The sequence below is a fragment of the Gracilibacillus ureilyticus genome (genome assembly GCF_900111195.1).
Taxonomy (GTDB): domain Bacteria; phylum Bacillota; class Bacilli; order Bacillales; family Amphibacillaceae; genus Gracilibacillus; species Gracilibacillus ureilyticus.
This window is the reverse complement of the sequence record NZ_FOGL01000001.1, coordinates 402,398-575,572: the sequence shown is the minus strand read 5'-3', so window position 1 is coordinate 575,572 and position 173,175 is coordinate 402,398. Positions and strand designations below refer to the sequence as shown.

The following is a 173,175-nucleotide window of genomic DNA, read 5'->3' as shown; positions in this document are numbered from 1 at the left end:
GTAGAAGCGACAGTGACTATAAATCGTTTTACCAAAAGAAATATCAAGAAGTAACCAAGCATCAACATAAGAGAGCCCTCGTCTTAACCGCAAGAAAATTAGTACGATTGGTTTTTTCGCTACTAAAAACCAATCAATTATATATTGCACCTGAAAGGAGAGAGTTTTAAAGTAAGACTCACCTTTCATTATTGGATATTCTCACATCCATTTTTTTACAAATGTCGTGAGGTTTCTTTAGTGTATTCTTTTTTAGGGTTAAGAGGTTAAGGGGTTAGAATAATTTCCAATTCTTTATGATTTTGTTCTTGACTATTTACCACTGTGCTCAGTATATCTTTTTTATATATTACCATGTATTCCCTGCGAAAAACTTACCTTTTTTAAGTTTTCCAAAAGAAATCAAATAAAAATTGCTACCTTTTGCTAATAAAAATACAGAGCTGAATTAGATAGCAGGAAACTATTAAAAAGCGGGGGTATTTGAACGGGGTTTATAAAGCCGCCGATACGGGAATGAAAAATTAACATCAGACAGTTTTTACATAATGAAAAGAAAATAAGGAGGAGTTAGTATGGCAGTTTTTGCAAAAGATGCATTGAAACACAGACATATTCTTATTACAGGCGCGACAGGAGGTATCGGCTGGAAAACTGCAAAAGTGCTTGCAGGCATGGGAGCGAAATTAACGATTACCGGCCGCAATACGGAAAAACTGAACCAGCTGAAAGTCGAATTATATGAAATTACCAATGCAACAAACCTCTGTGCAGTGGCTGCTGATTTAAGCAGTGAAGAAGATCGTAAGAAATTAATCGAGACGGCAGAAGAGAAGCTGGGATTTATATCAGGCCTTGTGAATGTTGCCGGCATATCTGGCGGATCAACCGTCGATCAGTTAGACGTAGAAGATGTAAAAAAAATGATGGAGGTAAATTATTTCGCCACATTTAGTCTGACACAGGCCATTTATCAAAAAATGATCGAACAGGGAAAAGGCAGTATTGTCAATGTCTCTTCATTATCCGGCTTAAGGGGAACACATGGCAACAGCGCCTATGCAGCGAGCAAATTCGCCATGATCGGCTGGACTCAGTCAATGGCAGTGGAAGCCATTCAGCATAAAGTGCGGGTGAATGCCGTCTGCCCAGGATATGTAAATACAGAAATGGCGAGAAACGGTTTTGAAAAGAAGGCAGAAAGACATCATATTTCTTTTGAGGAAGCAAAGCAGAATTCATTGGACACGATTCCGTCCGGCCGATTGACAGAACCTGTGGAAGTCGCGAACAGCATCGCCTTTTTACTGACAGACGCAGCGAAGAACATAGTCGGGGAGTCATTAAAAATCTCCGGTGGGAATGTGATGAGGTAATTTATATGAGAAGCATCGAATGCGGATTTTGAGCATTGGATGCTTTTTTATTGTTTGATCATCAGAAAGATTGAAATTCCGTAAGTTATGAGGAATAACAGGCGTTTAATCATCAGAAACTGGAGAATTTCTCAATTTGTGAAGAATAATTGGGGGTTACTCATCAGAAAGCCGAGAATTTCTCATTTTGTGAAGAATAAAAGACGTTTCATCATCAGAAAGCCGAGAATCCCTTAATTTGTGAAGAATAAAAGACACTTAATTATCAAAGTCCAGAGAATTCCTCAATTGTGAAGAACATAATTACTCCCCACCAGCTGATTAATTCCTGCCTATGATGATAAAATGCTGTGTCCTTCTGCTGTTAACACTTCTTTCGCTTTTTTTAACGCATGGCTTTTTACCATAAGAAAATCCGTATTATAGGTGGAAAGGGCAAAAATGCTAATATGATTCTCAGCAAGAGGGTTTGCGAGTGATGCAAGAATTCCCGTCAAACTGAAATCAAGGACACCTTCAATTTTTATACAGCTCCATTCATGTTCGGCTGCCGAAATGTCAGCTTCTGCTGGTATATTTTCTGTCGGGCAGACAATGGATAATTCCTCATCTGTTTTCGTGATCGAGACAAATTCATCGCTAACCGCCCATGAAGGGATCGCTTCTGCCGGATCTAATTTAATAACTGAAAAAGCGGATGGCAAGATCTTTAACTGCATCAATAATCTACTCCTTTATACTTTCATCTCAAAAATATGTCCTGCTATATTAAGGATCCTGAAAACCATATATAGCAACAAAACTAAAACCACCTAAATAAATAACCATTAAAGCATTCAATGAAAGGAGAGCTATTCTCTCCAATCCTTTTACACTGAAGCAGGCACTGATTACTCCTAACACACCCGCAAACAGTGGTATAAACAGACTAATTTCATAAAGATACTCCACAAAAGCAATATTCCAGTTCTGAAATATGGCCATAAACATGAAGAGTGAGAACAAGAAACAAATCACAGATACTCCGGAAAAAAATCTCCTCACAATATTCACACCTTTTATTTGGTTATTTTTCCCTTTTTATTATATGGCATTTGTACCTATCTGGCAACAGTTGCTCTTTCTTAAAAAAATGTTTACTCACTTGGCTATTAGGATACTTGTACAATAGACAATCGTTAAAGGAGAGGAAAAGTATGAATGATTTAGGACATAGTTTTAGAGAAATGCTGAACCAGGTAGTTCACGCCATACCAAATGTCATCCAAGCACTATTATTACTAATTCTTGCATGGATTGTGGCGGTAGTTGCGAAGAATATTATTGAAAAATTACTGGTAAAGCTTGGCGCTCACAAGGCGATGAGCAGAACGAAATTAATAAAAGATGAGGCAAAAGCAAAGAGTTTTCTTGAATCAATTGCGAAATTTGTCTATTTGCTTGTGTTTATTCTGTTCCTGCCAGCCATATTAGATGCACTGAATATGGATTCTGTTTCCGGACCAATTTCCAACATGATGAACAAATTGCTTGGATTTATTCCAAATATTATCGCGGCAGCTGTCATTTTAATTATCGGCTATGTGATTGCGAAACTGATTAGGGAATTATCCGAACGTTTTCTCGTTACGGTAAATGTCGACAGATGGTTTAATAAAGTTAAACCAGCATCATCCACACCACATGCTGCACCGACTAAATTATCCAGCATACTTGCCAATGTATTATTCATTGTTATTTTAATACCTGTAATCACGATGGCACTGGAAGCATTAGCGATTGAATCGATTTCCAATCCGATTACACAAGTACTGAATAATGTACTGCAAATGATTCCGAATATCTTTATCGCCATTGTACTAATTATTGCCGGTTACTATATTGGCAGAATCGTTGGCCATCTGTTGTCAGGACTGCTTGAAGGAACTGGAATCAATCAGGTTCTCGAAACATTTGGCGTTGAATATGCTAGAAATAAACTGCCGTTTAATTTGTCAAAAACAATCGGTATGATTGTGCAAGTGTTAATTATTTTATTCTTTGTTGTTGAGGCATTACATGTATTACAGCTTGACGTGTTAAATATGATCGGCGGGGCAATTATTACTTATATCCCGTATCTGGTAAGCGGACTGCTTATTTTAGGTGGAGGAATGCTGCTTGCTAATTTCCTGGAAGGTTTTATCAAAAAATATACAAATAGCAGCCTGTCGGCAACTATTATCAAATATGTAGTGATCGTCTTTGCTGTATTTATGACACTTGATCAGCTGCATTTTGCTACATCCATTGTCAATATTGCGTTTATCTTAATTCTGGGCGGCTTGATGGTTGCATTTGCAATTGCCTTCGGTATTGGCGGCCGAGATTTTGCCCGAAGCCAGCTTGCTAAAGCAGAAAAGCAAATGAGAAAAGATCAGCACAACCCAACAATTGATAAACCGGAAGATTTCCAATAATATGAGATAAAACAGCATCTTTTCATAAGGTGCTGTTTTTGATTGGAAAAAGCCTGCAAAGGAAGGTAGAGAAAATGGATATCGAAAAGATTATTTTTGTCAGTCCTTTAAATAAGGAGATAAAAGTTTTACTGAAGCATTACAAGTTGAAAAAAGAATTCCGCTTCTTATCAGAAGATGAGCTCCGTAATGAGGACCTTGTGTGGGCAGATGCATTGGCAACCTTTCAAACGAAAGCAGATTATGATTACAGTAAATTGAAATGGGTACATTCACTTGGTGCTGGTGTAGACAATTTCACCTATCAAAAGGAATGGTCTGATAGCGTCATGTTAACAAGAACCATTACCTCATTCGGAGAAAGAATCAGTGAATATTGCCTCAGCTATATATTGAAAGATCTGCAATTGCACCAGCAATTCCAGTCTCAAAAATCGATTAGACAATGGAAACCAGTCACTCCAAAAATGCTGAAAGAGGTACGTGTTGTCGTTTATGGAACGGGAGAAATCGGCCAGACATTGGCAAGAGCTTTATCCGTTTTTGGTGTAAAGGTCTATGGGGTTTCACTTAGCGGTAAACAGAAGGAATATTTTCATAAGGTTCTTTCAATAGCAAGACATACGGAAGCCTTACAAGAAGCGGATTATGTTATAAATACATTGCCATTAACGACAAAAACGGAAGGAATGTTTAATGAGGCGATTTTCCATCATTTATCTAATACGGGCTTTATCAATGTTGGCAGGGGAGAATCGGTTCATGAAAAAGATTTGCTGAACGCACTGGAATGCAAGCAAGTGAGATTTGCTGTACTGGATGTTTTTCAGACAGAACCATTACCGGAAGATCATCCTTTTTGGCAGCATACAGACATTCAGCTGACACCGCATATCTCGGCGGTTACTACAGCGAAAGAGGCAGTCGAGTGCTTTGTCGGAACACTGGAATCGCTGGAACAGAACAAACCGCTCCGAAACAAAGTGGATGGGACAAAAGGCTATTAATAGGAGGAACAATGCAGCTTGCATTCGGCCGATTATTTGGTAATGTAGAGGAATACAGGTATTTTTCAAAATTGCTGGAGGTAAAGGAATGTATACGAAAAATGATATAAAAAATGGTATAAAAAGCATGGGGATTAAACCAACGGATACGTTACTCATCCATTCATCCATGAAATCTTTAGGTGCGGTGGATGGTGGTGCAGATACGGTTATTGATGCATTGATGGAATATATGAAAGATGGCCTGTTAATTTTGCCGACACATACATGGGCACAAATGAGTGAACAACATTCGATTTTTGATCCATTAACAGAACGTGCGTGTGTCGGTATTTTACCAAATCTTTTTATGAAACGGCCAGGAGTTCTAAGGTCATTGCACCCGACACATTCTGTCGCTGCGATCGGAAAAGGGGCAGAGGAATACATTGCTGGGGAGGAGAATTGGGATACACCATGTCCGAGAGAAGGGTGCTGGGGCAAGCTGTATGACAGAAAGGCAAAGATTTTGTTTATCGGTGTCCGGATGGATCGCAATACGTTTATACATAGTGTCGAAGAGTGGATGGATGTTCCCAATCGCTTAACAGCAAAAAGAGTCGGCTTACAAGTGAAAACACCTGAAGGCAATCTGATCGACCGTCCTGTTTATCGTCATTACAGCGCGGTCGGAAGTACATCAGACTGTTATCTTAAATTGGAAGCACCTTTTCTGGAAAAAGGCTGTATTAAAGAAGGGAAGATCGGCGATGCCCGCTGCTTTATTGGTGATGCTGTCAAAATGGCTGATCTGACGATGGACTTTTTGAAAAGGGATCTTGATTTATTCAGTGATAAGGAAGCAGTGCCTGTGGAGTGGTACCGCTAGAGGTCAGGAAAGAAAAGACAGGCGGATTTTCCCGCCTGTTCTGTTTACGATACTGACTTTATTCACTCTTTAATTTTTTCAGCGGCTTTTTAGCAGGTCCGTGAATAACGTCACCTGTATAGTGGAACCGCGAACCGTGGCAAGGACAGTCCCATGATTTCTCGGCATCATTCCAGTGAGTCTCACAACCCATATGCGTACATGTCGTATCTACTGCATGCACCTGGCCATTTTTATCTCTGTAAGCGCCCGCCCGATCTCCGTTAATTTTAACAACAGATCCTTCTCCTGCCTTTAGTTCATCTACGGTTTTGTCCGGATTTTCGAGCTTACCGCTGACAAGTTCTTTAGCAACAGTTGCATTGTCTTTCAAAAATTCTGCAGCATCTTTTCCTTTCAGTTTTGTTCTAGTTGGATCAAAAACAGATGCATATCGGTTCTCATGACCGAGAATCTGATCTGTCAGCAGTATACCGGCAAGGGCACCTGTTGTCATGCCCCATTTATGAAAACCTGTAGCCACAAGAATATTTTCTTTACCAGAAATCATTTTTCCGATATAGGGCACTTCGTCAAGTGTTGTCATGTCCTGGGAACTCCAGCGGTAAGGGATACTTTCTAATCCAAAGTATTTTTCACCGAATTCCGCAAGATTTTCGTAATGTTTCATTGTATGGCTCTCGCTCATTCCAACTCTGTGCCCGTCCCCGCCAAGGAGCAAAATTGGTTCCCCGTTTATGTCCACCGCAGAGCGGATCGACCGCTTCGGCTGATCGGCACTGATATACATCCCCTCCGGAATGAATGCAGCTTTTGCACCAATTACATAGGAACGATTAAAATTCATCCTGGCAAAATAGGTGCCATCTGCAGCGTTAAATGGGAAATGTGTGGCGACAATCGCATAATTAGCCGATATCACTGCACCATTTTCCGTCCTTACCACCGGATTTTTGTGATCAGTGAATTCTGTTGCCATTGTATGCTCGTAAATTTTTCCGCCGTTCTTTTCGATTTCGGTAATGAGGGGTGCAAGAAACTTTACCGGGTGAAATTGTGCCTGATTGCGCATCACTGCAGCGAGCTTTGGTTTAATCGGAAAAGATGCTTCCACTTCTGCCGTCCCGCCGTCGATGCCGATGGAATGGTATGCTTCCAGTTCTTTCTCAAGCAGTTTTTTGGCAGAGTCGCTTTCAGCGTAGATATAGGCATCTTTTTCAGCAAAATCACAGTCAATATTTAATTCTGTAATAGTTTTTCGGAAAAAATTCAATGCTTCCATATTTGCCTCATAATAAAGTTTTGCGGTTTCTTTATCAAATGTTTTCATGATCTTTGAATATATTATGCCATGCTGGGCGGTCACTTTTGCTGTCGTATAGCCTGTCACACCTTCAAGCAGTCGGTGCTGTTCGATGACGGTTACTTTTTTGCCAGCTTTTGTTAGCATGTATGCCGAAATAATCCCAGCGATCCCGCCGCCAATAATGAGTATGTCTGCCGTATCATCTTGTTTCAAGGCAGGATACTGTTTAACATTCCTGTTCTCCTGCCAGAGGGAATGATGCTCCGGAATGGTGAAGTCTGTCATGATGTTCCTCCTTTTTCCTCTTTTGTATTTCATTACCCTTTGCAGCGGCTAATTAACCATATCAGCGGTTTGTTCATATTTTTATTGGTGAGACAGGTGAGATAACTAATATCGTACATCCTGTTGGGCTTGTAGGAGCATGGTCACTGTTTGGCGGATAGTATAAGTAAGAGCCGGGGCCATATGAGACACCCATGTCTTCATATATTCCATCGATTACGAATACTTCTTCACCTTCAGGGTGACGGTGTCGTGGATATCCTTTACCCTGTGCAAAGCGGAGCAATGCCCGTACTTCACCAGGTTCAAAACGTAATATTGCCATTTCAACCCCCTCATCAACTGCTTTCCAATCCAAAGATTCAGGATACATACAATTAACCTTATTCATGTAGTCCACTCCTTTGTTACCTGGTACTAATAATTGGTATTATATTATATATTCTACTTAATCTTATATTTTCCTGCTGGTAAATCCGGTTGTTTTATCCGAGAAGAAGAAGCTTTATGAAAAAACCCAATTTGTGAATACTTTACAGCAAGATTTACTAATTGCTGTTAGTAAGAAATATGATAAAATGAAATCGCTTTCACAAATGGTTAGGAGGTGACTTTTTTTCCTGATAAATCTTAGAAATCATGAGGAAAACGGATGAATTGGAAAAAGTTAATTATTATTTTATTAGTGCTCACATTTTTTCTTCCACCATATTACTGAGTGGGGTGGAGACAGCACATGCTGCAGAAGTTGACTCGATACCGAATAGTTCAAGAACGATAAAGGAGTATGACAAAAGTTTTCTGTCTGTAACAGGATATGCCTCTCTCGGAGTAAATGATCGCAGTCAATATATAGGAACCGATTATTACCGAAAAGTGAAGACAGGCAAAGAATTTTTACAGGCGGTATTAGATGCAGGAGAGGGAAATGTGAAAGTTATCGAGGTGGCTAAAGATTTAGACTTGGGATGGAAAGCGTTAAACTTGGATGAAGATGAACAAAAGAAATATCGCTTTATCAGACAATACAGGGATCCGATGAACGGTTTTACTAATCCGAATTTAGCTGAATCCGGCGTGTCCCAATTAGATATAAACAATGTGAATGGGCTGACTGTTTTTTCAAAAAAAGGGAAGACAATTAAGCATGCAGAAATTAACCTGCAGCGTTCAACCAATGATATGGTGATAAGAAATTTGAAATTCGATGGTATGTGGCAGTGGGATGATACCGGAAAACATAAGGAAGCAGGCTGGTCTTTTATTAAAGTAAACGGGGCAAATAATGTCTGGATCGACCATTGTACATTTTCGATAGCGGCAGATGGATTAATTGACACAGAGAATGGCGGTTCGAATATTACGATTTCCTGGTCTGAATTTGGCTTGCCGGCTGAAGAGAATCCGTCTAAGAATAGTGATATTTATCAATCGATTCAATATATGGAGGAAAAATATGCAGCGAACGAATTGGATGAAGATAGTGTGTATTATAAAATGCGCAATGACGGTGCAACGAAAGAGCAGATCATGGCATATGCTGCCTACCACAGTAAAGTGCATTTAACTGGATCAGGTGACAAAGATTATGTAGATTATGTGAACAGCAGTGGAATGAATTATAAGGATGGCAACCAGAGAATCCGGTTAACACTTGCATATAACCGTTATACAAATATTGGACAGAGGGTGCCAATGATACGCCAGGGTACAGGACATGCTTACAACCTTTATCTTGACAACTCTTCGCACGAGGATATATTGGAAAACGTCAGTGCGATTGCGGAGCATGGGACAGATACGCTTTCCCGTGCACTGAACGCGAGAAACGGTGCGAGCATTGCAGCAGATACTTCTGTGTTTATCGATATCAATGAACCAATCATTGGTGCGGAAATTCAGGGCATGGATACAAAAAACATGGATCAGCAGTGGGCAGAGCTATTCCAGCATGCGTATAACAGGAATCTGATTGTGAATTCCTATATTTCCAACAAGTATGGAACCTATGCAGGAAGCAGCTGGGATAATAATGGGGAGAACCTTTTTACAAGAGGATTTACATGGCATGACAAGTCAACGATCGGGAATTGGGCATGGTCTTCCCATATTGTCGGAAGTGAGAACATGGATAAAATGAATCCACCATCAGATCCATTCACTTTCCAATATAATGAGGAGGAAGAATTACCTTATGCGTACGCTGTCCTCCCATTAGACAGTGTTGTCTCAACTCTTTCCAGACATGCTGGGGCTAATAAAGTAAATATGAGTCCGATAAGCTGGTTAAATACAGACAGCAGTCCGAGGAAAAAGAGGTAAGTCTGTATGAAGTGATTTGGAATGTACGTTCGTCATTGTTGTGATATAATGAGAGAGGATAATGTTCTTATAGGGCAGGTCGGCTAATCCCCTTTTGAAAGGGGGTGATGCCTTTGAGTATGTATGAAAGCTTTGTCGTGTTGTTTTCGTTTGGCACGTTCATTCTTTCTTTGCTCGCTTTGATCATCACTTTGATCAATAGAAAATAGACCTCCCTATTACCCTCTAAGTGATTAGGTGAGGTCTATCCCGAAATGATAGCCGATCCTAGCTTTAGGAACCGCTTATCCAGCCCCGCAGTTGCTGCTGCGGGGTATTTAGTGTATGTTTGCTTACACATATTATAGCATATGGTGTGATAAATTGTGAAGAATGAAAAGCGCACATTTTCACAAAGGGAAGATATCGCTACATCACTCCAGTACCAGTTCTTTAGGAGCTTCCCCTTTTTTATTCATTAAGCGAATCTCCACAGGCTCGATTTCCAGGACAATAAAATCTGGATCGTCCGGGCTGTCAAACCAGTTTTTCATATAGGAATTCCATAATTCTTCCTTTAGATCCTTGGAATCATTTATGGTTACTTTTCCTTGATACTCGACATACTCATCCCCAAAACCATCACCTTCATAGCCAAGTAAAATATGCGTATAAGGATTTTTCTGAATTTCATCTACTTTGTGTGTTTCACTGCTTGTCGCTGTATAGAGTGTAAGTCCATCATTGCTGTACATCATATATCTGGAATGGGGGCGGTCCTGCTGAATTGTCGCCATTGTCCCAAGTGAACAGTTTTCCAGAATATTCTCAATCGATTTACGTATTTCCTGATTGTTCATCATATCCACTCCTTTCATATATGTTCATTATTCCACGTGCTGGTAAAATTAAACGCACATGCAATGTAATTCGATAATCCAGATAATCGGATAAATTGTAAAAAAATAATCTAATTTCTCTAAATATTTACCATAATTTGACGATATATAACATAAAGGTCTATTGTTATTTAAAAATAATGTAGTCTTTTAGTATTGATTGAACAGTCAGGTGGGATGTTTAGTGAGTAACGTTTTATTAGCAAAACAACCGATTTTAAGCGGGGACCAAACGATATATGGATATGAATTGTTGTACCGCAGTCAAGCAGCATTTGACAAATTTAATGGCGACTTAGCAACAGTGGAAGTTATGATAAATGCATTCTTAAATATTGGAATTGACCAGCTGGCAGGGTCAAATCCTGTATTCATTAATTTTACCGAAAACTTGATTCACCATGATGTAATCTCACGATTTGCACCTTCAGACATTGTCATAGAATTATTAGAAGATATTCCGTTAACCGAGGAGTTGAAGAAAAGAATCTGCTCACTATCAAGTGATGGCTATCGCATCGCACTTGATGACGTTACTCCCGAGCTTTTCCGGGAATGGCATGAAGCGGAGATGATTAAATACTTAACATTTATAAAAATTGATTTCCTTTCAACATCAGACAAAGAGGAAAGAAAAATGATTGCGGAAATGGTGCGGGCGCATTACCCACATGTATTATTATTAGCAGAGAAAGTCGAAACAATAGAGGAATTTCAGGAAGCACGTCATTCAGGTTATCATCTATTTCAAGGTTATTTTTTCATGAAGCCAAAAGTGATGGAAACGTTTGAGATACCTTCGTATTACTTAACATATGTGCAGTTGATCCAGCAAATCGAGCACCGTGATTTTGATTTACAGAAGATAGCGAAAATAATTCAGAATGATTTATCATTGTCATACAAACTGCTGAAATTGATCAATTCGCCTGCATACAGAAGGAACAACCGAATCAACTCCATTGAACGTGCCGTAGTTTTACTGGGTCAAACAGAAATAAAAAAATGGCTGTATGTTCTTGCTTTGCGCGATTCGATGCAACACTCACAAATGCAGGGTATTGATGCACTTGTTAAAAGCTCTTATTACAGGGCGAAAATGTGTGAAAACCTTGCAGAAGTTATCGCTCCGCAATTGTCTCAGGAGGCGTTTTTAATCGGTTATTTTTCACAATTGCCGGTTATTTTGCGCCAGCCGTTGGAACGATTGATTGAAGCCTTATCATTAGATGAGCTAATTGAGACAGCTCTGAAAGGAAAGCCAAGTCTTTTGACAGACATTTATCAGCTGGCTGTCGCCTATGAGCGTGTGAACTGGATGAAGATCGATCAATTAACAGATAAATTATCGCTCAACAATGAAAAGGTGTATGACGCTTACCATGAAGCAAATGCCTGGTTACTTGAGTTGTTCCGGTAATCTTTTGTACAGCATAATTCCATCCGAATCGGTTAATATAATATAGCCGCAATTGATTGATATATGCAGGCAAATGGAGGGAATAACATGGTGAAAGATTCCTATGCACCAAGAGAAAGAAAGAACGGAACACCAAAAAGACCTGATGAGCAAAGAAGAGGCAAAGGAAAGTCAAACGCACGTAATACAGATAACTAAAATGTACTCTCACAGGTGCCTTGTTACAAGGTGCCTTTTTCTATGGTAACGAACAGCTATACTGAATATGTTCTTTTTGTTAAAATATACTCCTAGACAACCCTTGAGGAAGTGATCACATGACATTAAAACAGCTCAAATATGTAATAGAAGTTGCGAGGAACCGCTCGATCAGTAAAGCGGCACAGAATTTGTTTATCAGTCAGCCGAGTTTGTCGAATGCAATAAAAGAGCTCGAAAAAGAAATGGGGATTATTATTTTTTCGAGGACAAACAAAGGAATAGTCATAACACCGGAAGGTTCGGAATTTCTGGGATACGCCAGACAGGTACTCGAGCAGGCAGAGCTGCTGGAAAATCAGTATGCCCACAAAAATTCCCAGCACCATTTTGCCGTGTCTTCCCAGCATTATGCTTTTGCTGTCAGTGCTTTTGTACGCTTGTTAAAAGATTATAACAGTAATGAATATGAATTTACGCTAAGGGAAACAAAAACGTATGAAATTATTGATGATGTAACGAATTTACGCAGTGAAATTGGCATATTATATGTAAATGAATTCAATGAAAAAGTAATTCACAAGTTTCTACGTGAGGGGAATCTCCAGTTTCATCAGCTGTTTGAAGCAAAACCGCATGTGTTCATCAGTTCAGGCAACCCGCTCGCAGAAAAAGAATATGTGACTTTAACTGATTTGGAAAAATATCCTTATTTATCCTATGAACAGGGAGAATATAATTCGTTTTATTTCTCTGAAGAAATTCTTAGCACATTGACACGGCCGAAAAATATACATGTTACTGATCGTGCGACATTATTTAATCTGCTGATTGGTCTGAACGGCTATACAATCTCTACTGGAGTGATTAGTAAAGAACTGAACGGGGAAAATATCATATCAGTGCCATTAAAAGTAGACGAACGGATCAGAGTCGGCTATATTACCCACAAATATGTGACCCAAAGTCCAATGGCAGCCATCTATATTCAGTACTTAAAAGAAACGATTGCCGATGAATTGCTCCAGGTATAGATTAAAACTATAGCAGACAATAGATTATTAGCATTACCTTATACACTTTTCTTCATGCTACACTAATTATAAAAATATACATATGAAGGAGAGAGAAACATGACAGTCGAAATAGCAGCAGGGAAAAGAACAATAACGCCTTTTCGTTATGATAATGTAGGAAGCTTTTTGCGTCCGGAGAAATTGAAAGCAGCAAGGACAGATTTTGCTCAAGGGAAAATTACGGACAAGGAACTAAAGGCGGTTGAAGATGAAACAATCAAAGACCTTGTAGAAAAACAGAAAGAAGTTGGACTTCAGGCAATTACTGATGGAGAGTTCCGCCGTTCATGGTGGCACCTTGATTTTATGTGGGAACTTAACGGTGTTCAGAAAGAAGTAATTGATAAAGGATACCAGTTTAATGGTGAAGAAACACGTCCGGAAACTGCGCGGTTAACTGGAAAAATTAATGGAGAGAACCATTTATTCGTCGAGCATTTCAAATTTTTGCAGCAGTTTGCAGAAGAGGGAGTTGTTGCGAGACAGACTATTCCTGCACCGGCACAATTTCTTGCAGAATTGCAGCGTCCCGAAAACAGTGCTTCAACAAATGAAATTTATCCCGATATAAATGAGCTTGTTGAAGATATTGCAAGAGCATACCAGACAGTGATTGAGGATTTATATGAAGCAGGCTGCCGCAGTCTTCAGCTGGATGACTGTACATGGGGTATGCTTGTTGATCCGAAATACTGGGCGAGCAGACATGATGGAGCAAATGTTAAGGAAATTGGCGAACTGAATTTGAAGGTGAATAACCTGGCTATTGCGAATGCACCGGCAGATCTGGTTGTAACTACTCACGTCTGCCGCGGGAATTATCACTCGAAATGGGCGTCATCAGGCGGTTATGATCCGATTGCGGAGATTTTATTTGCCAAGGAAAATGTGTCAGCATATTATTTGGAATTTGATACAGACCGTTCCGGAGGATTTGAACCGTTAGCACATATTAGTGAAAATAAACTGGTGGTCCTTGGATTATTTTCTTCCAAAACAGGTGAACTGGAAGACAAATCAGCGATCAAAAAACGGATTGAAGAAGCATCTCAATATGTGGATATCGACCGTCTCTGTATCAGCCCGCAGTGCGGATTTGCTTCAACAGAAGAAGGTAATATTTTAACAGAAGACCAGCAATGGAATAAACTTCGTCTGATTAAAGAAGTAGCAGAAGAAGTTTGGGGATAAGTACAGGAAGCCTGCAGCAAACGCTGCGGGTTTTCTTTTTTATGGCAATGCTTTCATCAGATCAATACCGAATCGAATATTGATTTTCCTAATATTACGTGCTATTCTTTAACTATTTTGATCAGAGTGTACATACAAGGAAGATGGAGGTTTATTATGTCATCACGTAACAAAACAAATACCATAACCATTGGTTTTATGTTATTTGCTTTATTTTTTGGAGCAGGAAATTTAATCTTCCCGCCGCAATTAGGACAAGCAGCGGGAGAAAATCTGCTTTCTGCCAACCTTGGCTTTATTTTTACAGGAGTGGGGCTTCCTGTGCTTGCTGTTTTTGCGCTTGCTCTTTCAGGGAAAAGCAATTTGCAATCATTAGCCAGCCAGATACATCCATTATTTGGTCTCATTTTTACGATAGTATTGTATTTAACAATTGGACCGCTTTTCGCATTACCGAGGACTAATACAGTAGCATACGAAATTGGTGTAACGCCTTTTCTTGAAAATTCAACAAGTAATTGGCCATTATTAGGATTCACAGTTATTTTCTTTGGATTATCTTTGTATTTTTCGCTGGAAGCAAAGAAATTAATTGATATTATTGGAAAAATTCTCACACCTTTGCTTTTAATTGTGATAACTGTCTTAATTGTGACTGCCATTCTTAATCCGATCGGACCAGTTCAGGAGCCAACGGAAGCTTATTTGACGAACAGCTTTTTTAAAGGTTTCCAGGAAGGGTATTTGACGATGGATATGCTGGCAGGGTTTGTTTTTGGCATTATTATCATTAATGCAATGAAGGACGGCGGGACCACATCGAACCGACAATTACTTGTCTCGACAATGAAGGCAGCCATAATTGCAGCAAGTCTGTTAGCAGTTGTCTATTCTTCACTTGCTTATCTTGGCGCGGTTAGTGTCGATGGTGTTGGCCATATGGATAATGGGGGAAGGATTCTGGCATCAGCATCTGAGTTTTATTTCGGTTCATTTGGTAAAGTGATGCTCGGGCTGATTGTGATGGCGGCATGTTTAACAACAAGTATCGGCTTAATTACATCATGCTCCTCCTATTTCCACCAGTTAATACCTAGAATCTCGTATCAATTATGGGCAGTCATTTTTACATTGTTCAGTGCAGTGGCGGCAAACTTTGGTTTAACATCCATTATCGAGTTTTCGGTACCAGTTTTGTCCATGCTATATCCGATAGCGATGTGTTTAATGGTGTTAACCTTTTTGCACCCTTTGTTTAAAGGAAAGAAAGAGGTATACCAGATCAGTATTCTGTTTACATTTATTATTGCACTGTTTGATGGACTGAAAGCTGCAGGGATTATTGTCGTTGCGGCAGAGAATTTATTTACAAGAGTACTTCCATTCTATCAGGTTGGACTTGGCTGGATTATGCCAGCTGTTCTTGGTGGAATGCTCGGAGTCTTACTGTCAATTGTTAAGAAAAATTAATAAAATTGAAATATTTTTTAACAATCTTATTTATAAATGAAACGAATAATGGTAAGATATATTCAGCCTTTCAGATTATGCTTTTCTGGAATGCTGAAAATCTACATATTACACAAAACTAGGAGGCGACATGATGATAAACCGTAAATTTTTACTGTTTATTTTGGTTTTAACATTAGGTCTGTTTTTGGCTGCTTGCGGAACACAGTCAGAAGAAGAGAACACAGAAAATACAGACACAGAATCAACAGACACTGGTACAGAGGAAAACTCTGAAGAAGCAGCAGAAGATGGGGAAGCTGCAGCAGGAGACTATAAAGTAGCTATGGTAACAGATATTGGCGGTGTAGATGATAAATCATTTAACCAGTCTGCATGGGAAGGTATTCAGGCATGGGGCGAGGAACAAGGCCTGTCACAAGGAAATGGAATTGATTATGCACAATCGAATGAAAAAGCAGACTATATGCCGAACATCACACGTTTCGTGCGTGATGAGTACAACTTAATTTTCGGGATTGGTTTTGAATTAAAAGAAGATATTCAGACAGCTGCTAATCAGTATGCAGATACAAACTTTGCGATTGTTGATGATGTAGTTGAGGCACCTAACGCTGTAAGTATTACATTTAAAGAGCATCAGGGAAGCTTTTTAGTTGGTGTTGCAGCAGCAATGAAAACTACGACAAACAAAATTGGTTTCGTTGGCGGTGTTGACTCTCCGTTAATTAAAAAATTCGAGTCAGGATTTATTGCTGGTGCGAAATCAGTGAACCCGGATATCGAAGTAGATGTTCAATATGCGGAATCTTTTGCAGATGCGGCAAAAGGTAAATTAATTGCGACAAACATGTATGACAGCGGCATTGATGTTATTTACCATGCATCAGGTGCTACTGGTAATGGTGTGTTTAACCAGGCGAAAGATATTAAACAAAATGATCCTGAAAGAGAAATCTGGGTAATTGGTGTGGACCGTGATCAGCATGAAGAAGGTGCAATCAATGACCATAATGTTACATTAACTTCAATGGTTAAACGTGTAGACGTAGCTGTTCAGGATGTGGCAAACCGCGGGTTGAACGGTGAGTTCCCTGGCGGAGAACTTCTTGAATACGGAATCGAAGAAAATGGTATCACGTTTGCTACAACAAATGAAGAAGCAATGACAGAGGAAATTATCTCCACTGTGGAAGAGTGGCAGGAAAAAATTCTAAATGGTGAAGTGGAAGTTCCACAAACGATTGAAGAATTAGAAGCATACGAAGAATCCTTATAAGATTTGAATAGAGAAGGCTGCACCACAGCCTTCTCTACTATTATGTTGTAACAGAAGAAATTTCCAGTGAAAAGGACTTTTTCCGGAAAGTCTTTTTCATTGCATGTTTCTTTATAAAGCAATGAAGTCTTCTATATTAGGGGTGAGATAAGTTGGATTATGCAATTGAAATGCTGAATATAAGAAAAGAATTCCCTGGCATTGTCGCTAATGATAATATTACGATTCAGTTGAAAAAAGGTGAGATACATGCATTATTAGGGGAAAATGGTGCAGGTAAATCGACATTAATGAATGTCCTTTTTGGACTGTATCAGCCTGAAAAAGGGGAAATACGTGTAAACGGTAAAACGGTGAAAATTACCAATCCGAATATTGCCAACGACCTTGGTATTGGAATGGTCCATCAGCACTTTATGCTGGTAGAGCCTTTCACCGTTACACAGAATATCATTTTAGGCAGTGAACCGAAGAACAAGTTTGGCAAAATTGATATTGCTACAGCGAGAAAAGAGATTCAGGAACTTTCTGACCGTTATGGTTTAAAAGTTAATCCTGATGCGAAAATTAGTGAAATATCTGTCGGAATGCAGCAGCGGGTAGAAATACTGAAGACTCTTTACCGCGGGGCAGAAGTGCTGATTTTTGATGAACCGACAGCCGTTTTAACACCACAGGAAATTAATGAACTGATTGAAATTATGCGGGCATTAATCAATGAAGGCAAATCGATTATTTTAATTACACACAAATTGAAAGAAATCATGGAAGTTTGTGACAGATGTACCGTAATCCGAAAAGGGAAAGGGATCGGGACAGTCGATGTTTCTGAGACAAATACGAACGAACTTGCTTCCCTCATGGTTGGCCGTGAAGTTAACTTTAAAACAGAAAAAATAGCGGCAATGCCGGAGGATACGGTCCTCAGCATTCAGGATTTATATGTTCGAGATGCGCGTAAAGTAGACTTAGTCAAAGGACTGAATCTGGAAGTCCGTTCAGGGGAAATTGTCGGAATTGCAGGTGTCGACGGAAATGGACAGTCGGAATTAGTCGAAGCAATCACCGGTCTGACAAAAGTGAAATCTGGTTCTATTAAACTATCAGGGAAAGATATAACGAACCTCTCCCCGCGTAAAATTACAGAGTCCGGCGTTGGACATATTCCGCAGGATCGCCATAAATACGGTTTAGTACTGGATTATTCCATTGGTGAAAACATTGTACTGCAAACCTATTATCAGAAACCATACTCCAAGGCGAAAGTATTAAGTTATAAGGAGATTTTTGATAAAGCAAAACAAATTATTGAAGAGTATGATGTCAGGACACCAAGTGTTTATACGAAAGCGAGGGCACTGTCCGGGGGAAACCAGCAAAAAGCCATTATTGGCAGGGAAGTCGATCGTTCACCACAGTTATTAATAGCAACACAGCCGACAAGAGGGCTGGATGTTGGGGCAATTGAATTTATTCATAAAAAACTGATCGAAGAACGTGACAAAGGCAGGGCCATTCTTCTCGTCTCCTTTGAACTGGATGAAATTATGAATGTAAGTGACAGGATTGCTGTCATGTTTGACGGGAAAGTTGTGGCAAATGTAAAACCGGAGGAAACAACAGAGCAGGAACTTGGTCTGCTTATGGCAGGAAGTCAAGTGAACAAGGCAGGTGAAACAAGTCGATGACATCTAATAATAAATTATTTGGGGTTTTAGTCCCGGTTATTTCCGTAATTATCGGGCTGCTTGCAGGTGCGGTCATTATGTTATTATCTGGCCACAATCCTGTCGAAGGATATGCGGCATTGTGGGCAGGTGCTTTTGGTGATTCCTATACGATCGGTGAAACAATCAGAAGAACGACACCCCTTATTTTAACAGGGTTAGCTGTGGCGTTTGCTTTTAAAACTGGGCTGTTTAATATCGGTGCAGAAGGACAGGTAATTGTCGGCTGGCTTGCTGCTGTATGGGTCGGTCTCGCTATTGACGCACCGATGATCATCCATTTGCCTCTGGCAATATTAGCTGGTGCTGCTGCAGGTGGTCTGTGGGGCTTTTTGCCAGGCCTGTTAAAGGCAAAACTTGGTGTCCACGAAGTTATTATTACTATTATGATGAACTATATCGCCTTATTTGTAACAAATGAAATTATCCGTAATGTATTAACAGAACAGGAGACAACAACTGGAACGATAGCTGATACAGCATCTCTTGCTTCTGACTGGCTCCAGAGTATTACATTTTACTCAAGGGTGCACTACGGAATATTAATTGCTTTATTTGCGGCATTTATTATGTGGTTTATTATTGAAAGAACGACATACGGTTATGAATTGAAATCAGTAGGTTTCAACTCTCATGCATCGAATTATGCAGGGATGAATGTAAGCAAAAATATTATTTTATCAATGGTAATTGGCGGAGCATTTGCTGGTCTTGCAGGGGCAATGGAAGGCCTCGGAACATATGGTACGATTTCAGTAATGTCCGGTTTTACCAATTTAGGATTTGACGGTATTGCGGTTGCACTCTTAGGCTCTAACAATGCGTTTGGTGTTGTGTTGGCAGGTCTTTTATTCGGTGTACTAAAAGAGGGTGCGGGTGAAATGCCGACAGCAGCCGGTGTACCAACAGAGCTTGTTGATATAATTATTGCACTGATTATTTTCTTTGTTGCTTCCAGTTATATTATCCGCTGGGCGTTACTTCGCTTTAAAAAGGAGGGGAAATAGATGTTCGAAGCATTACAATCAATCATACCTACCGTACTATTCTATTCAGCACCTCTTATTTTAACAGCATTAGGCGGAGTATTTAGTGAGAGATCAGGGGTTGTCAACATTGGTTTAGAAGGACTGATGGTGATTGGAGCATTTGTCGGCATTGTATTCAACTTGACGTTTGTCGATGTATTCGGTGCCTGGACACCATGGGTCTCTATCGTTGTTGCCATGGCTGTTGGGGCAATTTTCTCATTGATTCATGCAGTTGCTTCGATAACTTTTTATGCCAACCAGGTGGTCAGCGGTGTTGCGATCAACATGCTTGCACTCGGAATCGGTGTTTATTTAACAAAAGTATGGTATGGAAAAGGGCAGACAGATATGGTCGAACGTCCTTTCTACACGACAGACATTCCTGTCCTGGAGCACATTCCATTCCTTGGACCATTATTTTTTGAAGGAATCTATGTGACTTCCTATATTGCGATCATTTTAGCTTTTGTTGCATGGTATGTCCTTTACAAAACACCGTTCGGTCTGCGGTTACGTGCTGTTGGTGAACATCCGATGGCGGCAGATACGAATGGGATTAAAGTAGAGAGAATGCGTTATATTGCTGTCTTGCTGTCAGGCGCGCTTGGCGGTTTAGGCGGTGCAGTATTTGCCTTGACGATCGCCTCCAACTTTTCCCATGCTACGATTGTCGGACAGGGATTTATGGCATTAGCTGCCGTTATCTTCGGTAAGTGGCATCCGCTTGGTGCAATGGGAGCAGCCTTGTTCTTCGGTTTGGCCCAGAGTCTGAGTGTCGTGAGTGCAGGAATTCCAGTGTTAGCGGATATTCCGCAAGTAATTCTGTTAATTGCACCATATTTGTTGACAATTCTGGCATTAGCAGGATTTATCGGCCGTGCAGATGCACCTCGCGCGAATGGGGTTCCTTATATTAAAGGAAGCAGATAAAAATAAAAGAACGGGCATCTCTCATCGATGCCCGTTTATTTTTTTGAAACTTTTTTTCATGTGATTCGTATGGTATAACAGAGTTAGTTTAAACAGGAAAAAGGAGGAATTATGATGAATACAAAAAGATGGGTTGCATTGATAGTAGCAATCGGACTGTTTTTGCTTTCTGTCGGTTTTCAGTTTATGTCAACAATTCTTTCATCAAATATGGAGGAAGCTTTCAATTTTGCTGATTTAAATCAGGAATTTAGTGAAAAAGTAGTCGAAGATGGTTCCCCAATGAATAAAATTGCTGTACTTCATTTAAATGGAGTGATCCAGGATACGACACCTAGTTCTCTTCTGAATACAAGTACATACAACCATCAAAGGTTCCTTGACATGCTGGAAAATGCAGGAGAAGACAACAGTGTGAAAGGGATCGTCTTACATGTGAACACACCAGGAGGCGGTGTTGTCGAAAGTGCAGAAATACATGATAAAATTCTCGAAATAAAAGAGGAATATGAAAAGCCTGTCTATGTTTCAATGGGTAATACGGCAGCTTCCGGCGGTTATTATGTTTCCGCACCTGCTGATAAAATTGTGGCACATAAAGCGACACTGACAGGTTCGATTGGTGTCATTATGGAAAGCATTAATTTTGCAGAATTGGCTGATGAGATTGGCATTGATTTTAACACAATTAAAAGTGGAGAACACAAAGATATTTTATCATCTTCCCGTGAAATGACAGAAGAAGAGCGGGCAATATTGCAGGCAATGATTGATGACATGTATGCTGATTTCGTTGATGTAATTGTCCAGGGCCGCGGAATGGACGAGGCTCGTGTTCGTGAACTTGGAGATGGAAGAGTTTATACAGGTTCTCAGGCAGTGGAAGAAGGATTAGTTGATGAGATTGGATCACTGGACGATACCATTGCAATGTTAAAAGAAGATCATGATCTATCAGGTTCACAGGTGATTGAGTATGAAAACGGCATACCTTTTGGACAATTTTTAGGCAGTACGGTTCAAAGTATGTTTGGAAATGATACAGATTTAGTCGGTATTAAGGAATTAGTACAGCAAAGTAATGCACCGCGTGCCTTGTATCTATATTCACGGTAAAGGAGTGTCGGGATAATGGAAGAGCAAGTAGAATATAGTTCAACTCATGAAAAACCTGTCAGATATGCAGGCTTCTGGATGCGCTTCTGGGCATACTTGGCGGATATTATCATTGTTGCCAGCATTAGCGGCATTCTTCTCCTGCCATTTCAATTTCTGAATGACGGAGACGGAGTGGATATCGGGTACTGGACATTAACGGGCATTCTCGGTTCCGTAATTTTCTACCTGTATTTTGTACTGCTGACAAAATATTTCCGCCAGACGCTGGGGAAAATGATCTTCGGACTTAAAGTCATTCGCGAGGACCGTGAACCATTAAAATGGAGTGACTTACTGTTTCGGGAAGTTGTTGGACGATTTATCCACCGCGTCTTTTTCTTTACAGTGTTATTATACTTGTTTGTCGCATTTACTGCACAGAAACAAGGCATTCATGACATGATCGGAAATACAAGAGTTGTATTTGATGAATAAATAAAAAAATCAGAACCAAAGTAAACCGAACTATGATCAATATTCTTGATTCGTAGTTCGGTTTCTTTATGTATCAGAGTAAATTGCAGGAAGGGTTACTTCAATTCACATACCATCAAATGATTTCCATCAGGATCTTTGAAATTAAAAAAGTGACCAAACTCAATTTCTGTCGTTAATTCCACTCCATTGTTTTTCATTGTCTCATAAGCTTCTTCCACATTATCTGTATTAAAATGGAACGGAGGTGTCTGATAAATGGTATTCTCCCGGTAAATTTTACTGTCAAGAACAATATTTATTCCGTCAAGCTGCAATACATACAAATGCCCGCCAGGAAAATCATCTGTTGGTTCAAGATCCAGCAAGTTACAATACCAGTCACGCGCTTTTTTGAGATCTTTAACAGGGATAAAGATTCCCGATACTTTTTTATTCAAATATGCCATAAAAACAACCCCTTCTTATTGATAATTTTACTAAATTAACCATATGATGAAAAAGAGAGTTCGTCAATATAAATTTTTGTAAAACAATTCAATTTAGTCATTTTCATTGTGTATAATCATACGAGACCATAAAAAAGATTGAAGAGTGGGAGATTTTATGAATGATGTCGGTTTAATATTAGAAGGCGGTGGAAGCAGGGGTGTTTATACAGCAGGTGTACTCCAATATTTAATGGAAGAAAACATTTACTTTCCGTATGTCATCGGCGTCTCTTCAGGCGCATGTAATGGTTCTTCCTACTTATCACGTCAGCTGCACCGTAATAAAAGAGTGAATATTGATTATGTTGATCATCCGGACTATTTATCATTAAAAAACTGGTTTACGAAACGTCAGCTTTTTGGCATGGATTTCCTTTTTGACAAGATCATGAATCATCTTGACCCATTTGATTATGAAACTTTTTATCAGGCTAAGGAGGAATTTGTTGTTACAGCAACAGACTGTATGACCGGCGAAGCGGTATATTTTCATAAATCCCTGTATGCTGCGGAGATGATTACATTAATTCGCGCTTCCAGTTCCCTTCCGTTGATTGCCCCAGCGATCCATTTCCATGACCGGGTGCTTCTGGATGGTGGCATAACTTCGCCAATTCCGATTGAACAATCGATGATTGACGGCAATCGAAAAAATGTCGTAATTCTGACGAAAAACAGAGGCTATATTAGAAAAGCTGAACCTTTTTACTGGATGATCCGCAGAAAATACCGCAACTATCCCGGTCTTATCCAATCCATCGAAAAACGCCATCATATTTACAATGACAGCTTACAGTACCTGTATGATGAAGAGAAGAAAGGGAATGTATTTATAATCTGTCCCAGTGAAAAAGTGAATGTTGGACGAATCGAAAAAAATAAAGACAAGCTGATTCATTTATATCAACAGGGATATAAGGATATGAAAAATACAGTTTCTCAATTAGTAGAGTTCTGCTCACAGACAAACCCAGTAAAACATGTGGATGAAAACTTGGCAATTTGCAAAAGCTAGTGAAGAAATGTAATGGAAAGGAAGATTTACTATGCCGATACAAAATGGCCATGAAATTGAGCAGCTCGATATCCTTACACAGGAGCTGGAAAATACAACCCGTCAGGCGAGAAATCATGCAGACATCAATGAAATTGAAGCATTACAGCAGAAATTGCGTGAAGTACAGGAACAGATCCAGGATGCCCGAGGCAAAGCCATCAATGGGAGCGGGACATCAACGGAACCATTATTTGATGCACAAGTACGTATAGAAGAGTGCCAGCATGAATTGAAGCGGGCGTTAGTCAATTTGAAAGCACAACAGGAAAACAGTTTATTTTAATAAGGAAATAGAGTAATACCGTTATGGTGTTGCTCTTTTTTTTATAAAAAAGACTTGAATAATATCAAAAATGATAATAATATTAAAAGTGATACTAATAATGAAAAAAAGGTGATATTGATGAAAGACTGGAAGAAAATATTGCATCCGGTAAGATTGGAAATCATCCAGACTTTGGCAGGTGGAAAACAGCTGACATCCTCCCAGCTTTCCGATTATTTACCAGATATCCCGCACGCAACACTTTACCGTCATATTAAATATTTGCATCATATCGGGATGATCATCGTCAAGGAGGAAAACAAGAAACGCGGTACAGTAGAAAGGATATACAGTCTGGCAAAAGATGCAGAAAGTCCTAGCCATGAGGAGATTGCCAGCATGTCGAGGGAAGAACATCTGGAAATGTTTACACAATTTATATCGAGCACGATCCAGGATTACGGCAAGTATTTAACCAAGAAGAACATAAATTTAGCGGAAGACAGGGTTAGTTACAGGCAAGGTACGTATTATTTGTCTAATGAAGAATTTGACCAGATGATTACGGAATTGAAACATGTTTACGAGAAATACCGGCAATATGAACCAGACAGCAATCGTCGGAAAAGGAAATTTACTACAATCATTATTCCGGATAAAGGAGAGGGTATGAATGAATGAGGTTAGAATCAAAAGTGATGTAACACTTGCGGGAACATTATCATTGCCGGAAGACAACAATACAGATACCGCTGTCGTCATGATACCGGGTTCAGGAAAAATTGACCGTGATGGAAATATTGAACAGAAAGGGATGGATTTCAACTTGTACAAAGATATTTCCGATTTTATTGTCAGTCTCGGATTCATCACCTTTAGGTATGATAAAAGAGGTGTTGGGGAAAGTGAAGGCGACCATCTAAAAACAGGGCTTCACGACTCCATCAAAGATGTTCAAGCTGCCATTCAGTATATTAGAACAGATTTGCCTGTAGTGAAGAAAATTATTCTGCTTGGTCATAGTGAAGGCACCATGATTGCCACAGCAGTTGCTGCTCGTGGTGATGCAGATGGTGTCATTTTACTAGCAGGTGGTGGTGAAACATTGGAAGAAGCGTCTAAACGGCAGCGTGAGCTCTATTTTGAAGCAACCAAAGCGAAAAGAAATATTAGCGGATGGCTTTTTCGTACATTTCGGCTTGATGAGAAAACTGAAAAGAAAAACGAGAAGTTATTTGAAAAAATAAAGGCGACAGATAAAGATATGATCAGGGTTCAACTGATGCCATTCCCGGCAAAGTGGCTGCGCGAACATTTTATGTATGATTTACTGGCAGATTTTCAAAAGATTACATGCCCTGTCCTTGCTGTCACAGGAAAAGTTGATTTTCAATCAGATTACCGCAAATTAAACCGGCTGAATGAACTCATTTCTTCTGAACTGGAAACCTATGTGATTGACGATATGGATCATATGTTAAAAAAAGAAACAGAAGATATTAACATTCTGAGATTCAAGCAAGCATACCAGAGAAACCGCTCGAAACCGATTCACCCGCGATTAAAAGAAATATTGGAAGGATGGCTCCATTAATCTATATCTCCGTTTGTGTCAATTACTGGTATTGACCGCAATGCTGTTGTATCATTATTCTTACCATAGCGGTAAAAATAACTCTGTGGGGATGAAAGAGAGCCCCATGAGCTGTTATTAACAATATTCAGTAATAGGAGACATGTTTGTATGAAAGATATAGGGTTAGTGCTTGAAGGAGGAGGCAGCCGAGGCGTCTACACAGCGGGGATCCTGCAATTTCTTATGGAAAAAAATATTTACATTCCATATGTGGTTGGCGTATCAGCTGGTGCATGCAATGGCTCTTCCTATATTTCGCGGCAGATGGAACGGAATAAAAAGGTAACAATTGATTATGTCGATCATCCTGAGTATTTATCTTTACGTAATTTCATTAAAAAGCGTCAGCTGTTTGGGATGGATTTTATTTTTGATACACTTCCGAACAGTTTAGTGCCGTTTGATTTCGAGACATTTAATGGGGCTGCGGAAGAATTTGTTGTCGGGGTGACGGATTGCTATACAGGTGAGTCTATATTTTATCATAAATCTGACTATGCAAAAGATATGCTGACACTTTTGCGGGCATCCAGTTCCTTGCCATTCGTTGCACCAGCAGTGGACTTTCACAATCGAGTTCTGATGGATGGTGGAATCACTGCCCCTATACCGATTAAACAGTCAATCAAAGATGGCAATCATAAAAATGTAGTTATTTTAACAAGGAACAGAGGTTACTATAAAAAACCGCAAACCGTTAACTGGTACATGCGCAGGAAATACCGGGAGTACCCTGGACTGTTAAAAGCAATTGCAGAAAGACATATGGAGTATAATGAGACACTGAACTATCTATTTGAGGAAGAGAAGAAAGGGAATGTCTTTATTATATGTCCAACAGAAAAGTTGACGGTAGGCCGGGTCGAAAAAAACAAAAAGAAATTAACCCATTTATATGAGCAAGGTTATCAGGATGTCGAGCGGGTTGCAGAGCCGCTGCACGAGTTTTTATCATAAAGCCAAGTGAGTTTTGCTGCAAACTGCAGGAGCAATCGTCTCACATTATCCGAGGGGGATATGTAATGAATTCGATTATTTTTGATGTGGATGATACAATGTATGATCAGGCATTGTCCTTCCACCACACATTTCGTCAATTAGTGGAAGATTCCTATACATATGAGGAAATTGATCAAATTTACCGAACAAGCAGAAAATACAGCGAGATTTTATTTGATCAGAGTGAAAGAGGGGAAATATCTGTTAAGGAATGGCTAACTGGCAGAATAATGAAAGCTTGTGAAGATTTCGGTATTCCAATGGATGTAGTGAAAGCAGAGAAGTTTGATCAGGTTTACAAACAGGAACAGAACAAAATTGAGCTTTTCCCAGAAATAGAAGAGCTCTTTACAAGGCTGAAAAAACAGGACAAACAGCTGGCAATCTTAACAAATGGGGAAGAAAAGCATCAGTCAATGAAAATAAAGCAGCTGCAGTTAGAAAAATGGATACCGAAAGAAAACATCTTTATTTCTGGAACATATTCTGTTGCCAAACCGAAAAAGGAAATTTTTGATATAGTAGCATCGAAACTTGGCTGTCAACCTGATCAAACGGTTTATATCGGGGATTCCTACGAGAAAGATATCGTTGGAGCCAAACAGGCGGGATGGCAGGCAATCTGGATGAACCACCGGAACCGGACAATTCCGCTAAACAGTCCATATCAGCCAGACATAGAAGTGCACAATGCAGAAGAGCTGTTACACTATTTCAGTGAATAATACAGGGAAAGAGTAACATTTGAAAATAAATATATTCTCATGAACACGGTTTGTTCATGAGAATTTTCATTTAATGAGCTTTCGTTATTTTCTGTTTCGCCAGGACAGCTAATTCCAGTTTTTTCAAACCTTCACAATATTCTTTCTGAATATCTGCAATAATATTTCCATTATGCTCTTTTTGCAAATATTTGATCACTCTCCAGTCAGTATACCAATCCTCTTTTTCTGCAGGTTTCTGGGGTACATTTTCCCACACATCTGTCAGTTTCGGACTATATATCCTCATAGACCCGGGCAGCAGCTGGCAATTGTCCAGTCTCGCCTGAACGGATTCATATGGGGAACTCTCATCAATGTCATGAAATAATTCTTGAGAAAAATCTTTTCTTGAACCGGTATGTGGCTGATTAATAGCGAAATCTGTAATTTTTGCATAATAATCCGGATGAAAAAGCAAATGATATAACCGCTTGCCTAATAAAATTCGTTCTTGGACTGCAGCAAAGTGATGAACAGACAAACCGACTGCCTTTGACTTCGCATTCTCCCTGTATGGAAACAATATTTGATTAAGCTCAAGCCATTCCTGCAGCATAAATTCAACTGATTCGAACAATGTCGCCTGATATTCGGGATTGTGAACAACCCTGTTTTCAATATAATGCTGTTCATTAATGATCAGTGCGACTGAGATGAGATCGTTATTTCCGTTTTGATAATAATGGTTCCACACTGCTTCCATGAATAATGAAATACCGAAGTTTCGAAGGAGATGAAAGTAATTATTCTGTCTTTTTTTACATTCCAGATACAGAAGAAGCTGTGGATATGCATCCTGGAAAATTAACCAGTTGCTTCGTTCCAGAAAGGAAAAAAAGTATTCCTGCTGTTCGGGTGACAGCAGCTTTTTTAAAAAACTTCCCTTCAAATCAGTCATATTCCATCCTGCATTTCGTGAAACCATGTGTGCGAGGAATGCCCATTTAATTTCAGGGCATTGTTTGTAAAATTCTAAATAAGCATTTGTTCTCGTTATGTTGTTTATGTTATGCTTCACTGTCTCTTTTTCAATAGAGTGAATAATTTCCTTTTCGGTAACGGATAGAGCAGATGGGTGAGATGGCAAGGGATGCAGTTTTTTTAATGCTTTTTTTAATGCTTTCATTTCTGTACGGAGTTTCTTTTGGTTGAAAAATATGACCAGTCCCCCCTCATGATTTTTCTATATTTTATGCAGCTCGTTTTCAGGTTGTTTCTTTCATAGCATGACCAGAATATGGACAATCATGTGATAAAACTAGAACTTTTGTATTTAAGAAAGAGAAGAATTATAATGGTGGGAACTAGAGAGGTGAATGACATGAAGAGAATCAAGACGAACGTAATCCCGTTTAGAGGATCACATTATGACTTCGGTTATGTTCAGGGTAAAGAAATATCCGACTCGTGGACTGTTAGAAACAGGGAAAAACAATGGAAGGTGAGAAAACCTTTATTCCAGATAAATGTGGAAGAAACGAAGCAGGTATATAAGCAATATGCTCCGCAAATATGGGAAGAATTTATCGGGCTACAGGATGCACTTGAATGGCCGCTTGAAAAAGTCCTGCTTGAGTTTGGCGGATACCGGGTGAAAGTACCGAAGTCGGGCTGTTCTATTTTAATTGGCAATGATTATATGATCCGGAATTATGACTATCATCCAAAAACATATGATGGAAGGTTCACATTATTCCAGCCATCTGATCAAGGATATGCGACAATCGGAGTTAGCCAGAGAATCACAGGCAGATGTGATGGGATGAATGAAAAAGGCTTAATATTAGGTTATACATTTACCAACAGGAAACGGCCTGGTAACGGGTTTGTCTGTAACATGATTGGACGGATCGTATTGGAACAGTGTGCCAATACGGAAGAAGCGGTCGATTTCTTAAAAGAGATCCCGCACAGGGGCTCATTCAGTTATGTACTGTATGACAATAATCGGGAAGCGGTTATTGTGGAAGCATCACCGAGAGGTGTAGAAAGCAGAAAAGGGGCTGTCTGCACGAACCATTTTACCCTTCTGCCTAAGGAGAATCGGCATTTTCTTCAAGATTCCCGGAAGCGGCTTGATCTGATGGAATCGAAAATGGGGGAAGAACTGACAGGTGAGGAAGCCTTCCACCTTTTAAATGATTCTGATAAAGGAATCTTTTCCAGCCAGTACCGGAATTGGGCAGGTACCATTCATACAAGCGCCTATTTTCCATCGGAATTATCAGCATGGTATGTACTTGGAAGCAACAGAAAGCCAGCAGTTTTTTCTTTTCAGGATTGGCTGAAAGGATCTGACGTTCCGCTTGGAGTAGAAGGAGAGATAGACACAGACATCCCATTTCTGCACATGGAAAAGGCAGACTGGTTTCAAAACAGCAAATCATAAGGAAAGCATGCAGGCATTTTGGTTCAGCATCTACCAAACTACCTGCTTTTTTACTACTTTTTAAAAATTCTGTTTCTCCATAGAAAAACAGCGACAATTACACAAAGGATAATGGAAATGATGATTGTCAGTAACCAGGCAAATGGCCCTTCGGCTTTAAATGGCAAATCCACATTCATTCCGAAAAAGCTGAAAACTAATGTGGGCAATGTGAGAAAAATCGTAAAGAGTGTGAGAGTTTTCATGACATTATTCATATCATTTGAGATCAGGGATGAATAGGAACTGGTAATCCGGTCAAGAATCCGGGAATACAATTCAGTTGTTTCCATTCCCTGTGTGTTTTCGATCTGCATTTCATTTAGTAAATCTTTATCTTCCTCGTACATTTTGATGGAGTGTGTGCGAAGAATTTTCTTTAGTACATCATCGTTTGCACGAAGTGATGTCATGAAATATACTAAGCTTTTTTCAATTTCCATTAAATCGTACAGTTGTTTATTTGTCAGTGCTTGTTTCAGCTTTTCTTCAATGGCTATCCGCTGTTTATTGAGTTCATTTAAACTATCTAAGTATAACGCAGAAATAGAGTACAGGATTTGCAAGGCAAGACGGCTTTTCATCCTTGTATTTACCGGTCCTTTTAACTGGTTTAAAAACGGCACATCCTTACTGCAAACGGTTATCACAAAGGATGGTGTAATGATGATTCCTATCGGTATAGTAATATAGGAAGTCACATCTCTGCTGTTTTCACCAGGGACAGGAAAGTCATTTATAATAAGGGTACACTCTGTTTCTTTATCATGCTCAATCCTTGTTGTTTCCTCCGCATCAAGCGGGTTTTCCAGAAACTCAACAGGAACACGGCAATTTTCAGAAATCGTATTTATTTCCTCCAATGTTGGTTCTGTAAGGCGGATCCAGCTGTTCTGTATGAAATTTTCCTCTTCTTTTACTGTTCCATCACTTGTTGTCAGGAATATCGATATCATGGCATTTCTTCCTTTCTGATAAAAGACTATACCACAACTCGGTGCTGGTTAAACTGAATATCTTTTCTTCACATATGTAAATAGATAATAGGAATTTTGTAATATTGTAGCAAAATTTGATAGTTTTTAGGTGTATAGTCCCAATGGATTGTGTATAATAAAAAGATAAACAGCAAAGGTGGGGGAATAAATGGCAAATCACAGTCAACTCCTTATTAACCAGAGATATTGGACAGAAAAAATACTAACAATTTATTGGATAATGGTACTTATGTCATTTATTGGTCAATGTATCGGTTTAACAATTACTGTATACTATTTCCCATATTATGTGATAGATTTCGTAATATTGAAACTATTAATCCCAACTTCCATTCAGCTGATTTCATTAGGAATTACTACATATCTTGTAAAAGTGAAAAAGAACTTCAGTGATAAACTTCTCGTTATTACCGGCACGATCTCAGCCCTTGCTATTATCATTAATCATCCGGAAGTACCCGGGCTGCAAATTTTATTAATGCTGCCAATGGCCGTTATCTTAATTTATTATGACCGGAAAATTCTTCAATTCAGTCTTATTGTCAATGTAATTGCATTAACAGCTATCTATCTCTTGCCATCTATTCGAAATGCAGTTACCGTATATGAGTATTTTTCTTATCTGTTTGTACTGTTGTGCAGTTACTTCGTTTTCCTGATTATTTTGTCAAGAGCAAATGAAATGCTCGAAATTCTCCAGCGGGCAAATGAAAAAGAACAGGATTTACTTGTGAAAAGCACCATGATGGAAAGACTGACAAAAATTGATGCGCTGACAGGGTTGTACAATCACAAGACATTCCATGAATATCTGGATTTTCTTTTTGAACAGAGCATTTTCTATGATATGCCGCTGCAACTGGCTATTATTGATATTGATAATTTTAAGTCTGTAAATGACCAATATGGCCACAGTAATGGCGATCTCGTCTTGAAGCGGGTGGCTTTCGCTATCTCTGAGAAGGTTACAGAGGATGACATTTCAGCAAGATATGGCGGAGAAGAATTTACGATTTTATTAACAAATAAAACATTAGAGGAATCCTACCGTATTCTTGAGGAAGTCCGTTCATACATTGCCAGCCAGTTTCACCAGGAATTAAATGGGCATGTTACCGTCAGTATCGGTTTAAAACAGCTTGAAAAGCATTTATCAAAAGTGGAATTCTTTGATGAAGCGGATGAACTTCTCTATAAAGCAAAAAGTAATGGGAAAAATCAGATCGTCTGTGATCAGTTGAGTCTAACTGCAGTAGAATGAGAGATTAATATCAGAAAATTTAGAATTTGTTTTAAAAAACTATTGCTTTTTTTCAGAATCTATATTAAACTTGCAATCAGTTAATACAACAACTTCATCAACTTTCTTATCAAGAGAGGCGGAGGGATTTGGCCCTGTGATGTCTCAGCAACCAGTCTAATCGTTAGACCCGGTGCTAATTCCAATAGACTGCCAGACAGTCTAGAAGATAAGAAGAACGACTTTTGCTAACCAAAGGCCTTCTTCTTAGAAGGCCTTTTTTTCGTAGCTTAGTAAGGAATGAATAAATCTATTACATAGGAAAAGGGAGAATGAAAAATGACAAAAACAATTACAGCACCATTTAAAGCAGATCATGTAGGGAGTTTACTAAGACCAGATAACCTGCTTCAGGCAAGAAAGGATTTTCAGAATGGCAGCATATCAGCAGCACAATTGCGTGAAGTGGAAAATAAGGAAATTGCCCATATTGTAGACAAGCAGATCGAAGTAGGATTGGAACTTGTAACAGATGGAGAATTCCGCCGCCGTTTCTGGCATACAGACTTTTTGGAGCATTTAAATGGAATTGAGGGATACGTTCCGGAAGTAGGATACATTTTCAATGGGGAAGAAGAGACAGAACGATACAATGTCCGTAATAATGGTAAAGTTTCCTTTAATCCAGATCATCCATTTATCCAGGACTTTAAGGAATTTAACGAAATTGTTGGCGGCCGTGCGGTTGCAAAACAAACAATCCCAAGTCCAAACCAATTATTTAATGAAGGAATCCGTGATGCTTCTATCTATCCGGACATCGAAGATTACGCAAAAGATGTTATTCAGGCTTACCGTGATGCAATCAAAGCATTTTATGATGCAGGTGTTCGTTATCTTCAGTTTGATGATGTGTACATTGCCGGACTATCTTCACCAGACATCCCATTCAATGATGGTGAGTTCTCCAGAGAGTTTTTGATCGATTTAGCACTGCGGGTAGTAAACGGAGTACTTGAAGATAAACCAAGTGACCTTGTGGTAACAACTCACTTGTGCCGTGGAAATTACCGTTCAAACTGGGCATTTGAGGGAAGCTATGATTTAATCGCACCAACATTATTTGCTAAAGAAAAAGTGAACGGATTTTTCCTTGAGTATGATGATGAACGTTCAGGCGGTTTCAAACCGTTAAATCACATTCCAAATGGCGGAGCAAACGTTGTACTTGGTCTTATCACATCCAAAACTGGTGAATTAGAGGATAAAGAAGTGATTAAAGCCCGCGTAGAAGAAGCTTCTCAATATGTACCATTAGATCAGCTGTGCCTAAGTCCGCAATGTGGATTTGCTTCCACTCACCATGGAAATAAATTAACAGAAGAAGATCAATGGAATAAATTGAAATACATTGTTGATTTAGCGAATGAGATTTGGGGATAAGTATCAGTGTAAATAGGAAAACCTTTGTTGTCCTTTGGGCAGTGAAGGTTTTTTCTTTTTCAGAAAGGCTCATTCGATTAAAAGAGATAATTATGTTACTATAATAAGGTACTATTTTAAAAGGAGTCTTGATATTATGGAGATCCCGATTCTGCATGAGGACAATCACCTGCTCGTTGTCGAAAAACCAGTCAACGTACCAGTGCAGGCAGACCGCTCGCAAGATGAGGATCTGGTGAACTTATTAAAAAAAGATCTGAAGGAACGCTATAATAAACCAGGCAATGTCTATCTAGGATTAGTCCACCGATTGGACCGGCCGGTTGGCGGTGCAATGGTGTTTGCAAAGACATCAAAAGCGGCATCACGCTTATCTGATTCGATCCGAAGAAACTTGATCACAAAACAATATTTAGCAGTAGTCCGTGGCCTGCCTGAAAAGAAATCTGGCAAACTAGTAGACTATTTAGTGAAAGACCAGCGAAAAAATATCGTCAGAACTGCTTCCAAACATGAAGAAAAAGCAAAAAGAGCTTTGCTTGATTACAAAGTGTTAGAAACAGGCAATGGTTTAAGCCTGTTGAAAATTAACCTCCACACAGGGCGACCTCACCAAATACGTGTCCAATTTGCTTCAAGAGGCTATCCGCTTTACGGGGATCAGAAGTACGGCGTCAATGAAAATAAACCGGGACAGCAAATTGCCTTATGGTCACACTGTCTTTCATTTGATCATCCAGTGAAAAAAGAAGAAACGAATTGCGACTCCATCCCGCCGGATGATTACCCGTGGAATATATGGGAAAATATATAATTGGTAATAAGCAGCCAATCTTGGGAAGCCGCATTCTTTTTACGACGAAAGCGTGTATTTAGATCTATGTAACTTACGACAAATTCCTAATAATAAATTTCATAGTGACGACTGATTAGGTCTATGGTATCATTTGGATAATCACAATTAGTCGAATAGGGGGATGCGGAAAATTATGCGAGTTTTTCGTTTTCAATAGATGAATAAAAAAAATAGGAATCGAACATTGTCCATTTTGGTAACTTGTTTCATGATTTTTCTAATTTGTTTATTTCAGAATGATACAGGAGCATACTTTATCATTGAATTGGCAATATTGGTTGCAACTGCTGTTCTAGCCTTTTTCTTATCATGGAGAAGAATGTTTTTAATTGTTTTAAGTATCATATTAATTACGGGATTTTCTTTAGTGTTTCTTACTGATTCTACAATTTATAACCAGTATATTCTTATAATGGAACACATATTTTTATCTGGTTCTGTCTTACTAATCTGGATCATTTTCTCGTATGTTCGCAAAATGGAAGACGATTTAGAAAAAATACAATTGAAAGTTCAGCAGCTTGAAAAATACCAAGGGTCCTCACAGTTATTAACATTAAGTGAATTTAGAAACAGAGCAATGATAATTACAACGGGGACGAAACGCCGAGATGAACAAAATTATTTATTAATCCTGGAAGTTTTGGTACAGGGAAATACTTATCAGGCGCTTCACCACTCTGTAGAAGCTACATTATTAAATACTATCAGAGATAGGTTTGATTTAGTGGCAAAATTTGATCACGATAAATATATTATCTTTTTACAGAACACAGATGAAAAGGGCACCCAGATCGTTATAGACCGGTTTATAGGACAGATGCGTACACAGCTTAATCTAGTTGATTTGCCATTTGCTTATTATGTATATAAAAGTAATGCATTCGATCTGGAGAAAATGGCTCCATATCGTGAAGCGGGTGAACTATGATGAAGGTAATTTTAGTAATTATTATGGTGTTTTTCTGGACCATGCTGATTTACTATTCTCTGTTAACCATTGCAGGAGTTATCCAGCGAATAAAGCATAAAACGATATTACATCTTAATCAATATCCTTCTGTAGCGGTGTTTGTGCCGGCATACAATGAAGGGGTTGTGATAAAGAACACTTTAGACTCTATGGTCGCATTAAAGTATTCAGGTGAACTAAATATTTATATCCTCGATGATCAGTCAACAGATGACACAGCTGAAATCGTAAAAGAGTATAGCCGGACATTCTCCCAAATACATTACTTATTAGTACCAAATAGTGACGTTAAAGGAAAATCTTCTGTTTTAAACTATGGTCTTAGCGTTACAGATTCTGAGTATTTTCTTGTTTTTGATGGGGACAATCAACCAGAAGAGAATGCAGTTATGGAGCTCGTTCATGCAGCTGAAACAACGAAAAAGTCGGCAGGAGCTGTAGGCTATGTGAAAACTATTAATGCTGATTCCAATCTATTAACAAGAATGATTGCGTTAGAATTCCAAGTTTTTCAATTGCTTATGCAAAGTGGAAGGTGGGGTTTATTAAGGACGGGGTCTTTAGCTGGCACCAATATGTTACTTCGGAGGTCTGTATTAGAAGACCTTGGTGGTTATGATCCATATGCACTTGCTGAAGATGCGGAGTTAACTATAAGAGTTGCTGCTAAAGGTTTGCTCCTTCCTGTTGTGCATCATGCTAGAACATGGGAACAGGAACCAGAGAAGCTGCGAAATTTAATACGTCAGCGGACAAGGTGGTTAACAGGGAATCTTTATTTATTAGAGAAGTCTTTCCAGGAGTGGAAATTCTGGAAAGGAAGAACTATTGTTCATAGTCTGCACCATCTTATGACATATTTTCTTTTTGTTATTTTTCTGTTTATATCTAATCTGTGGTTTTACCTTGGTCTATTTGGAATTGCGATGCCAAACGTAGATACACCATTATTAATACTATGGTTTATGAGTTATATCGTTTATACCGGTCAACTTTTTAGTGCGATGGTCCTGGAAGATACTTTAACACCAAAAAATATAGTTGTTGGTATAATCATGTACTTTACTTATGCGCAACTCTTTCTAATCTTGCTGTTTAAAAGTATTTTTCAATTTGTTTCAGCAAGAATGCGTAAGAAAACGATAAAGTGGGATAAAACAACTCGGCATCGACAAGGAGCAGGTTAATGTATAAATGGATGGCAACTGGTTTATTGACCTTAATTTTTGTACTTATTTTATTCTCGTTTCTTGACAAGCCGGACCCTACTGTTGACACAATAGAAAAGTATTTTATGGATGAAAATGGGTTAATCCATGCATACCCTGTCAACGAGTCATCAGAGAAAATGTTTTTATCTGAGAGTATTGGTCAATATATGTTTTACTTAGCTCTTACAGAAAATAAAGCGTTATTTGATCAACAAGTAGATATTTTAAAGGATTATTTCTTATTCTCAAACGGAGAAGATAACTGGATTAAATGGCAATACGGTGAAGAATACTCAACAAATGCTCTGGTGGATGATTTTCGAATTATTCGCTCATTACAGTACGCTGCGGATGTTTTTGAAAATAAAGACTATAAAGTACTATCTAATCAATTGTTAGAATCGATTAGGAAACACCAAATTTTCAATGGGCTAGTGACCGATTTTTATGATTGGGAATTAGAAAAATTTTCAGACACATTGCATTTAAGCTATTTGGATGTGGACTTCCTTTCACTGTTGGAAGGGATGGACTTGAGAGTATTAGAAGGTTTACTATATGATCCTGAAAGAAATTCCCCATTTTTTAATGAAGTTTATTCTCTAAAAAGTGAATTATTACTTCCTTCTAATGATACGGAAGTCCATATGGTGGACCAATTACTGATTGCACTACAGTATGTCGATATCTTCAATCAAAAACCGGAAACTTTTGATAGCTGGTTAAATGAAGAGTGGGAAACAAATGGAAAGGTGTATGGAAGATATGACAGGTACAGCTTAAATCGGGTTGTCGATTATCAATCTACAGCTGTGGATGCACTTAGTTTGATTTATTTTCTAAAAACAAACGAACAAGCATTAGCGAAACAAGTACATGAAAAATTGCGGCAATTGGATGAATATTTTCAAAATACTCAATACAAAGGTGTTCATGTTTTTGATTACTTATATATGGAAACAGCCTTAGAGTTGTATGGAAAGAAAACGGATATATTAATTGCTTACTAAAATAGCTAAAATGCTACTCAATATCTGCCTTTCAAAAAAAACTAATACAGTAACATTTTCTGGTAACTATCTCGCTGGTAGTTGCTTTTTTTTACTATACTTTTTGTCTAAATGAAGTATAATATGTTCATGACAACATAGGAGTGATGGGATGGAACGACATCTTGTGAAGAGCTTAATGATGTGCGAAGGTTCTGAATTAAAGATGCTTTATATATTATTAGTAAACTTGCCGGTAAACCTTTTATCAGGCAGACAGGAAAAAGTGGATAGTTTTATTAATGAACAGATGGCTTTACTTGCAGAGAAAAATGAAGTGAAATTACAGGTTGATATTTTCCTTGAAATGACCAGAATCTGTAAATTGAAAGGATTGGATTATGCGGAGCAGGACAATCTCTTTCTACAATCCAGGAAGATAGTGAATTACACATTCAAGGAATATACGAAAAATGAAAAATCAATCAATACAATGGAAATAGTAACAGTTCAACAAAAATTGAGGGAATTGTTTGATCTGGAGGATATTGATCACGCTGCTATCCAAATGTTAGCTGACCAAAACGTACGAAAAAGAATTATGGCAAATAACCGGTTGGTCTCAAAACAGGCAGCACGTCAGAAGCTTTTGGGAGTGATCACAGCCATATTGCTTTCAAAAGATGTGCCACCTTTAAGGGAACAGGACATATACCATTTTATAAACGAATGGAAAAATCGTTATGAGGAATATATGAACCTTCACCAGCAATTGATAGAATTAAAAACGGAACGTGACGGGGCGCAAAATGATTATGACGAAAATCAGAGGATCATTAATGATATACAAAAGCAAATCCGCCATGCCAATCAACAAATTTTATTAGAAAAGAAAACATTGCAAAGTATTTTAAAATATGCAGATCTGGACCAATTACATGTGAACGATTCATTTGAAGCAAACAGACAGGCGTATGAGCAAATTCAACAAAAGATAGGCAAGCTGTATAGACGGAAGCACTCCCATTCGGATAACAAGAAATTGTGGTCCAAAATCAATGCGGGTTTGACATCGGTGTCCATTTCCGTTCAAGTGAAAAATCAGGAAAGAAAAGCAAGCTATTATCTGAGTGAAATGGTAGAAGATTTGTTAGTCTCCAATGTTGCCTATAGAGAAGCAGAGCAAAAAAAAATCAAAGATTGGGAGCAAAAAATCAAAGACCTGACCAAATGGGAAAATCAGCATAAAACATACCAGGAAAGATTGAAAAAAGAACTGATTCAGTGGAAATACCAAGTAGTCCATATCCAGAAGAGCATAAAGGAATTAGCTAAGGAGAATTATGGCTTAGCTGATTTAGACGTGCCAATAGACGAACCATTGTTGTTAGAAGAGTGATGAATGTGAGTGGTGCTAGTGGTTGAGTAGAGTAAGAGAGAAGATTATATTTTACCTTTTAAGAAAAAATAATAGCGCATAATTGTAAAAGACCTCCTACGAGAGTGAACATTTCGTAAACCGGAGGTCTACTTTTAATTTAATCTGGATCACACCCAAATCTCGAGCCCAGACCCCAGAGATTTCGTCCTGATGGGAAGATCACAACCAAATCTTGAGCCTAGCCCCCAAAGATTTCGTCCTGATGATGAGATCACAACCAAATCTCCAGAGCAGAGGCCGAAGATTTCGTCCTGATAAGCGGATCACAACCAAATCTTGAGCCCAGCAACCGAAGATTTCGTTCTGATGGCCTAATCACAACTAAAATAAACTCATTCTGTATTTGTACAGCCGCCAATCAAAAATGGGCATCCTTTCTCGTTTAACCTTTGTGGAATAGTGTCAATGGTGAAAATTCTTGGATCCAATTCATCATTCAATTCTTCCCAAAATAACGGGGTGGCAACAGTTGCTCCTTTGGTCGCCCTTGTAGAATATGGCGCAATAATTGTTTTCTTAGGCGCATGCTGCACATAATCCAGATACAATCTCTTTCCTCGGTTTTTGATCATACGTTCTGTCGTAAATGAATCAGGATACTTAGTTACAAGCACGTGAGCAATCGCATGCATAAATTCCCTTGTCTGTTCAAAATTCATTGGCTCATCAAGTGGGGCATGAACCTGAAGACCTGTCTTGCCAGATGTTTTAACAAAAGACTCAAAACCTTTATATGTGAGTAATTCCCTGATTAATTTAGCGGCAAGTACAGCGAGCGGAAATTCATCCAGTGACGGTGGATCCAGATCAAACACCAGTTCATCTGGATAATCGGTATCTTTCTTATGAAAAGGAATGTGATATTCGATTGCGCCATGGTTGGCAAACCAGAGCAGGCTTTCCAGATTGTTACACAGAATATACTTTCCATCTGTTTCTATAAAATCGGGTTCATGGCGGGAAGGGTGTTTCTGATAAAACGATTCTTCTATAATGCCATCAGGATACCGGATGACTGTTAAATGTTTATCCTTTAGTCTTGGCAGCAGAAATGGAGCAACATGCCGAAAGTAAATAATCAGATCCTGCTTCGTATGATTAGAGAACAGTAATTTTTCCGGTTTCGTCAATTCCAGTTTTTCCGGGATTTGTGCGAGCTGGAGGCGTACTCTCTTGTCGGTACATTCTTCGGGATCCAGATCGAATCGGAACTTTCCAAAGTTTGGTTCTCTGATCTCCTGATTATTCGCATCCAGACAATTGATCTCCACACAAATGCTCGGATCTATTTTCCATTTACTGGATCCTTGTTTGGAACCTTTTTGCCTAATAAATGTCGTTAAGGTTTTCTGATCCTTTGTACCAATTCCATTCTTCACTTTGCCCAGGGCTGTACATTGCTGATTTTCAAAGACTGCTGTATGGAAATAGTCATTTTCCGCATCCCAGCCAACGATAACTCCCTGAATATTGCGATAGTTCTTCACTTTTAACCATACATCCGTCCGCTTCCCGGGCATATAATTCGACTGTTTCCGTTTAGCCACCATCCCTTCAGACTGATGCAGAAAAATAACCTGCTCAATCTCCTTCAATGAGTCAAAATAACGGATCTCAGCTACACGTTGAGCCAGTAGATTGGAAGCTGACGGGAAGGTTCTAAATATATTATGAAGCAGTTGTTTCCGCTCGGTTAATGGCTTTGACTTTACGGATTTCCCTTTATAATTGATTACATCAAACCCTATATAAGTCGCAGGCCTGTCCTCACTGATCATCTTTATTTTTTTCATATTTTTCATTCTGCTTCGCTGCTGAACTTGGGAAAAAACAGAATGATATGCCGTCCGCAATATAACAAGTTCGCCGTCAAGAAATAATGGCAGCAATTCCTTTATATATTTCTGGTTCTGTTGGCACCATGAAATAATCTCTGGAAATTGCTTCGTTAAATTATGATTATTTCTGCTCCATAAATGGATTTCTGTTTCTGTCCATTCCAGCCCGCAGCGAAACCCATCATATTTAATTTCATATATCCAGTCAGTATTTTCCTTTACCTGATCCACCCTTGTCGGTAACATTGGTTGCCACATTGTGTTCAACTCCTTCATTTCTATTTTTAGTAATTAACGCATGATTATAACCATTGAAGATAAAACTAAGAAAAAAAGAGGTGAACACCATGCATACAATGTGGAAAGGAACCATCAGTTTTGGACTTGTAAATATTCCGGTGAAATTACATTCAGCAACTGAAAATAAAGATATCCCTTTAAGAAATCTGCACAAAGAATGTCATTCACCAGTAAAGTATGAAAAGGTTTGCCCTGTTTGTGATAAAGAGGTGGCTACAGAGGAGATTGTTAAAGGATACGAGTACACGAAAAATAAATTTGTCATATTAGAGGAAGATGATTTAGAGGCGATAAAAGATGAGAATGATGAGAAAGCTGTCGAGATTGTCGACTTTGTTAAATTAGAAGAAATTGATCCGATATACTTTGATAAAAGCTACTATTTGTCTCCAAATGATGGAGGAACGAAAGGATATGTCCTGCTCCGTGAAGCATTGCAGGAAACCGGGAAAATAGGGTTAGCAAAAATAACGATACGTTCTAAAGAACATTTAGCAGTAGTTAGAATTTATCATAATACATTAGTAATGGAGACGATCCATTTCCCTGATGAAGTGCGTGATTTTAAAGAAGTGCCGAATGTACCGGAAGAAGCAAAAATTGTTGCGAAAGAGTTAGATACAGCGAAACTGCTGATTGATCAGCTGACAACAGAATTTGAGCCAGAGAAATACACAGATGAGTACCGTACTGCACTGTTGGATTTAATTGATCAGAAACGAAAAGGAGAAGAAGTCTCCACAGCGAAAGAACCGAAGAAACATGACAATGTCACAGATTTGATGGAAGCTTTAGAAAAGTCATTACAGAAAACGAAAAAGAAGAAGAAAAAACCGGCAGCAAAGAAAAAAACTGCTGCGGCAAAACAAGCAAAAGCCAACTAAACAGACGAATAATTTTTGCAGGTTTTCAAAAAATAGAAATACAGGAGGGTGATATAAAATGGATGCTGAAAGAGCTCAGGAAATACTTAATTCACCGGATATGTTTCATGTGACGCATAATGGGGAAAAGATTTATATTGAACATGTAGACAGAAGTAACGGACAAGCTACTGTACACCCGCTTCATGATCCAAATAAAAAATACAGTGTCACCATTGATCAGTTAATGGAACAATAATTACTGTGCGGAAAATCTTTAGAGAATCTTCTGAAGATTTTCTTTTTTACATTCTTTCGCGAATTATGTCGATTATTATCGTTTACAATTAATTACTGTTATAGTAGAATTAGCAGGCAACAGTGACAATACAGGGAGGACCTATATGAAAAAAACAGGTTTGATAACCACATTGATCGCAATCATCCTTTCCGTAACAGTAATTTTCTTTCAAATCATTACAGGGCATAATTTTCATTGGATAGACGGCACGCTTATTCTGTTCCTGATAACAATTATTTGGATGGGACAGAGGCTTGATCGGAAGGCTTCGGAATACCAGGTTACCGTAAAAGAAAAGGAAAATTTAGTGAGACATATCGACTCGTTAACAAGGAAAGTCGAGGAATTTGAACAGTTTTTCAACTCATTTGACGGGGTAACTTTATTTATGTATGACGTTATTCAACAGAAATCAAGGTTCTCAAAAGGTGTTGAGTCATTATTCGGGCTGACACAAAATCAGTTCATTACAAATGGGGAACTTTGGAAAGGTATCATCCATCCAGATGATCGAGAAAAGGTAGCGGAATCAGAAGCTCTTTTACATAGCGGGAATGCGGTCCAAGTTGACTTCAGGATTATTCATCCGACAGAAGGGGAAAAGTGGGTTACAAAAGTGTCTAAGCCTATTACAAATGATCGTGGTATGATTACGCAAATTAATGGACAGTTTATGGATATTACGACACAGAAAGAACTGGAAAATGAACTGCGGTATATGGCATATTTTGATGATCTGACAGATCTGCCAAACAGAAAAATGCTTGACCGCCATGTGAAGAAAGCACTCGCTCGTTCTAAGAGGCATCACCACAGTTTTTCCTTAATGTTTGTTGATCTCGATGATTTTAAGCAGGTAAACGATACATTGGGCCATGATGCAGGAGATCAGTTACTCGTTGATGTAGTAGAGAGACTTGGTCATTGTACAAGAGAAGAAGACTTGATTGCCAGAATTGGCGGGGATGAGTTTATCGTTGTTTTTGAAGAAACTACTAAAAAGGAAATAGAAGAAATCGCAAAAAGAATCATTCAGTCAGCAACAAAACCATATATTCTTGGAGAAAATGAAGCGAGAATCTCTGTAAGTATCGGTGTCAGTATGTATCCCGATGATGGGGATGACAAGGAAACCTTGATAAAAAATGCTGATAAGGCAATGTATTTTGCTAAAAATAACGGGAAGAACAATTACAAACTATACTCTCCTGACCTGCAGGAAGTGGAAGTAAATGAAGAAGGCATCTTCGCAAAATGGATCAGCATATTTCAAAAATCAATGTTCTCAGGAAAATAGAATTCATCCACAAATGTGTGAAGAGTTTTATTTTTGCTCATGAACAGAACGTTTGTTCTTGTGTTTTGGTAGAAATATGATATAATCGAATAAGATAATGTTCTTTTAAGGTGAGGTCGGCTAGCCCCGGATGAAAGGGGGGATGCCTATGATGAGTATGTATGAAACATTCATGGTCCTGTTCGGATTTGGCGGTTTTATTATTACATTACTCGCATTGATCATAGCATTGATCAATAAAAAATAGACCTCCCTATCTACCCTGCAAGTAATTAGGTGAGGTCTATGCAATCATTGCAGCCGAACCCTCTGGGGGAACCGCTTATCTGTACCCACAGTGCCAGCTGTGGGTTTATTAATAATTTTACTTTATCTATTATAGCATAGATGTATACTCCTGGGAAGTTTGAATTATTACCCAGCAGAAAATATTTAGGCATAGTTCTGATAAATGCGCTCCACTTTCTCACGGAAGGATTCAACAGGTACAAACCTTGCCTCACGCAAGTATTCCTTGCCATCGACAAAAAGGATGAGTACAGGTGCGGTATAAATGCTCCATTGGCCGGCAAGTGATGGCAATTCATCAATCACAATATAACCTAGCCTGATATTTGGGAACTCTTGCATTACCGACTGAATCTGTGGATACAAACTATGGCAGACACTGCAATTGTTTTTGGAAATGTAAACAAATGACAGAGGGTTATTGTCAATAAATTGATGTATTTCTGTTTCCGTTTGTAATGTTGTAAAGGAATTCATCAGATAAACCTCCTATTGCATTACACTATAGCTCAAACCATGCTGAAAGGAAAGGGAGACGCTCACGGTTGAATATTACGTGTAATTTGAAACGTTTTCTATGCTCTTTTCGTATACAAATTATGAGAACGAAAGGGGGATGTAAAAATGGAGCAGACGATTTATATTGCAGATAACTTTTTTTCAGCAGGCAAGACGATGATAAAAAACAGGAATAATGAGGAAATAGGGTTACTCGATTTAAAAAGTGCATTTGGGTCAAGTATTTCCGTTTACGACCTGGAAGGCAATGTGTTGATTTCAGCAAAGTTTCGTCCATTTTCCACCAAATGGGTAGTATCTGATCCTGTTTGTGAGAGAGGAATCTTAAAGCAGAAGTTGTTCAGCTTTAGCAGAACATATTATTATACAACAGCGAATCAGGAAGTATGGGAGATTAATAAGCCCGCCTTCTCCAGGGATTTTACAATGAAGGATCACAACAACAACACCGTAGCGGAATTTAAAAAAATCAGCGGGTTTTTCTCATCACCAGCCTATGAAATAAACAATTTGATGAATAAGCTGGAAACTGAGGAATTAATTGCTGTCGTAATGGGTGTAAACGCTATTGAAAAAAGCAATGGTGCAGCAGCAGGCGGTGCAAGCACATAAGCGGCAAAACCTTTCATTGCAGCTCACTCCTCCTGACTGCTAAAACATAGAATACCGTTAACCTTCACTGAGCAAAAGACTTACTAGATCAGCACCCTGGCAGGAGGGTTAGTTATTCATATTCTTTCACTGTATGAACATTGCCGACCTGAAGGGAATAAGTACCATTGCCAAATGTCTGAACTTCCTTATTTCCCGGTGTATTTACATGTTCAATCGATAAATTGATATCACTCGCCTGTTTGTTTTTTAAGTGAGCAGCATCTGCTGCTTCCACATACCAGTTTGCCTTTATATCAGCTAGATTGACGTTTAATTGACTGGTGTGACCGATCACTTCTACATCTATATCAGCAGGTAAGGATATGGTCGGGTAAAAATTCGTATATTGATAATTCCATCCATTCCGGGCAGGAGGCAGGAAAAGGCTGACATAAAGTGTTTCTCCTATTTGATGAAATGAAGCAACCTCTGCTTCTGTTACTTGCTGATCGGTATTCGTCTGATATGTTCCAAAAATAGATACTTGCTTCGTATTGTTTGCTGTAATTTTGCTAAAGTGATTGGAGGAATCAATCACAATCTTCTCTACATTCTCACCAACTGTCTCTTCCATTAAAGGTAAGGCTCCAGTCCGCTCTTCTTCGTTGATATAGCCATCGATTGCCGCCAGTACTCCAGAGCTTGCTCCAACATAAAAACCAATCGAAACACAACTGATGAAAGTGATAAAAAGAATAGAAAAGACATCATATTTGATGACAGGCTGTTCACTTTTCGCTAAATAGAGATAGACTAAAATCTCAACACCTAACACGATTAATAGAACAGGAACCCACAATAACGCTATTTTGTTTATCTCCCAATTAGTAAATTGAGAGATAAACAATATTACTCCAAGTCCTATCAGTGTAATTCCCATAGAGATAGAGCCTACTCGCCATTGTCTCATTTGGTATCGACCTGCTTTCTTTTACCAGGACCAAGTATTAATTTTATTCCTATGCCTATTAATAAAAGACATACGATGGTCACCTGGAAGTATTGATGGTAAAAATGCCAGATGGAAATGTCGTAAATTTCCCTGATCTGTTCTGCAATCACAGGTATTAGGATGGAATCAAACAAATAGAAACAGCCAAGTAATATTAGCCCTAAACCTAACCAGTTCTGATGGATTGCCAGCTGTTTAAAGATAGGTATATCTTCTACAGGGCCTTCTTCAAACTTATTGGCTGACTGTAGTGCGTCAAAGAAGCTGAAAAACCAGATAATCGGTATGATGAAAAGGAAAAAAGTCAAATGCAGAACATCCAGAATATAGATTGATAATAAAAATGCAGCCATTAATTGCAACCCTCTTTTTTGCAGACCTAAATACATATGGCCGGCACCAGGGAAGATCGACAAAGCTGTTGCGAGCATTTTGCTTTTTTTGTTTTCTTCCCGAAGCTTATCAAAGTCATCCATAATTGTACGGTCACTAAGCATCTCACCAGCCTGTTTTTTATTTAAGAGCTGAATGACATCAAACAGACCGTAAATCCAGATGATTGGCAGTGCTAACAGAAATATCAGGAACACACCGCTTGTTAAAAATGAAATAAACAGAACCATTGTGATAATGCCGATAAAAGCTGCCAGTAATGTTAAACCTCTATGTGTCAGCCCTAAATAAAAATGACCGACACCTGGCATAAATGATAGCAGAATGGTGATGAACCTTTCATTTTGAATCATGTTTGGCTCAGAAGTGTCATTCTCATTGAGAATTCTAGGCTGAGATATCGACTTGATGCTAATCATTGTGATAATAATATCCATCATATTAACTAACCATACCGCTCCTGCACATGCTAATAAGGCTAAGGCAATGAAGCTGTCACCAGTAATTATACCAGCTGCAAAGGCTAATCCTATTCCTCCTAAAAAGAATAGCGGATATAGACCTCCCCGAATTTTATAGCCTAAATAAATATGTCCGAATCCCGGAAACAATGCGAGAAATAAAGCTAAAACCGGTGATTTGTTCATTTGTTGTTCTCCTCCTTCATTTGGTCAAGTATGTCATTCGTTTTGTTCATTAACTGTTCAGAAACAGAAATCCGCTTTTGCTTTCCTGTTTCGCTGGTTATCTGTATCACTTCTTCAAACAATCCGCTGAAGGTGAATAACAAGGTAAGGCCTGCAGCAAGGAAATAATGTCCCATGATACGACGCTTTTTGTTTTTTTGCAGTTTATCCTGATCAAATATATGGGATGTTTCTATCTTTGTTATCGTCAGATCAGTAAATGTGTCTGTAACTGAATGTTCCACAGTAAAGTTATCGATCACTTCAAGATAAAGGGAGAAGCATTGTTCACATTCTGTTAAATGGTGATCAATCCTGGACTGGTCATCTTCAGATAGTTGATGCGTACAATATTTGTTTAATATTTCTTTAGGTATATGATCCATCAAAAATCCTCCTCCTTCCAATTTTCCTTCATCCAGACTCTTGCGCGGTAAAGTCTCATTTTAACGGTGGTTTCCTTTAAATCAAGCCTGTCAGCAATTGCTTTATAGGAATGTCCTTCAAGGTGATACAGCCTGACCACTTGCTGGAATTTGACCGGCATTCGGTTAATTGCTGATTGTACAAGCTGGGTCTTTTCTTTTTCTACTATCATTTCATCCACACGACCTTCATCAGGAAATAAATAATCTTCTTCAAAACTCGTCAGTTCTTCCTGTTTGCGTTGTTTCTTCCTTTTTGCATCAATTGCTTTATGTAAAGCTATCTTACTAATCCATGTTTTAAATCCCTGATTTTGATAGGAAGGGAGAGCGTCAATCATTTTAATAAAGGTTTCCTGTGCGATGTCTTCCGCATCTTTTTCATTATGTACCACACTATAGGCGATCTTGTAGATATGATGTTTATAGTTTTCTATTAACATCCGTAATGCCTGCTTGTTGCCTGATCTTACTTTGCTTATCAATACGTCATCGTGAATAGCTCTCTCCCCCCTTCCTGTTCTCTCTGTACAATAGACGAAAAAAACATTAAAATTACTACATAATTCTCAAAATTTTTTTAAAAACAAAAATTGTTAAAATAAACCGGTGATATTATGGGAAGAAAAATGAGTTCGATCCGGTAGATTAGGTGGTGTGGTCATGTTTAAGAAGATGATGTGGGTGACAGGGATTTTATCTGCTGCAGCTGTAGTGGGGAAGATATACTATGACACGAATGTGGTAAAAATAAATCCCGTCACATTAATGACAAATAAACTGCGAAAAGGAAGCCAGTTGTCGATCTTGCAGATTAGTGACCTTCACAACAGGACATTTGGTAAAGATCATAAAGGACTGCTTAAGCAAATCAAAAAGGTAAAGGCAGATGTGATTGTTTTAACAGGTGATTTAATTGACAGAAAGACAACAGATTTTCATTCCATTTTCTGTCTGGTTAAAGAACTGAAGAACATTAATAACCAGGTTTTTTTTATTACAGGTAACCATGAGTGGGATAATCCATATTTAAGTGAGCTGATCAATCTGCTGGAGAAACATCATGTAAAGATTTTGGATAACAGTCATATTACGATACCTTTTAATGGGGATGAAGTTCAGATAATTGGTCTTGGCAAAAATTACGGAAACAATACTCATGTAAAACAAATGATTAAGAAAGATAATTGTACTTTCACTATACTGCTTTCCCATATACCAAATGCCGTCAGGGAACTGTCAGGTACGAACATAGATTTAGTGTTAAGCGGTCATACACATGGCGGTCAAATCAGATTTCCATTTATCGGCTCTGTAATCGTTCCAGATCAAGGGGTTTTCCCAAAATTCGACAAAGGTTTATTTGAGTGGGATAAGGGGAAGTTACTATATATCGACAGTGGCGCAGGTACGACAAGATTACCTGTTCGCTTTTTGAATCAGGCACAGATCAGCTTGATTCAAATTAACGGGGAATAAAAGTTTGCAGAAAGCTTAGCGAAAGCGCGGGTGGCGGTATTTTGTATTGACAGCAAGGGTGCTTTCGTTTAAAATTAAATATAAGTATATATGCCTAAAATCGCAATCTCATTAGTTGATTTTACCTACATAATCGATAATTGGGATAGGATTATCATCAAGTACAGTCAGCTGTATCCTGTTCACATCATTGTCCATTCAGAATCCGCCAAGTTTTTTGGTGGATTCATTTTTATACTTTCATACTTGAAACTGACGAATCCAAACTTATTAAAAAAAACACACGGGGAGGTAGCAACCTTGCTGTATATATCCAGAAGAATTGATTTTTCCGCAATGCATCGTTACAGAGTTGATTCATGGACTGAGGAAAAGAATCGCCAGGTGTTTGGACCATGCAGTAACAGAAATGGTCATGGTCATGACTATAAACTGGAAGTTATGGTAAAAGGGAAATTAAACAATCATACAGGAATGGTTGTCAATACGGGAGATATAAAGCTGGCAGTCGGGAACCTGATCGACAAGGAACTGGATGGAAAATTTTTAAATGAGGAGCACCCTTATTTTAAGCAGAATATTCCTACAGCTGAGAATATTGTTGCATATCTTTGGGAAGCGATTTCACAAGTTCTCGAAAATTGCTCTCTAAACCGCCTTAAACTGTACGAAAATCATTATTTATTTTCTGAAAAGGAGGAAGGTGATATGGTCACATTTACGAGAAGATATCATTTCAGTTCTGCCCATCGTCTGCATAGTGATCAATTGTCTGATAAAGAAAACGAGAGAATTTTCGGTAAATGCAACAACCCGTATGGTCACGGACACAACTATTATTTAGATGTGGCGGTGAAGGGGATACCTGACAACATAACAGGGATGGTGATTAACATGGCGGATTTGGACGAAATTGTGGAAAAAATTGTACTAGAGGAATTTGACCATAAACATCTGAATCTCGATACAGCGGTGTTCAAAGGACTGAATCCTACATCAGAAGTGATGGCAAAGGTTGTCTATGATATGTTAAAACCGTATATCCCCAAATTATACCGTATTGGTGTTTGGGAAACGGAGAAGAACTATTTTGAGTATATAAATGAAGAGGAGACAGTTCACGGATGAGTTTGCAGGATAAAGTCGTTGTAATCATTGGTGCAAGCAGAGGAATCGGCTTAGCAACTGCCCGTCTTTTAAAAGAACATGGTGCGAAGTTAATGCTTGGTGCGAGAAATATCGAAACAATAGAGCAGGAATTCAACGACCACCAGAAACATGTCTGCTTTTATATTGATGTAACCGATGAAGCATCTGTCCAAAAATTCACTGAAAAAAGCCTGGCAGCTTTCGGTAAAATAGATGTTTTGCTGAACTCAGCAGGTGTGGGAACATTTGGGGAGTTGATCGAATCTTCCACAGAAGACTTTGACCAAATGTTGCAAGTAAATTTGCGCGGAACGTACTTAACTTGCAAATATTATGGTAAAGTTATGGTAGAACAGGAAGATGGTCAAATTTTGAATCTTTCTTCCATTGCTGGAATTACTCCATTACAGGGAAATGGAGGGTATACCGCCTCAAAATTTGGTGTGCACGGGTTAACGAAAGTGCTGCAGCTTGAGTTAAGAAGGAAAGGTGTTAAGGTTACCTCTGTATTACCAGGTGCCGTTGACAGTTCGTTTTGGGATAATATCCCGCTGGAAATGGATAAATCTTCAATGATTCCGGTAGAAACTGTTGCATCCCAATTATTATTTCTCATAAATCAGCCTAAAAACGTAACCATCGACGAAATTACTATCATGCCGCCTAGAGGAATTCTATAAAAAAGGATAAATGGTGATGAGAAAATTTTTTCAGAGACGAAGAGATAAAGAAAAAAACATACATAGACCTGACATCGATACCGCTGTTTCTTCCTCTCATTTACTGGAACATTCTTATGAGCATATGAAAGAAAGATTTACCATTGCATGGATCGTCAGTCAACTAGCTGAAGATTTGGAAGCGGATATACAAAACGGTTTATTCCTTCAGTTGCAACAAATCCGGTCAAAAAAAGAAATAAATAATCCGCAAATTTATCAATGGTATGAGTTGGCGGAAGAGGGACTGAATTGGATAAAAAACGACCAGATCATTGAGAATGAAGTGGAGAAATCAGCTCTATCCAAGCCATTTGCCGGCCATTTTAGCAGGGTGTTACAACAAGTACAGATAAATGAAAAAGCAAGAACAAAAGAAAACAGAGATAGTGACTGGAAGATATACAGGGATGTTATTTATTCAGCAACACAGGGAAAACTGCTTCTCACAACATCTGAGCAGATTAATCAATATAAAAATGGGCTGCTTTTATGCGAAAAAGTGATTAAGACTAAGCAGGATATTTCGGTCGCCAGGAATACAGCGAAACAGGCCTTCGAACAATTTGGTCTGGATTCCGCCAAAATTATGAGTTATCATTTGATCATTTCTGAAGCTGTCACAAATGTGATCAAACATGCCGGCAACGGGAAAATGTATATTTATTATGATCAGGGTGAATTCAGGGTAGTCGTTGAAGATAACGGACCCGGCTTTCCTTTAGACATTTTACCGAAAACGACTTTGCTGGCAGGTTTTTCAACGAAGGACTCTCTTGGTCAGGGATTTACCTTAATGATGAAAATGTCCAGGCAAATTCTCTTGGAAACATCTGATCAGGGCTCTTCACTTATTTTACTTTTAGCGGAAAAGGACTAGATAGAATGAGGATAACAAGCAGATCTGTTCAAACCATTGAGAAGACAATAATGACAGCCAGGCTTTTTTCCGGATTCTGGGACAGATGGATTGTGCATGGACTGTCGCGGTCCACAATGATGGAAGCAATGAAGCAGATTAACCATCTGGAAGATTGGCTGAATTATTTTGAAGCAAAGGCCATTACATACAATGAATTGGCAGTTTCAGCTAGTGGCAGCACGCGTGGCAATGCATTGCGGAACTATTATCAGGCAAGTCTTTGCTATAATTTATGTCAATGGATTTTTCCTAGCATTTGTGATGAAAAGAAATACTGGTACAGCAAAATGTCAGAAACCTCCCAATTGGCTGATCAATTGCTTGATAATACTCTCATCTATACGGAAATAAAAAGCGGTAACCAGAGCAGTTATGGTCGAATAAGAAGGAACAGCAACACATCTAAAGTGATGATCATTCTTACACCAATTGATTCAACGGCTGAAGAGCTTTTTTCTTATGAGGATCATTTTTTTCGCCTCGGTTTCTCTACCGTATGTTTTGATGGACCTGGACAAGGAAAAACCTTGCTGAATGGATGGAAATTGAGTACAGGAAGTTATCGGCTCTTTTTAGATGAACTGATGAAAATGGTAAAATCCACCTTTCCCGGCATGTCCGTTTATCTTTTTGGAACTAGTTCAGGTGCATTGTGGGCAATTGAAGCGGCCAAATATGAAGTGGTGAAAAAGGTAATTTCTGTTAGTCCATCCATCTCCTCTGACTTGAAAATGCCTGATTATTTTAATGAACGGGTAAATGCGGTGACAGAGGACGTTAAAGCTGTCCTCCCAATTGTCGATAAACTGACAATACATAAACCTGTACTATTATTTCACGGCGCAAAAGATGTGCTGGTTAAACAGGAGGATATTAACCGGTTGATTTCCCGTCTTCCTCAGAAAAGTGAGTGGAAAATATACCCGAATGAAGGTCATTGCTGTAATTATAAACTGGATGAGATTCGCTCCATATCAGCGGAGTGGTGTAAAGAGGGTGTAAAATAATGACAATGGAAGAGTTTATTGAGCACATTTCCCGGATTAGTAACATTCCATCAGAAAGCATTGAACCCGATTCATCTTTTAAAGATGATATAGGAATTGATTCACTGCAAATGGTTAACTTACTTATCGAAATCACAGAGAAAACGAACACAGATATGACCCGTATCATGCATCCCGATCATTACTCAACTCCATTTCAGCTGTATCGTACATTATTCAAATAGGAATAAGATAGGGACAGGGGAGGTAAAGGAATGGATGAAGAATTAGAGATAGAATTAGAGCAGAATGGTTCGGTATGTACCATTTATTTACATGGAGTGCTGGATTACACCACAACGGATATTTTTTTAAAAGAATTAGAGAAAATAGGGAAGAATACAAAGCTGGTAATATTAAATTTTAACAGAATGGTTTTTATTGATTCCACAGGAACCGGCAATATTATTAATCTAATTCATACAGCAAAAGCTCAAAAGTTTCATATTAAACTGGAGGGACTTCATGAGGATTTTCATAAATTATTTGTTACATTAGGTGTTTATCAGATTATAGAGTCATTACTTGAGGCAGGTGATTAAATTGTTCCATCATGAAAAGGGCCATACAAATGAGAATACAGAGCTTGACAAAACACTGGTCAGAGAAATTAAACTTGCCCGCAATATCCAGATGAAATTATTAAATGGTGATAAACCCCAGCTGAAAAATGGGACAGTTTCCGGAATTTCTATTCCAGCCAGAAGAATAGGCGGAGATTATTTTGACTTTTATCAGCTTCCTGACGGTAAGTTACGAATCATTATAGGTGACGTGATGGGAAAAGGTATACCCGCAGCGATGCTAATGATTTTAACAAGAGGTGCATTCCGGAGTGCTGCTGAAAAAGCAAGCGGTCCTGCAGAAATATTAACAATAATGAATCATGCCATATATGATGACTTACGGTCACTTGGTTCTTTTGTTACCGTACTTTGTGCAGACTGGGATCCGGAGCGGAAAGAATTGAGCTATGCGAGTGCCGGCCATTGTTTACCACTAGTCATCCGGTCGGAAGAGTGTTTCTTGAACATCCCTCATGCAGGCGGAGTAATGCTTGGCGGTATACCTGATGTTGTGTATAAGCAAAGCGCCGTATATTTAGATGGGGAAGATGTATTGTTCTTTTATACAGACGGAATTACAGAAGCCCAAAATCAATCAGGGGATATGTATCGATTAACACGTCTGCAGCAAGTATTGTTGGAAAATGCTCATCTCGACGTGAAAACACTGGAGGAAGCGGTGGAACAATCGGTTATTGAATTTACCAGAGGGCTGCCTCAAAAAGATGATATCACAATGGTGACAATGAAAGTAAACAGAGTAAACGCACAAGCAGACTGCTGTGATTCTCCGTTAACTTAGTAAGACGGAAAGGAAAAAAATGAATAGTTGACCAAATTTTAGTGAAAAAAATATGGCAAAGTATGATTAATTGCTATAAAATTAAGGATAACTCCTGCTTAAAACGAAAAGACCTCACGATCGGGATTAAATAAATATGCCCTTATCCACTTGGAAAAAGGGTTACCTTGGAGGCGTGAAATTTGGATTGGATGGAGCCATATACATATTATTTGTCAATTTTTGGCTTGTTGCTTTTTTTTGTTGGTATTATTTTATTAAAGAAACCAAGAACACTTAGCCGCATTTTATTATCCACTTCGTTATTGTTAATCAGTCTTTTTATTATTTTTACTGCTTTAGAGTTATTATTTGAACATTATCAGCTAATGTTATGGCTCCGCAACCTTCAGCAGGTTTCCTTATATTTGTGTCCTGTTATTTTGTTTGGTTATGCAAGAGAATTGTATAAACAAAATCATAAAATAACAATGAAGTATGTTTACATCCTTGCGATTCCCTCCGTTTTGTCCGTTCTTCTTATATTTACTAACCAGTGGCATGGATGGATGAGAGAGAGTGTTGGAATCCAGGAAATATGGAACCTCACGGAAATAGCAGTTATGCCAACAAGACTAGGGATGGTTCTTTCGGTATATCCCACTTTTTTAACATTTTTCACCGTTGTTTTATTATTGCGGAACATGGGTGACTTACCGGTCAATTACCGATGGAGTCATATTTTTTCTGCTGTTGCCATATGCATCCCGCTTGTTTTTACTATGTTATTCTCCTTTATTCCATACAATGTACCAGGGAAAATGGCATTATCGTTTACGTTCATGGCGATATTGCTTGTTATTGTTAACAAAAGATATGATTTAAATTCGATCTGGCCTGTTTCCAGACATAAAATACTGGAATCTTTGGATGAGGGTATTCTTTTATTTGATTACAGCAACAGACTGATCGAAATAAACCATTCGGGCAGCCGGATTTTACAGCAAACTTTCCAATGGGACGCCAGTTCTGATCAGCTGTTAGGCAGGCATGTCTCGGAAATCTTCCAGCAAGATCAGGAAGTAATTATGCCTGTTGTAAACCGGGAAGACATACGATTTGAATGGAAATCCCATACATCGTATTTCCAGCTTAATATTGTGCCACTAGGTAATGAACAAAATGGAATGCTGCTTGTCGTTATTACAGACCTGACAGAAATGAAATTAATTGAACAAAAGTTATACCAGTTAGCACATCATGATGAATTAACATGTATCTCAAACAGAAGATCGTTTATTGAAAAATTCAATGAGCTGGTGAACTCCAATAGCGATTTTTCTTTTTTGCTCCTTGATGTAGATTATTTCAAGCAATTTAACGATAATTATGGTCATATAGTAGGTGATCAGGTATTACAGAAATTAGCGTTACTGCTTGACAGTTTCTTCTCAGGACAGAGTGAACAATCGACTGTCGGCAGGATTGGCGGGGAAGAATTTGCTGTGTTAATCGATAAAGGTGTGGACGATACGATCAGAATAGCTAAAGAATTTCAGCAACTCCTGGCAGACCAGCCAATTCGTGTCACTGAATTGGAGGAAGAAGTGATAAGTGTAAGTATTGGAATAGCAACAAACAGCCACAACGATTTATTTACATTCGAAAGAGCATACAATGAAGCTGATCAGGCATTGTACAGAGCAAAAAATGGAGGCAGGGACGAAGTAGAAGTATACTGATCTCTCCATTAAAAAAGGAAGGTGCTGGCATATTGCCCAGCTCCATCCTTTTTATCATAGGAAAACGCCAGATATGACTGGTAATCTGTTAACTTGTAAAGTATAATGTTATCAAGTGAAATGATTGATTTCTTTTGCGATGTTTTTCTTTTCCTCATCAAACTTGTGATGGGTTTCCCTGATTAAATGGGTGAACAGGTCATCACCATTCTTCTCCAGACTGGATATACCTACACCGGTAATGCCTCCCGTCACACAAACCTTATCAATTAACTCTTCTAAGCTGAAATGTTTGTCTGCGAGCAGTGTCCCGAAACCTTCAAACATTTTTTCCATTAGTATTGTTGCCTTTTCCTGTGTTATTTCGGTAGACTCACTTGCCGCATGAATAAATTTCTGAGCTAAATATGCAAAAAAGGCAGGTCCGCATGAGACAATATCTGATGCAATCCGTACAATATTCTCCTCTATTTCTACTGGTTCAGAAAAACTTTTACATCTTTTCAAAAATAGTTCTTTTCTTGTAATATCGACCCTGTCACTAAATGTTACTAATGATACTCCTGCTAATGACTGATTCGTAATACTCGGGATCATTCTTGCTACATTGCAGTTAACGAGTGACTCAATTTCTTCAACGGACAATGCACTAGTAATGGAAACAACAAGCTGCTGGTCTGTTACTATATGTTTTATTTCATTAAAAAGCGGAATCATTTGATTTGGTTTTACACAAACGAAGATAGTATCAACCGCATCAATTAAGCTCTCTACACTTTCCTCAACATGGATATTCGGATAAGTTTCCCTGAGCTGCAAGGCTTTGTCGATGGTCCTGTTCGTAATGTGCAAGTCATTCTGGTTAAGCAGTTGTGATTGTACAAATGCATGTGTAAGTACTTGCCCCATGTTACCAGTACCAATTATTCCCCATTTCATTCTATTCGCCTCCTTTTATTTTCCGATAAGAAAAGCTGATTAACTTTACGAATAAATAACTATATCATTCTATGTGAAAGGGATGAATTTATGACCGTTTTACAAAAATATTGGCATATTGCCTTAATAGGAGTAGTAATCATTCTTTTATTTCTGATCAATCCGTTCGGGCAAGGGTTTGAACCGGATGAGCAGAATCAGATTTCTCTTAGTCGTGAGCCGGAAATGGAACAAGTGACAGATACGGAAGCTTTCGAAATAAAAATGGTTGATATAAAAGGTGAGGTGAATTTTCCAGGAGTTTACGAGATTCGTGCCGAAGAGCGGGTAATTGATGTCATTGACAGGGCAGGCGGATTAACAGAGTATGCCGCGGTGGAATCGATTAATATGGCGGAAAGAGTGTATGATGAGATGGTCATTTATATTACTGCTAAAGGAGAAGGAGGGTCTGGCGGACAATCCGGGACTGCTGCAAATGGAAAAATAAGAATTAACCAGGCGACTAAAGAAGAATTAATGACAATTTCAGGGATTGGGGAAGTAAAAGCAGAAGCAATTCTCAACTATCGTGAAACATATGGGAAATTTAAAAAGCTGGACGATTTATCCAATGTGAGCGGTATAGGCGGGAAAACGATCGAGACCATAGAAGAATTTATTCAAATTCCATAACTCTATTGACTCGTCCGACATGTATCGCTAAACTTTTAGGAAGAGTTGTACAATTACAATGTGAGGAGCGTTCATTTATGGAGAGAATTTCTTGGCATCAATATTTTATGGCTCAGAGCCATTTGCTGGCTTTGAGGAGTACGTGTGAACGATTAATGGTTGGCGCTACCATTGTTCGCGATAAAAGAATAATAGCGGGTGGATATAATGGCAGTGTATCCGGAAGCGTCCATTGTATTGATGAAGGGTGTTATGTCATCGATGGACACTGTGTACGCACCATTCATGCGGAAATGAATGCGATTTTGCAATGTGCCAAATTTGGAGCATCGACAGAGGATGCTGAAATTTATGTCACTCATTTTCCTTGTTTAAACTGTTGCAAAGCAATTATCCAAAGCGGAATCAAAACAGTTTATTATGCAGCAGATTATAAAAACCATCCATATGCTGTAGAGCTTTTTCAAGAAGCTGGTGTTCATGCTGAAAAGGTAGAGCTGGATCAGACTACAATCCATTTAATACCAAATTAAAAATACTCTGGTGAGCGAAAGGAGGTGAAAATAATTGGCAGACATTTTCACTGGTATGTTATTACATATGTAGCTGCATTATTCATAAATTTCGAACAATTTCAATGGATCTTTTTATTATTAGTGTGTCTTCTATTATACCTCATCCACACAAAACGGTGGTCAATCAGCTTTAGTTTCAGTGTAATTGCTGTTTTTATCATTAGTTCGATTCATTCCGCTGTCCCTCCAGATTGGCAGCATTCTGCCACCAGTTCCTCTCCGGTTATTCTCCAGGGAAAAATCATTTCAGATGTTATCCAGACAGCCAATTATTACTCGTTTGATTTTGAAACGAATGAAAATCAGCCAGTCAAAGTGTATTATTTTTTAAATGAAGAGGAAAAGCAATCAGAAGTGTTCCTTTATGGAAGGTCCTGCAACTTGTACGGATCCTACGAGACAAATTTAGCTGCAACCAATCCGGGACAGTTCGATTACCAGAATTTTCTCAAGAAACAAGGTTATACCGGCCAATTTGTTATAACAAGCATTGAGCAGACCAGCTGTGAAGGACAATCTCTCTTTCAGCAGTTGTTTATATACCGGACACTTCTCCTGAACCGGTTAGAAGATAATGTCAATGAGTTTACCATTTCATGGGTGAAAGCATTACTGTTTGGTGACCGTAATGATCTTACTGAAGAAACTGTAACACTATTCCAAAGCTGGGGTCTGTCCCACATATTAGCAATTTCCGGTCTTCATGTAGGATTACTGCTTACATGCTTCTATTTCTTTGGCTTATATTTTCTCAGAATGACAAAGGAACAATTACAATGGGTAATTATCACCATGTTACCATTATACCCTGTTATATCAGGATCAGCTCCGTCTGTCTGGCGTGCAAGTATTTTGGCATTATTACTGATCCTCTTAAAAAAATGGAGAATATCACTTCCTGTTTCCAGTGTGCTTAGTATTGTCTTTTTCGTAATGGTATGGGTTGATCCGTATATTGTCCATTCCCTTGGTTTCCAGTTTAGTTTTATAGTGACATATTCGATCTTGTTGTCGAGGAAAATCATTGCAGATAACATGGGAAACGGCTGGGTTATATTACGCATAAGTCTGATCAGTATGCTGGTTATTTTGCCGCTTCAGCTGGATGCATTTTATCAGTTTCAGCCACTCTCTGTTCTGTTAAATGTTATGGTTATTCCATATTTTTCACTGTTTGTGCTTCCTTTTATTCTAATTATGTGCTGCACTGTTTTCCTGCCATTTCTTCTTCCGCTTTTTAGTGATTTTTTTCAATTTGTTCATGGGAATTTTCTGGATCTGTTGAACGGTCTGGACCAACTGATTTCATTTAATTGGACAATTGGATCAGTGCCGGACTATTTCTATATCATTTATTATTCCCTTCTTTTAAGTTTTTTTATTTTCCTGGAAAAAAAGCAGCATCGCTATGCATTTCTGTATGGAGCATTACTTGTTGCAGGCTTAATTGTCATAAGTGCGATTCCTTACTTTGACCCAGACGGACGAGTGACAGTGCTGGATATTGGACAAGGTGATGCTATTGTCGTTGAATTACCTTATCGGAAAGGAGTATTTCTTATCGATGCAGGCGGAAAGATGAACAGGGATTATTCAGCCCCGACAAGTACTGTCTATGATCAGGTCATTCATCCATACCTTCAATCAAGGGGAATTCGTAAACTTGATGCCATTATGCTGTCACATGACGATATTGATCATATTGGCAGTGTTTCCTTTATTTTAAATGACTACACTGTAGATTATTTAATTACATCCCCTTTTTTTGATAAGCAAATAATAGCAGAGTATACCAGGCTAAATAGTGAATTTATTCATAAAGTAGCAAATAGCGGGACGGAGATTCACATTGACAGTCAGGTGTTATCAGTGATCCACCCTGAAAAAGACAAAGGAGATACGAATGAAAACTCTTTAGTAATTCATACAACATTTGGCGATATCTCCTGGCTGTTTACTGGTGATATCGGTGAGGAAAGTGAACAGGAATTAATGAATCGTAATAAAGCATTGTCGGTAGATGTACTGAAAGTGGCTCATCATGGCAGTAATACGTCCACTTCCCAGTCCTTTCTGGAAAAAAGCATGCCACAGATGAGTATAATTTCTGTAGGCAGGGACAATAGATATGGTCATCCCGATATGACCGTAGTAGAGCGGTTGAGAGAAACAGGAGGAATTATTCTCAGAACAGATATCCATGGGGCAGTAACTTATTTTTTTAATGAGCAAAGTGGAACGTTTTCAACAGTTATTCCATATGATGCAGTAAATACATTAAAGCAGCGTGAATAAATAAAAACGAGACTCAACAATAAGCCTCGTTTTGTTATTAATTATGAATTAATCGCATCAAAAATTACGGCAATAAAGAAAATGATCATAAAAAATGCAAAAGAAAAGATAAAACCGGCTCCGGCATCAAAAAGGTCATGACGTTTGGATTGCACATCCTTTTCAAATTCATTCATAAAAAATACCTCCTTATGTAATTTATAGTTCTTTTTTTCTACAGTATTCCCTCACTTAGCAAGAGTTTACACCTATATATTTAAGTGATTCGGTCAATCTATATGTAAAGAAAATGCCGCAGCTTCATTAGATACCTAGGGCTAATGAAGTTGCGTTAATATAGATTGTGGAGGGAAGGTGAAAAGAACTTTCCCTTCTTTTTCATTCCGGAGAAATTATGTAAATTAAGGATTCGGAACGTCAGAAGCTTTTCTAAATAGTAATCTTATTATACAATAAAACATATTGAAGAAATTTTCAACATTTTCTATTCAATGATCAATTGTTTAACATAGTGGGGATGAAAAAATGGATTATTTACAAACGATAGAACAAATAAAAAAAGGAAAAATTTCACCTGTTTATTACATATATGGAACAGAAATCTACATGATAGAGGAAATAAAACAATCGTTATATCACAATAGCATGAGTGAAGCGGACCGGGATACAAATGTATCCATCTTCGATTTGGAAGAGGTACCAATCCAGGAAGTGGTCAATGATGCCAATACTTATCCGTTTTTTGGCGAAAAAAAACTGATTGTTGCAGGAAATGCCAGTTTTCTGAAAGCAAAGCCTCCAGCAACAGATCTTGATCACCAGCCGGATGTGTTAACGGATTATCTGATCAATCCTGCTCCGTATTCGATATTAGTAATTATTGCACCATTTGAAAAATTAGATGAACGGAAAAAAGTGGTAAAACAACTAAAAAAACATGCAACTACTATAGCTTGCGAACCTTTAAAAGAATGGAATATGAATGAAGCGCTCGAACGAATTGCAGATAATCATCACGTAAAGGTGGAACCCGATGTTGTCACATATATGATTAATGAGATTGGTACAGACCTGATGATTCTCCAGTCAGAATTGGAGAAGATGGCATTATACATAGGTGAGGGTAATACGATACGGATGGAAGAGGCAGAACTGTTGCTGTCACATCATGAAAGTAATTCTGCATTAAAATTGGTCGATGCCATCATTGCGAATGATTTAGTAAAAGCAATTAATATAATGAAAGACCTTGAAAAACTTGGAGAGGAACCGATAAAATTAATTGCATTGTTAGCCTCGCAATTCCGTACACTGCTTCATATTAAAACTTTGCACCAGAAAGGGTATAATCAGAAACAGATGGCATCACAATTGAAAATTCATCCATATGTTGCCAAGCTGTCCGTAACAAGGCAGGCTAAATTTACAAAAGATGAATTAACAAAAGCGATCGAGCTCCTTGCAGAAGCGGATGCCAATATGAAAACAGGCAAGGTCGAAAAGACATTGGGAATTGAACTGCTGCTATATCAGCTTATCATGCTAAGAAAAAAGAATATTACTGCATAAAAATAGCCGCACCTTTTATCAGGTTGCGGCATTTTTAATTATGCGCTTAGTTCGTTCACTTTTTTAGATAATCTTGCTTTTTGGCGATTACCTTTGTTTTTATGGACTAAACCTTTTTGTACCGCTTTGTCGATTTTCTTAACAGCTGTTTGAAGAGCTGATTTAGCATTCTCAACATCATTCGACGCTACTAATGTTTCCACTTTTTTAATATGTGAACGCATGTCTGTTTTGATCGCTTGGTTGTGTACACGATGATCTTCATTCGTACGTACACGTTTGATAGCTGATTTAATATTTGCCATTCTATTCACCTCCACTTTACTTCGTACCATAACTTTAATTGGGTCAAAAGACATTTTACCAAAGCTTTGCCGACTTTTCAATATAAATTATTCAATCTCTCCATGTATCAAACGAATCAGAACGGAAAAAACTATGTGAAACATGATGATGGGAGTGAGCTCGATGAGTGGTCAGGATTATGAGGTACGAACAGATCTGGCAGTCGAAGCAAAGGAAATGTATGTGGAAAAAGGAAAGCAGAAAAAAGGACAAATAAAAGGTGTGGAAATATCCGAAAAACAGGAAGGCAATATCCGGATATCCTTTGTCAATGTGGACAGGGAAGGCAGTGAGCAAATAGGAAAAAGCCCAGGATCCTACCGGACGATTTACTCTGATGCCATTAAGAGGCAGGATACCAGTTTGCAGCACGAAACAGCCAAGGCAGTTTGTAACCAGTTAATAGAACTGCTTGATAAAAACCAGGTGAAAAAAGACGCAACAGGATTAATTGTAGGACTTGGAAACAGGCATGTTACTCCGGATGCGCTCGGCCCTTTAGCCATTGAAAAAGTATTGGTAACCAACCATTTATTCGTTCATCAGCCGGAATATGTGGCAGAAGGCTACCGGAGAGTAGCAACAATTAACCCCGGTGTAATGGGAGTAACAGGGATTGAAACTAGTGACATTATTAAAGGTGTAATAGAAAAGCTGAAACCAGACTTTGTGATTGCGATTGATGCACTGGCATCAAGATCGATTGAGAGAGTTAATGCAACAATACAGCTTTCTGATGCAGGAATTCATCCAGGTTCAGGGGTTGGCAACAAAAGGAAGGAATTGAGCAAAGAAACACTCGGCCTGCCGGTGATTGCAATCGGAGTGCCTACTGTTGTGGATGCTGTGACTATTACCAGTGATGCCATAGATTATGTACTGAAACATATTGGTAAGGAAATGAAGGAAGTGGATAAACCTTCTAAATCTTTAACACCTGCAGGGATGAATTTTGGCACAAGAAAGTTATCGAATGAAGATCTTCCGTCACCGGAAAAGCGGGAAAAGATCTTCGGTATGATCGGTTCTCTTGACGAACAGGAAAAAAGAGCGTTAATGCAGGAAGTGCTGACACCACTCGGTCATAACCTTATGGTAACACCAAAAGAAATTGATGGATATATTGAAGATATGGCCCATTTACTGGCAAAAGGAATCAATGCAGCACTCCATGAAAATGTAAAGGTAGAAGAAGCTTCATCCTATTCCAGATAATGGTTTTCCCAGAGCGCTAACAACTCCAGTTATCAAATGTGTCACTTTTATTGTTCTACTCTTCTATCACCTGGCATACATTTCTAGTAAATGTAGTAGAGTTGATAGAGAGGGGAACAAAATGAATCGACCTTTTTCAAGAAAAAAAAGAGTTTTGCTTTTTTCCAAGCATAAGGTACTTGTTGGTATATCTGCTTTTATTTTTTCATTTTTCACCATTTGTATTATCGTTGGGGTGATGACAAGTCTTGAACCAAGTTACCGTGTCTCATCCGCAACGATAAAAAAATGGACAAGCAATGTGGAAGAAACGCATTTTTTATCACTGTTAGCTTTGGAAAACAGAATTTTTAAAGAAGCACTGCCAAAAGACGAACCGGAACTGGAAGTATGGAAAGTGTTATTTGAGGTTGGTGCAAATATCCGTTTGCATGATGTGAGAAGCTTATTAAGCAGAGAAATTCCCGGTTTCAGCACATATGATAACCAAATATTAATCGCAGGGGAAGGAACGGATTATACAAACTTAACGGTGGAATCCAATCCGCCATTAGATGTAGTCCTGGAAGAAAGGGAAGCTACAATGCCCGAAGAAGAACCAGCCCCTGATGCACCTCCTGAGGAACCGAAATCTGAGCAAACAACAGGGGAAAAGGAAGTTGTCTTTATTTATAACACACATAACCGGGAGTCTTTCTTGCCACACCTGCCAGATGTAACAGATCCAAATGGAGCATTCCATCATGAAGTTAATATAACAAAAGTTAGTGATCAACTGGCAAAAGACCTTGAGAAGGAAGGGATAGGAACAACAGTAGATCGTACGGACATCGGTTCCATTCTGGTGGAGAATGGCTGGGATTATTCCGCTCATTCTTATAAAGCATCCAAAAGTGTAGTGGAAACGGCTTTAACCAATAACAAAGATTTAAATTTTGTATTCGATTTACACCGGGACAGCATGAGAGCAGATGTGACAACAAAAGAATTAAACGGCAAGAAATATGCAAAAATTATGTTTGTCATCGGTGGAAATAATCCGAATTATGAGCAAAATCTCGCCTTAGCATCTGCTCTTCATCAATTATTTGAACAGAAATATCCAGGGTTAAGCCGTGGTGTACAGATGTATGATGGAGCGGGCCGGAATGGGGTTTATAATCAGGATGTATCCGGAAATGCACTGACAATTGAATTCGGTGGTGTCGATAATACAATGGAAGAGCTTTATAACACCTCAGAAGTATTTGCAGAAGTATTCAGTGAATATTATTGGGATGCAGAGAAAGTTTCTGCACAATAGGAGGAAAAGTTATGAAGTACGTTTTCTATTTGTTAATAATGAGTATAATTTTTTCTATCGGATTATATATGGGGATGGACCGTACATCCCCGGTTTCCTCTGATAAGGAAGGGTATGGGACGGCTGACGAGATCCCGGGAGAAATAGTGCTGGAGAATACAGAGAACATGGTGAACAGAGAGGACATAATCGAAGAATTGGACAGCGAACCATCAGAAGCTGCCTTGCCGGATGACCGACCTTTCCTTTCCCATGTTGCAAATGGCGGAGAGCAAATTGTCCAGACAGTGTGTGATAACCTCGTCTCCATTACCCATACCGTTGTTGATGGTCTGTTCTGAGTCAGTTTATTTCTTAGTTCGCATGATGATTCTTATGCTCATTTCATTGTAAATAAAGAGAGGCGCTCTACTTAGTAAATAGAATGATTTTAGCTGGGATAGATATCATGAGGGTGCATTTCTCAACGATTTCTGTTGAACATCCTCCTTTTCACTGCTATAATCAATCCTAGTATATTGTGCTCGCACATAGGAGTTGAATGACATTGACGAACATAAGAAATCAAAGTAAGGTACGAAACTTTTCAATTATAGCACATATTGATCATGGAAAGTCTACATTAGCTGACCGTATATTAGAAAAAACGAAAGCACTGACAGCTCGTGAAATGAAAGAGCAATTTTTAGATGCAATGGATCTGGAACGTGAGCGCGGCATAACAATTAAACTTAACGCTGTTCAGTTAAAATACGAGCGGGAAGAGGATGACGAATATTTATTCCATTTAATTGATACGCCGGGACACGTCGATTTTACATATGAAGTGTCACGAAGCCTTGCAGCATGTGAAGGCGCAATACTGGTAGTGGATGCAGCCCAGGGAATTGAAGCACAAACACTTGCGAATGTCTATCTCGCACTTGATAACGATTTGGAAATCATACCAGTTATTAATAAAATCGACTTGCCAAGTGCAGACCCCGAACGTGTGAAAAAGGAAATTACTGATGTTATCGGCATTGATGGCGATGAGGCGATTTTAGCAAGCGCCAAATCCGGAATCGGGATTGAAGATATTTTAGAACAGATCGTGGAGCGGATTCCTGCCCCTGCAGGGAACGCGGATGATCCGTTAAAAGCTCTCATTTTTGACTCTTTATATGACCCATATCGCGGGGTTGTGGCATATGTTTGTATAAAAGAAGGTTCAGTTAAAGTCGGCGATAAAATCCGCATGATGGCGACAGGAAAAGAATTTGAAGTAAACGAAGTTGGTGTATTTAATCCAAAGCCGGTCAAGCAGGATATGCTAACGGTTGGTGATGTAGGATACTTAACAGCTTCGATAAAAAATGTGGGCGATACTAGGGTAGGGGATACCATCACATTGGCTAACAGGCCTGCTGAAGAGGCACTGCCTGGTTACCGTAAACTAAATCCAATGGTATTCTGTGGTTTGTATCCAGTGGATGCCGACAAATATAATGACTTGAGAGAGGCGTTGGAGCGGCTGGAACTGAATGATTCCTCCCTGCAATATGAAGCGGAGACTTCCCAGGCATTAGGCTTCGGCTTCCGCTGCGGGTTCTTGGGACTGCTTCACATGGAAATTATTCAGGAACGAATTGAGCGTGAGTTTGGTATTGATCTTATCACAACTGCACCAAGTGTTATTTACAAAGTAGTCAAAACAGATGAGGAAGAACTGACAATTGATAATCCGTCCTTTATGCCGGATAACCAGTCAATTAAAGAAGTGCAGGAACCATATGTGAAGGCATCTGTTATGGTCCCTAATGATTTCGTCGGTCCAGTTATGGAAATTTGTCAGAAAAAACGCGGCGAATTTATTAACATGGATTATCTTGATGAGAATCGTGTGAATGTCGTATACGAAATCCCGTTATCCGAAATTGTTTATGACTTCTTTGACCAGTTAAAATCACAAACAAAAGGTTATGCTTCTTTCGACTATGAAATGATTGGCTATAAAGCATCGAACCTTGTCAAAATGGATATTCTGCTAAATGGTGATACAATTGATGCCCTGTCATTTATCGTTCACCGCGATTTTGCCTTCGAACGTGGAAAGCAAATAGCAGATAAATTAAAAACATTAATTCCGAGACAGCAATTTGAAGTGCCAATCCAGGCAGCTATCGGTAATAAAATTGTAGCAAGAACGAATATTAAAGCAATGCGTAAAAACGTATTAAGCAAGTGTTACGGCGGGGACATTTCCCGTAAACGGAAATTGCTCGAGAAGCAAAAAGAAGGTAAGAAGAGAATGAAAATGGTCGGCTCTGTCGAAGTCCCGCAGGAAGCATTTATGGCAGTGCTTAAAATGGATGATGAATAAACTCTCAACCCTTGTCATTTGGCAAGGGTTTTGCCATAGAGTGAAGGGGGAAGAAAATGATAACATCTGCATATATTCACATACCTTTTTGTGAGAAAATCTGTCACTACTGCGACTTCACTAAATTTTTTTATGAAGAAAAAATGGCAGATGATTATTTAGCAGCATTGGAAAACGAGATAAAAACAACTATTACAGAACCGAAACAAAAAATGAAAACTATCTTTGTTGGCGGCGGAACACCGACCGCTTTAAATGAACGGCAATTATTGCAGCTTGTCTCAATGATTGCTCAATATTTTGATACCAATTATGTTGATGAATATACGTTTGAAGCAAATCCGGGAGACTTGTCAAAAGAAAAAATTAAAATCTTAAAAGACCATGGTGTGAATAGAATTTCTATGGGTGTACAAGATTTTAATGACGACATGCTAGAGCGTCTTGGGAGATTACACCGTGTCAAAGATGTCTATCAAAACATTAATGATCTTACTCAGATTGGATTGACTAACATAAGTATTGACCTGATGTACAGTCTGCCGAGTCAGACATTTGAGCAGTTCAGCAAAACACTTGAAGAAGCTCTGCAGTTTGATTTGCCGCATTATTCGGCATATTCTCTGCAGATCGAACCGAAAACAATATTCTATCAGCGCTATAAAAAGGGTACAATAACGAAACCGCCTGAAGAAGTGGAAGCAGATATGTATGAGTATTTGCGCAAAGAGATGAACAAGCAAGGTATCTTACAATATGAAATCAGCAATTTTGCTAAACCCGGATATGAAAGTAAGCATAACTTAACATACTGGAATAATGACTATTATTATGGCTTTGGAGCAGGATCGCATGCATACCTGCCAGGAAAACGGGTCGTTAATGTCCGGCCACATCCGGCATATGTGGAAAAAGCTGTACAGACCGGGAAACCTGTATTGCATGTTGAGGAGATCGGCAAGAAGGAGCAGATAGAAGAAGAACTTTTCCTCGGGTTAAGAAAAAGTGAAGGTGTCTCCCTGAGCCAGTTTGAGCGTAAATATAACCTTTCCATCGAACGACTCTATAAAGAAGATCTTGAATCATTAAGTCAAAAAGGATGGATTGAATGGGATGAAGGGTTTATCCGACTTACAGAAGAAGGGAAACCGTTTGGAAATGAAGTTTTCCAGGCGTTTTTAATTGATGAAAAACAATTGAAGTTTCTCGATTGACATTTTTATAAGGATTTGATAATTTATAATTAGATTTAGCACTCAATGTTTAAGAGTGCTAACAGAGGTGATCATCGATGCTTACAGATAGGCAAATTCAGGTTTTACAGGTTATTATTGATGAATTCATCCAAACTGCACAGCCAATAGGGTCAAGGGCGATTGCTAAAAAAGAGCAAATTAGTTTTAGTCCTGCGACTATCCGGAATGAAATGGCAGACTTGGAAGATTTGGGCTTCATTGAAAAGACACATACATCTTCTGGCCGTGTTCCTTCAGAGAAAGGGTACCGGTTTTATGTAGATCATCTGCTGTCCCCGTTTCATTTATCAAATAAAGAAATGTCTGTAATTGCCAAGGCTTTCGAGAAAGAACTGATTGAATTTGAAAAAGTTGTCCAGAAATCTGCGAGAATATTGTCAGACATGACAAACTATACTTCGATCATTCTGGGACCAGAAGTATTCAAAACAACGTTAAAGCAGATTCAGATCATTAGTCTTTCCGATCAGGCTGCAGTGGCAATTCTTGTAACAAATACGGGCCATGTAGAGCACCGTTATTTTACAATACCGAACACTATGCAGACAGGTGATCTGGAAAAGCTTGTGAATATATTAAACAGACGCCTTGTCGGTGTACCGATTATTCACTTGCAGGAGAAACTGTATGGTGAAGTGGCTCAGTTACTTCAGCAGTACAGTAATGATTTTGAGAAAACTTATGCATATTTAAAAGCAGCATTAATGGAGCATAAACCTGTAAAACTGTATATGGATGGAAAAACCAATATATTATTGCAACCAGAGTTTAACGACGTTGAGAAGATTCAATCCTTGTATTCTGTCATGGAAAAAGAGGATGAGATGGCAAATGTATTGCGAACCTCTGGCAAAGGAATAAAAGTCTCGATCGGTCAGGAAAATGAACTGGATGAAATGCAGGACTGCAGCCTGATCACTGCTACTTATACCCTTGGCGGGGAGCAGATGGGCACAATTGCACTTCTGGGACCGACGAGAATGGAATATTCCAGAGTAATATCTTTATTAAATGTCTTATCAAAACAATTATCAAGAACATTTAATACGTGGTATTAATGAGGGGAAAGGGTATGGTTTCACTGTACTCTTCTCTCATTTTGCCCTGGTGTTTTTGGTTGCTATTTTTTCAGGATTATGTTTAGCTATTGAATGGTTTCTAATTAGGAGGTGACAGAAATGGAAGAGAAAGATGTAAACAAGGATGAAATGAATAATACCGAAGAAGAGACAGTGACAGATGCTGAGCAAGAACTTGTAACAGAGGAAGAAATCGTTAATGAAGATCAGGAAAACAATAAAGATAACGAAACTGTTAACAAGCTTCAAGAGGAAAGAGACCAGCTTCAGGATCGTCTTCTCAGAGTACAGGCAGAATATGATAACTTCAGAAAACGTACAAGAAAAGAAAAAGAAGCTGATTTGAAATATAAATCACAGGTAATTGTTACTGAATTACTTCCTGTTCTGGATAATTTTGAACGTGCATTACAAGTGGAAATTGAAGATAAACAGGCAAAAAGTGTTGTAGAAGGCCTTGAAATGGTTTACCGTCAATTGAAGACAGTAATGGAAAATGAAGGTGTCACAGAAATTGCAACAGATAAGGAAATGTTTGATCCGAATCTTCACCAGGCTGTAATGCAAGTGGAAGAAGAAGGTTATGAATCGAATCAGATTGTAGAAACATTGCAAAAAGGTTACCAGTTAAAAGACAGAGTAATCAGACCGGCAATGGTGAAAGTAAATCAATAATTACATAAGAGTATGTGAAGGAGGATGTTCAAATGGGAAAAATTATCGGTATTGATTTAGGTACAACGAATTCATGTGTTGCTGTAATGGAAGGTGGAGAAGCGAAAGTAATCCCGAATCCGGAAGGTAATCGCACAACACCATCAGTTGTTTCTTTTAAAAATGGTGAACGTCAAATTGGAGAAGTAGCAAAACGGCAGGCAATTACAAACCCGAATACAATCCAATCAATTAAACGTCACATGGGTACAGATTATAAAGTAGAGATCGAAGGGAAAGAATACACTCCTCAGGAGATCTCTGCCATCATTTTACAGCATCTTAAATCATATGCAGAAGATTATTTAGGTGATACGGTAGATAAAGCAGTAATTACAGTTCCTGCTTATTTTAATGATGCAGAACGCCAGGCAACAAAAGATGCAGGTAAAATCGCAGGACTTGAAGTAGAACGTATTATTAATGAACCAACTGCAGCTGCACTTGCATATGGTATTGATAAGGCAGATCAGGATCAAACAGTACTTGTTTATGATCTTGGAGGTGGTACATTTGATGTTTCCATCCTTGATATCGGAGAAGGAACGTTTGAAGTAGTCTCAACAGCTGGTGATAACCGTTTAGGTGGAGATGACTTTGACCAGGTACTAATCGATTATATGGTTGCAGAATTCAAGAAAGAGAATGGTATTGATTTATCTCAGGATAACATGGCTCTTCAACGACTAAAAGATGCTGCAGAAAAAGCGAAAAAAGATCTTTCCGGTGTTACTCAAACACAAGTATCTTTACCATTTATTACAGCTGGAGATGCAGGCCCGCTCCACTTGGAAATGAACATCAGCCGTGCTAAATTTGATGAGCTTTCCTCAGATCTTGTTGAGCGTACAATGGGACCAACTCGCCAGGCTTTACGTGATGCAGATCTTTCTGCTAGCGATATTGATAAAGTTATCTTAGTCGGTGGTTCTACTCGAATACCGGCAGTTCAGGAAGCGATTAAGAAAGAAGTCGGTCAGGATCCTTCTAAAGGGGTTAATCCGGATGAAGTAGTAGCGCTTGGTGCTGCAATCCAAGGCGGGGTACTTCAGGGTGACGTGAAAGACGTTGTGCTTTTAGACGTAACTCCATTATCTTTAGGTATCGAAACAATGGGTGGCGTAACAACGAAGTTAATTGAACGCAATACAACAATCCCGACAAGTCATTCTCAAGTATTCTCAACAGCTGCAGATAATCAGACAGCGGTTGATATTCACGTATTGCAAGGGGAACGTGAGATGGCTGCAGACAATAAAACACTTGGCCGCTTCCAATTAACAGATATTCCGCCGGCACCACGCGGAGTACCGCAAATTGAAGTATCATTTGATATTGATGCAAACGGGATTGTAAATGTCCGCGCCAAAGACTTGGGAACAAATAAAGAACAATCCATTACCATTAAATCTTCTTCAGGTCTTTCTGATGAAGAAGTAGAGAAAATGGTAAAAGATGCGGAAGAAAATGCGGAAGCAGATAAAAAACGCCGTGAAGAAATCGAACTGCGCAACGAAGCAGACCAGTTAGTGTTCCAGACAGACAAAACGATAAAAGATCTTGGTGACAAAGTTTCTGATGAGGAAAAACAAAAAGCAGAATCTGCCAAAGACGAATTGAAAAAGGCGTTAGAAGGAAATGACCTGGATGAAATTAAAGCGAAAAAAGAAGCTTTAGAAGAACAAGTGCAGGCATTAACTGTAAAACTTTATGAGCAGGCACAACAGCAAGCTCAGCAGCAACAAGGTGATCAAGCTGCAGATACTAATGATGATGTAGTAGACGCCGATTATGAAGAAGTAGATGACGAAGATAAAAAATAATCACACCAGCTTTCGTTTTATTTCACAAGAGTCAAAGTCGATACACTGACTTTGACTCTTTCCATGTATGAGAAATACTGTACGGAAATATTGATTATATGTTTGCTAAGTGTCGTGATGGAGTGTTATTATTAGTCTTATGCAATAAATGACCGGGAGCGTGATTTGTCAGTGAGTAAACGAGATTATTATGAAGTGCTTGGAGTGTCAAAAGGTGCTTCGAAAGACGAGATAAAAAAAGCATACCGTAAGCTAGCAAGAAAATATCATCCCGACGTAAATAAAGAAGAGGGTACTGACCAGAAGTTTAAAGAAGTCAAAGAAGCTTATGAAGTATTAAGCAATGACCAAAAGAGACAGCAATATGATCAATTTGGCCATGCAGGCCCGCAAAGCCAAGGTTTTGGTGGCGGTGCTCAGGACTTTGGTGGTTTTGGTGACATTTTTGACATGTTCTTCGGCGGTGGCGGCCGCAGGGACCCTAATGCCCCGAGACAGGGAAATGATTTACAATACACGATGACATTGAATTTTGAGGAAGCAATTTTTGGTAAGGAAACAGATATTCATATACCGAAAGAGGAAACGTGCTCCACATGTCATGGAGATGGTGCCAAACCTGGTACCACACCAAAAACATGCAGTCACTGTAATGGCTCAGGTCAATTAAATGTGGAACAAAATACACCATTCGGTCGTGTAGTAAACCGGAGAGTCTGCCATCACTGTCAAGGAACTGGAAAGATTATAACAGATAAATGTTCGACATGTGGAGGCGACGGAAAAGTCACCAAGAGAAAGAAAATACATGTTAGCATTCCGGCAGGGATAGATGATGGACAGCAAATTCGTGTATCAGGTCAGGGAGAGCCAGGGGTGAATGGTGGACCAGCTGGTGATTTATATGTCGTAATCCAGGTGAGAACACACGAATTCTATCAAAGAGATGGAGACAATATTTACTGTGAAATGCCAATAACATTTGCACAGGCTGCACTCGGTGATGAAATAGAAGTCCCTACATTGCATGGTAAAGTGAAATTAAAAATACCTGCAGGTACTCAAACAGGTAAAACTTTCCGTTTGAAAGGGAAAGGTGCACCAAATGTTAGAGGATACGGTCAGGGAGATCAGCACATTAAGATACGTGTTATCACCCCGCAGAATCTTACAGAAAGACAGAAAGAATTATTACGTGAATTTAATGATATTAGCGGAAATCAGCCAACAGATGAACATGAGGATTCATTTTTTCAGCGTGTGAAACGGGCGTTTAAAGGCGAGTAACTGATAAAATATTAAAAAAGTGAGTTGATCTGGTTGAAGTGGACAGAGCTTTGTATTTATACAACCAATGAGGCAATTGAACCGATCTCTAATATCATCCATGAGGCTGGTGCAAGTGGTGTCGTTATTGAAGACCAGCAAGATCTGTTTGCAGAACGGGAGGCACCATTTGGAGAAATCTATGAACTAAACCCGGAAGACTATCCGGAGGAAGGTGTGCGGCTGAAAGCATACCTTCCTGTTAATAGTTTTCTAGGAGAGACGGTTTCAGAGATCAAACAGGCGATCAATAATTTATTGCTGTACGATATTGATCTCGGTTTGAATAAGATAACACTTAGTGAAGTTAATGAAGAAGAGTGGGCTACCGCATGGAAGAAGTATTATAAGCCAGTAAAAATTTCCGAAAAAATCACCATCACACCAACTTGGGAGGATTACAAGCCTGTTTCCACAGATGAACTCATCATAGAATTAGATCCGGGAATGGCTTTTGGTACAGGAACACATCCTACTACTGTACTCAGTATGCAGGCATTAGAAAGATTGCTAGAACAGGATGATCTGGTAATTGATGTAGGCTGCGGATCAGGTGTCCTCAGTATTGCTTCAGTAATGCTGGGTGCAAGTAAAGTATATGCTTACGACCTTGATGAAGTGGCAGTTCAAAGCACTAAGCTGAATACAAAGGTAAACAAGGTTGATAAACAAGTAGTTGTCAAACAGAATAATTTGTTGAATAATGTAGATACATCTCCAGATGTCATTGTTGCAAATATTCTTGCAGAGATTATTTTGCGCTTTGAGAAGGATGCATACCGGCTGTTGAAACCTGGAGGACTATTTATCACATCAGGAATAATCCAGGCAAAGAAACAGCTTGTGAAAGACCGTCTGGAAGAGGCTGGTTTTGACATTCTGGAAGTCAATCAAATGGAAGATTGGATATCGATTATTGCGAAAAAGCCAGGAGAAAGTAGGTAGGCAATGCAGCGGTATTTTATAGAGGAAGGTAATTGGCATGGTGACCAGTTAGTAATCACAGGGGACGATTTTCATCATATTGTGAACGTTATGCGTATGGATGCAGGTGAGGAAATCCTCTGTAATCATCCGAATGGCAATGTCGCACATTGTACCATCCTGAATGTAGAAGATGGGCAGGTTACTGCAGAAGTAGCAGAATGGCTTGACAGCAAAACTGAATCGCCAATTAGTGTGACAATTGCCCAAGGTTTGCCGAAAGGTGACAAGTGGGAATTTATTTTACAAAAATCAACAGAATTAGGCGCTTCCCGTATCATTACTTATCAGGCAGAGAGGTCTGTTGTAAAATGGGACGCAAAAAAAGTAAATAAAAAAATTGGCAGATGGGAAAAGATTGTGAAAGAAGCGAGTGAACAGGCGCATCGTAATCAAATTCCATCAGTAGACGGAGTGCTTTCCTTTTCTGCTCTCTTAGAAGAGAGCCAAACATATGACTGGAAGTTTTTTGCGTATGAAGAGGAAGCGAGAGATCAGAAAAGTAATAAATTACATGATTATTTCTCCCAGATCAGGGAAGGAGATCGTGTGTTTTTCTGTATTGGACCTGAAGGTGGATTTTCTGAAAAGGAAGCCGGGCAACTAAAAGCTGCCTCCTTTCATCCGGTGAGACTGGGACCGAGAATTCTACGGACAGAAACAGCACCGCTATATGTCCTGTCAAGCTTATCTTATTATTTTGAAGAAATGAGGTGATCAAATGCCTACAGTTGCATTTCATACATTAGGCTGTAAAGTAAATCATTATGAAACAGAAGGTATTTGGCAGAAATTTAAAAATGAAGGTTATGACCGGGTAGATTTCGATCACCATGCAGATGTGTATGTTGTTAATACTTGTACCGTTACAAATACTGGTGATAAAAAAAGCCGCCAGGTTATACGCCGTGCGATTAGAAGTAATCCGGAAGGTATAGTTTGTGTTACAGGGTGCTATGCCCAGACATCGCCTGGAGAAATCATGGAGATCCCTGGTGTGGATATTGTTGTCGGTACACAGGACCGCGGCAAAATGATTCAATATATTGAAGAACATCAGGAACACCGTCAGCCGATTAATGGTGTTTCCAATATTATGAAAAACCGTGTATTTGAAGAAATGGATGTCCCTGCATTTACCGACCGTACACGTGCTTCGCTGAAAATACAGGAAGGATGTAATAATTTCTGCACATTCTGTATTATTCCATGGTCGAGAGGCTTATTGCGTTCAAGAGAACCCGAAAATGTACTGAAACAGGCACAGCAATTAGTTGATGCAGGTTATAAGGAAATCGTCCTGACAGGAATTCACACTGCAGGATACGGAGAAGACATGAAAGATTATAATTTTGCTCAATTACTGAGAGATCTGGAATCAAAGATAGACGGATTAAAACGAATCCGTATCTCATCCATTGAAGCAAGCCAGATTACGGATGAGGTAATTGAAGTACTGGACCAGTCCAGGAAAGTAGTTCCCCACCTCCATATCCCGCTGCAAGCTGGGTCTGATACGGTTCTGGAACGGATGCGCCGCAAGTATTCAACAGACTTTTACCGTAAACGTGTGGAAAAAATTCAACGCGCTTTGCCTAACCTTGCGATTACTTCTGACGTAATTGTCGGCTTCCCTGGTGAGACAGAGGAAGAATTCAAGGAAACGGTACAGTTTATTAAAGAGATCGGCTACTCTGAATTACATGTGTTCCCATTCTCAAGAAGAACAGGAACACCAGCTGCGAGAATGGAGAATCAGGTCGACGAAGATGTAAAAAACAAACGAGTACAGCAATTAATTGATCTTTCCAATGAACAAGCATTAACCTATGCAAAACAATTTGAAGATCAGGTAATTGAAGTGATTCCTGAAGAAACTGCGGATGAAGAGAATCCGAACATGTTAGTCGGATATTCAGATAATTATTTGAAAGTGAAATTCGAGGGAACACAGGATATGATTGGCGAAATCGTTCGTGTAAAAGTTACGAAAGCTGGCTATCCTTATAATCAGGGTAAATTTGTCCGGGTTATGGACGACATGGCATTGCAGGTGTGATAAAGGGCGATGCCGGCATACCAGTGTCTGATCCTAAAATTTTTCAGTAAATAACAGAATGCATGACTTAAACAATTCTCATGAACATTAAGTTCCTTGATCGTTCATGAGAATTTTAATTATTTCATATCTGTTTTCAATCATGCTATTCTTGTAATAATTATTAATCAAAAGGAGTGCAAGTGATGGATAAACAGGATATAGCAAAAGCGATTGACCATACTTTATTAAAACCTGAGGCAACTAAGGAGCAAATCGATCAGCTCTTAGCTGAAGCAAAAGAGTATGAATTTGCATCAGTATGTATCAATCCACAGTGGGTGAAACATGCATATAGTGTGTTAAAAGACACAAAGGTAAAAGTTTGTACAGTTATTGGGTTTCCTTTAGGTGCCACCTCTTCAGAAGCGAAAGCGTTTGAAACAAAGCAGGCAATACAGGATGGGGCCACAGAGGTTGATATGGTTATTGCTGTTGGTTCACTGAAAAGTGGTGAAGATGATTATGTAGAAAATGACATCAGAAGTGTTGTCAACGCTGCTGGTAACAAGGCAATTGTCAAAGTAATCATTGAAACGACTCTGCTGACAGATGAAGAAAAAGTCCGTGCTTGTCGTCTGGCTAAAAACGCAGGTGCCCACTTTGTAAAAACTTCTACGGGATTTGCAGGTGGTGGTGCCACTGCAGCTGATGTTCAATTAATGTCAGACACAGTAGGAGATACCATGGAAGTAAAAGCTTCAGGTGGGGTAAAAGACCTGGAAACGATGGAAAAGATGATGGCTGCAGGTGCGACAAGAATCGGTGCAAGTGCAGGTGTTGCAATCCTCAATGGATTAAAATCTGACACGGATTATTAAAGTATGCATAAAACAGTTGACCTAGAATAATTCGTATATTATAATTGCATGGAGACATATGTATGGTTACATATGTCAGATTAATTTTGTTGTATGCTTCGGAGGGAGGGAAATTAGCATGTCTAACACAACTCGCGTTCGTAAAAACGAGTCACTTGAAGATGCTCTTCGTCGCTTTAAACGTAGTGTATCGAAGTCTGGTACATTATCTGAATATCGCAAGCGTGAATTTTATGAGAAACCTAGTGTTCGCCGTAAGAAGAAATCTGAGGCAGCTAGAAAGCGTAAATTTTAAAGAGGGTGTAATAAATAATGGCAATCATTGAACTTTTGAACCAGGACATGAAGCAGGCGATGAAGGACAAAGATAAAGTAAAACTTAGTGTAATTAGAATGGTCAAAGCATCGATACAAAATGAAGCCATTAAACAGAAGAAAGATGCATTGTCTGAAGAAGAAGAACTAACTGTTTTAGCCAGAGAGCTGAAACAAAGAAAAGATTCCCTCCACGAATTTAAAGAAGCTGGACGCGAAGATCTTGTAAGCAAGTTAGAAGAAGAAATTAAAATCATACAGGCTTATATGCCTGAACAATTATCTGATGATGAATTGGAACAAATAGTTGTTCAGACGATCGAAGAAGTTCAAGCAGAATCAAAAAAAGATATGGGAAAAGTGATGAGCGCTCTAATGCCAAAGGTAAAAGGAAAGGCAGAAGGAGCAAGAGTGAATCAGTTTGTTCAACAGCACTTACAGTAACTGAATCGAATAAATTGAGTCATTTGCTCTCACTATATAGTATAAAAACTCTCAGCATTAGCTGGGGGTTTTTATTATACCTATTTATGCGGGAAATTATCCTGTGAATTTTTCAAGCTGCTCCTGCTCTGCAATTGTTTTCTTTCTAACAATTCTTATGGTAAACTATTTTCAGCAGAAAAAAATGAAACCTTTCACATAGTTAATCGTAAATTTATAGTACATAAAATAAAAACAGAGAGGAGGGGTTAGGTGCAAATGGTGGTCAAAAAATCACTTATTTTAACAGGTCTTCTTCTTATGTCTGTCCTGTTGTTTTTTTCAGTAAATCATACGCTTCAAGCAGAGGACGGGGAAGGGAAACTTGTTTATGTTATCCCAATTGAAAATACAGTGGAGCGGGGATTGGAAGCTTTTATACGTCGGACGACGGATGAGGCGGCAGAAGCGGATGCGAATCACATCATATTTGAAATCAATACACCAGGCGGACGGGTAGATGCTGCCAAGAATATTGGCCAGATACTCCAGGACCTGGAGATAGAAACAACCTCATTTATTACGGTTGAAGCATTATCTGCCGGTTCCTATATTGCCTTAAATACGGATAATATTTACATGAAACCGCAAGCGAGCATGGGGGCCAGCGGTGTAATTAATTCTGACGGAACGGCTGCTGACAAGAAAGCTCAATCTGCCTGGATTGCGAGTATAAAAAGTGCGGCAAGTTCAAAGGGCAGAGATCCTCTCTATGCTGAAGCGATGGCAGACCCTGGTATAGACTTACCGGAATACGGGGCACCTGAAGGAGATTTTCTGACATTAGGGCCAGACTCAGCGGTCGAAGTAGGATATGCCGAGGGTATTGTCGACCATCGAACAGAACTGTTAAATGAACTATCACTTTCGAATGCGGAAGTGGTGGAACTGGAACCGACTGTTGCAGAAGGGATTGCGCGTTTTTTAACACATCCAGTTGTTGTCCCTATTTTGCTTTCACTTGCAAGTATAGGATTGGTTGTTGAATTATACTCACCTGGTTTTGGTATTCCTGGTTCCATCGGCATTGTTTCATTAATACTTTATTTTTACGGTCATATCGTTGCAGGACTGGCTGGTTATGAAGCGATTGTCTTATTAGTGTTAGGTTTCGTACTCATAATTATTGAGATATTTGCCCCTGGCGGTATTATCGGATTCATTGGTATAGGAGCAATGGTTGCCGCTCTATTCATGTCAACAAATGATGTTGGCCATATGTCTATGAGTATCGCCATTGCTCTTATATCAGCCATTGTTGTCTCGATTATTCTGTTTCGGACAATTGGACTGGAAAAAGGATTTTTAAGACATATCATCCTGAATGATGCGACATCAACTGACAAGGGTTATGTGTCAACAGTGAACCGGACGGAGCTGCTTCATCAGAAAGGGGTTACGGTAACTCCTTTGAGGCCATCAGGCACAGCGGAGTTCGGTTCGGAAAGGTTGGATGTCGTATCAGAAGGTGGATTTATTGGTGTAAATCAACCGGTAACAATCATTAAGGTAGAAGGTTCACGTATAGTAGTAAGAGAAATTAAAAGTATATAGGAGGATATAATATGTCAACAGAATTTGAAATGCTTTTCCCTATTATCATTATTGGTCTAATCGTAATTGCAGTTGCTGTCTTATTTACATTTATTCCGGTGATGCTCTGGATTAGTGCCTTAGCTGCAGGTGTAAAAGTCAGTATCTTTACATTAATCGGGATGCGTTTGAGAAGGGTAGTGCCATCACGAGTAATTAATCCATTAATTAAGGCGCATAAAGCAGGTATTGATGTAACAACAAATCAATTGGAGAGCCACTTTTTAGCAGGTGGTAACGTAGATCGTGTAGTAAATGCTCTTATTGCTGCACAGAGAGCGAATATTGAATTAAGTTTTGAACGGTGTGCTGCGATTGATTTAGCAGGCCGGGACGTGTTAGAAGCTGTACAGATGAGTGTTAATCCGAAAGTAATTGAAACACCATTTATCGCAGGTATTTCCATGGACGGGATCGAAGTAAAAGCGAAAGCAAGAATTACCGTTCGTGCCAATATCGACAGATTAGTCGGTGGTGCGGGTGAAGATACCATTATTGCCCGTGTTGGTGAAGGGGTTGTCAGTACGATTGGTAGTGCAAAAGCTCATACGGAAGTATTGGAAAATCCTGATTCGATCTCTCATAATGTCTTAGATCGTGGACTTGATGCAGGAACTGCATTTGAAATTTTATCGATTGATATCGCGGATGTGGATATCGGCAAAAACATTGGAGCAATTCTTCAGACAGATCAAGCTGAAGCAGACAAGAACATTGCCCAGGCTAAAGCAGAAGAACGTCGTGCAATGGCGGTTGCCCAAGAGCAGGAAATGGTTGCCAAAGTTCAGGAAATGCGCGCGAAAGTTGTGGAAGCAGAAGCAGAGGTACCTCAAGCACTGGCAGAAGCCTTGCGTTCAGGTAAAATGGGTGTAATGGATTATATGAACTATAAGAATATTGATGCAGATACAGATATGCGTGATGCAATTGGCAAACTGAGTGATACAGATGAAGAAGAAGACAAGTAATGGTAAGTTGATTGATCATAAATCCTGTCAGCAACTCTATTATGTTTGCTAGAAAGGAAGAGATTGATGGAAGAATTATTTGGTTACTTAGTTCCAATAATTGGTGCAATTATCTGGCTGGCAGGACTTTTTAATAAAAATCAAGATGAAGACCAGTCTAAACCAGTTAAGAGAGTTCCTAATACGAATAATAATGAATCGACAACGATAAGGACTGAACCTGCTTCAATCGAAGAAGACCACCATTACAATATGCAGGATATTGACGAGACAAGTTTTCTTGATCAGAAACAAAAGCAAATGGACCGTTTGAAGCAAGGTTTGAACAAGTCTCAGTCACTTACGAAGAAACAGCAGGAAATGTTAGATAATTCACCAATTAAACATGTAAACAAGAAAGTAAGCAAGGAACAGGCAAAGTTATCGATTAAAAACAATTTAACAAGAAAAGGTGTGGCCCAGGGGATTATAATGGCAGAAGTCCTCGGGAAACCACGCGCCTATAAAAAAAGACCTTATTAACCAAAAGACCGCAGAAACTCTATCTGCGGTCTTTTTCTATTCCCGTAAAGTCACCCTCAATTACGCTCCAAATTTTATTTTCACCGGTTATTTAGCTTGTCGTGTTTTTCTGGCATATACCCTTTGTCTTGGTCATACAATGTTGGAGAAGGGGGCGAAGTCTGTTGGCACAATGGAAAGAAAAACTAACCAGAATGATAACCAAAACATTTGATCTTCCTTCCGAAGTTATGCTGGAGCTCCCTCGCATTACCATGATAGGCTCCATTCATTTTTATATCGAAAACCATCAGGGATTAGTCATTTTCCAGACCGACGAGCTGCTGTTAAAAGTACATCAGGGTTATGTTCGCATCATTGGTACCGACTTCGTTTTAAAAATGATGGTGGGACAGGAAATCTTATTAGAAGGAAAAATAAAGGATATAACCTTTCAAGATGAAAGTGTTAAGCCCGAAATCGGAGGGAAAGGTTAAATGTTTTATAAAAAGAAGAACTGGTACTCTGGTACAATCACAATTAAAGTAATTGGGGAATATCCAGAATTATTCTTTGATTTATGTACAAGAAACGGGATTAAAGTATGGGACATTGTAAAAACGGACCGGACAACATGTTTAGGAGATATCGATCTTCGTGACATACCAAAATTGAGAAAAGTAAAAAGGAAAACCATCCACAAAGTATATTTTAAAGACAAACAGGGGCTTCCTTTTTTATTAAAACATACGTTATATCAAAAACCACTTCTCATTGGATTTATGATAGCTGTGTGTTTTATTTTTTTATTATCTAATATGGTCTGGAGAGTGGATGTTTCCGGGTTGGACGAAGAATTAGAAAACAAAGTAATGAAACAGCTGCAAAGCTATGGTGTTACAAGAGGAAATTTCCAGTGGAATATCGGATCGCCTGGAGATATACAGGATCAGCTTATTAAAGATATACCTGAATTGCTATGGATTGGTGTAACAAAGAATGGGACAGCCTATCACCTGGAAGGTGTGGAGAAAACAAGGGTGGAAAAAGATGAAGAAGGAGTACCCGGTCACCTTGTTGCGACAAAGGAAGGGGTCATTGTCGATATTTATGCTGAAAAAGGACAACCTTTAGTGAAAGTGAATGATGTGGTAAAAAAGAATGATATCCTTATATCTGCTTATCTGAATGATAACACCCAAGCGGAAAAACCAGAGGAAGACGATGATGAAGAACTTAAATCACCTCCTCTTATCGCCGAAGGGGAAGTAATTGCAAAAGTATGGTACAAGAGTACCATCTCTGTACCATTGGAAGATAAATATGACGTGTTGACAGGGGAAACGTCCGTCAGACATTATGTGAATGTATTTGATTTATTAGTTCCTGTATGGAATTTCCGTAATCCGGAATTTGAGAAAACACAGGTAGAGGCAGATGAAAAAGAGTTTTATTTCCTCAACTGGAAAATACCTGTAAGCTATGTTAAACGGACGATTCTGGAGAAAGAAGAAACTCACGAAAAGAGAACAGAAGAAGCTGCAATGGCATTGGCAAAAGAGCAAGCATTACGACGGTTAAAACAAATGATTCCACTTGATGCAAAAATAGAAGATGAAAAAGTTTTGCACGAAAGGGTAGAGAATGGTAAAGTAAAATTAACCATATATTATACTGTACTAGAAGATATTACGAAGCGACAACCATTAACTCAAGGAGACTGATTATGCCAGAAGATTTAAGAGTAATTGATCTGCAATTAGAAAATGCAAATGAAGCATTGGACTTATTTGGAACAGAGGATAGACATCTGAAACAATTAGAAGAGCAATTGGCTGTGTCTATTGTTTCGAGAGGAGAACAGATTAGTGTTTCAGGAAGCGATGCTGACATTACAATCATCGAAGAAGTATTAAATGGGTTATTAACTATCATCCGGAAGGGAATTTCTGTTTCTGAACGTGATGTAATCTATGCGGTTGAGCTGGCGAAAAGGGGAAAAATTGATCAGCTTGCCACATTGTTTGAAGATGAAATTACAAAAACAGCAAAAGGAAAATCCATACGGGTAAAAACGTTAGGTCAACGAAATTATTTACAGGCAATGAAGCAGAATGATCTCGTGTTTGGTATTGGACCTGCTGGGACAGGTAAAACGTATTTAGCTGTAGTGATGGCGGTACAGGCGTTAAAAAGCGGTAAAGTTAAACGGATAATTTTGACAAGACCAGCAGTAGAAGCAGGAGAGAGCTTAGGGTTTCTGCCAGGTGATTTAAAAGAGAAAGTTGACCCTTATTTGCGGCCACTATACGACGCTTTACACGACGTTCTTGGTACGGAGCATACGATGCGATTAATCGAAAGAGGAACAATTGAAATCGCTCCGTTAGCTTATATGAGAGGCCGTACACTGGATGATGCTTTTGTCATTTTAGATGAAGCCCAGAATACAACAGCTGCCCAAATGAAGATGTTTCTCACACGCCTAGGTTTTGGTTCAAAGATGGTAATAACAGGGGATATTACACAAGTTGACTTACCGAAAGGTGTTTATTCCGGTTTAGTGGAAGCGAAGGATAAACTGACCAGCATGAAAGGGATCAGTTTTGTTTACTTGTCTCAGGCGGATGTTGTCAGACACCCGATTGTCCAGAAAATTATCGAAGCATATGAAAATAATATATAAATATCAGAAGACTTGGATCATGCAGAGGGGATAGTATTTGGATCCAAGTCTTTGTAAAATAAATGAGGGATGGATATGAACAAAGATCGTATCATACAGTTACTAACACATTTTTTTCGTCATGACTGGCTTCGTTATCTAATGACAGCCATAGTCTGTACTGTCATTTTCTTTTCTTTAACTTATACAAATGTTTATATGGAAACATATGATATTGAGAAGTTTTCGACCGCAAAAGAAACGATACGATCTCCGATTACCATTGAACATACAAAGGAAACGGAAAGAAGAATCAGGGATGCTGTTCAGTCTGTAGAAGATCATTACGAGATTTCTTCAGATGTAACAGAAGAACAGGTAGCTTCCGTTAATGAAATTTTTGAAGTGATAGAAAAGATTGAATCAGAAGATTTGAAAAAAGAATTATCCAAACCGACCATTTCCATTAGTGATAAAGTTTCTTACTTAAAACAGCTGGTGGAAGAAGAATCGGTCAGGGAAATGGATTCCGCTGTTTTTACAGCCTTATTCAGAGCAGAACCGGCAGATCGTTTACTTGCTAAAGAGCTACTTAACTCTTCTTTATACGACGCATTCCATACTGGAATAAAAGTAGGGGAAGAACAACAGGTAATTAGAAGAATTGAACAGAAATTAAGCTATTCCACACTGGATTACTCACTGGTTCAATCATTACAGCCACTGATTGTATTTGGAGTTGAGCCAAACTCATTCTTTTCTGCAGATGAGACAAACGAGGCCCAAAAACAGGCGAGAGAAGGGGTAGAGCCTGTCCTCATTCGGGCGGGAGAACTGATCGTGGAAGAGGGACAGTTAATTACAAATGAGATATATGAGGAATTGGAAATTACAGGATTGCTTAATGAAGAAAGAAACGTCTTTCCACTGATTGGACTTTTAATCCTCATGCTGCTTTTAGGTATGTTGATTTTCCTTGAACTGAACCATGCGAAAAAAACAACCTATTCATTAAGAAAGCTAGTAGCAATTATTATTATGAGTGGTGTGATTGTAAGCGTAATGAAAGTCATCAGTTTATATGTGACAACAGATAATCCCCTGTACTTTATTACACCGATCGCAACGGTATCCATGTTATTGAAAATACTAATAAGAGAACGTATAGCAATCGTTTTTTCGATTATTTATGCGATTGTCGGCAGTGTGGTGTTTAATGCGAATTTGCCTGGGCTGCTTAATATGGAAGTAGGCATTTATTTTCTAATCACACAACTGGTAAGTATTTATTTTCTGGCAATTGTGAAAGATAAGGCTGCTGTTGTAAAAACAGGAGTTGGGGTTGCATTAATGAATGCTATCACTGTATTTCTATTTTTATTATTATCTTTCGAAAAATATGACTGGTCTGATTATTTATTGTTTGGAAGTTACGGTTTTTTATCAGCAATTATTGCAACAATATTAACAGTAGGTATGCTGCCGTTTTTCGAATCAGGTTTAGGTATATTATCTGATGCAAAGTTATTAACACTTTCCAGTCCTAATCAGCCATTATTACGAAAGCTGTTGATTGAAGCACCAGGAACCTACCATCATAGTATTATGGTTGCTAATTTAAGTGAAGCATCCTGTGAGGCGATTGGCGCAAATGGCTTATTAGCAAGGGTAGCAGCATATTACCATGACCTGGGGAAAACCGTCCGGCCGCATTATTTTATCGAAAACCAGATGGGTATGAAGAATCCGCACGAATACCTTGATCCATACCAGAGTGCTGAAATCATTTTACAGCATCCTGCCGATGGGGCTAATTTACTTAGGAAAGAAAAGCTGCCACAGGAGATTATTGATATCGCTTTGCAGCATCATGGTACAACACTGCTTAAGTTTTTTTACTATAAAGCAAAAGAAAAAAATGAAAAAGTGAAAGAAGAAGATTTCAGGTATGATGGTCCGAAGCCTGCCACGAAAGAAGCAGCCGTTGTTTCCATATGTGATTCGATTGAGGCAGCAGTCCGGTCATTATCAAATCCCGATCAGAAAGAGATTGAAAAGATCGTTTCTGCTATTTTTCAGGATCGTATGCTTGATGGGCAGTTAAGTGACAGTTCATTGACTTTTATGGAACTAGAGCAGATGAAAAACGTGATATGTGAAACATTAAAAGGGATATACCATTCGAGAATTCAATACCCTAAGGAAGAGAAAATGAAGGAGGCCAGGTAATGATGGAAATTGATTTTATAGACGATACAGGAAAAGTAGCTAAAGATCATATGGAGCTAATAGAGGACCTGTTAGTATATGCGGCAAAAGAAGAAGAGGTATCCAGTTTAGCAGAGCTTTCTGTTACTTTTGTGGATAATAATGAAATTCAGCGTTTGAATAAGCAGTATCGGGATTTAGATAAACCTACAGATGTTTTGTCTTTTGCATTAGAAGAAGAAACAGAGGAAGAAATAGAAATTGTGGGAGAAGATATGCCTGTTATGCTTGGTGATATCATTATTTCGCTTGATAAAGCAGAGGAACAGGCAAATGATTATAACCACACATTATCCAGAGAACTAGGTTTTTTAGCATTGCATGGCTTTTTGCATTTGTTAGGGTACGATCATATGGAAGAGGAAGAAGAGAAAAAGATGTTCGGTAGACAAGAGGAGATCTTAAATGGCTTCGGATTATCAAGGTAAAAAGTGCTTTCACTTTGGATTCAAGTATGCATTAAACGGTTTAATGTATGCCATTAAAAAAGAACGCAATGTAAAGATACATCTTCTCGCAACGGCAGTGGTTTTTATTCTCGGTATCTGGACAAAACTATCCTTTATTGAATGGGCTGTGCTTAGTCTGACATGCGGTACAGTGATAGGTATGGAGGTTATGAATACTGCGGTGGAGACCGCATTAAATTATCTGGAGCCAAATAAGAGAATAGCTGTTGGTCTCGCGAAAGACCTGGCGGCAGGGGCAGTTTTAGTGACAGCAATCTTTGCAATTATCATTGGTTGCTGTATCTTTTTGCCGCATTGGATAAACTGATTTGCAAATAATAACAGTTGTGAAAACATTACCACTAGTTTTGTCGAAAGTATGAAATGAAGTGAAATTTATTGTATGATATACATATACAAGGCAACATGAATAACGGAGGAAACTTAATGGAAAAAACTTTTAAATCAGGATTTGTAGCAATTATTGGCAGACCGAATGTAGGAAAATCTACTTTTATGAATCGGGTAATCGGACAAAAAATTGCAATTATGAGTGACAAAGCACAGACTACAAGAAATAAAATACAGGGTGTTTATACGGATCAGGATAAACAAATTGTGTTTATCGATACACCTGGTATTCATAAACCAAAACATAAACTTGGGGATTTTATGGTAAAGATAGCTGAAAATACGTTAAATGAAGTGGATGCGATCATGTTTATGATCAATGCTGATGAAGGTTACGGTCGTGGTGATCAGTATATCATTGACAGGCTGCAATCAAATAAGACGCCCGTATTTTTAGTGATTAATAAAATTGACCTTGTACAGCCAGATGAATTATTGCCTCTTATAGAGCAATATAAGGACAAGTACCCTTTTCAGGAAATAATTCCGATCTCTGCTCTGGAAGGGAATAATGTAGAACATTTAATGGACGTTTTTGCAGATTTTCTGCCCGAAGGTCCGCAGTTCTATCCGGAAGACCAGGTTACAGACCATCCGGAGAGATTTATAATCGCAGAGTTAATTAGGGAGAAGGTTCTTCATTTAACGCGAGAAGAAATCCCTCACTCTGTTGCGGTTGTTATTGACCAGATTAAAAACAGAGATAGTAACGATAAATTGCTTGTACAGGCAAGTATTATCGTTGAGCGTAAATCCCAAAAAGGAATTATTATCGGAAAACAGGGACAGATGTTAAAAGAAATCGGACAAAGAGCGAGAAAAGATATAGAGGGTCTGCTTGGCTCCAAGGTATTTCTTGAATTATGGGTGAAAGTACAGGAAAACTGGCGTAACAAACCCCATCATTTATATGAATTTGGATTTAAACAAGATGAATACTAGGTTGTTTTCTGTCCAGCAATGATCATACATGGTAAATATTATTACTAATTGAAAGTCTGTTTTTAGGTAATTCTATTAGTGAGCACAATGAAAGACAACCAAAAGGAAAGGTGAGGTTTATTGTGATCGATGTACCATGGAAAATTTTCAGTCAAACAGGGAATATAGAAGCATACTTATGGATGAAACAAATCGAACTAGAAGAAACATCCGAGGTTGAACAGCAATCAATAGACGATCCATTATTAGAAGATACACATTTTTAAATAAAGAAAGGGAATGGTGAAGCTTGTGTTTGAAAAAATGGAAGCTTTTGTTTTAAGAACACAAGATTATGGGGAGACGCATAAAATTGTAACACTTCTTACACCGACCATGGGGAAAATCGGAGCAATTGCCAGAGGTGCAAAAAAAACAAAAAGCAGAATGGCTGCGATTACGCAGCCATTTATTCATGGTTCTTTTTTAATTCAGCCAGGGTCGAACCTTGCTACAATTCAGCAAGGGGAAGTCATTCATTCTTTCCGCAAAATACGTGAGGATATATTTCTCACAGCATATGCTAGTTTTATAGCAGAGTTAACAGACAAAGTACTTGACCCGAAAAAATATAATCCCATTTATTATACCCAGCTTTTGCAAACATTAAAATGGCTTGAACAGGACAAAGACCCTGAGATTCTTTCCATGATTTATGAATGGAAAATGTTTCAGGCTGCAGGGATAGCTCCGGTAATAGACCATTGTGTGAATTGCGGAAGAAAAGAGAATTTGTCGCATTTTTCCATTCAGGAAGGCGGAGTCCTTTGCAGCAGCTGTCAGCAGAAGGATGCTTACGCCTTCTTTCTGAATGAAAATCTGTATAAATTGCTCAAAATTTTCTCATGGGTCGAATTGGAGCGGATTGGCAATATATCAGTAAAAGAAGAAAATAAGCGTATATTAAAACAGCTTATGGACCAATACTATGAAAGATATGGCGGATATTTTCTGAAATCAAAGCGGTTCTTAAAGCAAATGGATCAGTTGCAGGATAGAAACTAGTTGACAATAAAAAAGATATTTCGTATGATTTAGTAATAAATTAAACATTGTCTGTATTGAAAGAGAATAGTACTGATTGTTTTCCATTTTAAGCGAGTCCGGAGTGGTGGAAGCCGGGTATTGGAATCATTAGGAAGGCGCTCTGGAGCAGTTAATTCTAAAAGTGGTTGTTTCTTTTTTTATAGAAGAGACAACAAATAGGGTGGAACCGCGGAGAACCCGTCCCTATGCTTTATCAATAATACTGATAAAGCATAGGGACGGGTTTTCAATGTGGAAAAAACAAATTATCGTAAATTGGAGGGATTTAATCATGAATATACAAGAAATGATATTAACATTACAAAAGCACTGGTCTGATCAAAACTGTATCTTAATGCAGGCATATGATGTCGAAAAAGGTGCAGGAACAATGTCACCAATGACATTGCTTCGCAGTTTGGGACCTGAACCATGGAATGTCGCTTATGTGGAGCCATCCAGAAGACCTGCGGATGGCCGTTATGGTCAAAATCCAAACCGCCTGTATCAGCACCATCAGTTTCAGGTGATTATGAAGCCGTCACCTGATAATATTCAGGATCTTTATTTACAATCACTGGAGAAATTAGGGATTGATCCAAAAGAACATGATATCCGTTTTGTTGAAGACAATTGGGAAAATCCAACACTTGGTGCAGCAGGTTTGGGATGGGAAGTATGGCTTGATGGGATGGAAATCACTCAGTTCACTTATTTCCAGCAAATCGGCGGGCTTGAAGCAAAACCAGTCGCTGTGGAAATTACATATGGTATTGAACGGCTGGCTTCTTATATTCAGGATAAGGAAAATGTATTCGAATTAGAATGGACAAGTGGCGTTACAGTTGGAGATATTTTTTACCAGCCGGAATTTGAACATTCCACATATACATTCGAAGAATCCAATACAGACATGCTGTTTACCCTGTTTACCACATATGAAGAAGAAGCGAAAAGAACAATGGAGAAAGGGCTCGTTTTTCCTGCATATGATTATGTACTAAAATGTTCTCATACCTTTAATCTGCTTGACGCGAAAGGGGTAATTTCAGTAACCGAACGTACGGGATATATTGGCAGAGTGAGAAATCTGGCAAGAGAAATTGCCAAACTGTATGTGGCTGAACGTGAAAGACTTGGATTCCCGATGTTGAAAGGAGAGAGTGTGACAAATGACAACAACTAATGTTTTATTTGAAGTTGGTTTAGAAGAGATGCCTGCTCGTTTTATGAATGATACGGAAGCACAGTTAAAAGAGAAAACGGAAGCATGGTTAAATGATCTTCGGTTAAATTATGATTCAATTACGACGTATATTACACCGAGAAGGTTTGCTGTTGTGATAAAACAATTGCAGTCAAAACAGGACGATCAGGAAGAAGAGGTAAAAGGGCCTGCAGAGAAAATTGCAAAAGATGAAAATGGTGACTGGTCCAAGGCAGCTGTCGGTTTCTCCAAAGGACAAGGAAAAAATGTAGAAGATATCTACATAAAAGACATCGATGGCACGAATTATATTTTTGTGAAGAAATTTATCGAAGGAAAAAGTGTCGATGAATTACTGCCTGCATTTAAAGATATCATTCTCGATCTTCATTTCCCGAAAAATATGCGCTGGGCTGACCAGAATCTGCGTTTCATCCGCCCGATTAAGTGGCTTGTTGCATTAAATAATGAAAATGTCATTCCATTTGATATCACAGGAGTGAAAACAGGACAAGTTACATATGGGCACAGGTTTCTCGGCGGCAAAACTGTATTGAGTGATCCTTTGCAATATGAACAGCTATTGGAACAGGAATATGTCATAGCAGATGCCGCTAAGCGAGAACAGTTAATTGTGAATGGTATTAAACAATTAGAAAAAGATAAAGGATGGACTATTCCCATTGATTATGAGTTACTAAACGAAGTAAAACATCTGGTAGAATATCCGACTGTTTTCTCCGGTACCTATCATGAATCATTTCTGGAAATTCCGAAAGAAGTGCTGATTACATCAATGAAAGAACACCAGCGATATTTTCCTGTGACAAATAATAATGGTGATTTGCTGCCATTTTTCGTTGCAGTCCGGAATGGAACGGATGAACATATCGAAACAGTTTCACGCGGTAATGAGAAAGTATTGAGAGCAAGGCTGCAAGATGCACAGTTTTTCTATGAAGAGGATCAGAAACTATCCATCGACAGAAATATCGAACAATTATCCCGCATGGTATTTCAGGAAAAACTTGGAACAATTGCAGATAAAGTCAGCCGTGTCACTGAAATAGCTGCAATGATCTCAAGTAAATTAGGCCTTGATGACCAGGAGTTGCGTAAAGTCAAAAGAGCAGCGGAAATTTGTAAATTTGACCTTGTGACAAACATGGTAACAGAGTTTACAGAACTGCAAGGTGTCATGGGCCGTAAATATGCCGAAATATTTGGAGAAGATAAAGATGTGGCCCAAGCAATTGAAGAGCATTATATGCCAAAAAACGCTAATGCAAAGTTACCGGAATCGGTTACAGGAGCGGTAGTAAGTATTGCCGATAAACTGGATACCATCGTTGGGTGTTTCACTGTTGGCTTGATTCCAAGTGGTTCACAGGACCCTTATGCATTAAGAAGACAAGCACTTGGTGTCGTTCAAATTGTCAGTGATAGAAAATGGAAGCTGAATATAAGTGACATTCTGGAACAGATTCAAGTCTTATTTGAATCACATGTTAAGGAAGAAGCTGAAAAAAAACAGGTTCATCATCAATTAGAAACATTTTTCAAGCAGAGAACAGCATATATTATGAAAGAGGAAAAAATTGAATCAGATATTATTGATGCAGTTCTTGCGACTGAATTGAAAGGTGTTTCCTTCCTTTTCGCAAAAGCGTCCTTATTAAGTGCAAAACGGAATGATACAGCATTTAAGGATAAGCAGGAAGCGTTTGTCAGAGTATTAAACTTAGCGAAAAAGGCTGAGCCGCATTATCTTGTTAACCAGGAGCTTTTCGTTAATGAGGAAGAGCATAATCTTTACAAGGCGTATAATCAGATGAAAGAGGACTACGCAGCCACTCTTCAGTCACAAGCAGCCGAAGAAGCACTCGAAGTGTTGGGCCGTCTTGTTAATCCGATCCATCAGTTTTTTGACAATACGATGGTTATGGATGAGAATTTACAAATACGGGAAAATCGACTGGCTCTGCTCTTAGCCATTGCACAAGAAATAATTAAGTTTGCTGACCTTGCTGAAATTAATTGGAAACAATCGCAAGCATAAGTAGAATGCAGGAGGAAGCATGAACATATGGAAAAAGCAATCATTTATGTTGTTTCTGATTCAGTAGGAGAAACAGCAGAATTTGTGACAAAAGCAGCATTGAGTCAATTTATGGATGAGAATGCGTATGACTTATATCGCATTCCATATGTAGAAAATATAGAAGTTTTGCGTGGTGCCGTGTACCATGCAAAACAATTAGGGGCAATGATAGGTTTTACTTTAGTTAATCCTGTCCTGCGTGAATTTCTGATTCAGGAAGCAAGGAATAAACAAGTAGAATGTGTCGATATTCTTGGACCAATGCTTGAGGCGATGGAAAGAAAATTCCACAGAAAAGCTAAGGAAGAACCAGGATTAATCCACCGGTTGGATGAAGATTATTTCAGAAGGGTGGAAGCCATTGAGTTTGCAGTCAGATATGACGATGGCCGCGATCCCAGGGGAGTAATGCAGGCGGATATTGTTTTAATTGGAGTTTCGAGAACTTCGAAAACACCTTTATCACAATATCTAGCACATAAACGTTTAAAAGTAGCGAACATACCTATTGTCCCTGAAGTTGATCCGCCGGAAACTTTATTTAAAATCCCATCGCAAAAATGCATTGGGCTAAGAATCAGTTCTGAAAAACTAAACAGTATACGAAAAGAAAGATTAAAAAGCCTGGGACTTGATGATACTGCCAGCTATGCAAATATGGAGCGAATCCAGGAAGAACTGAATTACTTTGATCAACTGATCCAGCGAATTGGCTGTCCTGTAATAGATGTTTCCAACAAAGCAGTTGAAGAGACCGCTAATATTATTCTTAATATGATCAATCAACCTTACTGGAATATGGATACTAGAGAACAGTAAAGGATATTCCGCAGCTTTTGAAGGGGGAAGTCCCCCTTTCTGTTCTTCTTAAAAGCTTATAATTGGAAAATTAACATGTTTTGTTTTATAATTAGAATTTGTGAAATAAGGATATCATAGAATATATTTTCTTATACTTACATTTTTTAAAGCAAATGTTCTAATTTTTCTATAAAATTTTCAGTAAAAGAAGGAATTTATTCATTTTTGTAGAATTGTTATCATAAGTTATTTATTTTTTTCGACAAAAATCCATGGATGTTATACTTAAAAGTTTAATTTCTATTACAAAGGCTATAGAAGTATAGAGAACATTAATTCATTGTTTTATTTAGCTTCATTTAGCATCAGGTGAGAAAAATGTCGAAACAAAAAGAATGAAACAGAATTGATGGAAAATGGTGAATATTATGGCTAATCACTATCACTTGGATGATCAGACGATTGCTGAGATCCAGACTTCGAATGATATCGTAGATATTGTTGGTGACTATGTACAATTAAAGAAACAAGGAAGAAACTACTTCGGATTATGCCCATTTCATTCAGAAAATACACCATCTTTCTCAGTTAATCAGGAAAAGCAAATATTTAACTGTTTTGGTTGCGGAAAAGGTGGAAATGTTTTCACCTTTTTGATGGAAGTGGAGGGGTTTACTTTTCCACAATCTGTCCATCATTTAGCTGAAAAATCCGGCCATCAGCTGGATTTGCCGCAGCATTTAAGTGAAATGGAAGACCGGCCTAAGTCTGAAGACCAGACGATTTTGGAAGCTTATCAATGGTTAGCTAAATTATATCATCATTTGCTGTATCATACAAAAGATGGGAAAAAAGGTCTGGAATATCTACATCAGAGAGGTTTTTCTGATGAGACGATTGAAAAGTTCCAAATAGGTTACTCCCCGCCTTCCAAAGATTTTATCGTTAAATTTCTGGAGAAGAAAGGATATCATCGCCAGCTAATGGTGAAAGCAGGGTTTTTAACAACAAACGATCAGACAAATTACTATGATCGTTTTCGTGGCAGAATTATCTTTCCCATCAGAAATGCGATAGGCAAAACAGTTGGATTTGGCGGTCGGTCTATGGATGGGCAGGAACCCAAATACTTAAACAGTCCAGAATCGGACCTTTTCCAAAAGAGTAAGCTTCTTTATAATTTTGACAATGCCAGAAGTGAAATCAGACGAAAAAGTGAAGTAATTCTGTTAGAAGGATATGCTGATGTTCTCGCCCTTCACCAGGCTGGAGCTGCGAACGTAGTCGCTTCCTTAGGTACTTCATTTACTGATTCACATGCCAGTATACTGAGAAGATATGTTGATACTGTTATCATTTGTTTTGATGGGGATACTGCAGGCCAGAATGCGACATACAAAACATTAAAGCTGTTAAAAAAAGCAGGCTGCTATGTGAAAGTTGCGATGCTGCCTAATGGTTATGACCCTGATCAATATATTCAGGAATTTGGCGCAGAGGCCTTTCATCAATCTATACTGGACACACCTGCTTCTGAAATGACTTTTTTAATTAGCCATTTGAAGAAAGATTATAATTTAAATTCAGAAGGAGATCGACTGCAATACGTCGAAAATATTATTAGTGAAATAGCACTACTTGAAAGTTCCATACAAAGGGATCATTATTTAAGGGAACTTTCCGAACAATTTTCCATATCATATGAAGCATTACAGCAGGATCTGGCAGTAAAATTGCAAAATAGCAAAAAAAATGATGATAACCGCAAAAACTTTGGTAATACTAATGAAGGAATTCGAAACAATTACCAAAATAAGCAAAAAGTTTTACCTGCCTATCAAAATGCGGAAAGACGCCTTATTGCATTTATGCTTCAGAATGCTCAAATCGCGGAAAGAGTGCAGGAATCATTAGGTTCGAAATTTAATATGGAACAGCATCAAATTATTGTAACCTATCTATATGGCTTTTATGAGGCTGGGAACCAACCAAATCCAAGCCATTTTCTTACATTTATAGAGGATGAGCCAATACAGAAGCTAGTTGTAGAACTATCTATGCTCGACTGTAATTGGGAAATATCAGATAGAGAGTTAGAAGATTACATTCAGACGATTTTAGCTGAGCAAGACGACCACAGCAAAATCAAACAGCTAGAGAGAGAACAAAAAGCAATGGAGAAAAACGACCCGGTAAAGGCAGCCCAAATTGCAATGGAAATCATAAAGATAAGGCAACAATCAAAAAGAGGAAGTAGAAGTTAGCTTTTGGAAGGAGGGGCACTCATGGCAAATAATAAACCGTCACGTTCTAAAGAATCTGATTTAACACTGGAGCAGGCAAAAGAGCAATTAGTTGAGATCGGTAAGAAACGTGGTGTATTAGCATATGAGGAAGTTGCAGAAAGATTGTCAAATTTTGAATTAGAATCTGATCAGATGGATGAATTTTATGAACAGTTAGGTGAACAAGGTGTTGAAATAGTAGGTGATGCTGAAGAGGACCCTACATTACAGCAATTATCAAAAGAGGAAGAGTTTGACTTAAACGATTTAAGTGTTCCGCTCGGAATTAAAATAAATGATCCTGTACGTATGTACTTAAAAGAAATCGGACGGGTAGACTTGTTATCTGCATCAGAAGAAATCGAACTGGCAAAGAAGATTGAAGAAGGCGACGAGTATTCAAAAAAACGTCTCGCTGAAGCAAACCTTCGTCTTGTTGTCAGTATTGCCAAACGATATGTCGGAAGGGGTATGTTATTCCTGGATCTTATTCAGGAAGGGAACATGGGTCTGATTAAAGCCGTCGAAAAATTTGATTTCAGAAAAGGGTTCAAATTTAGTACGTATGCAACATGGTGGATCCGTCAGGCGATTACAAGAGCGATTGCAGACCAGGCTCGTACAATTCGTATCCCTGTTCATATGGTTGAAACAATTAATAAATTGATCCGTGTCCAAAGACAGTTACTACAGGATCTAGGCAGGGAACCATCTCCTGAAGAAATTGCAAAAGAAATGGAGTTAACACCAGATAAAGTAAGAGAGATTCTTAAAATCGCTCAAGAGCCAGTCTCCCTGGAAACACCAATTGGTGAAGAAGATGATTCCCACTTAGGTGATTTCATTGAAGACCAGGAAGCTACCTCTCCTTCAGATCATGCAGCATATGAACTGTTAAAGGAACAACTGGAAGATGTCTTAGACACGTTAACAGACAGAGAAGAAAATGTACTAAGATTAAGGTTCGGATTAGATGATGGCAGAACGAGAACACTGGAAGAAGTAGGGAAAGTATTCGGAGTAACGAGAGAACGGATTCGTCAGATTGAGGCAAAAGCATTAAGAAAACTTCGTCATCCTAGCCGGAGCAAACGACTAAAAGACTTTTTGGAATAAAATAAAATCTGCCTTCCGTGTCTTTTCATGGAAGGTTGTTTTCTATCTATCGACTTTCTTCCCTAAATAATCGCCAAGATAAACCGATATATAGATATGTAGGAAAATATTCGATTAGGGATGGTCTTATGGATGCTGAAAGAAAAGATGTTATTGTAAAAGAAATTAATTACTGGAAGTCCCATCATCTTTTGCCTGAACAATATTGTGATTTTTTAATTGCTTTGTATACAGAAGGCGAAGGCACCGAGGAAAGCCAGACAAAATCTAAAAAGACACCATATTATTTACTATTTTACTTTTTTAATACACTTTTGTTAATCATGCCAATGTTAATTTATTTACTTGTTGAATCTGTTACATGGCAAATAATCGGAATATTACTTGTACTGCTTTCAAATATGTGGATGATTGGTATTTTTAAGAAAAATGAACAATTAAACGAAGGTTATGCTGTAATGACATTGCTCGTTAATTTCCTAATATCAACATCGCTTTACTTAAATGATTTATTTAAGGAAGTACTTATCACATATGCTTGGATTTTTATTAACAGTATATCATGGATAGTTTTTGGAAAATGGAAAAATCATTTCTTTTTACAGGTAGCGGGTGTATTTGTATTTATTATTGCATGTATTCTCACAGGTTTTTATTATTTTTAGACAATTTGATGAAATTTTTTTGTTTTGCTTTTCTATTTGCTAAATTTAAAGTAAAATAGAGATGGTTTTGTATTATGTTTTCCTATACATAATGAGGGAATGAAGAAGATTCGGTGAACTGAAGGAGGAATGATCATGAAAAAGAATCCGGTCATACCATTTGCATTAATTGCAGTATTAGGTATTGTGGCAATGATTGTTTTGTCAGTTATAGGTTTGGATGAACAAGATAGGATTGCAAATGGTGGAGAAGAGGGAGAAACCGTTAATACCGATCCAGAAGCAATTGCACAAAGTTGTATAGGCTGTCATGGCGGTGATTTAGAAGGTGCTTCAGCCCCGAGCTTACAGAATCTGGAAAGTAAATATTCTGTTGAGGAAGTAGAAGATATCATTAATAATGGTATTGAAGGGACTGCAATGCAGGGAGGTATAGTACCATCTGAAGAAGCGGCAATACTGGCTGAATGGCTGGTAACTGGTGAAACAGGCGAAGCTGCTGGTGAATCAGAGGAAGCTGCAGAAGAAGAAGGTCACTAATTATATGTAAAATAAAAAGCTTTCTGTTATATTTAACAGGAAGCTTTTTATTACCATGAGCTCAATAATACATGTTAGGAAGGGATAGGAAGGATGTTATCCAAACGGTTAAAAAGAGTGGCAGATTATTTGCAGCATCCGGTATATTTCGCTGATATCGGATCAGATCATGCATACTTACCTTGCTATATTTGCAGAGAGGATCCTGAAGCAAAAGCGATTGCAGGGGAAGTAAATGATGGTCCTTATAATAGAGCTAAGAAAACAGTGGAAGAAAATGAGTTAACAGATAGAATTCAGGTTAGAAAAGGAAATGGATTGGAGATTATCTCACCAAAAGATCTGCTTAACCAGATTACCATTGCTGGGATGGGTGGTAAGCTAATCAGGAGTATTCTTGATAAAGACAAAGAAAAATTAATGAATGTAACCAGATTGATATTACAGCCAAATATTGATGCAGATCTTCTAAGAGGATGGCTGGTGAATAATTATTATCACATTGCTGCAGAAGAAATACTAGAAGAAGACGGGTATATTTATGAGATTCTGGTCGCAGACAAGGTAAATGAAAAAGCTGTGCTGACAGAAAAAGAGCGTTTATTTGGACCCAAATTATTAATGGAAAGAAATAAAGTGTTCCTGAAAAAGTGGAAATCAGAGCGAGAAAAAAGAATAAAATTACTGGAATCTATGAAAAAAGCAAAACAAGTTCCGAGCGACAAAATAGCACACTGGGAAAAAGAAATACAAATGATAGAGGAGGTAATCAGCCCCTATGACTAAAGTAAGAGATATCATTGAATTATTTGAACAGTGGGTTCCAACAGGTTATGCAGAATCTTGGGATAACGTCGGTCTTCAAATTGGCAATCTTAATAATCAGGTAACGAAAGTAATGACAACATTAGATGTCACGGAGCAAATTGCTGATGAGGCAATAGAGAAGAAGGCAGATTTCATTTTGGCTCATCATCCTTTATTATTCCAAGGTGTAAAGCAGATTGAAGAAAATGACTTTAAAGGTAAAGTGATTCATAAATTAATTAAGCATGATATTTCTGTTTATGCAGCACATACCAACCTGGATATTGTCAATGGAGGAGTGAATGACCTGCTTGCAGACCTATTGCAAATAAAGAACAGGGAACTACTTGTTCCGTCATTCACTGAAAAGTTATATAAATTTGCAGCATATGTTCCACAAACCCATACAGAAAGTTTTATTGAGGCAATTGGACAAGCTGGTGCGGGACATATCGGCAACTACAGCCACTGTACTTTCCGGACAGCTGGAACAGGAGCTTTTAAACCACTGGAAGGTACTAATCCTTATATCGGTGAACAAGGGAAATTAGAACAAGTGGAAGAAGATCGAGTGGAGACGATAGTAAAAGAAATACAACTGAATCACATTATTGAAACAGCAAAGAAAGCTCACCCGTATGAAGAAATGGCTTACGATATCTTACCAATGAAAAATAGTGGAGAGGTATTGGGATTAGGCAGGATTGGTGAAATTGAGGAAGAAAGAAACCTTGCTGATTATGCCGAGCATGTGAAAAAGGTATTTCAACTTCCGTTTGTCCGATTTGTTGGAGATCCTTACAAGGTAGTTAGAAGAGTGGCCGTGCTTGGCGGCAGTGGAAAAGGATACATAGAGGATGCTATCAGGCATGGCGCAGATGTCTATATAACAGGTGATTTAACATTCCACGAAGCCCTTGATGCCAAGGAACAAGGAATTGGATTAATAGACCCGGGACATCATATTGAACAGGTAATGAAAGTTGGAGTCAAAGAGTTTTTTGAAAACAATATCAGCAAACTTCCGAACAAAATTGAAGTGATCAGTTCAGAGATATCAACAGAACCATTTCAATGGAAATAACAAAAAGCCGGTGACTCCGGCTTTTTTGTTATTTCGCTTTTACTTTTGGTAATATTTTTTCTTTTTTTACTTTTGAAGTTAAATCCCATGTATCCGGATTTGCTGCTTCATAATTTTCAATAAAAGTAATAACTTCCTTCGTTATTGGCGTAGGTGTAGAAGCTCCGGCTGTAATTGCCACTTTTTTCACACCATCCAGCCAGTTTAAATCAATTTCTGTTACATCAGCAATTCGGTACGCCTGTGTACCTGCATGCTCGATAGAGACCTGTGCAAGGCGATTTGAGTTGTTACTGCGGGGATCACCTACAACTAAAGTCAGATCAGCTTCCTTAGCCTGTTCTGCGACAGCTTCCTGTCTAACTTGTGTAGCCATACAGATCTCCTGTTCCATTTCCGTTTGCGGGTATTTTTCCTTTACTCTCTGCATCACATCATAGACATCCCATTGACTCATTGTAGTTTGATTTGTAACAAGAATTTTAGCTGATGGGTCTATTTCCAGATGTTCCACATCGTCTTCAGTCTGGATCAGATGGACATAACCAGGCGCAACTCCTATCGCACCTTCCGGCTCAGGATGCCCTTTTTTGCCAATATAGACAATCTGATAACCCTCTTTGACTTTTTCTCTGATCAAATCATGTGTTCTCGTTACATCGGGACATGTTGCGTCAAGGACGGTTAATCCTTTATCCTTTGCTTTCTGTTTCACTTCTGGTGACACACCATGTGCGGTGAAAATAACTGTACCCTCATTAATATCATCTAATAACTCAGAGCGGTTTTTTCCGTCTAATGTAAATACGCCCTGTTCTTCAAAGGCTTTTGTAACATGTGAATTATGAACAATCATACCAAGTATATAAATAGGTCGAGGTAGATTGGGATCCTTAACAGCATTCTGTGCAATAACCATTGCATCAACAACTCCATAACAATAACCACGTGGAGCGATTTTGATTACTTCCATTCGGCTTCCCCCTCTGTACTTTCTATCTCAGATAAAGTAGAATATTAAATAATGGACACGCTTTTGTCCAATACTTTTATTATAAAGGTATTTTCACCAATTGACAAAGATATTTGTAAGTAAGAAGGAGATCATAATGAAAAAACATTTATTCAAACAGTATGCATTAGAAGAGTGGATGTATGACGTAATAGGCGAACTAGGATTTTATGAACCGACACCGATTCAGTCCAAAGTCATCCCTGAAGCATTACATGGTAAAAATATCATCGGACAATCTGAAACTGGTTCTGGAAAAACACACGCTTTTCTTATACCATTGTTAAACAACCTTGACGAAAAATTACAGCAGACACAGGTGATATTAACCGCACCGACAAGGGAATTAGCTATTCAGATATATGATGAAGTAAAAAAAATTATGCAATTTGCTGATAAGGAAGATACCTGGCGTGCAAAGCTGATTATTGGCGGAACTGATAAAAAGCGGATGATTGAAAAAATAAAAGAGCCTCCACATATTATTGTGGCAACACCAGGAAGGCTTCTTGATTTGTTAAATGAAGATGTTTTAGATATTTATGCAGCGAAAGCTTTTGTTATGGATGAAACTGATTTAATGCTTGAATTAGGTTTAATTGACGAAATTGACCGTATTTTATCTAAAGCAGATCCTAAAATACAAGTAATGGTATTCTCTGCAACCATTCCAGAGAAACTACAGCCGTTTTTAAAAAAATATTTGCACGCACCAAAGTATATTAAAATGGATGACCGTCTGGCACCTGAAAACATGGAACACCGGATGATTCATTTAAAACACCGTGAGCCGGCCAATGTAATATATCAAATATCTACAGTAATCCACCCATATTTAGCAATTATTTTTACCAATGGGAAAGAGAAAGCAAATGAGTTAGCAGACCAGCTGCAGGAAAAAGGACTGAATGTTGGACTAATCCACGGAGGACTTTCTCAAAGAGAGCGGAAAAGAGTATTAAAAGAAATACAGCAATTGAAATATCAGTATATAGTGGCAACAGACCTTGCAGCACGGGGAATCGATATTAAGGGAGTAAGTCATGTAATTAATGCAGAGTTACCAAAAGAAGAAAGCTTTTATATTCACAGAGTTGGCAGGACAGCGAGAGCGGGTATGGAAGGAACTGCAATTAACTTATATACAGATCAGGATATAGAGCTGGTTAAAAAGCTTGAGAAAAAAGGGATTACCTACACATTTTACGATATCGTAAAGGGCGAGTGGCAGGAATCAAAAGCATTTAATGCAAGACAGAAGAGAGCTAAGCATGAAAATGAAACAGAGAAACAAGCATGGAAACAAGTTAGAAAACCAAAAAGTGTTAAACCAGGCTATAAAAAGAAAATGAAGCAGCAGCAATTGAAAGCAAAAAAGAAAATCCAAAGAAATACATTTAAAAAGAAATAGTTCAGGGAGAGATTGATATATGTTGAAAATAGGGTCACACGTATCTATGAGCGGGAAAAAAATGTTACTTGCATCAGCTGAGGAAGCAATTTCTTATGGTGCAAATACGTTTATGATCTATACAGGGGCACCACAAAATACGAGAAGAAAACCAATTGAAGAATTAAATATTGAAGCAGGAACAAAATTTATGGAGGCAAATGACATCAATGATATCGTCGTCCATGCCCCATATATAATAAATATCGGAAACGCAGTGAAAAAGGAAACCTTTGAGTTAGGTGTAAACTTTTTAAAGAATGAAATCGACAGAACAGAAGCCCTTGGTGCCAAACAAATTGTCCTTCATCCAGGAGCGCACGTTGGGGAAGGGGCAGAAACTGGCATTAAGAAGATCATTGAAGGATTAAATGAAGTGCTGGATCCAGAACAGGATGTTCAGATTGCTTTGGAAACAATGGCTGGAAAGGGTTCAGAAATCGGACGTTCATTTGAAGAACTGGCACAAATAATTGATGGTGTTACCCATAATGAAAAATTATCAGTTTGTATGGATACCTGTCACGTTCATGATGCCGGTTATAATGTTATGGAGGACTTTGATGGTGTCCTTAATCAATTTGATAAAATAATAGGCATCGACCGTATTAAAGTTGTCCACGTGAATGACAGCAAGAATATTCAGGGTGCAGGGAAAGATAGACATGAAAATATTGGATTCGGCCATATAGGATTTGAAGCATTACACAAAGTCATTCATCATCCACAATTGGAGAATTTACCGAAAATATTAGAAACTCCGTATGTAGGTGAGGATAAGAAAAACAAAAAAGCACCATACAGATTTGAGATAGACATGATCAAAACAGGAACATTTGATGAGGATTTAAAAAATAAAATTATGGCGCAATAAGAAGAGCTTGACATATGTCAAGCTTTTCCTATAGGAAGCAGTTATTCAAACATATCTTCCAGTCCGTAGTCTTTAATTAATTTTTGAAAAAGATGATGGCATTTTTGTGCTGTTTTCAGGTCAGTAATTTGAGCTAACTTTTTCAGCATTTTCGTACGATCGTTCGCCTTAGTGGGATCGTATTGATGGTTTTTCAGGTGCTGGCTGATTTCAGCTGCCTGATTTTTTGTGATGGAAATATTATATTGCTGGGCATAATTATATAGCGTCTCCGCCTCAATTGATTGCAATTTACGTAAAAGAATCATCTTCTTAAAACCATTCATATTATTTATAACTCCTTTACTATCCATAATGACGATCAAATCCCGATAATACATTTTATTTATATTATATGAAAAATATGTTTAGATGTTTGGTTATTTGGTTATATATTAAAATGTATGATTTTGCTCAAATCGACAGTTTTCGATAGTGTCTTACATAATTTTCTCGTAAAAGAAGTCAATTATCGGAAGGGAACTAAACAGTAAAGGAGTGCAAGGATTTGGTGAAAAAACTGCTATGGGTCATGACTTGTTTTGTGTTTTTGATTGCCGGTTTCTCTATGTATAAAATAACACAATACAAAGCACAAATTGACAATTTAAAAGTCGATAAAGTGGAATTGACCAACAAAATCAGTCAAATGGAAACACAGACGGCATATTTATTAAATAATAATCCAACGAAACTGGACTCATCTAATTTTGAATCATGGTCAAATTATTTTGAAACTGCTGAAATTATGGTAAAGGACAGTGGAGGTAATTTTCTAAGGCCGTGGGCCACTTTTTTAGTTAAAGAAGCAGAAAAATATGATATTGATCCTTTCCTGGTTTATGAACTGCTTAAAGTGGAGAGTGGTGCCACTTTTAATCCAACATTAATTGGGCCAAAAACAAGGTATGGCCATGCACACGGATTAGCACAATTTATGAAAAATACGGCGCCTTGGGTTGCAGATATGGCAAAACTTCCTTATGAAGATGAGTTGCTGTATGACCCATATTATTCAATAAAACTTTCTCTCGTATATCTGGACTATTTGTATGATCAATACCAGAATTGGGATGAAACATTAACGGCTTATCACAGAGGAATGACCGGAATGAAACGGTATAAATTAAAGAATGGGCATGCGAAAAGTGAATATGCTTTAATGATTCAAACAAATGCAGAGAAACATGATTTATTAGCAATAGCGAAATAAGAATGACAGAGAAATATTACCACGAAATTATCATTAGTGGATAGACATACTAGTAATGTACCTCTAAATAACAAGGAGGGTTGCAGTATGTCAAATGAACATGAGCAAAATCGAGTAGAGGATGCACCAAAAATTAATAATAATGACCAGAATATGAATCAGATTGCGCCAACCGATGAACTTTATGCGGTAGATGAAGCATATAAAAGGGAAGCGGAAGCCTCACAGGAATTAACAGCAAATGAATTCAACCGTCCTGTAACAAACGAGGAACAGGGAACGCAAATGCAAACAAATGTAAACTCCGTGTTCGGGTGGATCGGTTTGATAATGGCGCTTGCTTCTTTCTTTGTATGGCCGTTATTAATGGCAGCAGGTGGTTTGATTTTTGGTTTTGTTTCCAAGAAACAAGGTGCAGACACATTAGGTAATTCAGCAATTGTGATATCTGTTATATCACTGATTGTTTCAATAATATTATTGCCACTATTTTAAATGAAAAGCAGCATACCAGAATTATCTGGTATGCTGCTTCTTTTTGAATATTAGTTAAACTTCCTGAGTTTCCGCTTTTTGTTTTTCTAAATACTCTTCTGCAATCTTATCAACTTCTTTTTTCAACTCTTCTACCATTGTTTCTTCCGGTACTTTTCTTATAATTTCACCATGTCGGAAAAGCAAACCTTCTCCGCGAGCACCTGCAATACCGATATCTGCTTCTCTTGCTTCACCAGGGCCATTTACTGCACATCCAAGAACGGCTACTTTTATTGGCGCTTTAATAGTGGAAATATATTCTTCTACTTCATTGGCGATTTTTATTAAATCAATTTCGATCCGGCCACATGTTGGACAAGAAATGAGTGTTGCAGCATTTGACGCAAGGCCAAAAGTTTTTAACAATTCTCTTGCGACTTTTACTTCTTCAACCGGGTCTGCACTTAAAGAAATACGCATTGTATTTCCAATACCTTTGCTTAGAATGGCACCCATACCTGCAGCACTTTTAATACTGCCCGCAAACAATGTACCGGATTCTGTAATCCCGAGGTGCAGGGGATATGGAATAACTTCTGCCGCTTTTTCATATGCTTCAATCGCTAATCTGACATCGGATGCTTTTAATGATACGACAATATCATGGAAATTAAGATCTTCTAATATCTTAATATGGTGCAGAGCACTCTCCACCATACCATCTGCAGTAGGATAACCATACTTTTCTAATATATGGCGTTCAAGTGATCCTGCATTCACCCCGATACGGATTGGAATACCTTTTGCTTTGGCTGCATTTACAACAGCTTCCACTTTATCTCTTTTTCCGATGTTACCAGGATTTATTCTTATTTTATCAGCGCCGCCTTCAATTGCTTTCAAAGCCAGCTTATAATTGAAATGTATATCAACTACCAATGGTATATTAATTCTTTTTTTGATCTCCGGAATGGCATTCGCTGCACGTTCATCAGGACATGCTACACGAACGATTTGACAACCTGCTTCTTCAAGACGATTAATCTCATTAACAGTTGCTTCCACATCATGGGTTTTTGTTGTGGTCATTGATTGAATAACTACTTCATCTTTACCACCAACCATTACATTCCCCACTTTAACAGGTCTTGTATCCCTTCGATGTATTAATGCCATAAAATATATCGCTCCCTTTGTATATTGGCCTAAATGATCAATAGGCTATTACTCATCTCTGTCCATTATAATGCTTAAATGCTAAAATGAGAAGTAACAACACTTTTTTTCATCTTTTTTTAAAATTGTGAAACCCGTTATGTTTTCCAATCGTATGTTGTTATATAAGGAAAAATGCCTTAAGAGGTGATGAGATGTTTAATATTGAAGCAGAGTGGATAAGTTTATTAATTGTAGGTTTTGCAACATTATTCCTTGTTGGGGAAATATTAGTTAATGCGAAAGGAATATTCAGTATACTCGGTTTAGGATTTATAACCGTATATTTTTCAAGCTTCCTGGATGTTGGTATGTTTTTTGTAATGATATTAATCTATTTTATTGGATTACTACTGATTGTGATTGACGGAAAAGTACTGAATGACGGAACTTTAGCAGTTATTGGTACTGTTCTGATGATTGTTTCTGTAGGTTTTGCTTCACCTAACTGGCTTGCAGGAACTTATGCTGTGTTAGGTGTATTGATTGGAGGTATTTCTTCACTGTTTTTCCTTAAAGTGTTTAAAAAGCGTAATATGTGGACAAAAATGACTTTATTCGACCAGTTAACAGATGAAGCAGGCTATTCCAGCATCAATCAAACGTACAAGTCCCTTGTGGGCAAAACAGGGATGACGCAAACGGACATGAGACCGATTGGCACGGTTATCATAGAAGACCAGGAATACAGCGCTATTACCCAGGGCAAATGGTTAAAAAAAGATACAGAAATAAAGGTTGAATCCGTTGATGGAACAAGAATTCTGGTGAAAGAAAGATCGTAATGAGCATAGAGGAAAACTCTATGTTTTTTTTTGTTGAAAAGAGGTAAAGCTAAAGTAGTAAGGGAACAGTAAAAATCTGGTGATTAACACTTTGTTAATTTAGTGTAAATTTTCCGTAAACACCTTTACAAAACATTAATATATAATTAATATTAGAATCGTGTGTGTTTGCGAATTATGTCTGACAATGTCATTAACTTCGAGCAAAGATACATCATAATACATAGAAGCTATAAGTGAAGGGATGAAAACTTTTGGATGTAAATGTACAAGCAATGATATTTGAATTTATTGGCGGGCTCGGTATTTTCCTTCTAGGTATCAAGTACATGGGAGAAGGACTGCAGAAGTCCGCTGGAGACAGGTTAAGAGACATCCTTGATAAGACAACCAGCAATCCTTTTTTAGGGGTTCTTGCAGGTATAGTCGTTACAATCCTTATCCAGTCAAGTTCAGGGACCACTGTACTGACTGTAGGCCTTGTGAATGCAGGTTTCATGACATTAAGGCAATCCATCGGTGTCATAATGGGTGCCAATATTGGTACAACGGTTACGGCGTTTATCATCGGGTTTGATCTTGGCGCATACTCTCTGCCAATAATCGGGATAGGTGCATTCTTACTATTCTTCTTCAAAAATAATAAATTGACGAATATCGGTTTAACGATTTTTGGTTTCGGATCGCTATTCTACGGGTTGGAACTGATGAGTTCAGGTCTTAAACCTTTAAGAGAAGTTGAAATGTTCCATGACTTAACTGTCAGTATGTCCCAAAACCCTATTTTAGGTGTGGTAATTGGTACTGTCTTTACAATTCTTGTTCAAAGTTCAAGTGCAACAATCGGAATATTGCAGAGTCTCATGTTGGAAGGTGCTATTGAACTGAAAGCAGCGTTACCAGTATTATTCGGGGATAATATCGGAACAACCATTACTGCAGTATTAGCAGCCATTGGCGCAAGTGTTGCAGCAAAAAGAGCAGCCCTTACACATGTAATCTTTAATGTAATTGGTGCTACTGTAGTCATTATTTTTATAAACTTTTACACGATTTTAATGGAGAATATTCAGGCAGCTCTTGAGCTGAATCCGGCAATGACGGTCGCATTTTCACATGGGATATTTAATGTGCTGAATACGATTATTCAGTTTCCATTTATTGGACTATTAGCATTGCTTGTTACGAAAATTATACCTGGTGAGGATGCAATCGTAGAATATAAACCGAAGCATCTAGATCCTATCTTTATCAAACAATCACCTTCCGTTGCCCTTGATCAGGCAAAGGCAGAGATTGTACGAATGGGTGAGTATGCCGCAAAAGGATTAGAAGAAACGAGCACATTTCTTAATACAAACAGTACAAAACATGAAGAGATGGCGATGCAGTTAGAAGGCGCGCTAAACAATCTGGACAGAGAAATAACTTCCTACTTAGTAGAATTATCCGGTACTAATTTTTCTGAGGCGGAAAGATTAAATCACTCTACGTTAATTAATTCGGTTAGAGATATCGAAAGAATGGGGGACCATTTCGAAAATATTGTAGAATTGATTAATTATAAAATTTCCAATAAAGTAGACATTACAGAGCAAGGAATGATTGATCTGAATGAGATGTTTGATTTAACGATAATTACTGTAAAAGAAGCTATTCGCGCATTGGACCAAATGGACCGAGAAGCAGCATTGTCTGTTGTGCAGAAGGAAAACGAGATAGATAACATGGAGAGAGCTTATCGAAAGAAGCATATTATTCGTCTAAACGAAGGGGTATGTACAGGGGCAGCCGGAATTGTTTTTGCAGATATTATTAGTAATTTAGAAAGAATAGGAGACCATGCAGTAAATATAGCAGACGAAGTACTTGGTGAAAAACATTAAACATGTTAAAGTAGGGAATGGCTAGTGTAAATACTAGTCATTTCTTACCTTTATTATGGATAGTAATAAAAATATTAAAAAAACTTAATAAAACTATTGACGGTGTTTCATATATATGATAAATTATTAAATGTCGCTTCGGTGATTACATAATAAACATTCCACAGTAGCTCAGTGGTAGAGCAATCGGCTGTTAACCGATCGGTCGTAGGTTCGAATCCTACCTGTGGAGCCAATGGCGGTGTAGCTCAGCTGGCTAGAGCGTACGGTTCATACCCGTGAGGTCGGGGGTTCGATCCCCTCCGCCGCTACCATATAACATACTAAAATCAATGGCGGTCGTGGTGAAGTGGTTAACACATCGGATTGTGGTTCCGACATGCGTGGGTTCGATCCCCACCGGTCGCCCCATGTTTAATGAGAAGGACCCTTAGCTCAGTTGGTTAGAGCTATCGGCTCATAACCGATCGGTCGCAGGTTCGAGTCCTGCAGGGTCCACCATTATATATACGGAGGAATACCCAAGTCTGGCTGAAGGGATCGGTCTTGAAAACCGACAGGGGTGTCAAAGCCCGCGGGGGTTCGAATCCCTCTTCCTCCTCCATACATATTAAAAACAAAATTATACTTTGGCTCGGTAGCTCAGTCGGTAGAGCAACGGACTGAAAATCCGTGTGTCGGCGGTTCGATTCCGTCCCGAGCCACCATTTTAACAAGCTGAATGAAGAGCTTGTTTTTTATTTGGTAAAATTCGTATCATTTGCAATTTATTCTGAATATTTGATAAGATTTGTTATGGAAAGAATTAATACTTTCATTTTATAAAATAGGAGGAATAAACATGGCAAACTTTACTTTACCAGATTTACCTTATGCATATGATGCACTTGAGCCGCATATTGATAAGGAAACAATGAACATCCATCATACTAAACATCACAATACTTATGTAACAAAGCTGAATGCGGCATTAGAAGGTCATGATGATCTTGCAAGCAAATCTATTGAAGAGATTTTGGCAAACCTTGATGCTGTACCTGAAAATATTCGTACAGCCGTACGGAATAATGGTGGGGGTCATGCTAACCACAGTTTATTCTGGACGCTTTTATCAGCTAATGGCGGAGGAGAACCGTCTGGCGAATTAGCTGATGCGATTAACAGCAAGTTTGGCAGCTTTGATTCATTCAAAGAAGAATTTGCTAATGCAGGTGCAAACCGCTTTGGATCCGGTTGGGCTTGGCTGGTTGTAGATAATGGAGAATTAGCAATCACAAGTACACCAAATCAGGATACTCCTATTTCTGAAGGCAAGACTCCAATTTTAGGACTTGATGTATGGGAACATGCATACTATTTAAAATATCAAAACAAACGTCCTGATTACATTGCAGCATTCTGGAATGTAGTGGATTGGGATAAAGTAGCAAGCTTGTATAAAGAAGCGAAATAATGAATGTTGAGGATACCTTTTTAAAGAGGTATCCTTTTATTTTATGCTCACAGTCATTCTCCTGCATATCTCATCACATCTGGTTAACAATATAATTTAGATGGAAAATGAGGTGTTTGGAGATGTTGTTTTTACCGAAGCAGAATAGTGACATTCCGGTCAGTCGGGACTTGAAGCTTCTATTAATAATTGGTGGATTGTACGCGCTGGCTACTTTTTTATCCAATACATTTGTTAATATCTTTTTATGGAAAAAGTCAGGAGAGTATCTTGACATTGCTACATATAACTTGTTTATTTATCTTGTACAGCCAATCGCATTCTTTGTTGCCGGTAAATGTGCCAAGAGGGTGGATAGAGCATTAATTCTCCGGATTGGTGTTATTGTCCTGTCCTTATTTTACATTTTAGTCTTATTGTCCGGTGATAAAGCTACTACCTATCCATATCTGTTGGGAAGTTTACTCGGTATGGGATACGGTTTCTACTGGCTTTCCTTCAATGTATTAACCTTTGAGATAACAGAACCGGAAACCCGAGACTTTTTTAATGGACTGCTTGGTACTTTTCAGTCATTTGGCGGGATGATTGGACCTTTATTTGCAGGATACATTATTTCAAGGATGAATAATTTCACAGGTTATACGGTTATTTTCTTATTATCTTTTTTTCTGTTCGGAATTGCGGTAGTTTGTTCGCTATACTTGCAAAAAAGGAAAGCAACAGGCAAATTTATGTTTCGGGACGTTCTTGCGGAAAAAAAGAGGAATAAAAATTGGAACAGTATATTACTTGCACATATTGCACAGGGTTTAAGGGAAGGCTTGTTTATTTTTATCATTGCTATATGGGTTTATATTGAAACAGGGAGTGAATTCGCATTAGGTGTTTATAACTTACTTTTCTCTTTCAGTTCTCTTATCTGCTACATACTGATTTCAAGATTAACTAAAAGCATTCACAGAAAGAGAATGATTCTTGCAGGAGGAATTCTTCTTTATGTTGCAGTAGCGGTGTTTGTTTTTCAGACAAACTATATCATGCTTCTCACCTATGGGGTAATCGTTGGTGTAAGTTATCCAGTTTTTAATGTGGCATTTGTTTCACTAACTTATGATATTATTGGGAAATCCTATAAAGCCCGTGACTTAAGAATAGAGTATATTATTGTCAGGGAGATCTATATCAACATCGGCAGAATTACAGCAATTACCATCTTTATTTTAGGTGTGATGACAACTGCACCTTCCTTCATTATTCCGGTATTAATTTTAAGTCTGGGTTGCGGCAATTTAATTGCAGCCCTAATTGTAAGAAAAACTGTAAATTAGATACCTCCTCATGATATAATACAATAGGAATGTATGGTCGGGGAGGAGAAGTTATGGTAAATCAAAATAAATTATTAAATAAAAGAAAAAAAAGAAAGAAAAAAGCCCAATTACCTTTCAGGTTGAACATTCTGTTTGTTGCGGTATTTTTAGTTTTTTCCTTATTAATTGTCCAGTTAGGTGTTGTTCAAATTATAAATGGGGAAGAAGCGCAGCGTCAGATTGACCAGACTGAAAATACACCATCAGAGAAACCAGTGCCAAGGGGAAAAATGTATGACAGAGATCATGAACTGGTTTTAGATAATGTTGCCGTAAAGTCGATCACTTATACACCTCCCAAGAATGGTGATAAAGCTTTAGACAGGTTAAAACTGGCTGAAAAATTAGCTAAGTACGTAACGATTATAAAAGATCCTGCAGAGCTGGAGAAAGTAATTAAAGAAAGAGACAAAAAAGAATACTTCTATCTGCTAAATTCTCAAGAGGTAGCCGACAGACTATCTGATGAGGAGAAAGAGTTGGAGGCTGGTGAGAGATATCAGGCTGAACTGGAGAAGATAACAGAAGCAGATTTAAATACAATGGAATGGTCTAATGAATTGCTGAATATCCTTGCAATTAAAAAGGAACTAGATTCGGCATATGAACTTTCCCCACATGTAATTGTAAATGAAGGGATAACGGATGAGGAATATGCAAAAGTTGCAGAACACCTTTATGACCTGCCTGGAATTGATGCAGCAATTGACTGGGAAAGAAACAAAGTGTATGGTGAAACATTATCTTCTTTTCTCGGGAATATCACCAGTGCTGATGAAGGAATTCCACGAGAGAATGAAGAATTTTATTTGGCAAATGGCTATACTCGGAATGACAGAGTTGGTACGAGTGGCCTTGAGCAGTACTACGAACATGTATTGCGGGGAAGAAAAGAACAGGTACAGTATACAACAGATTCTAACGGGAATGTGATCAGCTCAGAAGTTGTAGTCGAAGGGCAGCGGGGGAAAGACTTAGTATTAACAATTGATATGGACCTTCAGGAGGCAATGGATCAGATTGTGGAGGAAGAGCTAAGAAACGCACTGGCTTCATCGAATAATAACGGCTATCTGGAAGATGCGATGGCTGTAATGATGAACCCGCAAACCGGCGAAATTCTCGGTATGTCTGCTATTCGTTATGACCGTGAAAATAACGAATTCCTTAATAACTCATATCGGGTGATTTATGATGCACATGCACCTGGCTCTTCTATTAAAGGGGCAACTGTTTTGGCTGGATATCAGTCAGGAGTGATAACACTTAACAATAATGTGTTAAGTGAAAGCCCGATTAAAATTAAGGGATCAGAAGAAAAAAAATCGCATAGAAATCTCGGTTCAGCACTAAATGATCTGCAGGCACTTCAGGAATCTTCGAACATCTATATGATGCGGATTGCAATCATGATGAGTGGTGCAACTTATAGTTATAATGAACCTCTATATAATTTTGATTGGGATACCTTTGATGAATTGAGATACTATTACAATCAATTTGGATTAGGTGTAGAAACAGGAATTGATATGCCATTTGAATCGATTGGTGTAGTCGGTGTTCCATCAAATGCAGGTAACCTGCTCGACTTTTCATTTGGGCAGTTTGATACGTATACTACATTACAGTTAGCACAATATGTGTCAACAATCGCAAATGAAGGGTATCGTGTGAAACCGCACTTGCTAAAAGAAATCCGTGAACCTGGTTCCAATGGGGAAGCGCTAGGTCCTGTACTAGAAGTAAAAGAACCGGAAGTGTTAAACAGGGTGGAAATGGACTCGCAATATATTGATAGAGTTCAAGAAGGGTTTAAGCGTGTATTTACACAAGGAACAGCAAGTGGAAGATGGTCCGGTTTTCCATATGAAGTAGTAGGGAAGACGGGAACAGCAGAAAATCCGAAATATAAAGATGGACAGCAAGTGGCATATACGGAAAACCTGACACTTGTCGGATACAGTCCTGAAGAGAATCCGGAAATCGCATTTGCTGTAGTAGTACCAAACAATGGCGGCACAAGTGCCACACAGCATCCTGTCCACCATGAGATTGGGAAGAGAATTGTCAGCAAGTACTATGAATTAAAAGAGAATAACGGAAATGAATCAGAAGATAGTGGGGAAACTGCTGTTACAGAATAAGTTTAATAGATTACTAGTAAAAAGCCCAAATGAGGAATTTAATTTATTCCTCATTTGGGCTTTTAGTAATAATAGAAGCAATTTCTCCGATTGTCATTTGGTCATTTAACAAATACTCACCAGGCTGAACTTGTCTCGTAAGCTGGTTTTCTTCTAAATATTGAATTAATTTCGTCTGGTTGGAAATAAATCCGTACTGTTCAAGTCTTTCTGCAATCTCACTCAACTGTGTCCCTTGATCAATCGTGAAGATCCATTGGGTTATATTTCCTGTTTCGTCATTCGTACTTTCACTGGTCTCATTCTCTGCTTCACTGGTAATGCGAGCAACTTCATTTTCCAGCTCTGTAATTTTAGCATCCATATCTTCGTTATACACAAAATATCCCTGTTTTCTTGCTTCTGCTACAACGTCTATTTCAGTATCTGATGGTTGGGCGGCATTATTATTTTGGTTACCATTATTACCAGTGAAAAAATAGACAGCTCCAATAATTAAGGACGATGTGAACAACCCCAGGGCAAAAGCTCTAACAATTTGTTTCATTTATATCCCTCATTCAGTTATGGCAGTAATTATTTATTAATTCTGCTTTGATTGATTATATGAATTTTCATCAATGAAATTTTCATTAATTAACAATTCTTCTTCAAGAATATTTACTTTTTTCTTTAACTGATACGTCTCTTGCAATGTAGAAATAGAAAATTGCTCAAACTGGTCTTCCAGCTGCTTGAATCTGTCTTGCATAAAAAAGGATAGGATCCATAGTATAACGGCTACTGATAGAATAGAACAAACTGCAACTAATATCATTATTCTTTCCCCCCTGCTGTAATTTAAAATGTTCTGTAAATATAGTTATACCACATCTGGGCAATCAGTGAAAACATGTACTTGAAATTATCATCAGTTTTTGCTATTATATTGTAGGTAAAGATTCGATTTTGAAATTATTATGATGATTGTGATAGTTTGGAGGGATAAACATGCGCGTTAACATTACATTAGCTTGTACTGAAACAGGTGACCGTAATTATATTACGACTAAAAATAAACGTAAACACCCAGAGCGTTTGGAGCTGAAAAAATACAGCCCGCGTTTGAAAAAACATACGTTACACCGTGAAACTAAATAATTGAATGAAGGACTCTTACTTATTAAAAGTAAGAGTCTTTTCATATTTATTTTACATGGAAGAGAAGGGGACGTTTATGAACGAAAAAGGCATGATAAGGGATGAAATGAAACAGCTTCTTCAAAAGCATGAAAACAAAAATCAAACAGAATATCGTATAATCAGTAACTTAATTAACTTCAACATATGGAAGAATGCAAAAGCTGTTGGAATAACGATAGCACGGAAAACCGAGTGGAATACATCCTCAATCATTGAATTAGCATGGGATACAGGAAAGAAGGTAGGGATACCGAGGTGTACTCCCAGGACCGCAGAAATGGTATTTTATCAAGTCACTTCCTTTGATCAACTGGAGAATGTTTATCTGGATCTATTCGAACCAGATCCTCAAAAATGTCCGGAAATGGAACATTGTAAAATAGATGTTATGATAGTACCTGGATTAGTGTTTGACCTTTCTGGTCATAGAATTGGCTATGGTGGGGGGTATTATGACAGGTATTTGACAAAATTTCAAGGTATAAAAATTGCTTTGGCAGCTGAATTTCAAGTCATTGATCACATTCATAGCGAAGCTCATGATATCCCTGTAGATTATATTGTAACAGAAACAGCAATTATCGATTGTAATATACATAAAAAGAAGTCCTCAGGGGAAAATTAAGCATATTCCACGAGTGAACAGGAGTGTTGGATATGCGTTTATGGAAAATTATCGTTAGTTTATTTACAATAGCCACAGTCATCTATCAGTATAGAAACAGAATAATTAATATCTTAGCATCTGTCCCAATTTTGCGAAAAGTATCGATAAGAATAGCGATGAAAATTCCTTTCCTGAGGAATAGATTTATGCAGTCGATTTTTTCAGGGAAATAGCATATACGAGATTTAAACCAGTCTAATCATATTGATTCGCAAAAACTTGCTGTAATGATATGATGTTATTAGAAGGCTGGTGTTTTATTTTGTATATAAGAAAACAATATTTGCAAAATCAGTTTGTCTTAAATTTAATGAAGGAAGGCTTTGAATTAATTTCAACGAACCGCTCACAAGATGAATATCTACTTCTGAGAAACAGTAACTCAATTGTGGATGTTGTCCATGTTTCGCTGTTGCAACACGATTGGAAGAGGGATATGGAACAGCATATTATTCAGGTTGAACGAAAATACAAAGAAGCGAAACCTAACTTCCTTTCAAGGAAAAAGACGCAGTTCTTTCATATATATATTGTGGATTATCCGCCTGTAGATGATTGGATGAGTGTTTACTCTGCAAATAAGGGTATTTCCGTTTTTATGGTAGATGAATCGAGTACCTGGATTGATATAAACGAACGGCTCCAGCTTAATCAGCTTGATACAAGTGTACCGGATAACTTGCTGGATCTGGAACAGTCAGTTTATACACTTAAACAAAAGATCATTCTGATGCATACAGCAGAAATGGATAAAAGAAAAAAGTTGTTTGAACAGGGGAAGCCTTTTTTTACATACATTCTTCTGGCAATGAATGTTATCATGTTCGGGTTACTGGAATTCTTCGGCGGCTCTACATCTACCGATACCTTACTCACATTCGGTGCTAAATACAACTTAGCAATTGTAGAAGGTGAATGGTGGAGAATCCTTACATCTATGTTTCTTCATATCGGAATTCCCCACATTGTTTTAAACATGATGGCATTATATTTTATAGGTTCGCTTGTAGAAAGAATTTACGGAAACTTGCGTTTTATTTTAATCTATTTTCTTTCCGGTATTGCTGGCGGGATTGCAAGTTTTGCATTGAATGACAGTATTGCTGCAGGTGCATCCGGAGCAATCTTTGGTTTGTTTGGAGCATTACTGTTTTTTGGAACCCAATTTCCTAAAGACTTCTTCAGAACAATTGGTTGGAATGTCATTTTTGTTGTATGCTTGAATGTTGTGTTTGGCTTTACTGTTGATCAGATTGATAATGATGCACATATTGGTGGATTAATTGGTGGTTTTGCTGCCTCTGGAATCGTGATGTTCCGGCAGTATAGACGCAAGTTGATCCAGATCACTGCGACAGTATGTCTGGTTCTCCTTCTATCTATACTAGGCACATATGGGTATTATAATGAAGCGAATCATTATAATGAAAGTGTGCGGTTACAGGTGATTCAGCAGCTTATTAAGGAGGAGAATTACGACGCTATTATTCATTCAGCATCCGAAATTATTCCATATGCCGAAGAATGGAAGGCTGAGTTATATTTTTACCGGTCATTTGCCCATATACATTTAAAAAACGATCCGGAAGCTATCGATGATCTGGAAGCATGCTTAGAATTAAAACCTGACTTTGAAGAGGCATTATTTAATTTAGCACAATTATACAGAAAGAATAACCGTAATAGTGATGCTCTGCCGTTAATTGAAAAAGCATTAAAACTAAATCCGGATAATCAGGACATTCAAATGTTGTATGATCTGATAAAACAAGATCAGGTCTGATCGGCTGCTTTTATATTCTGTTTTAACAGTTTCAGTTCATCTCTTTGATCATTAAATAATACATAGAGATGTTCTCTGTTTTTATCAATAAGAATAATTGGGATAATTTGTTGAGAGATTCGATTAGTATCAGAGATTGGTAAAATGTATTCCCTGTACAAACCTTCCCATAACTGGCCAACAACCCGGTCTGTTTCTTCCTGACTCAGACCCTGGATTGGCTTTTTATTATACACATATAATGAAGTCAGCGGTACTAAGTCATATTTCTGTGAATCGATCTTCAGACGATCTATCCACTCTTTCCAGCGAAAATTTAATTGCTGACTCGTAGCATGATTCAATGTTTCCTGCCAGTTTTTTTCTAGTTGCGACTCAGCGGTATGAAATGCTTCCAATGGTGAGTATGGGGAATCTATCACATATAAGTTATTATGAGACATCGTTTGTACACTTTTAATCACATCGTTCGGATAATGAACTTCGCCGTGGTGGAAGCTTATTGTCTGAAAATGGCTGCTGTCTGTTTCTTCAAAGTCTGCCTGCAAATATATATCCTGTTCATTTTCTTTCCACAATCCTTTGATACCCTTTAATTTGCCATCCATATATAAAAGGGAGATATCCTGTCTTAAGTAAACAGGGACAGTTGTTTTACTTGAAGAAATCCACCTGATTTGATATCTGTCATTGCTTAATTGCTGTAAAAGAGACAGACTGGTGGAAGCTTCAGAGAATTGAATCTCTTCATCAATAGGAAAGTATTTCATAATTTCAGTGCTCTTATTACTGTTTATCATTAACGTAAGAGCAATAATGGTAAAAAATGCAGTAGCTGTATATAATACGCGCATATTAAATTCTCCTCATAAAAAAATTATCGGCATGTCCAACTTATCTGCATGAATCATTTAATTACGTATAAACTAGTCAAAAATATAACAAAGCAGGTGTTGATTAAATGGTTGGACAAAAGTATTTATCAGATAATTATGAACAAAATGTCCAATATATACGCGATTATTTAGATGTTGAGAAAAGTTTCGATCTAGTACATTTAGATCTGGAATATGCCAAACGGAAAATGTCCTTATTTTTAGTTGACGGATTTGTCAAGGATGATATTCTGCATTATTTAATGCGGTTTCTTGCAGAGTTAGAAGAAGAAGACTTAGCGGGTGACACGCTGCAATTACTGTTAAAAAGGTATATTCCTTACGTAGAAATTGATGTGGAACAAGATTTAGAGAAAGCCGCAGATTTAGTGCTGGCAGGACCAACGGCATTAGTGGTAGAAGGGATAGACCGAATCATTCTTATCGACGCACGAACATACCCTGTGCGCAGTCCTGCAGAACCAGATCTGGAAAAAGTAGTCAGGGGTTCGCGTGATGGATATGTGGAAACAATCGTATTCAATACGGCTTTAACTAGAAGGAAAGTCCGTGACAGGTCTTTAAGAATGGAGTATATGTCGATTGGAAGAAGATCGAAGACTGATATTTGTGTATGTTATCTTGATGATATTGCTGATCAGAAGAAAGTAAAGCAATTAAAAGATAGTCTGGAGCAGATTGATACTGACGGTTTGCCAATGGCCGAAAAAACGATTGAAGAATTTTTAAGTGGAAAGGCATGGAATCCTTACCCTACTATTCGTTATACAGAGAGGCCGGACACTGCAGCTTCTCATTTATATGAAGGACATATCCTCATTATCATTGACGGGTCACCTAGTGTAATGATTACTCCAGCAACTTTTTGGCATCATATGCAGCATGCGGAGGAATATCGCCAGAAACCATTTGTCGGTGTTTACTTAAGATTTGTAAGGTTTATCGCTATTTTTGCTTCCATTTTCCTTCTGCCGCTATATTATTTATTGTCAACAGAATTGGAATTACTGCCGGAGGCACTCCATTTCATCGGTCCAAAAGAGGTTGGTCTCATTCCGTTAGTATTCCAATTTCTGATTGCAGAGGTAGGTGTGGATGTTTTACGAATGGCTGCTATTCATACGCCTTCTGCCTTAACGACTGCATTAGGTCTTGTCTCTGCCATCTTAATTGGACAAATCGCTGTAGAAGTTGGCTTGTTTTCTAATGAGGTCATTCTTTATCTGGCTGCCGTAGTATTAGGAACGTTTGCAACCCCAAGTTATGAATTAAGTCTGGCCAACCGGATTATTCGTATGATATTATTAATCCTTACTGCGATATTTGGTGTGAAAGGATTTATGATTTCTGCCACAGTTTATTTACTGTATTTAATTCAATTAAAGACATTTTATATTGGGTATTTCTGGCCATTTATTCCATTTGATTTTAAAGCAATGTTAAATGTATTAATAAGGCAGCCATTGCCAACAGCTAACTCAAGGCCATCTTTCTTAAACCCTCAGGACCCTGATCGTTAAATGTTGGTAAAGTTTTTTGTTCCCTTTTAAAATTTGTTTTGATATAATATGTAAGGTGATTAACATTGAACAGTATTTATGATATCAGAAAATTATTATTAAACTTTGGGACGATCATCTATACAGGTGATCGTCTTGCAGATTTGGAATTAATGGAAGAAGAAATTGTAGAGCTTTATCAAGTGAAGATGATCACAAAAGAGCAATATATCCAATCAAAGTTATTATTAAAAAGGGAAATGGAAAAAACGAAAAGAGAGTTAGGTGACAATTGTGACTAAGGATTTATTAATTGGAATTGATATCGGCGGAACAACCGTGAAAAATGCCATAATTGGTGTGGAAGGAAAAATGATTGCGAAGTGGGAAATTGAAACCAATATAAATAACCAAGGTGCCAGTGTACCTAATGATATTTGGCAATCAATAAGAGATAGGTTAGAAGAATTGAAAATAGGGAAAGATAGAATAGTAGGTATGGGTGTAGGAGCCCCAGGATTTATTGAACCAGATACCGGAGTAGTGGCAATTGCTGTAAACATTGGATGGCGAGATTTTGAGCTAAAAGAAATTCTTGAAAAATTATCTGGGATTCCTGTATTTGTTGATAATGATGCTAATATTGCAGCTTTAGGAGAGAATTGGAAGGGTTCCGGTAATCAGGTGGAGAATATGCTTGCCGTAACATTAGGAACAGGTGTTGGGGGAGGCATTATTGCTAACAGTCATATTGTAACAGGGACTAATGGAACTGGTGCGGAAATTGGCCATATGACAGTAGTGACAGAAGGCGGTGCACCTTGTAATTGTGGAAGAACAGGTTGTCTGGAAACGGTAGCCTCAGCTACAGGGATCGTCAGACAAGCCAATGAATGGATTGATGCAGGGAATGCACCAGGTTTAAAACAAATAAAACAGGAATCCGGATCGATTACTACAAAAGATATTTTTGATTTAGCTAGAGAAGGTGATCAACCTGCCAATAAGCTTATCCAGAGTATTACAGATCAGCTTGGTTTAGCTTTAGCAAACATAGCCGTAACCATTAATCCTGCTAAAATTGTAATTGGTGGCGGTGTTTCCAAAGCTGGGGAGCAATTACTTACACCATTAAAGAAAGCTTTTGATAGATATGCCCTTCCAAGGATTAATGAAGCTTGTGATATTGTAATAGCTCAACTTGGTAATGATGCAGGTGTTTATGGGGGAGCCTATCTAGTATTACAGCAAGTTAATAGTAACTGAATTATTAAGTTTGTAAAAAAAATGTAACTTTTTTTAAGAAATATGAAACTTTATTGAGATATTCTACGTCTATAATAGAGAGAAAACAAATAAAACTGAATTTGGGGCAATCTTTTGAGGAGGAAATCAAATGTTTAACAAAAAGCTGCACATGCCGCTCTTTTTAATTGCAGCATTACTTTTTGGTTTAAAGACATATATTGTTTATCGATTTGTGTTTAATATTTCACTTGATAATACGATGCAGGAGCTGATCTTATTAATTAATGCTTTTGCTGTGTCATTCTTTTTATTTGCAATTGGTATATGGTTTAAAGAGAGAAGACAAAAGAAATATATTAAATATATGATTTTAATAGGTTCATTAATTATCTATTTTAATATTGTGTTTTACCGTAATTTCACTGATTTTATTACAATTCCGCTGCTGTTTCAGGGAAGTAATGCAGCAGACCTTGGATCAAGTGTTCTAAGTCTGATTAAAGTATGGGATATTCTGCTGTTTTTAGATGTAGTTATCGTATGGTTCCTGACAATTAAACATGGTGACCAATTAATGGCTTCATTTAAACACAGATACAAAACAGCTGTACTGACAATGTCAATTGCCTTTCTTGTTGGTAATTATGTGTTAGCGGAAATAGAACGCCCGCAATTGTTGCAGAGAACATTTGACAGGGAGTATCTTGTTAAGAACCTGGGATTGTTCAGTTATCACATTTACGATGCTGTTATGCATTCTAAATCAAAAGCACAAAGGGTTTTTGCTGATGGCAATGAACTGACAGAAATAGAAGAGTATATGAAAGATGAGACATCGATACAGCAGGAAACAGAATTATACGGCATCGCGAAAGATAAAAATGTGATTTTCATTTCACTAGAATCATTGCAGACGTTTGTGATAAATAACACGATGAATGGAGAAGAAGTAACTCCATTCCTTAATGATCTGATTGATGACAGTTATTATTTTGAAAATTTCTATCATCAGACAGAACAGGGAAAAACATCGGATTCAGAATTTATTATTGAAAATTCACTGTATCCATCGCCAAGAGGGGCTGTATACTTTACCCATGCTCAGAACGATTATCATTCACTACCTGAGATTATTGGCAATGAAGGGTACTACAGTTCAGTTTTCCATGCAAATAACAAAAGTTTCTGGAACCGTGATGTAATGTATGATAATATCGGTTATGACAGATTTTTTGATGTAGATGCATATGAAGTGACAGAAGAAAATTCGATTGGCTGGGGATTGAAAGATAAAGACTTTTTCCGTCAATCAATGAAATATATGCAATCAATGGAACAACCGTTTTACGCAAAGTTTATTACACTGACAAATCACTATCCGTTTGAACTGGATGAAGAGGATGCAACAATTGAAAAGTATGATTCGAACTCTAATACGTTAAACAGTTACTTCCAGACTGCAAGATATATGGATGAATCAATTGAAGAGTTTTTTGTTTATCTTAAAGAAACAGGATTATATGAGGATTCTATCATTGTATTAATGGGAGACCACTATGGTATTAGTGACTTTCATAAAAAGGCAATGAGCACCTATTTAGAGGAAGAGTATACAGACTATCTTCACCTTCAGCTGCAAAGAGTACCGTTCTATATTCATATTCCGGGCCAAGAAGGAGAGACTATCTCCAAAATTGCGGGCCAGATAGATGTGAAGCCAACGCTTCTTCATTTACTAGGAATAGACGATTCGAACGATCTTTCTTTTGGTACCAATTTATTTGCAGAGGAAAGAAAAGATTTTATCGCATTTCGTGATGGAAGTTTTGTAACAGATGAATATCTTTATACAAAAGATCAGTGTTATAACAGAGAAACAGGGGAGTTAATTGACACTGCTACTGATTTAGATGAAGAAACATCAGCATGTCAGCCGTATATTGAACAAGTACAGAAAGAATTGTCTTATTCGGACCAGATTATTTTTGGAGACTTGTTCAGGTTCTACGATTTTAAGGATAATACAATGAATTTACCAGAAGAAGAAGAATAATTTTCATAAAGAAAAGACACTGGAATTCCAGTGTCTTTTCTTTTTTATCTTTATTCACCTGTAATAAGTGGTCGAATAAGTTCCCAGTATAGTGTTGCGATAGAGAAAAAACCAAACACTAATGCAGAGATTGCAGAGAAAGCAGCACCAAACATATTTTGTCTTTTAAACTCACGGAAAATTGCTATCAAACAAATAATGGCTACAGCTAATAAAATTAGTCCCAGTACCATAAGTTAATCCTCCTTACTTTACTTTTCAATACAACTAATTCACGTTATAATATGTATTATTATTCACCTTTACATTCTAAAACAAAAGTGAAGTTTTGTCTATTAAAAATCGATAATTACAAGTGATAGTATTTATGCGCAAAGGAGAGATAAATAAAAGTATGGAAATAGAAAAACTGACATTAGGTCCACTGCACACCAATTGTTATATTATACATAATCACATGGAAGCAATTATTATTGACCCTTCTGGAGATGCTCCACAGATAGTGGGGATGATAGATAATCTCGGAGTGAAAGTAAAAGCCATCTTGCTTACCCATGCTCATTTTGATCATATCGGTGCACTAGAAGCTGTAAGAAACCAATTCAGCATTCCGGTTTATATCCATCTAGCTGAAAGTGACTGGCTTACTGATCCACAACTAAATGGGTCCGCTCGTTTTGGAATGGATCCACTGATCTGTGAAAGAGCAGATCATGAAGTACATGATGGGAATTTAAAGATTGGCAATTTTTCCATAGATGTTTTGCATGTACCTGGTCACTCACCTGGAAGTATTGCATTTGTTTTTCCACAGTCTTCTATGGTCATTGGGGGAGATTGTTTATTCCGGGAAGGGATAGGAAGAACAGATTTGCCTGGGGGAAGCTATTCGGATATTCAGGAAAGTATCAGGTTAAAACTGTTCTCATTGCCAGACTCATTTACAGTCTACCCTGGCCATGGACCATCTACCACCATATATCATGAAAAACATAATAACCCGTTTATTACAATGGATTAAACATATCTGATTTTTAAATCAATAAAAACGCTCTGATCAACAATCAGAGCGTTTTTATTGATTAATGTCCGAATCCAGGAACAAGAATAAAGTTTGAGTAGAACGTGAAGCCTACAAAAAATACGGTACAATATGCTGCGAACAAATAAATATACATTCTTTCAGACAATTTTAAAAAGCCAACACCCAAGAAAAAGATCGTTTGAGCTAAGAATAAATATGCCATAGATTCCATATGACCAACATAAAACATTACTGCAAAAATCCCTGTCCAAAAGGAAAGCATACGAAAAACACGATCCATTGTTCCCCCTCCTTCTTTCTGCTATGTATCAAAACTATTATAAACGACAAAATGAAAAAAGTAAATTATTGTTGGCCATCTTTCCGGATCTCCGGTACTCTTTTATTCCTGATGATAACTTTTCCTTTTACTCTTCAATTAATTCATCTATTTCTAACGCTTTTTTTCTCATAATCCTTTGCTGAGTATTTCCTTCTAATGTAGTAATTTCTACCAGATAATATACTATTTTACCAATATTGTTCTGGTAAGTAATCTTCACATTACCACCAGGGAAATTATAAGTCGTTTCTACTGGCTTTATTTCTTCTAAATCAAAATGCCGATTAGCCATACGGTACAATGTGTGAAGGCGGTATTGTTCAATGTCCAGAGAAGATATCTGCTGATTTACTTCATATTGGTTAATTGTATGCATTATTATTAAAAACAGTAATGTAATGATAAAAAGGATATACGGAAAGATGTAGCCATGTTCTTTTTTATATTGCTGCAAGAATTTTCTCAAACCGCTGCCCACCTTCTGTTTCCACAATAAGAAGTAATTTTTCACCTTCCAGACGGTTCATTAACACCTTTTCTACGTTCCTTAGGATAATTTCATGTCCTCTGCCGTTCACTTGTCTTCTGATTACATCATTGTATTGTGAATAGGTAACTTTCTCATCACTGTCAGTAATAAACACTAATTTATTATTGTCTATATAATATTGACTGGCCATAAAAAGTTCCTCCTCTAAAAAGTGAAAAAATTGAAGTGTTTTAAAGTCACTGGATCTGTCTTGCAGGAGTGCAGTATGGAGCAATTGGGCGGAAAACAGGAGGACTGTCATTATAATTGCCATAGTCACAATTAATGAGATTAAAGTAAAACCAGCATCTTTCCTATTAGTAACTGTAAAGACAAATTGTTTCGGGATTTGTTTTAACATTTGTCCATGTGGCACATCCTTTCCTGTATGGTGGCACAGAATCAATTGTCAGGATAACAGAGGCACCAATCCAGTCGTGATATGTACCGGCAGGTGAAATATCTTCTGTTATAAGAGTTTGGTATAACTGGTGTGTTACAATCGATCTGTCCAATAGTTTCTGGTTTTCCAGCTTTAATTGATAAATAAGTGGAAGCAGTGTGAACAGGATACTAAAGAAAATAAATATTGCTAACACCGCTTCTAACATAAAGTAACCACCTTCTCTATTACTTGGCAGAATAACACCTCCCTTTTCCAAAAGGACATGTGATAAAGTGAGTGGAGTAACTGGTTTTTACTTTTAAAGTACCTGGCTGTTTAAGGGTACCCTCATGAGAAAAGTTAATGGGTAGCTTCAATGTGTTAGGATCAACTATCCAGTCTTCCGGGTAATCTCTTGATAAGATAATTTTTCCTCTGCCGGTCGATCTGATATGATACTTATTTTTATCCAGCTCAAAATTTAAAGAGTAGCTGGAAGCTGAAGTGAGATTCAATTGCTGTAAATAAAGCAGATCCTGATTGAACTGATTAAGGAAATGGCGGAACTGCTGATGGTCAATTGTACTGACAGTAAAGCTTCTTCCCAATAAAAACAAGGTTCCAGCGATTGACAATACAATAATTATCTCGATCATTGTAAATCCTTTCTCCGATCCATTAATTCGTTTCTTCAAGTGTAAAATGAATATCACTATCCTTCTGATAGACAATCTTTTTTGACCCATTGGCACACTCCGTAGATTTCAAATAACCAGCATCAACTAAATCTTTTGCTGTTGTAATGGAGTCCTTCTCATCAAGGTGATATGCCAGTAACTGGTTTTCAGCTAAAGCAATCAACGCTTCACACCCCTTGTCCTGAATGGAATTATTTTTGTCTGCCAGATTAGGAATGAATAAGATGAGCAGTAAACTAATCACAGCTAGAACAATTAGCATTTCTATTAATGTAAAACCTGATTCATTTTTTAACATAGTTTTTCCTCATTTCTTATATTGTCTGTATATAATCAAACATCGGGAACATCATTGTTAAGTAAACAAATACGATTAAAACAGCCAGAAAAATTAAAAGAGCTGGCTGAAGTATTTTTAACCATTTCTGCAGTAGTTCTTCCATCATTCTTAATAAATGGTCTGAGAAAAGGTGTAATTCTTCTGTAAGTTGTATTACATTATGATCTTTCTGCATAATACTTTGTAAATCTTTTTCGAATAATTGGAAGATGGGGAGGATGGAGTTAGCTGAAAACCCTTTATTTAAATGAAGGTCCATCATTTTTACATAGTGGGTGATGACAGGATCAATATTACTCTCACGCAGTACTTGCAGACATTCTTTAATATTAAGCCCTGAGTGAAGAAGAGAAGCAAGATGAGTGGTGAAAAGGAAAGTAAGTTGCATTTTTTTGTACTTACACCAGAAAGGTAGTTTTACAGTAATATTAATTTTCTGTTCAATAGTTAGGTGTTTTTTTAAGTATGGGTAAAGAATATAGATAAGTGTTATAACAGTGAAGAGAGTGATCAGCCCGTAAAATATACCATCTACTATGAGGGAGGTGGTATAGAAAACCGATGTGGTTGAGGCCTCTGCTGTTAATAATGACTGAAATGAAGGGAATATAAATGTTCGCAATACATATAAAATAATGAGAAAGAAGATAAAAAGCAGAATTGGGTACGTAGATAGTTGTTTAAAGCGTTTTATTAAATCTATCTGCTGCCTGAGAATATAACAACAGTGTTTTACACCATATGAAAGGTTGCCATATTGAGCAGATATAGCTAAAAAATTAATAACATTTGATTGGAAACCTGCATCTTTTAATGATTTGTCAAAAGTATTTCCGATAAACATGGAATGGCTGATTGCTTCCGTCATGTTGATTAATTCCTTGTCCCAGCTAATAACTTCCAATGCTTCTCGGAGATTGTATTTTCGTTCTAATAATTGTATTAGTCTGTACATAAATTTATATTGTTTCTGGATGGAAAGTTTTCCGGCATTCCTTTTAAAAACAGTTTTCCTCGCTAATATACCCATATGCAAAAGCTTTCCTCCTTAATTTCTGAAAATCAATGGCTGTTAAGGGTGATAGTTGTTTGTTAATCGCCTCTGAAAGTATTTCTCCTTCTAATAATTCAATTATCGCAGCACGCTGGTTTTTGAATTTCCGTAATTGTAATGGCAGTAATTCGAGGGAAGCAACAGCAAGGAGGCTTTGCTCTAATTCCAGTTTCTTTATTCCCATGTCCAAAAGCCGGAGAATGGTACCAAAAGTGTCTTTTGCATGGAGGGTTGATAAAACGAGGTGTCCGGTATATGCCGCACGAAATACAAACTCGGCAGTAGATTGATCTCTAATCTCACCAACCATGATAATATCAGGGTCATGTCTTAATGCAGCTTTTAATCCTTCATCATAAGTGAGTCCGGATTCCGGATTGATCTGTACTTGCACGGCCTGTGCAAAACTTTTTTCAACAGGATCCTCTAATGTTATGGTCTGATAGTTATTATCCTCCATGAAACTTTTTAGAATGGCATAAAGTGTTGTTGTTTTACCAGATCCTGTTGGCCCTGTAAGCAGAATAATTCCAGATTTATTTTTGAGACATTTCCTGACTTGTTTAAACTGATTGGGAAATAAAAATAACTCATGAAGGGATTGAATGTCTTTTTGCGGAAGAATTCGAATAGCAAGGCTCTCAAGAGAATTGGCAGGTAATGTGGAGATTCTTAATGAGTAACTTAACTTATTTTCTTCAAAGGATAAGGAACCTTGCTGAGGGAGACGTGATTCACCAATATCCAGTTTCCCGGTATACTTGAAATATGCTAAGATAACTTTATATTTAGTGAGCGCAATTTTTTTGTATAGGTGCCGCTGGCCATTAATTCTGAAGTGGATTTCCACTTCATTAGGTGTGGGGTGGAAATGGATGTCTGATGCGGATTGGCTAATTGCATCCAGAATAATATGATGAGCAGGCTCTTTCAATTTATTATTCACCTCCTTTTTTAAACGTGCTACAATAATTATTATTCGACATGCATTTAGTAATTCCTGCAAAATAATGAAAAAAATATCGGAGGCTTAAATTTATGCAAAGTATCTATTTAGTAGGCTTTATGGGGAGTGGCAAAACGAGTGTCGCTGAAAAGTTGAAAGAAGAAACAAATAAGATAGTACTGGATACAGATCAACTAATTGTTGAGGAATACGGATTAACTATTCCTGAAATTTTTGAGCAAAAAGGGGAAGCGGTGTTCAGGGAATACGAGTCATCGATTCTTAAAAATACCCCGGTACATGATGCTATTATCGCAACAGGCGGCGGCATTATCGAGAAAGAGGAAAACCGGAAATGGTTAAAAGAAAACGGAAAAGTCATTTTCCTGCAAACATCATGGGATGAAATAAATCGCCGCTTAATCGATGATCAATCAAGACCTATCTGGAATAACCAGTCAAGAGATAAACAAAAGCTGCTTAATGACCGCACACCGAAATATAAAGAAGTAGCAGATATTGTTGTCACTACTGATGGCAAAGAACTTGAGATGATCGTAAATGAGATACTTAGTCAGATTAAATTGTAACTTTATGTATAACCACAATCAGAAAGGTCAACTATATTCATAAAAGGATGTGAGTATATTGGCAAATGATGATTATGTAAAATATGTTACCCAGCGGATCGTCAAATATATGGATACTCCTAAACATGAACGAAGAAGAGACCGGAGCGACAGGGAAAAAGATGTACAATTTTATTCGAATCGCTGGTTTGGAGTACTGCCATTTGCTGTCAGACTGTTTTGGCAGAAAAGAAAAGGCTAAAACCGATATCCATCAGGTTTTAGCCTTATTTAATTCCTTACCATTTAATGAAGTATTTTGTTCATTACCTGATCACTTAAATAAAAAAGTCCAGCGTTGATAATATGCATGTTGATCTTTGGCTCTAGTCTTTCTTTTAGGCGCATGATCTCGTTTTGATAGAGTTCTTCATCAGATTCCTTATCAGAAAAAAAATGTTCGAGTAAACTTAATTCCTCATCCAGTGCTTTCTTTGCCTGAGTGACCCACGATTGATCCATTTTAGCTAAGCCATCCTCCAAATACCGGAAAATCCGCTGAAATCCGCTGGAAGGGCTGATAAGTGGTGTGATCGTATAAGTATAGTCAGATACTATTTCTCCTAAATCTGTGTCTTGTAACAGGGTCATCATATTACTAATCATCGTACCATTAATTAACTGAAGTCCAAATGAATGAATTTCTTCTTTCTTTTGTTTGCCAATATACTCCACTTTTAAGTTAACGACGAGCCATGGATAGAGAGCCGTCTTTTCCTGACTGTTCAATTTTTCATAGAGTACGGTAACTTTTGCATGTGATTGTATATACTGAAAAATTTGATGAAGTCTGGGACTGCCATAATGTATCCACTCCTTCCCCGGATCATTCTGGCTTTCACCTGTATAAAGATGCAATGACATTGGATTCCCTTGCTGGCCAATCTTATCCATATAGTGCCAGTAAAAGGGGCGATTCATTAAAGCGATATCCAGGTCTTTTGTCAGCTGTATTAGTAATTCATTTTCAGCAGGTTCTGATAGTTGGCAGCCGGTACTTTGAAAAAATTGATATAGAAATTGATGCAGATTCTCTATTTTCATATAGATTCACCAACTTCAACTTCTGCTGCAGATGATATCACTGAGACAAGATTATCCAGTTTAATCTTCGTTTCACCGAATGTTCTGGACTCATTAAATATTTGACTGATTTCAGACTCAAGGTTATCCATTTCAAGCTTTGCGAGAATCTGATCCAGTTGGCCAATAACGTTCTCGAACAAATGTATTTTATTATAAAGCAGTTCCATTACATGTTCTTCCATCGTATGTCGAATGGCTAAATTATATATTTTTACATCATTTTCCTGGCCGTAACGATGAATCCTGCCAATTCGTTGTTCTAAACGCATCGGATTCCATGGTAAATCATAATTAACCAGGTTATGGCAAAATTGCAGGTTTATACCTTCCCCAGCTGCTTCCGTAGCGATCATTACCTGTGCATGATCATGGAACAGTTGCCGCATCCAGTCTCTTTTTCCTTTTTTAAATCCGCCACGGAAAATAACTGCTCGAATACCTTCTTGCTGCAGCAGCCATTGAAGGTAAATCTGTGTTGCTCTGTATTCTGTAAAGACTATGAATTTTTCATCAGTATGGTTCTTTATTAACTCTATCAGTTTTAGCGCTTTAGCGTGATGGGGGAGCTGCTCAATATCACGGAGCAAATGGTGTAGCAGAGTAGTCTGATTATTTAGTTCTTCTTTTGTTTCTATCCATTTTTTCAACGATAAGTAGCATGCTTCTCTGGAGCTGCAGAATTCCCGTTTGTAAGTGATAGATGAGACAACTTGAATGTCCCGGCAGCTTTCCTCAATTCTCTCATATGTCTGAAGTTCCTGATCAGTAAAATCAACCCAGATAGTAGAAACATGCCTGTCAGTCCAATTGACACCCGTTTCTTCCCGTCTGTTTCTAATCATTACCTGCTGAATTAGTTGTTTCAAGTATGGGTCAGCACGATGTTTCTTATTAAAATTCTCGTAAGTTCCCAAATAACCCGGTTTTAATAAACTGATAAGATTAAAAATGTCTGTCAGTTTATTTTGAACAGGGGTGGCTGTCAGCAATAAAAAGTATTTTTTCTGCAGGGCCTGAACAAATTGATAATTCTTTGTCTGATGGTTTTTTAATTTATGGGCTTCATCAATGATCACCATATCATAAACCTGGCCCAAAATAGCGGATCTGTGAGGCTCACGCTTCGCCAGGTCCATTGTTGCGATAATAATATTGGAATGTGCCCAATCAACTCTTTTGCCTGCAGTTACTGCAGGTATATAAAATTTCTGATTTAATTCCATCGCCCACTGGTTGACCAGTGAAGCTGGTGCTAAAATTAGTACCTTCTTTACAACACCTCGAATTAAATACTCTTTTAGAATCAAGCCTGCCTCAATCGTTTTCCCGAGTCCTACTTCATCAGCCAGCAGAGCTCTGCCACTCATATCCTGGATTACTCTTTCCGCACATTTAACCTGATGGGGCAAAAAATTCATATGTGGTAAAAAATTCATAGAAACTAATGAATGAAATGATTCAATTTTTAATGTTTCTGCTATTTGATAAGATTGCTGGAACATTTCCCAAGTGGTTAACTGATTAGGATTGTTAGTCATGTTAGTAAAATTTGCTACGAAATTTAAATCTTTTTCAACAGGTATCATGATTTATCAACCACCTTGAGTAGAATTTAGTCATTTTTCTAATTAGTTTCTACAGAAATAAAAAAAATAACCAGGATTAACCTGATTATTTTAAAGAAAGCTATTAAAAGTCTAACTTTTTGGATTTTTTTATCTTACCTGACCATTTTTTAAAGCCGCCCTGGAGATGATACAGCTGATGATAGCCTTTTTTATTTAGTAAGAGAGCTGCACGAGCAGACCGTGATCCGCTTTGGCAATACAGATATACTGGCTGGTCTTTTCTAAGTTCTGTTAAACGCTGGCTCAATTGTGTTAACGGGATATTCCTCGCACCAAGAATATGACCGCCATCATATTCTTTTGGTTCTCTCACATCAATTAGCTGTGCTTTACGATAACCATTTCTGAACTCTTCTTCATTTAACGGTTTTAATATCTTTTTTTGTTTAAAATAACGATAAAGTGTAAAGAGGACAAATACCACTAATATCCCTATTAAAATATATAATTCTGTCATGCTTATTTCCCCCATTTATATTTAAAATACTACTAAAGAGGATTATACCATTTCTCAGCTCTAAATAAAGAAATATGTATAAATTTTTAAAAGGGATGTTTCAAAAAAAGTAAAATTCCTGGAGTGTACTTGTCTGATTCTGCTTTCTATTGTATGCTTTTATTTACGAAGATGAGCAGATTGGACAGAGACAACAGTATGGATGGAGGATAATTATGCCAACACCAACAATGGAAGATTACATTGAACAAATTTATTTACTAATAGAAACAAAAGGATATGCAAGAGTATCAGCAATTGCTGAAGCATTGCAAGTACAACCCTCGTCTGTAACCAAGATGGTTCAGAAGTTAGATAAAGATGAGTATTTGAATTATGAAAAATACCAGGGGCTTGTTCTTACGCCAAAAGGCAAAAGAATGGGTAAACGGCTTGTTTACCGTCATGAATTGCTAGAGCAGTTTCTCCGCCTGATTGGTGTAAATGAAGAGAATATTTATACAGATGTGGAAGGCATTGAACACCATTTAAGCTGGAATTCTATTGATCGAATCGGTGATTTAGTACAGTTTTTAGAGGAAGACAATGACAGAATTGAACAGTTAAAACAAATCCAGCGTATCAGTGATAAAAACGAGTAATAGAATCGTTCTATGTTTGGCTTATTTTGTATATATATCTACAAACAGTAGCCTGATGTTAGGATGATGTATGTGAAGGTTGATGGAGTTTTCTCAGGAGGCGGGGTTAAAGCATTTGTCTTTATCGGTGCTTTGCAGGCATTAGAAGAAGAGAACATATATTTCGAGCGTGTGGCAGGAACTTCAGCAGGTGCACTGCTTGCTGCTTTGATTGCTGCAGGTTACCGGGCAAAAGAAATAAAAGAACTGTTTTTGGAAATAGAAATTACTCAATTTCAGGATCAGTCGCGACTTAGTTCTGCCTTGCCATTTCTAAAATGGGTAACTCTCTATAAAACAATGGGGTTATACCGCGGCGGGAAGTTTGAACAATGGATAGAAAGGCTGTTAAAAGATAAAGGAATTTATACATTTTCAGATATAGGGTTAGAACGATTGAAAATTGTGGCGGCAGACATAACTTTGAACCGCGTGATTGTCTTTCCTGATGATCTAATGACAGCATACCATATTAATCCTTCCTCTTACTCGATCAGTAAAGCACTTAGAAGCAGTATTTCCATTCCTTACTTTTTTCGCCCTTCCAATATATTAAATCCGTTAACAAAACAAAAAAGTCTTATAGTAGACGGGATGATATTGAGCAATTTTCCTATATGGATATTTGAAAACACCAGTGGCAGGAAAGAGCGGCCAATCCTGGGAATGCAGCTTACCAGTCCAACTCCATTTTCCAATATGAAGCAAATTAATAATTCAGTTGATTTGTTAAAAGCAATGATTTCGACAATGAGAAGAGCAACAGATCAAAGGTATATTCATAAGAATATTGCTGATCAGATTTTATTTTTCCCTGTGGATGAAGTAGAAGCTACGGATTTTGATATACCAACAAATAAGCGGGCAGATTTAATTGTCTATGGATATAAAAGAACAAAAAAGTTTCTGACAAAATGGAAAAACAGAGCTTAAAGGGATGCTCTGTTTTTTCGTTTTTTATTATTATTCCCTTCAATTACGCGTAAATGGGGAATATCTTTTCTTTCTTTATGCTTCGTTTTAATTTTTTGGATTGGTTTCGTTGCCTTCGTTGTTTTAGAGATAGGTGTTATATGCTGATTTGTTTTATATTTTTGCTTCGATTGTTTGACAGCTTTTCGATATTTTTTTAATTCATTTGTCGTCCTTTTTCTCATAAACAGAAAGTATACTAAAGCAAAAATCAGAGCACCTGTCAGAACAGCGATAAACAGGTTCTTTAATAAACCAATTGTATCAGTAAACAGAGAAGCGGTAAAACCAATAACCGCTAAGCCAATTAACCCGTAAACCAGCCAAGTCATGAAATTTCTTGACATTTGTTTTCCTCCTTTCAATGATGCAACGAACATTGATCTTGTTACATAGTTATACCCGAAACTAAAAGGTAATTATACAGGAAATAGTAAATTCATGAAAAATTAAGTGGACATCATTTATGAAACCGCTTTAAATTGGTTAACCTTACAATTTCTTAACACTATTTTAATAAATTTTATTGAAATTGGCTAGATTTGTTTCCAAAATAGCATGATTTTTATTTTTTTTGGTTACTCTACAGAAAGAGGTGATGATGATGAGATACCGAAGAAAAAATAAAGGGCCGATTGGACAAGTTATGATCCCTAAAGTTATAAGTATTGGGTTTTTTGGGGGATTGATTTGGAGTCTGGTCGCTAGTATTACGGCCTATTTTAATTTTACTGCTGTTTCCCCAAAAACATTTGTTTTAAGGTCATGGCTGCAAACCAGCTGGACGGATCAGTGGTTAGGACAACTTATTTCCATTCTTGTATTAAGTTTGCTCTCTATCTTACTGGCATTACTGTACTATATAACTTTAAAGAAAGTACAGGGTATATGGGTCGGTGTAATAATAGGCTTTGTTTTATGGTTTCTTATTTTCTGGCTGTTTGAGCCCATCTTTCCAAATATTCCTGTATTTTATATGTTGGACAGTGATACCATCGTAACAACCATTTGCTTACTTATTATTTATAGCGTTTTTATTAGTTATTCTATTTCATTTGCATATGACCAGCAACTGAAAGATGATAACACCGGATAAATTATGTTATGATAATAGTACTGAATTTGTTTTGGTAAGGATGGTGAAAATATGGGGAATATTTTATTGTTAAATGGACCGAATTTAAACCGACTCGGTAAACGGGAACCTGATGTGTATGGCCATGAAACTCTGGAAGATGTTGTGAAAAGTGTTGAGGAAACACTTAACAGAGCAGGCCATTCTTTAACTGCACATCAATCCAACCATGAAGGTCAACTCATTGAATGGATACATGAAGCAGAGGGTGTAGTCGACGGAATCATTTTTAACCCTGGTGCTTATACCCATACAAGTATAGCATTGAGGGATGCTATCAGTTCTATTAATATTCCAGTAGTTGAAGTACATATATCGAATGTTCATGCAAGAGAGGAATTCCGTCATACATCCATACTTGCCCCTGTCTGTGCAGGGCAAATTGTGGGTCTAGGAATAAAAGGTTATCAATTAGCCGCTGCTTACTTTTTGCAGCTATCCGCTGAAGGGAGAGGAAAAGTGTGAATAGAATTGACCAGTTGCGTGAGTTGTTAATAGAAGAAAAAATAGAGGCAATGCTTGTAACGAGTTCTGTTAACAGACGGTATATTACGGGATTCACTGGAACAGCCGGTGCTGCATTAATAACAATGGATAAAGCCTATTTTATTACAGACTTCAGGTATACGCAGCAGGCACAGGAACAAGTAAAAGGTTTTACAATTATCGAGCATAAGGAACCAATTCCTAATGTTGTTGGTAGTATTGTTAAAGAAAATCAAATCCAGTCTGTCGGATTCGAAAAATCAACTTTATCTTATGAAGGATATGAACAATTCCAGGCAAAAATTGATACGGATTTTATTCCGACAGGGCCAATCATTGAAAAAATCCGCTTGATTAAAACAGAAGATGAGATTAATATATTAAAGGAAGCTTGTAATATTGTTGACCGTACATTTGAACACATTCTGAATTATATTAAGCCCGGTGTGAAAGAAATCGATGTTGCAAATGAACTGGAGTTCCATATGAGAAAACTAGGTGCACAATCTTCAAGCTTTGACATAATTGTTGCCTCAGGTTTCCGGTCCGCATTACCTCACGGTGTTGCTTCATCAAAAGAAATAAAAGCCGGGGAGCTTGTGACAATGGATTTTGGCGCCTTATACCAAGGGTATTGTTCTGATATAACCCGGACAGTTGCTGTTGGAGAAATTTCTGAAGAATTACATACAATTTATGATGTTGTCTTAGAAGCCCAAAAAAGGGGTGTGGCTGGAATTAAACCAGGTATGTCTGCGAAAGAAGCGGATGCATTAACAAGAGATTATATAAAAAGTAAAGGATATGGTGAATACTTCGGTCATTCCACAGGTCATGGTCTTGGATTAGAAGTTCATGAATCCCCAGGCCTTTCATTCCGATCGGATGAAGTGTTAAGACAAGGTATGGTGGTAACAGTAGAACCAGGGATATATGTTCCTGAAACAGGTGGATGCAGAATTGAAGATGACATATTTATTACAGAAAACGGAAACGAACGGTTGACACACGCACCGAAGGAATTAATTACAATTCCTGTTTCATAGTTTTCTTTACATACAAAGAGGAGGAATAGCATGATTTCAGTAAACGATTTTAAAACAGGATTAACCATTGAAGTGGATGGCGGAATATGGCAGGTAATGGAGTTTCAGCACGTTAAGCCAGGTAAAGGTGCAGCTTTTGTCCGTTCCAAATTACGTAACTTAAGAAATGGCAGTATACAGGAAAAAACTTTCCGCGGCGGGGAAAAAGTAAATCGTGCACATATTGAGAACCGCAAAATGCAGTATTTGTATGCTTCCGGGGATACTCATACATTTATGGATACAAATAGTTATGAACAGACAGAACTTCCAGCTAGCCAAATCGAAAGAGAACTTCAATTTATTAAAGAAAATATGGAAGTAAACATTCTTTCCTATCAGGGTGAAACGATTGGAGTAGATTTACCAAACAATGTTGAATTGACAGTAACAGAAACGGAACCTGGTATTAAAGGTGACACTGCTAGCGGTGGTACGAAACCTGCCACATTAGAAACAGGTCTGGTAGTACAGGTACCATTCTTCGTCAATGAGGGGGATGTGCTTGTAATCAGTACAAGTGAAGGGAAATATGTTTCCCGTGCATAGGAGATAGATTTTTCAAAAGAGAGGACAGGTGGAAACACTTGTTCCTCTCTTTTTTTTATTTGCAAATATCTTTTGTACGGGCTTTTCCTGTAATAACTAATATCTTTATGCATAGAATGGGTAGAGAAAAAAGGTTTAATGGAAATGAGGCAATGTACTATGGAAGTAATTTATTCCTTATTACCAGATCAAATGGCTAAAGATATACAGAATTATATTCATTCACATTCTTTCACACCTCAGGAAATACGCCTCAGAATTAACAGGCCCATCGAAATAAATAGTGGCAGTGATATACACTGGATTACCCACCAGAGATTGTCACAGCAAGAAGCGAAATATATTTTAAACAGAATTAGTGAGCATTCTATCTACCGGCTGGAAGAAGAATTACGGCAGGGTTATATCACGATTAAAGGCGGTCACCGTATAGGGATATCGGGTTCTGTTATCGTCGAAAATGGTTCAGTAAAGGCGATAAAACATATTTCCTCTTTCAATATCCGAATTTCGAACGAGGTAGTTGGAATTTCTAAGCAATACCTTCCTTTACTTTACGATAATCGTTATATGAACACGTTAGTCATTGGCCCGCCACAATCAGGAAAAACGACACTACTAAAAGATTTGGCAAGATTCACCTCTAGTGGATGGAAAGAACTTCCTGCCCAAAAAACCGGAGTTGTTGATGAGAGGTCAGAAATTTGTGCCTCATTAAATGGTATCCCGCAAGAATCCAGTGGTTTACGTATAGATGTGCTAGACCATTGCCCCAAATCGGAAGGTATGATGATGTTTGTAAGGTCAATGTCGCCTGAAGTCATTATTGTTGATGAAATTGGGAGCGAAAAAGATGTACAAGCCATTCTGGAAGTAATTAATGCAGGTGTAACGATTATGTGTTCCGTTCATGGAAGAAGCTATGAAGAAATACGGAGGAGACCGGCATTATCATCGTTAATCGATCAAAAGGTTTTTAGCCGAATGCTTGTACTGTCAAATACCTGTCAGGCCGGAGAAGTGATCGAGGTTCTTGATTGCGATGGTAACAAAATTGCTCAACGAGGCAGGGGAGTATATTGAAATGGATTGGAGCATTATTAGTTATCCTAACCTGTTTTTTTACCGGGATGGACTATTCCAGAAGATTAGCGCAACGTCCTAAAGCATTGCGGTTATGGAAAAATGCATTACTAATACTTGAAGCGGAAATGGTATACAGTCATGCAACTGTACAAAATGCATGTGAAAATATTGCAAAGCAAATCGGTGATCCACTTTCAGGATTCTTTCTTAGTGTAAGTAAAAGGTTACAGTATGAAAAGACCGATTTATATCTAATCTGGGAAGAAGAAGTGGATCAGTTTTGGACAAGAGCAGCTTTAAGTAAAGAAGACAAAGAAATTATAAAGCAATTTGGCAAAACCCTAGGTCAACACGATATTATCCAACAGAAAAAATATATCCAATTAGCGATCGTTCACCTGGAAAATAAACATAAAGAATCTATTGAAATGAATCAGCGCTACGGTAAAGTATCTGGCAGCTTAGGATTATTATCTGGAGTATTTATTGCATTACTCTTGCTATAGAAAGGTGATTAGTGATGGTTGGTGATACAAGTATATTATTTCAAATTGCGGGCATCGGGATTGTTGTAGCAATGATTCATACTGTTTTAAAACAGATGGGGAAAGAAGAGTTTGCCCAGTTTGTCAGTCTTGTTGGTTTTATCATCGTGTTATTATTTGTAATCAACAGCATTTCTGACCTGTTTGAACAGATTCGGGCTGTATTTTTTTTTAGAGGGTAATCAGGATGGGAATATTTGAAGTTGTCAGCATAGGTATTGTTTCAGCAGTGCTTGTGCTTTTACTGAAAGATAGTCAGCCTGCCATTGCTTACCTGATTATCGTTCTTACGGTACTTTATTTTCTGATATTTACTATCCACTATGTGAAGGAGATCCTGCAACTAGTAACATATCTCGGAGAGGAAGCAAAAATACAAAGTTTTTATATTAAAACAATCCTGCAGATAATCGGCATTTCGTATATCGCAGAAATAGGATCAAATATAGTTAAAGATGCAGGACTGGAGTCTGTCGCCTATAAAATAGAACTCATTGGAAAGATATTTATATTAATTTTAGCCATACCTATATTTCAGTCACTGATAGAAACAATTATTCACCTTTTTCCAATATCGTAAGTGGGAAGGATTATTATGAAACTTTGCAATATATCAGTCTGCATTTTGATTTTATTATTAATATTTGGACAACCAATTGAAACTATTGCAGCAGAAGAATCGAATGAAGCTTTAAGAAGTTATCAGGAAGTTCTTACAGGTAGTGAACTGGAAAGTTACTGGGAACATCTTTCTGAACAATACAGTAATGTATTCCCTGAGCTTAGGAAAAGTGATTTTTGGACAATGGTGAGAGACCAGAATCAAATCAGCTTGAAATCATGGTTCAAAGGCTTTATCCGCTTTTTCTTATATGAAATTATTGAGAATGGTAAATTACTTGCTACATTGATGCTGCTGACATTGTTTTGTTTATTATTGCAAACGATTCAGAATGCATTTGAAAGAAAAGTTGTCAGTAAAGTAGCATATGCCGTTGTGTATATAATGTTAATCATCATTGCAATGAAAAGTTTTCAACTCGCCGCAACTTATGTTACCGATACAATTGACATGGCGCAAAGCTTTTTAATTGCTCTAATTCCATTACTTCTAGGGTTATTAGCCTCATTGGGAAATCTTTTATCGATTTCATTTTTTCATCCAATCATTATTTTTCTTATCCATACAAGTGTCTTTGTTGTTTCCAAAGTAGTTCTCCCGTTAATTTTACTATCCGCCATTCTGCAGATTGTTAGTACACTGAATTCAGAATACAAGGCAACAAAGCTTGCCAACTTAATTAAAAACATTGCTATAAGCATTATGGGGATTTTGCTGACTGTTTTTCTGGGAGTTATATCAGTTCAGGGTGCTGCTAGTGCCATTCAGGATGGAATAGCAATGAAGACAGCTAAATTTGTAACAGGAAATTTTATACCGGTTATTGGAAGGATATTCACGGACGCAACGGATACGGTTTTGAGTGCAACCATACTAATTAAAAACGGTATAGGGATTATAGGTATAGTTATTCTGATTATTATTGTGATGTTTCCGGCAATAAAAATATTCATCATCTCATTAATGTATAAGGTAACAACAGCAATTCTTCAGCCAATCGGGGACGGACCGGTAATTGAGTGTTTAGATATTATTGGTAAGCACATTCTGTACTTATTTGCCGCATTACTGCTCGTCTCTTTCATGTTTTTCTTCACTGTAGTTATTCTCATAGTCTCCAGCAATATAACAATGATGGTGAGGTAGGTGGAGTGACTATGGAGTATGTGACAAGCTGGATTCTTCAAATCATTATATACATGATTTTAGCATTAATCGTTGATTTAATTCTTCCCAGTTCTAAAATGAAACAATACGCCAAATTAGTGATCGGAGTATTATTAATTTTGATCATTCTTCAGCCAGTGTTGTCTCTCTTTAAGGTAGATCTGGAGCAATTTATTTCACCTATGATTGAATCCCAACAAATGGAGTCACTGGATCAACTGATTAAAAATGAAACAAATACAAAGAAAAGTGAAATAGAATCAGTCAATCAAGCATATGTATTAGAAGAAGTGGTTGTCCAAATGGAAAATATAGTAGAGGAGGAGCTTAAATCAACTTTTCAATTATCTATTTCACATTTAGAAGTTTCACTGGATAGTGAATCAAATGATGAACAGGCCAGTATAGATAATGTTTTCGTACAAGTTATTCCATATGAAGAGGGTGTTCTGAAAACTGTCGAAACAATTGAGATTGAAGTGGGTGAACCAGCAGCTGATCAGGAAGAACAACATCCGGAAAATAAAGAAGTCCTGGAGTTTCTTGCGAAAGAATGGCAGGTGAGTGAAGAGAACATCATCATAGAATGGGAGGAGGAAGAAAGTGATTGATAAACTGAAGCAATTTTTATCATCTTTAAAATCTCGTGAAAAAAAGCCAACGAAACTTCATTATATTGCATTAATCGGACTAGTTGGTGTCTTTCTTCTTTTAGTTAGCAACATGTTCCAGTCAGAATCAACTGATCAGGAACAGAACTTTAAACCTTTAGATGAAGAATTAAAAAGTACAGAAGATGAAGAAACCTGGAAACAGAAGGAATCATCTAATGCGACAACAAAAATTAAAGGATTGGAGGAGGCGTATGAAAATGATTTAAACAATTTACTGGAAAAAATAACTGGTGTCTCTAATGTGGACGTTATGGTCAACCTTGATGCAACGAATGAACAGGTATATGAGAAAAACTTAATAATAGGATCACAGGTAACGAATGAAACGGATCAAAATGGCGGAGAGAGAAGAATTGATGATGAAACGAGAGAGCAGACTGTTGTGATATTAAGACAAGGTGATCAGGAAGTACCTTTACTTGTACAGACTAAGAAACCGGGGGTAAGAGGGGTACTCGTTGTAGCAACAGGTGTTGATAATCTGGAAGTGAAAAAATGGGTGATAGATGCCGTGTCGAAAGTGTTGGATGTACCGGCACACCGCATATCTGTCATGCCTAAAAATAAATAGATTTAAGGGAGGAAGAATGATGTTAAAAAAACAAACAGTATGGTTATTGACAATGTTGAGTTTAATGATTGTGTTAAGTGTTTATTATTTAAATGCACCAAATGAAGGAGATTTAGCGTACTTTGATACAGATCTGGAAAATCAGGATCAGGTAACTTCCCAGTCTCTGAATAATTCTGGTGAGGAAGGTATTACAGATTTGGAAGACGAAGAAGAACTTGCTAAAGAATTAGACACCTCATCCATTTCCTCTGAAGAACATTTTGCTGCTGTCCGAATGGAAATTACTAATCAGAGAAGTATGGAGAAAGAACGTCTGGAAACAATCGTGGCATCAGCTGAAGCAACTTCTGAAGAAAAGAGCCAGGCATATGAGGCAATGAAGGAAATTGAATTACTGGAGTCAAAAGAGACAATTGTTGAGGATATGATTAAATCTTCCAACGGATTTGAAGAAGTACTTGTACGCAATGTTTCAGATGGAAATGTGGTAGTCACAGTTCAAGTCGATTCCCTGACAAGCAAAGAAGCCAACCAGATCATTCAGCAAACAAAGCAGGAGTTTGGTGAAGTGGACATTGAAGTTGTTTATCAAACAAATTAATAAATAGATTGTTTGACAGTAATCATCTTATTACTGTCGTTTTTCTTTTTAAAATTGTTGCAGTTTTACTATTGTTTGCGTAAAATGTTAAAAGGAGTTATTAGTACCTGTTATTAAATGTAACTAAGAATGAAGGGGTGCAATGGGATGTTATCAATTAAAGAATTGGAAACACTAATTGAAAAACTAGATAAATCATCAATTGATGAATTTACTTATGAAGCAAATGGAGCAAAAATAAAATTAAAAAAGAATAATGCTGTAGTGGAAACAGTTGCCAAGGAATCTGTACATAAACCGGTGGAAATCCAGCCATCACCAGTGGAACATAATGAAGTGAAAACAGAAGAAGTATCACAGGAAGTTCCTGCCCAGCAAGATGCCGTGAAGGATTATGATCACGAAATTGTTTCACCAATGGTCGGAACATTTTACAGTTCTCCTTCACCAGATAAGCCTGCATTTGTACAAGTTGGCGACACTGTAAATGGAGATACAGTCGTATGTATTGTGGAAGCAATGAAATTATTTAATGAAATTGAAGCAGATGTAAATGGAACCATTACAGAAATTTTAGTTGAAAATGGTGAGCTAGTTGAATATGGCCAGCCATTATTTCGGATTAAGTCAGTATAAGGGGATGAAGCTGTGATTAAGAAACTCTTAATTGCGAATCGAGGAGAAATTGCTGTAAGAATCATTCGCACATGTAAAGAAATGGGGATTGAAACAGTTGCAGTTTATTCTGAAGCAGATCGTGATGCTTTACATGTGAAGCTAGCAGATGAAGCATACTGTATCGGTCCAAAACTAAGTAGTGAGAGCTATTTGAATTTTACAAATATTATGAGTGTAGCAACATTAACAGAATCTGATGCTATCCATCCGGGTTACGGGTTTTTATCTGAAAATGCTGATTTCGCTGATATTTGTCAGGCTTGCAATGTTACTTTTGTTGGTCCAAGTTCTTATGCAATTCAGAAGATGGGAACAAAGGATGTTGCAAGAGAAACGATGAAAGAGGCAGGAGTTCCGGTAGTTCCGGGATCAAATGGAATTATTGAAAATGAAGAACAGGCATTGGAAGTTGCAAACCAGATAGGTTTCCCTGTGATCATAAAAGCAACTGCCGGTGGTGGCGGAAAAGGAATCCGTGTGGCACGAGATAAAGAGGAATTAATGAAAGGGATTCGTGTTACACAAAATGAAGCTGAAAAAGCTTTTGGGAACCCTGGTGTCTATCTGGAAAAGTTCATTGAGGATTTCCGGCATGTCGAAATTCAGGTTTTAGCAGATAACCATGGAAATGCTATTCACTTAGGGGAACGTGACTGTACGGTTCAGAGAAGACTTCAGAAATTGATTGAGGAGACTCCGTCACCTGCTATCAGTGAATCAATGCGTAAGAAAATGGGTGATGCTGCTGTCAAAGCTGCCAAAGCAGTTAACTATTCCGGTGCTGGTACCATTGAATTTATATTTGATAATAAGGAAAATAAGTTCTATTTTATGGAAATGAATACAAGGATTCAGGTGGAGCATCCCGTTACAGAAATGGTAACAGGTGTTGATTTAATCAGAGAGCAGATCAATATTGCCAACAATGAACCATTATCCTATACACAAGAAGATATTACATTTGATGGCTGGGCGATTGAGTGCCGTATTAATGCAGAAAACCCGGAAAAGGACTTTATGCCTTCACCAGGTGAGATAACTATGTACCTTGCCCCAGGCGGGCTTGGTGTTCGTATTGATTCTGCGGCATATCCCGGTTACCGGATACCTCCATATTATGATTCCATGATTGCCAAATTGATCACTTACGGGAAATCAAGGGATGAAGCTGTTCATAAAATGAAGCGTGCTTTAGATGAATTTGTTATTGAAGGGGTACACACAACGATTCCTTTTCACAGGAAAATGATGGTTCATCCAGTATTTGTTGAAGGTGATTTTAATACAAGATTTTTAGAAAAGTATAGTATAATGAAGGATGAAGAGTAGAAACTTTTATTAGGAGAAAAGGAGGGGAAATATGACGAATGCGAATTTATTGCATGTAGGAGAACCTTCCCAGCTTGGTAAAGTGGAAATTGCCCCAGATGTCCTTGAAGTCATTGCCGGTATTGCTACAACAGAAGTTAACGGAGTTTCAAGTATGCGCGGGAACTTTGCTTCAGGGGTGGCAGAGAAATTAGGAAAGAAAACACATGGAAAAGGTGTTAAAGTAGATTTGACCGAGAATGGTGTATTGATCGATGTATACACTGTCGTTGATTACGGATTCTCTATTCCTAAAGTAGCTGAAAGTATTCAGACAAACGTGAGACAAACTATCGAAAATATGACAGCAATAACCATTAAAGAGATTAACATTCACATAGTTGGTGTCCATATGGAACAGAATCCTAACCAGGACAATCAAGAAAATGAAGAATAAAGAAGAAAGCCCACAATCAACTTGTGGGCTTTGTTTACTAATAATAACCTTTAACAACCGTTGTCTTAATTTTTTTCTTTAGATATTGGTAATCAAATTCAGAACATGATATCATTTGTAAATGAAATGTACCATGAATTTGATCGTGATAAGGAGTATAGAACAATGAAACGACGAACTGCACGAGAAAAAGCTTTGCAAATTCTTTTTCCGCTGGACAGAGAAGAATATAATGTAGAAGAAGCAAGAAATTATTTAATCGATGAGACAGAACAGGATTCCTTTTTAATTAATTTAGTAAATGGTGTTGTAGAGAATAAAGAAGAAATTGATACTAAAATATCCGCACACCTGGAGAAATGGTCATTGAATCGTTTAGCAACAGTTGAACGAACATTGCTGAGGATTGCAACATATGAACTTTTTTATGAAAAAGATGCACCTCCCAGTGTTGTGATAAATGAAGCAATCGAAATTGCTCATATATTTGGTGACGATAAATCAGGTAAATTTATAAATGGTGTTTTATCAAAAATGTTATAATATAGGGGGAAGAAATCATGGCAGCAGAAGTTATCTATGGAAGTGAATTAGCTCAGTCAATGAGAGACGAAATGAAAAATGAAGTACTGGACTTGAGAGAGAAAGGAATTATTCCTGGCTTAACCGTTATTTTAATCGGGGACGATCCTGCTTCTAAATCCTATGTGCTTGGGAAGCAAAGAGCATCGGAATATGTGGGTGTAGAATCAGACTTAATTACATTACCAGATTCCACATCAGAAGAGGAGTTATTATCACTAATCAACGAATTAAATAATAAAGAAGAGGTACATGGTATTCTCGTTCAGCTGCCATTACCTGCGCATATCAATGAACAAAAAGTAATTGAAACAATAACACCAGAGAAAGATGTTGACGGCTTCCATCCAATTAATATCGGAAGAATGATGACAGGTAAAGATACATTCTTTCCTTGTACACCTTATGGCATTATTCAAATGCTGAAATCGAAGGATATTAAGATCGAAGGAAAGCATGCTGTTATCATAGGCAGAAGTAATATCGTCGGTAAACCGGTAGGTCAATTGCTATTAAACGAAAATGCAACAGTAACCTATTGTCATTCCAGGACTAATGATATGGAAAAATATATCAATCAGGCAGATATTCTAATAGTAGCAGTTGGGATGGAGCATTTTATCAATGGCGACTATATTAAAGACGGTGCAGTAGTAATAGATGTCGGTGTGAATCGGACAAAGGAAGGTACATTAACTGGGGATGTTGAATTTGAGAGTGCAAAAGAAAAAGCAAGTTTCATCACACCTGTTCCAAAAGGTGTTGGACCAATGACAATTACCATGCTATTGCATAATACAATCAAATCAGCAAAAATACATAATGGTGTAAATAGTTAATTTATGAAATGTTTTTAAACAACATAAGGTCATTGCAATTATTGCTAATGGCCTTTTCTATTAAGATTTATTTTGCGGAGCTTACCTAAAATAGTAAGAAGTTAATATTTGCAGGAAATGAGTGTTGTTAATGGAGGATAAATATCTTTCGGTAACGGCTTTAACCAGATATATTAAAAAGAAATTTGATGTAGACAAGCATTTAAGTAATATCTGGCTAAGAGGGGAAATTTCTAATTTTAAACACCACAGCAGAGGCCATATGTATATGACAATAAAAGATGATAATGCCAGTATAAGAGCTGTCATGTTTCAGAGCCAGAATATGAATATGGACTTTAAGCCAGAAGACGGAATGAAAGTACTGCTGCTGGGGAATGTAAGCGTCTTTGAATCAAGCGGGCAATATCAGCTTTACATTCAGGAGATGCAGCCAGACGGAATTGGAGCATTGCATCTGGCTTTTGAACAATTAAAAGAAAAGCTTGAAAAAGAAGGGATATTCGACCAGCAGCACAAAAAAGAGATACCTGAATATCCGGAGAAAATTGCTGTTTTAACTTCACCGACAGGGGCTGCTGTAAGAGATATACTGACAACATTAGAAAGACGGTATCCTCTTGTTAATGTATTGGTTGTTCCTATTCTTGTACAAGGAAAATATGCAAAAGATTCGATTGCTGAAGCGATTAATAAGACAAACAGCCTAAAAGGAATAGATCTGATTATTTTGGGCAGAGGTGGCGGATCAATCGAGGAATTATGGGCTTTTAATGAGGAAAAAGTCGCTCGTGCTATTTTTCAATCCTCCATTCCGATTATTTCTGCTGTCGGTCATGAAACAGACTTTACTATTAGTGATTTTGCAGCAGATGTTCGTGCGGCAACACCTACTGCGGCGGCAGAGATTGCCGTACCATCAAGGAAGGAAATAATGGAGTATGTGCAGCAGTTAAACCGGATGTTAACAAACAATCATAACAGATACATTCATCATCAGAAGCAAGACTTAAAGAGATTGCAGGAATCTTATGCGTTTAAATATCCGAAACGATTTATAACTGAGAAAGAACAGATACTGGATCGTTTAATCGAAAGAAAACAATTATCAATAAACAGGTACGCCAAAGAAAAATGGGACAAGTGGAAGTATGCGGATAAACAACTGGAATATATTAATCCGGAAAAAATCATTCATTTAAAAGAAGAAAAATTAAAAAGCGTACATAATCAATTGGTTCAGCAGGGGAACCATCTTATCGAGAAAAACAAATCAAAATTCAGCCATCAGTTGTCTCAATTAGAGCTTCTTAATCCAATGAATATTATGTTAAGGGGTTATTCCATCGCTTATAATGAGAATGAAGATTTAATTACTAAAGCTTCTGAAGTAAAAGTTGGCGATAATTTCACCGTCCAATTAGCAGATGGTAAAGTATTTGGAAAAGTAAAGAATGTGGAGGGGAATAATAATGGCTAATGACCAATCGTTATCCTTTGAGGAAGCACTCAAAAAGTTAGAAGAAATAGTTGGAAAAATGGAAGCAGGAGACATTCCATTAGAGAAGGCAATGGAATATTATGCAGAAGGATCAAAGTTATCCAAGATCTGTCATGACAAATTAGTGCAAGCTGATAAACAGTTAAAAGAAATAATGGATGAGAATGGCGAGTTATCGTTATTTACGATACAGGAGGAAAGTTAGGTGGATACAAATTTATCGAATTATTTAAAAAAAGAGCAGGATAAGCTTAACGAGTTGTTATCTGCTTATCTTAGTAAGCTTTCCATGCCACCGCTGCTAAATCATTCTACAAAGTACTCCATCGAGGCGGGTGGGAAGAGGCTGCGCCCAATTCTCATGAAATTAACCTGTGAAGGTTTAAACGGTGACTCAGAAAAAGTTTATCCGGCAGCCATGGCACTGGAAATGATCCATACATATTCTCTGATTCATGATGATCTGCCGGCAATGGATAATGATACATATCGACGGGGAATGTTAACAAATCATAAGAAATTTGATGAGGCGACAGCGATTTTAGCTGGGGACGGATTACTGACCAACAGTTTTCACGTGATTTCAAATGCAGCTTGCTATTCGGACACTGAGAAAGTATTTCTTATCTCTAAATTGGCATCGGCAAGTGGTTTAGAAGGAATGGTTGCAGGTCAGCTAATGGATATGCAGGCTGAAAAGGAAAGCATATCTGTTGAACAATTAGAGGAAATACATCAGTTAAAAACAGGCAGACTGCTAACTTTTTCAATCGTTACAGGGGCCTATTTAGCCGGAGCAGACAGCATGATTCTACAAAAGATGGAGCGATTCGGTAATCTAATCGGGTTAATATTTCAGATTCAGGATGATATACTCGATGTTATAGGTGATTCGGAAATAATGGGAAAAGCCTCCGGCAGTGATGAGGATAATCAGAAATCAACTTATCCATCCCTTTTAGGTTTAAACGGGGCAATTGAGCATAAAAACAGATATGTTAAACAGGCAAAAAACTTACTAGAAGAAATGGAACTAAACGGGACTTTGCTGGAAAAGTTAGTTGATTATTTAGGCAGTCGAAATCAATAAGGATTGAGTAAAACTTAATTTAATGGTATAATATAAATATAAATACGGAATGGTGCAGTATCCTAGTCAATCCTCCATTTCTGAAGGCGGGCCTAAAAATCCGCCAAAGGGCACATCGATGAAGTTCCTTGTGTTGGCTTGAGGCGCCCAGCCTTGGGTCGATGCTGGGAGTTAAGGTTGAAGGGCGATCCACAAAGGCATGTGGGCGAAGACCCTTCTTCCGCGGAGGCCCATCTCTGTTTTTGTCACTTAGCCAAGGGGCGAGAATGGAATGGGGTATGAACCTGCTTTAACAAGGATCGGGATCTTTGTGAGCAGCGTAGCCTGCCTTGAGTGGTACGAAGGGGATTACAGGCAATAAAGTGTTCTGATTAGGTGGCCACTAATCAGGACATGTTTTTCTGTATGAAATTCGTACTGCAAAAGAGGCTAGGAAATGGTTAAAGGTTGTTGAGGAAATCTCCTAGGCTGTTCTGTTCAAGACATTTATGCGGGATTATAGTGTGGACTAAGTGGTAATCCAGTCTAGCTGTTGGTGACAACGCTAAGACAGATTTAAAGGGGAACCGCCAGAATGGCAACATTCGGTATCTGTCTGGGAAAACCTACTGGACCTAAGCCGCAGTTTTTACTGCATAAATGACCATTCCATTATTAATACATAATGGTGGCTTATATAAAATAGAATGATTTACTTAAATGAGGTAAGTTTATGAATAAGACTCAATTGCAAAAGTCGATAAAATTTAGTTTGAGTATTGCCGTTATCACATTTGTGCTAGCGGCTATTTTTTCAATTGTTTCATCATCTGTCTTAAGCGGTGTCATGTCAATTGTTGGCTTATTAATTGTTTTAGTTATCGTATTAATAGGTGTTTTCTTTGATATGCTCGGTATCGCTGCAACAGCAGCAGATGAGGTGCCATTTCATGCAATGGCAGCAGAGAAGGTAAGCGGTGCCAGGCAGGCAATTGCCATTGTCAGGAATGCAGATCGATTTGCAAGCTTCTGTAATGATGTAATTGGGGATATTTCTGGTATAATTAGCGGAACTGCCTCTGCTATTGTTATCTTGCAAATTTCGAATAATTTCGGTTATAGTGAAGGTACCACGTTACATTTGTCGTTAAGTGTATTTTTAACAAGCTTAGTGGCTGCACTAACGGTTGGAGGAAAAGCTTTAGGGAAGTATCTGGCAATACATTCATCCACCAGGATTATTTATACTGTTGGTAAAATCATTGCATTCCTGGAGAATAAGCTTAAAATAAAAGTATTGTCAAAATAATAGACAAGTTTCGTGTTTCCGTTTTTTTGCTGTTAGATTCGGGAATGAGGAATTTAATAATTCAGATGATAAGTAACTAAAATGAATGAAGTAGGGAGGACACCGCTTGTGGACCTTACCAAAATGAAAGATCCCAAATTTTTAAAACAATTGTCGGTGGAAGAATTAGAGGAACTTGCGATGCATATTCGCCAGTTTTTAATTGAGAAACTATCTGTAACAGGTGGACACTTAGGAGCGAACCTTGGTGTCGTGGAGTTAACTTTAGCTTTACACAAACACTTTAATAGTCCGTATGATAAGCTTATTTTTGATGTAGGTCATCAATCCTATATTCATAAAATGTTAACAGGCAGAACAGACCAATTTGACACATTGCGTCAATACAAAGGTCTTTGCGGTTTTCCGAAAATGTCTGAGAGTGAACATGATGTTTGGGAAACTGGTCATAGTTCCACCTCTTTATCTGCAGCCATGGGTATGGCTGCTGCAAGAGACTTGAAGAATGAAAAGAACGCCGTTGTACCGATAATTGGGGACGGCGCTCTAACAGGTGGTATGGCTTTAGAAGCACTAAATCATATCGGCCATGAAAAAAAGAAATTAACTGTAATCCTCAATGATAATGAAATGTCTATTGCTGGAAATGTAGGGGCACTGCACAAAGCGCTAGGGAGAATGCGCAGTGCGGGTAAATACAATCGTGTAAAAGATGAAATTGAATACTTAATGAAACGCATTCCGGCAGTCGGTGGTAAAATTGCGCAAACTGCTGAGCGCGTAAAAGATAGTATGAAATATTTTATGGTTCCTGGTATGCTTTTTGAGGAATTTGGCTTTACTTATTTTGGTCCAGTTGATGGACACGATTTTAAAGATCTGGAAGAAAATCTGCAGTACGCTGCTAAAACGGATGGTCCGGTATTAATTCATGTAATTACCAAGAAGGGGAAAGGTTATCAACCTGCTGAGACGGACAAAAAAGATAAATGGCATGGTGTCGGTCCATATAAAATTGATTCTGGTGAAAAAATTAAACCCGTTGACAATAAACCGGCTTGGAGTCAGGTGGTTAGTGATGCGGTTGAGAAAGTAGCTGAATTAGATAACAGAGTTGCTGTAATCACCCCTGCGATGATCCTTGGGTCAAAGTTAGAGAAATTTCAGAAACGTTATCCAGATCGTCTATTTGATGTTGGGATTGCAGAACAGCACGCTGTCACAATGGCAGCTGGTATGGCGACACAGGGGATGAAACCTTTTGTAGCAATATATTCAACATTTCTCCAACGTGCCTACGACCAGATGGTCCATGATGTGTGCAGGCAAAATCTGAATGTGGCATTCGGAATTGATCGGTCCGGGCTTGTTGGAGCAGATGGGGAAACGCATCAGGGCGTTTTTGATATCTCCTTCTTGCGTCATTTACCTAATTTAGTATTAATGATGCCAAAGGACGAAAATGAATGTCAACACATGGTCTATACTGCCATGAATTATAATGATGGTCCAATTGCTCTTCGTTTTCCACGTGGTAACGGACTTGGAGTACCGATGGAAGAAGAATTTCACTCTATACCGATTGGGAAATGGGAAGTATTGGAGAAAGGGACGGATGCTGTCATATTGACTTTCGGGACAACCGTTGAAATGGCACTTTCGGCTAGTAAAAAGTTGAAGAAAAATGGTGTAAATGTGGAAGTAGTAAATGCTCGTTTTATAAAACCAATGGATACAGAAATGCTGCACGAAATTATGAAACGGAATATTCCTGTTTTAACGATTGAAGAATCAATACTTCAAGGTGGATTCGGAAGTGCGGTATTAGAATTTGCGGAAGAGCATAATTATTATCCAAAAATGAAACGGATGGGAATACCTGATCGATTTATTGAACATGGAAATGTTGATAAATTACTGGAAGAAATCGGTTTGACAGAGGATAATGTTATAAAAGAAATGAACTATTTAATGCAACCACAAAAGAATAATAAAAAAAGGGCATGATAAGTAGATGAGTAAAAAAATTCGTCTGGACCAGTTAATCGTCGATCGAGGTCTGATTGAAACCAGAGAAAAAGCGAAAAGAACAATTATGGCTGGCTTGGTTTTTTCTAAAGGAATCAGGCTGGAAAAGCCGGGTACCAAGGTCGATGATGATATCCCGCTAGAAGTTAAAGGAAAATTAATACCATATGTGGGCCGTGGTGGTCTGAAATTGGAGAAAGCACTAAAATTTTTTAACATTTCACTTGATAATCGAATTATGGTAGATGTAGGTTCTTCAACAGGCGGGTTTACTGATTGTGGTTTACAAAATGGTGTCAAACTTAGTTATGCAATAGATGTTGGCTATAATCAACTGGATTGGAAACTGAGAAATGATCCAAGGGTAGTGGTTATGGAGAGAACTAACTTCAGGCATGTAACCCCCGATATGTTAAAGTATGAGACGCCTGATTTTGCAACGGTGGATGTCTCTTTCATTTCCTTACGATTAATATTAGAGCCATTGTATAATATTTTAAGTGAACAAAGTGATTGCATTATCTTAATCAAACCCCAATTTGAAGCTGGAAGAGATCAAGTTGGAAAAAAAGGAATAGTGAGAGATCCTGATGTACACAAACAAGTAGGTGTAAACATCTTAACATTTGCTAAAAACATTGGTTTTTCGATTTCGGGTTTAACCTTCTCGCCCATAACAGGTGGGGACGGGAATATTGAATTTCTTGCATGGTTAAAAAAAGGAAGCCACAGTAATAAACATGAAAATTTACCTGAAGAAGTAGATCGTGTAGTTACGGAAGCACATCAGGAATTGACGAATAAGTAATTGGACTACGGATAAGGTAGTCCATTTTCGTATGACAATCTTTAACTTGGAGGATATGTTGATGAATAAGGCGCAAAGACATATTAAAATAAGAGAAATTATAACCGAAAATGAAGTAGAAACACAGGATGACTTGGTTGTCCATTTCAAAGATCTAGGATATACCATTACACAGGCAACAATATCCCGTGATATTAAAGAACTTCATTTAGTTAAAGTTCCCACTTCTGAGGGTAAGTATAAATACAGCTTGCCTGCTGACCAGAAATTCAACCCATTAAATAAGTTAAGAAGATTTATTATGGATGCCTTTGTTAGTATTGACACAGCAACGCATTTTATAGTAATGAAAACCCTGCCGGGGAATGCACAGGCAATGGGTGCATTAATTGATAATTTAAGCTGGGAAGAAATTATTGGAACCATTTGCGGAGATGATACCATTCTTATTATATGCAAAACAGTAGACGATGCGGAAAAAATAAAGAATCAGTTTCTAGAAATGCTTTAGTTATAGGGGTGTTAAAATGTTAACAGAACTGTCGATTGAAAATTTTGCAATTATCGATCGTTTATCGATTACTTTCCAAAAAGGGCTTACAGTCCTGACAGGGGAAACGGGTGCGGGGAAATCAATCATCATTGATGCTCTTAGTTTGTTAACAGGTGGCAGAGGGTCTGTAGAATATATCCGGCATGGTGAGAAAAAAGCCGTTTTAGAGGGACTCTTTATCATTGAAGAAGTGGATCATCCGGTATACGAAAAAGCTGAACAATTAGGTATTGAGATAAGGGAGGACCAGATGGTAGTTCTCCACCGGACAATTTCCCAGTCAGGAAAGAGTATTTGCCGTATTAATGGTAAACTGACAACACTAGGCATATTAAAGGAAATTGGTCAATTACTCCTGGACATTCACAGTCAACACGAGACACAGGCATTATTAGACCCGGAAAAACACATTGAATTACTGGATTATTATTTTCAAACAACCCAACCTGGTTTTATGAATGAATACAAGACAATTTATACCAAGTGGAAGACTTTACTAAAAAAATATCAAAGTCAAAATAAAAATGAAAAAGAATTAGCACAGCGTCTCGATTTACTGCAATTTCAGCTAACTGAAATACAATCAGCTAACTTAATACCAAATGAAGATGAATCTTTACTTGAAGAAAGAAATACATTGCAAAATTTTGAAAAAATATACCAGAACATTACGGATGCATATAATGGTTTGCATGGTGAGCAGCGTGCCTTGGACTGGCTGTCCCTTACTTCGAATCATCTTGAGATAGCTGGGGAAAATAATCAGGATATAAAAGAAATTTATGATCAGTTTATTGACCATTATTATATTATTGAGGAATTATCTTATAAAATGAGACAACAGATTGACGGGATGGAGTTTGATCCTGAGCGCTTACAGATTATTGAGTCAAGATTAAATGAAATAAACCAGTTAAAGCGAAAATATGGCTCAAATGTTGAAGAAATATTGGAGTATAGTGCTAAAGTGGAAGAAGAATTAAATGAAATAGAGAACAATGACCAACATATTCAAATGTTGGAAAAGCGGCTCGAAGGAATGTCTCAGGATTTACTGCTGGAGGCGAAAAATCTTCATGACCTGCGCCTAAGAGCTGCGAATCAGTTAGAGAAAGCTGTTTTAAGTGAACTAAAAGAATTATATTTGGAAAAATCCCAGTTTAAAGTGGATGTTAATATAATAAATAACGGCGGATCCGAGCATTTAAATTTAGATGGTGTTTCTGTAAGAGCAACGGAGAAAGGAATAGACCATGTTCAATTCTCTATATCCACTAATCCCGGGGAACCACCTAAACCATTGCATAAGATTGCATCAGGTGGAGAGATGTCTCGTATTATGTTAGCACTTAAAAACATTTTCGCTAAACACCAAGGGCTTACAAGTGTCATTTTTGATGAAGTTGATACAGGAGTTAGCGGAAGAGTTGCTCAAGCAATGGCTGAGAAAATATATAACATTTCCATCGGTTCGCAAGTATTATGTATATCTCATCTGCCACAAGTAGCGTCCATCGCAGACACCCATTTAAAAATAGAGAAAAAAGTTAAAAACGACCGCACTCATACAATTGTTAAAGAACTGGATCTTGATGGACGTATTGCTGAGATAGGTAAGATGATGACAGGTACTGAGTTAACTGATGCCTCAAAATTACACGCAAAAGAATTAATTGAAGGGAATAAACAATTAAAGAACAAATAATTAGAATAATCCATGATTTTTTCATACGAAAACACCCATTGAAAAATCAGGCTTGTAATACTTTATTCATCATTATACCAAGCCAGGTTTTTCTAAGAAAAGTGGAAAACATCACAAGAAATTGCTATGTTTAACGGGTTTAAAAAACCGTTTCAAAGGCCAAATTAGTTATACAGATATCATGATCTGTATAACAAGGAGGGTGATGTAATGAAAAATGACTGGATTAGAAAAATTATAGGATTAATACTCCTTGTCTCTTTATTGACACTACCTTTGGTTACACCATTTCAAATATATCTTTCGATCCCCAGCCAAATGAAAGTATTTAACAGCATCGATCAGATTCAGTTACCCAACTTAGGAGATGCTGTTACCGTGACAACAACAGAAAATTCTCATGCAAGAACCGCTGCAGATATTATGCCGTACGCTGAAGAAAGTGGCGATACGGAAGTAATTTACACATTTTCCAATATTCCTTTAAAGAAAGTAGACATTTCCGTATATGATGATTATTATGTCGTTCCGGGTGGGCAATCAATCGGTATTAATTTACACACGGAGGGTGTTCTTGTTGTTGGCCATCATATTGTTCCAACAGAAGATGGCGATAAATCACCTGGTGAAGATGCAAATATTAAAGTAGGTGACAGTATTATTCAAATTAATGACCAATCGATCAGGAAAATGGAAGAAGTCGCCCCTCTTGTCAAACAGGCAGGAAAAAATAACAGTCCATTGGAAATAAAGCTGAAACGAGGGAATAAAACTATAGAAACTAGTCTAAAACCTCAGTTAGATAAAAACGACAATGATTATCGTATCGGTTTATATATCCGTGATTCTGCAGCAGGTATTGGAACAATGACATTCTATGATCCACAATCAAAAAAATATGGTGCATTAGGACATATTATTTCCGATATGGATACAAGGAAACCTGTAGAGATCCATAATGGTTCCATTGTGAATTCAACAGTTAAAGAAATAAAAAAAGGTGAGAATGGTATCCCTGGTGAGAAGCGGGCAGAATTTGATGTGAATGATTCAAAGCTTGGGAATATAACAAAAAATACCCCTTTTGGAATCTTTGGAGCATTAGACAGTACTCCGGAGAAAAATAAATGGTCGGAACCACTTCCCATCGCCTTACCCAGTCAGGTGAAAGAAGGTAAAGCTCAAATATTAACCGTTATTGAAGGTGAGGAAGTAGAGGCTTTTGACGTAGAAATTGTGAATAATGTCGTACAGGAAGCGCCGGCAACAAAAGGTATGATTGTAAAGATAACAGACAAGAGACTTTTAGATGCAACTGGCGGTATTGTCCAGGGGATGAGCGGAAGCCCAATTATTCAGAATGGACGTTTAATTGGTGCGGTTACTCACGTCTTTGTAAATGATCCAACAAGCGGTTATGGTGTCCATATCGAGTGGATGTTAAATGAGGCAGGTATAGATATATACAAACAATCAGATAAAGCCAGTTAATCTTAAGGTTGCCATAAAATATGGTAACCTTTTACTTGTTACATATCTATTTAGTTGTTATAATTTACTAAAGCTTAAAGATTTTTCGACAATTGTAAGAAAGAACATATAAAATAAAGAATTAAGTCGAAAATTAAAGAAAACTCAAGTAATTCGAAAATAATAAAAGTTTTTCTGAAGAAAAGAAGGAATTATTATCCTTTTGTCGAAAATATTATCTATACCAAAAAATGTATGACCAAATGAAGGAGGAACTTTAGTGGAAAAGTCGAAAGTCTTGTTAGTTGATGACAATAGGGAACTTGTGCAGCTTATGGAGGAATACTTAGAAGATCAGAGTGATATGGAAGTAGTGGGGAAAGCTTATAATGGTAAAGAATGCCTCGATATGGTTGAAGAAGTTGAACCAGAGGTTATTATATTGGACATTATTATGCCGCATATTGATGGATTGGCTGTGCTTAGTAAAATTAAGCAGTCAGAACGGACAAAAGGAATTCATGTAATTATGCTGACAGCATTTGGCCAGGAAGATGTGACGAAAAAGGCAGTGAATTTAGGAGCTTCCTATTTCATTTTAAAGCCATTTGATTTAGAGCATCTTGCAGATCAAATCAGACAGGTAAAAGGACTTCAGACAGCTGCCCATAGTAATGACAGAAGAGCTGTAAACCATCATCATAAAAAGTTTGATCTGGAAGCAAGTATTACTAATATAATTCATGAAATTGGTGTCCCTGCCCATATTAAAGGGTATATGTATTTACGCGAAGCGATAACAATGGTCTATAATGATATTGAATTGCTCGGTTCCATAACGAAAGTACTTTATCCTGATATTGCTTCTAAATTTAATACTACTGCATCCCGAGTTGAGCGTGCCATTCGCCACGCAATCGAAGTCGCATGGAGCAGAGGGAATATTGATTCGATCTCTTCTTTATTTGGTTATACTGTAAGTGTTTCAAAAGCAAAACCAACCAATTCCGAATTTATCGCGATGGTTGCTGACAGGTTAAGACTTGAACATAGAGCTTCCTGATATATATTTTCATATGTTGCCCCCTATCCGAGCTGTTTCGGAAGGGGTTTTTTTATGAAAAGAAAAATGAATAAAAATCTTCCGGTTGTAAAATATAGAATTATCAAAAACTGGAGGGAAACAGATGAAAAAGTTGGTTGCATCATTAGGAATTGTCACTATGCTGCTTTTAATTATTCCAGGTATACTGGCAGCTTCAACTAATTATTATGTTCAACCTGGAGACACATTATGGAAAATATCCGTAAAGCATAAGATCGGACTATCGGAAATAATCTAGGCGAATGCTCAGCTAAAAAACCCTGATTTAATCTATCCAGGTCAAAAAATAACCATCCCAAGTATTGACCAGATTAAAAAAATAGAATATCAGGTAATACAATTAACTAATCAGGAAAGAGCGGAATATGGACTCTCTCCTTTAAGACCTGATTGGCAATTATCCCGTGTTGCTAGATATAAGTCAGTAGATATGAGCGAAAATCATTACTTTAGTCACCAGAGTCCTACTTACGGATCCCCATTTAATATGATCCAGGATTTCGGCATATCCTATCGCTCGGCAGCAGAAAATATAGCAAAAGGTCAGCGTACCCCTTATCAAGTCGTTCAGGCATGGATGAATTCCAGTGGACATCGTCAAAATATATTGAATGGAAATTATACTCATATAGGAGTAGGTTATGATCCAGATGGATACTATTGGACACAGATGTTTATGAGTAAATAACAATTCCGTAAGCTCTAGCATGATATACTGCTGAATTTTAGCATCAGGGGCATCTTATAGACAAAAGCGTAGCTATTCTCCAATATTTTTAAAAATAAGACTAAGTTTTATTTAACAAAATGTTCAGAAATATGATAATATTTTTATTGGTATAAAAATAATTATTGGAGAGGTTATAAGATGAAGGTAGCTAAATTTGGAGGCAGTTCAGTAGCAAATGCTGAACAATTACGTAAAGTAGCAAATATTATACAAGATGATCGGGATAGAAAAGTGATTGTTGTATCAGCACCGGGAAAACGTTTTTCTGAGGATACGAAAGTCACTGATCTGTTAATTGAAATGGGAGAGGCGTTTTTAAATAATAAACCATATGAAGATAAATTAGAAACTGTATTAAACCGGTTTAAAGACATCACAAACGAGCTGAACATTTCGGACGAAGTAATTAATGAAATTAAGCAGGGTGTTGTTGAAATTTTTGCTTCCGATAACAGTGCAGAACTGAAGATGGATGCCATTAAAGCGACTGGTGAAGATTCCCTTGCCAAGGTGCTAAGTGTTTATTTACAGTCACTTGGACTAAAAGCAGCATATTTAAATCCTGCAGATGCAGGCATTTTTGTGAGCGATAACCCGGGTAGTGCGCAAATCCTAGAAGAGAGTTACGACCATTTGTATAAACTTCGTGATCGTGACGAAATTGTTATTATTCCAGGTTTCTTTGGCTATACAAAGGATGGGAAACTGATAACATTCTCAAGGGGCGGATCTGACATAACTGGTTCTATTGTTGCTGCAGGTGTGAAGGCAGATTTATATGAAAACTTCACTGATGTGGACTCTGTATACTGTGTGAACCCGAACATTGTACCAAGTCCTAAAGAGATTACATCACTAACATATAAAGAAATGCGTGAATTATCCTATGCGGGATTCTCCGTATTTCATGATGAAGCATTGATACCAGCATTTAAAGCTGATATCCCTGTATGTATTAAAAATACAAATAATCCACAGGCTATGGGTACGATCATTGTATCGAAAAAAGAACCACAACCAAATCCGGTTGTTGGGATTGCAAGTGATACAGGATTTGTCAGCATTTATATCAGCAAGTATTTAATGAACAGAGAGATTGGCTTTGGCAGAAAATTACTAACTATTTTAGAAGATGAAGGAATCTCTTTCGAGCATACACCATCAGGTATTGATGACATTTCAGTAATTATAAGAGAATCACGTATGACAAAAGAAAAAGAAGAACGAGTAATTACCAGAATTAAGAATGAATTACATCCAGATACTGTTCACATAGACCGTGATCTTGCGTTGATAATGGTTGTGGGAGAAGGAATGGACAGTACAGTTGGTCTAGCCGATAAGGCAACCCACGCTTTTGCAGAAGCAAATGTTAATTTAGAGATGATTAATCAGGGGTCTTCAGAAGTATCGATGATGTTCGGAATAAAATCTTCCAAAGTCGATGAGTCTGTAAGAGCCTTATACAAAACATTTTTCGGTTAATCCTTTCTGATAAAATGAAAAAGGCGGGCAACAACAGATTAATGATTATATCTGTTGTTTTTCCCGCCTTTTATTAGTTGTCTTTTTTTGTCCCTGTGTAATATAAACCCACCGATAAATACCAGTCCGCCAATAAATAATGCTAATCCGATAATAAATTGGACGACAATATGGAAGAATATTGCAGTCAATTCCCCGAAAAAGGCATCTCTCATTAATTTAATACCATAAGTAGCCAATACAGCTGGTAGTACTAATAACAAAAGAGCAATTAATCTCATATGATAACTCCGTTCTATAGTAATGATGCAAATAATGGCATATATTCAAAATTTAGGATTTATATATAAGCCACAATACAAATGATAGTATGAGTATAGCACAGGAACTTTGATTTTCGCAAAGTAAGTTCTAGCTTGCTAATTTTTGCATAAAATTATATCATAAAGACATGCAAAAAAATGCAGGGTGTGGTGAAATTGTCTGCAAAAAACAAACAAATAATAACTAATTTTAATGAAAAATTTATAAATAACTTTCCGTTTGGGCTGCTTATTTTGGATGATAGAAAACAGATAGTACATGCCAATAATTATGCAGTTTCATGCTTAGCGGCAGATGAAAACGGCACACTGGAAGGGAAATTCTTAGCTGAGTTTTTCTCTGAAAATATGGTAGATGAAGTATGGCAAAAAAGGGAAGTGCTGAACCGGATAGAGAAGCTAAGAGCAAACGGGCAGGATGTCTTTTGTACATACAGCCCAATATTGGATGATAAAGGATTAACCATAAGTACGATGGTAACTTTCCAAGAATATGACTTATTTATAGAAAATGTGCAGGAACAAACTGGTCATTATCCTCTAACAGAGGTGATCCCATTAATCGTGGAATACTCACCTGATGCGGTCTCGTTTGTTTTCTCCAATCAAGAGGAAACATACTTTAATAACAAATGGGAACAGCTGGTAAAACGCCTTTGTGACGAAGGTGACGATAGTATACTTAGTGAATTGGATAATGTTTTAGCTCAAATTGTAGAGGAAACAATTAAACAGCGACGCAAAATAATTAAAGTTGTTACCATAGGGAATGACTTGGAAATCGAAGTAACTTCCAAACCAGTCATTATTAGCGGTAAACTATATGGATGTTTTCAGATGATTAAAGATTTTAAAGAGTTAAACAAATACAGAAGAAAATATAACATGGCAACATCTGTTATAAGAAATTTGGAGAAAACCTATTTGTTTGATGATATTATTGGAGATTCTTTTGAGTTAACAATGGCAAAAAAACAAGCGAAATTTTATGCAAATATGAATGTCCCCATTTTTCTAAGGGGTGAACAAGGAACTGGTAAAGAATTAATTGCCAGAACCCTTCACTTTGATAGTAACAGAAAAGAGTATCCATTTAAGCTTCTAAGAGCGGCGGAATGGGATGAGGAAAGTTTAAAAAACTTTATTTTTGCTGAAAACGGGATTCTCAAAGAAGTGAAAAAAGGTACGCTTTTTATTGATGAATGTACTTTGGTGCCTGCAAATCTTCTTGATAGAATGGCAGAAGAAATGGCGGAGTACAATAGTCCGGAATCATTCCAATTAATTGTTTCAACGAGTATGTTAAATGAGGAACTGCCAAGAAGTCTGTTTTATGAATGGATAAGCCGATACCAGCTTGAACTCCCGCCACTACGGAATCGGAAGCAGGATATTTTACCGCTGGCCCACCAATTTATGAATCAAAATAATATGAAGTATAAGACACAACTCGAGGAAGTTAGTGAAGATGTAGTCGATTTATTTGAACAGTATGACTGGTCTAAAAATATAAGCGAATTAGAAAATGTTATGGAACATGCAGCAACAAAAGCAAGTACAGCACAAACTGTATTAAACAAAGAATTATTGCCAGATTATTTTCTTAATATTATGGAGAGAAAAACACCTGCATATACAGAAGGTATGGAACTGCAGCTTGCAATAGATTTGTTTGAGAAAAACTATATTGAAAATACGTTGATTGGAAATAATTATAATAAAACAAAAACGGCTAAACAATTAGGGATATCTATAAGAAATCTCTACTATAAAATGGATAAATATAATATTGATCGAGGTGGCACATGAGTAATAAACAAATTTTCCGTATTTTAGTCATAAATCCGCTGGTCCATTCAACGAAAATAGCGATTTATGAAAATGACCGGAACATTTTCGAACAGAATATCCAGCTCAATGATCAAAAATCTGATATTTATGACCAGATTGAATGCAGAAAGAATGCCATCGTTGATACGATAATTGATTTAGGTTTGAATTTGTCCTCTTTAGATGCTGTCTGCGGTAGAGGTGGGTTACTGAGACCGATAAGCGGAGGGACTTACCTTATTAATGAGAAAATGATCCTGGATCTGCAAAATGAGGTGAATGGCAAACATGTATCCAATCTCGGAGCAATATTAGCGTATCAAATTGCCAATAATCTAAATATCCATTCATTTATTGTCGATCCCGTTGTTGTTGATGAGATGTCCCCAATTGCGAAATCAACTGGACTACCTGAGATTAAGAGGAAAAGTATCTTTCATGCATTAAATCAGAAATTTACAGCAATGGAACTAGCAAAGCAGTTGAATAAAACATATGAAGAAATCAACGTGATTTCAGCACATATAGATGGTGGAGTGACAGTTGGAGCACACCGCCGGGGCGAAGTGATTGACGTCAATAACGGGTTTGATGGGGAAGGCCCTTTTTCGTTCGAACGCTCGGGAAGTCTGCCGAATAATGAACTGATTAACCTTAGTAGTCACGCATCTATGTCTGAGCATCAATTGAAACAAAAACTGATCCATCATAGCGGATTAAAAGCATATTTAGATGTGAAGAAAATGGATGAAGTGAAAACACTTGTGCGGCAAAAAGATAAAAAAGCTATGGAAGTAATTGAAGTGATGGCATATCAGATAGCAAAGGAAATCGGTAAAATGGCTGCAGTACTAGAAGGTAATGTTGACGGAATTATCTTAACAGGCAATTTAGCAGAAATCAGCTTTCTTAATGAACATATTATCAGAAGAGTCAGCTGGATTGCAGATGTATACACCTTCCCTGGAGAAAGTACGCTTTTAGCATTAGCAAGAGGGACTTTAAGGGTCTTACAAGGGAGAGAGCAGGCAAAGGAATATGAGATTGTTTAGAAGGATTGGTGATATAAATGGCGATAGAGTATGATGTAGTGATCCTTGGTGGTGGCACTGGCGGGTATGTTGCTGCAGTCAGAGCGGCCCAAAATGGTTTAAAGACAGCGATCGTAGAAAAAGAGAAATTAGGTGGTACCTGTCTGCATAAAGGGTGTATTCCGACAAAAGCTCTGTTAAAAAGTTCAGAAGTATATAAAACTATTCGCAATGCTGAGTATTTTGGAATTGATGTAGAGGAACCGGTATTTAATTTGGAAAAAGTTATGGAACGAAAAGAGAAAATTGTGGACAATTTATTTAAGGGTGTAAAAGGGTTAGTTTCAAGTGCAGATATTGATATATATGATGGGTTTGGACGTATTCTTGGCCCATCCATATTCTCGCCAATGGCAGGATCAATATCCGTTGAATATGATGATGGACGGGAAAATACCTTATTGGTACCCAAAAATGTCATTCTGGCAACAGGTTCTTCACCCAGAATGCTTCCTGGAATACCTGTTGACGGAGAGTATGTCATAACATCCGACAATGCTTTAAATATGAAAAAATTGCCGTCATCTATCATTATTGTTGGTGCTGGCGTAATTGGGATAGAATGGGCGTCTTTTTATCGAAGTGTTGGAGTGGAAGTCACATTAATCGAAGCTGGCGAGCAGATCTTACCTGGTTTTGACCAGGATATTGCAAAAGAGATGAGCAAATACCTAACCCGTAATGGTGTCAAATTACATACAAACACATCTATTAATTCGGAAAGCTTCCTGATAGATAACGGAATTAAAGTAACTGCTTTCGATGATAGTACATTCAATGCCGACCAGCTGTTAGTTGCCATTGGACGAAAAGCAAATATTAGCAATATAGGGATTGAGAATACCGATATTCAAATTACAAATGATTTTATTCATGTGAACCAATATTGCCAATCAAAAGAATCACATATATATGCTATCGGTGATGTAAATGGAGGAAAGCAATTAGCACATGCAGCTACTTATGAAGCAAATGTCGCTGTATCGCATATAACGGGGAATAGCCCATCATTACTGAATGAGACAGACATCCCGTCATGTGTTTATGGTGAAATGGAAATTGCGTCGGTAGGTTTAACAGAAGAAGAAGCAAGAAACCAATTTGGACAGGTAAAAATAAACAGGACCTCTATGAAAGCAATTGGGAAAGCGCATGTTAATGGCAGCACGGATGGATTTGCAAAGATCATTATTGATGAAAAAACGGATGATATCATCGGTTTTCATTTGATTGGAAAAGGTGTCACTGAGTTAATCGGACAAGTCAGTTTAGCCAAATATTTTGATGGCTCCGGATTGGAGTTATCTGAGTCAATTAATCCACATCCATCTTTATCTGAGGTTATTAGTGAAGCTGCATTAGCAGCTGAGGGGAGGAAAATACATGGATAAAGTAATATTAAGCAATGAAGAGCAATTAGAAATGTATGAGGAAATGTTACTTGCAAGAAGAATTGATGAAAGAATGTGGCTGTTAAACCGTTCAGGCAATATTCCATTTGTCGTATCATGTCAAGGCCAGGAAGTGATGCAGGTGGCAGCTTCTGCAGCGCTTGACAAAAATGCGGATTATATCTTGCCATATTACAGGGACTTAGGTGTAGTATTACACTTTGGAATGACCGTTAAAGAAGTTTTCCTGCAAGCCTACGCAAAAGCGGAAGACCCTAATTCGGGCGGAAGACAGATGCCAGGTCACTTTGGTCAGAAAAAAAACAGAATAGTCACAGGTTCTTCACCAGTTACTACACAAGTTCCTCATGCTGCTGGAATTGCTTTAGCTGCAAAGATGGAAGGTAAGTCCTTAGTATCATTTGTAACGATGGGGGAAGGATCAACCAATCAGGGGGACTTTCATGAAGGGTTAAATTTTGCCGGTGTGCATAAGTTACCAGCGATATTTATGGTGGAGAACAATAAATACGCCATCTCTGTACCCCTTCATAAACAGGTTGCTTGTGAAAATATAGCAGATCGTGCAATTGGATATGGAATCCACGGAGTTAAAGTAGACGGAAATGACGCTCATGCAGTATATCAAGCAGTAAAAGAAGCTAGGGAACGCGCATTAAACGGGGATGGACCGACACTGATTGAAGCAGTATCCTATCGACTGACGCCACATTCAAGTGACGATGATGACATGACCTACCGTACGAAAGAAGAAGTTGATCAGCAAAAATCAATTGATGGTTTATTACAATATAGAGATAAATTAATCAGTGATGGCATACTTACACAGGAAAAAGAAAAAGAGATGGAAGAGAAAATAAAGCAAGTTATAAATGAAGCAACTGAATATGCAGAAAAAGCTCCAAGCGCAGATCCGGGCACTTTAGGTGATTATGTATATGGTAAGGAGGGACAATAATGGCAGTTTTAAATTACATTCAGGCCATCACTCAGGCTTTAAAAGAAGAGATGGAACGTGACGGGAAAGTATTTGTTTTAGGAGAGGATGTTGGCCCAAGAGGCGGAGTCTTCCGGGCAACTGATGGATTGTATGAGCAATTTGGTGAAGCTCGTGTACTTGATACCCCATTAGCGGAATCAGCAATTGCCGGTGTAGGAATAGGTGCAGCAATGTACGGAATGAGACCAGTTGCAGAAATGCAGTTTGCTGATTTTATTATGCCCGCAGTGAACCAGATTATATCTGAAGCAGCCAAAATCCGGTACAGATCAAATAATGACTGGAGTTGTCCTATTACCATTAGAGCACCATATGGCGGAGGAGTTCACGGCGGTCTTTATCATTCACAATCAATTGAAGCGATCTTTGCCAATCAACCAGGCTTGAAGGTTGTTATGCCATCAAGTCCATATGATGTGAAAGGATTATTGAAATCATCCATCCGTGATGAAGACCCTGTCCTGTTTCTGGAACATAAAAGAGCGTACCGACTTTTAAAAGAAGAAGTTCCAGAAGAAGATTATACTATTCCAATAGGGAAAGCAAGTGTGAAACGGGAAGGTAATGATGTAACTGTAATTACTTACGGTCTGTGTGTTCATTTTGCAAAACAAGCTGCAGAAAAACTGGAACAGGAAGGTATCAGTACAGAAATTCTTGATCTCAGGACAGTTTATCCGTTAGATCAGGAAGCAATTATACAAGCAGCTTCAAAAACCGGAAAAGTACTACTTATAACAGAAGATAATAAAGAAGGCAGCATTATTGGTGAAGTTGCTGCAATCATTAGTGAACATTGTTTATTTGATCTTGATGCACCTATTAAACGGCTTGCAGCACCTGATGTGCCTGCAATGCCATTTGCTTCACCATTAGAGAAAGCATTTATGATGAATGCAGATAAGATTGAAGGAGCAATAAGGGAACTTGCAGAATTCTAATGTAAAGGAGCGGAAAAATATTGGGATTACAACGGATTAATATGCCTCAATTAGGAGAGAGTGTCACAGAAGGTACCATCAGTACCTGGCTTGTTAAAGAGGGTGATACTATTGACAAATATGATGCCATTGCGGAAGTAATGACAGATAAAGTAAATGCCGAGGTGCCCTCTTCCTATTCAGGTGTGATAAAAGAGCTGATTGCTAAAGAGGGGGAAACAATAGAAGTTGGACAACTGATGTGCTACATAGAAATAGAAGGAGCAGAGGAACCGGTTTCAGGCGATTCAGATCAATCAAACGAAACTTCCAAAGAAAAATCTGCCGAGAAGAATCAGCAATCAATGAAAAACAGATACTCTCCTGCTGTCATGCGTATTGCACAAGAGAATGATGTAGATTTATCACAGCTTACTGGTTCGGGAAAAGGTGGGCGTATTACAAGAAAAGATGTTGAAAAGGCAGTAGAAGAGAAAAACTTTGAGCCTGATGATGTAGTAGATACTGTTGTAGAAACTCCAACAGAAGCTGAACAGCCGGAATTGGAAGAATTTACTCCTCCTATTATTAGAAGAAAGCCTGTAAAAGTAAATCCAGGTGACAGGGAAATTCCGGTCACAGGTCTGCGAAAAACAATAGCCCAGAATATGGTACGTTCCAAAACGGAAATTCCGCATGCTTGGATGATGATAGAAGTAGATGTGACAAACCTGGTTGCATACCGTAATGCAGAAAAAGTTAAGTTTAAAGAAAATGAAGGATATAATTTATCTTATTTTGCATTCTTTTTAAATGCCGTAGCTAAAGCCTTAAAGAAATACCCGGAACTCAACAGCTGTTGGGCAGGGGACAAGATTATTCAGCGGAAAGATATCAATTTATCTATCGCTGTTGCGCATGGACATGAATTGTATGTACCAGTGATCAAAAATGTAGATGAAAAAAGTATAAAAGGAATTGCAAAAGAAATCCATCAACTTTCCAGAAAAGCACGTACAGGCAATCTAACGAAAGATGACATGGAAGGTGGCACATTTACAGTAAATAATACTGGCTCATTTGGTTCGGTAGAGTCAATGGGGGTAATTAATTATCCACAATCCGCAATTCTTCAAGTTGAATCCATTGTAAAAAGACCTGTCATCATTGATAACATGTTTGCAGCACGTGATATGGTGAATTTATGTTTATCACTTGATCACAGGGTTTTAGATGGGGTTATCTGTGGTGCTTTTATGTCACACGTTAAAGCAATATTGGAAAATATTTCGAGTGACACAACACCAATTTACTAAATAGTTAAAATAGTATTCCATTTTAGGAATGAATTTCGTATACTTAAGGAAGAAGAGAAACCCGTGTTTTTCACATAGGGTTTCTTTTCAATTTCCTACGCTCCTGATATTATTTCATTGATATGGTGTGATTAAATTGCAGGATAAATTAAAAATTGCATATGATTCGCTAATGATCGCGCTGGTTGTTATTACAATCCTTACCTTATGGACTGAAAATGAAGTGAATTCTGCAATAAACTGGATTGTCTGGCTAATTTTCTTTATTGATTTTGTCATTCGGTTTATAGTTGTGGAAAGTAAGTGGAGTTTTATTAAAAAAAATCCTTTTCTCTTAATTGCAATCATACCATTTGACCAGTTCTTTCAGTTAGCAAGAATTGTCAGGATTATTTATTTATTCAGAATTAAAACAATTACTAAATATTACGTCGAACCATACTTGAAAAAAATGAACACAATGACAAAATTTATTCTGAGTATCCTTGTCCCGATTCTTCTGCTAATAGAATCTGTTGGAGTCTGGCTAATGGATAATAAATTTTATCAATGGCCAGATGCATTTATGGTTGTTTTTAAGCATTTATTTATGTTTGCTAACAGTCTAGAATCAGTAGAACATTTCCCGACAATTATTTGCTTAACGATTACTTCTATTTTAGGTGTAATTATTCAAGGTCTGGCACTACAATGGGCTTTAAATAAATTTGAAACAATTTATAGAGATTTTAAATCCGCTTATTAGTTATTCTACAGGAGGTTGCTATGCTACTTATTGAACTATTTGTTTTTATCGGAACGGTTGCTTTTGCCATATCCGGGTCTTTACTTGCCATTCAAAAAAGATTGGACATATTTGGTGTGATACTGGTAGGGTTGACGACAGCATTGGCTGGTGGCGTTATCAGAGATCTGATGATTGGGAAAATTCCACCAACAAACCTGGCGGAACCCCAATATTTTTTAGTTAGCCTGCTAGCTAGTTTAGCTACCATTCTATTTTATGAACAGATGAGAAAGTTTAAACACAGCATCTCTTTTTTCGATGCAATCGGATTAGGAGTATTTACTGCGGTGGGGGCAAATGCTGCACTATCTTTTGATTATTCCCAACCATTCCTGATCATTGCGATGGGATTAGTTACAGGAATCGGCGGTGGAGTGCTTCGTGATGTGTTTTTACAGGAAATACCTCAGGTTTTTCGGAAAGAAGTTTATGGGATAGCATCAATTGCTGGCTCCATTGCATTAATATTCAGTTCGGACTTCGTACCACCAGTGATAAGCTTGTATCTATGTTTAATTATTACTTTTACCATAAGGATGCTCGCACTTAAATGGAAATGGAACATTCCTGTTGTTGATCGTAAATCTAAAATAAACAGAAGGACATTAAATTCTTAACCTGCCTTGTGTTGTTGTTTAGAAAGATAACCGCTCCAAATTACACCTATCGTTAAAATAATAGAAAGGACAATTGTAAGTAAATGATGGTTGATTTTAAATGTCTGGAGTACAAATGGTTCATGGATAATCATGTCTGCCCCAGTAAATACAAGTATGCCTGCACCTATGTACATCAAGAAACTGTATTTATTAAGTAAGACAACGATAAATTTCGCTCCATAAATCATTAACGGAATACTAATAAGCACACCTATAGCAAGAAGGGATATATTCCCCTCAGAAGCGCCGGCAATAGCAACAACATTATCCAGGCTCATCACGACATCTGCAGTAATAATTGTTAACACAGCCCGATAAACAGAATCGTGAGATGCGATGTGCTGTTGCTCTTCGTTATTTATTAACAGTTTATAACTGATCCATACTAGTAATATACCCCCAATTAAATAAATAAACGGAAACTTCAGTAAGTATACAATTCCACTGGCAAAAATAATTCGTAAAGCTATTGCCCCGCCAACCCCTATTAATATAGCTTTATTCTGAAATTTTTTTGGCAGATTTTTTGTTGCTAAAGCAATGATTAAAGCATTATCTCCAGATAAAACTATATCAATAGAGATGATTTGTAACAGCCGGAACCAGTCAAGATCAAGCGCGGACATTAATGTAAACATAATCCCCCTCCTATAAATACGAATATCGTTGGACAACCTACTTCATTGTATGCATACCTTAGTGTGTTTTATGCTTGAATCAGAAAGAGAGTAAATGCATATTTTGTCGAAATTGATTGAATAGTGTAAAAATATGTGTTCAAATTGGAAAAACTTATGTATAATAGGAGACAACATGAAAACCTATGGAAATGATCCGAATTACCTTTTCCATTTTGCATGAAGTGTGTATTATTTACAGGGATGAATTTTTTCATCCTGCATACAATCTGCTAGGTTAGTGAGCGAGGTGATGACAGTGGAACCTAAGAAACAATTAACATACATATTACTGATAACATTATTGGTAACATCTGTTTTTTTTATTTTTCTATTGCTTCGCTCTAATCAAATTATGAGTGACATGAATGCTTCAGCACAGGAACCTGAAAAGATATTGATTGTCACAACTGATAAAGTAACAGATCAGAGTTGGGGAAGTCAGGCGTATAAGGGTAAAATGAAGATAGACAATCTCTTCAATGCAGAAGTTACTCTTGAAAGTGAAGTGAATTTGGATGTTGAGCTGGAAAACATTATTCAGCAGGCGATTCAGGAGGGAACAGGGCTCATAATCGGTCATGGCAGAGAGTTCTCGGAAATTTTTTATAAATTGACAAATTTATATAAGGATACCCAATTTGTCACGATTCATGGGGATTATACCAATTCTAATTTAGCTGTCTATACTTTCGATCATCAGGAGATTGAATATGTCGCAGGTGTTGCAGCAGCTTTAAAAACAAGCTCTAACAAAATAGGAGTAATTGATGCGGTAAATAACGAACATAAGGATTGGGGTTTTTCAGAGGGAATCAATTCGATAAAACCGGAAATTGAATTGATGTATAGCGTTGTTTATAGCCGGGATGACCATGAGAAAGCATTGGAGATAGCGAGAAAGATGATTAACGATGGTGTGGATATTATCTACACGAAGGGAAACAGTTACAATCAGTCAGTAATAAACCTAGCAAAAACAGAAGGGATTTATGTTATAGGTTATTTAGAAGACCAGGCATACATGGCAGAAGATTACATGTTAACAAGTGTACTGAATGATGTGTCTCAAGTATACAAAGCAATTGTGAATGATTACTTTAGTGAAGAAGGTATTCCATCACAAAAGAATATACTGAATACGACAGATGGTGTTTATGGTTTAGCTCCTTTAGGAAACATGTTTTCAAAAGAAGAGATAGTTATTATTGAGAATAAAGAGCAAGAGATATTATCATCTGGTTAGGAGAGTTTCATGAGTAATTTTATTAAGCAGTTATCTTTACGAAATAAGCTTCTCACGATTCTTCTCATAATTTTAGTCATTTTCAGCGGCTTTTCTATTTTCCTGATTCAGTCAATCGATGAAATTAGTAAAGTAACAAATAAGATTAAGGATGATAACCTTCCTAATTTAGTTTGGTATAACCACCTGGAAAAAGAATTAAAGATTAAAAAAAATCTCGTAGAAGCTCATGTGAATTATCAGACACACGAAGAGTTTATTGAGGAATATGAGTCTATTGTTCAAACATTAGAACGGGAATCAATTGAAGAGATAACCGAATTGCCAAATAGTATAGAGCAATTAAATAATCGGGTAATGTTGCTGGACTTTATAATTACCAATAAGGTTGCAGGCTTGCTGGAGTACAGAGAAAAGGATGCAGCAGAAAGTGTATTGCAAAATGAATATCTTCCGGAAGTTAATTCGATAATCACTGAAATAGAAACAAAAAGACTTAATGAATTAAATTCGTTTGATAATAACACAAAAGCTTTTCCTGTTATCATCGAAAAATCGATTTATATTTTATTAGTATTAACATTTTTAGGGGTTATAGTATCTGTCTACTTATCATACCGGATGAGTCGTAATATGACAAAACCAATTGAAGAAATGGTAGAGAAAGTAGATAAAGTGGCTAATGGGGATTACGGGATCTTATTAAACCAGCCCAGACAAATAGAATTTCGCAGCTTAGCTATATCAATAAATCGAATGTCACAAAGTTTACAGCAATCATTCCAAAAAATTATAAGAGATAAACTGAAGCACGAACAAATTCTTAATTCACTGCCTATCGGAATTATTACATATGATAAAAATGAAAAGGAATATACTGCGAATTCCTTTGTGAATAATTTGTTAGGTATGGATATTAACAAGTTGAGCAACTCTATTTCTCTGGAAAATATAGAAACGAATCCGTTGATCCAGATGTTTTTATCGGAAGAAAACTATTTTAACAAGAAAATTTCTGTCCCTTTACAAAATGAGGAATACGTTTTTCTCGTATCGCAAACCGATCTTAAAGACAGCCATGATATGCATACTGGCAGAATTTTTTACTTTATTGATATAACCGAATCAACTTATCTGGAAAAACGAATCGTTCAATCGGAAAAATTAGCGCTTGTCGGTGAAATGGCAGCTTCATCGGCACATGAGATTAGAAATCCATTAACAGTCATTCACGGATTTTTGACTTTAATGCAAGAATCATTAAATGCCGAGGAGCTAAAAAGGTTTAATTTTACACTGATAATGAAAGAAATTGAACGGCTTTATGAAATAGTTGAGCAGATGCTGCTCATGTCCCACCAGAAGGAGCCAGAGAAGCGTCCAATAAAAGTGAGCGAAATTTTAAATGAATTAATTCCATTACTGCAGAGTACGTTTGATGCAAAGAGTATCAGATTCAGTATGAATTTAGCTGACCAGGAAGTTCTGGCAGATTCCAAACAGTTGAAGCAAGTGTTTCTCAATTTAATAAGAAACAGTCTGGAAGCAATAGGGGCGCAAGGATCTATTAAAATAGTATCATTTGTCAGGCGCAAGGAAATTATATTAAGAATTCAGGACAGCGGGCCAGGAGTGCCTGACTCAATTAAACATACACTATTTGAACCGTTCTCTACATCTAAATCCAATGGTACAGGCTTAGGCTTAAATGTTGTAAGCAATATAATAAAAAGTCATCAGGGCAGTATATCTCTGTATGAGAGTGACAGCAGCGGAACAACTTTTGAAATAGTCCTCCCAATCGTGTAGATAGCTTTGACAGGTGTAAGTTATTCTGTTTGAAAAAAGTACAGTATGTTGATAAGATGATAATTAACGAATTGATTAAAAAGGAGTAGACGGCATGGACTTTAATTTATTTATGGGAGATATTGTAGAAACTGCAAGAACTGAAATTACAGGCGCGGG

181 protein-coding genes, 6 tRNA genes, 3 pseudogenes, 1 riboswitch and 1 other annotated feature (1 of these 192 running past the window's edge) are annotated in these 173,175 nt (G+C 37.8%); of the genes and pseudogenes, 152 read left to right on the top strand and 38 right to left on the bottom strand.

Annotated features, from left to right (window positions below; all coding sequences use genetic code 11):
- Positions 1 to 170: pseudogene (locus BMW36_RS20140) on the top strand (IS110 family RNA-guided transposase); the annotation flags it as partial.
- 405 nt (positions 171 to 575) lie between these two features.
- Positions 576 to 1,376: an SDR family NAD(P)-dependent oxidoreductase gene (locus tag BMW36_RS02995; RefSeq protein ID WP_089738806.1), complete on the top strand. Its 801-nt coding sequence runs from the start codon at positions 576 to 578 to the stop codon at positions 1,374 to 1,376.
- 332 nt (positions 1,377 to 1,708) lie between these two features.
- On the opposite strand, the gene BMW36_RS02990 is transcribed toward BMW36_RS02995, so the two are convergent.
- Positions 1,709 to 2,095, bottom strand: a complete 387-nt coding sequence (locus BMW36_RS02990) for an ACT domain-containing protein (RefSeq protein WP_089738803.1) — start codon at positions 2,093 to 2,095, stop codon at positions 1,709 to 1,711.
- Positions 2,096 to 2,144: 49 nt separating this feature from the next.
- Positions 2,145 to 2,420: a hypothetical protein gene (locus tag BMW36_RS02985; RefSeq protein WP_139180279.1), complete on the bottom strand. Its 276-nt coding sequence runs from the start codon at positions 2,418 to 2,420 to the stop codon at positions 2,145 to 2,147.
- Positions 2,421 to 2,572: 152 nt separating this feature from the next.
- Here BMW36_RS02985 and BMW36_RS02975 point away from each other — a divergent pair, with 152 nt between their 5' ends.
- From BMW36_RS02975 to BMW36_RS02965, 3 genes are all read left to right on the top strand, one after another.
- A complete protein-coding gene (locus tag BMW36_RS02975; protein WP_089738797.1) occupies positions 2,573 to 3,835 on the top strand; it encodes a mechanosensitive ion channel in 1,263 nt (420 codons plus the stop codon).
- 74 nt (positions 3,836 to 3,909) lie between these two features.
- On the top strand, positions 3,910 to 4,842 hold the full coding sequence (locus tag BMW36_RS02970) for a D-2-hydroxyacid dehydrogenase (protein ID WP_089738796.1): 933 nt from the start codon (positions 3,910 to 3,912) through the stop codon (positions 4,840 to 4,842).
- Between the two features lie 88 nt (positions 4,843 to 4,930).
- Complete coding sequence (locus BMW36_RS02965) at positions 4,931 to 5,710, top strand: AAC(3) family N-acetyltransferase (RefSeq protein WP_089738794.1); 780 nt, start codon at positions 4,931 to 4,933, stop codon at positions 5,708 to 5,710.
- A 58-nt stretch (positions 5,711 to 5,768) separates the two neighbouring features.
- Here the strand turns inward: BMW36_RS02965 and BMW36_RS02960 are convergent, their stop codons facing one another.
- Positions 5,769 to 7,301: an FAD-dependent oxidoreductase gene (locus BMW36_RS02960; RefSeq protein ID WP_089738792.1), complete on the bottom strand. Its 1,533-nt coding sequence runs from the start codon at positions 7,299 to 7,301 to the stop codon at positions 5,769 to 5,771.
- Positions 7,302 to 7,374: 73 nt separating this feature from the next.
- Complete coding sequence (locus BMW36_RS02955) at positions 7,375 to 7,692, bottom strand: cupin domain-containing protein (protein ID WP_089738790.1); 318 nt, start codon at positions 7,690 to 7,692, stop codon at positions 7,375 to 7,377.
- Positions 7,693 to 7,958: 266 nt separating this feature from the next.
- On the opposite strand from BMW36_RS02955, the gene BMW36_RS02950 reads away from it, so the two are divergent.
- Positions 7,959 to 9,623 carry a pectate lyase family protein gene (locus BMW36_RS02950; protein ID WP_245711558.1) on the top strand — a complete coding sequence of 555 codons (1,665 nt, stop codon included), beginning with the start codon at positions 7,959 to 7,961 and terminating at the stop codon, positions 9,621 to 9,623.
- Between the two features lie 107 nt (positions 9,624 to 9,730).
- Complete coding sequence (locus BMW36_RS20135) at positions 9,731 to 9,832, top strand: putative holin-like toxin (protein WP_342707245.1); 102 nt, start codon at positions 9,731 to 9,733, stop codon at positions 9,830 to 9,832.
- A gap of 204 nt (positions 9,833 to 10,036) precedes the next feature.
- On the opposite strand, the gene BMW36_RS02945 is transcribed toward BMW36_RS20135, so the two are convergent.
- Positions 10,037 to 10,465: a pyridoxamine 5'-phosphate oxidase family protein gene (locus BMW36_RS02945; protein ID WP_342707244.1), complete on the bottom strand. Its 429-nt coding sequence runs from the start codon at positions 10,463 to 10,465 to the stop codon at positions 10,037 to 10,039.
- 220 nt (positions 10,466 to 10,685) lie between these two features.
- On the opposite strand from BMW36_RS02945, the gene BMW36_RS02940 reads away from it, so the two are divergent.
- The 10 genes from BMW36_RS02940 to BMW36_RS02895 all read left to right on the top strand — a co-directional run bounded on the left by BMW36_RS02940 (position 10,686) and on the right by BMW36_RS02895 (position 22,416).
- Positions 10,686 to 11,921: an EAL and HDOD domain-containing protein gene (locus BMW36_RS02940; protein WP_089738783.1), complete on the top strand. Its 1,236-nt coding sequence runs from the start codon at positions 10,686 to 10,688 to the stop codon at positions 11,919 to 11,921.
- A gap of 317 nt (positions 11,922 to 12,238) precedes the next feature.
- Complete coding sequence (locus BMW36_RS02935; RefSeq protein WP_089738782.1) at positions 12,239 to 13,153, top strand: LysR family transcriptional regulator; 915 nt, start codon at positions 12,239 to 12,241, stop codon at positions 13,151 to 13,153.
- 99 nt (positions 13,154 to 13,252) lie between these two features.
- The gene (locus BMW36_RS02930; RefSeq protein ID WP_089738780.1) at positions 13,253 to 14,386 is read left to right on the top strand and encodes a 5-methyltetrahydropteroyltriglutamate--homocysteine S-methyltransferase; all 1,134 of its coding nucleotides are present in this window, start codon (positions 13,253 to 13,255) and stop codon (positions 14,384 to 14,386) included.
- Between the two features lie 156 nt (positions 14,387 to 14,542).
- Entirely contained in the window at positions 14,543 to 15,856 is a 1,314-nt protein-coding gene (brnQ, locus tag BMW36_RS02925) for a branched-chain amino acid transport system II carrier protein (protein ID WP_089738778.1), read from the top strand.
- A 133-nt stretch (positions 15,857 to 15,989) separates the two neighbouring features.
- Positions 15,990 to 17,135, top strand: a complete 1,146-nt coding sequence (locus BMW36_RS02920) for a BMP family lipoprotein (RefSeq protein ID WP_089738776.1) — start codon at positions 15,990 to 15,992, stop codon at positions 17,133 to 17,135.
- A gap of 152 nt (positions 17,136 to 17,287) precedes the next feature.
- Complete coding sequence (locus tag BMW36_RS02915) at positions 17,288 to 18,823, top strand: ABC transporter ATP-binding protein (protein WP_089738775.1); 1,536 nt, start codon at positions 17,288 to 17,290, stop codon at positions 18,821 to 18,823.
- Entirely contained in the window at positions 18,820 to 19,869 is a 1,050-nt protein-coding gene (locus tag BMW36_RS02910; protein ID WP_089738772.1) for an ABC transporter permease, read from the top strand. The genes BMW36_RS02915 and BMW36_RS02910 overlap by 4 nt, the downstream gene beginning before the upstream one ends.
- Positions 19,870 to 20,823 carry an ABC transporter permease gene (locus tag BMW36_RS02905; RefSeq protein WP_089738770.1) on the top strand — a complete coding sequence of 318 codons (954 nt, stop codon included), beginning with the start codon at positions 19,870 to 19,872 and terminating at the stop codon, positions 20,821 to 20,823. It abuts the gene before it with no gap.
- 114 nt (positions 20,824 to 20,937) lie between these two features.
- Positions 20,938 to 21,939: a signal peptide peptidase SppA gene (sppA, locus tag BMW36_RS02900; RefSeq protein ID WP_089738768.1), complete on the top strand. Its 1,002-nt coding sequence runs from the start codon at positions 20,938 to 20,940 to the stop codon at positions 21,937 to 21,939.
- A gap of 15 nt (positions 21,940 to 21,954) precedes the next feature.
- Positions 21,955 to 22,416 (top strand): RDD family protein, encoded by a 462-nt coding sequence (locus BMW36_RS02895; RefSeq protein WP_089738766.1) that lies wholly within the window; start codon positions 21,955 to 21,957, stop codon positions 22,414 to 22,416.
- A 95-nt stretch (positions 22,417 to 22,511) separates the two neighbouring features.
- Here BMW36_RS02895 and BMW36_RS02890 read toward each other — a convergent pair whose 3' ends face one another.
- The gene (locus BMW36_RS02890) at positions 22,512 to 22,865 is read right to left on the bottom strand and encodes a VOC family protein (RefSeq protein WP_089738763.1); all 354 of its coding nucleotides are present in this window, start codon (positions 22,863 to 22,865) and stop codon (positions 22,512 to 22,514) included.
- A 157-nt stretch (positions 22,866 to 23,022) separates the two neighbouring features.
- Between BMW36_RS02890 and BMW36_RS02885 the strand changes: the two genes are divergently transcribed.
- The 6 genes from BMW36_RS02885 (at position 23,023) to BMW36_RS02860 (ending at position 27,589) form a co-directional block, all read left to right on the top strand.
- Complete coding sequence (locus BMW36_RS02885; RefSeq protein WP_089738762.1) at positions 23,023 to 23,922, top strand: patatin-like phospholipase family protein; 900 nt, start codon at positions 23,023 to 23,025, stop codon at positions 23,920 to 23,922.
- Positions 23,923 to 23,953: 31 nt separating this feature from the next.
- On the top strand, positions 23,954 to 24,247 hold the full coding sequence (locus tag BMW36_RS02880) for a hypothetical protein (protein WP_089738760.1): 294 nt from the start codon (positions 23,954 to 23,956) through the stop codon (positions 24,245 to 24,247).
- Positions 24,248 to 24,367: 120 nt separating this feature from the next.
- Positions 24,368 to 24,910 carry a helix-turn-helix domain-containing protein gene (locus BMW36_RS02875; RefSeq protein ID WP_089738758.1) on the top strand — a complete coding sequence of 181 codons (543 nt, stop codon included), beginning with the start codon at positions 24,368 to 24,370 and terminating at the stop codon, positions 24,908 to 24,910.
- On the top strand, positions 24,903 to 25,823 hold the full coding sequence (locus tag BMW36_RS02870; protein WP_089738757.1) for an alpha/beta hydrolase: 921 nt from the start codon (positions 24,903 to 24,905) through the stop codon (positions 25,821 to 25,823). The genes BMW36_RS02875 and BMW36_RS02870 overlap by 8 nt, the downstream gene beginning before the upstream one ends.
- A 150-nt stretch (positions 25,824 to 25,973) precedes the next feature.
- Positions 25,974 to 26,822 carry a patatin-like phospholipase family protein gene (locus BMW36_RS02865; RefSeq protein ID WP_089738755.1) on the top strand — a complete coding sequence of 283 codons (849 nt, stop codon included), beginning with the start codon at positions 25,974 to 25,976 and terminating at the stop codon, positions 26,820 to 26,822.
- Positions 26,823 to 26,887: 65 nt separating this feature from the next.
- The gene (locus BMW36_RS02860) at positions 26,888 to 27,589 is read left to right on the top strand and encodes an HAD family hydrolase (RefSeq protein WP_089738753.1); all 702 of its coding nucleotides are present in this window, start codon (positions 26,888 to 26,890) and stop codon (positions 27,587 to 27,589) included.
- Between the two features lie 70 nt (positions 27,590 to 27,659).
- Here BMW36_RS02860 and BMW36_RS02855 read toward each other — a convergent pair whose 3' ends face one another.
- Complete coding sequence (locus BMW36_RS02855; protein ID WP_089738751.1) at positions 27,660 to 28,757, bottom strand: DUF2515 family protein; 1,098 nt, start codon at positions 28,755 to 28,757, stop codon at positions 27,660 to 27,662.
- Between the two features lie 195 nt (positions 28,758 to 28,952).
- On the opposite strand from BMW36_RS02855, the gene BMW36_RS02850 reads away from it, so the two are divergent.
- A complete protein-coding gene (locus tag BMW36_RS02850; RefSeq protein ID WP_089738749.1) occupies positions 28,953 to 30,020 on the top strand; it encodes a C45 family autoproteolytic acyltransferase/hydrolase in 1,068 nt (355 codons plus the stop codon).
- A 53-nt stretch (positions 30,021 to 30,073) separates the two neighbouring features.
- Here the strand turns inward: BMW36_RS02850 and BMW36_RS02845 are convergent, their stop codons facing one another.
- Positions 30,074 to 31,015 (bottom strand): magnesium transporter CorA family protein, encoded by a 942-nt coding sequence (locus BMW36_RS02845; RefSeq protein WP_089738747.1) that lies wholly within the window; start codon positions 31,013 to 31,015, stop codon positions 30,074 to 30,076.
- Between the two features lie 190 nt (positions 31,016 to 31,205).
- On the opposite strand from BMW36_RS02845, the gene BMW36_RS02840 reads away from it, so the two are divergent.
- The 7 genes from BMW36_RS02840 to BMW36_RS02810 all read left to right on the top strand — a co-directional run bounded on the left by BMW36_RS02840 (position 31,206) and on the right by BMW36_RS02810 (position 39,168).
- Positions 31,206 to 32,318, top strand: coding sequence for a GGDEF domain-containing protein (locus BMW36_RS02840; RefSeq protein WP_089738745.1), 1,113 nt, complete (start codon positions 31,206 to 31,208; stop codon positions 32,316 to 32,318).
- A 103-nt stretch (positions 32,319 to 32,421) separates the two neighbouring features.
- Positions 32,422 to 32,533, top strand: a riboswitch (SAM riboswitch).
- Positions 32,534 to 32,636: 103 nt separating this feature from the next.
- Positions 32,637 to 33,740 (top strand): 5-methyltetrahydropteroyltriglutamate--homocysteine S-methyltransferase, encoded by a 1,104-nt coding sequence (locus BMW36_RS02835; protein ID WP_089738743.1) that lies wholly within the window; start codon positions 32,637 to 32,639, stop codon positions 33,738 to 33,740.
- Positions 33,741 to 33,876: 136 nt separating this feature from the next.
- Positions 33,877 to 34,554: an RluA family pseudouridine synthase gene (locus BMW36_RS02830; protein ID WP_089738740.1), complete on the top strand. Its 678-nt coding sequence runs from the start codon at positions 33,877 to 33,879 to the stop codon at positions 34,552 to 34,554.
- A gap of 226 nt (positions 34,555 to 34,780) precedes the next feature.
- Positions 34,781 to 35,527, top strand: a complete 747-nt coding sequence (locus BMW36_RS02825; RefSeq protein WP_217640946.1) for a hypothetical protein — start codon at positions 34,781 to 34,783, stop codon at positions 35,525 to 35,527.
- Positions 35,524 to 36,756, top strand: a complete 1,233-nt coding sequence (locus tag BMW36_RS02820; RefSeq protein WP_342707243.1) for a glycosyltransferase family 2 protein — start codon at positions 35,524 to 35,526, stop codon at positions 36,754 to 36,756. The genes BMW36_RS02825 and BMW36_RS02820 overlap by 4 nt, the downstream gene beginning before the upstream one ends.
- Positions 36,756 to 37,790, top strand: a complete 1,035-nt coding sequence (locus BMW36_RS02815) for a hypothetical protein (protein WP_089738736.1) — start codon at positions 36,756 to 36,758, stop codon at positions 37,788 to 37,790. The genes BMW36_RS02820 and BMW36_RS02815 overlap by 1 nt, the downstream gene beginning before the upstream one ends.
- Positions 37,791 to 37,941: 151 nt before the next feature.
- Positions 37,942 to 39,168 (top strand): hypothetical protein, encoded by a 1,227-nt coding sequence (locus BMW36_RS02810; RefSeq protein ID WP_089738734.1) that lies wholly within the window; start codon positions 37,942 to 37,944, stop codon positions 39,166 to 39,168.
- Positions 39,169 to 39,542: 374 nt separating this feature from the next.
- Here the strand turns inward: BMW36_RS02810 and ligD are convergent, their stop codons facing one another.
- Positions 39,543 to 41,306, bottom strand: a complete 1,764-nt coding sequence (ligD, locus tag BMW36_RS02805) for a DNA ligase D (protein ID WP_175480331.1) — start codon at positions 41,304 to 41,306, stop codon at positions 39,543 to 39,545.
- Between the two features lie 89 nt (positions 41,307 to 41,395).
- Here ligD and ku point away from each other — a divergent pair, with 89 nt between their 5' ends.
- From ku to BMW36_RS02785, 4 genes are all read left to right on the top strand, one after another.
- Positions 41,396 to 42,232 (top strand): non-homologous end joining protein Ku, encoded by an 837-nt coding sequence (ku, locus tag BMW36_RS02800; protein ID WP_089738730.1) that lies wholly within the window; start codon positions 41,396 to 41,398, stop codon positions 42,230 to 42,232.
- 58 nt (positions 42,233 to 42,290) lie between these two features.
- Entirely contained in the window at positions 42,291 to 42,470 is a 180-nt protein-coding gene (locus BMW36_RS02795; RefSeq protein WP_089738728.1) for an H-type small acid-soluble spore protein, read from the top strand.
- Positions 42,471 to 42,615: 145 nt separating this feature from the next.
- Positions 42,616 to 43,809 (top strand): sensor domain-containing diguanylate cyclase, encoded by a 1,194-nt coding sequence (locus tag BMW36_RS02790; RefSeq protein WP_089738726.1) that lies wholly within the window; start codon positions 42,616 to 42,618, stop codon positions 43,807 to 43,809.
- Positions 43,810 to 43,957: 148 nt separating this feature from the next.
- Positions 43,958 to 44,056, top strand: coding sequence for a putative holin-like toxin (locus tag BMW36_RS02785; RefSeq protein WP_245711557.1), 99 nt, complete (start codon positions 43,958 to 43,960; stop codon positions 44,054 to 44,056).
- Between the two features lie 185 nt (positions 44,057 to 44,241).
- Here BMW36_RS02785 and BMW36_RS02780 read toward each other — a convergent pair whose 3' ends face one another.
- Complete coding sequence (locus BMW36_RS02780; RefSeq protein WP_089738722.1) at positions 44,242 to 44,574, bottom strand: thioredoxin family protein; 333 nt, start codon at positions 44,572 to 44,574, stop codon at positions 44,242 to 44,244.
- Positions 44,575 to 44,721: 147 nt separating this feature from the next.
- On the opposite strand from BMW36_RS02780, the gene BMW36_RS02775 reads away from it, so the two are divergent.
- Entirely contained in the window at positions 44,722 to 45,228 is a 507-nt protein-coding gene (locus BMW36_RS02775) for an LURP-one-related family protein (RefSeq protein ID WP_089738719.1), read from the top strand.
- Positions 45,229 to 45,340: 112 nt separating this feature from the next.
- Here BMW36_RS02775 and BMW36_RS02770 read toward each other — a convergent pair whose 3' ends face one another.
- Genes BMW36_RS02770 through BMW36_RS02755 form a run of 4 tightly spaced genes read right to left on the bottom strand, consistent with a single transcriptional unit; the run spans position 45,341 to position 48,211 of the window.
- Positions 45,341 to 46,180, bottom strand: coding sequence for a hypothetical protein (locus BMW36_RS02770; protein WP_089738718.1), 840 nt, complete (start codon positions 46,178 to 46,180; stop codon positions 45,341 to 45,343).
- Entirely contained in the window at positions 46,177 to 47,262 is a 1,086-nt protein-coding gene (locus tag BMW36_RS02765; protein WP_089738716.1) for a hypothetical protein, read from the bottom strand. Before BMW36_RS02765 ends, BMW36_RS02770 begins: the two co-directional genes overlap by 4 nt.
- Complete coding sequence (locus BMW36_RS02760; RefSeq protein ID WP_139180277.1) at positions 47,259 to 47,690, bottom strand: zf-HC2 domain-containing protein; 432 nt, start codon at positions 47,688 to 47,690, stop codon at positions 47,259 to 47,261. The genes BMW36_RS02765 and BMW36_RS02760 overlap by 4 nt, the downstream gene beginning before the upstream one ends.
- Positions 47,687 to 48,211, bottom strand: coding sequence for an RNA polymerase sigma factor (locus BMW36_RS02755; protein ID WP_175480330.1), 525 nt, complete (start codon positions 48,209 to 48,211; stop codon positions 47,687 to 47,689). Before BMW36_RS02755 ends, BMW36_RS02760 begins: the two co-directional genes overlap by 4 nt.
- A gap of 178 nt (positions 48,212 to 48,389) precedes the next feature.
- Here BMW36_RS02755 and BMW36_RS02750 point away from each other — a divergent pair, with 178 nt between their 5' ends.
- The 9 genes from BMW36_RS02750 to BMW36_RS02710 all read left to right on the top strand — a co-directional run bounded on the left by BMW36_RS02750 (position 48,390) and on the right by BMW36_RS02710 (position 56,130).
- Entirely contained in the window at positions 48,390 to 49,205 is an 816-nt protein-coding gene (locus BMW36_RS02750) for a metallophosphoesterase (protein ID WP_089738709.1), read from the top strand.
- A gap of 300 nt (positions 49,206 to 49,505) precedes the next feature.
- A complete protein-coding gene (locus BMW36_RS02745) occupies positions 49,506 to 50,333 on the top strand; it encodes a 6-carboxytetrahydropterin synthase (protein ID WP_089738886.1) in 828 nt (275 codons plus the stop codon).
- Entirely contained in the window at positions 50,330 to 51,034 is a 705-nt protein-coding gene (locus tag BMW36_RS02740) for an SDR family oxidoreductase (protein ID WP_089738706.1), read from the top strand. The genes BMW36_RS02745 and BMW36_RS02740 overlap by 4 nt, the downstream gene beginning before the upstream one ends.
- Before the next feature lie 16 nt (positions 51,035 to 51,050).
- Complete coding sequence (locus BMW36_RS02735) at positions 51,051 to 51,953, top strand: ATP-binding protein (RefSeq protein ID WP_175480329.1); 903 nt, start codon at positions 51,051 to 51,053, stop codon at positions 51,951 to 51,953.
- Between the two features lie 5 nt (positions 51,954 to 51,958).
- Entirely contained in the window at positions 51,959 to 53,002 is a 1,044-nt protein-coding gene (locus tag BMW36_RS02730; RefSeq protein WP_089738702.1) for an alpha/beta hydrolase, read from the top strand.
- On the top strand, positions 53,002 to 53,226 hold the full coding sequence (locus tag BMW36_RS02725) for an acyl carrier protein (protein ID WP_089738701.1): 225 nt from the start codon (positions 53,002 to 53,004) through the stop codon (positions 53,224 to 53,226). The genes BMW36_RS02730 and BMW36_RS02725 overlap by 1 nt, the downstream gene beginning before the upstream one ends.
- A 30-nt stretch (positions 53,227 to 53,256) precedes the next feature.
- Positions 53,257 to 53,583: an STAS domain-containing protein gene (locus BMW36_RS02720; protein WP_089738699.1), complete on the top strand. Its 327-nt coding sequence runs from the start codon at positions 53,257 to 53,259 to the stop codon at positions 53,581 to 53,583.
- Position 53,584: 1 nt separating this feature from the next.
- On the top strand, positions 53,585 to 54,409 hold the full coding sequence (locus BMW36_RS02715) for a PP2C family protein-serine/threonine phosphatase (RefSeq protein ID WP_245711556.1): 825 nt from the start codon (positions 53,585 to 53,587) through the stop codon (positions 54,407 to 54,409).
- A gap of 191 nt (positions 54,410 to 54,600) precedes the next feature.
- The gene (locus tag BMW36_RS02710) at positions 54,601 to 56,130 is read left to right on the top strand and encodes a histidine kinase N-terminal 7TM domain-containing diguanylate cyclase (protein ID WP_245711565.1); all 1,530 of its coding nucleotides are present in this window, start codon (positions 54,601 to 54,603) and stop codon (positions 56,128 to 56,130) included.
- Between the two features lie 111 nt (positions 56,131 to 56,241).
- On the opposite strand, the gene comER is transcribed toward BMW36_RS02710, so the two are convergent.
- On the bottom strand, positions 56,242 to 57,069 hold the full coding sequence (comER, locus tag BMW36_RS02705; protein ID WP_089738695.1) for a late competence protein ComER: 828 nt from the start codon (positions 57,067 to 57,069) through the stop codon (positions 56,242 to 56,244).
- A gap of 90 nt (positions 57,070 to 57,159) precedes the next feature.
- On the opposite strand from comER, the gene BMW36_RS02700 reads away from it, so the two are divergent.
- The 3 genes and pseudogenes from BMW36_RS02700 to BMW36_RS02690 all read left to right on the top strand — a co-directional run bounded on the left by BMW36_RS02700 (position 57,160) and on the right by BMW36_RS02690 (position 60,614).
- Positions 57,160 to 57,744 carry a helix-hairpin-helix domain-containing protein gene (locus tag BMW36_RS02700; RefSeq protein WP_089738693.1) on the top strand — a complete coding sequence of 195 codons (585 nt, stop codon included), beginning with the start codon at positions 57,160 to 57,162 and terminating at the stop codon, positions 57,742 to 57,744.
- A gap of 77 nt (positions 57,745 to 57,821) precedes the next feature.
- Positions 57,822 to 58,265: pseudogene (locus tag BMW36_RS02695) on the top strand (ComE operon protein 2); the annotation flags it as partial.
- A gap of 36 nt (positions 58,266 to 58,301) precedes the next feature.
- Entirely contained in the window at positions 58,302 to 60,614 is a 2,313-nt protein-coding gene (locus BMW36_RS02690) for a DNA internalization-related competence protein ComEC/Rec2 (protein WP_089738689.1), read from the top strand.
- A 41-nt stretch (positions 60,615 to 60,655) separates the two neighbouring features.
- Here the strand turns inward: BMW36_RS02690 and BMW36_RS02685 are convergent, their stop codons facing one another.
- Positions 60,656 to 60,790 carry a YqzM family protein gene (locus BMW36_RS02685; RefSeq protein WP_089738687.1) on the bottom strand — a complete coding sequence of 45 codons (135 nt, stop codon included), beginning with the start codon at positions 60,788 to 60,790 and terminating at the stop codon, positions 60,656 to 60,658.
- A gap of 349 nt (positions 60,791 to 61,139) precedes the next feature.
- Here BMW36_RS02685 and holA point away from each other — a divergent pair, with 349 nt between their 5' ends.
- The gene (holA, locus tag BMW36_RS02680; RefSeq protein ID WP_089738685.1) at positions 61,140 to 62,183 is read left to right on the top strand and encodes a DNA polymerase III subunit delta; all 1,044 of its coding nucleotides are present in this window, start codon (positions 61,140 to 61,142) and stop codon (positions 62,181 to 62,183) included.
- Positions 62,184 to 62,221: 38 nt separating this feature from the next.
- Here holA and rpsT read toward each other — a convergent pair whose 3' ends face one another.
- Complete coding sequence (gene rpsT / locus BMW36_RS02675; RefSeq protein WP_089738683.1) at positions 62,222 to 62,488, bottom strand: 30S ribosomal protein S20; 267 nt, start codon at positions 62,486 to 62,488, stop codon at positions 62,222 to 62,224.
- A 163-nt stretch (positions 62,489 to 62,651) separates the two neighbouring features.
- Between rpsT and gpr the strand changes: the two genes are divergently transcribed.
- The 36 genes from gpr (at position 62,652) to BMW36_RS02495 (ending at position 99,775) form a co-directional block, all read left to right on the top strand.
- Positions 62,652 to 63,743 carry a GPR endopeptidase gene (gpr, locus tag BMW36_RS02670; protein WP_089738681.1) on the top strand — a complete coding sequence of 364 codons (1,092 nt, stop codon included), beginning with the start codon at positions 62,652 to 62,654 and terminating at the stop codon, positions 63,741 to 63,743.
- A gap of 121 nt (positions 63,744 to 63,864) precedes the next feature.
- The gene (gene spoIIP, locus BMW36_RS02665) at positions 63,865 to 65,046 is read left to right on the top strand and encodes a stage II sporulation protein P (protein ID WP_089738679.1); all 1,182 of its coding nucleotides are present in this window, start codon (positions 63,865 to 63,867) and stop codon (positions 65,044 to 65,046) included.
- An 11-nt stretch (positions 65,047 to 65,057) separates the two neighbouring features.
- Entirely contained in the window at positions 65,058 to 65,387 is a 330-nt protein-coding gene (locus BMW36_RS02660; protein ID WP_089738677.1) for a hypothetical protein, read from the top strand.
- 206 nt (positions 65,388 to 65,593) lie between these two features.
- Positions 65,594 to 67,408: a translation elongation factor 4 gene (lepA, locus tag BMW36_RS02655; RefSeq protein WP_245711555.1), complete on the top strand. Its 1,815-nt coding sequence runs from the start codon at positions 65,594 to 65,596 to the stop codon at positions 67,406 to 67,408.
- A 56-nt stretch (positions 67,409 to 67,464) separates the two neighbouring features.
- Positions 67,465 to 68,622, top strand: a complete 1,158-nt coding sequence (hemW, locus tag BMW36_RS02650) for a radical SAM family heme chaperone HemW (protein ID WP_089738674.1) — start codon at positions 67,465 to 67,467, stop codon at positions 68,620 to 68,622.
- Positions 68,623 to 68,699: 77 nt separating this feature from the next.
- Positions 68,700 to 69,722 carry a heat-inducible transcriptional repressor HrcA gene (gene hrcA / locus BMW36_RS02645; RefSeq protein ID WP_089738672.1) on the top strand — a complete coding sequence of 341 codons (1,023 nt, stop codon included), beginning with the start codon at positions 68,700 to 68,702 and terminating at the stop codon, positions 69,720 to 69,722.
- A gap of 120 nt (positions 69,723 to 69,842) precedes the next feature.
- A complete protein-coding gene (grpE, locus tag BMW36_RS02640) occupies positions 69,843 to 70,418 on the top strand; it encodes a nucleotide exchange factor GrpE (protein ID WP_089738670.1) in 576 nt (191 codons plus the stop codon).
- Positions 70,419 to 70,450: 32 nt separating this feature from the next.
- Positions 70,451 to 72,280 carry a molecular chaperone DnaK gene (dnaK, locus tag BMW36_RS02635; RefSeq protein WP_089738669.1) on the top strand — a complete coding sequence of 610 codons (1,830 nt, stop codon included), beginning with the start codon at positions 70,451 to 70,453 and terminating at the stop codon, positions 72,278 to 72,280.
- 171 nt (positions 72,281 to 72,451) lie between these two features.
- A complete protein-coding gene (gene dnaJ / locus BMW36_RS02630; RefSeq protein WP_089738881.1) occupies positions 72,452 to 73,567 on the top strand; it encodes a molecular chaperone DnaJ in 1,116 nt (371 codons plus the stop codon).
- A 33-nt stretch (positions 73,568 to 73,600) separates the two neighbouring features.
- On the top strand, positions 73,601 to 74,551 hold the full coding sequence (prmA, locus tag BMW36_RS02625) for a 50S ribosomal protein L11 methyltransferase (protein WP_089738667.1): 951 nt from the start codon (positions 73,601 to 73,603) through the stop codon (positions 74,549 to 74,551).
- Positions 74,552 to 74,554: 3 nt separating this feature from the next.
- Complete coding sequence (locus BMW36_RS02620) at positions 74,555 to 75,307, top strand: 16S rRNA (uracil(1498)-N(3))-methyltransferase (protein WP_089738664.1); 753 nt, start codon at positions 74,555 to 74,557, stop codon at positions 75,305 to 75,307.
- A 4-nt stretch (positions 75,308 to 75,311) separates the two neighbouring features.
- A complete protein-coding gene (gene mtaB / locus BMW36_RS02615) occupies positions 75,312 to 76,649 on the top strand; it encodes a tRNA (N(6)-L-threonylcarbamoyladenosine(37)-C(2))-methylthiotransferase MtaB (RefSeq protein ID WP_089738662.1) in 1,338 nt (445 codons plus the stop codon).
- A gap of 185 nt (positions 76,650 to 76,834) precedes the next feature.
- Positions 76,835 to 77,509, top strand: coding sequence for a deoxyribose-phosphate aldolase (gene deoC, locus BMW36_RS02610; RefSeq protein WP_089738660.1), 675 nt, complete (start codon positions 76,835 to 76,837; stop codon positions 77,507 to 77,509).
- Positions 77,510 to 77,627: 118 nt separating this feature from the next.
- A complete protein-coding gene (gene rpsU, locus BMW36_RS02605) occupies positions 77,628 to 77,804 on the top strand; it encodes a 30S ribosomal protein S21 (protein WP_018931586.1) in 177 nt (58 codons plus the stop codon).
- Positions 77,805 to 77,821: 17 nt separating this feature from the next.
- Positions 77,822 to 78,268: a GatB/YqeY domain-containing protein gene (locus BMW36_RS02600; RefSeq protein ID WP_089738658.1), complete on the top strand. Its 447-nt coding sequence runs from the start codon at positions 77,822 to 77,824 to the stop codon at positions 78,266 to 78,268.
- A 258-nt stretch (positions 78,269 to 78,526) separates the two neighbouring features.
- The gene (locus BMW36_RS02595) at positions 78,527 to 79,861 is read left to right on the top strand and encodes an NfeD family protein (protein ID WP_089738879.1); all 1,335 of its coding nucleotides are present in this window, start codon (positions 78,527 to 78,529) and stop codon (positions 79,859 to 79,861) included.
- Between the two features lie 11 nt (positions 79,862 to 79,872).
- Positions 79,873 to 80,868 (top strand): flotillin-like protein FloA, encoded by a 996-nt coding sequence (gene floA / locus BMW36_RS02590; protein WP_175480328.1) that lies wholly within the window; start codon positions 79,873 to 79,875, stop codon positions 80,866 to 80,868.
- A 66-nt stretch (positions 80,869 to 80,934) separates the two neighbouring features.
- The gene (locus BMW36_RS02585) at positions 80,935 to 81,390 is read left to right on the top strand and encodes a hypothetical protein (RefSeq protein ID WP_089738656.1); all 456 of its coding nucleotides are present in this window, start codon (positions 80,935 to 80,937) and stop codon (positions 81,388 to 81,390) included.
- A gap of 164 nt (positions 81,391 to 81,554) precedes the next feature.
- Positions 81,555 to 81,866 carry a sporulation protein YqfC gene (yqfC, locus tag BMW36_RS02580; RefSeq protein ID WP_245711554.1) on the top strand — a complete coding sequence of 104 codons (312 nt, stop codon included), beginning with the start codon at positions 81,555 to 81,557 and terminating at the stop codon, positions 81,864 to 81,866.
- Positions 81,867 to 83,093, top strand: a complete 1,227-nt coding sequence (gene yqfD, locus BMW36_RS02575) for a sporulation protein YqfD (RefSeq protein ID WP_089738654.1) — start codon at positions 81,867 to 81,869, stop codon at positions 83,091 to 83,093.
- 2 nt (positions 83,094 to 83,095) lie between these two features.
- Positions 83,096 to 84,055, top strand: coding sequence for a PhoH family protein (locus tag BMW36_RS02570; RefSeq protein ID WP_089738652.1), 960 nt, complete (start codon positions 83,096 to 83,098; stop codon positions 84,053 to 84,055).
- 75 nt (positions 84,056 to 84,130) lie between these two features.
- Complete coding sequence (locus BMW36_RS02565; protein ID WP_089738649.1) at positions 84,131 to 86,263, top strand: HD family phosphohydrolase; 2,133 nt, start codon at positions 84,131 to 84,133, stop codon at positions 86,261 to 86,263.
- Positions 86,264 to 86,265: 2 nt separating this feature from the next.
- Complete coding sequence (gene ybeY, locus BMW36_RS02560) at positions 86,266 to 86,730, top strand: rRNA maturation RNase YbeY (protein WP_089738873.1); 465 nt, start codon at positions 86,266 to 86,268, stop codon at positions 86,728 to 86,730.
- Entirely contained in the window at positions 86,708 to 87,079 is a 372-nt protein-coding gene (locus BMW36_RS02555) for a diacylglycerol kinase family protein (protein WP_089738648.1), read from the top strand. The genes ybeY and BMW36_RS02555 overlap by 23 nt, the downstream gene beginning before the upstream one ends.
- 119 nt (positions 87,080 to 87,198) lie before the next feature.
- On the top strand, positions 87,199 to 88,104 hold the full coding sequence (gene era, locus BMW36_RS02550; protein ID WP_089738645.1) for a GTPase Era: 906 nt from the start codon (positions 87,199 to 87,201) through the stop codon (positions 88,102 to 88,104).
- A gap of 122 nt (positions 88,105 to 88,226) precedes the next feature.
- The gene (locus BMW36_RS02545) at positions 88,227 to 88,370 is read left to right on the top strand and encodes a YqzL family protein (protein ID WP_089738643.1); all 144 of its coding nucleotides are present in this window, start codon (positions 88,227 to 88,229) and stop codon (positions 88,368 to 88,370) included.
- A 25-nt stretch (positions 88,371 to 88,395) separates the two neighbouring features.
- Complete coding sequence (gene recO, locus BMW36_RS02540) at positions 88,396 to 89,148, top strand: DNA repair protein RecO (protein ID WP_089738871.1); 753 nt, start codon at positions 88,396 to 88,398, stop codon at positions 89,146 to 89,148.
- Positions 89,149 to 89,195: 47 nt separating this feature from the next.
- Positions 89,196 to 89,378: a binding site (T-box leader), on the top strand.
- A gap of 83 nt (positions 89,379 to 89,461) precedes the next feature.
- On the top strand, positions 89,462 to 90,355 hold the full coding sequence (glyQ, locus tag BMW36_RS02535; RefSeq protein ID WP_089738641.1) for a glycine--tRNA ligase subunit alpha: 894 nt from the start codon (positions 89,462 to 89,464) through the stop codon (positions 90,353 to 90,355).
- Positions 90,342 to 92,435 carry a glycine--tRNA ligase subunit beta gene (gene glyS, locus BMW36_RS02530; RefSeq protein WP_089738639.1) on the top strand — a complete coding sequence of 698 codons (2,094 nt, stop codon included), beginning with the start codon at positions 90,342 to 90,344 and terminating at the stop codon, positions 92,433 to 92,435. The genes glyQ and glyS overlap by 14 nt, the downstream gene beginning before the upstream one ends.
- A 27-nt stretch (positions 92,436 to 92,462) precedes the next feature.
- Positions 92,463 to 93,296, top strand: coding sequence for a pyruvate, water dikinase regulatory protein (locus BMW36_RS02525; protein WP_089738638.1), 834 nt, complete (start codon positions 92,463 to 92,465; stop codon positions 93,294 to 93,296).
- A 410-nt stretch (positions 93,297 to 93,706) separates the two neighbouring features.
- Complete coding sequence (dnaG, locus tag BMW36_RS02520) at positions 93,707 to 95,542, top strand: DNA primase (protein WP_089738636.1); 1,836 nt, start codon at positions 93,707 to 93,709, stop codon at positions 95,540 to 95,542.
- A 21-nt stretch (positions 95,543 to 95,563) separates the two neighbouring features.
- Positions 95,564 to 96,679 (top strand): RNA polymerase sigma factor RpoD, encoded by a 1,116-nt coding sequence (rpoD, locus tag BMW36_RS02515; protein ID WP_089738634.1) that lies wholly within the window; start codon positions 95,564 to 95,566, stop codon positions 96,677 to 96,679.
- Positions 96,680 to 96,807: 128 nt separating this feature from the next.
- On the top strand, positions 96,808 to 97,344 hold the full coding sequence (locus BMW36_RS02510) for a hypothetical protein (RefSeq protein ID WP_089738632.1): 537 nt from the start codon (positions 96,808 to 96,810) through the stop codon (positions 97,342 to 97,344).
- 135 nt (positions 97,345 to 97,479) lie between these two features.
- Entirely contained in the window at positions 97,480 to 97,884 is a 405-nt protein-coding gene (gene cccA, locus BMW36_RS02505) for a cytochrome c550 (protein WP_089738630.1), read from the top strand.
- Positions 97,885 to 97,977: 93 nt separating this feature from the next.
- The gene (locus BMW36_RS02500) at positions 97,978 to 98,670 is read left to right on the top strand and encodes a tRNA (adenine(22)-N(1))-methyltransferase (protein ID WP_089738628.1); all 693 of its coding nucleotides are present in this window, start codon (positions 97,978 to 97,980) and stop codon (positions 98,668 to 98,670) included.
- A complete protein-coding gene (locus BMW36_RS02495; protein ID WP_089738625.1) occupies positions 98,663 to 99,775 on the top strand; it encodes a Nif3-like dinuclear metal center hexameric protein in 1,113 nt (370 codons plus the stop codon). The genes BMW36_RS02500 and BMW36_RS02495 overlap by 8 nt, the downstream gene beginning before the upstream one ends.
- A 28-nt stretch (positions 99,776 to 99,803) precedes the next feature.
- Here the strand turns inward: BMW36_RS02495 and BMW36_RS02490 are convergent, their stop codons facing one another.
- Entirely contained in the window at positions 99,804 to 100,748 is a 945-nt protein-coding gene (locus BMW36_RS02490; protein WP_089738624.1) for a 4-hydroxy-3-methylbut-2-enyl diphosphate reductase, read from the bottom strand.
- A gap of 136 nt (positions 100,749 to 100,884) precedes the next feature.
- Between BMW36_RS02490 and BMW36_RS02485 the strand changes: the two genes are divergently transcribed.
- Both BMW36_RS02485 and BMW36_RS02480 read left to right on the top strand, forming a co-directional pair.
- Entirely contained in the window at positions 100,885 to 102,198 is a 1,314-nt protein-coding gene (locus BMW36_RS02485) for a DEAD/DEAH box helicase (protein ID WP_089738623.1), read from the top strand.
- A 19-nt stretch (positions 102,199 to 102,217) separates the two neighbouring features.
- The gene (locus tag BMW36_RS02480) at positions 102,218 to 103,111 is read left to right on the top strand and encodes a deoxyribonuclease IV (RefSeq protein ID WP_089738621.1); all 894 of its coding nucleotides are present in this window, start codon (positions 102,218 to 102,220) and stop codon (positions 103,109 to 103,111) included.
- Positions 103,112 to 103,152: 41 nt separating this feature from the next.
- Here BMW36_RS02480 and BMW36_RS02475 read toward each other — a convergent pair whose 3' ends face one another.
- Positions 103,153 to 103,437 carry a DUF2624 family protein gene (locus BMW36_RS02475; protein ID WP_089738619.1) on the bottom strand — a complete coding sequence of 95 codons (285 nt, stop codon included), beginning with the start codon at positions 103,435 to 103,437 and terminating at the stop codon, positions 103,153 to 103,155.
- A gap of 224 nt (positions 103,438 to 103,661) precedes the next feature.
- On the opposite strand from BMW36_RS02475, the gene BMW36_RS02470 reads away from it, so the two are divergent.
- Complete coding sequence (locus BMW36_RS02470; protein ID WP_245711564.1) at positions 103,662 to 104,363, top strand: lytic transglycosylase domain-containing protein; 702 nt, start codon at positions 103,662 to 103,664, stop codon at positions 104,361 to 104,363.
- A gap of 87 nt (positions 104,364 to 104,450) precedes the next feature.
- Positions 104,451 to 104,858 carry a hypothetical protein gene (locus tag BMW36_RS02465; protein ID WP_089738617.1) on the top strand — a complete coding sequence of 136 codons (408 nt, stop codon included), beginning with the start codon at positions 104,451 to 104,453 and terminating at the stop codon, positions 104,856 to 104,858.
- Between the two features lie 54 nt (positions 104,859 to 104,912).
- Here BMW36_RS02465 and ispG read toward each other — a convergent pair whose 3' ends face one another.
- The gene (gene ispG / locus BMW36_RS02460; RefSeq protein ID WP_089738615.1) at positions 104,913 to 106,016 is read right to left on the bottom strand and encodes a flavodoxin-dependent (E)-4-hydroxy-3-methylbut-2-enyl-diphosphate synthase; all 1,104 of its coding nucleotides are present in this window, start codon (positions 106,014 to 106,016) and stop codon (positions 104,913 to 104,915) included.
- 194 nt (positions 106,017 to 106,210) lie between these two features.
- Here ispG and BMW36_RS02455 point away from each other — a divergent pair, with 194 nt between their 5' ends.
- The 11 genes from BMW36_RS02455 to BMW36_RS02405 all read left to right on the top strand — a co-directional run bounded on the left by BMW36_RS02455 (position 106,211) and on the right by BMW36_RS02405 (position 113,696).
- Positions 106,211 to 106,840 (top strand): NfeD family protein, encoded by a 630-nt coding sequence (locus BMW36_RS02455; RefSeq protein WP_089738613.1) that lies wholly within the window; start codon positions 106,211 to 106,213, stop codon positions 106,838 to 106,840.
- 254 nt (positions 106,841 to 107,094) lie between these two features.
- Positions 107,095 to 108,726: a Na/Pi cotransporter family protein gene (locus BMW36_RS02450; RefSeq protein ID WP_089738611.1), complete on the top strand. Its 1,632-nt coding sequence runs from the start codon at positions 107,095 to 107,097 to the stop codon at positions 108,724 to 108,726.
- 160 nt (positions 108,727 to 108,886) lie between these two features.
- Positions 108,887 to 108,961: transfer RNA gene (locus tag BMW36_RS02445), tRNA-Asn, on the top strand.
- Positions 108,962 to 108,963: 2 nt separating this feature from the next.
- Positions 108,964 to 109,040 (top strand) — tRNA-Met (locus BMW36_RS02440).
- Between the two features lie 21 nt (positions 109,041 to 109,061).
- Positions 109,062 to 109,137 (top strand) — tRNA-His (locus tag BMW36_RS02435).
- A 13-nt stretch (positions 109,138 to 109,150) separates the two neighbouring features.
- Positions 109,151 to 109,227 (top strand) — tRNA-Ile (locus BMW36_RS02430).
- Between the two features lie 10 nt (positions 109,228 to 109,237).
- Positions 109,238 to 109,330: transfer RNA gene (locus tag BMW36_RS02425), tRNA-Ser, on the top strand.
- Between the two features lie 27 nt (positions 109,331 to 109,357).
- Positions 109,358 to 109,433: transfer RNA gene (locus BMW36_RS02420), tRNA-Phe, on the top strand.
- A 134-nt stretch (positions 109,434 to 109,567) separates the two neighbouring features.
- Positions 109,568 to 110,179: a superoxide dismutase SodA gene (gene sodA / locus BMW36_RS02415; RefSeq protein WP_089738609.1), complete on the top strand. Its 612-nt coding sequence runs from the start codon at positions 109,568 to 109,570 to the stop codon at positions 110,177 to 110,179.
- A 122-nt stretch (positions 110,180 to 110,301) separates the two neighbouring features.
- Complete coding sequence (locus BMW36_RS02410; RefSeq protein ID WP_089738607.1) at positions 110,302 to 111,510, top strand: MFS transporter; 1,209 nt, start codon at positions 110,302 to 110,304, stop codon at positions 111,508 to 111,510.
- Between the two features lie 53 nt (positions 111,511 to 111,563).
- Positions 111,564 to 113,696 (top strand): peptidoglycan D,D-transpeptidase FtsI family protein, encoded by a 2,133-nt coding sequence (locus BMW36_RS02405; protein ID WP_089738605.1) that lies wholly within the window; start codon positions 111,564 to 111,566, stop codon positions 113,694 to 113,696.
- Between the two features lie 43 nt (positions 113,697 to 113,739).
- On the opposite strand, the gene BMW36_RS02400 is transcribed toward BMW36_RS02405, so the two are convergent.
- Both BMW36_RS02400 and BMW36_RS02395 read right to left on the bottom strand, forming a co-directional pair.
- On the bottom strand, positions 113,740 to 114,243 hold the full coding sequence (locus BMW36_RS02400; protein ID WP_089738602.1) for an endolytic transglycosylase MltG: 504 nt from the start codon (positions 114,241 to 114,243) through the stop codon (positions 113,740 to 113,742).
- 36 nt (positions 114,244 to 114,279) lie between these two features.
- A complete protein-coding gene (locus BMW36_RS02395; protein ID WP_089738601.1) occupies positions 114,280 to 114,513 on the bottom strand; it encodes a hypothetical protein in 234 nt (77 codons plus the stop codon).
- 173 nt (positions 114,514 to 114,686) lie between these two features.
- Here BMW36_RS02395 and rpmG point away from each other — a divergent pair, with 173 nt between their 5' ends.
- The 3 genes from rpmG to BMW36_RS02375 all read left to right on the top strand — a co-directional run bounded on the left by rpmG (position 114,687) and on the right by BMW36_RS02375 (position 117,328).
- Entirely contained in the window at positions 114,687 to 114,836 is a 150-nt protein-coding gene (rpmG, locus tag BMW36_RS02390; protein ID WP_079708498.1) for a 50S ribosomal protein L33, read from the top strand.
- A gap of 76 nt (positions 114,837 to 114,912) precedes the next feature.
- Positions 114,913 to 115,503, top strand: coding sequence for a 5-formyltetrahydrofolate cyclo-ligase (locus BMW36_RS02385; RefSeq protein WP_175480327.1), 591 nt, complete (start codon positions 114,913 to 114,915; stop codon positions 115,501 to 115,503).
- 304 nt (positions 115,504 to 115,807) lie between these two features.
- Positions 115,808 to 117,328, top strand: a complete 1,521-nt coding sequence (locus BMW36_RS02375) for a rhomboid family protein (protein WP_175480326.1) — start codon at positions 115,808 to 115,810, stop codon at positions 117,326 to 117,328.
- Here the strand turns inward: BMW36_RS02375 and BMW36_RS02370 are convergent.
- Positions 117,319 to 118,182, bottom strand: a complete 864-nt coding sequence (locus tag BMW36_RS02370; RefSeq protein WP_089738593.1) for a hypothetical protein — start codon at positions 118,180 to 118,182, stop codon at positions 117,319 to 117,321. The genes BMW36_RS02375 and BMW36_RS02370 overlap by 10 nt on opposite strands.
- Positions 118,183 to 118,289: 107 nt before the next feature.
- Here BMW36_RS02370 and BMW36_RS02365 point away from each other — a divergent pair, with 107 nt between their 5' ends.
- From BMW36_RS02365 to BMW36_RS02350, 4 genes are all read left to right on the top strand, one after another.
- Positions 118,290 to 119,744 carry a spore germination protein gene (locus tag BMW36_RS02365; protein WP_089738591.1) on the top strand — a complete coding sequence of 485 codons (1,455 nt, stop codon included), beginning with the start codon at positions 118,290 to 118,292 and terminating at the stop codon, positions 119,742 to 119,744.
- 65 nt (positions 119,745 to 119,809) lie between these two features.
- On the top strand, positions 119,810 to 120,025 hold the full coding sequence (locus tag BMW36_RS02360) for a YqgQ family protein (protein WP_089738590.1): 216 nt from the start codon (positions 119,810 to 119,812) through the stop codon (positions 120,023 to 120,025).
- Entirely contained in the window at positions 120,018 to 120,989 is a 972-nt protein-coding gene (locus BMW36_RS02355; RefSeq protein WP_089738589.1) for an ROK family glucokinase, read from the top strand. Before BMW36_RS02360 ends, BMW36_RS02355 begins: the two co-directional genes overlap by 8 nt.
- Positions 120,990 to 121,119: 130 nt before the next feature.
- Positions 121,120 to 123,024 carry an LTA synthase family protein gene (locus BMW36_RS02350; protein ID WP_089738587.1) on the top strand — a complete coding sequence of 635 codons (1,905 nt, stop codon included), beginning with the start codon at positions 121,120 to 121,122 and terminating at the stop codon, positions 123,022 to 123,024.
- A 50-nt stretch (positions 123,025 to 123,074) separates the two neighbouring features.
- Here BMW36_RS02350 and BMW36_RS02345 read toward each other — a convergent pair whose 3' ends face one another.
- The gene (locus BMW36_RS02345; protein WP_089738585.1) at positions 123,075 to 123,257 is read right to left on the bottom strand and encodes a DUF2759 family protein; all 183 of its coding nucleotides are present in this window, start codon (positions 123,255 to 123,257) and stop codon (positions 123,075 to 123,077) included.
- Between the two features lie 161 nt (positions 123,258 to 123,418).
- Here BMW36_RS02345 and BMW36_RS02340 point away from each other — a divergent pair, with 161 nt between their 5' ends.
- Positions 123,419 to 124,045 carry an MBL fold metallo-hydrolase gene (locus BMW36_RS02340; RefSeq protein ID WP_089738583.1) on the top strand — a complete coding sequence of 209 codons (627 nt, stop codon included), beginning with the start codon at positions 123,419 to 123,421 and terminating at the stop codon, positions 124,043 to 124,045.
- Positions 124,046 to 124,106: 61 nt separating this feature from the next.
- Here the strand turns inward: BMW36_RS02340 and BMW36_RS02335 are convergent, their stop codons facing one another.
- The 8 genes from BMW36_RS02335 to comGA all read right to left on the bottom strand — a co-directional run bounded on the left by BMW36_RS02335 (position 124,107) and on the right by comGA (position 128,331).
- Positions 124,107 to 124,349 carry a DUF2626 domain-containing protein gene (locus BMW36_RS02335; protein WP_089738581.1) on the bottom strand — a complete coding sequence of 81 codons (243 nt, stop codon included), beginning with the start codon at positions 124,347 to 124,349 and terminating at the stop codon, positions 124,107 to 124,109.
- Between the two features lie 127 nt (positions 124,350 to 124,476).
- Positions 124,477 to 124,857, bottom strand: a complete 381-nt coding sequence (locus tag BMW36_RS02330; RefSeq protein WP_089738579.1) for a hypothetical protein — start codon at positions 124,855 to 124,857, stop codon at positions 124,477 to 124,479.
- Positions 124,832 to 125,281 (bottom strand): competence type IV pilus minor pilin ComGF, encoded by a 450-nt coding sequence (locus BMW36_RS02325; protein ID WP_089738577.1) that lies wholly within the window; start codon positions 125,279 to 125,281, stop codon positions 124,832 to 124,834. The genes BMW36_RS02330 and BMW36_RS02325 overlap by 26 nt, the downstream gene beginning before the upstream one ends.
- On the bottom strand, positions 125,238 to 125,531 hold the full coding sequence (locus BMW36_RS02320; protein ID WP_089738575.1) for a hypothetical protein: 294 nt from the start codon (positions 125,529 to 125,531) through the stop codon (positions 125,238 to 125,240). Before BMW36_RS02320 ends, BMW36_RS02325 begins: the two co-directional genes overlap by 44 nt.
- 19 nt (positions 125,532 to 125,550) lie before the next feature.
- The gene (locus tag BMW36_RS02315; protein ID WP_089738572.1) at positions 125,551 to 126,051 is read right to left on the bottom strand and encodes a prepilin-type N-terminal cleavage/methylation domain-containing protein; all 501 of its coding nucleotides are present in this window, start codon (positions 126,049 to 126,051) and stop codon (positions 125,551 to 125,553) included.
- Complete coding sequence (gene comGC, locus BMW36_RS02310) at positions 125,984 to 126,301, bottom strand: competence type IV pilus major pilin ComGC (RefSeq protein ID WP_089738570.1); 318 nt, start codon at positions 126,299 to 126,301, stop codon at positions 125,984 to 125,986. The genes BMW36_RS02315 and comGC overlap by 68 nt, the downstream gene beginning before the upstream one ends.
- Positions 126,302 to 126,317: 16 nt before the next feature.
- Positions 126,318 to 127,373 (bottom strand): type II secretion system F family protein, encoded by a 1,056-nt coding sequence (locus BMW36_RS02305; RefSeq protein WP_245711563.1) that lies wholly within the window; start codon positions 127,371 to 127,373, stop codon positions 126,318 to 126,320.
- Positions 127,342 to 128,331 carry a competence type IV pilus ATPase ComGA gene (gene comGA, locus BMW36_RS02300; RefSeq protein WP_089738566.1) on the bottom strand — a complete coding sequence of 330 codons (990 nt, stop codon included), beginning with the start codon at positions 128,329 to 128,331 and terminating at the stop codon, positions 127,342 to 127,344. The genes BMW36_RS02305 and comGA overlap by 32 nt, the downstream gene beginning before the upstream one ends.
- A 104-nt stretch (positions 128,332 to 128,435) precedes the next feature.
- On the opposite strand from comGA, the gene BMW36_RS02295 reads away from it, so the two are divergent.
- Together BMW36_RS02295 and BMW36_RS02290 are read left to right on the top strand one after the other, a co-directional pair.
- A complete protein-coding gene (locus BMW36_RS02295) occupies positions 128,436 to 128,933 on the top strand; it encodes a shikimate kinase (protein ID WP_089738563.1) in 498 nt (165 codons plus the stop codon).
- Positions 128,934 to 128,991: 58 nt separating this feature from the next.
- The gene (locus BMW36_RS02290) at positions 128,992 to 129,174 is read left to right on the top strand and encodes a YqzE family protein (protein WP_089738561.1); all 183 of its coding nucleotides are present in this window, start codon (positions 128,992 to 128,994) and stop codon (positions 129,172 to 129,174) included.
- Between the two features lie 44 nt (positions 129,175 to 129,218).
- On the opposite strand, the gene BMW36_RS02285 is transcribed toward BMW36_RS02290, so the two are convergent.
- The 3 genes from BMW36_RS02285 to BMW36_RS02275 form a co-directional block, all read right to left on the bottom strand.
- Entirely contained in the window at positions 129,219 to 130,016 is a 798-nt protein-coding gene (locus BMW36_RS02285) for a YqhG family protein (RefSeq protein ID WP_089738559.1), read from the bottom strand.
- A complete protein-coding gene (locus BMW36_RS02280) occupies positions 130,013 to 131,644 on the bottom strand; it encodes a DEAD/DEAH box helicase (protein ID WP_089738557.1) in 1,632 nt (543 codons plus the stop codon). The genes BMW36_RS02285 and BMW36_RS02280 overlap by 4 nt, the downstream gene beginning before the upstream one ends.
- Positions 131,645 to 131,747: 103 nt before the next feature.
- Complete coding sequence (locus BMW36_RS02275) at positions 131,748 to 132,143, bottom strand: rhodanese-like domain-containing protein (RefSeq protein WP_089738555.1); 396 nt, start codon at positions 132,141 to 132,143, stop codon at positions 131,748 to 131,750.
- 215 nt (positions 132,144 to 132,358) lie between these two features.
- Between BMW36_RS02275 and mntR the strand changes: the two genes are divergently transcribed.
- Both mntR and BMW36_RS02265 read left to right on the top strand, forming a co-directional pair.
- Positions 132,359 to 132,784, top strand: coding sequence for a transcriptional regulator MntR (gene mntR / locus BMW36_RS02270; RefSeq protein WP_089738553.1), 426 nt, complete (start codon positions 132,359 to 132,361; stop codon positions 132,782 to 132,784).
- Between the two features lie 72 nt (positions 132,785 to 132,856).
- A complete protein-coding gene (locus BMW36_RS02265; RefSeq protein WP_089738550.1) occupies positions 132,857 to 133,756 on the top strand; it encodes a patatin-like phospholipase family protein in 900 nt (299 codons plus the stop codon).
- On the opposite strand, the gene BMW36_RS02260 is transcribed toward BMW36_RS02265, so the two are convergent.
- Entirely contained in the window at positions 133,753 to 134,142 is a 390-nt protein-coding gene (locus tag BMW36_RS02260; RefSeq protein WP_089738547.1) for an SA1362 family protein, read from the bottom strand. The two genes, BMW36_RS02265 and BMW36_RS02260, sit on opposite strands and share 4 nt — an antisense overlap.
- 257 nt (positions 134,143 to 134,399) lie before the next feature.
- Here BMW36_RS02260 and BMW36_RS02255 point away from each other — a divergent pair, with 257 nt between their 5' ends.
- From BMW36_RS02255 to BMW36_RS02115, 29 genes and pseudogenes are all read left to right on the top strand, one after another.
- Positions 134,400 to 134,891, top strand: a complete 492-nt coding sequence (locus BMW36_RS02255) for a YqhR family membrane protein (protein WP_089738546.1) — start codon at positions 134,400 to 134,402, stop codon at positions 134,889 to 134,891.
- Between the two features lie 51 nt (positions 134,892 to 134,942).
- On the top strand, positions 134,943 to 135,395 hold the full coding sequence (gene aroQ, locus BMW36_RS02250; protein WP_089738544.1) for a type II 3-dehydroquinate dehydratase: 453 nt from the start codon (positions 134,943 to 134,945) through the stop codon (positions 135,393 to 135,395).
- Complete coding sequence (locus tag BMW36_RS02245; RefSeq protein WP_089738542.1) at positions 135,392 to 136,462, top strand: M24 family metallopeptidase; 1,071 nt, start codon at positions 135,392 to 135,394, stop codon at positions 136,460 to 136,462. The genes aroQ and BMW36_RS02245 overlap by 4 nt, the downstream gene beginning before the upstream one ends.
- A 30-nt stretch (positions 136,463 to 136,492) precedes the next feature.
- On the top strand, positions 136,493 to 137,050 hold the full coding sequence (efp, locus tag BMW36_RS02240) for an elongation factor P (RefSeq protein ID WP_089738540.1): 558 nt from the start codon (positions 136,493 to 136,495) through the stop codon (positions 137,048 to 137,050).
- Positions 137,051 to 137,209: 159 nt separating this feature from the next.
- A complete protein-coding gene (spoIIIAA, locus tag BMW36_RS02235) occupies positions 137,210 to 138,133 on the top strand; it encodes a stage III sporulation protein AA (RefSeq protein WP_089738537.1) in 924 nt (307 codons plus the stop codon).
- Positions 138,130 to 138,642 (top strand): stage III sporulation protein SpoIIIAB, encoded by a 513-nt coding sequence (spoIIIAB, locus tag BMW36_RS02230; RefSeq protein ID WP_089738536.1) that lies wholly within the window; start codon positions 138,130 to 138,132, stop codon positions 138,640 to 138,642. The genes spoIIIAA and spoIIIAB overlap by 4 nt, the downstream gene beginning before the upstream one ends.
- Positions 138,643 to 138,656: 14 nt before the next feature.
- Entirely contained in the window at positions 138,657 to 138,863 is a 207-nt protein-coding gene (spoIIIAC, locus tag BMW36_RS02225; RefSeq protein WP_089738534.1) for a stage III sporulation protein AC, read from the top strand.
- A gap of 5 nt (positions 138,864 to 138,868) precedes the next feature.
- On the top strand, positions 138,869 to 139,261 hold the full coding sequence (spoIIIAD, locus tag BMW36_RS02220) for a stage III sporulation protein AD (protein WP_089738532.1): 393 nt from the start codon (positions 138,869 to 138,871) through the stop codon (positions 139,259 to 139,261).
- A gap of 15 nt (positions 139,262 to 139,276) precedes the next feature.
- Positions 139,277 to 140,449: a stage III sporulation protein AE gene (gene spoIIIAE / locus BMW36_RS02215; RefSeq protein ID WP_089738530.1), complete on the top strand. Its 1,173-nt coding sequence runs from the start codon at positions 139,277 to 139,279 to the stop codon at positions 140,447 to 140,449.
- An 11-nt stretch (positions 140,450 to 140,460) separates the two neighbouring features.
- The gene (gene spoIIIAF / locus BMW36_RS02210) at positions 140,461 to 141,081 is read left to right on the top strand and encodes a stage III sporulation protein AF (protein ID WP_089738528.1); all 621 of its coding nucleotides are present in this window, start codon (positions 140,461 to 140,463) and stop codon (positions 141,079 to 141,081) included.
- A complete protein-coding gene (spoIIIAG, locus tag BMW36_RS02205; RefSeq protein WP_089738526.1) occupies positions 141,074 to 141,715 on the top strand; it encodes a stage III sporulation protein AG in 642 nt (213 codons plus the stop codon). The genes spoIIIAF and spoIIIAG overlap by 8 nt, the downstream gene beginning before the upstream one ends.
- A gap of 19 nt (positions 141,716 to 141,734) precedes the next feature.
- The gene (locus tag BMW36_RS02200) at positions 141,735 to 142,319 is read left to right on the top strand and encodes a SpoIIIAH-like family protein (protein WP_089738523.1); all 585 of its coding nucleotides are present in this window, start codon (positions 141,735 to 141,737) and stop codon (positions 142,317 to 142,319) included.
- A 147-nt stretch (positions 142,320 to 142,466) separates the two neighbouring features.
- On the top strand, positions 142,467 to 142,955 hold the full coding sequence (gene accB / locus BMW36_RS02195) for an acetyl-CoA carboxylase biotin carboxyl carrier protein (RefSeq protein WP_089738522.1): 489 nt from the start codon (positions 142,467 to 142,469) through the stop codon (positions 142,953 to 142,955).
- A 12-nt stretch (positions 142,956 to 142,967) separates the two neighbouring features.
- Complete coding sequence (gene accC, locus BMW36_RS02190; RefSeq protein ID WP_089738520.1) at positions 142,968 to 144,326, top strand: acetyl-CoA carboxylase biotin carboxylase subunit; 1,359 nt, start codon at positions 142,968 to 142,970, stop codon at positions 144,324 to 144,326.
- 31 nt (positions 144,327 to 144,357) lie between these two features.
- Positions 144,358 to 144,762, top strand: a complete 405-nt coding sequence (locus BMW36_RS02185) for an Asp23/Gls24 family envelope stress response protein (protein WP_089738518.1) — start codon at positions 144,358 to 144,360, stop codon at positions 144,760 to 144,762.
- 165 nt (positions 144,763 to 144,927) lie between these two features.
- Positions 144,928 to 145,305, top strand: coding sequence for a transcription antitermination factor NusB (gene nusB, locus BMW36_RS02180; protein WP_089738515.1), 378 nt, complete (start codon positions 144,928 to 144,930; stop codon positions 145,303 to 145,305).
- Positions 145,306 to 145,322: 17 nt separating this feature from the next.
- Complete coding sequence (folD, locus tag BMW36_RS02175) at positions 145,323 to 146,183, top strand: bifunctional methylenetetrahydrofolate dehydrogenase/methenyltetrahydrofolate cyclohydrolase FolD (protein WP_089738512.1); 861 nt, start codon at positions 145,323 to 145,325, stop codon at positions 146,181 to 146,183.
- A gap of 130 nt (positions 146,184 to 146,313) precedes the next feature.
- The gene (gene xseA, locus BMW36_RS02170; protein ID WP_089738510.1) at positions 146,314 to 147,663 is read left to right on the top strand and encodes an exodeoxyribonuclease VII large subunit; all 1,350 of its coding nucleotides are present in this window, start codon (positions 146,314 to 146,316) and stop codon (positions 147,661 to 147,663) included.
- Positions 147,656 to 147,889, top strand: coding sequence for an exodeoxyribonuclease VII small subunit (xseB, locus tag BMW36_RS02165; RefSeq protein WP_089738509.1), 234 nt, complete (start codon positions 147,656 to 147,658; stop codon positions 147,887 to 147,889). Before xseA ends, xseB begins: the two co-directional genes overlap by 8 nt.
- Positions 147,890 to 148,774 (top strand): polyprenyl synthetase family protein, encoded by an 885-nt coding sequence (locus BMW36_RS02160; protein ID WP_089738507.1) that lies wholly within the window; start codon positions 147,890 to 147,892, stop codon positions 148,772 to 148,774.
- 712 nt (positions 148,775 to 149,486) lie between these two features.
- Positions 149,487 to 150,062: a hypothetical protein gene (locus BMW36_RS02155; protein ID WP_089738505.1), complete on the top strand. Its 576-nt coding sequence runs from the start codon at positions 149,487 to 149,489 to the stop codon at positions 150,060 to 150,062.
- A gap of 108 nt (positions 150,063 to 150,170) precedes the next feature.
- Positions 150,171 to 152,069, top strand: a complete 1,899-nt coding sequence (gene dxs, locus BMW36_RS02150) for a 1-deoxy-D-xylulose-5-phosphate synthase (RefSeq protein ID WP_089738503.1) — start codon at positions 150,171 to 150,173, stop codon at positions 152,067 to 152,069.
- A gap of 7 nt (positions 152,070 to 152,076) precedes the next feature.
- The gene (locus BMW36_RS02145) at positions 152,077 to 152,898 is read left to right on the top strand and encodes a TlyA family RNA methyltransferase (protein WP_089738501.1); all 822 of its coding nucleotides are present in this window, start codon (positions 152,077 to 152,079) and stop codon (positions 152,896 to 152,898) included.
- 61 nt (positions 152,899 to 152,959) lie between these two features.
- On the top strand, positions 152,960 to 153,409 hold the full coding sequence (gene ahrC, locus BMW36_RS02140; protein ID WP_089738499.1) for a transcriptional regulator AhrC/ArgR: 450 nt from the start codon (positions 152,960 to 152,962) through the stop codon (positions 153,407 to 153,409).
- A gap of 16 nt (positions 153,410 to 153,425) precedes the next feature.
- Positions 153,426 to 155,156: a DNA repair protein RecN gene (gene recN / locus BMW36_RS02135; protein WP_089738496.1), complete on the top strand. Its 1,731-nt coding sequence runs from the start codon at positions 153,426 to 153,428 to the stop codon at positions 155,154 to 155,156.
- A 210-nt stretch (positions 155,157 to 155,366) separates the two neighbouring features.
- Positions 155,367 to 156,647: a SpoIVB peptidase gene (gene spoIVB, locus BMW36_RS02130; protein ID WP_089738494.1), complete on the top strand. Its 1,281-nt coding sequence runs from the start codon at positions 155,367 to 155,369 to the stop codon at positions 156,645 to 156,647.
- 259 nt (positions 156,648 to 156,906) lie between these two features.
- Positions 156,907 to 157,689, top strand: coding sequence for a sporulation transcription factor Spo0A (gene spo0A, locus BMW36_RS02125; RefSeq protein ID WP_089738492.1), 783 nt, complete (start codon positions 156,907 to 156,909; stop codon positions 157,687 to 157,689).
- Positions 157,690 to 157,813: 124 nt separating this feature from the next.
- Positions 157,814 to 158,419: pseudogene (gene safA / locus BMW36_RS02120) on the top strand (SafA/ExsA family spore coat assembly protein).
- A gap of 180 nt (positions 158,420 to 158,599) precedes the next feature.
- Positions 158,600 to 159,946, top strand: coding sequence for an aspartate kinase (locus BMW36_RS02115; RefSeq protein ID WP_089738490.1), 1,347 nt, complete (start codon positions 158,600 to 158,602; stop codon positions 159,944 to 159,946).
- Between the two features lie 38 nt (positions 159,947 to 159,984).
- Here BMW36_RS02115 and BMW36_RS02110 read toward each other — a convergent pair whose 3' ends face one another.
- The gene (locus tag BMW36_RS02110) at positions 159,985 to 160,227 is read right to left on the bottom strand and encodes a DUF2627 family protein (protein WP_089738488.1); all 243 of its coding nucleotides are present in this window, start codon (positions 160,225 to 160,227) and stop codon (positions 159,985 to 159,987) included.
- A 198-nt stretch (positions 160,228 to 160,425) separates the two neighbouring features.
- On the opposite strand from BMW36_RS02110, the gene BMW36_RS02105 reads away from it, so the two are divergent.
- The 8 genes from BMW36_RS02105 to BMW36_RS02070 all read left to right on the top strand — a co-directional run bounded on the left by BMW36_RS02105 (position 160,426) and on the right by BMW36_RS02070 (position 169,242).
- Entirely contained in the window at positions 160,426 to 162,078 is a 1,653-nt protein-coding gene (locus tag BMW36_RS02105) for an AAA-type ATPase lid domain-containing protein (protein WP_175480324.1), read from the top strand.
- Positions 162,075 to 163,151 carry a butyrate kinase gene (gene buk / locus BMW36_RS02100; RefSeq protein WP_089738485.1) on the top strand — a complete coding sequence of 359 codons (1,077 nt, stop codon included), beginning with the start codon at positions 162,075 to 162,077 and terminating at the stop codon, positions 163,149 to 163,151. Before BMW36_RS02105 ends, buk begins: the two co-directional genes overlap by 4 nt.
- A 17-nt stretch (positions 163,152 to 163,168) precedes the next feature.
- Positions 163,169 to 164,581 carry a dihydrolipoyl dehydrogenase gene (gene lpdA / locus BMW36_RS02095; protein WP_089738483.1) on the top strand — a complete coding sequence of 471 codons (1,413 nt, stop codon included), beginning with the start codon at positions 163,169 to 163,171 and terminating at the stop codon, positions 164,579 to 164,581.
- A complete protein-coding gene (locus BMW36_RS02090; protein ID WP_089738482.1) occupies positions 164,574 to 165,560 on the top strand; it encodes a thiamine pyrophosphate-dependent dehydrogenase E1 component subunit alpha in 987 nt (328 codons plus the stop codon). Before lpdA ends, BMW36_RS02090 begins: the two co-directional genes overlap by 8 nt.
- Positions 165,560 to 166,543, top strand: a complete 984-nt coding sequence (locus tag BMW36_RS02085) for an alpha-ketoacid dehydrogenase subunit beta (RefSeq protein WP_089738479.1) — start codon at positions 165,560 to 165,562, stop codon at positions 166,541 to 166,543. Before BMW36_RS02090 ends, BMW36_RS02085 begins: the two co-directional genes overlap by 1 nt.
- Positions 166,544 to 166,563: 20 nt before the next feature.
- Positions 166,564 to 167,838, top strand: coding sequence for a dihydrolipoamide acetyltransferase family protein (locus BMW36_RS02080; RefSeq protein WP_139180276.1), 1,275 nt, complete (start codon positions 166,564 to 166,566; stop codon positions 167,836 to 167,838).
- 127 nt (positions 167,839 to 167,965) lie between these two features.
- Positions 167,966 to 168,583, top strand: a complete 618-nt coding sequence (locus BMW36_RS02075) for a transporter (RefSeq protein ID WP_425431912.1) — start codon at positions 167,966 to 167,968, stop codon at positions 168,581 to 168,583.
- A 20-nt stretch (positions 168,584 to 168,603) separates the two neighbouring features.
- Entirely contained in the window at positions 168,604 to 169,242 is a 639-nt protein-coding gene (locus tag BMW36_RS02070; protein WP_089738476.1) for a trimeric intracellular cation channel family protein, read from the top strand.
- Here BMW36_RS02070 and BMW36_RS02065 read toward each other — a convergent pair.
- Positions 169,239 to 169,922, bottom strand: a complete 684-nt coding sequence (locus BMW36_RS02065) for a TerC family protein (RefSeq protein ID WP_245711553.1) — start codon at positions 169,920 to 169,922, stop codon at positions 169,239 to 169,241. The two genes, BMW36_RS02070 and BMW36_RS02065, sit on opposite strands and share 4 nt — an antisense overlap.
- A 298-nt stretch (positions 169,923 to 170,220) precedes the next feature.
- Between BMW36_RS02065 and BMW36_RS02060 the strand changes: the two genes are divergently transcribed.
- The 3 genes from BMW36_RS02060 to BMW36_RS02050 all read left to right on the top strand — a co-directional run.
- On the top strand, positions 170,221 to 171,207 hold the full coding sequence (locus tag BMW36_RS02060) for a BMP family ABC transporter substrate-binding protein (RefSeq protein ID WP_089738474.1): 987 nt from the start codon (positions 170,221 to 170,223) through the stop codon (positions 171,205 to 171,207).
- 9 nt (positions 171,208 to 171,216) lie between these two features.
- On the top strand, positions 171,217 to 173,016 hold the full coding sequence (locus BMW36_RS02055; protein WP_089738472.1) for a sensor histidine kinase: 1,800 nt from the start codon (positions 171,217 to 171,219) through the stop codon (positions 173,014 to 173,016).
- 94 nt (positions 173,017 to 173,110) lie between these two features.
- Positions 173,111 to 173,175 carry the 5' end (the start) of a BrxA/BrxB family bacilliredoxin gene (locus tag BMW36_RS02050; protein ID WP_089738470.1) on the top strand. It continues 367 nt past the right edge of the window, so the window shows 65 of its 432 coding nt (coding positions 1-65); it begins with the start codon at positions 173,111 to 173,113; its stop codon lies off the right edge, out of view.

Bases quoted from the DNA above. Each gene is read 5' to 3' on its own strand.
- BMW36_RS02995 (WP_089738806.1), top strand. From the start codon at position 576: ATGGCAGTTTTTGCAAAAGATGCATTGAAACACAGACATATTCTTATT.
- BMW36_RS02990 (WP_089738803.1), bottom strand. From the start codon at position 2,095: ATGCAGTTAAAGATCTTGCCATCCGCTTTTTCAGTTATTAAATTAGAT.
- BMW36_RS02975 (WP_089738797.1), top strand. From the start codon at position 2,573: ATGAATGATTTAGGACATAGTTTTAGAGAAATGCTGAACCAGGTAGTT.
- BMW36_RS02970 (WP_089738796.1), top strand. From the start codon at position 3,910: ATGGATATCGAAAAGATTATTTTTGTCAGTCCTTTAAATAAGGAGATA.
- BMW36_RS02965 (WP_089738794.1), top strand. From the start codon at position 4,931: ATGTATACGAAAAATGATATAAAAAATGGTATAAAAAGCATGGGGATT.
- BMW36_RS02960 (WP_089738792.1), bottom strand. From the start codon at position 7,301: ATGACAGACTTCACCATTCCGGAGCATCATTCCCTCTGGCAGGAGAAC.
- BMW36_RS02955 (WP_089738790.1), bottom strand. From the start codon at position 7,692: ATGAATAAGGTTAATTGTATGTATCCTGAATCTTTGGATTGGAAAGCA.
- BMW36_RS20135 (WP_342707245.1), top strand. From the start codon at position 9,731: ATGCCTTTGAGTATGTATGAAAGCTTTGTCGTGTTGTTTTCGTTTGGC.
- BMW36_RS02945 (WP_342707244.1), bottom strand. From the start codon at position 10,465: ATGATGAACAATCAGGAAATACGTAAATCGATTGAGAATATTCTGGAA.
- BMW36_RS02935 (WP_089738782.1), top strand. From the start codon at position 12,239: ATGACATTAAAACAGCTCAAATATGTAATAGAAGTTGCGAGGAACCGC.
- BMW36_RS02930 (WP_089738780.1), top strand. From the start codon at position 13,253: ATGACAGTCGAAATAGCAGCAGGGAAAAGAACAATAACGCCTTTTCGT.
- brnQ (WP_089738778.1), top strand. From the start codon at position 14,543: ATGTCATCACGTAACAAAACAAATACCATAACCATTGGTTTTATGTTA.
- BMW36_RS02920 (WP_089738776.1), top strand. From the start codon at position 15,990: ATGATAAACCGTAAATTTTTACTGTTTATTTTGGTTTTAACATTAGGT.
- BMW36_RS02910 (WP_089738772.1), top strand. From the start codon at position 18,820: ATGACATCTAATAATAAATTATTTGGGGTTTTAGTCCCGGTTATTTCC.
- BMW36_RS02905 (WP_089738770.1), top strand. From the start codon at position 19,870: ATGTTCGAAGCATTACAATCAATCATACCTACCGTACTATTCTATTCA.
- sppA (WP_089738768.1), top strand. From the start codon at position 20,938: ATGAATACAAAAAGATGGGTTGCATTGATAGTAGCAATCGGACTGTTT.
- BMW36_RS02895 (WP_089738766.1), top strand. From the start codon at position 21,955: ATGGAAGAGCAAGTAGAATATAGTTCAACTCATGAAAAACCTGTCAGA.
- BMW36_RS02890 (WP_089738763.1), bottom strand. From the start codon at position 22,865: ATGGCATATTTGAATAAAAAAGTATCGGGAATCTTTATCCCTGTTAAA.
- BMW36_RS02885 (WP_089738762.1), top strand. From the start codon at position 23,023: ATGAATGATGTCGGTTTAATATTAGAAGGCGGTGGAAGCAGGGGTGTT.
- BMW36_RS02880 (WP_089738760.1), top strand. From the start codon at position 23,954: ATGCCGATACAAAATGGCCATGAAATTGAGCAGCTCGATATCCTTACA.
- BMW36_RS02875 (WP_089738758.1), top strand. From the start codon at position 24,368: ATGAAAGACTGGAAGAAAATATTGCATCCGGTAAGATTGGAAATCATC.
- BMW36_RS02870 (WP_089738757.1), top strand. From the start codon at position 24,903: ATGAATGAGGTTAGAATCAAAAGTGATGTAACACTTGCGGGAACATTA.
- BMW36_RS02865 (WP_089738755.1), top strand. From the start codon at position 25,974: ATGAAAGATATAGGGTTAGTGCTTGAAGGAGGAGGCAGCCGAGGCGTC.
- BMW36_RS02860 (WP_089738753.1), top strand. From the start codon at position 26,888: ATGAATTCGATTATTTTTGATGTGGATGATACAATGTATGATCAGGCA.
- BMW36_RS02855 (WP_089738751.1), bottom strand. From the start codon at position 28,757: ATGAAAGCATTAAAAAAAGCATTAAAAAAACTGCATCCCTTGCCATCT.
- BMW36_RS02850 (WP_089738749.1), top strand. From the start codon at position 28,953: ATGAAGAGAATCAAGACGAACGTAATCCCGTTTAGAGGATCACATTAT.
- BMW36_RS02845 (WP_089738747.1), bottom strand. From the start codon at position 31,015: ATGATATCGATATTCCTGACAACAAGTGATGGAACAGTAAAAGAAGAG.
- BMW36_RS02840 (WP_089738745.1), top strand. From the start codon at position 31,206: ATGGCAAATCACAGTCAACTCCTTATTAACCAGAGATATTGGACAGAA.
- BMW36_RS02835 (WP_089738743.1), top strand. From the start codon at position 32,637: ATGACAAAAACAATTACAGCACCATTTAAAGCAGATCATGTAGGGAGT.
- BMW36_RS02830 (WP_089738740.1), top strand. From the start codon at position 33,877: ATGGAGATCCCGATTCTGCATGAGGACAATCACCTGCTCGTTGTCGAA.
- BMW36_RS02820 (WP_342707243.1), top strand. From the start codon at position 35,524: ATGATGAAGGTAATTTTAGTAATTATTATGGTGTTTTTCTGGACCATG.
- BMW36_RS02815 (WP_089738736.1), top strand. From the start codon at position 36,756: ATGTATAAATGGATGGCAACTGGTTTATTGACCTTAATTTTTGTACTT.
- BMW36_RS02810 (WP_089738734.1), top strand. From the start codon at position 37,942: ATGGAACGACATCTTGTGAAGAGCTTAATGATGTGCGAAGGTTCTGAA.
- ligD (WP_175480331.1), bottom strand. From the start codon at position 41,306: ATGTGGCAACCAATGTTACCGACAAGGGTGGATCAGGTAAAGGAAAAT.
- ku (WP_089738730.1), top strand. From the start codon at position 41,396: ATGCATACAATGTGGAAAGGAACCATCAGTTTTGGACTTGTAAATATT.
- BMW36_RS02795 (WP_089738728.1), top strand. From the start codon at position 42,291: ATGGATGCTGAAAGAGCTCAGGAAATACTTAATTCACCGGATATGTTT.
- BMW36_RS02790 (WP_089738726.1), top strand. From the start codon at position 42,616: ATGAAAAAAACAGGTTTGATAACCACATTGATCGCAATCATCCTTTCC.
- BMW36_RS02785 (WP_245711557.1), top strand. From the start codon at position 43,958: ATGATGAGTATGTATGAAACATTCATGGTCCTGTTCGGATTTGGCGGT.
- BMW36_RS02780 (WP_089738722.1), bottom strand. From the start codon at position 44,574: ATGAATTCCTTTACAACATTACAAACGGAAACAGAAATACATCAATTT.
- BMW36_RS02775 (WP_089738719.1), top strand. From the start codon at position 44,722: ATGGAGCAGACGATTTATATTGCAGATAACTTTTTTTCAGCAGGCAAG.
- BMW36_RS02770 (WP_089738718.1), bottom strand. From the start codon at position 46,180: ATGAGACAATGGCGAGTAGGCTCTATCTCTATGGGAATTACACTGATA.
- BMW36_RS02765 (WP_089738716.1), bottom strand. From the start codon at position 47,262: ATGAACAAATCACCGGTTTTAGCTTTATTTCTCGCATTGTTTCCGGGA.
- BMW36_RS02750 (WP_089738709.1), top strand. From the start codon at position 48,390: ATGTTTAAGAAGATGATGTGGGTGACAGGGATTTTATCTGCTGCAGCT.
- BMW36_RS02740 (WP_089738706.1), top strand. From the start codon at position 50,330: ATGAGTTTGCAGGATAAAGTCGTTGTAATCATTGGTGCAAGCAGAGGA.
- BMW36_RS02735 (WP_175480329.1), top strand. From the start codon at position 51,051: ATGAGAAAATTTTTTCAGAGACGAAGAGATAAAGAAAAAAACATACAT.
- BMW36_RS02730 (WP_089738702.1), top strand. From the start codon at position 51,959: ATGAGGATAACAAGCAGATCTGTTCAAACCATTGAGAAGACAATAATG.
- BMW36_RS02725 (WP_089738701.1), top strand. From the start codon at position 53,002: ATGACAATGGAAGAGTTTATTGAGCACATTTCCCGGATTAGTAACATT.
- BMW36_RS02720 (WP_089738699.1), top strand. From the start codon at position 53,257: ATGGATGAAGAATTAGAGATAGAATTAGAGCAGAATGGTTCGGTATGT.
- BMW36_RS02710 (WP_245711565.1), top strand. From the start codon at position 54,601: ATGGAGCCATATACATATTATTTGTCAATTTTTGGCTTGTTGCTTTTT.
- comER (WP_089738695.1), bottom strand. From the start codon at position 57,069: ATGAAATGGGGAATAATTGGTACTGGTAACATGGGGCAAGTACTTACA.
- BMW36_RS02700 (WP_089738693.1), top strand. From the start codon at position 57,160: ATGACCGTTTTACAAAAATATTGGCATATTGCCTTAATAGGAGTAGTA.
- BMW36_RS02685 (WP_089738687.1), bottom strand. From the start codon at position 60,790: ATGAATGAATTTGAAAAGGATGTGCAATCCAAACGTCATGACCTTTTT.
- holA (WP_089738685.1), top strand. From the start codon at position 61,140: ATGGATTATTTACAAACGATAGAACAAATAAAAAAAGGAAAAATTTCA.
- rpsT (WP_089738683.1), bottom strand. From the start codon at position 62,488: ATGGCAAATATTAAATCAGCTATCAAACGTGTACGTACGAATGAAGAT.
- gpr (WP_089738681.1), top strand. From the start codon at position 62,652: ATGAGTGGTCAGGATTATGAGGTACGAACAGATCTGGCAGTCGAAGCA.
- spoIIP (WP_089738679.1), top strand. From the start codon at position 63,865: ATGAATCGACCTTTTTCAAGAAAAAAAAGAGTTTTGCTTTTTTCCAAG.
- BMW36_RS02660 (WP_089738677.1), top strand. From the start codon at position 65,058: ATGAAGTACGTTTTCTATTTGTTAATAATGAGTATAATTTTTTCTATC.
- hemW (WP_089738674.1), top strand. From the start codon at position 67,465: ATGATAACATCTGCATATATTCACATACCTTTTTGTGAGAAAATCTGT.
- hrcA (WP_089738672.1), top strand. From the start codon at position 68,700: ATGCTTACAGATAGGCAAATTCAGGTTTTACAGGTTATTATTGATGAA.
- grpE (WP_089738670.1), top strand. From the start codon at position 69,843: ATGGAAGAGAAAGATGTAAACAAGGATGAAATGAATAATACCGAAGAA.
- dnaK (WP_089738669.1), top strand. From the start codon at position 70,451: ATGGGAAAAATTATCGGTATTGATTTAGGTACAACGAATTCATGTGTT.
- BMW36_RS02620 (WP_089738664.1), top strand. From the start codon at position 74,555: ATGCAGCGGTATTTTATAGAGGAAGGTAATTGGCATGGTGACCAGTTA.
- mtaB (WP_089738662.1), top strand. From the start codon at position 75,312: ATGCCTACAGTTGCATTTCATACATTAGGCTGTAAAGTAAATCATTAT.
- deoC (WP_089738660.1), top strand. From the start codon at position 76,835: ATGGATAAACAGGATATAGCAAAAGCGATTGACCATACTTTATTAAAA.
- rpsU (WP_018931586.1), top strand. From the start codon at position 77,628: ATGTCTAACACAACTCGCGTTCGTAAAAACGAGTCACTTGAAGATGCT.
- BMW36_RS02600 (WP_089738658.1), top strand. From the start codon at position 77,822: ATGGCAATCATTGAACTTTTGAACCAGGACATGAAGCAGGCGATGAAG.
- BMW36_RS02595 (WP_089738879.1), top strand. From the start codon at position 78,527: ATGGTGGTCAAAAAATCACTTATTTTAACAGGTCTTCTTCTTATGTCT.
- floA (WP_175480328.1), top strand. From the start codon at position 79,873: ATGTCAACAGAATTTGAAATGCTTTTCCCTATTATCATTATTGGTCTA.
- BMW36_RS02585 (WP_089738656.1), top strand. From the start codon at position 80,935: ATGGAAGAATTATTTGGTTACTTAGTTCCAATAATTGGTGCAATTATC.
- yqfD (WP_089738654.1), top strand. From the start codon at position 81,867: ATGTTTTATAAAAAGAAGAACTGGTACTCTGGTACAATCACAATTAAA.
- BMW36_RS02570 (WP_089738652.1), top strand. From the start codon at position 83,096: ATGCCAGAAGATTTAAGAGTAATTGATCTGCAATTAGAAAATGCAAAT.
- BMW36_RS02565 (WP_089738649.1), top strand. From the start codon at position 84,131: ATGAACAAAGATCGTATCATACAGTTACTAACACATTTTTTTCGTCAT.
- ybeY (WP_089738873.1), top strand. From the start codon at position 86,266: ATGGAAATTGATTTTATAGACGATACAGGAAAAGTAGCTAAAGATCAT.
- BMW36_RS02555 (WP_089738648.1), top strand. From the start codon at position 86,708: ATGGCTTCGGATTATCAAGGTAAAAAGTGCTTTCACTTTGGATTCAAG.
- era (WP_089738645.1), top strand. From the start codon at position 87,199: ATGGAAAAAACTTTTAAATCAGGATTTGTAGCAATTATTGGCAGACCG.
- glyQ (WP_089738641.1), top strand. From the start codon at position 89,462: ATGAATATACAAGAAATGATATTAACATTACAAAAGCACTGGTCTGAT.
- glyS (WP_089738639.1), top strand. From the start codon at position 90,342: ATGACAACAACTAATGTTTTATTTGAAGTTGGTTTAGAAGAGATGCCT.
- BMW36_RS02525 (WP_089738638.1), top strand. From the start codon at position 92,463: ATGGAAAAAGCAATCATTTATGTTGTTTCTGATTCAGTAGGAGAAACA.
- dnaG (WP_089738636.1), top strand. From the start codon at position 93,707: ATGGCTAATCACTATCACTTGGATGATCAGACGATTGCTGAGATCCAG.
- rpoD (WP_089738634.1), top strand. From the start codon at position 95,564: ATGGCAAATAATAAACCGTCACGTTCTAAAGAATCTGATTTAACACTG.
- BMW36_RS02510 (WP_089738632.1), top strand. From the start codon at position 96,808: ATGGATGCTGAAAGAAAAGATGTTATTGTAAAAGAAATTAATTACTGG.
- cccA (WP_089738630.1), top strand. From the start codon at position 97,480: ATGAAAAAGAATCCGGTCATACCATTTGCATTAATTGCAGTATTAGGT.
- BMW36_RS02500 (WP_089738628.1), top strand. From the start codon at position 97,978: ATGTTATCCAAACGGTTAAAAAGAGTGGCAGATTATTTGCAGCATCCG.
- BMW36_RS02495 (WP_089738625.1), top strand. From the start codon at position 98,663: ATGACTAAAGTAAGAGATATCATTGAATTATTTGAACAGTGGGTTCCA.
- BMW36_RS02490 (WP_089738624.1), bottom strand. From the start codon at position 100,748: ATGGAAGTAATCAAAATCGCTCCACGTGGTTATTGTTATGGAGTTGTT.
- BMW36_RS02485 (WP_089738623.1), top strand. From the start codon at position 100,885: ATGAAAAAACATTTATTCAAACAGTATGCATTAGAAGAGTGGATGTAT.
- BMW36_RS02480 (WP_089738621.1), top strand. From the start codon at position 102,218: ATGTTGAAAATAGGGTCACACGTATCTATGAGCGGGAAAAAAATGTTA.
- BMW36_RS02475 (WP_089738619.1), bottom strand. From the start codon at position 103,437: ATGAATGGTTTTAAGAAGATGATTCTTTTACGTAAATTGCAATCAATT.
- BMW36_RS02465 (WP_089738617.1), top strand. From the start codon at position 104,451: ATGTCAAATGAACATGAGCAAAATCGAGTAGAGGATGCACCAAAAATT.
- ispG (WP_089738615.1), bottom strand. From the start codon at position 106,016: ATGGCATTAATACATCGAAGGGATACAAGACCTGTTAAAGTGGGGAAT.
- BMW36_RS02455 (WP_089738613.1), top strand. From the start codon at position 106,211: ATGTTTAATATTGAAGCAGAGTGGATAAGTTTATTAATTGTAGGTTTT.
- sodA (WP_089738609.1), top strand. From the start codon at position 109,568: ATGGCAAACTTTACTTTACCAGATTTACCTTATGCATATGATGCACTT.
- BMW36_RS02410 (WP_089738607.1), top strand. From the start codon at position 110,302: ATGTTGTTTTTACCGAAGCAGAATAGTGACATTCCGGTCAGTCGGGAC.
- BMW36_RS02405 (WP_089738605.1), top strand. From the start codon at position 111,564: ATGGTAAATCAAAATAAATTATTAAATAAAAGAAAAAAAAGAAAGAAA.
- BMW36_RS02400 (WP_089738602.1), bottom strand. From the start codon at position 114,243: ATGAAACAAATTGTTAGAGCTTTTGCCCTGGGGTTGTTCACATCGTCC.
- BMW36_RS02395 (WP_089738601.1), bottom strand. From the start codon at position 114,513: ATGATATTAGTTGCAGTTTGTTCTATTCTATCAGTAGCCGTTATACTA.
- rpmG (WP_079708498.1), top strand. From the start codon at position 114,687: ATGCGCGTTAACATTACATTAGCTTGTACTGAAACAGGTGACCGTAAT.
- BMW36_RS02385 (WP_175480327.1), top strand. From the start codon at position 114,913: ATGAACGAAAAAGGCATGATAAGGGATGAAATGAAACAGCTTCTTCAA.
- BMW36_RS02370 (WP_089738593.1), bottom strand. From the start codon at position 118,182: ATGCGCGTATTATATACAGCTACTGCATTTTTTACCATTATTGCTCTT.
- BMW36_RS02365 (WP_089738591.1), top strand. From the start codon at position 118,290: ATGGTTGGACAAAAGTATTTATCAGATAATTATGAACAAAATGTCCAA.
- BMW36_RS02350 (WP_089738587.1), top strand. From the start codon at position 121,120: ATGTTTAACAAAAAGCTGCACATGCCGCTCTTTTTAATTGCAGCATTA.
- BMW36_RS02345 (WP_089738585.1), bottom strand. From the start codon at position 123,257: ATGGTACTGGGACTAATTTTATTAGCTGTAGCCATTATTTGTTTGATA.
- BMW36_RS02340 (WP_089738583.1), top strand. From the start codon at position 123,419: ATGGAAATAGAAAAACTGACATTAGGTCCACTGCACACCAATTGTTAT.
- BMW36_RS02335 (WP_089738581.1), bottom strand. From the start codon at position 124,349: ATGGATCGTGTTTTTCGTATGCTTTCCTTTTGGACAGGGATTTTTGCA.
- BMW36_RS02325 (WP_089738577.1), bottom strand. From the start codon at position 125,281: ATGTTAAAACAAATCCCGAAACAATTTGTCTTTACAGTTACTAATAGG.
- BMW36_RS02320 (WP_089738575.1), bottom strand. From the start codon at position 125,531: ATGTTAGAAGCGGTGTTAGCAATATTTATTTTCTTTAGTATCCTGTTC.
- BMW36_RS02315 (WP_089738572.1), bottom strand. From the start codon at position 126,051: ATGGGTCAAAAAAGATTGTCTATCAGAAGGATAGTGATATTCATTTTA.
- comGC (WP_089738570.1), bottom strand. From the start codon at position 126,301: ATGTTAAAAAATGAATCAGGTTTTACATTAATAGAAATGCTAATTGTT.
- BMW36_RS02305 (WP_245711563.1), bottom strand. From the start codon at position 127,373: ATGGGTATATTAGCGAGGAAAACTGTTTTTAAAAGGAATGCCGGAAAA.
- BMW36_RS02295 (WP_089738563.1), top strand. From the start codon at position 128,436: ATGCAAAGTATCTATTTAGTAGGCTTTATGGGGAGTGGCAAAACGAGT.
- BMW36_RS02285 (WP_089738559.1), bottom strand. From the start codon at position 130,016: ATGAAAATAGAGAATCTGCATCAATTTCTATATCAATTTTTTCAAAGT.
- BMW36_RS02280 (WP_089738557.1), bottom strand. From the start codon at position 131,644: ATGATACCTGTTGAAAAAGATTTAAATTTCGTAGCAAATTTTACTAAC.
- BMW36_RS02275 (WP_089738555.1), bottom strand. From the start codon at position 132,143: ATGACAGAATTATATATTTTAATAGGGATATTAGTGGTATTTGTCCTC.
- mntR (WP_089738553.1), top strand. From the start codon at position 132,359: ATGCCAACACCAACAATGGAAGATTACATTGAACAAATTTATTTACTA.
- BMW36_RS02260 (WP_089738547.1), bottom strand. From the start codon at position 134,142: ATGTCAAGAAATTTCATGACTTGGCTGGTTTACGGGTTAATTGGCTTA.
- BMW36_RS02255 (WP_089738546.1), top strand. From the start codon at position 134,400: ATGAGATACCGAAGAAAAAATAAAGGGCCGATTGGACAAGTTATGATC.
- aroQ (WP_089738544.1), top strand. From the start codon at position 134,943: ATGGGGAATATTTTATTGTTAAATGGACCGAATTTAAACCGACTCGGT.
- efp (WP_089738540.1), top strand. From the start codon at position 136,493: ATGATTTCAGTAAACGATTTTAAAACAGGATTAACCATTGAAGTGGAT.
- spoIIIAA (WP_089738537.1), top strand. From the start codon at position 137,210: ATGGAAGTAATTTATTCCTTATTACCAGATCAAATGGCTAAAGATATA.
- spoIIIAC (WP_089738534.1), top strand. From the start codon at position 138,657: ATGGTTGGTGATACAAGTATATTATTTCAAATTGCGGGCATCGGGATT.
- spoIIIAD (WP_089738532.1), top strand. From the start codon at position 138,869: ATGGGAATATTTGAAGTTGTCAGCATAGGTATTGTTTCAGCAGTGCTT.
- spoIIIAE (WP_089738530.1), top strand. From the start codon at position 139,277: ATGAAACTTTGCAATATATCAGTCTGCATTTTGATTTTATTATTAATA.
- spoIIIAF (WP_089738528.1), top strand. From the start codon at position 140,461: ATGGAGTATGTGACAAGCTGGATTCTTCAAATCATTATATACATGATT.
- BMW36_RS02200 (WP_089738523.1), top strand. From the start codon at position 141,735: ATGTTAAAAAAACAAACAGTATGGTTATTGACAATGTTGAGTTTAATG.
- accB (WP_089738522.1), top strand. From the start codon at position 142,467: ATGTTATCAATTAAAGAATTGGAAACACTAATTGAAAAACTAGATAAA.
- BMW36_RS02185 (WP_089738518.1), top strand. From the start codon at position 144,358: ATGACGAATGCGAATTTATTGCATGTAGGAGAACCTTCCCAGCTTGGT.
- nusB (WP_089738515.1), top strand. From the start codon at position 144,928: ATGAAACGACGAACTGCACGAGAAAAAGCTTTGCAAATTCTTTTTCCG.
- folD (WP_089738512.1), top strand. From the start codon at position 145,323: ATGGCAGCAGAAGTTATCTATGGAAGTGAATTAGCTCAGTCAATGAGA.
- xseA (WP_089738510.1), top strand. From the start codon at position 146,314: ATGGAGGATAAATATCTTTCGGTAACGGCTTTAACCAGATATATTAAA.
- xseB (WP_089738509.1), top strand. From the start codon at position 147,656: ATGGCTAATGACCAATCGTTATCCTTTGAGGAAGCACTCAAAAAGTTA.
- BMW36_RS02155 (WP_089738505.1), top strand. From the start codon at position 149,487: ATGAATAAGACTCAATTGCAAAAGTCGATAAAATTTAGTTTGAGTATT.
- BMW36_RS02145 (WP_089738501.1), top strand. From the start codon at position 152,077: ATGAGTAAAAAAATTCGTCTGGACCAGTTAATCGTCGATCGAGGTCTG.
- ahrC (WP_089738499.1), top strand. From the start codon at position 152,960: ATGAATAAGGCGCAAAGACATATTAAAATAAGAGAAATTATAACCGAA.
- recN (WP_089738496.1), top strand. From the start codon at position 153,426: ATGTTAACAGAACTGTCGATTGAAAATTTTGCAATTATCGATCGTTTA.
- spoIVB (WP_089738494.1), top strand. From the start codon at position 155,367: ATGAAAAATGACTGGATTAGAAAAATTATAGGATTAATACTCCTTGTC.
- BMW36_RS02115 (WP_089738490.1), top strand. From the start codon at position 158,600: ATGAAGGTAGCTAAATTTGGAGGCAGTTCAGTAGCAAATGCTGAACAA.
- BMW36_RS02110 (WP_089738488.1), bottom strand. From the start codon at position 160,227: ATGAGATTAATTGCTCTTTTGTTATTAGTACTACCAGCTGTATTGGCT.
- buk (WP_089738485.1), top strand. From the start codon at position 162,075: ATGAGTAATAAACAAATTTTCCGTATTTTAGTCATAAATCCGCTGGTC.
- lpdA (WP_089738483.1), top strand. From the start codon at position 163,169: ATGGCGATAGAGTATGATGTAGTGATCCTTGGTGGTGGCACTGGCGGG.
- BMW36_RS02090 (WP_089738482.1), top strand. From the start codon at position 164,574: ATGGATAAAGTAATATTAAGCAATGAAGAGCAATTAGAAATGTATGAG.
- BMW36_RS02085 (WP_089738479.1), top strand. From the start codon at position 165,560: ATGGCAGTTTTAAATTACATTCAGGCCATCACTCAGGCTTTAAAAGAA.
- BMW36_RS02070 (WP_089738476.1), top strand. From the start codon at position 168,604: ATGCTACTTATTGAACTATTTGTTTTTATCGGAACGGTTGCTTTTGCC.
- BMW36_RS02065 (WP_245711553.1), bottom strand. From the start codon at position 169,922: ATGTTTACATTAATGTCCGCGCTTGATCTTGACTGGTTCCGGCTGTTA.
- BMW36_RS02055 (WP_089738472.1), top strand. From the start codon at position 171,217: ATGAGTAATTTTATTAAGCAGTTATCTTTACGAAATAAGCTTCTCACG.